General features: G+C 36.0%; 234 protein-coding genes, 1 other RNA gene and 1 pseudogene (1 of these 236 cut by a window edge). 137 read left to right on the top strand and 99 right to left on the bottom strand.

Going from position 1 to position 230686, the window contains the following annotated elements; all coding sequences use genetic code 11:
* Window positions 1-490: 490 nt before the first annotated feature.
* The 7 genes from B8977_RS08145 to B8977_RS08170 form a co-directional block, all read right to left on the bottom strand.
* Window positions 491-1168, bottom strand: a complete 678-nt coding sequence (locus B8977_RS08145) for a LytR/AlgR family response regulator transcription factor (protein ID WP_084017486.1) — start codon at window positions 1166-1168, stop codon at window positions 491-493.
* Between the two features lie 8 nt (window positions 1169-1176).
* Window positions 1177-2880, bottom strand: a complete 1704-nt coding sequence (locus B8977_RS08150) for a histidine kinase dimerization/phosphoacceptor domain -containing protein (RefSeq protein WP_084017212.1) — start codon at window positions 2878-2880, stop codon at window positions 1177-1179.
* 116 nt (window positions 2881-2996) lie between these two features.
* The gene (locus B8977_RS15090) at window positions 2997-3167 is read right to left on the bottom strand and encodes a hypothetical protein (RefSeq protein ID WP_159447474.1); all 171 of its coding nucleotides are present in this window, start codon (window positions 3165-3167) and stop codon (window positions 2997-2999) included.
* Window positions 3168-3234: 67 nt separating this feature from the next.
* On the bottom strand, window positions 3235-4071 hold the full coding sequence (locus B8977_RS08155; RefSeq protein WP_084017213.1) for a hypothetical protein: 837 nt from the start codon (window positions 4069-4071) through the stop codon (window positions 3235-3237).
* Between the two features lie 129 nt (window positions 4072-4200).
* Window positions 4201-5073 (bottom strand): hypothetical protein, encoded by an 873-nt coding sequence (locus B8977_RS08160; protein WP_084017214.1) that lies wholly within the window; start codon window positions 5071-5073, stop codon window positions 4201-4203.
* A 31-nt stretch (window positions 5074-5104) separates the two neighbouring features.
* Complete coding sequence (locus tag B8977_RS08165; RefSeq protein ID WP_084017215.1) at window positions 5105-5566, bottom strand: hypothetical protein; 462 nt, start codon at window positions 5564-5566, stop codon at window positions 5105-5107.
* Between the two features lie 406 nt (window positions 5567-5972).
* The gene (locus B8977_RS08170) at window positions 5973-6899 is read right to left on the bottom strand and encodes a sterol desaturase family protein (RefSeq protein ID WP_084017216.1); all 927 of its coding nucleotides are present in this window, start codon (window positions 6897-6899) and stop codon (window positions 5973-5975) included.
* 208 nt (window positions 6900-7107) lie between these two features.
* On the opposite strand from B8977_RS08170, the gene B8977_RS08175 reads away from it, so the two are divergent.
* The 15 genes from B8977_RS08175 to B8977_RS08245 all read left to right on the top strand — a co-directional run bounded on the left by B8977_RS08175 (window position 7108) and on the right by B8977_RS08245 (window position 22733).
* Window positions 7108-7779 carry a hypothetical protein gene (locus tag B8977_RS08175; RefSeq protein WP_084017217.1) on the top strand — a complete coding sequence of 224 codons (672 nt, stop codon included), beginning with the start codon at window positions 7108-7110 and terminating at the stop codon, window positions 7777-7779.
* Window positions 7780-7829: 50 nt separating this feature from the next.
* Complete coding sequence (locus tag B8977_RS08180; protein ID WP_084017218.1) at window positions 7830-8147, top strand: cupin domain-containing protein; 318 nt, start codon at window positions 7830-7832, stop codon at window positions 8145-8147.
* A gap of 343 nt (window positions 8148-8490) precedes the next feature.
* Window positions 8491-10143 carry a helix-turn-helix domain-containing protein gene (locus B8977_RS08185; RefSeq protein ID WP_084017219.1) on the top strand — a complete coding sequence of 551 codons (1653 nt, stop codon included), beginning with the start codon at window positions 8491-8493 and terminating at the stop codon, window positions 10141-10143.
* 514 nt (window positions 10144-10657) lie between these two features.
* Window positions 10658-10927, top strand: a complete 270-nt coding sequence (locus tag B8977_RS08190) for a hypothetical protein (RefSeq protein ID WP_084017220.1) — start codon at window positions 10658-10660, stop codon at window positions 10925-10927.
* Window positions 10928-11079: 152 nt separating this feature from the next.
* The gene (locus B8977_RS08195; RefSeq protein WP_143736397.1) at window positions 11080-11670 is read left to right on the top strand and encodes a hypothetical protein; all 591 of its coding nucleotides are present in this window, start codon (window positions 11080-11082) and stop codon (window positions 11668-11670) included.
* Window positions 11671-11785: 115 nt separating this feature from the next.
* Window positions 11786-12574 carry a hypothetical protein gene (locus B8977_RS08200; RefSeq protein WP_084017222.1) on the top strand — a complete coding sequence of 263 codons (789 nt, stop codon included), beginning with the start codon at window positions 11786-11788 and terminating at the stop codon, window positions 12572-12574.
* Window positions 12575-12648: 74 nt separating this feature from the next.
* On the top strand, window positions 12649-13488 hold the full coding sequence (locus B8977_RS08205; RefSeq protein WP_143736399.1) for a complement C1q domain-containing protein: 840 nt from the start codon (window positions 12649-12651) through the stop codon (window positions 13486-13488).
* Window positions 13489-13579: 91 nt separating this feature from the next.
* Window positions 13580-14308 (top strand): hypothetical protein, encoded by a 729-nt coding sequence (locus B8977_RS08210; protein ID WP_143736400.1) that lies wholly within the window; start codon window positions 13580-13582, stop codon window positions 14306-14308.
* Window positions 14309-14383: 75 nt separating this feature from the next.
* Window positions 14384-15019, top strand: coding sequence for a hypothetical protein (locus B8977_RS08215; protein ID WP_084017225.1), 636 nt, complete (start codon window positions 14384-14386; stop codon window positions 15017-15019).
* A gap of 56 nt (window positions 15020-15075) precedes the next feature.
* Window positions 15076-15768 carry a hypothetical protein gene (locus tag B8977_RS08220; protein WP_245828497.1) on the top strand — a complete coding sequence of 231 codons (693 nt, stop codon included), beginning with the start codon at window positions 15076-15078 and terminating at the stop codon, window positions 15766-15768.
* Between the two features lie 104 nt (window positions 15769-15872).
* Window positions 15873-16565: a hypothetical protein gene (locus B8977_RS08225; RefSeq protein ID WP_084017227.1), complete on the top strand. Its 693-nt coding sequence runs from the start codon at window positions 15873-15875 to the stop codon at window positions 16563-16565.
* Window positions 16566-16590: 25 nt separating this feature from the next.
* Entirely contained in the window at window positions 16591-18183 is a 1593-nt protein-coding gene (locus B8977_RS08230) for a T9SS C-terminal target domain-containing protein (protein WP_143736402.1), read from the top strand.
* Between the two features lie 26 nt (window positions 18184-18209).
* Window positions 18210-19787, top strand: a complete 1578-nt coding sequence (locus B8977_RS08235) for an autotransporter outer membrane beta-barrel domain-containing protein (protein WP_084017229.1) — start codon at window positions 18210-18212, stop codon at window positions 19785-19787.
* Between the two features lie 39 nt (window positions 19788-19826).
* On the top strand, window positions 19827-21383 hold the full coding sequence (locus tag B8977_RS08240; protein ID WP_084017230.1) for a hypothetical protein: 1557 nt from the start codon (window positions 19827-19829) through the stop codon (window positions 21381-21383).
* A 15-nt stretch (window positions 21384-21398) separates the two neighbouring features.
* A complete protein-coding gene (locus B8977_RS08245) occupies window positions 21399-22733 on the top strand; it encodes a hypothetical protein (RefSeq protein WP_084017231.1) in 1335 nt (444 codons plus the stop codon).
* Window positions 22734-23161: 428 nt separating this feature from the next.
* Here the strand turns inward: B8977_RS08245 and B8977_RS08250 are convergent, their stop codons facing one another.
* Complete coding sequence (locus B8977_RS08250; protein ID WP_084017232.1) at window positions 23162-25369, bottom strand: zinc-dependent metalloprotease; 2208 nt, start codon at window positions 25367-25369, stop codon at window positions 23162-23164.
* Between the two features lie 193 nt (window positions 25370-25562).
* On the opposite strand from B8977_RS08250, the gene B8977_RS08255 reads away from it, so the two are divergent.
* Complete coding sequence (locus B8977_RS08255; RefSeq protein WP_143736404.1) at window positions 25563-25889, top strand: hypothetical protein; 327 nt, start codon at window positions 25563-25565, stop codon at window positions 25887-25889.
* Here B8977_RS08255 and B8977_RS08260 read toward each other — a convergent pair.
* The 3 genes from B8977_RS08260 to B8977_RS08270 all read right to left on the bottom strand — a co-directional run bounded on the left by B8977_RS08260 (window position 25862) and on the right by B8977_RS08270 (window position 28145).
* Window positions 25862-26641, bottom strand: a complete 780-nt coding sequence (locus B8977_RS08260; protein ID WP_143736406.1) for a rhomboid family intramembrane serine protease — start codon at window positions 26639-26641, stop codon at window positions 25862-25864. The genes B8977_RS08255 and B8977_RS08260 overlap by 28 nt on opposite strands.
* 66 nt (window positions 26642-26707) lie before the next feature.
* Window positions 26708-27673: an ATP-grasp domain-containing protein gene (locus tag B8977_RS08265; protein ID WP_143736408.1), complete on the bottom strand. Its 966-nt coding sequence runs from the start codon at window positions 27671-27673 to the stop codon at window positions 26708-26710.
* Window positions 27654-28145: a hypothetical protein gene (locus B8977_RS08270; RefSeq protein ID WP_084017236.1), complete on the bottom strand. Its 492-nt coding sequence runs from the start codon at window positions 28143-28145 to the stop codon at window positions 27654-27656. Before B8977_RS08270 ends, B8977_RS08265 begins: the two co-directional genes overlap by 20 nt.
* Window positions 28146-28202: 57 nt before the next feature.
* Between B8977_RS08270 and B8977_RS08275 the strand changes: the two genes are divergently transcribed.
* Together B8977_RS08275 and B8977_RS08280 are read left to right on the top strand one after the other, a co-directional pair.
* The gene (locus B8977_RS08275) at window positions 28203-28856 is read left to right on the top strand and encodes an NRDE family protein (protein ID WP_084017237.1); all 654 of its coding nucleotides are present in this window, start codon (window positions 28203-28205) and stop codon (window positions 28854-28856) included.
* A 111-nt stretch (window positions 28857-28967) separates the two neighbouring features.
* Window positions 28968-31502 (top strand): ATP-dependent Clp protease ATP-binding subunit, encoded by a 2535-nt coding sequence (locus B8977_RS08280; RefSeq protein WP_084017238.1) that lies wholly within the window; start codon window positions 28968-28970, stop codon window positions 31500-31502.
* Between the two features lie 66 nt (window positions 31503-31568).
* Here B8977_RS08280 and B8977_RS08285 read toward each other — a convergent pair whose 3' ends face one another.
* Window positions 31569-32237, bottom strand: coding sequence for a helix-turn-helix domain-containing protein (locus B8977_RS08285; protein WP_084017239.1), 669 nt, complete (start codon window positions 32235-32237; stop codon window positions 31569-31571).
* 96 nt (window positions 32238-32333) lie between these two features.
* Here B8977_RS08285 and B8977_RS08290 point away from each other — a divergent pair, with 96 nt between their 5' ends.
* The 7 genes from B8977_RS08290 (at window position 32334) to rnpB (ending at window position 42126) form a co-directional block, all read left to right on the top strand.
* On the top strand, window positions 32334-32720 hold the full coding sequence (locus tag B8977_RS08290) for a type III secretion system chaperone family protein (RefSeq protein ID WP_084017240.1): 387 nt from the start codon (window positions 32334-32336) through the stop codon (window positions 32718-32720).
* A gap of 54 nt (window positions 32721-32774) precedes the next feature.
* Entirely contained in the window at window positions 32775-33470 is a 696-nt protein-coding gene (locus tag B8977_RS08295) for a PspA/IM30 family protein (protein ID WP_084017241.1), read from the top strand.
* Complete coding sequence (locus B8977_RS08300) at window positions 33463-33660, top strand: DUF4177 domain-containing protein (protein ID WP_084017242.1); 198 nt, start codon at window positions 33463-33465, stop codon at window positions 33658-33660. The genes B8977_RS08295 and B8977_RS08300 overlap by 8 nt, the downstream gene beginning before the upstream one ends.
* Window positions 33661-33703: 43 nt before the next feature.
* Window positions 33704-34372, top strand: coding sequence for a DUF1449 family protein (locus B8977_RS08305; protein WP_084017243.1), 669 nt, complete (start codon window positions 33704-33706; stop codon window positions 34370-34372).
* Window positions 34373-34387: 15 nt separating this feature from the next.
* Entirely contained in the window at window positions 34388-36505 is a 2118-nt protein-coding gene (locus B8977_RS08310; protein ID WP_084017244.1) for a flotillin family protein, read from the top strand.
* Window positions 36506-36639: 134 nt separating this feature from the next.
* The gene (locus B8977_RS08315; protein WP_084017245.1) at window positions 36640-41481 is read left to right on the top strand and encodes a DNA repair ATPase; all 4842 of its coding nucleotides are present in this window, start codon (window positions 36640-36642) and stop codon (window positions 41479-41481) included.
* A 324-nt stretch (window positions 41482-41805) separates the two neighbouring features.
* An RNA gene (gene rnpB, locus B8977_RS08320) (RNase P RNA component class A) lies at window positions 41806-42126 on the top strand.
* Between the two features lie 35 nt (window positions 42127-42161).
* Here the strand turns inward: rnpB and B8977_RS08325 are convergent.
* From B8977_RS08325 to B8977_RS08340, 4 genes are all read right to left on the bottom strand, one after another.
* Window positions 42162-42569 carry a hypothetical protein gene (locus tag B8977_RS08325; RefSeq protein ID WP_084017246.1) on the bottom strand — a complete coding sequence of 136 codons (408 nt, stop codon included), beginning with the start codon at window positions 42567-42569 and terminating at the stop codon, window positions 42162-42164.
* A gap of 19 nt (window positions 42570-42588) precedes the next feature.
* Window positions 42589-43857 (bottom strand): di-heme oxidoreductase family protein, encoded by a 1269-nt coding sequence (locus B8977_RS08330; RefSeq protein ID WP_143736410.1) that lies wholly within the window; start codon window positions 43855-43857, stop codon window positions 42589-42591.
* A gap of 159 nt (window positions 43858-44016) precedes the next feature.
* Window positions 44017-45093 (bottom strand): imelysin family protein, encoded by a 1077-nt coding sequence (locus B8977_RS08335; protein WP_084017248.1) that lies wholly within the window; start codon window positions 45091-45093, stop codon window positions 44017-44019.
* A gap of 27 nt (window positions 45094-45120) precedes the next feature.
* Window positions 45121-46461: a hypothetical protein gene (locus B8977_RS08340; RefSeq protein ID WP_084017249.1), complete on the bottom strand. Its 1341-nt coding sequence runs from the start codon at window positions 46459-46461 to the stop codon at window positions 45121-45123.
* Window positions 46462-46632: 171 nt separating this feature from the next.
* On the opposite strand from B8977_RS08340, the gene B8977_RS08345 reads away from it, so the two are divergent.
* Window positions 46633-46926, top strand: coding sequence for a hypothetical protein (locus B8977_RS08345; RefSeq protein ID WP_084017250.1), 294 nt, complete (start codon window positions 46633-46635; stop codon window positions 46924-46926).
* Window positions 46927-46981: 55 nt separating this feature from the next.
* Here the strand turns inward: B8977_RS08345 and B8977_RS08350 are convergent, their stop codons facing one another.
* On the bottom strand, window positions 46982-52561 hold the full coding sequence (locus tag B8977_RS08350) for an alpha-2-macroglobulin family protein (protein WP_084017251.1): 5580 nt from the start codon (window positions 52559-52561) through the stop codon (window positions 46982-46984).
* Window positions 52562-52697: 136 nt separating this feature from the next.
* Here B8977_RS08350 and B8977_RS08355 point away from each other — a divergent pair, with 136 nt between their 5' ends.
* From B8977_RS08355 to B8977_RS08365, 3 genes are read left to right on the top strand one after another with little or no spacing between them, the layout of a single operon-like run.
* On the top strand, window positions 52698-53321 hold the full coding sequence (locus B8977_RS08355) for an NAD(P)H-dependent oxidoreductase (protein ID WP_084017252.1): 624 nt from the start codon (window positions 52698-52700) through the stop codon (window positions 53319-53321).
* A gap of 3 nt (window positions 53322-53324) precedes the next feature.
* Window positions 53325-54107, top strand: a complete 783-nt coding sequence (locus tag B8977_RS08360) for a type 1 glutamine amidotransferase domain-containing protein (RefSeq protein ID WP_084017253.1) — start codon at window positions 53325-53327, stop codon at window positions 54105-54107.
* A 50-nt stretch (window positions 54108-54157) separates the two neighbouring features.
* On the top strand, window positions 54158-54730 hold the full coding sequence (locus tag B8977_RS08365; RefSeq protein ID WP_084017254.1) for a Crp/Fnr family transcriptional regulator: 573 nt from the start codon (window positions 54158-54160) through the stop codon (window positions 54728-54730).
* Between the two features lie 27 nt (window positions 54731-54757).
* Here the strand turns inward: B8977_RS08365 and B8977_RS08370 are convergent, their stop codons facing one another.
* Window positions 54758-55561, bottom strand: a complete 804-nt coding sequence (locus tag B8977_RS08370; RefSeq protein ID WP_084017255.1) for a UbiA prenyltransferase family protein — start codon at window positions 55559-55561, stop codon at window positions 54758-54760.
* A gap of 130 nt (window positions 55562-55691) precedes the next feature.
* Between B8977_RS08370 and gcvP the strand changes: the two genes are divergently transcribed.
* The gene (gene gcvP / locus B8977_RS08375; protein ID WP_084017256.1) at window positions 55692-58535 is read left to right on the top strand and encodes an aminomethyl-transferring glycine dehydrogenase; all 2844 of its coding nucleotides are present in this window, start codon (window positions 55692-55694) and stop codon (window positions 58533-58535) included.
* Between the two features lie 62 nt (window positions 58536-58597).
* Here the strand turns inward: gcvP and B8977_RS08380 are convergent, their stop codons facing one another.
* Entirely contained in the window at window positions 58598-58936 is a 339-nt protein-coding gene (locus B8977_RS08380; RefSeq protein WP_143736412.1) for a hypothetical protein, read from the bottom strand.
* Between the two features lie 222 nt (window positions 58937-59158).
* Here B8977_RS08380 and rpsL point away from each other — a divergent pair, with 222 nt between their 5' ends.
* The 5 genes from rpsL (at window position 59159) to B8977_RS15285 (ending at window position 64297) form a co-directional block, all read left to right on the top strand.
* Window positions 59159-59542: a 30S ribosomal protein S12 gene (rpsL, locus tag B8977_RS08385; protein ID WP_084017258.1), complete on the top strand. Its 384-nt coding sequence runs from the start codon at window positions 59159-59161 to the stop codon at window positions 59540-59542.
* A 15-nt stretch (window positions 59543-59557) separates the two neighbouring features.
* A complete protein-coding gene (gene rpsG / locus B8977_RS08390; RefSeq protein ID WP_084017259.1) occupies window positions 59558-60034 on the top strand; it encodes a 30S ribosomal protein S7 in 477 nt (158 codons plus the stop codon).
* A gap of 6 nt (window positions 60035-60040) precedes the next feature.
* A complete protein-coding gene (gene fusA, locus B8977_RS08395; protein WP_084017260.1) occupies window positions 60041-62167 on the top strand; it encodes an elongation factor G in 2127 nt (708 codons plus the stop codon).
* 11 nt (window positions 62168-62178) lie between these two features.
* Window positions 62179-62484, top strand: coding sequence for a 30S ribosomal protein S10 (gene rpsJ / locus B8977_RS08400; RefSeq protein WP_084017261.1), 306 nt, complete (start codon window positions 62179-62181; stop codon window positions 62482-62484).
* A gap of 133 nt (window positions 62485-62617) precedes the next feature.
* A complete protein-coding gene (locus tag B8977_RS15285; RefSeq protein WP_084017262.1) occupies window positions 62618-64297 on the top strand; it encodes a T9SS type A sorting domain-containing protein in 1680 nt (559 codons plus the stop codon).
* Between the two features lie 76 nt (window positions 64298-64373).
* Here B8977_RS15285 and B8977_RS08410 read toward each other — a convergent pair whose 3' ends face one another.
* The 3 genes from B8977_RS08410 to B8977_RS08420 form a co-directional block, all read right to left on the bottom strand.
* Window positions 64374-65762, bottom strand: coding sequence for a glycosyltransferase family 2 protein (locus B8977_RS08410; protein ID WP_084017263.1), 1389 nt, complete (start codon window positions 65760-65762; stop codon window positions 64374-64376).
* Between the two features lie 223 nt (window positions 65763-65985).
* Window positions 65986-66636: a response regulator transcription factor gene (locus tag B8977_RS08415; RefSeq protein ID WP_084017264.1), complete on the bottom strand. Its 651-nt coding sequence runs from the start codon at window positions 66634-66636 to the stop codon at window positions 65986-65988.
* Window positions 66633-68339 carry a sensor histidine kinase gene (locus tag B8977_RS08420; RefSeq protein WP_084017265.1) on the bottom strand — a complete coding sequence of 569 codons (1707 nt, stop codon included), beginning with the start codon at window positions 68337-68339 and terminating at the stop codon, window positions 66633-66635. Before B8977_RS08420 ends, B8977_RS08415 begins: the two co-directional genes overlap by 4 nt.
* Window positions 68340-68816: 477 nt before the next feature.
* Here B8977_RS08420 and rplC point away from each other — a divergent pair, with 477 nt between their 5' ends.
* From rplC to rplQ, 29 genes are all read left to right on the top strand, one after another.
* Window positions 68817-69443: a 50S ribosomal protein L3 gene (gene rplC / locus B8977_RS08425; RefSeq protein ID WP_084017266.1), complete on the top strand. Its 627-nt coding sequence runs from the start codon at window positions 68817-68819 to the stop codon at window positions 69441-69443.
* On the top strand, window positions 69434-70063 hold the full coding sequence (gene rplD, locus B8977_RS08430; protein ID WP_084017267.1) for a 50S ribosomal protein L4: 630 nt from the start codon (window positions 69434-69436) through the stop codon (window positions 70061-70063). Before rplC ends, rplD begins: the two co-directional genes overlap by 10 nt.
* Before the next feature lie 10 nt (window positions 70064-70073).
* Window positions 70074-70358, top strand: a complete 285-nt coding sequence (gene rplW, locus B8977_RS08435; protein ID WP_084017268.1) for a 50S ribosomal protein L23 — start codon at window positions 70074-70076, stop codon at window positions 70356-70358.
* Window positions 70359-70372: 14 nt separating this feature from the next.
* A complete protein-coding gene (gene rplB, locus B8977_RS08440; RefSeq protein WP_084017269.1) occupies window positions 70373-71194 on the top strand; it encodes a 50S ribosomal protein L2 in 822 nt (273 codons plus the stop codon).
* A 3-nt stretch (window positions 71195-71197) separates the two neighbouring features.
* On the top strand, window positions 71198-71476 hold the full coding sequence (gene rpsS / locus B8977_RS08445; RefSeq protein ID WP_084017270.1) for a 30S ribosomal protein S19: 279 nt from the start codon (window positions 71198-71200) through the stop codon (window positions 71474-71476).
* 7 nt (window positions 71477-71483) lie between these two features.
* On the top strand, window positions 71484-71906 hold the full coding sequence (gene rplV / locus B8977_RS08450) for a 50S ribosomal protein L22 (protein ID WP_084017271.1): 423 nt from the start codon (window positions 71484-71486) through the stop codon (window positions 71904-71906).
* A gap of 1 nt (window position 71907) precedes the next feature.
* Entirely contained in the window at window positions 71908-72642 is a 735-nt protein-coding gene (gene rpsC / locus B8977_RS08455) for a 30S ribosomal protein S3 (protein WP_084017272.1), read from the top strand.
* A gap of 26 nt (window positions 72643-72668) precedes the next feature.
* Window positions 72669-73088 (top strand): 50S ribosomal protein L16, encoded by a 420-nt coding sequence (rplP, locus tag B8977_RS08460; protein ID WP_084017273.1) that lies wholly within the window; start codon window positions 72669-72671, stop codon window positions 73086-73088.
* Window positions 73089-73101: 13 nt separating this feature from the next.
* Window positions 73102-73296 carry a 50S ribosomal protein L29 gene (rpmC, locus tag B8977_RS08465; RefSeq protein ID WP_084017274.1) on the top strand — a complete coding sequence of 65 codons (195 nt, stop codon included), beginning with the start codon at window positions 73102-73104 and terminating at the stop codon, window positions 73294-73296.
* Window positions 73297-73309: 13 nt separating this feature from the next.
* Entirely contained in the window at window positions 73310-73567 is a 258-nt protein-coding gene (gene rpsQ, locus B8977_RS08470) for a 30S ribosomal protein S17 (RefSeq protein WP_084017275.1), read from the top strand.
* Window position 73568: 1 nt separating this feature from the next.
* Window positions 73569-73937 carry a 50S ribosomal protein L14 gene (rplN, locus tag B8977_RS08475; RefSeq protein WP_084017276.1) on the top strand — a complete coding sequence of 123 codons (369 nt, stop codon included), beginning with the start codon at window positions 73569-73571 and terminating at the stop codon, window positions 73935-73937.
* 10 nt (window positions 73938-73947) lie between these two features.
* Window positions 73948-74259, top strand: coding sequence for a 50S ribosomal protein L24 (rplX, locus tag B8977_RS08480; RefSeq protein ID WP_084017277.1), 312 nt, complete (start codon window positions 73948-73950; stop codon window positions 74257-74259).
* A 2-nt stretch (window positions 74260-74261) separates the two neighbouring features.
* Window positions 74262-74828: a 50S ribosomal protein L5 gene (rplE, locus tag B8977_RS08485; protein WP_084017278.1), complete on the top strand. Its 567-nt coding sequence runs from the start codon at window positions 74262-74264 to the stop codon at window positions 74826-74828.
* A 1-nt stretch (window position 74829) separates the two neighbouring features.
* Entirely contained in the window at window positions 74830-75099 is a 270-nt protein-coding gene (gene rpsN / locus B8977_RS08490; protein WP_084017279.1) for a 30S ribosomal protein S14, read from the top strand.
* Between the two features lie 211 nt (window positions 75100-75310).
* Complete coding sequence (locus B8977_RS08495; RefSeq protein ID WP_143736414.1) at window positions 75311-75658, top strand: hypothetical protein; 348 nt, start codon at window positions 75311-75313, stop codon at window positions 75656-75658.
* A gap of 157 nt (window positions 75659-75815) precedes the next feature.
* Window positions 75816-76217 (top strand): 30S ribosomal protein S8, encoded by a 402-nt coding sequence (rpsH, locus tag B8977_RS08500; protein ID WP_084017281.1) that lies wholly within the window; start codon window positions 75816-75818, stop codon window positions 76215-76217.
* A gap of 19 nt (window positions 76218-76236) precedes the next feature.
* Window positions 76237-76782, top strand: a complete 546-nt coding sequence (gene rplF, locus B8977_RS08505) for a 50S ribosomal protein L6 (protein ID WP_084017282.1) — start codon at window positions 76237-76239, stop codon at window positions 76780-76782.
* Window positions 76783-76798: 16 nt separating this feature from the next.
* Window positions 76799-77146 carry a 50S ribosomal protein L18 gene (rplR, locus tag B8977_RS08510; protein ID WP_084017283.1) on the top strand — a complete coding sequence of 116 codons (348 nt, stop codon included), beginning with the start codon at window positions 76799-76801 and terminating at the stop codon, window positions 77144-77146.
* A gap of 12 nt (window positions 77147-77158) precedes the next feature.
* Entirely contained in the window at window positions 77159-77683 is a 525-nt protein-coding gene (gene rpsE / locus B8977_RS08515; protein ID WP_084017284.1) for a 30S ribosomal protein S5, read from the top strand.
* 7 nt (window positions 77684-77690) lie between these two features.
* On the top strand, window positions 77691-77867 hold the full coding sequence (gene rpmD, locus B8977_RS08520; RefSeq protein WP_084017285.1) for a 50S ribosomal protein L30: 177 nt from the start codon (window positions 77691-77693) through the stop codon (window positions 77865-77867).
* 58 nt (window positions 77868-77925) lie between these two features.
* A complete protein-coding gene (gene rplO, locus B8977_RS08525; RefSeq protein WP_084017286.1) occupies window positions 77926-78399 on the top strand; it encodes a 50S ribosomal protein L15 in 474 nt (157 codons plus the stop codon).
* A 158-nt stretch (window positions 78400-78557) separates the two neighbouring features.
* Complete coding sequence (gene secY / locus B8977_RS08530; RefSeq protein ID WP_084017287.1) at window positions 78558-79925, top strand: preprotein translocase subunit SecY; 1368 nt, start codon at window positions 78558-78560, stop codon at window positions 79923-79925.
* An 8-nt stretch (window positions 79926-79933) separates the two neighbouring features.
* Window positions 79934-80149: a translation initiation factor IF-1 gene (infA, locus tag B8977_RS08535; RefSeq protein WP_084017288.1), complete on the top strand. Its 216-nt coding sequence runs from the start codon at window positions 79934-79936 to the stop codon at window positions 80147-80149.
* Window positions 80150-80417: 268 nt separating this feature from the next.
* Window positions 80418-80534, top strand: a complete 117-nt coding sequence (gene ykgO, locus B8977_RS08540; protein ID WP_084017289.1) for a type B 50S ribosomal protein L36 — start codon at window positions 80418-80420, stop codon at window positions 80532-80534.
* Window positions 80535-80537: 3 nt separating this feature from the next.
* On the top strand, window positions 80538-80915 hold the full coding sequence (gene rpsM / locus B8977_RS08545) for a 30S ribosomal protein S13 (RefSeq protein ID WP_084017290.1): 378 nt from the start codon (window positions 80538-80540) through the stop codon (window positions 80913-80915).
* An 11-nt stretch (window positions 80916-80926) separates the two neighbouring features.
* On the top strand, window positions 80927-81316 hold the full coding sequence (rpsK, locus tag B8977_RS08550) for a 30S ribosomal protein S11 (protein ID WP_084017291.1): 390 nt from the start codon (window positions 80927-80929) through the stop codon (window positions 81314-81316).
* A 73-nt stretch (window positions 81317-81389) separates the two neighbouring features.
* Entirely contained in the window at window positions 81390-81992 is a 603-nt protein-coding gene (gene rpsD, locus B8977_RS08555; RefSeq protein WP_084017292.1) for a 30S ribosomal protein S4, read from the top strand.
* A 25-nt stretch (window positions 81993-82017) separates the two neighbouring features.
* Window positions 82018-83010 carry a DNA-directed RNA polymerase subunit alpha gene (locus B8977_RS08560; RefSeq protein ID WP_084017293.1) on the top strand — a complete coding sequence of 331 codons (993 nt, stop codon included), beginning with the start codon at window positions 82018-82020 and terminating at the stop codon, window positions 83008-83010.
* A 12-nt stretch (window positions 83011-83022) separates the two neighbouring features.
* Window positions 83023-83592, top strand: coding sequence for a 50S ribosomal protein L17 (rplQ, locus tag B8977_RS08565; protein WP_084017294.1), 570 nt, complete (start codon window positions 83023-83025; stop codon window positions 83590-83592).
* A gap of 176 nt (window positions 83593-83768) precedes the next feature.
* Here the strand turns inward: rplQ and B8977_RS08570 are convergent, their stop codons facing one another.
* The 3 genes from B8977_RS08570 to B8977_RS08580 all read right to left on the bottom strand — a co-directional run bounded on the left by B8977_RS08570 (window position 83769) and on the right by B8977_RS08580 (window position 87454).
* Window positions 83769-85877: a S9 family peptidase gene (locus B8977_RS08570; RefSeq protein ID WP_084017295.1), complete on the bottom strand. Its 2109-nt coding sequence runs from the start codon at window positions 85875-85877 to the stop codon at window positions 83769-83771.
* 19 nt (window positions 85878-85896) lie between these two features.
* On the bottom strand, window positions 85897-86658 hold the full coding sequence (locus B8977_RS08575; protein WP_084017296.1) for a hypothetical protein: 762 nt from the start codon (window positions 86656-86658) through the stop codon (window positions 85897-85899).
* 94 nt (window positions 86659-86752) lie between these two features.
* Complete coding sequence (locus tag B8977_RS08580) at window positions 86753-87454, bottom strand: T9SS type A sorting domain-containing protein (RefSeq protein ID WP_084017297.1); 702 nt, start codon at window positions 87452-87454, stop codon at window positions 86753-86755.
* Window positions 87455-87564: 110 nt separating this feature from the next.
* Here B8977_RS08580 and fsa point away from each other — a divergent pair, with 110 nt between their 5' ends.
* A complete protein-coding gene (fsa, locus tag B8977_RS08585; protein ID WP_084017298.1) occupies window positions 87565-88221 on the top strand; it encodes a fructose-6-phosphate aldolase in 657 nt (218 codons plus the stop codon).
* 56 nt (window positions 88222-88277) lie between these two features.
* On the opposite strand, the gene B8977_RS08590 is transcribed toward fsa, so the two are convergent.
* The 14 genes from B8977_RS08590 to B8977_RS08655 all read right to left on the bottom strand — a co-directional run bounded on the left by B8977_RS08590 (window position 88278) and on the right by B8977_RS08655 (window position 100074).
* The gene (locus B8977_RS08590; RefSeq protein WP_084017299.1) at window positions 88278-89111 is read right to left on the bottom strand and encodes a polysaccharide deacetylase family protein; all 834 of its coding nucleotides are present in this window, start codon (window positions 89109-89111) and stop codon (window positions 88278-88280) included.
* Window positions 89112-89411: 300 nt separating this feature from the next.
* Window positions 89412-92105 carry a TonB-dependent receptor gene (locus B8977_RS08595; RefSeq protein WP_084017300.1) on the bottom strand — a complete coding sequence of 898 codons (2694 nt, stop codon included), beginning with the start codon at window positions 92103-92105 and terminating at the stop codon, window positions 89412-89414.
* 85 nt (window positions 92106-92190) lie between these two features.
* On the bottom strand, window positions 92191-92979 hold the full coding sequence (locus tag B8977_RS08600; protein ID WP_084017301.1) for a GLPGLI family protein: 789 nt from the start codon (window positions 92977-92979) through the stop codon (window positions 92191-92193).
* A gap of 61 nt (window positions 92980-93040) precedes the next feature.
* Entirely contained in the window at window positions 93041-93625 is a 585-nt protein-coding gene (locus B8977_RS08605; RefSeq protein WP_084017302.1) for a GLPGLI family protein, read from the bottom strand.
* Window positions 93626-93714: 89 nt separating this feature from the next.
* Window positions 93715-94476: a GLPGLI family protein gene (locus tag B8977_RS08610; protein WP_159447475.1), complete on the bottom strand. Its 762-nt coding sequence runs from the start codon at window positions 94474-94476 to the stop codon at window positions 93715-93717.
* 63 nt (window positions 94477-94539) lie between these two features.
* The gene (locus tag B8977_RS08615; RefSeq protein ID WP_084017304.1) at window positions 94540-94746 is read right to left on the bottom strand and encodes a heavy-metal-associated domain-containing protein; all 207 of its coding nucleotides are present in this window, start codon (window positions 94744-94746) and stop codon (window positions 94540-94542) included.
* Window positions 94743-95216: a hypothetical protein gene (locus tag B8977_RS08620; protein WP_084017305.1), complete on the bottom strand. Its 474-nt coding sequence runs from the start codon at window positions 95214-95216 to the stop codon at window positions 94743-94745. The genes B8977_RS08615 and B8977_RS08620 overlap by 4 nt, the downstream gene beginning before the upstream one ends.
* Window positions 95213-95551, bottom strand: coding sequence for a phosphoribosylpyrophosphate synthetase (locus B8977_RS08625; RefSeq protein WP_084017306.1), 339 nt, complete (start codon window positions 95549-95551; stop codon window positions 95213-95215). The genes B8977_RS08620 and B8977_RS08625 overlap by 4 nt, the downstream gene beginning before the upstream one ends.
* A gap of 144 nt (window positions 95552-95695) precedes the next feature.
* Window positions 95696-96607, bottom strand: coding sequence for an NHL repeat-containing protein (locus B8977_RS08630; protein ID WP_084017307.1), 912 nt, complete (start codon window positions 96605-96607; stop codon window positions 95696-95698).
* A gap of 84 nt (window positions 96608-96691) precedes the next feature.
* Window positions 96692-97180 (bottom strand): hypothetical protein, encoded by a 489-nt coding sequence (locus B8977_RS08635; RefSeq protein WP_084017308.1) that lies wholly within the window; start codon window positions 97178-97180, stop codon window positions 96692-96694.
* A 26-nt stretch (window positions 97181-97206) separates the two neighbouring features.
* The gene (locus tag B8977_RS08640) at window positions 97207-97683 is read right to left on the bottom strand and encodes a hypothetical protein (RefSeq protein WP_084017309.1); all 477 of its coding nucleotides are present in this window, start codon (window positions 97681-97683) and stop codon (window positions 97207-97209) included.
* Between the two features lie 12 nt (window positions 97684-97695).
* Entirely contained in the window at window positions 97696-98181 is a 486-nt protein-coding gene (locus B8977_RS08645) for a hypothetical protein (protein ID WP_084017310.1), read from the bottom strand.
* A gap of 20 nt (window positions 98182-98201) precedes the next feature.
* Window positions 98202-98645 (bottom strand): hypothetical protein, encoded by a 444-nt coding sequence (locus tag B8977_RS08650; protein ID WP_084017311.1) that lies wholly within the window; start codon window positions 98643-98645, stop codon window positions 98202-98204.
* Window positions 98646-98676: 31 nt separating this feature from the next.
* The gene (locus B8977_RS08655) at window positions 98677-100074 is read right to left on the bottom strand and encodes a cellulase family glycosylhydrolase (RefSeq protein ID WP_084017312.1); all 1398 of its coding nucleotides are present in this window, start codon (window positions 100072-100074) and stop codon (window positions 98677-98679) included.
* A gap of 115 nt (window positions 100075-100189) precedes the next feature.
* Here B8977_RS08655 and B8977_RS08660 point away from each other — a divergent pair, with 115 nt between their 5' ends.
* Window positions 100190-101218: an LLM class flavin-dependent oxidoreductase gene (locus B8977_RS08660; RefSeq protein WP_084017313.1), complete on the top strand. Its 1029-nt coding sequence runs from the start codon at window positions 100190-100192 to the stop codon at window positions 101216-101218.
* Here the strand turns inward: B8977_RS08660 and B8977_RS08665 are convergent.
* Together B8977_RS08665 and B8977_RS08670 are read right to left on the bottom strand one after the other, a co-directional pair.
* Window positions 101215-101895 carry a response regulator transcription factor gene (locus B8977_RS08665; protein WP_084017314.1) on the bottom strand — a complete coding sequence of 227 codons (681 nt, stop codon included), beginning with the start codon at window positions 101893-101895 and terminating at the stop codon, window positions 101215-101217. The two genes, B8977_RS08660 and B8977_RS08665, sit on opposite strands and share 4 nt — an antisense overlap.
* Before the next feature lie 7 nt (window positions 101896-101902).
* The gene (locus B8977_RS08670; RefSeq protein WP_084017315.1) at window positions 101903-103855 is read right to left on the bottom strand and encodes a tetratricopeptide repeat-containing sensor histidine kinase; all 1953 of its coding nucleotides are present in this window, start codon (window positions 103853-103855) and stop codon (window positions 101903-101905) included.
* Window positions 103856-104058: 203 nt separating this feature from the next.
* Here B8977_RS08670 and B8977_RS08675 point away from each other — a divergent pair, with 203 nt between their 5' ends.
* Both B8977_RS08675 and B8977_RS08680 read left to right on the top strand, forming a co-directional pair.
* The gene (locus B8977_RS08675; RefSeq protein WP_084017316.1) at window positions 104059-105744 is read left to right on the top strand and encodes a T9SS type A sorting domain-containing protein; all 1686 of its coding nucleotides are present in this window, start codon (window positions 104059-104061) and stop codon (window positions 105742-105744) included.
* Window positions 105745-105880: 136 nt separating this feature from the next.
* Complete coding sequence (locus B8977_RS08680; protein WP_084017487.1) at window positions 105881-106621, top strand: dienelactone hydrolase family protein; 741 nt, start codon at window positions 105881-105883, stop codon at window positions 106619-106621.
* Between the two features lies 1 nt (window position 106622).
* On the opposite strand, the gene B8977_RS08685 is transcribed toward B8977_RS08680, so the two are convergent.
* From B8977_RS08685 to B8977_RS08695, 3 genes are all read right to left on the bottom strand, one after another.
* Window positions 106623-108854, bottom strand: a complete 2232-nt coding sequence (locus B8977_RS08685; protein ID WP_084017317.1) for a heavy metal translocating P-type ATPase — start codon at window positions 108852-108854, stop codon at window positions 106623-106625.
* 62 nt (window positions 108855-108916) lie between these two features.
* Complete coding sequence (locus B8977_RS08690; protein ID WP_084017318.1) at window positions 108917-109537, bottom strand: hypothetical protein; 621 nt, start codon at window positions 109535-109537, stop codon at window positions 108917-108919.
* 9 nt (window positions 109538-109546) lie between these two features.
* Window positions 109547-110104 carry an AraC family transcriptional regulator gene (locus tag B8977_RS08695; protein WP_084017319.1) on the bottom strand — a complete coding sequence of 186 codons (558 nt, stop codon included), beginning with the start codon at window positions 110102-110104 and terminating at the stop codon, window positions 109547-109549.
* A 104-nt stretch (window positions 110105-110208) separates the two neighbouring features.
* Between B8977_RS08695 and B8977_RS08700 the strand changes: the two genes are divergently transcribed.
* The 5 genes from B8977_RS08700 (at window position 110209) to B8977_RS08720 (ending at window position 113849) form a co-directional block, all read left to right on the top strand.
* Window positions 110209-111198, top strand: coding sequence for a FecCD family ABC transporter permease (locus tag B8977_RS08700; RefSeq protein WP_084017320.1), 990 nt, complete (start codon window positions 110209-110211; stop codon window positions 111196-111198).
* A gap of 20 nt (window positions 111199-111218) precedes the next feature.
* The gene (locus B8977_RS08705; protein ID WP_084017321.1) at window positions 111219-112181 is read left to right on the top strand and encodes an ABC transporter ATP-binding protein; all 963 of its coding nucleotides are present in this window, start codon (window positions 111219-111221) and stop codon (window positions 112179-112181) included.
* Window positions 112182-112715: a YfiT family bacillithiol transferase gene (locus B8977_RS08710; protein WP_084017322.1), complete on the top strand. Its 534-nt coding sequence runs from the start codon at window positions 112182-112184 to the stop codon at window positions 112713-112715. It begins immediately after the preceding gene.
* Window positions 112716-112802: 87 nt separating this feature from the next.
* Complete coding sequence (locus B8977_RS08715; RefSeq protein ID WP_084017323.1) at window positions 112803-113054, top strand: hypothetical protein; 252 nt, start codon at window positions 112803-112805, stop codon at window positions 113052-113054.
* 15 nt (window positions 113055-113069) lie between these two features.
* Window positions 113070-113849 carry a DUF3667 domain-containing protein gene (locus B8977_RS08720; RefSeq protein WP_084017324.1) on the top strand — a complete coding sequence of 260 codons (780 nt, stop codon included), beginning with the start codon at window positions 113070-113072 and terminating at the stop codon, window positions 113847-113849.
* 117 nt (window positions 113850-113966) lie between these two features.
* On the opposite strand, the gene B8977_RS08725 is transcribed toward B8977_RS08720, so the two are convergent.
* Together B8977_RS08725 and B8977_RS08730 are read right to left on the bottom strand one after the other, a co-directional pair.
* Window positions 113967-114731: an SDR family NAD(P)-dependent oxidoreductase gene (locus tag B8977_RS08725; protein ID WP_084017325.1), complete on the bottom strand. Its 765-nt coding sequence runs from the start codon at window positions 114729-114731 to the stop codon at window positions 113967-113969.
* A gap of 74 nt (window positions 114732-114805) precedes the next feature.
* Window positions 114806-115756 carry a helix-turn-helix domain-containing protein gene (locus B8977_RS08730; RefSeq protein ID WP_084017326.1) on the bottom strand — a complete coding sequence of 317 codons (951 nt, stop codon included), beginning with the start codon at window positions 115754-115756 and terminating at the stop codon, window positions 114806-114808.
* Between the two features lie 147 nt (window positions 115757-115903).
* Here B8977_RS08730 and B8977_RS08735 point away from each other — a divergent pair, with 147 nt between their 5' ends.
* Complete coding sequence (locus tag B8977_RS08735) at window positions 115904-116440, top strand: HugZ family pyridoxamine 5'-phosphate oxidase (RefSeq protein ID WP_084017327.1); 537 nt, start codon at window positions 115904-115906, stop codon at window positions 116438-116440.
* Window positions 116441-116581: 141 nt separating this feature from the next.
* Here B8977_RS08735 and B8977_RS08740 read toward each other — a convergent pair whose 3' ends face one another.
* The 5 genes from B8977_RS08740 to B8977_RS08760 all read right to left on the bottom strand — a co-directional run bounded on the left by B8977_RS08740 (window position 116582) and on the right by B8977_RS08760 (window position 123058).
* Window positions 116582-116911, bottom strand: a complete 330-nt coding sequence (locus B8977_RS08740) for a DMT family transporter (protein ID WP_084017328.1) — start codon at window positions 116909-116911, stop codon at window positions 116582-116584.
* Between the two features lie 119 nt (window positions 116912-117030).
* A complete protein-coding gene (locus B8977_RS08745; protein WP_084017329.1) occupies window positions 117031-117594 on the bottom strand; it encodes a Crp/Fnr family transcriptional regulator in 564 nt (187 codons plus the stop codon).
* A 23-nt stretch (window positions 117595-117617) separates the two neighbouring features.
* Complete coding sequence (locus tag B8977_RS08750) at window positions 117618-118079, bottom strand: hypothetical protein (protein WP_084017330.1); 462 nt, start codon at window positions 118077-118079, stop codon at window positions 117618-117620.
* 13 nt (window positions 118080-118092) lie between these two features.
* Window positions 118093-119235, bottom strand: coding sequence for an FAD-dependent monooxygenase (locus B8977_RS08755; RefSeq protein WP_084017331.1), 1143 nt, complete (start codon window positions 119233-119235; stop codon window positions 118093-118095).
* 97 nt (window positions 119236-119332) lie between these two features.
* On the bottom strand, window positions 119333-123058 hold the full coding sequence (locus tag B8977_RS08760; RefSeq protein WP_084017488.1) for a metallophosphoesterase: 3726 nt from the start codon (window positions 123056-123058) through the stop codon (window positions 119333-119335).
* 10 nt (window positions 123059-123068) lie between these two features.
* Here B8977_RS08760 and B8977_RS08765 point away from each other — a divergent pair, with 10 nt between their 5' ends.
* Window positions 123069-124271, top strand: a complete 1203-nt coding sequence (locus B8977_RS08765) for a Pycsar system effector family protein (RefSeq protein ID WP_084017332.1) — start codon at window positions 123069-123071, stop codon at window positions 124269-124271.
* Here B8977_RS08765 and B8977_RS08770 read toward each other — a convergent pair.
* Complete coding sequence (locus B8977_RS08770; RefSeq protein WP_084017333.1) at window positions 124263-126611, bottom strand: hypothetical protein; 2349 nt, start codon at window positions 126609-126611, stop codon at window positions 124263-124265. The two genes, B8977_RS08765 and B8977_RS08770, sit on opposite strands and share 9 nt — an antisense overlap.
* A 71-nt stretch (window positions 126612-126682) precedes the next feature.
* Between B8977_RS08770 and msrA the strand changes: the two genes are divergently transcribed.
* Window positions 126683-127339 carry a peptide-methionine (S)-S-oxide reductase MsrA gene (gene msrA / locus B8977_RS08775; protein WP_084017334.1) on the top strand — a complete coding sequence of 219 codons (657 nt, stop codon included), beginning with the start codon at window positions 126683-126685 and terminating at the stop codon, window positions 127337-127339.
* Between the two features lie 65 nt (window positions 127340-127404).
* Here msrA and B8977_RS08780 read toward each other — a convergent pair whose 3' ends face one another.
* Window positions 127405-128358: an acetyl-CoA carboxylase carboxyltransferase subunit alpha gene (locus B8977_RS08780; RefSeq protein ID WP_084017335.1), complete on the bottom strand. Its 954-nt coding sequence runs from the start codon at window positions 128356-128358 to the stop codon at window positions 127405-127407.
* A 207-nt stretch (window positions 128359-128565) separates the two neighbouring features.
* Between B8977_RS08780 and B8977_RS08785 the strand changes: the two genes are divergently transcribed.
* A complete protein-coding gene (locus B8977_RS08785; RefSeq protein ID WP_084017336.1) occupies window positions 128566-129024 on the top strand; it encodes a YciI family protein in 459 nt (152 codons plus the stop codon).
* 54 nt (window positions 129025-129078) lie between these two features.
* Here the strand turns inward: B8977_RS08785 and ctlX are convergent, their stop codons facing one another.
* Window positions 129079-130014 (bottom strand): citrulline utilization hydrolase CtlX, encoded by a 936-nt coding sequence (gene ctlX / locus B8977_RS08790; protein WP_084017337.1) that lies wholly within the window; start codon window positions 130012-130014, stop codon window positions 129079-129081.
* Window positions 130015-130126: 112 nt separating this feature from the next.
* Between ctlX and B8977_RS08795 the strand changes: the two genes are divergently transcribed.
* Complete coding sequence (locus tag B8977_RS08795) at window positions 130127-130636, top strand: hypothetical protein (RefSeq protein ID WP_084017338.1); 510 nt, start codon at window positions 130127-130129, stop codon at window positions 130634-130636.
* A 3-nt stretch (window positions 130637-130639) separates the two neighbouring features.
* On the opposite strand, the gene B8977_RS08800 is transcribed toward B8977_RS08795, so the two are convergent.
* Window positions 130640-131554, bottom strand: a complete 915-nt coding sequence (locus B8977_RS08800) for a dimethylarginine dimethylaminohydrolase family protein (RefSeq protein WP_084017339.1) — start codon at window positions 131552-131554, stop codon at window positions 130640-130642.
* Window positions 131555-131715: 161 nt separating this feature from the next.
* Window positions 131716-132690, bottom strand: a complete 975-nt coding sequence (locus tag B8977_RS08805; protein WP_245828501.1) for an amidohydrolase family protein — start codon at window positions 132688-132690, stop codon at window positions 131716-131718.
* A 341-nt stretch (window positions 132691-133031) separates the two neighbouring features.
* On the opposite strand from B8977_RS08805, the gene B8977_RS08810 reads away from it, so the two are divergent.
* On the top strand, window positions 133032-133547 hold the full coding sequence (locus tag B8977_RS08810) for a DUF7935 family protein (RefSeq protein ID WP_143736416.1): 516 nt from the start codon (window positions 133032-133034) through the stop codon (window positions 133545-133547).
* Between the two features lies 1 nt (window position 133548).
* Here the strand turns inward: B8977_RS08810 and porW are convergent, their stop codons facing one another.
* Window positions 133549-136008, bottom strand: coding sequence for a type IX secretion system periplasmic lipoprotein PorW/SprE (porW, locus tag B8977_RS08815; protein WP_084017341.1), 2460 nt, complete (start codon window positions 136006-136008; stop codon window positions 133549-133551).
* Window positions 136009-136198: 190 nt separating this feature from the next.
* Here porW and B8977_RS08820 point away from each other — a divergent pair, with 190 nt between their 5' ends.
* The 7 genes from B8977_RS08820 (at window position 136199) to katG (ending at window position 143581) form a co-directional block, all read left to right on the top strand.
* On the top strand, window positions 136199-137068 hold the full coding sequence (locus B8977_RS08820) for a M23 family metallopeptidase (protein ID WP_143736418.1): 870 nt from the start codon (window positions 136199-136201) through the stop codon (window positions 137066-137068).
* 11 nt (window positions 137069-137079) lie between these two features.
* Window positions 137080-138582 carry a GH3 auxin-responsive promoter family protein gene (locus tag B8977_RS08825; RefSeq protein WP_084017343.1) on the top strand — a complete coding sequence of 501 codons (1503 nt, stop codon included), beginning with the start codon at window positions 137080-137082 and terminating at the stop codon, window positions 138580-138582.
* Window positions 138583-138606: 24 nt separating this feature from the next.
* On the top strand, window positions 138607-139278 hold the full coding sequence (locus tag B8977_RS08830) for a TIGR02117 family protein (RefSeq protein ID WP_084017344.1): 672 nt from the start codon (window positions 138607-138609) through the stop codon (window positions 139276-139278).
* 44 nt (window positions 139279-139322) lie between these two features.
* A complete protein-coding gene (locus B8977_RS08835; protein ID WP_084017345.1) occupies window positions 139323-140003 on the top strand; it encodes a hypothetical protein in 681 nt (226 codons plus the stop codon).
* 30 nt (window positions 140004-140033) lie between these two features.
* Window positions 140034-140480, top strand: a complete 447-nt coding sequence (locus B8977_RS08840) for a nuclear transport factor 2 family protein (protein ID WP_084017346.1) — start codon at window positions 140034-140036, stop codon at window positions 140478-140480.
* Between the two features lie 130 nt (window positions 140481-140610).
* Window positions 140611-141303, top strand: coding sequence for a VOC family protein (locus B8977_RS08845; RefSeq protein ID WP_084017347.1), 693 nt, complete (start codon window positions 140611-140613; stop codon window positions 141301-141303).
* Window positions 141304-141313: 10 nt separating this feature from the next.
* Window positions 141314-143581, top strand: coding sequence for a catalase/peroxidase HPI (katG, locus tag B8977_RS08850; RefSeq protein ID WP_084017348.1), 2268 nt, complete (start codon window positions 141314-141316; stop codon window positions 143579-143581).
* Window positions 143582-143641: 60 nt separating this feature from the next.
* On the opposite strand, the gene B8977_RS08855 is transcribed toward katG, so the two are convergent.
* Entirely contained in the window at window positions 143642-143971 is a 330-nt protein-coding gene (locus B8977_RS08855) for a single-stranded DNA-binding protein (protein WP_084017349.1), read from the bottom strand.
* 301 nt (window positions 143972-144272) lie between these two features.
* On the opposite strand from B8977_RS08855, the gene pncB reads away from it, so the two are divergent.
* Complete coding sequence (gene pncB, locus B8977_RS08860; RefSeq protein ID WP_084017350.1) at window positions 144273-145442, top strand: nicotinate phosphoribosyltransferase; 1170 nt, start codon at window positions 144273-144275, stop codon at window positions 145440-145442.
* A gap of 105 nt (window positions 145443-145547) precedes the next feature.
* On the opposite strand, the gene B8977_RS08865 is transcribed toward pncB, so the two are convergent.
* Together B8977_RS08865 and B8977_RS08870 are read right to left on the bottom strand one after the other, a co-directional pair.
* The gene (locus tag B8977_RS08865; protein WP_084017351.1) at window positions 145548-146000 is read right to left on the bottom strand and encodes a universal stress protein; all 453 of its coding nucleotides are present in this window, start codon (window positions 145998-146000) and stop codon (window positions 145548-145550) included.
* Window positions 146001-146072: 72 nt separating this feature from the next.
* On the bottom strand, window positions 146073-146681 hold the full coding sequence (locus tag B8977_RS08870; RefSeq protein ID WP_084017352.1) for a fumarylacetoacetate hydrolase family protein: 609 nt from the start codon (window positions 146679-146681) through the stop codon (window positions 146073-146075).
* Window positions 146682-146849: 168 nt separating this feature from the next.
* Here B8977_RS08870 and B8977_RS08875 point away from each other — a divergent pair, with 168 nt between their 5' ends.
* Together B8977_RS08875 and B8977_RS08880 are read left to right on the top strand one after the other, a co-directional pair.
* On the top strand, window positions 146850-148388 hold the full coding sequence (locus B8977_RS08875; RefSeq protein WP_245828504.1) for an FMN-binding glutamate synthase family protein: 1539 nt from the start codon (window positions 146850-146852) through the stop codon (window positions 148386-148388).
* Between the two features lie 3 nt (window positions 148389-148391).
* Window positions 148392-149708 (top strand): NAD-dependent succinate-semialdehyde dehydrogenase, encoded by a 1317-nt coding sequence (locus tag B8977_RS08880; RefSeq protein ID WP_084017354.1) that lies wholly within the window; start codon window positions 148392-148394, stop codon window positions 149706-149708.
* A gap of 181 nt (window positions 149709-149889) precedes the next feature.
* Here B8977_RS08880 and B8977_RS08885 read toward each other — a convergent pair whose 3' ends face one another.
* On the bottom strand, window positions 149890-151854 hold the full coding sequence (locus B8977_RS08885) for a KUP/HAK/KT family potassium transporter (RefSeq protein WP_084017355.1): 1965 nt from the start codon (window positions 151852-151854) through the stop codon (window positions 149890-149892).
* A gap of 213 nt (window positions 151855-152067) precedes the next feature.
* Here B8977_RS08885 and B8977_RS08890 point away from each other — a divergent pair, with 213 nt between their 5' ends.
* The gene (locus B8977_RS08890; RefSeq protein WP_084017356.1) at window positions 152068-153654 is read left to right on the top strand and encodes an ABC-F family ATP-binding cassette domain-containing protein; all 1587 of its coding nucleotides are present in this window, start codon (window positions 152068-152070) and stop codon (window positions 153652-153654) included.
* Window positions 153655-153712: 58 nt separating this feature from the next.
* On the opposite strand, the gene B8977_RS08895 is transcribed toward B8977_RS08890, so the two are convergent.
* Both B8977_RS08895 and B8977_RS08900 read right to left on the bottom strand, forming a co-directional pair.
* A complete protein-coding gene (locus B8977_RS08895) occupies window positions 153713-154390 on the bottom strand; it encodes a response regulator (protein ID WP_084017357.1) in 678 nt (225 codons plus the stop codon).
* Window positions 154383-155453 (bottom strand): sensor histidine kinase, encoded by a 1071-nt coding sequence (locus tag B8977_RS08900; protein ID WP_084017358.1) that lies wholly within the window; start codon window positions 155451-155453, stop codon window positions 154383-154385. Before B8977_RS08900 ends, B8977_RS08895 begins: the two co-directional genes overlap by 8 nt.
* 314 nt (window positions 155454-155767) lie before the next feature.
* Between B8977_RS08900 and B8977_RS08905 the strand changes: the two genes are divergently transcribed.
* The 3 genes from B8977_RS08905 (at window position 155768) to B8977_RS08915 (ending at window position 158621) form a co-directional block, all read left to right on the top strand.
* Window positions 155768-156775, top strand: coding sequence for a beta-1,6-N-acetylglucosaminyltransferase (locus tag B8977_RS08905; protein ID WP_084017359.1), 1008 nt, complete (start codon window positions 155768-155770; stop codon window positions 156773-156775).
* A gap of 296 nt (window positions 156776-157071) precedes the next feature.
* A complete protein-coding gene (locus tag B8977_RS08910; RefSeq protein WP_084017360.1) occupies window positions 157072-157929 on the top strand; it encodes a BadF/BadG/BcrA/BcrD ATPase family protein in 858 nt (285 codons plus the stop codon).
* Complete coding sequence (locus tag B8977_RS08915; protein ID WP_084017361.1) at window positions 157926-158621, top strand: formyltransferase family protein; 696 nt, start codon at window positions 157926-157928, stop codon at window positions 158619-158621. The genes B8977_RS08910 and B8977_RS08915 overlap by 4 nt, the downstream gene beginning before the upstream one ends.
* Window positions 158622-158708: 87 nt before the next feature.
* On the opposite strand, the gene B8977_RS08920 is transcribed toward B8977_RS08915, so the two are convergent.
* Window positions 158709-159065: a hypothetical protein gene (locus B8977_RS08920; protein WP_143736420.1), complete on the bottom strand. Its 357-nt coding sequence runs from the start codon at window positions 159063-159065 to the stop codon at window positions 158709-158711.
* Window positions 159066-159075: 10 nt separating this feature from the next.
* Window positions 159076-159741: a signal peptidase I gene (gene lepB / locus B8977_RS08925; protein ID WP_084017363.1), complete on the bottom strand. Its 666-nt coding sequence runs from the start codon at window positions 159739-159741 to the stop codon at window positions 159076-159078.
* A 172-nt stretch (window positions 159742-159913) separates the two neighbouring features.
* Between lepB and B8977_RS08930 the strand changes: the two genes are divergently transcribed.
* The 4 genes from B8977_RS08930 to B8977_RS08945 are packed head-to-tail and all read left to right on the top strand — an operon-like array spanning window position 159914 to window position 162694.
* Window positions 159914-160375, top strand: a complete 462-nt coding sequence (locus B8977_RS08930; RefSeq protein WP_084017490.1) for an RNA polymerase sigma factor — start codon at window positions 159914-159916, stop codon at window positions 160373-160375.
* A 3-nt stretch (window positions 160376-160378) separates the two neighbouring features.
* Entirely contained in the window at window positions 160379-160936 is a 558-nt protein-coding gene (locus tag B8977_RS08935) for a hypothetical protein (RefSeq protein WP_084017364.1), read from the top strand.
* A complete protein-coding gene (locus tag B8977_RS08940; RefSeq protein ID WP_143736422.1) occupies window positions 160920-161963 on the top strand; it encodes a hypothetical protein in 1044 nt (347 codons plus the stop codon). Before B8977_RS08935 ends, B8977_RS08940 begins: the two co-directional genes overlap by 17 nt.
* A gap of 20 nt (window positions 161964-161983) precedes the next feature.
* Window positions 161984-162694 (top strand): head GIN domain-containing protein, encoded by a 711-nt coding sequence (locus B8977_RS08945; protein WP_084017366.1) that lies wholly within the window; start codon window positions 161984-161986, stop codon window positions 162692-162694.
* Window positions 162695-162764: 70 nt separating this feature from the next.
* On the opposite strand, the gene B8977_RS08950 is transcribed toward B8977_RS08945, so the two are convergent.
* From B8977_RS08950 to B8977_RS08995, 10 genes are all read right to left on the bottom strand, one after another.
* A complete protein-coding gene (locus B8977_RS08950) occupies window positions 162765-163970 on the bottom strand; it encodes an NAD(P)/FAD-dependent oxidoreductase (RefSeq protein WP_084017367.1) in 1206 nt (401 codons plus the stop codon).
* Window positions 163971-164002: 32 nt separating this feature from the next.
* The gene (locus tag B8977_RS15275; protein WP_262494080.1) at window positions 164003-164137 is read right to left on the bottom strand and encodes a hypothetical protein; all 135 of its coding nucleotides are present in this window, start codon (window positions 164135-164137) and stop codon (window positions 164003-164005) included.
* 31 nt (window positions 164138-164168) lie between these two features.
* Entirely contained in the window at window positions 164169-165029 is an 861-nt protein-coding gene (locus B8977_RS08960) for an alpha/beta hydrolase (protein WP_084017369.1), read from the bottom strand.
* Between the two features lie 149 nt (window positions 165030-165178).
* A complete protein-coding gene (gene metQ / locus B8977_RS08965) occupies window positions 165179-165985 on the bottom strand; it encodes a methionine ABC transporter substrate-binding lipoprotein MetQ (RefSeq protein ID WP_084017370.1) in 807 nt (268 codons plus the stop codon).
* 9 nt (window positions 165986-165994) lie between these two features.
* A complete protein-coding gene (gene metI, locus B8977_RS08970) occupies window positions 165995-166654 on the bottom strand; it encodes a methionine ABC transporter permease MetI (RefSeq protein ID WP_084017371.1) in 660 nt (219 codons plus the stop codon).
* A complete protein-coding gene (locus tag B8977_RS08975) occupies window positions 166644-167675 on the bottom strand; it encodes a methionine ABC transporter ATP-binding protein (RefSeq protein WP_084017372.1) in 1032 nt (343 codons plus the stop codon). The genes metI and B8977_RS08975 overlap by 11 nt, the downstream gene beginning before the upstream one ends.
* A gap of 10 nt (window positions 167676-167685) precedes the next feature.
* Entirely contained in the window at window positions 167686-168693 is a 1008-nt protein-coding gene (locus B8977_RS08980; RefSeq protein WP_159447476.1) for an EamA family transporter, read from the bottom strand.
* Window positions 168694-168914: 221 nt separating this feature from the next.
* Window positions 168915-170132, bottom strand: coding sequence for a sterol desaturase family protein (locus B8977_RS08985; RefSeq protein WP_084017374.1), 1218 nt, complete (start codon window positions 170130-170132; stop codon window positions 168915-168917).
* A gap of 11 nt (window positions 170133-170143) precedes the next feature.
* Window positions 170144-170893, bottom strand: coding sequence for an alpha/beta fold hydrolase (locus B8977_RS08990; protein ID WP_084017375.1), 750 nt, complete (start codon window positions 170891-170893; stop codon window positions 170144-170146).
* 115 nt (window positions 170894-171008) lie between these two features.
* Window positions 171009-171755 carry an SDR family NAD(P)-dependent oxidoreductase gene (locus B8977_RS08995; RefSeq protein WP_084017376.1) on the bottom strand — a complete coding sequence of 249 codons (747 nt, stop codon included), beginning with the start codon at window positions 171753-171755 and terminating at the stop codon, window positions 171009-171011.
* Window positions 171756-172347: 592 nt separating this feature from the next.
* On the opposite strand from B8977_RS08995, the gene B8977_RS09000 reads away from it, so the two are divergent.
* From B8977_RS09000 to B8977_RS09030, 7 genes are read left to right on the top strand one after another with little or no spacing between them, the layout of a single operon-like run.
* A complete protein-coding gene (locus B8977_RS09000; protein ID WP_084017377.1) occupies window positions 172348-173817 on the top strand; it encodes an ATP-binding response regulator in 1470 nt (489 codons plus the stop codon).
* A gap of 5 nt (window positions 173818-173822) precedes the next feature.
* The gene (locus tag B8977_RS09005; RefSeq protein WP_084017378.1) at window positions 173823-177419 is read left to right on the top strand and encodes a response regulator; all 3597 of its coding nucleotides are present in this window, start codon (window positions 173823-173825) and stop codon (window positions 177417-177419) included.
* 9 nt (window positions 177420-177428) lie between these two features.
* Entirely contained in the window at window positions 177429-177806 is a 378-nt protein-coding gene (locus tag B8977_RS09010; RefSeq protein ID WP_084017491.1) for a response regulator, read from the top strand.
* A gap of 3 nt (window positions 177807-177809) precedes the next feature.
* On the top strand, window positions 177810-178640 hold the full coding sequence (locus B8977_RS09015) for a CheR family methyltransferase (RefSeq protein ID WP_084017379.1): 831 nt from the start codon (window positions 177810-177812) through the stop codon (window positions 178638-178640).
* Window positions 178640-179218, top strand: coding sequence for a chemotaxis protein CheB (locus B8977_RS09020; RefSeq protein ID WP_185116603.1), 579 nt, complete (start codon window positions 178640-178642; stop codon window positions 179216-179218). The genes B8977_RS09015 and B8977_RS09020 overlap by 1 nt, the downstream gene beginning before the upstream one ends.
* Window positions 179208-179573, top strand: coding sequence for a response regulator (locus tag B8977_RS09025; RefSeq protein WP_084017381.1), 366 nt, complete (start codon window positions 179208-179210; stop codon window positions 179571-179573). The genes B8977_RS09020 and B8977_RS09025 overlap by 11 nt, the downstream gene beginning before the upstream one ends.
* Window positions 179573-180031 carry an SRPBCC family protein gene (locus B8977_RS09030; RefSeq protein WP_084017382.1) on the top strand — a complete coding sequence of 153 codons (459 nt, stop codon included), beginning with the start codon at window positions 179573-179575 and terminating at the stop codon, window positions 180029-180031. Before B8977_RS09025 ends, B8977_RS09030 begins: the two co-directional genes overlap by 1 nt.
* Window positions 180032-180182: 151 nt before the next feature.
* Here the strand turns inward: B8977_RS09030 and B8977_RS09035 are convergent, their stop codons facing one another.
* From B8977_RS09035 to B8977_RS09050, 4 genes are all read right to left on the bottom strand, one after another.
* Complete coding sequence (locus B8977_RS09035) at window positions 180183-180731, bottom strand: type 1 glutamine amidotransferase domain-containing protein (RefSeq protein WP_084017383.1); 549 nt, start codon at window positions 180729-180731, stop codon at window positions 180183-180185.
* Between the two features lie 29 nt (window positions 180732-180760).
* Window positions 180761-181267, bottom strand: coding sequence for a pyridoxamine 5'-phosphate oxidase family protein (locus tag B8977_RS09040; protein ID WP_084017384.1), 507 nt, complete (start codon window positions 181265-181267; stop codon window positions 180761-180763).
* Between the two features lie 81 nt (window positions 181268-181348).
* The gene (locus tag B8977_RS09045) at window positions 181349-182131 is read right to left on the bottom strand and encodes an isocitrate lyase/PEP mutase family protein (RefSeq protein ID WP_084017385.1); all 783 of its coding nucleotides are present in this window, start codon (window positions 182129-182131) and stop codon (window positions 181349-181351) included.
* Between the two features lie 115 nt (window positions 182132-182246).
* Window positions 182247-183896 (bottom strand): glycoside hydrolase family 10-like protein, encoded by a 1650-nt coding sequence (locus B8977_RS09050; RefSeq protein ID WP_084017386.1) that lies wholly within the window; start codon window positions 183894-183896, stop codon window positions 182247-182249.
* A 102-nt stretch (window positions 183897-183998) separates the two neighbouring features.
* Here B8977_RS09050 and B8977_RS09055 point away from each other — a divergent pair, with 102 nt between their 5' ends.
* The 6 genes from B8977_RS09055 to B8977_RS09080 all read left to right on the top strand — a co-directional run bounded on the left by B8977_RS09055 (window position 183999) and on the right by B8977_RS09080 (window position 191876).
* The gene (locus tag B8977_RS09055) at window positions 183999-184376 is read left to right on the top strand and encodes a barstar family protein (protein WP_245828506.1); all 378 of its coding nucleotides are present in this window, start codon (window positions 183999-184001) and stop codon (window positions 184374-184376) included.
* Window positions 184377-184581: 205 nt separating this feature from the next.
* Entirely contained in the window at window positions 184582-185673 is a 1092-nt protein-coding gene (locus B8977_RS09060; RefSeq protein WP_084017388.1) for a sensor histidine kinase, read from the top strand.
* Window positions 185670-186404, top strand: a complete 735-nt coding sequence (locus B8977_RS09065) for a LytR/AlgR family response regulator transcription factor (protein WP_084017389.1) — start codon at window positions 185670-185672, stop codon at window positions 186402-186404. The genes B8977_RS09060 and B8977_RS09065 overlap by 4 nt, the downstream gene beginning before the upstream one ends.
* A 21-nt stretch (window positions 186405-186425) precedes the next feature.
* The gene (locus B8977_RS09070; protein WP_084017390.1) at window positions 186426-187499 is read left to right on the top strand and encodes an efflux RND transporter periplasmic adaptor subunit; all 1074 of its coding nucleotides are present in this window, start codon (window positions 186426-186428) and stop codon (window positions 187497-187499) included.
* Complete coding sequence (locus B8977_RS09075) at window positions 187496-190588, top strand: efflux RND transporter permease subunit (protein WP_084017391.1); 3093 nt, start codon at window positions 187496-187498, stop codon at window positions 190586-190588. Before B8977_RS09070 ends, B8977_RS09075 begins: the two co-directional genes overlap by 4 nt.
* Window positions 190578-191876, top strand: a complete 1299-nt coding sequence (locus B8977_RS09080) for a TolC family protein (RefSeq protein ID WP_317043198.1) — start codon at window positions 190578-190580, stop codon at window positions 191874-191876. Before B8977_RS09075 ends, B8977_RS09080 begins: the two co-directional genes overlap by 11 nt.
* Window positions 191877-192008: 132 nt before the next feature.
* Here B8977_RS09080 and B8977_RS09085 read toward each other — a convergent pair whose 3' ends face one another.
* Window positions 192009-192446 carry an META domain-containing protein gene (locus B8977_RS09085; RefSeq protein ID WP_084017393.1) on the bottom strand — a complete coding sequence of 146 codons (438 nt, stop codon included), beginning with the start codon at window positions 192444-192446 and terminating at the stop codon, window positions 192009-192011.
* Window positions 192447-192599: 153 nt separating this feature from the next.
* Window positions 192600-195227, bottom strand: coding sequence for a cyanophycin synthetase (gene cphA / locus B8977_RS09090; protein WP_084017394.1), 2628 nt, complete (start codon window positions 195225-195227; stop codon window positions 192600-192602).
* Between the two features lie 188 nt (window positions 195228-195415).
* Between cphA and B8977_RS09095 the strand changes: the two genes are divergently transcribed.
* The 7 genes from B8977_RS09095 (at window position 195416) to dnaK (ending at window position 201301) form a co-directional block, all read left to right on the top strand.
* Entirely contained in the window at window positions 195416-196297 is an 882-nt protein-coding gene (locus B8977_RS09095) for a cyanophycinase (RefSeq protein ID WP_084017395.1), read from the top strand.
* Window positions 196298-197140, top strand: coding sequence for an isoaspartyl peptidase/L-asparaginase (locus B8977_RS09100; protein ID WP_084017396.1), 843 nt, complete (start codon window positions 196298-196300; stop codon window positions 197138-197140).
* Between the two features lie 6 nt (window positions 197141-197146).
* Window positions 197147-197740 (top strand): hypothetical protein, encoded by a 594-nt coding sequence (locus B8977_RS09105; protein ID WP_084017397.1) that lies wholly within the window; start codon window positions 197147-197149, stop codon window positions 197738-197740.
* 192 nt (window positions 197741-197932) lie between these two features.
* On the top strand, window positions 197933-198571 hold the full coding sequence (locus tag B8977_RS09110; RefSeq protein ID WP_084017398.1) for a peroxiredoxin: 639 nt from the start codon (window positions 197933-197935) through the stop codon (window positions 198569-198571).
* 3 nt (window positions 198572-198574) lie between these two features.
* Window positions 198575-198889 (top strand): thioredoxin family protein, encoded by a 315-nt coding sequence (locus tag B8977_RS09115; protein ID WP_084017399.1) that lies wholly within the window; start codon window positions 198575-198577, stop codon window positions 198887-198889.
* Complete coding sequence (locus tag B8977_RS09120; protein ID WP_084017400.1) at window positions 198870-199118, top strand: DUF6952 family protein; 249 nt, start codon at window positions 198870-198872, stop codon at window positions 199116-199118. Before B8977_RS09115 ends, B8977_RS09120 begins: the two co-directional genes overlap by 20 nt.
* A gap of 284 nt (window positions 199119-199402) precedes the next feature.
* Window positions 199403-201301 (top strand): molecular chaperone DnaK, encoded by a 1899-nt coding sequence (dnaK, locus tag B8977_RS09125; RefSeq protein WP_084017401.1) that lies wholly within the window; start codon window positions 199403-199405, stop codon window positions 201299-201301.
* 95 nt (window positions 201302-201396) lie between these two features.
* On the opposite strand, the gene B8977_RS09130 is transcribed toward dnaK, so the two are convergent.
* The 8 genes from B8977_RS09130 to B8977_RS09165 all read right to left on the bottom strand — a co-directional run bounded on the left by B8977_RS09130 (window position 201397) and on the right by B8977_RS09165 (window position 208735).
* Window positions 201397-201876 (bottom strand): hypothetical protein, encoded by a 480-nt coding sequence (locus B8977_RS09130; protein ID WP_084017402.1) that lies wholly within the window; start codon window positions 201874-201876, stop codon window positions 201397-201399.
* Window positions 201876-202286 carry a hypothetical protein gene (locus tag B8977_RS09135; RefSeq protein WP_084017403.1) on the bottom strand — a complete coding sequence of 137 codons (411 nt, stop codon included), beginning with the start codon at window positions 202284-202286 and terminating at the stop codon, window positions 201876-201878. The genes B8977_RS09130 and B8977_RS09135 overlap by 1 nt, the downstream gene beginning before the upstream one ends.
* A gap of 62 nt (window positions 202287-202348) precedes the next feature.
* Window positions 202349-203533 (bottom strand): sigma-54-dependent transcriptional regulator, encoded by a 1185-nt coding sequence (locus B8977_RS09140; RefSeq protein ID WP_084017404.1) that lies wholly within the window; start codon window positions 203531-203533, stop codon window positions 202349-202351.
* A gap of 112 nt (window positions 203534-203645) precedes the next feature.
* A complete protein-coding gene (locus B8977_RS09145) occupies window positions 203646-204014 on the bottom strand; it encodes a DMT family protein (RefSeq protein WP_084017405.1) in 369 nt (122 codons plus the stop codon).
* 1 nt (window position 204015) lies between these two features.
* Window positions 204016-204882 carry an acyl-CoA thioesterase gene (locus B8977_RS09150; protein WP_084017406.1) on the bottom strand — a complete coding sequence of 289 codons (867 nt, stop codon included), beginning with the start codon at window positions 204880-204882 and terminating at the stop codon, window positions 204016-204018.
* A gap of 102 nt (window positions 204883-204984) precedes the next feature.
* Window positions 204985-205947, bottom strand: a complete 963-nt coding sequence (locus tag B8977_RS09155) for an NAD(P)H-dependent flavin oxidoreductase (RefSeq protein ID WP_084017407.1) — start codon at window positions 205945-205947, stop codon at window positions 204985-204987.
* Between the two features lie 472 nt (window positions 205948-206419).
* Window positions 206420-207877, bottom strand: coding sequence for a dicarboxylate/amino acid:cation symporter (locus B8977_RS09160; protein WP_084017408.1), 1458 nt, complete (start codon window positions 207875-207877; stop codon window positions 206420-206422).
* 60 nt (window positions 207878-207937) lie between these two features.
* Window positions 207938-208735, bottom strand: coding sequence for an ABC transporter substrate-binding protein (locus B8977_RS09165; protein WP_084017409.1), 798 nt, complete (start codon window positions 208733-208735; stop codon window positions 207938-207940).
* Between the two features lie 120 nt (window positions 208736-208855).
* Between B8977_RS09165 and lpxK the strand changes: the two genes are divergently transcribed.
* From lpxK to rplS, 5 genes are all read left to right on the top strand, one after another.
* Window positions 208856-209899: a tetraacyldisaccharide 4'-kinase gene (gene lpxK, locus B8977_RS09170; RefSeq protein ID WP_084017410.1), complete on the top strand. Its 1044-nt coding sequence runs from the start codon at window positions 208856-208858 to the stop codon at window positions 209897-209899.
* A complete protein-coding gene (locus tag B8977_RS09175; RefSeq protein WP_084017411.1) occupies window positions 209871-210686 on the top strand; it encodes a purine-nucleoside phosphorylase in 816 nt (271 codons plus the stop codon). The genes lpxK and B8977_RS09175 overlap by 29 nt, the downstream gene beginning before the upstream one ends.
* Before the next feature lie 85 nt (window positions 210687-210771).
* Complete coding sequence (locus B8977_RS09180; protein ID WP_084017412.1) at window positions 210772-211086, top strand: DUF6787 family protein; 315 nt, start codon at window positions 210772-210774, stop codon at window positions 211084-211086.
* Between the two features lie 18 nt (window positions 211087-211104).
* Window positions 211105-211338, top strand: a complete 234-nt coding sequence (locus B8977_RS09185; RefSeq protein WP_084017413.1) for a putative signal transducing protein — start codon at window positions 211105-211107, stop codon at window positions 211336-211338.
* An 87-nt stretch (window positions 211339-211425) separates the two neighbouring features.
* Window positions 211426-211785, top strand: coding sequence for a 50S ribosomal protein L19 (gene rplS, locus B8977_RS09190; protein ID WP_084017414.1), 360 nt, complete (start codon window positions 211426-211428; stop codon window positions 211783-211785).
* 34 nt (window positions 211786-211819) lie between these two features.
* Here rplS and B8977_RS09195 read toward each other — a convergent pair whose 3' ends face one another.
* Window positions 211820-213208 (bottom strand): HTTM domain-containing protein, encoded by a 1389-nt coding sequence (locus B8977_RS09195; protein WP_084017415.1) that lies wholly within the window; start codon window positions 213206-213208, stop codon window positions 211820-211822.
* Window positions 213209-213313: 105 nt separating this feature from the next.
* Between B8977_RS09195 and B8977_RS09200 the strand changes: the two genes are divergently transcribed.
* Together B8977_RS09200 and B8977_RS09205 are read left to right on the top strand one after the other, a co-directional pair.
* Window positions 213314-214216: an MBL fold metallo-hydrolase gene (locus tag B8977_RS09200; RefSeq protein ID WP_084017416.1), complete on the top strand. Its 903-nt coding sequence runs from the start codon at window positions 213314-213316 to the stop codon at window positions 214214-214216.
* 18 nt (window positions 214217-214234) lie between these two features.
* A complete protein-coding gene (locus B8977_RS09205) occupies window positions 214235-215059 on the top strand; it encodes a CAP family protein (protein WP_084017417.1) in 825 nt (274 codons plus the stop codon).
* A gap of 202 nt (window positions 215060-215261) precedes the next feature.
* Here B8977_RS09205 and mgtE read toward each other — a convergent pair whose 3' ends face one another.
* The gene (mgtE, locus tag B8977_RS09210; RefSeq protein WP_084017418.1) at window positions 215262-216617 is read right to left on the bottom strand and encodes a magnesium transporter; all 1356 of its coding nucleotides are present in this window, start codon (window positions 216615-216617) and stop codon (window positions 215262-215264) included.
* Window positions 216614-217372 (bottom strand): 16S rRNA (adenine(1518)-N(6)/adenine(1519)-N(6))-dimethyltransferase RsmA, encoded by a 759-nt coding sequence (rsmA, locus tag B8977_RS09215; protein WP_084017492.1) that lies wholly within the window; start codon window positions 217370-217372, stop codon window positions 216614-216616. The genes mgtE and rsmA overlap by 4 nt, the downstream gene beginning before the upstream one ends.
* Window positions 217373-217556: 184 nt before the next feature.
* On the opposite strand from rsmA, the gene B8977_RS09220 reads away from it, so the two are divergent.
* The 8 genes from B8977_RS09220 (at window position 217557) to B8977_RS09255 (ending at window position 223043) form a co-directional block, all read left to right on the top strand.
* Window positions 217557-218009, top strand: coding sequence for a PA2169 family four-helix-bundle protein (locus B8977_RS09220; protein WP_084017419.1), 453 nt, complete (start codon window positions 217557-217559; stop codon window positions 218007-218009).
* A 152-nt stretch (window positions 218010-218161) separates the two neighbouring features.
* Window positions 218162-219052: a cell division protein FtsX gene (locus B8977_RS09225; protein WP_084017420.1), complete on the top strand. Its 891-nt coding sequence runs from the start codon at window positions 218162-218164 to the stop codon at window positions 219050-219052.
* Between the two features lie 68 nt (window positions 219053-219120).
* The gene (locus B8977_RS09230; protein WP_084017421.1) at window positions 219121-219399 is read left to right on the top strand and encodes a DUF3098 domain-containing protein; all 279 of its coding nucleotides are present in this window, start codon (window positions 219121-219123) and stop codon (window positions 219397-219399) included.
* A 54-nt stretch (window positions 219400-219453) separates the two neighbouring features.
* On the top strand, window positions 219454-220329 hold the full coding sequence (locus B8977_RS09235) for an undecaprenyl-diphosphate phosphatase (protein ID WP_084017422.1): 876 nt from the start codon (window positions 219454-219456) through the stop codon (window positions 220327-220329).
* On the top strand, window positions 220322-221017 hold the full coding sequence (gene truB / locus B8977_RS09240; protein WP_084017423.1) for a tRNA pseudouridine(55) synthase TruB: 696 nt from the start codon (window positions 220322-220324) through the stop codon (window positions 221015-221017). Before B8977_RS09235 ends, truB begins: the two co-directional genes overlap by 8 nt.
* A gap of 78 nt (window positions 221018-221095) precedes the next feature.
* Window positions 221096-221626, top strand: a complete 531-nt coding sequence (locus B8977_RS09245) for a DinB family protein (RefSeq protein WP_159447477.1) — start codon at window positions 221096-221098, stop codon at window positions 221624-221626.
* A 44-nt stretch (window positions 221627-221670) separates the two neighbouring features.
* On the top strand, window positions 221671-222636 hold the full coding sequence (locus B8977_RS09250; protein ID WP_084017493.1) for a helix-turn-helix transcriptional regulator: 966 nt from the start codon (window positions 221671-221673) through the stop codon (window positions 222634-222636).
* A 2-nt stretch (window positions 222637-222638) separates the two neighbouring features.
* Window positions 222639-223043 carry a DUF6157 family protein gene (locus tag B8977_RS09255; protein WP_084017425.1) on the top strand — a complete coding sequence of 135 codons (405 nt, stop codon included), beginning with the start codon at window positions 222639-222641 and terminating at the stop codon, window positions 223041-223043.
* 52 nt (window positions 223044-223095) lie between these two features.
* Here the strand turns inward: B8977_RS09255 and B8977_RS09260 are convergent, their stop codons facing one another.
* The 4 genes from B8977_RS09260 to B8977_RS09275 form a co-directional block, all read right to left on the bottom strand.
* The gene (locus B8977_RS09260; RefSeq protein WP_084017426.1) at window positions 223096-223671 is read right to left on the bottom strand and encodes a hypothetical protein; all 576 of its coding nucleotides are present in this window, start codon (window positions 223669-223671) and stop codon (window positions 223096-223098) included.
* A 147-nt stretch (window positions 223672-223818) separates the two neighbouring features.
* Entirely contained in the window at window positions 223819-224295 is a 477-nt protein-coding gene (locus B8977_RS09265; RefSeq protein WP_084017427.1) for a DinB family protein, read from the bottom strand.
* Window positions 224296-224390: 95 nt separating this feature from the next.
* Window positions 224391-224834, bottom strand: coding sequence for a DinB family protein (locus tag B8977_RS09270; RefSeq protein WP_084017428.1), 444 nt, complete (start codon window positions 224832-224834; stop codon window positions 224391-224393).
* Between the two features lie 25 nt (window positions 224835-224859).
* Complete coding sequence (locus tag B8977_RS09275; protein WP_084017429.1) at window positions 224860-225639, bottom strand: M48 family metalloprotease; 780 nt, start codon at window positions 225637-225639, stop codon at window positions 224860-224862.
* 84 nt (window positions 225640-225723) lie between these two features.
* Between B8977_RS09275 and B8977_RS09280 the strand changes: the two genes are divergently transcribed.
* The 5 genes and pseudogenes from B8977_RS09280 (at window position 225724) to B8977_RS09300 (ending at window position 229339) form a co-directional block, all read left to right on the top strand.
* Window positions 225724-226215 carry a hypothetical protein gene (locus B8977_RS09280; protein ID WP_084017430.1) on the top strand — a complete coding sequence of 164 codons (492 nt, stop codon included), beginning with the start codon at window positions 225724-225726 and terminating at the stop codon, window positions 226213-226215.
* Between the two features lie 71 nt (window positions 226216-226286).
* Complete coding sequence (gene rpsF, locus B8977_RS09285; protein WP_084017431.1) at window positions 226287-226637, top strand: 30S ribosomal protein S6; 351 nt, start codon at window positions 226287-226289, stop codon at window positions 226635-226637.
* 12 nt (window positions 226638-226649) lie between these two features.
* Window positions 226650-226952, top strand: a complete 303-nt coding sequence (rpsR, locus tag B8977_RS09290; RefSeq protein ID WP_084017432.1) for a 30S ribosomal protein S18 — start codon at window positions 226650-226652, stop codon at window positions 226950-226952.
* A 24-nt stretch (window positions 226953-226976) separates the two neighbouring features.
* Window positions 226977-227474 (top strand): annotated as a pseudogene (gene rplI / locus B8977_RS09295) (50S ribosomal protein L9); the annotation flags it as partial.
* Between the two features lie 245 nt (window positions 227475-227719).
* The gene (locus B8977_RS09300) at window positions 227720-229339 is read left to right on the top strand and encodes a T9SS type A sorting domain-containing protein (protein ID WP_084017434.1); all 1620 of its coding nucleotides are present in this window, start codon (window positions 227720-227722) and stop codon (window positions 229337-229339) included.
* Between the two features lie 96 nt (window positions 229340-229435).
* Here the strand turns inward: B8977_RS09300 and B8977_RS09305 are convergent, their stop codons facing one another.
* The 3 genes in view from B8977_RS09305 to tpiA are tightly spaced (at most 36 nt apart) and all read right to left on the bottom strand, a layout consistent with a single transcriptional unit that may run on beyond the window.
* A complete protein-coding gene (locus B8977_RS09305) occupies window positions 229436-229723 on the bottom strand; it encodes an ATP-dependent Clp protease adaptor ClpS (RefSeq protein ID WP_084017494.1) in 288 nt (95 codons plus the stop codon).
* Between the two features lie 5 nt (window positions 229724-229728).
* Window positions 229729-230559 carry a 50S ribosomal protein L11 methyltransferase gene (prmA, locus tag B8977_RS09310; protein ID WP_084017435.1) on the bottom strand — a complete coding sequence of 277 codons (831 nt, stop codon included), beginning with the start codon at window positions 230557-230559 and terminating at the stop codon, window positions 229729-229731.
* 36 nt (window positions 230560-230595) lie between these two features.
* Window positions 230596-230686: the 3' portion of a triose-phosphate isomerase gene (gene tpiA / locus B8977_RS09315; protein ID WP_084017436.1), read on the bottom strand. 668 nt of this gene lie beyond the right edge of the window; the window shows 91 of its 759 coding nt (coding positions 669-759); the start codon falls outside the window, past its right edge — the gene reads right to left on this strand; its stop codon occupies window positions 230596-230598.

Raw genomic sequence — 230686 nt, forward strand, 5'->3', positions numbered from 1 at the left:
AAGTGGTAGTTATTGGTATATACTTATTCTTGAATCGGGAGAGAAGTTGAGTGGAAGTGTGAATATCAGGAATTATTAAATTAAAATTGTTTCATAGTTGAGATTGTTGAAATCCTCTTGGTCAAATGGGCGAGAGGGTTTTTTAAGCAGATTGAATTTTGAAGATTATTAGCTTAAATGTTATTAATTAAAATCGATTATGTTATAATAATTACCCAAGGTGCCCATGTCAAGTCTAAGCTTTCTATAGCATGACAAAGCTTTTTACTAATGGCTTAACGCTTCTTGAAAAGTGAAATTCTCCTATCAATACATCTGATACAGTAGATGAAAGAAAAAACGCTTTCAGAGGATTTAAAAAAATAAAATCAGAAGAACCAACTCTAAAGTTGGTCCCATTTTCTTCTATAACATTTTCTAATCTACTGAAAATCAATTTTATTTCTCGTTTAAATTATCATGTCAACATATTTGATACATTGCCTGATAATCATGCTATAATATGCTCTAAATAGTTTCTGGATATTGGAATTTCTGTGTTTTTGATGATTAAACTTTTCAAATTAAATTTCTCTATTTTGGTTTTATTGACCACATAGGCTCTGTGAACCTGAATAAAAGTACTATCAGAAAGTTCTTCCAAAATATGTTTGATTGTAGAACGTGATTTATATGTTTTTTTATCTGTGTGAAATACTAGATAATTTCCGTCTGATTCTATATAGTTTATTTCATCGATGGAGAGCATGACATTGTAATCTCCGTCTTTAACTAATATTTTTGGAATATATTTTTTTCCGTACTGTTTGATGGCTATTTCTACTGAAGTAATCAAATCCACATTTTTAAATGGTTTGGTGAGGTAGGAGTATGGCGCTGTAGCAACTGCTTTGTCAATTATTTCCAGATTCTCATAGGCTGTCAAGTAAATAAAGGGAATAATAAATTTCTCTTTAATTTGTTTTGCTAGTGTTATTCCATCTTGCTCATTTTCACCCAGATTAATGTCGAGAATAGCAAGGTCTATGATTTCTTTTTTGAGAATTTCTAATGCTTCTTTAGCATTTTTAGCTTCCAAAACCTTATAATTATTTTCCATTAACGTTTTTCTGGAAACCCTTCTGTTTAAAAAATCATCTTCTACCAATAAAATTATTTTTTGTTCCATTTCCATAATTATTTAATAAAGATGGTCAGTTCAAAACCATTATTGCTTTTAGCTTGTGTACTTCCATCTAATTGGTCAATGAGACCTTTTATGATTTCCTGCCCCAGGCCTTTTTCATTTACTTTATTAAAGTCAAATCCGCTCCCGTTATCAGAATAATACAATTGTTTTCCGGTTTCGTTTTTTGTAATTTCAATATTAATAATCCCAATATTTTGCTTTTTGAAGGCATGTTTCATGCTGTTGCTAACGAGTTCAGTAATGATTAAGCCTAACGGTAATGCTTTTTCTAAAGAAATTGTTTCGATTTCGCACTTTATATTCAAACTGATTTTCTTATTATGATTGTCATAAGAATCTTTCACGAGTTCGGCAAGTTCGGCAATATATTTTCTAAAATCTACTTCATTCGCATTGTCTGTGACATTCAGTTTTTTGTGGAGTAGTGCCATCGAATGAATACGGTTTTGGTTGCTCCTCAAGAGTTCATCAATATTATTAAAATCTACTGATTCTTTTTGGATTTCTAAAATACTGATGACATGTTGTAAGTTGTTTTTTACCCGATGTTGAAGTTCCGATAAAAGCATTTGTTTTTGCTCTAAAGTTTTACTTAGTTCCGCCAACTGTTTTCCAATGATTTTATTTTGCTTGTTAATTTTTCTGTTTTTCAGATAAAGCATTACAGAACCGAAAATAATCACACCTAAAAAACTGCCTATCAAAATCATTTGTTGATTTTTATTTTTTATTACGGCTTCTTTTTTGCTGTTTTGGTATTTTTCTTCTAATTCTTTTGTTTTGAGGAGTTCTTCTTCCTTTTGCATAGCCTCAAAATCATTATGATACTGCTTAAAATAATGATAAGCAGAATCGGTTTTGCCAAGCGCTTCAAATATTTTATATCTTGTTTCAGAGAAATAAGGTTTGTACATCAAAGCCTGCTGTTTATAAAAAATAAAAACCGAATCGTTGTATGACAATGCTTTTGAGTAATTATTCATTTTGAAATATATCTTGGAAATGTTATTATAACTAACCGCTATTGAATAATCATTATATTTTTTGGAATAATCGAGCATCAGAAAATTGTATTTTAAGGCTTCAGGATAGTTCTTGTCTTTACTTGCAAAATTGCCTAACAATATGTAAGAATCTCTCAGATCGGTTTCATTATGATTTTTTTCGGCATATTTTTTCGCTTGTTTTGCATAATAAAAAGATGAATCCCATTGGTTTACATACCTACAATAAGAACTTTTCCTGATGCAATAAGTGCTATAGAGATTATTTAATTGATGGTTTTTATAGAGATTATATGCGTTGTCAAGATATTTTTTGGTTAAATCCCAGTGTTCGGATTTTTCGTAAGCCAACGCTATCATCAGGTCAATACGATACATCAGCGAATGTAAATTCTCTTTTTCTGCTTTATCTTTTATTTCTAACAATATTTGAAGTGGTTCTACAGATGATTCATCTTTTCTGTCCAGTATGACCGCTTGACGGAACTGTATTTCCAGCAACACCTCCTTATTGTTTTTTTCTGATTGGAATTTTTGGGATAATTCATTTGTCTTTATTTGTGCTATATCTGACTGATTGTACAATATTAAACTGTCTATTTTGTTTATTTCGTATTCAGCATCAAAATCCTGAGCCATAGTAAAATGTCCCAAAATCAGTACAAATAAAAGAAATACGCATTTCATAAATAGTTATCTAAATTCAAATTTATAAAATAAACCCCTTTCAGATGTTTATCGAAAAGGGATTTATTCTTTTGAATTGCTGAGTAATTGAATTAGATTTATAATTAGGTCTAAACTTATTTACGTTTAAGTATATATGTTTGATGACCGCTATCGGGATTTGAGCTAATAGATGGGATTTCATTAGCTCTGTTTTTTTCTTTATATCCCAATATTCCTCCTGTGATAATAATTATTAGAATTTGAATGAAAATAATTCCACCGAAAATTCTTCTTTTTTTTCCCATTTCTTAGTCTTAAAATTTAATGTTTTTTTATAAAAATCAGATTTTTAGAGATGCAGGTATTAATTGGTTAATGTTTGTATCTATATGTATTCCCATTTGAATGGTTAAGTACCAAAGTATTGCCGTCGTCAAGAAGTTCAGTTTTAAAAGAGAAATCAAATTCTTTTCCTGAGCTGTTTTCTTCTGTAAAATCCTGATCTCCTTTAATTTTGAATCGGATAAGTTTACATTTTATCTCTCCATCAGGAACTCTTTCATACTTGAAAACCTGTGTAAAGGATTCTTCATGCATTTCTACTTCTCCTTTGATGATGTCGCCGTGTTGTGTGGGTTTACCGAACCTCACTATTTGATGATTCATCACATTTTTCCAATCATCAGTTGCAATTTTATCCATCCAAAGTTGATTTTTACTATTATTGGAACCGGATTCAATTGCTGTTTCTTTTACCGGATTGCTGTTTTGAGAACGGGTATAGTGAAGTGTTCTGCCATCTGAATGATTTAGAACCAAAGTATTGCCATTATCTAAAAGGTTATATTTAAAAATAAATTCCCCAGTTCGCTTTTCTGCAACGCCATCGCGTATGGTTTTGATAATCTGCATATTTAAAATACCTTCAGAAGGACTTTCATATTTGCAGACATTTAACATACCGGAATAACTTTCTTGAAATTCTCCTGTGGCGATACCATTTTGAATCGTTGGTTTTCCAACCCTGATTTTGTGGCCAGGCTTATCATTCTCCATCCAATCAACGTCTGCAATTTTATCCATCCAGAGTTGTTCCGCTGCGTCAGCATTTAGAGATTCTGGATTTGTCGTTACGTCTTCGGATTTATCCGAAGTGTCCTTACAGCTTAAGATAGCTAATGCAAGACAAACGAGGTAAAGAGTTTTCATGGTCTACATTTTAAGATTTAGCAGTATTTATTTATAATCTGATTTTTTAATAAAACCCTTTCCAGATTTTTACCGGAAAGGGTTTTATAGTTATTTACGGTTTAGATGTCTGATTGTTTGTTAATAAATCTATTGACCAAATTTTTCTGTGGCATAAGGTGTTTCTGACCCTTGATAAAACCATTTGCCTAGTATAGCATTTCCATCATCAATTGGTTCAATACTAATTGTAGAGTTTTCAGAATAATCTTTTTCATTTTGCTTTTGACCATCCACCATAGTAGCTATCTTATTAAAAATAATTGAATATTTATTTTCCGATAATTTCTCATAAGTTCCTGTAAAAAGCCCCCAAGCACGATTAAGCTCTATGGTTCCTTTAACAACATCATTTTCTACAGTAGGTTGAGAAAGTTTTATATAATCTCCTGAATTAATTTCTGATTTCCACTCGATTTTTGCAATTTCTAAGACCTGCTCCTTTCTGATTTCTACAGAATCTTTTGCTGCAACTACTTCGGTATTTTGCGTAATTTCAGTTTCTGCAATACGTTGCTTACGTGTCAGAGTTCTGTTTTGCCCCGCGAAGTTCATTTGTAACTTTTGTTCGTCAGGATAGTAAGTATAAGTAAACTCATGATCCATTTCATTTGGGAAGGAAATGATGAGTTTGTTTTCGCCGGTGATTTCATAATTCCCTGTGCGTGTAGGGTTGCCATCATTATTAGAAACCACATTTAATTTTCCTGTTAATTTACCATCAACCTTTGCAGGGGATTCAAAGGTATATTCAATAAAATTAAAGGCAGTATCGTTAAATCCTTCGTCTATATTATCCACAGACCAAGTTCCTGCAATCGGAAATTCTTTTTCTCCATTTACACTTATGGATGTGTTTTGATCTGAATAATATTTATATCCGAAATATCCTCCTGCTGCCAGGATAAGAAGTAGAATCAATATAAAAATGGTTCTACCGAAACTGTTTTTTTTCTTTGTCATTTTATTTAGTATTAAATTTTAGTAGTAATTGTTATTTGCAATTTGATTTTTTGATTGTATAAGTTCCGAAACTCTCATCGGAGCTCGTAACAACCGCTTCATCGTCGGAAAGTAGAATTTTCAGGGATATAGGATAAGGTTCTTCGGCATAGGTTTCATTATAAACAGCATCAATTATATTGCCTTTTTTAGTTCCGGAAATCTCTCCGGACAATCCGCCTTTTTCTGCAGGAATCCATTCAAACTTTCCTTTAATGACATCTCCGTCAACCGTGAATTCTAAATTTTCTATATCGACTAAATTCGTACCGTTTCCGTTGTCATAGGGAGTTTCGTTTTTGAAACAGAATTTCCCATTTTCAACAGGAGCTTCAGCCGGATTTGCTTCCACAGAAGTTTCAGGTAGTGCTTCTTCAATTTTTTCTGAGTTTTCTTTGCAACTAAAAATAAGACTTGCAGTTGCAATACATGATAGTAGAATAGTTTTTTTCATTTTTTTATTAAGTTTAAAATAATTCGCCGTTATGTTCTACATTTTGGCTTTCTGACTTTTATTTAAATCAAAAGTAGAATCCAGATATTTGGAGGGAAAATATCTGGGACAGAATAACAATTTTAGGGATAGAAAGTTGTTTTCTATTACAAACACTTACTTCCTTGCATTTCTCTAATTAATAATAATATAGAAATCGAATAGGATTGCCCAATACAAAATAGTCAAATCAGAAAATAGCTATATAATACAAGCAATTCCATATTATTTGATTGGCAAAGTAGAATCTTATATAAAAATATTTCGAGCTCGGTAAATTTTTTTTGAATCTCAGCTTATTATTTAGATTAATGGATTTAAGCTCTTTGAGAGTTATTATTAATGAATTATTTAAGATAAAACTTGTTTACTTAACTTCGTTTAATTCATTATGTTTTACCTTATATCTATAAATTGCCCCAGGGCTTCCAAATATAAAAAACAATTTTTTGCGAATCCCTTTTGCACTTTTTACATCAGAAATGATGTCTTTGTATTCATGAAAATTCAGATAAAGCGGATTCATACTAGTCTTGATCTTGGTGGTCAAGCCGTAAGTTGGCTTTTCTTGTTCCGGCTCGTAAGTGCCAAATAATTTATCCCAGAAAATAAAGATAGCTGCAAAATTTTTATCGATGTATTTCTCTTCTGACCCATGATGCACTCTATGATTGGAAGGAGTTACAAATATTTTTTCTATCCAGGGATGCAGTTTAGGAATGTGTTCCGTATGCTGCCAGAATTGAAACAAAACTGAAATCTGATTGGCAATAAAGAATACAACTGGGTGAAATCCGCATATTGCAAGCGGAATAAAAAATATGATTTTGAAATGCTGAATCCAACTCAGACGAAAGGAAACTGTAAGATTATAACTTTCAGCAGAATGGTGGACTACATGCGTTGACCAGAAAAAACGGTTGAAATGTGATACGCGGTGTGACCAATAACTGCAGAGATCATACAACAATAAACAGGGAATCAATGTCCACCAATTTAATTCCATGCGCCACGGCACTAAATTGTATAAAAGGATGCTTCCATAAATCATCGTTGCTTTGAAAAATAGATTGATTGCAACATTTCCCAATCCTACAAACAAAGAGCCCAATGCTTCAGTTGTGTTATAATTTTTTTTTTCTGAATACCAGGAATACCAAATTTCAAGGATTGTCAAAAAAGCCATTACCGGAATTGCATACACGATTAGATTGGCAGAGTCGCTTTCAAGAGAGGTAACATCTAAATAATCAATTTTCTCCGCACCGAAAAGTTCATTAAAATCTCTAAACATCTTTTGCAAGATAGTATTAATTAATTTAGTAGATACTTAGTACGATTTCTCTCCACTCTTGCAATGAAAAAATAATTGCTTTTTTTGAAATTTATCTAACTGTAATTTAAATGTCTAGCAATACTTACTTAATTACAATTTTGGAATAGTTGTTGTTTTGGGAGTGTTAAGGATTTCATAAAAATTATTGAACTTAAAATTTTTAGTCATGATGCAGACTCAACATAATTTAATAAAAATAGAAGGCAAAATTGGAATTAATCAAGAGTTGCACAATCGTAAGCTTGAAATAGCGAAGTCAAATATTGTTGAGCTAAACAAACGCTGGAACAATGTAAATGAGGTTGTTTATGTGGTTGAGAAACTTAAGTTTGAACCATCTGATTATACGGATTCAAGAAACTATAGTGTTGTAGATTTGTTGAATAAATATATCAATTGGGATTTGAGTGAAGGTAAAGACAGAGAATACCAGATTCAGACCTATTTACGCAGCATTCAAAATAAATTTGAAGAATTAAATACAGAGCTTCATTACCGTCGGTTAACCAATGGATTAAATGATGAGGACATAGAAGATGTAAAAATTTTTATAAGTAATTTCCATTTTTTATCACCCACCGGATTCTTATCAGAAATGGAAAAAGATCAAATAGAATCCAGACTAAATGAATATTGTGAGGTATTGGAGAAAAACTATATTTCAGTTCCAGAGATAGAGTTGAGTCTTGAGAATTACGAGCCCTTGAGAGAAATTAATTTAGATCATCCTGCGGAGAAATCTATAATAGAATCTGGAACTTCGCTCAACCAGATTTTCAGTAAGTACTTCAGGGTAAGATCAAATGAGATTTCTCTATGGACGCGCCTTATAGGTTAGTAAATATTCCTGTTTTGGGATTAAAATCAATTATCAATAAAAGAAAATAAATGGAAACCGCATCATTTTATGAAAATCTGATTTACAGAGAAGATAAGCCTGTTTTAAATGTAATCTTACAAACAACCGTGAGTAAAGAAGTAAGGATTACGTTCAAAAAAGGACAGGAAATGAAAGAACATAAATCTTCTTATCCTATTGTACTTCAGGTTATTGAAGGAAGTGTTGATTTTGGTATTCCCTCAGAAAGAAAAACGCTGGAAAAAGGAATGTTAATTTCATTAGAGCCGGATATATTACATGATTTGAAAGCATTAGAAATGAGTATTGTCCGTTTGTCAATCCATGTAGGATTTAAAATTAACTGACTTAAATACTAATACAATAAACAGTCATCAACAGCTGCTTTCATTTATATTTTTGAATAAATCTCCACATCATTTTTTCAAATTTGGCATACGGTTTAAAGTTTATAAACCTTTAAACATGCAATATCTTCTGCCGGAATGATTGTTTCACGATGGCTGAATTTTTTTCAACCCTTTTCAAAAGAGACCAAATTTTGTGAAGTTAATTAACAAATAGATATATTTGTACTAACCAAACTAACTAGATTATTACTTCTTTAATGAGGATATACCCATTAGGGTTTTTGTTTGCTATTGATTTAGGCGAGTAGATTTTTTTAATTAACCTATAAACTAATTATTAATGAAAATTTACACATTAGCCTTCGTACTGGCACTTTTTGGTGTCGTTTTATCTGCACAGGAACTTACCAAATCAGATGAAGAATTTAATCTAATTTATGACAAAATAGCAATCGAAATCGCTGGTAAAGAACCAAATGTTGCTCTAAACAAAGCAGATTCGCTTTACTTGCAATCAGAAACCAATTACCAAAAATTCAAATCTCTGATGCTAAAAGCACATGTATATGCGCAAATAGGAGAATTGCAACCTAGTATTGAAGCTGCAAAAAAAGCAGAAATACTTGTGAGTGAAACAAATTTTCATTCCTGGCAAGCACGTATTTCCGGATTTATATCTACTCAGTACAGGGTAAGTGGTCTTTATAGTGAGGCTAAAAAATATTTAGACAAAACATTTAATCATAGTAAGAAAATTAAATCAGATTCGGAATCGGCGCGGATTCAAAGCTTTATTTATCAGGAAAAGGCAGACATATCTAAACAAGAAAAAGATTATCCACAAGCTATAGCTTATTTTAGAGAGAGTGGTAAAATACTTGAAAAATTTCCTAAAGATAACAAGACCAATTATTATCTTCTCTCAACCAATTATGCATATTTGGGAGACGCTTTTTTCTTAAATCATGTCTATGATTCAGCTCTCGTATATTATAATAAAGCAAATGAAAACTTATCATTATCTCAGTATGATGACCCAAAGTTTAAAAGTTATATACTTATGGGACTAGGGAAATTAGATGTTATCAATAAGAATGAAGATAGTGGGAGCGCTAAAATTAAACAAGCGTTGATGTTTGCGGATGAGGCGGGATCATTGGCTGTAAAAGAAGGTGCAAATCAAGCACTTTCACACTATTACTATGAAAAAAAGGACAGCATCAACTCAAACTATCAAACGTACGTTCAACGGACCATTGAAGCTGTAAAGCAAATTTCTGAAGTAAAGCAAAAGGCAGCAGATTACTCTTTGCAGATAGCCAATAAAGAAAAAGAAGACATTCTTAATCGCTCTGCAATATATTTCATCATAGTTAGTTTCTTCTTGGTAGTGGGCACTATAATTTTTGTACGGTATAGAAACAAGAAAAAACATGAATTTTCACTTTACCAGAAAGCCATAAATGAATTACGCGAATCTAAAATTGTCATGGAGGAATATATTTTAGATGAGGAAATCGAAGTGTCATCGCCTCAAGAGTTGGAGAAATTACTTGTAGAGACAGGGATTGATTCTAAAAAGAAAGATTTATTATCAAAAGAAACCGAAGAATTTTTGATGAGGAAATTAGAAAAATTTGAAAGAGGCATAAAATTCACAGACAAGAATATGTCTGTATCTATGCTTAGCGAAATTTTAAATACAAATTCAAAATATCTCAACTATATTATTACTAAAAACAGAAATAAAAACTTCAATCAGTACATAAATCATTTAAGGATTAATTATATTATCCAGAAGATTCAAAGTTCGCCTGAATATCTACATTACAAAATTAGTAGCATGGCAGAAGAATGTGGATTTTCATCTCATGGAAAATTTACCGAAGCTTTCAAGAAAGAAATTGGCATCAATCCTTCCGCTTTTATTGAATTTATGATTACAGAACACAAAAAAAATAACCTCAAAATGGAAGATTTGAATTGGGATTAAGATAATTTTCGACTTCTTAAAAATTTATTTCCATCAATTTTTAAGAATCTGATTATTAGTTATTTAATATCATATAATTCCTTCCCGATTTCCAGAAATCAGGAAGGAATTCATTTTTTTTTTTCAATTATACCCAAATACATTTGCTTCAGAATTGTGATAGAGATATCGTCAATTGAAAAGATTTAAAATTTTTAAGATATCTATTTTGCTTGGTTATAAAGCAGGTAGTTTTAGTTTAGTTAGTTTAGTGATGGGAGTCACTTCAAAAGGACTCCCTTCTTTTATGGGAAGTTCAATTTTTAAATCATAGAAAAATACACAGATAAACCAAAACCTATGAATGTAAACCTCCCAATTTTTAAAAGATTGGGAAGGTTTTCTTAGAAAGACCAGAAAGAAAGTCAACCTTGTGTTGACGGATTTAGATTAATACCCTAATACCTTGAACCGTCTTATTCGTAAGACGGTTTGTTTAAAAACAAAACCTAATAACTGAAACTATAGAAAATTTATGAAACATATCGATCATTTTGAAGCGGATGTGTGGAGTAATCAGAGAGAGAAACGTAGAAATTACGTTAGGTTCCTTCTTAAAGATGCTTGGATAATTGGAAAGACTAAGAAAGAAGTGCTGACCTTTCTCGGAGATGAAGGAAATTATTATCCGGAAAACAGATGGACTTACCTCATAAAAGAAACTTGGTGGTTCGGAAATATATTTCTTGCATTCTATTTTGAAGAGGATGAAGTCAGTAAAGTAAAAATTGAAAGAAAAAAATAAATATGAAAATTAAAAGAGAATAGGCGCCTGAGTAAAACGACCAAACCTTATCCAACCAAATAAGACTATGAAACTTGGGCTCCCTATTCTTTTTAAAAAAAATCTTTGTGAACCGAAACCAACCAAATATAATCCTACAAACTAGCTGCTGTTTGACTCAAAACATGCAGTTAGTTTGTGTTTTATTATTGATGCTATTTCCGGTTATTTTACTTGCAGAAACTGAAAAAGATTCTTTATACACAGAACAGACAGAGCAAGCTGAAATTAAAAATAAGTCAGCCACACTGTTTATTGTAAAAGGAACTCTCGTAACCAATCTTGATCAGGTAAAGGGAAATATCTCCATCAATGAGACGAAGCCCTCTGCAAGAGAAAATAACTATGCTTCACAAAAGGCTTCTCCACTTACAAAAAGGACTAAAAAAGAAAAAATTCCTCCTGCTGCAGAACAGGAAACAGAAAATACTAGCAATTCACAAACAAAAATACTTCCTGCCGGGCAAAATGGAAAGTCTCTGTTGGGTGATTACAAGAAACATGCGGTAGCTATTGCAATTTCATTAGCTAAAAATGAGCAAAGAAATTATGCATACAGTATATCGTTAAATGAAACCTGTGTTTCTTCTTATTCATTGGATATTCATCGTCAGAAAAAAAATACCTACAGTTCATTTTTCTTTTTTCCGAAAAATGAACTTTTAGATTTCTCTCAAGGCATTCGCCCTCCACCAACAGTATAAAATATCTTCTGATCTTTTTCTGAGAATTTTCACTATAAGAAGCCTGCAATTAAATATTGCGGATATAAATTGTATTACCCTTTTTTAATTTTAACAATCTAAAAATCAAATTATTATGAAAAAATCTTTTTACACATTCAGTTTTGTACTATTGATCACACCATTATTTGGTCAGGTAGGCGTAGGCACAGTAAATCCACAGGCAAGCTTTCACGTGGACGGAGCCGCAGATAATCCCGAAACAGGTGCTCCGGATGCATCAGCTCAAGCAAATGATATTGTCATAACAGAAACCGGAAGAATAGGGATAGGAACTATTGCACCCGATACCAGATTGGAGATCAATAATGGCACAACAAATGGTGCGATTAAAATAGTAGATGGAACAGAAGGAGAAGATAAAATCCTTGTAAGTGATGCCGATGGTGTAGGGACCTGGCAGGAATCTTCAGCTACAAAGCCGGCAATATTAGGGACTTATCCTAGTCCAAGCATGACCGTTGATTCAGGAGGTGCAGGAACTACAAAATATAGCGGAACAAGTATTACTCTCACTCGGGGTAAATGGATTGTAACTGCAGGTCTGACAATCGGTTATTTAAACACGGTCACTACTAAAAAGTGGCTGCATGCATACCTGTCCAGCGCCACAGGAAGTGTTCAGGCAGTAGGATTTACAAATCTTGGTGCATCAGCAAATAACTCTGCTTATGCCGGGTCTGTAGTAAATGGGGGTGGTCCAAGTACGCATCAGATATATAATTTCTTGACGGGAAGCTCTGTAATTGAGGTTACTCAACCTAGTGTTACAGTCTATCTTTTAATAGAAAATTTTCCGGTTGGGGATTGGAGATACAGCTCCGACGCATGGGAAAACTATTTTTATGCAATACCGGTAAACTAAAAAAGTATATAGAAAAAATATAACAAACAAAATTTTGTAGTTCATTATTAAACACATCAATTTAATAGACATCAATGATGAAAAAAACACTTTATTCTTTTATTTTGCTGACGGTGATTTCATTTTCATTCGGGCAGGTAGGTATCGGCACTGACACACCAGACCCATCATCTATGCTAGATGTGGAATCTACTACCCACGGAGTCTTGTTTCCTCGTATGACAACCGCCCAGCGGGACGCAATAACTGCTCCGGCAAACGGTTTACAAATTTACAATACGGATTCTGATTGTATCAATATCTACAGTACAACGGATACCAAATGGAATGCCTTCTGTTCTACCGTTGAAACATCTGTTCCCACAGTAGCATCCATCACTCCTGTGTTTTTAGGATTCAGGGTTACTGACCAGATAATGGACACTAATAATGTGAGATACAATATTCCTTTTGACCGGGTTGACTATAATTCACTTACGGCATTAGGAGGAAGCTATGACTCGACAACTGGTGGTTTTACGCTTTCTCCTGGCTTGTACCAGGTCAGCTATGGGTTGATGCCGCTTGCATATGAGCTTACTCTTTTGGATAATGCCAACACAAATTCGGCTGAAGTATTTTTGGCGTCTTTTGAAAATACGTCGGGAAATACAGCCGGATCAGAAATTTATGGCTTTTCGATGGGTAATATCAAAGGTGCAGGTAATGGAGTTAGTTATAATTTAGCACTGCAAAATACTTTTTACTTTCAAACCACAACTACTCAGACTTTTTATTTGAAAGGTAAATTTTTCCAGGGTGTAGGAGGAATGCTTACCACCAATAGGGTTACATACGGGGCTTCCTCTTATGACAAGGTACATTTAAATAATTTCATAGCAATTAACCTCATCAGTATAGACAGTTCTCTTTAAACTTTAAAGTTACTATAGTCTAAGTGGAGAAGATAATTCTGTAAAATTTCAATCATTTATTTAAACCTAATTAATAATCAATACCTAAAAAATGAAAAAACAAATTTGTATAGCTGTGGCGCTGTTAATGTCAGGTGCCGCGTTGAAAGCTCAGGTGGGAATCAATACAGAAAATCCTCAGGGAATTTTACATGTTGACGGATCAGCAGACAATCCAATAACAGGTACACCTGATGCAATCCAGCAAAGCAATGATTTTGTAATAATGCCGGAAGGAAAAGTAGGGGTTGGAACTGTAAATCCGGAAACTAAACTACATATTCTCGGCAACAGCACTGACTCTCCGGTTATTGTGGATGGGCTTTTAAATCAATCCGTTACCGGAAGTTATGCCAACGTAATTATAGACAACAACACAGGAGAACTGTATAAAGGAGTGACGGCATCTAAACCCTTTTATTACACGAAATATACCTTATCGAATGTAAAAATGGATTGGGTAGCAAATTTTGATACCAAAATAGACACCAATAAATATACCGTAGTCGTTGTGGGATGTAGCTTCAATGTAGGGATAAGTACCTTTTTTAATTCTGGTAATTATTTCTTTCAATCCCAAAATGTGTTTAGTTATAAAAGCGGAGGGACGTGGCGTTTGACTGCTGACTTTCCTAATATCTCAACCCTTCAAAATCTTAATGGAACTTGGGTAATATATGTATTAATCATGGAAAACAACCAGGTGACCCAGCTGCCGGACATAACAGTAAATATGGGAGGTTCAGAAAACGGTTCTGTTCCAGCGTCCCCTGTTCCTTAGGTAAAGACTTACTGCAGGTACAGATTTATATAAATTAATAATAAATAAAAATAATTTTTAATCAATACATAACAAATGAAAAAGCAAATCATTTTATTGGCGGCCTTCCTTATCACGGGGGTTGCAGTTAAAGCACAGGTAGGTGTCGGGACAGATGACCCGAAATCTACTTTGGAAATCGTAGGTGAAACAACATCGACAGTAGCGGACGGAGTTCTAGTACCCCGTTTCACGGTAACGGAACTTTCTGTAAAGGACGGAGCTTATGGTGCAGACCAGAACGGAGCTTTGGTATTTGTAACCTCAGGAGTGGGTTCTGCCGGGAAAACTTCTGAGATCACAGGGCCGGGATTCCACTATTATGACAACGCAACTTCCAAATGGATAGCCGTAGGAGGCGGAGGGTCTTCAGCTCCGGCAGTTTATCAGAATATATTGGGAGAATCAGTTATGGTAAACGCAGCAAGTTATAACGCCTTACCAACAGATTATTTGATCAGAACAACCTTCAGTTCTTCGGTATCTGTAACGCTGCCAAATGCTGATGCATCCAATAAAGGAAAAATGTACGTAGTGTACAATAATAATACGGCTGCTTCTACAGTGACAGTTGTTTCCAATTCAGTATTGGGTACGTCGACAATGTCAATCAACAGAGGAAAATTCTTCGTAAGTGATGGTGCTAACTGGGTAGGTGTTACTTACAATTAATGTTTAATTATTAACCTATAAAAAAATGAAAAAAAACAAGCATATTTATAGCAACATTGTTATTGCTTACCGTAAAACTGTCAGCTCAGGCCTATAGTAATTCGGAAGTACAGCCAAACCTAACGGACAGTAATGTCTTTTTAGACGCGAGCAGCAACTTCAATAGTTCGGCCAACGGATCTCACAGTTTAGGGAAAGGGTTGGTTTTTCCTGACACAGATTTAACTCAATTCGAGTTTGACATGACCTTAGCAGACGGTATTTATTTCCCATCTTATTTTGACGGTATGGTAGTTTATAACGTAGGTAACGGGAATACGATGACAGGAGGTGACAACCCAACCGCCCCCAGTGCAGTAACTCCCGGCTTTTATTACTTTTCCAACCCGAATGGAACAACTAACGGAAACGTTGCCGACGGTGTATGGTTACCATTAGGAAGCGGCGGAAGTTCCCAGGTACAGATCGGAACTACGGAAAGCATTACCAATTTGGTATTGGCAGGCGAGCCGGTATATGCTATCAAAGGAACATTTACGGCTGACGGTACTACCACTTCTGCTACATTGGCTAATCCGGCAGGAATGACAAGCTTGTACAGGATAACTATTTACAAAGATGGTGCGGTTTACGGTACCGGCGTTTATTCTTATGACAAATCCAACGGGCAGGCCTATACAGGGAACCCCGGAGTATCTGTGGTATATCCTGCAGGTGAATACGAATACACAATGGAATATCTGAAATAACAAGCTAAATAACTCAATATTCTGCGACTCAGGCCGCAGAATATTTTTAATCAACCAACAAAATATATACAGCCAAACCTATATCAATAGCCTAAATCTAAAAAATGAAAAAACAGATCCTAATGATAATCCTGTTTATGACAGGCATTATCTTACAAGCACAGGTCGGTGTCGGAACGGAAAATCCTGTACTTGCAGCCATACTGGAAGTGAAATCAACTGAGAAAGGATTTCTGCCTCCCCGTATGACTACCGAACAACGTGATGCTATAAATGAGGGTAACCCGGCCGGCGGCTTGGTTATTTACAATACAGACGCTCATTGCCTTCAATACTGGAATACTGTAAAGTGGGTTTCTTTTTGTGAAGAAAATAGTACTTCAGGAAAATTTACCTATTGGGTAGATGATGAAGATATAGAAAACGATGCCAAATATTTATATATAGAAAACGGAACCAATGAAGATTTTTCAGGGAATCTTTTTGTTTATCATGATATATGGTTTTTTCCATATTCTACAGTTCCTTACATAATAGATGGGGAAACAGGCTCTTCCTGGGGAACCTCCAGGTCACTTTACAAATTAGGGGTTTATTCGATCCCTGCCGGTGAGACCATTCGTCTAAAAGTAGAGCTTCGCCCTCAGTCGGCGCAAACTGAATGGCTTCCTACGAGTTCTGCAACTGTCCATAGAAAAGATAATTTGAAATTATCCAGATCCGTGGTTGTTGCAAATGACGAAGCCCCTGTAGAAACTGTCTTGCCGGTAAACTTAAGTTGTTACGGTCCAAACTAAATTATATTAAACTATTTAACATAAAATGAAAAAAATATTACTGATGATATTAATGATTATAATATCACTAAATCTTAGAGCACAAGTCGGTATTGGAACGGAAAACCCTGATCCATCGGCTATGCTTGATGTAGAGTCTACAGAAAAAGGCTTTCTCCCGCCACGTATGACAACCGTCCAGCGTGATGCTATAAACAGTGGCAGCTTTACAGAAGGGCTTGTTATCTATAATACGGACATACATTGTCTGCAATTCTGGAATGCCACAGAATGGGTTTCTTTTTGTGAAGGAAATACCGATCCCGGAGGAGGTGACGATGACAATTATCCTCCTATTAACTACCGGCTTGGAGGAAGTGACATGGATCGTGCTTATTCTGTTATCCAAACCACAGACGGAGGTTATATCGTGGTCGGGGAGAGTCGGTCATCTGCCTCCGGTGACGTAAGTGGCACCAACAAAGGCTTCACTGATTCCTGGATCGTAAAGCTGGATGCTTCGGGGGACATAGAATGGGATAAACTTTATGGAGGCAACGGCTCTGAATCTGCCTGGAGCATACAACAAACCACGGACGGGGGCTATATCATAGGAGGAAATAGTTCCTCTTCTGCTTCGGGCAACGTGAGCGGTGCCGGTAAAGGAAATGATGATTATTGGATACTCAAATTAGATGCTTCAGGGAATATAGTCTGGGACAAGCTGTACGGGGGAAGCGGCACGGAAAGTTTCACTTCCATTCGGCAGACTACGGACGGGGGCTATATAGTGACAGGGAGCACTAATTCTTCTAACTCAGGAGACGTTAACGCTACCAATAAGGGTGTCCGTGATGCATGGATTGTTAAATTGGATGCATCAGGCAACATAGACTGGAAAAAGCTGTACGGTGGAAGTGGTAATGAATCTGTCAATTCTGTTCAACAGACTCCGGACGGAGGCTATATCCTGGCCGGGGTCAGTCAATCTTCTGCCTCGGGAAATGTAAGTGACGTCAATAACGGAGGCCAGGATTACTGGATACTCAAATTAGATGCTTCAGGGAATATAGCCTGGGATAAATTATATGGAGGGAGCAATAGAGAAGTTGCCGCTTCCATTGAGCTAACCACAGATGGGGGCTTTATTGTAGCAGGGATAAGCGCTTCTTCTGTATCCGGTGACGTAAGTGGTGTCAACAATGGAGGTGAAGATTATTGGATCCTTAAATTGGATGCTTCCGGTAATAAAGTTTGGGACAAGCTTTATGGGGGAAGTAATAATGAATCAGCCCTAGACATGAAACAAACTGCTGACGGGGGCTATATCATAGCTGGGCGAAGTATGTCATCTGCTTCAGGAGATGTAAGCGGTGTCAATAATGGAGCCGGCGCCACTGATTATTGGATCGTAAAGCTGGATGCCTTCGGAAACCTTATCTGGGAAAAGCTGTATGGGGGCATCGATGCCGATTCTGCCAATTCCATTCAGCAAATCACAGGTGGAGGTTATATTGTAGTAGGAGATTCAGCACATACATCTGCCGAGAATGGTGACCAGACAGGGCTTATATCAAGAGGGAATTACGATTATTGGATATTGCTGTTAGATGAAAACGGCAATCTCATAGAACCATGACTTCAATAAAATTAATTTAATATAAAATGAAAAAGTTAATTACAATACTAATCATTGCAGTAGCGGTAAACGTAACTGCACAGGTCGCTATCGGGAAGGAAAATCCTGATCCAACTGCCATACTGGACGTGGAATCCACAGAAAAAGGCTTCCTCCCTCCGCGCATGACAACCGCACAGCGCGATGCCATAAACAGCGGCAGCTTTACGGAAGGCCTGATTATTTACAATACGGATATCAACTGTATCCAGTACTGGAACACCACCTTGTGGGTGTCTTTTTGTGATGGAAATACCGATCCCGGAGGGGGAGGCGAAGATCCTCCTATTAACTACCGGCTTGGGGGAAGTGGTGAAGATTTTCCTACTTCCATTCAACAGACCTCAGACGGCGGATATATCGTAGCCGGTCGCAGCACTTCATCTGCTAACGGAGATGTAACAGGCACTAATAAAGGAGAGTTTGATTCTTGGATTGTCAAATTTGATGCTTCCGGAAATAAAGTCTGGGATAAATTATATGGAGGAAGTGGAAGTGATGGCGCAAGTTTCATTCAGCAAACTTCAGACGGAGGGTATATCATAGCAGGATACAGTACTTCTTCTGCCAATGGAGATGTAACAGGCACTAATAAAGGCGACGGTGATTGTTGGATCGTCAAGCTGGATGCTTCCGGGAACAAAATATGGGATAAACTATACGGAGGAAGTGCCGAGGACTCTACCAATTCTATTCAACAGACTTCAGACGGCGGCTACATCATAGCCGGGACCAGTCAATCTTCTGCTTCAGGAGATGTAAGTGATACCAGTAATGGAAACAATGATTACTGGATCGTCAAGCTGGATGCTTCCGGGAACAAAATATGGGACAAATTATACGGAGGAAGTGGAATCGATTTGGCTAGTTCTATTCAGCAAACCACAGACGGGGGTTACATCATAGCCGGGACCAGTCAATCTTCTGCCTCAGGAGATGTAACTGACACCAGTAATGGAAACAATGATTACTGGATCGTCAAACTGGATGCTTCCGGAAACAAAATATGGGACAAATTATATGGAGGAAGCGGAAACGATTGGGCCAATTCCATTCAGAAAACCACAGACGGGGGATATATAGTAGCTGGTTACAGTGATTCTTCTGCTTCAGGAGACGTAAGTGGAATAAGCAAGGGAATTAGGGATTATTGGGTACTAAAGCTGGATGCCGCAGGGAACAAATCATGGGATAAATTATACGGAGGAAATTCGATTGATGATGCATTTTCCGTTCAGCAAACTGCAGACGGAGGCTATATCATAGCCGGGTATAGTCTGTCATCTGCTTCAGGAGATGTAAGCGGTACGAACAAAGGTTTCGGTGATTACTGGATTGTCAAGCTGGATGCTTCCGGAAACAAGGTATGGGATAAGTTGTACGGGGGAAGCTTCGTTGATCAGGCATCTTCCATTTGGCAAACCTCGAGTGGGGGATATATCGTAGCAGGTTATTCAGGACATCTCTCTGCCGGAAACGGAGACCAGACCGGTCTTATTTCAAGAGGTGGTAACGATTATTGGGTACTGACGTTAGACGAAAACGGAAATCTTTTAGAACCATAATTTCAATAAAATTAATCTAAATCAAAAAATGAAATAAAAATGAAAAAAATAATAACAATACTAACGATTGGAGCAGCCGTAGCCCTTACAGCCCAGGTCGGAATCGGGGTAAACAGCCCTGATTCCACAGCTATGATGGAAGCTGCTTCAACCGAAAAAGGCTTTCTGCCTCCCCGCATGACAACTGCACAGCGCGACGCCATCAACGGTGGGAACCCTTCCGCAGGGCTTGTGATCTATAACCTTGACGTCCACTGTCTCGAATTCTTCAACGCTACAGAGTGGGTTTCTTTTTGTAACGGGAGCAACAGTGAGACTTTAAACTACCGTCTTGGAGGAAGTAGCTCAGATCAGGGAAATTTCGTCCAGCAGACATCGGACGGTGGGTATATCGTAGCCGGAAATTCAGAATCTACTGCTTCAGGTGATATATCAGGTACCAACAATGGTGGTCCTGATGCCTGGATTGTAAAACTGGATGCATCAGGCGAAGTGGAGTGGGACAAAATGATCGGAGGATCCGATTATGATGATATTTATTTTATTCAGCAAACCTCAGACGGAGGCTATATCATGACTGGGGGTTCTCAATCTTCAGCATCGGGTGATATAGTTGACACAAGCAATGGTTACCTTGATTCCTGGATTATAAAATTGGATGCTTCGGGTAACATACAATGGAACAGGCTTCTTGGCGGAAACAGTGCTGAATATTTCCTGGCTGTCCGGCAAGCCCCGGATGGAGGCTACATTGCAGTAGGAAGCAGTTCCTCATCGACGTCGGGAGATGTGACTGATACCAATAACGGCGCAATTGACTTTTGGATAGTGAAACTTGATTCCTCAGGTAATATAACATGGAGCAGACTTTATGGAGGAGAGGAAAATGATGAAGCCAGAGGCGTTCAGTTGACCTCAGACGGAGGCTATATTGTAACCGGATGGTCTTATTCTTCGGCATCAGGAGATATAGCAGCAACAAATCAGGGCAGAATGGATGCCTGGGTTATAAAGCTGAATGCATCCGGGGATTTGCAATGGGAAAAACTTTTTGGTGGAAATGATAATGACGAGGCAATCTCTGTTCAACAAGCTTCTGATGGTGGATATATTTTGGCCGGAACTTCAGAATCGTCTTCATCGGGTGATATATCGGATGTAAGCAATGGTGATGCCGATGGCTGGGTTATAAAACTGGATGCTTCCGGGAATATGCAGTGGAATAAGCTACTTGGAGGAAGTGATTGGGATGGTTTTTCATCAATCGGTCTTACTACGGACGGAGGTTACATAGTAGGAGGATCTTCAGGCTCATCTTTATCAGGCGATGTATCAGGAACAAATTATGGGAGCGGTGATCTTTGGGCAGTTAAGTTAGATGTTTCCGGAAACCAGCAATGGGATAAGCTCTTGGGAGGAACTGGCAATGAGTATGGCACATCTGCCCAACAAACTTCTGATGGAGGATATGTAGTTCTTGGCAGTTCTGCCCATAATTCAGCAGGCACAGGTGACCAGGCGGGCATTATTTCCATAGGAGAATATGATTACTGGCTGATAATGCTTGATCAGAATGGAAATACGATTGAACCTTAAACAATTTAAAATAAAATGAAAAAATTACTAACATTAATTATAGTCCTGGTATCGATTTATGCCGTAGCACAGGTCGGAATCGGGACAGAGACCCCCGACTTATCTGCCATGCTCGATGTGAAATCGACAGAAAAAGGTTTTCTGCCGCCAAGAATGACAACTGCACAACGCGATGCCATCAACGGCGGAACTTTTACCGAAGGTCTTGTTATTTACAATACAGACCTCAACTGCCTTCAGTTCTGGAATGCCACCGAGTGGATCAGCAGTTGTGACGGAGTGGGCAACCCTGGAGACGGTGAAGATCCCGGAGGAGAAGATCCCGGTGATGAAGACCCTGAAACTGAATGGACGCTTACATCTGTTGCGTCTTACAACGGGATTTCCGTTATAGACGGGCAGGGTGTGAGCTACAACGGTGAAACAATTCCCGCAGCCAGTACTATAACACTGAATGTAAATGTGACGTTAACAGGGCCTTACAATATAGCATATACCCATGCCGGTACAGGGCTTACATTCAGCGCATCGGGTAATTTTACCGCTACGGGAGCGCAAACCATTACTTTGGTAAACAATGAAATAGACATCCCCTGGGATACGATCGGGATGCTAAGCATGTCGTTGGAAACCAATGCAGCAAATACCCTGGAAATCAGCCCGATCATAGATGTTAAAACAATTCCTGCAAGCGAAACGCAGGTTGTGGAGGTTACCAGTGCTACGGGCAGGATATGGATGGATCGTGACCTGGGTGCCAGAAGAGCAGCTACAGGCGTGATAGATCTTTTGTCCATTGGCAATATGAATCAGTGGGGAAGAGGAAATGACGGGCATGAGATCATTGTTTTTCGTGTTGCCGTCGGCTCACAGCTTGGAAAGGGATTCAATAGTACAACTTCAACTTTGAGTCCTTCTGATGTGCCGGGGCACAATCAGTTTATTACAACAAGTTCAGGCACAAATGATTGGAGAGCAACAAGAAATGACGCCTTATGGCAGGGAGTTTCAGGGGTAAACAACCCATGCCCGAGCGGATTCCGTTTGCCAACCTCTGACGAGATTCAGAATGAAATTGTTCAGTATAGCATCACCTCAGCTGCAACTGCATTTGCAACCCCTATGAAATTTTCCACAACAGGTGTGAGAAATTTCAGTAACACGTTTGCCACTACAGCAGGTGCGGGTTTTCAAAATATTAATTATTGGACAAGCACAGCCATTACTGGCGGAATACCCGGAGGTTTAAATAGAGTTTACAGTGCTCAGTTAGATAACAGCTCAGATGGAGCGGGTATCAAACAAACCCCCAAAGGAGGAGGATATGCTGTCCGTTGTATCAAAAACTAAAGTATGTCGACTGTCCGGACAAAAAACGGGCATTCGGTTTATTGAAAAAATAAATGGTACGTTATAAAGTATCCACATTGTACTGTTCTAAAAATGGGTTTTTTCATACTTAAACAAAAGGGATGCCTTCATTCCACTCATAAAGGGTAAATAACTGACACTGCAATTATTCGGTTTGAAGGTATCTTCTTTTGTTTCATTGGATCAGAATCCGATCACGGAAACTTCCTTGTTCTTTAATACCGGAATTCTTTAAATCGTTCACGTTTATTATACCCGTTATATATTCATGATTTTTATTTTTATAATGCTCATCAATAATTTGAAATAAACCGGGATGTCATAACTATAGATGTATTAAGTAAACCGATCAAAAAAGCCGAAGTTGTTAAAACTTCGGCTTTTTCTATTATTATTCTAAAAAATAATTATTTGATAATTAATTTTTCAGTTGTTTTTCCTTCAGCTGTTTCGATCACTACAACATAAACTCCAGCAGGAAGTTTAACTGAGTAAGATTGATTCAACGCTCCGCCAGCATGATTGGTGCTATTGTTATAAACAGCTTTTCCGGAAGTATCGAAGATTGTAGTTTTTACATTTCCTTGTGCAATATTATTTGCTTTCAGATAAAACTGTCCGTTATTTGGATTTGGATACAATCCTACAGCTAATGAATTATCAAGATCAGTCACAGCCATTGTTCCCGTAAATTTGAAAGGTCTTGTAACGGCATAGTATATGTTATCAACTGCTTCAACCATAACTCTTCCTTGTGCACTGGATGTGGCAATTGTACCGGTTGGGATTGATACTGTTTCACTACCATCATTTGGTGTGCTTTCGCTAACTACTGTGAAAGTTGCGCCATTGTCATTAGATATGGAGATTCTAACATTTGCTGTATTGATGTCACCACCATCTGTACCTGCAACATCCCATTCAACCAACATAGAATTTGTACTTAAATCTACATTTTGATTCAGAACCGGATTTGTAAGTGCAAATGGACCTGCATCTCTTACGTTTACCCTCATGGCATCGGTAGCAGTTTGACCACCTTCAACATTATTATCTCTGACAGTAAATGTGAAATTAAGTGCACGAGTAACTGTATTTACCGATTCCCAGTTTTGCCATCTTGTCAACTGATCTGCCAATACATAAGAAAACTTAGGGAAATATCTTACAGGATCCACTGTGTGAGGGTGTGAACGGAAGTTTGGTCCTACAGCTTTGGTAGGCGATACCCGGCTGTTTGCACCTGTTGTTGAGTTATTACCGTTATCATTTTGTTCCCAGTTGTAAATTAGTGTATCTCCATTGCCGTCTGTAGCAGTTCCTCTTAATACAAATGCTGTTCCTTTAGGGATATTGTAGTCTGGTCCGGCATCAGCTACGGGCGTTTGATTTGTCAAAGTTGTATTTACAGCACATGGTTTGTTTTGTAAATTATTTTGAACTTGTAAAACACTTCTGTAAGTAAAATAATCATCAGAATGGGCCTGAACATTATAAGATGTAATACCTGCATAACCCATAATTGTTGATCCACTTCCCGGTTCAATATTTACACCTGTACCTTCAATGTTATGTGAAAATGTATGATTCGCTCCTAATTGGTGACCCATTTCGTGAGCAACATAGTCGATATCAAAAAAATCTCCTTCTGGTCCTCCTTGTCCGGGAGAAGTATATCCTCTTCCTTTGCTTCCATTGGTGCAAATACATCCGATACATCCGGCGGAACCTCCTCCTCCAGATCTGTGAAATATATGTCCTATGTCATAATTAGCAGCACCAATTACGTTATCAAGTGTTGTTTGAAGCTGACCTTGGGTTGTACTTATATTAGATGGGTTTGTATAAGGATCTGAAGATGCATTTAGATAAACGACATCTTCATTATTATCCACTAATATAAGTTGGATAGCTAAATCTTTTTCAAAAACCCCATTGACACGTGTCATAGTAGCGTTTATAGCTTCCATAGCACCTTCCAAAGTACCACCGTGGTAGGCAGAATATTCACCTGTTACAGATTGAGCCAATCTAAAAGTCTTGAAAACGCCTGCGCTGGATCTGTTTGAATTTACTAATTCTTGACTGTCGTTTGCCAATGCTGAAGTTTCAGGTGTAGAGCACTCAAATGGAATTTCTCCCTGATCTCTGTGGCTTTTTGAGTCAAATACGATGTATTTCCCATCTTCAGTATATCTCTCGATAAATTCAGATTTACCTGCTTTCAATATCATTGAAGAAATTCCTTTTGAAGGAGATAGGCTAAATCTTAAATAAGCAGTCGGGTCATCAACACCGATTCCTATGTAAGATTTGATTTCCGGAAATTTAGCTTGAAGTGCAGGAGCGAAGTTTGATGCTTCCCAGACTTGAAATTTTTCTGTTTTACCCTCTGCTGTAGGGATTGAAATAATCTTCCCCGGCATATTGGAAAAACGTTCTGGAGCATTTTGCAAATTTTGCTTCAATTGCTGCTCGTTTAAACTATAAAAACTAGAAGCTTCTATGTTCAACTTTCCTTCCTTAACTTGTGAAGCACCCAGATTGGTTTTAGACCATTGTGAAAAACCTAAAAGCGGCACAATCATTGTTAAAGTTAATAAAATTTTTCTCATGTGTGATTGTTTATTGTTTAGTGTTACAATTATACTTTGCTAATTTAAAAATATTTAACAAATGAAATCATATAATCTTTTTATTTTAACGCTTATTTTGTCTTCAATCCTCATAATTTCGTGTGAAAGCTCGAAATCAACTCAATCTAAATCTGATAATTTGCTCTCTAAAATTACATTAGAAAAAGTAACAATGGGTAGTAATTCCTCATTGGAGATTACGAAAGATGAAATTTTAAACGCATCCAATACAAGAGATGGAATGGGGGATGCTTCTAAAGGTGCAACAGAATCAAAAGATTGGAACAAACTCAATAACTTGGTCAGTAAATTAGATTTAACTCAAATCGACCAATGGGAAGGTCCTACGCAGGCAAGATTTTATGACGGCGCCAAAGCGACTACTATAATTATTGAATCAAATGGTGAAATCTATAATTCCCAGTCTTTCGACGAAGGTCAGCCGCCCGCCGAATTAAAAGAACTTTATGATTATCTGGAATCGTTAGTAAACCAATAATTTTGATCATCTGATTCATTTTTAGGTTCTTCACCGTATTTTTTTTCAAGCGCAATTCTTTCTTCTTCGGGAAGTGTTTGCTTGTATTTTTCCCAAAGCATAAGTTCTCTTGCGTCTGGTTCAGAATTCATTTCCCACGAATAAACTTTTCTTTGAACTCCGTGTTTTCTAGTTATAATTGAGAAAAAAAATCCCACTACAGCACCTGACAGATGACTTTCCCAAGAAATTGGATTTGAACTTTCTTTGTAAAATTTAGGTAAAATTTCTTCAGGGAAAACACCCCAAATCATACTTCCGTAAAGAAATACAACAATGAGTGAAAGCGCAATTAAATTTCTTGATTTTTTAAAAATTCCGCTAAAAAATATATAAGAAGCCAATAAATAAACAATACCGCTAGCTCCAATGTGACAACCCGCATAATCATCCCACAGATTCCCAAAAATCCAAACCAAAAGCCCGGTTAAAATCCATCCGAAGATGATAACATAATAAGCTGTTCTTTGATAAAATAAAACCGCAAAAAAACTCAAAACTGCCAAAGGAATGGAATTATTGATGATGTGTTTCCAGCCCGAATGAAATAAAGGTGCAAATAAAATTCCGCGTAACCCTTCCAGACTCCTCGGGAAAACCCCGTAACAATTGTACTCACCTAAGCCTAAAGACTGAAAAAAGAAAACGGTCCAAATGGAAAAAAGCAATAGCAGAGGAACTATCAATGTATTTTTGGGAAATGGATAAGTCATGTGTAATTTTCTCAATTAAATTTCACAAATCATTCCATGCCGAAAAACCTGACAAAATTGACAAAATCAAAAAATCCTTTTTAAAATGATTTGGATGAATTCTTTATCTGAATAATTTTTAGGTTGATTTCTTGCAATTTGAAATTGAATGTCCAAATGTCTCCTCGCTTCTTTGTAGGCTTGAATCAGAGAATATTTCGGGTCGTAAATATGCGTTGCTTCCGAATTCGCGCCGTTGATTTCTAAAATAATAAACTTTCCGTTTTTTAAATCTTCAATGGATTTTGCTTTTACATCAAATCGACCGTAATAAAACCTATCGATTCCCTCAGAAATTTCATTTATTTTTTGCGTCAATTTTTCTGAAATCAAATCTGAAGCATCATAAAACATTGTACCGCGATTGTGGTTGCCAACTGGTTCTAAAAGGATTTTTGTTCCTTTTGGATGAACAATATCTAATTCATTTTCAAACTTTTTCAGTAAATAATCTTTTCGGAAAAATGCCCTCGTATTTTCTGCGATGAAATTCCTCAAAGTCAAAATTCCATCCGATTCTAATTGCAAAAATTCTTTTCCTGTAATCGATAAAATTTCTCCAGAATTTTCATTCGGCATTTTCGCATAAAAAACTCCAAATTCAAAAGGGAAATCAATGAATTCCTGAATGATTAAATTTTCTTGTGATGGATAATTGATCCAGTCATTTACAGAATGTATAACTTCCACATTGACACCGCGTTCGCCGATATCTGGTTTTACGACAAATGGAAATTCCCATAAATTTTTGAAATCAGTTTTATTGGAAATAAAATCAGTTTTGGGAACGAATTCTGGAGAAATTTGTTTTAAAATATCAAATTTTGAATATTCCGTAAATCCACCGAATTTAATTCCAGGATTGACTTTGCAAAAATAAAATAACGAATTGGATTTCAGTGAATTCCACCACCAATACGTGACAAATGGCGCATAGAAAATCCACATCGGCCAGAATTCGTACCGAAAAATTTTAACCAGCCATTTGTTCACGATGCGAAATAGTTGAGTGCGCTACGCCGAAATTTTCAGGGATTTTTACATAATCAAAATTGTTTTCAATCCCGATTCGGATGATGGCGAGATGATGAACACAATGTTCAATGTTGTAAAGCAATTCGCGTTCGATGGATGAATTTATTTCACAAAAAGAATCATTTAATTTTTGTATCAAAATGACCTTTTTTTCAATGTCTAATTTTTCCAAATCGGAAATGATAGATTGCACTTTTTGCAATGCGATGTCTTTGTTTACCTCAGTTTCGATGTTTCTTTTTCGTTCATCATAATTGACAATACCATTTTCAAAATCCAACAAACATTCAAACAAATCCAATATATGACGGACGTGCTTCCCGATTGAATTTCCATTTAAGATTGATAGATTTTTAGAATAATCATTATCACCTAATTCTGATAAAAGGATTTTGATTTCTGACAATAAATTCCGGGAAACGTTCTTCATTTAACCAACATGAATAGCAAATGTAATAATTTCTACCTTTGTTTAAATTTATAATTTGTGTGCATCCTCAGCATTTTTATCCAAACCAATGGCGATTTCATTCTCACGCAAAACCGTGACGAAAGTATTTACAGACCGACTTCCCCAAACGTGGAAACCAGAGAATTTTTCGGTCGAAAAATTACGGGGCCGGTTGATTTAAATTCTGGCGGAACCTGGATCTACTACACTGATAAATATACAGTTTGTGTTTTGAATGGCGGTTACGAAAACCATTCGCATCGTCCACCTTACCGCATGAGCCGAGGTTTGGTGATCTTGGAATTGTTGAAATTTGCCTCGATGGATGAATTTATTTCTGAAATTAATTTAGACGGAATTGAACCATTTACAATGTTAATGATTGATTTAAAATCTAATCAAAAACAAATTTTGGTTTGGGATGGAAAACAGAAATTCGTTGAAAATTTAAATGATGAAAAATTGATTGTCCGTTCGTCGTCCACTTTGTACAATGCTTCTGAAAAGCTTTTTCACAAAGAGAAATTTGAAGAATTAGAATTTATTAATTACGAAGAAATTTATAAAATTCATCAAAAATTAGCCATGCCCAAGAACGAAAAATATCCGATTGTACAAAGTACATCTATCACACAGATCATTTATTCAGGAAAAGTTACAAACCTGAAATTTTGTCCGATTCAAATTTAAAATTTGACCAAATTTGGCAGTGTTAAAGTATGGATAACCCGTTAATAAATATGGCATCATTTGTGGTCAAAAGCAAAAGAAGTACATATATTTGTTAGTAAGAGATAAAAAATGAACGACAATTTTTCACAAAAAGTAAAAGACGTAATCGCATTCAGCAAAGAAGAAGCGTTACGCCTTGGACACGATCAGATAGGGACTGAGCATTTGCTTTTGGGCATCTTACGCGATGGCGACAGCAAAGCAGTTTCTATATTAGAAGCCTTAAATGTGAATTTGAAAGATGTAAGAGAGAAAATCGAACTTTTAGCACCGCCAAAAGAAACCTTTTCCAATTCTAAACAAAACCTTCAATTGACAAAGCAGGCAGAACGCGCTTTGAAAACAACTTTTTTAGAAGCCAAACTATTTAAAAACTCCACTGTCAATACAGTTCACTTGTTATTGTGCATACTCAGAAATGAAAATGATCCGGTAACGAAACTGTTGAAAAAATTGGATGTGGATTATGTTTCTGTAAAAGAAGAATTCAAATTTCAATACCAGGAAGACGATATAACGGAATCTCCAAAAGCTGAAAATTCCGGATATGATGATGAAGATGACCGCATCCAAGGAGGAGGTGAATTTGAAAAATCAAATCCAAAAGGAACTGCAAAAACTAAAACTCCGGTTTTAGATAATTTCGGACGAGATCTGACCCAGATTGCCATCGAAGGAAAATTAGATCCGGTCGTTGGACGCGAAAAAGAAATTGAACGCGTTTCACAAATTTTGAGTAGAAGAAAGAAAAACAATCCTTTGTTGATTGGTGAGCCTGGTGTTGGTAAATCTGCAATTGCAGAAGGTTTGGCACTTCGGATTATCCAAAGAAAAGTTTCACGTGTTTTGTACAACAAGCGTGTGGTGACTTTAGATTTGGCGAGTTTAGTTGCCGGAACGAAATATCGTGGTCAGTTTGAAGAAAGAATGAAAGCCATCATGAATGAATTGGAAAAAAATGATGACATCATTCTGTTCATTGATGAATTGCACACCATCGTTGGAGCAGGGGGAGCGACTGGTTCGCTGGATGCTTCCAATATGTTCAAACCGGCTTTGGCGCGTGGCGAACTGCAATGTGTAGGTGCTACGACTTTGGACGAATACCGCCAGTACATCGAAAAAGACGGAGCATTGGTACGTCGATTCCAGACGGTTATGGTTGATCCGACTTCTCCGGAAGAAACGGTTCAGATTCTCAATCAAATCAAAGACAAATACGAAGCGCATCACAATGTCAATTATACAGATGAAGCGATTGCAGCTTGTGTGAGTTTAACAAACAGATACATCACCGACCGCTATTTACCGGACAAAGCGATTGATGCTTTGGACGAAGCGGGTTCTCGTGTACATATCAAAAATATCAAAGTTCCACAAGAAATTTTGGATTTGGAACAAAAATTAGAGGAAGTTCGCGAAGAGAAAACGAAGGTTGTAAAAAGCCAGAAATATGAGGAAGCTGCACGATTAAGAGACAATGAGAAACAAATCGAATCTCAGTTGAAAAAAGCGCAGGCGGAATGGCTGCAAGATTCTAAAGATAACCGTGAAACGGTTACAGAAGAAAATGTAGCGGAAGTAGTTTCTATGATGAGCGGAATTCCGGTTCACAGAGTGGCTGAGAAAGAATTGAAAAAATTGGCTCAAATGAACGAGTTGATGAAAGGAAAAGTAATCGGTCAAGACGAAGCGGTTGGGAAAGTTGTAAAAGCGATCCAACGTAACCGCGCCGGATTGAAAGATCCTTCAAGGCCAATCGGAACTTTCATTTTTTTAGGAACAACTGGAGTTGGTAAGACACAGTTAGCTAAAGTTTTAGCTTCACAATTGTTTGACTCTGCTGATGCTTTGATTCGCATCGATATGAGTGAATACATGGAGAAATTTGCGATTTCACGATTGATTGGAGCGCCTCCGGGTTACGTTGGTTATGAGGAAGGTGGTCAATTGACGGAAGCCGTTCGCAGAAAACCTTATTCGGTAATTCTTTTGGATGAAATCGAAAAAGCACACCCGGACGTTTACAATATCTTGTTACAAGTTTTGGATGATGGTCATATCACGGATAGTTTAGGACGTAAAATTGATTTTAGAAATACGATTATCATTTTGACTTCCAATATCGGTACGCGTCAGTTGAAAGAATTTGGAGACGGTGTTGGATTTGGAACTTCTGCGAAAAAAGACACTGCAGACGAACGTGCGAAAAGTACAATTGAAAATGCAATGAAGAAAACTTTTGCGCCGGAGTTTTTGAACCGTATTGATGATATCATTGTGTTTAATTCTCTTTCAAAAGACGATATTTACAACATCATCGACATCGAATTGGAAAAATTGTACAAGCGTTTGACCGATTTAGGTTACGAATTACAATTGACCGAAGAAGCGAAAAATTTCATCGCGGAGAAAGGATTTGACAAAGATTTCGGAGCGCGTCCTTTGAAACGTGCGATTCAGAAATACATCGAAGATCCTATGGCGGAAGAAATTATCAACTCTGAAATTTCAGAAGGAGATAGTTTGCTTTTAGAATTAAATGAAGCAAAAGACGGCGTGAAAATTTCTGTAAAAGGAAAATCTGCCGAACAGAAATCTTAAAATGATTTTTATAAATATTGAAAGCTGTGCTGAAAAGTGCAGCTTTTTTTATGGATTAATTTAGAATTACAAATCCATCACTTTATTATAAACTCCATATTGAATCCAGAAATTCTGAGGTTTATTTGTGTTTAATTTAATTGATTTCCAATCGTTTAATTCCAATGAAATTGAATTTTCTATAATTTTAAATTTCCCCAAAAAGAATTCATTTTCGCTCCAAATCAATCCAAAAGAATCAGTGCTAATCAAATGCAAATTGTTCAAATCAATATTTTTAAAAAACAAAATCGAACCATCAGGATTTACAAACTCAGAATGATGAGAAATCGACGAATCCATTTCTAATGCAATCAGTTCATTCTTAGAATAAATAGGAAATTTAATTTGTGGTAATAAATTCAAATTCTGTAAAAAATCTTCATGTTTGGTTAAATTTTCCCGATTTAGAAATGGGATATCTGTTAAATTTTTAAATTTATTGACATTTGTTTCTTCAAAATAATCTCCAAATTTCAAAATCTCATTGACCGATAAAGGTTTTTCAATAAAATCATTCAACGGAATGCCAAAATAATTAGCAATTTTAATTACGTATTCCAACTTAGGCTCGGCACGTTTTTCCTCATAGGAAGAAATATTATTGCGTTTCAGTTCAAAAATCTCCGCAAATGCTTGCTGACTCAAACCTTTTACTTGTCTTAATTTTTTTATATTTTGTCCTAAAAAACTCAATTGTTGAAAACTTTAACATTTGCAATGCTAAAAATATTAGCATTTTTTATATTTTTACATCACAAATAAACAAAGATTAGTTTAAAAATCAAAATTATGGACTACAAAACTGTGAAAACTTATATCGAAAAGATGGATTATACCGTTGTCGATGAGAATGAGAAAGGGGGTGTCCTGGTGATTGAAAACCTGATGGATGGAGTGCGGAATTTGATTGTTGGAGTGGTTTCGCCGGTGCTTATTTTGGAGCAGTATCTTTTTACTTTAAAGGAAGACAACGAAGAAGTTTTTAAATCACTTTTGATTAAAAACCGAGACATCATTCACGGCGCATTTGCGCTGACAGAAGATGGTAAAAAAGTGATTTTCAGATATACACTTCAATTGCACAATCTGGATTTCAATGAATTCGAAGCAGCCATTAATTCTCTGAGTCTCTTGATGAGTGAATATTATGAACAGCTAATTAAATTTTCAAAATAAAAACTTTGTCAAAGTTGAATCAAAGAAGTAATTAATAATTAAAATCATATAACCATGAATATTTTCAAAAGAATCTTTAGAATCGGACAAGCAGAAATTCATTCTGTTGTCGAAAAAATGGAAGATCCGATAAAAATGACCGAACAGGGAATCAGAGAAATGAAAGCTGACTTGGATGAGTCATTAGAAGCATATGCAAAAGTAAAAGCGTTGGCAATACGTACTCAAAACAATGTGGAAAACAAACGAGCAGAAGCTTCTGAATTTGAAAAAAAAGCAATTATATTGCTGCAAAAATCGGAAGCCAAAGAATTGGAAACCGAAAAAGCGGAAAGTTTAGCAAAAGAAGCGTTATTATTGAAAAAACAATTGTTGCTCGAAGTAGAAGAATTGAAAAAACAAGCCGCTGCACACCAGAATTCTTCTGAAGAATTGTACAAAAATGTAGAAGTTTTGAAATTCAATATTTCTAAATGGGAAGCGGAATTAAACACTTTGAAAGCAAGAGTAAAAGTTTCTGACGCTACGAAATTGGTCAACAAACAATTGGCTAAAATCGATTCCAACAGCACTATCAGTATGCTGGAACGAATGAAAGAAAAAGTGGAAGAAGACGAAGCTTTGTCGAAAGCTTACGGAGATATCGCACTGACAAACAAGAACGTAGTCGATGAAATTAACGAAGCAATTGGTGCCGATGATGTTTTGGATGAATTGGAACAACTTAAAAATAAATTGAAAAATGAGTAAAAAATTTGAATACAAGACTTTGGAAATAAGACCAACAGGAACTTGGAAATCGAAATTTGATATTGTTGAAATTGATAAAATCCTTAATGATTTTGGTCAAGAAGGTTGGGAACTGGTTTCAATGGAAGACAAAAATTTCGGATATGGAACCACCGAATGTTTTTATTACACTTTCAAACGCGAAGTCTAAAAAGCTTTTATATAATACTTTTGATTTTATACTTAATTAAAAAATGACAGAACTACTAAATCTTTTATTCAATCCATTGCCGAACGGAATCATGACCGTTTTGACGGGAATGTCACTCCTGTATTGGGTTTTCGTTTTGTTTTCTGGAAATGGAATCGATTTTGGGTTGGATGCGGATTTGGATGTCGATTCTGAAATCGGAGACGTAAACGATGTCGATGCCCCCGAAAGTGGCGATGTAAGTTTCTTTTCCAAAGCAATGGATTTTATCAATATTGGAAAAGCTCCATTCATGGTTATCATGACTTTGTTCAAATTCGTCGGTTGGATCATTACTATTGCGTCATCCATTATTTTTCAAATCGGAAAATGGGGTGTTTGGTCTGTTTTGATCTTGATTCCGATTTTTATTGTAACATATTTGCTGATGCACTGGTTCACAAAACCTTTGGTTAAATTTTACCATAATTTAGGTTATACTGGCGAAGAATCTATCGATTTTATGGGACGAACCGGGAAGATGAAATCAACCATTTCCGAACAAAAATATGGTTCTGCAGAATTTTACATCAATGGCGATATGATTCGCCTAAACGTTGTAAGTCAAAACGGTGACCAAATTAATTATGACGAAACAGTTATCATTGTAAATGAATCAAAAGACAAAAAAATCTTCTACGTAAAAAAAGAATATACTTTAAATAACATCTAAACAATTTTTGAAAAAATGAATGTACCTAACTTTTTATTTATTGGAGGAACGACTTCCATCATATTGATTGCTGTCGGCGTATTGATTTTCCTCTTTTTCGGCTTTTTGGTAGTATTAAGTTCTTTCTACAAAAAAATTCCACAAGGAAAAGCCATTGTGAGAACGGGTTTTGGAGGAACCAAAGTTGCTTTTAACAAAGGAATGTATGTAATTCCGATTTTCCACAAAATGGAAATCATGGACATTTCTGTCAAAAAAATTGACATTGCCAGGATGGAAAATGATGGATTGATTTGTAAAGACAACATCCGCGCAGACATCAAAGTTGCGTTTTTTGTTCGTGTAAATAAATCAATTGATGACGTGATCAATGTGGCGCAAAATTTAGGTTGTGAGCGTGCGAGCGATCCGGAAACTTTGAAAAGTATTTTCGAAGCTAAATTTTCTGAGGCTTTGAAAACAGTAGGTAAAAAGTTTGATTTCATTGAATTATATGAAGCACGTCGTGAATTTCGTGATGAAATTTTAAATATTATCGGAACCGATTTGAACGGATATATTTTGGACGATTGTGCGATTGATTATTTGGAACAAACCGAATTGAGATTTTTAAGTCCTGACAATATTTTGGATTCTGAAGGAATTAAAAAAATCACAGATTTAACTGCAAAACAAAATATGGATGCGAATTTGATTCGCAGAGCGGAAGAAAAAACCATTCGTAAACAGGACGTTGAGGCGCGTGAAGCAATTTTGGAATTAGACCGTCAATTGGCTGAAAAAGAAGAACGCCAGAAACGTGAAATAGAAAATATTAAAGCGCGTGAAGGTGCAGAAATTCTAAAAGTAAATGAAGAAGAAAGATTAAAATCGGAAACAGTAAGGATTCAAACTGAAGAGTCTTTGGCCGTTCAGGAAGAAAATAAATTGCGTCAAATTATCATCGCAGAAAAAAATAAACAACGAACTGACGCCATAGAAACGGAAAGAGTAGAGAAGGATCGCCAATTAGAACAGACTGAAAGAGAGCGCATTGTCACTTTGGCGCAAATTGACCGAGATAAAATTGTCGAAGTTGAAACCAAAAATATCCAAAACGTAATCAAAGAACGTGTTCAATTGGAAAAAGGAGTTGTTGAAGAACAACAAAACGTGAAAGATGTGGAAGTTTTCCGTGATGCCGAACGTAAAAAACAAGCCGGAGTAATTGCTGCAAGTCAGGAAGCGGAAGAAAGATTGGTTGCAACTGTGAAAGCTGCGGAAGCAGCAAAAATCGCTGCGGAACAAGAAAAGGAAAAGAAAATCATTGACGCAGATGCAGAAAAAAATGTTGCAGAAAGAAAAGCGCAGGAAATTATAATCGAAGCAGAAGCGAAAAAAGAAGCATCAGCAAAGGAAGCCGAAGGAAGAAAAATCATTGCCGAAGCACAAGCAAAAGAAGCTGCAGCAATCGGTTTGTCAGAAGCAGAAGTAATGATTGCAAAAGCGGAAGCGGAAGAAATCCAAGGAACTGCGCAAGCATCTGTTATTGAGAAAAAAGCGGAAGCCGTTCGTAAAGAAGGTTTGGCTGAAGCGGAAGTAGTTCGTGAAAAAGCATTGGCGGAAGCAAAAGGGATCGAAGAAAAAGCAGGCGCCATGAAAATTTTAAACGAAGCCGGACAATCTCACGAAGAATTCAAATTACAGTTGAATAAAGAAAAAGAAGTTGAATTAGCACAAATCAATATCCAAAAAGATATTGCTGCTGCACAAGCAGATGTACTTTCTGAAGCGTTGAAAACTGCGAAAATTGACATTGTGGGTGGTGAAACCATGTTCTTCGAAAACATCGTGAAACAGGTTTCCAATTCAAAAGGATTTGACCATTTGATAAACAATTCGAAACACGCAACTGACATCAAAAATTCATTGATCGGTGAAGATGGAAAAGGCGATTTGGCTGAGAAGATTCGTGGAATGGCAGACAAATATGGAATCAATTCCAACGACATTAAAAACTTGACCATCACTGCCGCTTTGATTCAATTGCAACAAGCCGCATCCGCACAGGGAAATGAACAGGATTCCGGATTTATCAACTCATTGTTCAGCATTGCAAGCAACTTGGGGATTTCGAATAAGAAATTAGGATAATACTAAATTTTGTCTAGGTTATTTTCATTAAGATTTTAACCTTGGCAAAATTTATCCAATTCTAAATTTAATTTTTATCACATCGAGCGTAGTCGAGATGTGTAGAATTTATCTAACGCATTAAAATTTTTTAAATGCCAGAAGAAAAAGATAAAATACCAAACATAGAACTCGATTCGGGAACCTACGAAATCATCAAACGCCGTCTTCAAACGCAGAAAGATGAATTGGTAAAACGTTTGAATCAGCTTAATGAAGCGCGAAAAGAAGTTTTCAATTCGACGAACTTTACACTTAAAGCCAACCAAAGAATTACTACTGAAAATAATTGTGTTGCTCGAGGAATTGTCGCATTGGATGATATCTGCATTTTCGGCTACAACGTTCATTTTGGATTGAGAACCGAAATCAAATTGGATGATGTTTTCAGCATTTATCAGTTTGACGGAACGCAATTCATTCCGCAAAATTTAGATTTGATTCATGATGAAAATTTTATTACGGATTATCAAAATTTGTATAAATATTACCGCGATTCAATTTTCTCAAAATTTAGACTGACAGAGAATTATCTTTACATGATTTTCCAAATCAGCAAAAGCGCTGATGATTTGAAAGCCTTCAAATGGTTAATTAAAGACGGAAAATTAATTTATCAGGATGACCGAAGCATTCATGAAGTAAAAAATCCGAATCAGTTTGAATTTGAATGGGTTAAAACTACTTTGGATGATCGCCGTTTGGGTAAATTTCCGCACGTTTCTGTTTTGGACAAAGTTTTCATCGAAGCAATTCACGGCGATATCACATTCAAAATTGAAGACAATACCGAATCCGGAAAAGGAATTTATTCCGAAAAAGTAACCAATCTCGACCAGCAATTGGACGATGCGGAATATTACTATGCCGATTTGGGGAATATGATTGCGATTCGCATCAAACCTTATCAGGAAGAATTCCGTGCATATATTTTCAACCAGCGGACGAAAGAAGTTATCAATCTTCCATCCTTAAATTCTTCCGCAATTTTACTGCCTGATAATCAGGGGATCATTTTCTCAAATGGATATTACCTTCAAAACGGAACGCATAAAATTTTCGATATTCATTTAGAAAATGTAACGTTTTTGAGAAAAATTTCTTCGCCCAACGGAGAAGATTTTCTCTATGTTTTTACCCAAAGAGAAAGCAACACTTTCATCTTGATGTCTTATAATATCATCCAGCAATCCGTTGAAACGCCGATTGTTTGTAATGGTTTTACGATTTTCAAAGACGGAAGTTTAATTTATTTCCGAACAGAACAAGAAGCCACACGCCATCATCAAGTTCAGATTTGGGAAACTCCTTACATGGCAGTTTTAAACGAAAATTCTGAACGAAAAGATGATCCGATTTACAAAGTTGGAAACAAACAAATCGTTCAAGCGATGGCGGAAACGCAGGAAATAGTACTGCTCATCAACAAAGAAGACAGTTACGAAGGGCTTTACGAAGATATTTTGAGAAAATCAAGTTCCCTTGTTGATTCCTATTTTTGGATTAATGATAATTCACTCAAAAATTTAGGAGAACCTCTGAAACAGATTTACGAAATTGCCAATACGGCTATTGACGAATTTGTAAAAGTCCAAGCGCAACGCAAACACTCGGGCGAGTTATTGGAAGTTTCTGAAAATAAATTGGAAGAATTAACCTTCAAAATCAACAGTACAATTGTCGAAACTTTAGACCAATTGGTGAATCAGCTGGCTGATGCAAGAAGGTTGCAAGGCGAATTACTTGATTTGAAAAATGTTCGGTATGTGAACATTGAAAAAGTTAATTTATTGCTGGAAAATTTATCCAAAATCACAACAGATTTATCTGATAAAACGATTGAATTTTTATTGCGTGATGAAGCTTTAATTCCTTACGGACAGAAAGTAGCAGAACAGAAAATAAAAGTAGCAGAAATTACAAAAGTTTTCGACGCGAAAGCAATAGAAGATTCTAATTCAAATATTTCTACTGAATTAGAATTATTGATTGATATTCTCAACAGTTTAAAAATTGACGACGCTACACAAACGACAAAAATTATTGAGAAAATTTCTGTGATTTTTGCTTCGCTGAATGAAGTTAGGGCACAGCTAACCCGAAAATTAAATTCACTAAAAAGCAGCGAAGCGATTGCCGAATTTTCAGCACAATTAACTTTGTTGGAACAATCGGTTACCAACTATTTGGAACTTTCGACCTCAGCTGAAAAAGTGGACGAATATTACACCAAAATTCTCGTTCAGCTTGAAGAATTAGAAAGTAAATTTTCTGAATTTGAGGATTTTGCCTTGAAAATTGCAGACAAACGCGACGAAATCATAAAAGCGTTCAACACACGTCGCGAGCAAATTGTTGAACAAATTAACAAACGCACTTCTTCATTGGAACAAATCGGATTGCGTGTGTTGAAAAATATCGAAAACAAATCCAAAACTTTCACCACGCGTGAAGATATTTTGAGTTTTTATGCTTCGGATTTGATGGTTGATAAAATCCGTCAATTAATTTCGGAACTGAAGACTTTAAATGATGTTTCCAAAGCCGAAAATTTAGAAAATTTACTCAAAAAATCGCAGGAAGATGCACTCCGAATTCTTCGTGATAAAACGGAATTGTACGTTGACGGCGAAAATATAATTGCACTCGGAAAACATAAATTTTCAGTCAACAATCAGTCTTTGAGTTTGACTTTGCTCAACCGAAACGGCGAAATGTTTTACCACCTGACCGGAACGAGTTTTTACCAAAAAGTCAAAAACAGCGAAATCACAAACTATAAAGATATTTGGGAACAGGAGCTGGTTTCGGAGAATTCACAAGTCTATCGTGCAGAATATTTAGCATACAAAACTTTCTTGGCTTCGCAACAAAACATAAAAGATTTTGATGCCGAGAAATTTATACTTCAAACGGTTGAACAAAATTATTCTGAAAATTACATAAAAGGCGTTCATAATTTTGATGCATTGCAAATTTACAATGTAATAAAATCGATGGATGAAAAAATGGATTTGCTTCGTTTTGAAGGAAATCTGCGCGCAACTGCGCAATTATTTTGGCATTATTTATCGGAAGAACGCAGAAATAAATTGAATGCGTTGATTCATTCGACACATTCGATCTTGAAAACTTTTCCGAGTTCAAAACGTTATCAATCTGTAATCGAAGAAATTAAAAATGAATTTTCAACTTGGAAAACGACTTTGGATTTTACTGAAATCGATGCAGAAGAAATTGCGACTTATTTGTTCAAAACCTTTACCCAATATGGGAAATTTGCATTGAGTGAATCGGCAGACCATTTGAAACAAGAATTCATCCGATTGTTAGAGTCAAAAAAATCATTAAAAGAATTCCAAGTGGATTTAGAAAATGAACAATTTTCATTGGTCGATCGTTTTTATTTGATTTTGAATTGGTTGAATTCATTTATTGATGAAAATGAAACTTTAGAAAATTATAGAAAATATATACAAGAAACGGCTGTTGTCTTGTTGTTCCAAAAAGACGAATATGAGTTAATTTTTGGAAAAGACGAGGTTGAAATTGAAGACTTAAAAGGGAATCATCCTGTTCTGAATAACGGAAAACTTAAAATCGAATACTATGCTTTCATTAATAAATTGCGTGATTTCGCTGCTGTTAGCGTTCCTCGTTTCGAATCTTTTTTGAAGCTGAAAGAACAATTGAGCAAGCAATATGAAAAAGAATTAAAAATCAATGAATTTGAACCAAAGGTCTTGACTTCATTCGTTCGAAATAAATTGATCAACGAAGTTTATTTTCCATTAATTGGAAACAATTTAGCGAAACAATTAGGTGCCGCTGGTGACAATAAACGCACTGCCAGAATGGGAATGTTACTTTTGATTTCGCCGCCGGGTTACGGAAAAACGACTTTGATGGAATACCTTGCCAAAACGATGGGATTGCATTTTGTGAAAGTAAACGGACCGACGATTGGACATTCAATTACTTCGATTGATCCTGTGGAAGCAAAAACTTCCGGCGAACGTGAAGAATTGAAAAAAATCAATTTATCGTTTGAAATGGCGGATAATGTAATGTTGTATCTCGATGATATTCAACATTTAAACTCAGAATTTTTACAGAAATTCATTTCACTTGCAGACGGTCAACGTAAAATTGATGGAATTTTCGAAGACGAAAGTAAAACTTATGATTTGCGTGGAAAGCGCTTCTGCATTGTAATGGCAGGAAATCCCTACACGGAAAGCGGTTCTAAATTTCAGATTCCGGATATGTTGGCAAACCGTGCCGATGTGTATAATTTGGGAGATGTGATCGGAGATACGGAACATTTGTTTAATTTAAGCTTGATTGAAAATGCTGCGATTGAGAATTCTCATTTAGAAAAAATTGCGAGTAAGTCCTTTAAAGATTTTTATGCGTTGATTGATTTTGTGCAAAATGGTGCGGAACAATTGCCGGATTTGGAAGGAAATTATCTGAAACAGGAAGTCGATGATTTCATTGCAGTATTGAAGCAGATTTTGAAAATCAGAAACATCGTCGTAAAAGTTAATCAAAATTACATTTTATCTGCTGCGATGCAGGATGCGTACCGAACGGAACCGCCTTTTAAAATGCAGGGTTCGTACCGGAATATGAGCAAATTGGTGACGCAAGTTGTGCCGATGATGAATGATAAGGAAATCGATGATTTACTTTTGGCGCATTACGAAAGTGAATCTCAAACTTTGACAGCCGATACTGAAAGTAATTTGTTAAAATTGAAAGAATTATCTGGTTTAATCAATCAAGATGAAATCAAACGTTGGGATGAAATCAAGGAAATCTTCCGTAAAAACAACAAACACGGCGGACTTGGGAAAGATGAAAAAGTTTTCGGTCAATTGCTGGAATTTAACGAGAATTTAGAAGGAATTATCAAGGCGATAAAGGGAAAGTAGATTTTTTGTCAATTCGAGCTAAGTCGAGAAATCTCTTAAAAAACCTTTCAGATTTAAAATCTTGAAGGTTTTTCTTTTTCTCGATAGGGCATAAATTCATCTTTTTTCTTTTTGGGAAAAAGAAAATTGTATAATCTTTTGAATAGTTTAATTATTCCCAAAATAATTCCTTGAAAAATTATTTCAACAAAAATGTAAGTAAATATTTCGACAATAATCATTTGGTTTCTAAAACGTAAAGATATATTTTTCAGCTTCAATTTTTTAATAATAGGCTACATAATTGCAGGCTAATTAAATTCCAAAATTAAAATTAACTTTGCATCCACAAATCGCTTTGTCGCTTTTCGTATTTATATGAGAGGAGGAAAGTCCGGACACCGTAGAGCAGCATAGCGGGTAACGCCCGTCATTTCGGAGCAATCCGAAAGAGGACAAGTGCAACAGAAAGCAAGTACAGTTCGGCTGTAGTGAAACCAGGTAAACTCTATGCGGTGCAATGCCATGTATATCGGCAGTTAAGGGCTGCTCGTCCGTTGCCGAGGGGTAGGCAGATAGATTTCGTTGGTAACAACGAAGCAAGATAAATGACAAAGTTCCGATTTATTTCGGGAACAGAATCCGGCTTATAGATTTGTTTTATAAAAAAATCCTTGTTCAAAAACAAGGATTTTTTCATTTTATTTAACCCAAATGATGGATTTCCATTTCGGATAATAATATGCGAAGATGATAATGTTCATCAATAATGGAATTCCTGTTTCGACATTCTCATGCATTCTGTTATCAATCATCAAATGAAACAAAAATATATTGATGATGATTGGCATGAAAATGATGCTTCCCAACAACCTTGTTCGTGGATAAATTAATAAAAGCCCACATACGACTTCCATCACTCCTATGATTTTAGTGTAACCTGATTGGCACAACGAAGTCATCAGATTTTGATAGAGAAGGGGTAAAGTACTTGTTGCATCGTAAACTTTACAAGGAGAAATCAGATTTCTGTTAATTCCTTTGTAGATAAAATATAAACCTAAAACGATGCTCAGGATTAGAATTAAATAACTTGTAATTTTTTTCATAGAACTAATTTTAAATGAATTATAATGAATTAAGAAACAATAATAAATCTTCCCGGTCTTTGGTTGGTAAATTTTTGAAAGCATTTTTAGAATTTTCGGCTTCGCCTCCGTGCCACAAGATTGCTTCTGTAAGATTTCGCGCTCTGCCGTCATGTAGATATTCCGTATGTCCGTTTACAATTATCTGCAGCCCAATACCCCAAAGCGGGCGCGTTTTCCATTCTCTTCCGGTAGCCAGATAATCGGGACGGTTGTCTGCCAGCCCTTCTCCCATATCATGTAACAGTAAATCTGTAAATGGATAGAAAACTTGATTGGACAAGGCAGGAATGGGAGAGTAGCCGGTTTTTTGTTTTGGAATATGACAGTTGCTGCAGTTCATTTGTTGAAATAATTTGTAGCCGTTGTTGACATCGGGATTATCAACCTTTCTTGCTGCAGGAACAGCCAAGGTTTGACAATAAATTACAACTTGATTTAGAATTAAATCGGAAATTTCAGGATCGTCAGTCCAACCGTCTGCAGGAAAATCATGAGAAAATATAGGATTTGTGATTCCCATATCTTCATGGTAAGCAGAAGCAACCTGTAATTCAATGGTAGAAACATTTGCTTTCCAGCCAAAACGGCCTAATTCCACTCGTTGTGTAATTGGATTCCACACATAATTGGCTTTTCCACTTATTCCGTCACCATTATGATCAAATTCATCTGCCATTAACAATAAATCTGTTTCAGGAATAAATTCCAGCAATCCCAATCCGAAAACCGGCGGTGCGATTCTGGGAGATAACATGATATCAGAAGGTATTTCCTGATAGAGGTTGTTTAGTGAATACAGAGGTTTTCTTAGATTTACAATAGTTCCATCAGAAAGTGTTTCTGTAAGTTCGGTCCAAATTACCTGATAATCCGCTTCGGGGACAAACCCTACCACAGCATGATTTTGTATCTGGGTTCCATATCCCGGAACAGTCAGAGGTCCGTTATGAGCATCTACACCAGAAATGCTTACTCTGAAAAGTAAACTGCTAAAACTATTGATGTTTTGTGGAAATTTTCCACGACCATCAGAAGGGTGACATTTTATACAAGAAGAATTATTGTAAACAGGTCCTAATCCTTGATTTAAAGGTGCAGGCGCTGTTACAAAAATTTGCTCAAATTCCATGTCACCTGCAAGGTGCATTTCCAGAAAATACCCGGATAAATTATTTGCAGGAGAACTGTAAGCAATATTTGACATCGTAAATATGGTCGTTTCTCCTCCTGCATATTCTCTTTCCATATCAACAGGCTGCCCATAGTCAATTTCATCACTCTGACAAGATTTCAGAACAATGATTGAAAATATTAATATTCTAAAAGAGAAGCTCCTCACATTATTAAATGAAATAAAACCAACGGCTTTTTTGCCGTTGGTCGATCATTAGATTTTAAATTAATTTTATAAACCTGAGATGTAAGGTTTCAATTGAGAGTCCAATATCTCCTGCAAAATAATTACTTTATCAATTGCATTTTCTACAGCCGGACGGTTATTCTGAATCGCGCTTGTAAAAGTTCCCGGAATATTTTCAATCCCTGCGATAGCTTCATCGATTGCGGTTTTGATAGCCGTATCCAGAGTTGGATTCTGTACAGCAACTATTTCAGATAACCCTAAACCGCTAGACTGGTAATCTCCTGAATAAATGTATTTAATTCCACGTATATTATCCGCAAAGTCAGCCTTGGAATTATTACTGAATCGTGATTCTTCATCTTCCAATGAAAAGCTTCCATTGTTACCATACATCGGGTCATACATTTTTCCGTTACCAACTTCATCAGCAATTACGACCATACCATCTACAACTTGAATAAGAGCTGCAATTTGAGATTGATAAATACCATTGTCAGCATCGGTTAGATTTCTTGCGAAATTTGTTCCTGCAGGATTCCAAGCATTATATAAGTTGGTGGTTTGCTGGCTTAAGTAACCAGCCGTTGCTTTTATGTAGTCAATTTCTCTTGCAGTTAACTGATCAGCTGTTTTTTGACCGTCGATTCCCCAAAGTAAATATTCTAAAGCATGAAACCCTTTGGCATTTGCATCTTGTTCAGCAATAAAATTTACAGTGATGGGAGAGCTTGCACCTAAAACCTCGTTCACAAATTGTAAATCAATTGGCCAAGAATCGATGTTTCCGTCCACACCCAAACCTTCATCACCCGCAGGTCCATACAAAGTTGTTTCTGAATTTTCCCAATAGATACGCATTTCAATCCAAGCTTGTCTCGCTGCATTAAGAGCTTCCTGATTCCCTATTTGTACAGCATTGGCAGTTGTAGCAGCAACTTCTCCTTTTTGTTTGAGAACTTCATAATTTTTAACTACCACATTTAAAGCGATGTTATTTAGATTGCTACTGTAATCTTCAGTAGCTGTGATGACTACATCATCGTCAGAACAAGATGTGAGTGTAATTCCAAATGCAGCTACGATCATCGCAGCATTTTTAATGTTGAATAAATTTTTCATAATAATATTGAATAAGTATTTTTTAATTTAAAATCTGAATCCTATTCCTGTTGAGAATATATTTTCCATTTGTTTTCCATCGATTTCTCCGGTTACGATGTCGATGTTGTCTGACCCTAACATTCTTGAAGAGTATTGAGCTTTGAGGATGACTTGCGGGAATATGAACCAATTAATACCGCCTGTGATCACACTTCTTTTCCAGCGTTTATTTGCAGTGATACTTCCTGCAGTTTCGTGCATGGTATCATAAAAATCGAATCGAATAAAAGGATAGAGCTTCATTTTGGAATCTTTGTTTAAAAAATTTAAAACATCATACCCCAATTCGGCTGAAAAACCAATCGCATTTTTTGCAACAGGTGTTTTTTTTATGCCCAGATTAGATGGTAAATTGCGGTTACGTTTAGAAATCAATTCAGAATTTTGCAAATCACCATAAATAAATTGGGAAACGAATCTTAAAGGATGTTCAAAAATAGAAATATGTGCTCCAAATAGTTTAACATTAGCATCGGCATCTAAATCTGGCTTTGGGCGGTTCCCGGCTGTGTTACCATAATAATAAGATATGCCGGCATAAGTATGTTTATCTTTTCCAAAATGAAAATCTACATTTGAGAATATTGCAAAATTTTCAGCGTTTACCATTTCAAATCGATTCTGATAACCATCTTTGATCCAATTGGCAGAACTAAATCCGGTCGCATCAAGTCCATTTACATAAGCCAATCTGTAGCTGAAACGATTTTTCCAAAAGTTTCCATAAACCTCAATTCCGTTTTCGTACCACCCAAGCGGGAGTATGGCATCTTCCATTTCAGGACGATGTGTCGTAAAGTACTCATCAGGGTCATCTAGACGTTGTGAAATGTTGAAATTAACTTTCAACCTTCCTGCTTTTATGCTCAAATATGGACGAAATTGATAGTCAATATTTAATTGCTCGAGCTTGACCTCACCTCCTGATTCTATTTCCTGTTCAAATTCTCCAAACTCTTCTTGTACATCCAATTCCATCGTAGAGCCGGTTCCACCATGCTCAAATTCGATTTCTGTATGTAATTTTAATTTTTCGGTAAAATGATAATCTATGTACACATTGAGTCGTTCGGCATCAATTTTATTTCTGATGGCAGGGTCGGTGTCAAATCTGCTGTAGTCATAATAATTTAAAACACCGTAGCCTTTGACGCTGAACTTTGACCATTTGAATAATCTTTCTTTTTCCTGTTGGGAATAATTGTTAAGAAGTAATTCTTCATGTAATTCATCTTTAATTACTGTTTTGAGGCTGTCTAAATTGATTTTTTGGGCAGTAACAAAACTCGTAAATATAAAAGCAATTATACTTATTTGAGTTTTCATTTATTTAGATTAAATAAAAATAAGGTACAAATGTTAAATTTTTATTAATATTAAAAAAATGATATTTATCATAATTTATAATTGGGTTTGACTTGGAAATATCTTTATTAAAAATTTGTTTTATCGAAAAAAACATTAACTTTGGTAAAGTCTAATTTTAAAATTAACATTATGAAGAAAGTAATTACTATTATGTGCCTTGCGGCCGCACCAATCATTTTTGCACAGCAAAAGGCTGCTGCTGAATTTGCACCTAAATCAGATGTAAAGTCAGAGAAGGCTAATACTCAAAGTTCTCAGTCTATTAAAGAATCAGAAAGAGAAACAAACAAAGTAAACTCAAAAGTAAAATCTGAAAAGGCTCAGGAAGCTGAGAAAAAAGCAAAATCTGAAAAGGCTGCTATAATTAATTCAGAACAGAACAAAACTAATGCAAATAACGTACAGAAATCAAAGAAAAAATAATTAAATTTCTTACAATTAAAAAAAGGCTGAGTTAATTTAACTCAGCCTTTTTTCTTTACTTAACCAATACCCTTTTTCCCGGACTCACAGCATAAACTGTATTGTCATACATCGCCTCGCAATAAGTTGCCGGCATGTAATAATTTCCTTTGTAAGTTGCATTGAGCAAAACCGTCACAGAAACTTGCTGCGCTGCTCTCAAATCAAAGTAACTATAAACCCTGTCATCTCTGAAATCCTGATATGCCAATCCGAAATTCTGAACCGAAGTGGGTTGGTCATTCAATCTGGTGTTGATGATTTCCCAGCCGGACGGGAACATTTGGGTCAGTGCCAATTCGTTGTAATTGCCCATCATTCCAGGATTGGTAACATTTACAATGCATTTAAAATCGGTTCCTTGTGTCAAGTTTGCAGGGTCAATCGGCTTGTTGTCCATATCATAATAATTTACGCCCAAACTGAGATTGCTGTTTTGCTGCGTTAAGTTTTCATCCATCGAGACACCGCTTCTCACCAATTCTGCAAAAATTAAATTTCCTGAATTGTCTTTAATCGTAAACGAACCATTTGCTTCCGGTAAATCAACATTTACAAATGGCTTATCACTTGTGATTTTCTGAGATTTCCCATTGATGGTTACCTCAGCATCGATGTTGTTTCCCACTTTATTTTTTCCTAAATATTCAGAAATCGCCATGAGTGAATAAGCTGTTGTCTGCGTACTGTACCAAGAACCGGAATTCAAATCTTTGGCAATGCTTTTCAGCATCGTCAATCCTTTTTCACGTTCGCCCAACAAAGTCAAAGTCTCCAAAATCATGGCTTGGTCGCGTTCGGAAGAACCGTAAGTATATTCATTAAATTTATATTCCTTCACTGAAGTAGCCAATTTACTTACCAATTTTTTAGCAATGTTTCCTTGTCCTGCAATCTGATAAGCGGCTGACAATCGCCACAAAGTTGCCACGCTTGTTTTCTTTTCTTTCAGACGGTTCATCAATCCCAATTCTGATTTTCCGGCAAGTGCCATAGTGTATAATCGGTATGCCTGATCCAAATCGTTGTAATAATATTTATCGTTGTAGCCACTCCATTCCTTCGCGGTTTTGGTTTGGTATTTAATCAAACCATCTTTCAAACCTGCCGGAAGTTTGTATCCTTTTTCTTCTGCTTTCAAAATGAAATGAAATGCATAGGTACTACTCCAAGGATCTGCCGTTCCATTACCCGGCCAATAAGCCAAGCCACCACCTGGAATTTGATGTGATTTTAATTTTCTCAAAGCTTCTTCAATATTATATTGAACATCTTTTTTCTGCGCGTCGCTCAAAGTGGACAATTGATTCAAATACAATTGTGGAAAAACACTCGAAACCGTTTGCTCCAAACAACCATGCGGATAACGAATCAAATAACGCATTCTTTTGTCCAAACTCATTGCAGGAACAGAAGAGAGCAAGAGTTTGGTATCAGTTGTACCGCTCATTCCAAAAGGTTGATAAGCCGTTGTCCAACTTTGTTTTCCGCTGATTTCTTTTGAAGTTGTAAAAGTCATCGGAGGATTCGGGCTTCTAACTTCTACTTGAATTGTGTCCAAATGTCTTTCGTTTCCAGAAGTAGCCGTAATATACAAATTAGCTTTGCCTAATTTTTCAGGAATTTTAATTTTGAAATTCGTCAATTGATCTCCTGTTTTTGCAAATTGTAATGAATTTGTTGTACTTCCGTCAATTTGAATCAATGAATTTGATTTAACCGAAACAGAAACATTTTTTACATGATTTTCCATCGCAAAAACATTGACAGGCAATGTAATTTCATCGCCTGGATTTAATACTCGTGGTAAAGTTGTCAAGGTCATCAATGGCTGTTTTACTGCAATATTTTTCTCAACGCTTCCGAAGCTTGAACCATTTCCGGCAACGACCATTACTTTTACCGAACCGACATAATTTTCCATTCGGATCTGATGCGATTTGGATTGTCCTTTTCCAATTGTAAACGGCCCTAAAAACTTAACCACAGGTTTAAAACGGTTGATTTTTTCTTTGTTTGAATTCGCCAAAGCCTGATCACCTCCAATCGTGAAGACGCTTTCAATTCTTCCGCCATAAGCACCCAATACATAGTTGAAAATATCCCATGTATTTACTCCTAAAGCTTGTTTTTGGTTGAAATAAGAATAAATATCCGGCGTTCTGTAATTCGTAATATCGAGTAAACCTTCATCCACAACCGCCAAAGTATAAGTCATTTCCTTGCCAGATTTTTCACTTACCGAAACAGTATATTTACTGTTAGGACGAATGGATTCAGGGGTTTTGACAACCGGAGTCAATTTCCGATCTGGATTTTCAACTGTAATCGGAATTACACCATACATCCTGATTGGCATATCATTGGCTGTCGCGCTGTGTGGCTGCAGTAAACTGATGTTCACATAGAAATTCGGAGCCATCGCTTCTGTGATTTTTACATCAAATTTGGTTTGGCCTTTTTCTGTTTCAATCCATTTTCTGTCAAAAACCTTGGTTCCATTTTCAAAACTTATTAACGCTCGTCCTTCCAACGAAGAAGGAATTGTAATCTGAGCGGTTTCTCCGACTTTATATGAAGTTTTATCGGCTTTGAAAGTTAAAATCGCAGCACTTTCAGCATTGCTGTCACCGCGGCTTCTCCAGTCCGGCCAATCAACCCAAATCGTTTTTCCTGAAGCATGCCCGCTTTCTGGGTCAACCACACGAATGAAGTAATTTCCGTATTCGTCATTAGGAATATTTAATTTAAAACTTCCTTTGCCATTTGTAGTTGTAATTAATTTTTCTTCTTTTAAAAATTCATATTGACGATTGACATAATAAGCCAGATCATTTTCGTTGGAATTGTACCACCATGAATTCTTAATTCTATAAATGAAAATTTTCACACCGCTTTTGGAAACAGGATTTCCTTTGTAATCTACGCTTGCAACATTGATGGTATGCTCTTTTCCGGTTTCGAGCATTTCATAAAATTCACTTGTCGTAGGAATTTGAAGACCTACATAAGTGGTATAAGGAGAATATTTTTTCGTCACATACGAACTGCTGAAATCACCACCCGTTTCAAATACTTTGGTAAATAATCCCATCGTCAGCATGCCCGGCGGAGTGGTGTTTAAATTCAGATTGGTGCTGATTCCGGCTTCACCGTTACCGTTGAGAATTCCATCAAAAACAGTCAGCTCCTGCATTGGAAAACTTCTCGACGGATCGGTAAAAGTATATTTTGGAAAAGATTTGAATTCCGTATCGGCATAGAAAATCGTTGCATCAACTTTGGTTTTCAGATTTTGTGCTGTAGCACCGCTCAACCAATTTGCCTGGATTTTAAATCCTTGTCCGGTTGTGGACTTAGTCAAAACTTCTTCAGGAAAAATAGTATTGATTTTTAAACGGTTGGGTTTAATGGTCTCAACTTTTAATGATTTATAAAAAGTCTTTCCACCGATTTTGACATTTGCCGACCAGTTTCCGGTTTTCGCATCAGGCGAAGTTTCCAGTTCAAAAGTGTAAAAACCTTTGACTGGATTGTTATTGACTCTTCGCTGCATCAATTGTCCATCAGGACCCATTAATTCTATAATCGCGGGCTGGTCATCTGAAATTCCGGTAATGGATTGATCCATCACAAAAGTCAAATGCATTTTATCGCCAGGACGCCAAACGCCGCGCTCACCATAGATAAATCCGCCCAAGCCACTTTCGGCTGATTCACCTTCCACATCAAAATTAGAAAGGGAAAGTGAAGAACCATTGTCCACTTTAACATAACCTTTTTGACCTTCACGTTCTGCAATAATTAAAAATGGTTTTCTGTTTAATTTAAAATTGGCAAAACCCTGTCTGTCAGTGGCACCTTCACCTACAACTTGATTTTGCAAGTCGTAAGCTTTCAGTTTTACGTTTTCCAAAGGACGCGCGTTGATGATGTCCGTCACCGTCACATAAGCCATGCGGTCTTTTCCGGTTTTGAAGTTGATTCCAAGATTGCTTGCCAACACATTTTTGCTGACATTTTTTTCGGAAGTATAATAAGAAGGCGTGCAAGGATTATTTCTGTCTGACCAATTGTAATTTTCCGGATAATAATAATCGTAGTAGTCGTCATAATATCCATACATCTCCGAATCCTTGTCATATTCATCTTCTTTCGGATTGACCGGTGTTAAAAATTCTGCCTGATTCAAATTTCCATCACATGGATAAGCTGCAAATTTCTGATCGATGGAAAATTCTACATTATAAATCGCGCCGGGCTCTGGTTTGATGAATTTTGAAAGTTCCAGTTGATAAACATTCATTTCATTGATGTTAAAGTTATCAGCATTTGAAATCGGAATGATGCGCGAAAAAACTTTTCTGCCAACAGGTTTCAGGTTGTTATTTTGATCATATTGATTGTATTGGAAAAATTGATGAATATTGTTCTCGTAGATTTTTGTGATTTCAACCCGAACAGCATTTATACCAACCGCTTCAAACGGAAGATTTACTTTTCCGTCTGCGGAAGGGATGATGTTTCCGTTTCCCACGAACTTCACTTCAGGATAAAGATTTACAAAATCAACCGTTTTTTTTACTTCAGTATTTGTTTTATTTCCGTAGGCACTTACGATTCCTGGAAATAATTTCAAATCATATTCACCACCAATTTTTTTAGAAGTATAAATCTTCAACTCATTTCCGTTGATGACCGTTGACTTGATATAACTTTGAGGTGTTTCTTCGTAATAATAATCTTCTTCAGCCTCACTTTTATCGGTTTGGCTGATTTCAGCCAAACCTTCCAAATAACCATCATTTTGTAAGGCTTCCGAAAAATTAACTGAAATGTACTGTTCAGGATAAGAAACTGCTTTGATTTGTGTGACTTGAAATGAATTTTTGGCAGGAATTTTAAATTCATTTGTATGCTTTTTGTCGGCTTCAATTGTTTTGCCATTCCATTTTAAAGTAAGATTTTCAGCTTGGTCTTTTGCTGAAATTCCATTAACCGTAAATCTGTGGTTTCGTCTGTTTTCCGAATGTTCCCAAGTTACAGGCAATTTTTTACCGTCAAATTCCGCAGTTACGATTCCATTAAAATTATCAGCATTGGTCACATCAGCCGTAAATAAATCTCCCTGCAGCTTATAATTTCCCTGTCCTTTTTCCGTATCCTGAATTCCATCAATGCTAACCGAAAAATCCTGTTTTTTCGCTTGAAACTGAAATTTAAACAGCTTCATACTGTCCGGAACATTTTTGATGATTTTAGACAAATCCAATTTTCCTGTATAAATTTCTCCTTGCTTTAATTTGCTTTCCGGCACAAATTCAATCGTAGAATTGTCCGTGAGGTAAGCCGTTCCTGAAACGGAAGGATAAAATTTGATTATATCTTCTTTAATAGATTTATCTTCATTGATTTCAAACGGATAATCTGATTGCAAAACCACTTTTATCTTACTTTCTGTCGAAACAAGTCCCGAAGTGTAAGCCGAAATATATGCCGCATATTCAGGTCCGACTTTCATTAAAGGCTTGTCATTCTTAGATTTACAGCTGAAAACAAGAATCGAAATAACAGAAATGAGAAATAAATTTTTCATATTAGGATTTTGGATTTAACCAAATTTAACAAAAATTATTCCTCAATTTGTTAAATGTCAATAACTAATTATTGTGACTCAAATCACAACTCCGTTTCAGGTTTCCTTCTGAACTTTGCATTGTAAATTTTAAAGCATGAAAAAAATATTTATAATCAATGGTGGACAGCATTTTGCACATTCAGGTGGGAAATTCAATAAAACCATTTTAGAATGGGACAAATCATATTTTACAAAAGAAAATGGTTTCGAAATCAAAATTACAGATATCAACGAACCTTACGATTTGATGGAAGAAGTGAATAAATTCGTTTGGGCGGACACCATTATATACCACACACCGGTCTGGTGGTTCGGACTTCCTCATAAATTCAAAGAGTATTTAGATTTGGTTTTGACCGCCGGACATAGAAAAGGGATTTATTATAGTGATGGGCGCAAATTGGAAACGCCTGAAATAAACTACGGAACGGGCGGTTCTCTGCATGGAAGAAATTATTTCTTGACAACATCTTGGAATGCTCCGGCAACAGCTTTTACACTTCCGGGAGAATTCTTCAAGCAAACAAGTGTGGACAATGGCGTGATGTTTGGGTTTCACAGAATGAATGCATTTATGGGGCTGGAATATAAAGGAAGTTTTCATTTTCATGATTTGGAAAAGAATGGAACACCAGAACGAATTGAAAATTATGCGAAAGATTACACCCAAATTTTAAAGGAAATCTTTCAAACGGAAATGATAGTTGAAAACAATTAAAACATGAAAAATAAAATTTTAAACATCGGATTGGCAATATTTGCTTTTATAGCAATTTTCAGTTGTACAAAATCCAAAGAAGATATCAAAGTTGAATCTCCAAAAACTGAAAAAGTGAAGGAAAAAATATTATTTGTTGTGACCAGCCACGATACCAAGGGAGATACAGGCGAGAAAACGGGATTTTATCTGGGCGAAGCTTCACATCCTTGGGAAGTGCTGAAAGACGATTATGAAATCGATTTTGTGAGCCCGAAAGGCGGAAAAGCTCCAGTAGATGGGTTTGATTTGAATGATGCAGTCAACAAAGAATTTTGGGAAAATAAGGAAATTCAGCAAAAGATCGCAAATACAATGAAACCAAGTGATATAAATTCAAAAGATTATGTTGCAATTCACTATGTAGGCGGGCATGGAGCAATGTGGGATTTTGCGGATAATCTGGAATTGGCAAAAATTGCTTCCGAAATTTATGAAAAAAATGGTATCGTGAGCGCAGTTTGTCACGGTCCGGCGGGCATTGTCAACATCAAACTTTCAGATGGTAAATATTTGGTTGATGGTAAAAAAGTAAACGGATTTACAAATGAGGAAGAAGAAGCGGTTAAATTGACCAAAATAGTTCCGTTTTTATTAGAAGACAAACTAAAAGAAAGAGGCGGAATTTTTGAAAAATCTCCCAATTTTACTCAACACGTAACCGTTGACGGAAGATTGATCACCGGACAAAATCCACAATCAGCCAGAGGAGTAGGTGAAGCTATTCGTGATGCCCTGGCAAAATAAAATTCATTTAGAATTCATTTTAAAGCATATTCCTTTCGTAATTTTACGCGATGGAATATGCTTCTTTTTTACGTCATCATATCGAACAAATCATTGAATTGAATGATTCTGAATTTGATATTGTTCAAACCTATTTCCATCCCAAAAAGGTTAAAAAAAAAGAATATCTGATTAATAAAGGAAACAAAGTAACTTCAGAATTCCTTGTCATAAATGGCTGTCTGAAAGCCTTTACTTTTGATGAATCCGGAAAAGAATACATCGTTCAGTTTGCGATGGAAAACTGGTGGATTTCAGATTATCCTGCATTCTCCAAACAGACAGAAGGTGAAATGTGTGTGCAGGCTTTAGAAAACTGCACCGTTTTGGAATTGGCTCATGAACATAAATTGGAAATGATTGGTAGAGTTCGCTCCATGACCGAATTTTTTGGTAAAAAATCTTTTTCCGGCTATGTAGCCTTGCAAAACCGTGTTCTTTCACTGCTGAAAAATTCGCCTAAAGAAAAATACGAATTGCTTTTGAATCAATACCCTGAATTGTTTCAACGGGTTTCCAAAACTATGATAGCCCATTATCTCGGCGTTTCGAGAGAAACTTTAAGTCGCCTTCAAAATAAATAGATGAATTATTTGTAGAAAATCTAAAATCTAAAATCTAAAATCTAAAACTAAATAAACCGCCAGTGGAATTACCGAACAGCTTTCCATCCAAAAAGAATAATAGGTTTCGCTTCTTTTTTCGGTTGAATAAATGACAAGCATTAAAGCAATAACAACCGCTATAAGCCATGCCATAACATAATTTTTAAAGGAATTAAATTCTAAATAAAACAAAACAAAACTCAATATCAGACTCAATACAGAAAAGACTTTCGAAGGAATTTCGCCAATTACTTGCGGGATAGTTTTCAAACCTTTATCATCCGTTTTACGGTCACGTATATCAAACGGAACCGTAATCCCAATCACAAAAAAGAAAACGGATAGAAACAATAATTGATACTGAATCAGCGAATGATGAACCACCAGTAATAATCCAATCGAACTTCCTGCCCACACAAACGCAATTAGAAACAATTTCAAAAAAGGAATTGTACGCAATCCCAATCCCGAAAAAGGAAGCGAATAACAAAAACTCACAAATCCAAGTACAAAAAGATAAAGAAAAGTCTTCAGCTCAAATCCTCTCAGAATTACACATATCAGTGTACCGATTAAACCTAAAACAGTTAAAACGATTTGAGTTTTGTATTTGGAATTGAATAATATGAAATTCTGTAAATTCCCGATTCTCGAAAAATTATAAATCGCTAAAGTCCCGAAAAATACAATTCCCAACACATAAAAATTAGGTCGGTAAAGTATCAATTGAAAAAATGCCAGCAACGAAGCAAAGCACAACGCCACCCAAACATTGGTTTTGATTAAATATTTATCAATCCATTGAATCATTTAAGCAAAAGTACTCAAAACTCAACAACCCAAAACTCATAACTAATTAACAACAGTTGATAAAGATTAGTTTTTAATAAAATTATATATCGTAAATTTGGGCTTCAATAAATTCACCGCAAAACACAATATGAACACACAAGACTTTTCGCTTCGCCACATCGGTACACTTTCACACGATGCAGACGAAATGCTTTCCGTTATTGGGAAAAACTCAATCGATGAATTGATCGACGCTACTATTCCCGCAGACATCCGATTTGAAAAACCATTGCAGCTGCCTGATGCACTTTCTGAATACGAAATTCTTCAGCACCTTCAACAGCTTGCTGAAAACAACAAAAAAGCAAGAAGCTTCATCGGTTATGGTTATTACCGTACGATTTTGCCTTCCCCGATTCAGCGCAATATTTTAGAAAATCCGGGGTGGTACACCGCATATACGCCTTATCAGGCAGAGATCGCACAAGGTCGTTTAGAGGCTTTGTTAAATTACCAGACAGTAGTTTCTGACTTGGCTGGACTACCCATTGCAAATGCTTCTCTTTTAGATGAAGCGACTGCTTGTGCAGAAGCCATGCACATGGTTCGTGAAGCAAGAAGCCGCAACAAAAAAGACGCAAATAAATTTTTCATCGCAGATGACGTATTGCCACAAAGTTTAGCCGTTTGTGAAACAAAAGCAAGCGGATTGGGAATCGAAATCGTAACAGGAAATCCTCTGGAATTTGATTTCGATGAAAACTTCTTCGGAGCATTATTACAATACCCTGGAAGGTCAGGTCAAATCATTGATTATACAGATTTAATTTCAAGCCTTAATTCAAAAGGAATCAAAGTTACGGTAGCAGCAGATTTGCTAGCATTGACTTTGTTGAAATCACCAGGAGAAATGGGCGCTGACATCGCAGTTGGAACTTCTCAAAGATTTGGTGTTCCAATGGGATACGGCGGACCACACGCAGCATTTATGGCTTGTACGGAAGAGTACAAACGCGTTATTCCGGGACGTATCATTGGTGTTTCACAAGACCGTTACGGAAAGTTTGCTTTGCGTATGGCTTTACAGACGCGTGAACAGCACATCAAACGAGAACGTGCAACTTCCAACATCTGTACCGCACAGGTTTTATTGGCGGTGATGGCGGGAATGTATGCTGTTTACCACGGGAAAGATGGTTTACAGTTCATCGCACAAAACGTGCATCAAAAAGCAGTTCGTTTGTACGATGCTTTAAATGAATTAGGATACAAAACCATTCACAATAATTTCTTCGATACAGTTCAAATTGAAGCTGAAGGAATTGCAAAAGGTAAATTTGAATCGAATCAAATCTTGTTGAATTTCTTCGAAGACGGAAAAATCAGTATTGCTTTGGATGAAGTGACTTCTGAAGATGAATTAAATAAATTGATCCAAGTTTTTGCGGATATCAAAGGAAAATCAATTGATAAAGTTGAATTCTCAGAAGCTAAAATTCCAGCTTCGTTGGTAAGGACGTCAGATTTTTTGATGAACGATGTTTTCAAATCTTACCATACCGAAACTGAATTGATGCGCTATATCAAACGTTTGGAGCGTAAAGATTTGGCATTGAATCACTCGATGATTGCATTGGGCTCATGTACGATGAAATTGAATGCAGCAACTGAAATGCTGCCGTTGAGCTGGGCTGGATTCAACACAGTTCACCCGTTTGTTCCAAAAGAATTCGCAGCAGGTTACCAAGAAATGATTGAAAATCTTGAAAATTATTTGTCTGAAATCACAGGATTTGCAGCAACTTCGGTTCAGCAGAATTCAGGTGCACAAGGTGAATATGCAGGTTTGATGGTCATTCGTTCATATCAAATTGACAATGGTGAAGCGCACAGAAATGTCGTGATCATCCCAGAATCTGCACACGGAACCAATCCTGCTTCTGCAGCAATGGCTGGAATGAAAGTCGTGGTCGTGAAAAATTTACCAACGGGTGAAACTGATATAGAAGATTTAAAAGCAAAACTGGAAATTCACAAAGAAAATCTTTCAGCTTTGATGATTACGTATCCATCAACTTACGGAGCATTTGATGCGAACATCAAAGAAGTGACCGATTTAGTTCACGCTGCTGGCGGACAGGTTTATATGGACGGAGCAAATATGAACGCTCAGGTTGGTTTGACTGCCCCAGGAATGATCGGAGCAGATGTTTGTCACTTGAACTTACATAAAACTTTTGCGATTCCACACGGTGGAGGTGGACCTGGAGTTGGGCCGATTTGTGTGGCGAGTCATTTGGCGCCTTATTTAGGTTCGCATCCTTTGATCGAAACAGGTGGGGAAAAATCTGATACGGTTTATTCGGCTGCGCCTTATGGTTCTTCGTTGATTTTGCTGATTTCTTATTCGTACATCAGAATGCTGGGTGAAAAAGGTTTGACGAATTCTACAAAACATGCGATTTTAAATGCCAACTATTTGAAGTCTAGATTGGAGAAATATTACGATGTGCTTTACACGAACGAAAACAATGTCGTTGCACATGAATTTATCTTGGATTTCCGTCCGTTCAAAAAATTAGGAATCGAAGTTTCTGACATCGCAAAACGTTTGATGGATTATGGATTCCATGCGCCGACGGTTTCTTTCCCGGTTGCAGGAACTTTGATGATCGAGCCAACTGAATCGGAAGGAAAAGCTGAATTGGACAGATTTGCAGACGCATTGATTCAAATAAAAAATGAAATTGATGAAGTTGCCAACGGAGATTTTGAACAAGACAATAATGTTTTGAAAAATGCACCGCATCCATTGGATTTGTTAACGGCTGACGAATGGAATTTCCCTTATTCACGCCAAAAAGCGGCTTATCCTTTGGAGTGGGTGATGGACAGAAAATTCTTCCCACCGGTTTCCAGGATCGATGATGCTTTTGGTGACAGAAATTTAATCTGTACTTGTCCGAGTGTGGAAAGTTATGTGACGGAATAGGTTTATTTCAAAATACAAATAATAAATCCCTGAGAATTAATCTCGGGGATTTTTGTTTCGACTTATTTGATAATAAACAAAATTAAATGTGTTACTATATAAATGCCTAAAGGCATTTGAAATGCTAGATAATCAAATGCTTCAATAGGAACTTGAATCATTCGACTGATGAGTGGGCTTAGCATAAATGCAAAACTTAATAAAATTACAGCAGGATTATTTTTAGATTTAATGAAATTCAAACTCGTACCTATTGCAGCCAAAATTGCAAAAATCTGATCAATATTTCCAAAGTCAAATATTGTAAATACCAACCACAAAATAAATGGAACCCCACTCATCCAACCGATTAGTATAATGAAAGAATAAGAAAAGAATAGGATATATCGAAGAGCTGTCATATTTTTAATAAATTTAAAGATAATCCACTTTTTAAAAATGGAATTGTTTGTTAATACTTTCCCTCGAGGAATTAATAATGCAACCTTTAACTCAAAACATCCAATCGTTTCTGATTAAATCTAAATTAATTATAAATAAAATTTCTTGTAAACATTTGCATTATAATTAAATAATTGTACTTTTGCAATCCCAAAAAATGGGGTTAAACATATTTTTATAGTATGCCAACAATACAACAATTAGTAAGAAAAGGAAGAACAAAACTAGCCAAGAAGAGTAAATCGGCTGCTTTGGATTCTTGTCCGCAACGCCGCGGCGTGTGTACACGTGTGTACACGACTACACCAAAAAAACCAAACTCAGCAATGCGTAAAGTTGCTCGTGTTAGGTTATCAAATGGTAAAGAGGTCAACGCTTATATCGGTGGAGAAGGTCATAATCTACAAGAGCACTCGATAGTATTGGTTAGAGGAGGAAGGGTAAAGGATTTACCTGGTGTACGTTACCACATCGTTCGTGGAGCGTTGGATACCGCGGGAGTTAGTAAGAGAACTCAACGTAGAAGTAAGTATGGTGCTAAACGACCAAAAGAGAAAAAATCTTAAAAAACACTTTGAGAAATGAGAAAGACAAAAGCTAAAAAAAGACCGTTACTTCCAGATCCAAAGTTCAATGATCAATTGGTAACACGTTTTGTAAACAACATGATGTACGATGGTAAGAAAAGTATTGCATTCAATATTTTTTATGATGCCATGGAAATCGTAGAGAAAAGAAAGGAAAATCCTGACAAATCTGCGCTAGATATATGGAAAGAAGCTTTAACTAATGTTATGCCGCACGTAGAAGTACGTTCACGTCGTGTTGGTGGAGCAACATTCCAAATCCCTATGGAAATTCGTCCGGATAGAAAAATTGCTACCGCGATGAAATGGTTAATTCTTTATGCAAGAAGACGTAATGAAAAATCAATGGCTCAAAAATTGGCCGGAGAAATCATCGCTGCTGCAAAAGAAGAAGGATCTGCCGTTAAAAAACGTCAGGATACACATAAAATGGCAGAAGCAAACAAAGCATTCTCACACTTTAGAGTATAATTTACGATGGCAAGAGACTTATTATATACAAGGAATATTGGTATCGCTGCGCACATTGACGCAGGGAAAACCACTACGACAGAACGTATTTTGTTTTATACAGGACGTTCTCATAAAATCGGTGAAGTTCACGATGGTGCATCTACTATGGACTGGATGGAGCAGGAGGCTGAGCGTGGTATTACCATCACATCTGCTGCTACAACTTGTAAATGGCAGTTCCCAACTGAGCAAGGGAAACCACTTCCTGAAGCAAAAGAATTTCACTTCAACATCATCGATACTCCGGGCCACGTTGACTTTACCGTTGAGGTAAACCGTTCATTGCGTGTATTGGATGGATTGGTGTTCTTGTTTTCAGCAGTTGATGGTGTTGAGCCTCAATCTGAAACCAACTGGAGATTGGCAGACAACTACAAAGTTCCGCGCATGGGATTTGTAAACAAAATGGACAGACAAGGTTCTGACTTTTTGAAAGTTTGTCAGCAGGTAAAAGATATGTTAGGTTCAAATGCTGTTCCTATCGTATTACCAATCGGTGAAGAAGCTGATTTCAAGGGTGTAGTTGATTTGATCAAAAACCGTGCGATTGTATGGCATGATGAAAACAATGGGGCTACATTTGACATCGTTCCGATTCCAGAAGATATGTTGGATGATGTTGCTCAATTCAGAGGTCAGTTGATCGAAGAAGTTGCAGGATATGATGATGGTCTTTTGGAAAAGTACATGGAGGATCCGGAATCAATCACTGAAGACGAAATCAACAAAGCTTTGAGAGCAGCAACTTTGGATATGTCAATCATTCCAATGACTTGTGGATCTTCATTCAAAAATAAAGGAGTTCAGTTTATGTTAGACGGTGTTTGTCGTTACCTTCCTTCTCCAATGGATAAAGAAGCGATTCACGGAACAAACCCAGATACTGAAGAACCTACTTCAAGAAAACCATCTGCTAAAGAACCATTTTCAGCATTGGCATTTAAGATTGCTACTGACCCATTCGTAGGTCGTTTGGCATTCTTCAGAGCTTATTCAGGTCATTTGGATGCAGGTTCTTATGTATTGAACACGCGTTCTGGAAACAAAGAGAGAATCTCTCGTATTTTCCAGATGCACTCAAACAAACAAGAGCCTATCGAAGCTATCGAAGCAGGTGATATCGGAGCAGCAGTAGGTTTCAAAGACATCAAAACAGGTGATACATTGTGTGACGAAAAGCACCCAATCGTATTGGAAAGTATGAACTTCCCTGACCCTGTAATTGGTATCGCAGTTGAGCCTAAAACGAAAGCTGACATGGATAAAATGGGTATTGCTTTGGCTAAGTTGGCTGAAGAAGATCCGACTTTCCAGGTTAAAACCGATCAGGCATCAGGGCAGACGATCATCTCTGGTATGGGTGAGTTACACTTAGACATCATCGTTGACCGTATGCGTCGTGAGTTCAAAGTAGAAGTAAACCAAGGTCAACCTCAGGTTGAGTACAAAGAGGCATTTACTTTGACCGGAAGCCACCGTGAGGTTTATAAGAAACAATCAGGTGGACGTGGTAAATTTGCAGACATCGTTTTTAAAATCGGTCCTGCAGACGAAGGAAAAGTTGGTTTGGAATTCGTTTCTGAGATCAAAGGCGGTAACGTTCCTAAAGAATATGTTCCATCTATTGAGAAAGGTTTCAAAGCGGCTATGAAAAATGGTCCTTTGGCTGGATACGAAATGGATTCGATGAAAGTTGTTTTGACAGACGGATCATTCCACCCTGTGGATTCAGATGCACTTTCTTTTGAATTGGCTGCAAAAATGGGTTATAAAGAAGCTGCTCGTGCTGCTAAAGCTGTAATCCTTGAGCCAATCATGAAATTGGAAGTAGTTACACCAGAAGAAAATATGGGTGACGTTGTAGGTGACTTGAACAGAAGAAGAGGTACCGTAAACGGTATGGACGACAGAGCCGGAGCAAAAGTTGTGAAAGCATTCGTTCCACTTTCTGAAATGTTTGGTTACGTAACATCATTGCGTACATTAACTTCAGGTCGTGCAACATCGACAATGGAATTTGATCACTATGAAGCAGCGCCTCAAAACGTAGCTGAAACTGTTATCGCAAAAGCAAAAGGTGCAACTGTTTAAATCTTATCAAGATGAGTCAAAAAATTAGAATAAAATTAAAATCATACGATTACAATTTGGTAGATAAATCTGCTGAGAAAATTGTAAAAACTGTAAAATCTACAGGTGCAGTTGTAAACGGACCAATTCCGTTGCCGACTAACAAAAGAATTTTTACAGTATTGAGATCTCCGCACGTAAACAAAAAAGCGCGCGAACAGTTTCAATTAACTGCTCATAAAAGATTGTTGGACATCTATAGTTCTTCATCTAAAACAGTTGATGCTCTTATGAAATTGGAGCTTCCAAGTGGAGTAGAAGTTGAAATCAAAGTGTAGTACACTATTTCAAATTAGATATGAATCCGCCTCAAAAGGGCGGATTTTTTTTTGAATTCATTTTTGATTATCAAAAATTTGAAGTTAATGGAGAGACATATTTATTACATTTGTTAGAACTCAATAAACTACCATGACAAAATCGCTACTCTCACTTTTTCTCATCTTCGCTACATTTTTCCTTTTTGCTCAAACAACATATGTGCCCGACGATAATTTTGAACAGGCTCTTATAGATGAAGGACTCGATGATGTTTTAGATGATTATGTGCTGACAAGCAATATTTCCGCAGTGACTGTCTTATATCTAACTGAAAGAGGAATTTCTGATTTGACGGGAATTGAAGATTTTACAGCTTTACAGAGATTACAATGTTTAGGTAATCAATTAATTAATTTAGATGTGAGTCAGAATTTGAATTTGACGCATTTATATTTTTCTCAAAATCAGTTAACCCATGTAGATTTGAGCCAAAATATAAATTTGATTGAATTGGGTTGTTCCGAGAATCAATTAACAAGTTTGAATTTAAATGAAAATATTAATTTAAAAAAATTGTTTTGTCACAACAACCAGTTAACTACTTTAAATCTTAGTCAAAATAAAAGTTTAGTTGAGTTGTACAGTTTTAAAAATTTATTAACCAATTTAAATGTGAGCGACAATATAAGTTTAGAAGTTTTGTATTGCTGGGACAATCGATTAAACAATTTGGATTTAAGTAATAACACTTCTTTGGCATATTTAGATTGTGCTAAAAATCAATTAAGCGATTTAGATTTAACTCAAAATATAGATTTAATCGAAATTAATTGTTCAGAAAACAATTTGGCAAATTTAGATGTAACTCAACATCCAAACCTTACAGAATTGTTTTGTAGTCATAATCAGTTAACTAATTTAGATTTAAGTCAAAATACTAATTTAGGTGATTTGAATTGTAGTTATAATGATTTAACTAATTTGGATGTGGACAATAATCTGAACTTGTGGCGATTGCATTGTAACAACAATCAATTGACCGATTTAGTTGTAACTAATAAATTAGATTTATCAGATTTAAACTGTAAACAGAATCAATTAACGCTTCTCAATATTGATGGTCTTACTTCTTTAGAACAATTAGTATGTTCTGACAATAACTTATCCAGCTTGGACTTGAGTACCAACGTAGCTTTAAATTATTTAGATTGCTCTGAAAACCAATTGACAAATTTAGATGTTACACAAAATATAGCGTTAAGTTGGCTTGATTGTAAATCCAATCAACTGACAAGTTTAGATTTGAGTCATAATGAATCTTTAGGGAATTTAGAATGTGGATTCAACCGATTGATCAATTTGGATTTGAGTAATAAACCCAATTTGTGGAGATTGCATTGTAATGACAACCAATTAACTCGGTTAAATGCTAAAAATGGGAACAGCATGAATTATAGCTTAGGTTTTAATTCACTTAATAATCCTAATTTGCTCTGCATACAAGTAGATAATCAAAATTGGGCAACTTCCAATTGGGGGCAGAAAGACCCTTGGGCAAGTTTCAGTGAAGAATGTGCATGGTTTTCCACCAAGGAAACTAAATTATCTGAAATCGTCCTTTATCCCAATCCTGCGGTAAATTATATTTTTGTGGAGAATTTTCAAGAAGGTTCAAAAATTATGATTTATGATTTAACGGGCAAACTGATAAAATCAGAAGATTTAAAAGATAATCGCATTGACCTTTCTGAACTTGTTTCCGGTTCTTATTTAATCAAAATTATAACTGCAAATCATCATATTTACACCAATAAAATTATAAAAATATAATGAATCAAAATAAAAAAGGATTAGCACGAAGCCAATCCCTTTTCTTTTTAATGGATATTGAGTTTAGAAGTTAAAATTATCGTGTTAACCAACCTCCATTTTTTACGGTTAGAATTGAAAATGGATATATCCAGAATAGTGCAAACATATAGAACAAACTATAAGGATATGCCCAAAGTGCTTCTATGAAATTATATTTTTTTGTAAAAAACAACATCTGAATACTTGAGAAAATGAATGTTCCTACCAACGCTGAAGTCAAGTATAGAAAAGGATGCGTAAAGAAGAAGTACAACATCAACATTACCATCGGAATTGCTAACAATAAGGTAATCCATTGGTTAATGAACACAAAACGAGCACCACCTTTATTTTTACCTCTGAAGTTTTTGAAAACAAAACTATTCATCGCCAAAGTTTCTCTCACATTACTTCGCCCCCAACGCGTGAACATTTTATGAAGCGTTTTAAATCCTGTTGGTGTATTGGTCAAAACATTGGCGTTTTTTTGAAATTGCACATCGTAACCTTGTTTCAAAATCAAATTTGTCATCGCACGGTCTTCACCAATTGTAGCATAATTTCCCATGAATTTCTGCTCGATCCAATCTTTTAATGAATGCATTACCGCTTCTCTTTTGTAAGCGGACAATGCGCCGGGAGTACAAAGTACAAATCCCAATGAACTTTGAGCAGCACGCACAAATTCAAAACTAAATACAAAACTTACATTCAACATTTTAGGGATGATTCCTTGCTTTTTGTTAAGCACCTTTACGTTTCCTGCAACGCCTCCACAATTTTTGTTGACCACAAAAGGACTTACTAAATTTCTTACCGTATTTTTTTCTACAACAGAATCACTGTCAATCGTAATGAAAATCTCACCGGTTCCGGTCGTAAAACCTCTGTGCAAAGCATGACGTTTACCTCTGTTTTCGGGTTGTTGATATACTGTCAGTGAATGATTTAAATCTCTGTTCGCTTTATTGATCCAGTACCAGGTATCATCTGTACTTCCGTCATCAATAGTGATGATTTCCATTTTTCCTTTTGGGAAATTACTCGCCGAAATACTCATTAAAGTATCGTAAACCAATCGACCTTCGTTATACGCAGGAACTATGATTGTACAAGTTGGAAGAGCTTCGTCCGTTACCGATTGAACGGGCTTGTATTTGATGTATAAATAACCAAGATAGATTAAAAATGAAACCTGAAAAACCAAAAGACCTAATAATGTATAAACCAAAATCTGTCCTGGAAGGGTTTCCAATCTTTCAAAATGAATTGCTTCAAAATAAGGACGGAAATAGGTGAAGACAAATATAGAACTGATCATTAATAGCAAAACGCCAATTAAAATCCCAAAATCTCTTCCGTTCAAATCCTTAAATTTTGATAATGAGAACTCATTTTTTGTACTCGATGAAAATTCAGTAGTATTAGTAAGTATCTTTTCCATTTGCTTGTTATTTACATGATTGTTGCTGATAACAAAGAAATGGGAAAATTGAGCCAATTCAGCAGAATTACATTCGATGTTTATCGAAGAAGTTGTCGATATAAATCGACAGTGCCAAAATCAATATCATTAAATCCAATGTCATTCACAGCAGAAAATAGTAGAGTGGAAGAATCTAAGTGAATAAGATTTCTCCTACGTTGAAATGACAATATCTGGTTAATTAAATCGAATGATGAATCCGCATCAGTTCTATTAATTCAACCAAAGATTCCACTTTTAATTTCTCAAAAATCCGCTTTTTAAAAGTGCTTACGGTATTTTGTTTGATGTCCAGAATGTTTGCGATTTCAAGATTCCCGGAACCTTTGACATACAGTTCTGCAATTTGTAACTCTCTTTCAGATAAACGATTCAGCGGATTGAATAAATTTCGCTCCTGCGCCGATACTTCCATCAATTTTTTTGTAAAAGGAGGGAAGTATTTGCCGTTTTGGATCATTTCTGAAACTGCATTTTGTATTTCGTTTTCTTCGCTTAGTTTGCTTAGAAAACCATCTGCTCCTGCATTGATGAACTTTAGAGAATAATTTTCTTCCTCAAAACTCGTGAAAACCATGATTTTCACATCAGGCTGAAGTTGTTTAAATTCCGGGATGACAGAAATACAATTTCCGTCTTGAAGTTCCGCATCCAAAATCGCAATGTCGAATTGATACAGTTTAATTTGTTGACGAATCTGAAACAAACTCGAAGCAGTATGAATTTCAAAATCTTCGACCAAATCTTCAATGACCAATTGCATGCCTTGTCGGACAATCGTGTGGTCGTCAGCCAATAAAAATTTTAAAGGTTTTTGTTCAGATGAATTCATTCTGCTAAGTTCAAATTAATTTCAAAAATAAGATTTGTTCCTTTTCCGGGAGTACTGTAAGCTGAAATTTTACCATCAAAAAGCTGCACAATTTCTTTACACAAACTAAGTCCCAATCCGGCTCCTAAATTATTAATTTCATTTGAAACAATTCCCTGAAAGTAAGGTTCAAATATTTTTTCCAAGTCTGATTTCGAAATTCCAAGTCCGGTATCGGCAATCGTCACATGAAGTTTTACCGTTTTTTCATTTTCAATCGTAGTATGCGTGAGAACTTCGATTTTTCCGTTTTCTGTAAATTTATTGGCATTTCCCAGAAGGTTGATAAACAGCTGATGAATCTTAATTCTATCTGAAAGAACTAAAGTTTCCGAAGGAATGTCATTTTGTATGAAAAACACATTGTTCCTTGATTCTACATACGGCTGAAACATTTGCAGAATTGAATCTATTTCTTCTTTCAAATTAAATTTTACAGATTGTAATTCCACCTTTTTCTGTTGATTTTTGGCGTATTCCAAAACCTGATTGGCTTGGATCAAAAGTGAATTATTTGTGAATTCTATCGAATTTAAATATTCGATAACTTTTTCATCATCTGTTTTTTTCCGAATTCTTTTGGTAAAAATATTGATGATTTTGAGTGGCGCACGCACTTCGTGGCTGAGCATTCCGATGATTCGGTTTTTGAAGTTTAAACTTTCATTGATTTTTTGGTTCGCGGTTTTGAGTTCTTTTTCATATAGGAAAGTCAATTTTGTGGTGTAAACGAGCAATGCCAAAACGAAAAACATGAGCACCATCAAACCCAATACAGAATACTTTCTAATTTTATTGTTGATAGAATTTTGTTCGTCATATTCATTTTCCAAACCCGAACTGAAATCCTGAACTTTGTTATCATAAATTCCCATGAGATTATTGCTCAGCACAATCAAATTGTCATAATTATGATAAAGATTTCGGTTTTTTGAATCTACCGTAGAAATGTGGGTTTCATATTTTTTTATTTCTTTTAGATAGTGATCATTGATGATGTTTATAGTGCTGTCAAAATCAGATTTTACTTTCGCAGTATCAACTGAATTATTGTATTTCGTGATGATAACCGCTGTATCTCGCTTTACATCAACATTTCCCTGAATTGCATCTGCTATCCTCGGGAAAAACTTTTTCTTTTTTGTCGTACTGTCCGTGACATAGTAAACTTCTACATCAACCAATTCCGCCGGACGATCTTTGATTTCTATTTTTTCAATTTTCGGCAGTTCTTTTTTATCAATAGGTTTTTGAGATGCTTTGTAAGTGGACTCAATTAAATTTTCAAAATCTTTCAGTTTCGAAATTTCATCTTTTGTATTGATTGGATTTTTGAAAACAGCATCCGCATTTCCATAAATATTAATGCTGTCGATGTTGCCGGATAATTTTCGCAAGGATTGGAAATAGGCTTCCAAAAAAGTTTTGTCCTGATTGGTTACAAATTTCTGGAGATTGTTTTGAGCGCTTAAAAGTTCTTTTCGGGAATCATCGGTCAAAGTCCTAAGGACACGCGTTTCTTTAATTTGGTTTTCGATGGAAGTCAGCTTTTTTTCATTGAAATATTCATTGTAGAAGAATACCAAAATCACAATCTGAATCAGGATGATAGATGCAATTAATAAATAATGAATGGGCTGTCTGTATTTTGTTTTAATAATCATTAATCAATTTAAACGCTATCATATTTAATAGGTAGTCTTTATTATAGATTAGATGATAGGTTTTTTGCGGTTAGGGATTTACTTCATCAAAATTCTATCCAAAATTACAAAATAATTAAAGAATGGTTTGTTAAGGAATTGCTATTTGGGGAAATTAACAATAGATAATATGTATTTAAGTTTTGTTTTCAGTTAATTAGAAATATAAATATATTTTCAATGTCGAATGAGTTATTCAAACTAAATAAATTTTCTAAATCATTATCTATTTGTATATCAGTGATATATTGAATTAGTCAAAATGCATATAAAAATCTTTAAAACATTCTCTAAAAAATACTTAGATAAAATTTGTGTCGTAATAAATAATTACTATTTTTGCACACTCTTTTTTAGGGGTGAATTGTGCCTATTTCACAGATAGTTAACCTGAAACCCATAGAACAGAAGATTTAATTAATTAATAAAAAGTAAAAAATGTCAGGAATCATTGGAAAGAAAATTGCCATGACGAGCTTGTTCGATGCGAACGGGAAAAACATCCCGTGTACCATCATCCAAGCCGGTCCCTGCGTCGTAACACAGGTCAGAACCGAGGAGAAAGACGGATACAAGTCCGTACAGCTTGGTTTCGATGACGCAAAAGAGAAGAACACTTCCGCTGGATTGAAAGGTCATTTCAAAAAAGCAGGAACTACGCCAAAAAGAAAATTGGTGGAATTTTATGGAGACTTTGTAGACACTTTAGAACTTGGAAAAGAAGTGAATGTTGAGTTATTCGCAGAAGGCGAATACGTTGACGTTACCGGAGTTTCTAAAGGTAAAGGTTTTCAAGGGGTAGTGAAACGCCACGGTTTTGGTGGGGTTGGTCAAGCTACTCATGGTCAGCACAATCGTTTGAGAGCGCCGGGATCTATCGGTGCGGGTTCAGACCCTTCACGTGTATTCAAAGGAATGCGTATGGCGGGAAGAATGGGTGGTAAAAATGTTACTATTCAAAACTTGAACGTAGTAAAAGTGGATACAGAACAAAACCTTTTGATCGTGAAAGGTGCAATTCCAGGTCCTAAAAATTCATACGTAATTATCAGAAGATGGAAATAGCAGTACTAAACCTACAAGGTAAAGAAACCGGAAAGAAAGTTTCTTTAGATGATGCAATTTTTGGTATCGAACCAAGTGAGCATACTGTTTATTTGGAAGTGAAACAATACTTGGCTGCACAACGTCAGGGAACGCATAAAGCAAAAGAACGTGCAGAGATTGCAAAGTCAACTCGTAAGATCAAGAAGCAAAAAGGTACAGGGACCGCTCGTGCAGGTTCAGCGAAATCACCAGTTTTCAGAGGTGGAGGTAGAGTTTTCGGTCCAAGACCAAGAAACTACGATTTCAAATTGAATAAAGCGCAGAAGAAATTGGCTAAAAAGTCAGTTTTGAGTCAGAAATTGAAAGACAACGAAATCAAAATCGTAGAAGACTTTTCATTTGACGCTCCAAAAACCACAGCGTTTATCGATGTGTTAAAAGGCTTAGGCTTAGAGACTAAAAAGACGTTGTTCGTGTTGGGTGAGTCAAATAAAAACGTATATTTGTCGTCCAGAAATTTACAAGGAACTAAAGTTGTAAGTAATTTAGAATTAAATATTTACGACATTATCAACGCTTCAGAAGTTGTGTTTTTAGAAGGTTCAATTGAATCAATTCAGGAAAATTTAAGAAAATAAAACGAAAGATATGTCAATTTTAATTAGACCCGTAATCTCAGAAAAGGCTACCAATACCAGTGAAGTATTGAGCCAATACTCGTTTTATGTTAACACCAAAGCAAACAAATTGCAGATCAAAGACGCAATCCAAAAAGCTTACGGTGTAGATGTAGTAAAAGTGAGCACGCTTATTTCAGCTCCTAAAGTGAAATCCCGTTACACAAAAACAGGCGTTCAGGTTGGGAAAACAAACAAAATGAAAAAAGCAATTATTCACATAGCAGAAGGACAGGAAATAGACTTGTTTAGTTAATATAATTTTTAGAAATGTCAGTAAGAAAATTAAAACCTATCACTCCCGGTCAACGTTTCAGAATTGTAAACAATTTTGATAATGTTGAATCAGTGAAACCTGAAAAATCACTTACAGTAGGTAAGAAGAGATCAGGCGGTCGTAACCATTCTGGTAAAATGACCATGCGTTACATAGGGGGTGGACACAAGCAAAGCTATCGTATCGTAGACTTCAAAAGAGAAAAAGAAGGTGTTGCAACTGTTGATTCAATTCAATATGACCCAAACAGAACTGCATTCATCGCTTTGATCGTTTATGGAGACGGCGAAAAACGATATGTGATTGCTCAAAATGGATTGAAAAAAGGTCAAACCATTGAATCAGGAGAAAATGTAGCTCCTGAAATTGGAAACACATTGAAATTGAAAAACGTGCCTTTGGGTACCGTGATTTCATGTATTGAATTGCGACCTGGACAAGGTGCTTTAATGGCGAGAAGTGCCGGTTCTTATGCTCAGTTAGTAGCAAGAGACGGTAAATACGCAACCGTTAAATTGCCAAGTGGAGAAAGCCGCATGATTTTAGTGGAGTGTAAAGCAACTATCGGTGTAGTATCTAACTCAGATCATCAGTTAGAAGTATCCGGTAAAGCTGGTAGAACAAGATGGAAAGGACGTCGTCCTCGTACAAGACCAATGGTTATGAACCCAGTCGATCACCCAATGGGTGGTGGTGAAGGACGTGCAACGGGAGGTATCCCTCGTTCTAGAAACGGTCAACCTTCAAAAGGTTACAAAACGAGAGCACCAAAGAAAACGTCTAGCAAGTATATTGTAGAAAGAAGAAAGAAATAATCTATGGCACGTTCATTAAAAAAAGGACCTTTTATCCACTATAAATTAGATAAAAAAGTACAAGATAACGTAGAATCTGGAAAGAAAACTGTGATCAAAACCTGGTCAAGAGCTTCCATGATTTCTCCGGATTTTGTAGGACAGACATTCGCAGTTCACAATGGGAAACAATTCATCCCGGTATATGTAACTGAAAACATGGTAGGGCACAAGTTAGGTGAATTCTCACCAACCCGTACATTCAGAGGGCACGCAGGTGCAAAAAATAAAGGTAAAAAATAAGTAGGCAATGGGATCTAGAAAAAGAATAAGCAACGAAAAAATCAAAGAAGCAAAAAAAGACATTGCTTTTGCGAAGTTGAACAATTGTCCTACCTCTCCTCGTAAAATGCGTTTGGTAGCAGACATCATCCGTGGAGTAGAAGTTCAGAAAGCATTGGGTATCTTGAAATACTCAAAACAACACGCTTCTGATAAATTAGAAAAACTTTTATTGAGTGCTATTGCCAACTGGCAGGTGAAAAACGAAGGAGCTGACATCGAAGAAGCAGAACTTATCGTAAAAACCATTACAGTTGACAGCGGACGCCAATTGAAAAGAATTCGTACGGCTCCTCAAGGTAGAGCTCACAGAATCAGAAAACGTTCAAACCACGTTACATTGATTTTGGGAACTAAAGAAGTAAAAGTTAAAGCAGAAGACAAGAAATAATATGGGACAGAAGACTAATCCAATCGGAAATCGTTTAGGGATCATCAGAGGATGGGACTCAAACTGGTACGGAGGAAAAGACTACGGTGATAAAATTGCAGAAGATGCTAAAATCCGTGAATATTTGAAAGCACGTCTTTCAAAAGCGGGAGTATCTAGAATTTACATCGAACGTACTTTGAAACTCATTACCGTTACCGTTACGACAGCTCGTCCCGGAATTATTATCGGAAAAGGCGGACAGGAAGTTGATAAATTAAAAGAAGAGTTGAGAAAAATCACCGGAAAGGAGGTTCAAATCAACATCTTCGAAATCAAACGACCTGAATTAGATGCAGTTTTAGTAGCTGATAGCATCGGAAGACAAATCGAAAATCGTATTTCGTACAGAAGAGCAATCAAAATGGCTATTGCAGCAGCAATGAGAATGAATGCAGAAGGAATTAAAGTTCAAATTTCAGGTAGATTAAACGGTGCTGAGATGGCACGTTCTGAATCTTATAAAGAAGGACGTATTCCTTTGTCAACCTTCCGTGCAGACATTGATTACCACATCGGAGAGGCACATACAACTTACGGTCGTATGGGTATCAAAGTATGGATCATGAAAGGCGAGGTTTATGGTAAACGTGAATTATCACCACTAGTTGGATTGCAGAAAAAGCAAGCCGGCGGAAAAAAAGGACCGGAAGGTAGAAGAGGAGGTGATAGAGACAGAAAAAGACAATCACGTTAATTATTAATGATTAAGATTTAAGAGAAATGTTATCACCGAAAAGAACAAAATTTAGAAAGACCCAGAAGGGCAAGATGAAAGGAGTCACCAAAAGAGGTGCCGAGCTTGCCTACGGAACCTTCGGTATCAAATCTTTAGACGAAGCATTCGTAACTGCACGCCAGATCGAAGCAGCGCGTATCGCCGCAACTCGTTTCATGAAAAGAGAAGGTCAGTTATGGATTAAAATTTTCCCGGACAAGCCAATTACCAAAAAACCTGCAGAGGTTCGTATGGGTAAAGGTAAAGGAGCACCAGAATATTGGGTTGCACCAGTACAGCCAGGGAGAATTTTATTTGAAGTTGGAGGAGTTCCTCAAGATGTTGCAACCGAAGCATTGCGTTTGGCTGCTCAGAAACTTCCAGTTAAAACAAAGTTTATCATAGCAAGAGATTATTCTGCTTAAATATTGAAATAATATGAAAACATCAGAAATTAACGATTTAAGCATCGAAGACATCAAAGCTAAACTGGCAGAAGAAAAAGCAAGTTATGCAAAACTGAAAGTGAACCACAAAGTATCTCAGTTAGAGAATCCTTTGTCTATACGCAAAGCGCGTAAGCATATCGCAAGGTTGGCAACCGTGTTGAACCAAAAATTAGCTCAACAGTAAAAATTGTCTCAAGATGGAAGAAAGAAATTTAAGAAAAGAAAGAGTTGGAGTTGTTTCAAGTAACAAAATGGATAAAACCATCGTTGTTTCTGAAACCTACAAACAAAAACACCCATTCTATGGGAAATTCGTTAAGAAAACGAAAAAGTACACTGCACACGATGAAACAAACGAGTGCAATGAAGGGGACACAGTTCGTATCTCTGAGACAAGACCTTTGAGTAAAAACAAACGTTGGAGATTAGTAGAAATCATAGAAAGAGCTAAGTAATATGTTACAGCAAGAATCAAGATTAAAAGTAGCAGATAACACAGGAGCTCGTGAAGCTTTGGTTATCCGTGTTTTAGGTGGTACTAAAAGACGTTATGCTTCTGTTGGAGATAAAATCGTAGTGGCTATCAAAGACGCTACACCTTCAGGAAACACGAAAAAAGGAAGTGTTTCGAAAGCAGTCGTAGTTCGTACCAAAAAAGAGGTAAGAAGAAAGGACGGATCTTACATCCGTTTTGATGACAATGCGTGTGTATTGCTTAACGCTCAAGGTGAGATGAAAGGAACACGTGTTTTTGGTCCTGTTGCGAGAGAACTTCGCGACAAGGAATATATGAAAATCGTATCACTAGCCCCTGAGGTATTATAAAAATAAGACGATGGCAAAGTTGAAAATTAAAAAAGGAGACAACGTAGTAGTGTTGTCAGGATCTTCAAAAGGAACCAAAGGTTCTGTTTTGAAAGTGTATCCAGAAAAAGCAAAAGCAATCGTTGAAGGTGTGAATGTAATTAAAAAACACACCAAGCCTAATGCTCAGAATCCTCAAGGAGGAATCGTTGAAACAGAAGCACCTATTTATGTAAGTAAATTGGCTTTGGTTGACTCAAACGGTAAACCGACAAGAGTTGGGTACGAAGTGAAAGATGGTAAAAAAGTAAGAGTAGCGAAGAAAACCGGTAAAGAAATTTAAAGATGAGTACAAACACATACACACCGCGTCCGCAGCTGAAATACAAAGAAGAAATCGTTTCTGCGTTGAAAGAAGAGTTTTCTTATACTTCAGTTATGCAGGTTCCAAAATTGCAGAAAATCGTAATCAGTCAAGGTTTGGGTGCAGCAACAGCTGACAAAAAAATAGTTGATTATGCAATCGAAGAATTGGAACTAATTACAGGACAAAAAGCCGTTGGTACTATTTCAAAGAAAGACGAAGCTGCATTTAAACTTCGTAAAGGAATGCCAATCGGAGCGAAAGTTACTTTGAGAGGAACTAAAATGTACGAATTTTTGGACAGATTGGTATCTTCATCTTTACCACGTATCCGTGATTTCAACGGAATCAGTGCAAAAGGTTTTGACGGAAGAGGAAACTACAACTTGGGTATTACCGAGCAAATCATTTTCCCTGAAATCAACATCGATAAAGTAAAGAAAATCCAAGGTATGGATATCACTTTTGTGACTTCTGCAAACACAGACAAAGAAGCAAAAGCATTGTTAGAAAAATTCGGTTTACCATTCAAAAAAGATACTAAATAAGATGGCTAAAGAATCAATGAAAGCGCGTGAGCGCAAGAGAGAAAAGTTGGCAGCTAAGTATGCAGACAAACGCAAAGCGTTATTGGAAGCAGGTGATTATGAAGGACTTCAAAAATTACCAAAAAATGCTTCTCCAGTACGTTTGCACAACAGATGCAAATTGACAGGCCGCCCAAGAGGGTACATGAGAACCTTCGGAATTTCTCGTGTGACTTTCCGCGAAATGGCTAACAACGGTTTGATCCCGGGTGTTAGAAAAGCAAGCTGGTAAGATTTTCGTCATCCTGAGCTTGTCAAAGGAATAGAAAATCTCTCAATATTATAAAATCCAATCTTTTTTCGAAGGGATTGGATTTTTTTGTATTTTAGAGAACCAAATTCTAAAACCTATGATCTCTAAAAGCTATTTTCCCAGAGTAATTTCAATTACTTTAATTCTATTAATTATTTTATTCGTTTTTTTGTCAATTTCAAATTATGATTTGGACATAATTTATTGGGTTGTATTTTTAATTCTTCCGTTGGTAATTATATTTCTATCTGTAAATTTAAAAGTGGAATTCAATAAAAATGAAATACATTACACCTTATTTCCTTTTGTAAATAAAAAATTAGCTTGGAATGAAATCGATAAATATGAAATTGTGAAAATTTCTCCTCTTGGAGATTTTATGGGATGGGGATTTCGTTATTCGTCCAAATATGGATGGTCTTATATTCTAGACACCAAATATGCAATAGCCATTCAGAAAAAGAATGGAAAGAAATTGGCTCTTTCAGTTAAGGAAGGACAAGAAATTTTAAGTTATTTGGAATCGATTGGAAAATAATATTTTAGATATTATTAAAAGTATTTATACACTTTTTTGCTAAATCAAAAAAACTTCCTACATTTGCACGCCTAAATGTACTTGAACGAGTCATTTGGGAAGTTTAAGTTTAAAAGTAGAATCAAAGTGGTTCTATACTGTAAAATAAACAAAATTTATGTACACAGATCCAATTTCAGATTATCTGACGCGTATCAGAAACGCGATGCAAGCTGGCCACAAAGTAGTGGAAATTCCTGCTTCCAACCTTAAAAAGGAGATTACTAAAATCCTTTTCGAACAAGGTTACATCTTGAACTACAAGTTCGAGGACACGACAAATCACCAAGGTTCTATCAAAATCGCTTTGAAATATGACAAAGCAACCAAAGAACCGGTTATCAAAAAACTGAAAAGATATTCCCGTCCGGGTTTACGTCAGTACAAGGGCTCGGGAGAACTTCCAAGAGTATTGAACGGATTAGGAGTAGCAATCGTTTCTACTTCGAAAGGTGTTATGACTGACAAGCAAGCTCGTCAAGAGAATGTAGGTGGTGAAGTTTTGTGTTTAGTTTATTAATCCTTAAAAGAAAGAGAAAATGTCAAGAATAGGAAAAGCAATCATCGCTATACCTGCAGACGCTTCAATCGAATTGAAGGACGGAGTAGTTACAGTTAAAGGAAAAAACGCTGAAATGACACAACCCATCAAAGAAGGTTTTGAATTGAAAATCGAAGATGGTCAGTTAACAGTAGTTCGTCCTTCAGACTCAAAAGAAGACAGAGCATTACACGGATTATACCGTGCATTGATTAATAATATGCTAACAGGTGTTACTACCGGTTTCAAAAAACATTTGGAATTAGTCGGTGTAGGTTACAGAGCATCTAACCAGGGTCAAAGATTAGAACTGGCTTTAGGATTCTCTCACAATATCGTTTTGGAATTGCCAAAAGAAGTTGCAGTAGAAACTACAGCTGACAAAGGTAAAAACCCAACGATCATTTTGACTTCACATGACAATCAGTTGTTAGGAATGATTGCGGCAAAAATCCGTTCATTCCGTAAGCCTGAACCATACAAAGGAAAAGGTATCAAATTCGTAGGAGAAATAATTAGAAGAAAAGCAGGTAAATCTGCATAATACATAGAATCGAACAATGGCACTATCAAAAACAGAAAAAAGACAAAAGATAAAAAGACGTGTTCGTCGTAATATCTTTGGAACAGCTGAAAGACCTCGTTTATCAGTTTACCGTTCCAACAAAGAAATTTACGCTCAAATAGTTGACGATAATTCAGGAGTAACTTTGGCTTCAGCTTCATCAAGAGAGGCAAAAGCAACAGGAACTAAAACTGAGCAGTCAGCAGCAGTAGGGAAATTGGTTGCAGAAAAAGCAAAAGCAAAAGGAATCGAAACTGTAATTTTTGACAGAAACGGTTTCATTTATCATGGTCGAATCAAAGCTTTGGCAGACGGAGCTAGAGAAGGTGGTTTAAAATTCTAAGAACAGAAAAAAATGTTAGGATACAAAAATATAGAAAAAGTAAAACCAGCCGGAATCGAATTGACTGACCGTTTGGTAGGAGTACAACGTGTAACCAAAGTGACCAAAGGTGGTCGCGCATTCGGATTCTCAGCTATCGTTGTGGTAGGTGACGGAAAAGGTGTAGTAGGTTACGGTTTAGGAAAATCTAAAGAGGTTGCTTCAGCTATCGCAAAAGCAGTAGAAGATGCAAAGAAAAATTTAGTAAGAATCCCATTGGATGGACATACAGTTCCTCACGAAATTGAAGCACGTTATGGTGGTGGACACGTATTCTTGAGACCAGCTTCTCACGGTACAGGTTTGATCGCAGGTGGTGCAGTTCGTGCGGTATTGGAATCAGTAGGAATCCACGACGTATTGTCAAAATCAAAAGGATCTTCAAACCCTCACAATGTGGTAAAAGCTACTTTCAAAGCATTGTTGAATTTGAGAAGTGCGAACGTTGTTGCACGTCAGAGAGGTATTTCAATCAGTAAAGTGTTCAACGGTAAATAAGCGAAAAATGGCAACAGTAAAAGTAAAACAAGTACGTAGCGCAATCAATCGCGATAAATCTCAAAAGGCAACTTTAGTAGCTTTGGGATTGAAAAAATTGAATCAAGTAGTTGAACACGAATCTACTCCTCAGATTGAAGGTATGATTAGAAAGGTTCTGCATTTAGTTGAAGTGGAGAAATAATTTTTGCTGAGCAAAAATTTAATTTAACATTCAAAATTCATCATTCAAAATAATTAAAATGAATTTAAGTAATTTAAAACCTGCACAAGGTTCAGTAAAAAATAAATTCCGTAAGGGTAGAGGGGAAGGCAGTGGAAACGCCGGAACTTCAGGTCGCGGACACAAAGGTCAGAAATCTCGTTCTGGTAACAAGAAAAAAGTAGGTTTCGAAGGTGGACAGATGCCTTTGCAAAGACGTGTTCCTAAATTCGGCTTCAAAAATATCAACCGAGTTGAGTACAACGGAGTGAACTTAGATGTTATCCAACAATTGATCGATAACAATAAAATTACAGACACGCTTACAAAAGAGATATTGGTACAACAAGGTTTAGCTCACAAAAACGATTTGATCAAAATTTTAGGTCGTGGTGAATTAAAATCAAACGTAACAATCATCGCTGATAAATTTACTAAAACAGCTCAAGAAGCAATCGAGAAAGCTGGAGGTAAAGCTGAAATAGTAGCAAAAAAAAGCAAAGTAGCTGAGTAAATTAATACTGAGATGCAACCCTAACCGGTTGCATCTTTATAGTAATTAAATAACAAGATTGAACACATGAAAGAAAAATATATGTGTTCAATAGAAAAATAATCTTTAACACATGAAACATAGTTCCATGTGGCGAATTGTAAAAATAAACAGGACACATGAAAGGGTTTATACAAACTATAAAAAATATCTGGAGCATAAAAGAACTGAGAGAAAAGTTGATTCTTACGTTCACTTTTCTTATTGTTTACAGATTTGGTTCTTACATTCCACTTCCGGGTATTGACATCAATGAAGTAACTCGATTGTTGGACGCTCAGTCAGATTCTCAACAAGGTATTTTGGGATTGTTAAATTCTTTTACGGGAGGTTCGTTTAACCGTGCTTCCATTTTAGCATTAGGGATCATGCCTTACATTTCTGCGTCGATTGTAGTTCAGTTGATGGGATTGGCTGTACCTTATTTGCAAAAATTACAAAAAGACGGAGACAGCGGCCGTAAGAAAATCACTCAGATTACTCGTTGGTTGACCATCGCCATTTGTTTGGTTCAGGCACCTGCTTACCTTACATTATTACAAACACAATTGTTACCATACAATGGAGGTTTCCACTCTGCGTATTTATTAGATCCGGCTTCATTCTGGTTCATGGTTCCATCTGTAATTATTTTGATTACGGGAACTGTATTCACAATGTGGATGGGAGAAAAAATCACAGACCGAGGAATCGGAAACGGTATTTCAATTTTGATTATGGTGGGAATCTTGGCAGATTTACCAAGAGCTTTACTGAATGCATTTGAATTGGATACAACCGGAGGGATTTTCTTCTTGTTGGAAATAATCGGACTATTGATTGTCATCATGCTTTGTGTATTGTTAGTACAAGCTGTAAGAAAAATTCCGGTACAATACGTAAGAAGAGCTCAGGCAGGAAGCAGTAGTTACATGCGTTCTGTTACGGATTCAGTTCGTTCATACATTCCATTGAAAGTAAATGCATCAGGGGTAATGCCAATAATCTTTGCGCAGGCAATTATGTTCTTACCGGCAACTTTGGTGGGAATGGTAGCTGATCAGGATTCATCCTGGGTTGTATTTTTCCAGAAAGTAGCAGATCCGTTCTCTTGGCAGCATAGTGTTATATTTGCAATATTGATTATTGTATTTACATTCTTCTATACGGCAATTACAATTCCAGTTAACCAAATGGCTGACGATTTGAAACGCAACGGAGGAATCATCCCGGGTATCAAACCAGGAAAAGACACAGCTGATTATTTAGATGATATCTTGTCAAAAATTACATTTCCAGGATCATTGTTCTTGGTATTGATTGCAATTTTACCGGCAATCGTAAATATGCTTGGAGTAGATCAGAGCTTGGCGATGTTTTACGGAGGTACATCATTGTTGATCATGGTTGCAGTTATCTTGGATACAGTTCAGCAAATCAACACATATTTATTAAATCATCATTACGATGGTTTGATGTCAACAGGTAGAAATAAAAACGTAGCTTAAGAAAATAAATGGCAAAACAGAAACATATAGAGCAAGACGGAACCATCATAGAAGCATTGTCAAATGCAATGTTTCGTGTAGAATTAGAGAATGGTCACATAGTAACCTCTCACATTTCCGGAAAAATGAGAATGCACTATATCAAATTATTACCGGGAGACAAAGTAAAATTAGAAATGTCACCCTATGATTTATCAAAAGGAAGAATTACATACAGATATTAATTTGTAATTTTAAAAATACAAAAGCTGTTTCAATATAAAATTGATTCAGCTTTTTTTAAGTTAAAAATGAATGTAATTCACTCATTAATAAAATAATTTAGAAATGCATAAGTATTTAAATAATTTTTATACCTTTGCACACTTTAATGGGTAAAAATGATACAGTTAGTAAGTTGACAAAGCTTACTACCTTTTTTATTGTTTACTCGTGAGTAAATAAAATACTGACTGGAGGCATAATGCCGGAGCAAATTAAATAACAGCAAAAATGAAAATTAGAGCATCTATCAAAAAAAGAAGTGCTGACTGCAAAATTGTACGCAGGAAAGGTGTACTGTACGTGATTAATAAGAAGAATCCTAAATTTAAACAAAGACAAGGTTAAGATATGGCACGTATTTCAGGAGTAGATTTACCAAAAAACAAAAGAGGAGAAATAGGTCTTACCTACATCTACGGTATTGGTAAAAGCACAGCACAAAAGATATTAGCGGAAGCTAATGTTGACAAAGACAAAAAAGTAAATGAATGGAACGATGATGAAATCAACGCAATCCGTTTGTCAATTACTGAAAACCACAAAGTGGAAGGAGAACTTCGTTCTGAAATCCAATTGAACATCAAACGTATGATGGACATCGGATGTCAGCGAGGAATTCGTCACAGACTTGGATTACCTTTAAGAGGTCAGAGAACCAAAAACAACTCTCGTACGAGAAAAGGTAAAAAGAAAACAGTTGCTAACAAGAAAAAAGCCACTAAATAATAGATAGAGTTATGGCAAAGAATCAAAAAACAGCAAAGAAAAGAAAAGTAATTGTAGAGGCGGTAGGTCAAGCACATATCCAAGCTTCTTTCAATAACGTAATCATAACTTTGACTAATAAAAACGGAGAAGTTATTTCTTGGTCATCTGCCGGGAAAATGGGCTTCAGAGGATCTAAAAAGAACACACCTTACGCTGCACAAGTTGCTGCACAGGATGCTACGGCTCAAGCTTTGGAAGCTGGTCTTAGAAGAGTGAAAGTGTATGTTAAAGGACCGGGGCAAGGACGCGAGTCTGCCATCAGAACCATCCACAACAATGGTATCGAAGTAAGCGAAATTATTGATGTTACGCCATTGCCGCACAACGGTTGTCGTCCACCAAAACGCAGAAGAGTGTAACAAATTGAAAATGTTGAATTCTAAATTAACAATTTAAAAATTCAAACTTCAAAAATCAAAATTTTAAAATAAAATGGCAAGATATACAGGACCAAAAACTAAAATCGCAAGAAAATTCGGACAACCTATCTTTGGTGACGACAAAAGTTTCGAAAAGAAAAAATACCCTCCAGGACAACACGGCCCTAACAAAAGGAGAGGTAAAAAATCTGAATATGCGGTTCAGTTAGAAGAAAAACAAAAAGCTAAATATACGTACGGAATCCTTGAGCGTCAGTTCGAGAACATGTACAAAAAAGCAAATGCTGCAAAAGGAATTACCGGTGAAATCCTTTTACAATATTGCGAATCTCGTTTAGACAACGTGGTTTACCGTTTAGGTATCTCACCTTCACGCAGAGGAGCTCGTCAGTTGGTAGGACACAAGCACATCACTGTAAATGGTGAAGTAGTAAACATCCCTTCATACCAATTGAAAGCAGGTGATGTTGTAGCAGTACGCGAAAAATCAAAAACATTGATCGCTATCACCGAATCATTGAGATCCCGTTCAACTTACGATTGGTTGATTTGGAACGATGAGCAAATGTCAGGTACATTTAATTCAGCTCCTGAAAGAATCCAGATTCCGGAAGACATCAAAGAACAATTGATTGTCGAATTATACTCTAAATAATTTTAAATTAAAAGAGAAACAGCAAATGACAATTTTAAATTTTATAAAACCAGACAAAGTAGTTTTAGTCGAATCAGATCATAACTATGGACAATTCGAATTCCGCCCTTTGGAGCCGGGTTACGGATTGACTATAGGGAACGCTTTGCGCAGAGTATTGCTTTCTTCACTAGAAGGACACGCAATCACTTCTGTAAAAATCGAAGGAGTTGACCACGAGTTCTCAACCATTTCAGGTGTGGTAGAAGATATGACTGAAATTATTTTGAATCTGAAAAAAGTTAGATTCAAAAGACAGATCAGTGACTCAGATACCGAAACAGTTACTGCTTCTATCTCAGGTCAGGATCAATTAACTGCCGGTGATTTAGGGAAATTCATTTCTGGATTCCAGATTTTAAACCCTGATTTTGTAATCGCCAACATGGATAAAAAAGTGAAATTAGACTTCACTTTCACTATCGAAAAAGGTAGAGGATATGTTCCAGCTGATGACAACAAAAAAGCAAATGCACCTATCGGGACGATAGCTATAGATGCCATTTATACGCCAATAAAAAACGTAAAATACAGCATTGAAAACTACCGTGTAGAGCAAAAAACCGACTACGAAAAATTGATTCTTGAAATCACTACTGACGGTTCTATTGCACCACAAGATGCTTTGACTGAAACAGCTAAGATCTTGATTCACCACTTCATGTTATTCTCTGACGAAAGAATTACCCTTGAAACAGAAGAAGTAGCATACGGTGAAACTTACGATGAAGAAGCACTTCACATGAGACAATTGTTGAAAACCAAATTGGTTGATATGGACTTGTCTGTACGTGCTTTGAATTGTCTTAAAGCAGCTGAAGTGGAAACCTTAGGAGAACTGGTTTCTTACAACAAATCAGATTTGATGAAATTCCGAAACTTTGGTAAAAAATCTCTTACAGAATTAGAAGAGTTAGTGGACAACAAAGGATTGAATTTCGGAATGGATATTTCAAAATATAAGTTAGACGTAGAATAATTTTTCAATAAAATGAGACACGGTAAGAAAATTAATCACTTAGGGAGAACCGCTTCACACAGAAGCGCGATGATGTCAAACATGGCTTCCTCTTTGATTACACATAAAAGAATCAACACGACTTTGGCAAAAGCTAAATCGTTACAACGTTACATAGAACCATTAATCACAAAATCTAAAACAGATGACACGAACAACCGTCGTGTAGTTTTCAAATATTTGCAAAACAAAGAATCTGTTGCTGAATTGTTCCGTGAGGTAGCTCCGAAAGTAGCTGACCGTCCGGGTGGTTATACTAGAATCATCAAGACAGGATTCCGTCAGGGAGACAGCGCTGAAATGGCAATGATCGAATTGGTTGACTTCAATGAATTGTACACTTCTGCTAAACCAGAGAAGAAAACAAGAAGAAGCAGAAGAGGGGGAGCAGCTTCTACAAAAGAAGAAACTACTCCAGCTGCTGAAGTTGAAACGAAGGAAGAAGTTGTAGAAGCTCCGGTTGAAGAACCAAAAGCTGAAACAACTCAGGAAACTCCGGAAGCTACAACTGAAGAAGGTTCTGAAGAAGAAAAGAAAGACTAAGAATTTCTTTAATGGATATAAAAAAGCAGTCATTTATGACTGCTTTTTTTGTTATAATATTTTATAATTTATTCCAGACTTTATAATGCCATATGAAAAATCCGGAAAAGCATTGATTTTCCGGATTTATATTTTAATTAAAAACTGATTTTTGAGTCTTTACATTTTCATTAAAATCATTTTGTAATTCCTTCTAATTTGAAGATGAATGCATACTCAAGCGCAACCTCTTTTAAAGATTCGAAACGTCCTGATGCGCCGCCATGTCCGGCTTCCATATTTGTCTCAAGCAAAAGTAAGTTGTTGTCTGTTTTTAATTCTCTCAATTTTGCAACCCATTTTGCAGGTTCCCAATACTGAACTTGTGAATCGTGCAATCCTGTTGTCACCAACATATTTGGATAACTTTTCTTTTCGATGTTGTCATATGGAGAGTATGATTTCATGTAGTCGTAATAAGTTTTGTCGTTTGGATTTCCCCATTCGTCATATTCCCCTGTTGTCAAAGGAATTGAATCGTCTAACATCGTCGTCACCACATCCACAAAAGGAACTTGTGCAACCACACCGCGGTACAAATCAGGCGCCTGGTTAATGATGGCTCCCATCAATAATCCACCCGCTGAACCACCCATTGCATAAAGATGTTTGGCTGAAGTGTAGTTTTCATCGATTAAATATTTTGAAACATCCACGAAGTCATTGAATGTATTCTTTTTAGTTAACATTTTTCCGTCTTCATACCAAGGACGACCCAATTCTTGCCCTCCGCGAATGTGTGCGATGGCATAAACGAATCCTCTGTCAAGCAATGACAAACGCGTTGAGCTGAAGTAAGGATCCATGGTTGCACCATACGAACCGTAAGCATAAAGCAGGAGCGGGGTATCGGCGTTTAGTTTTGTAGAGTTTTTGTAAACTACAGAAACGGGTACTTTTTTACCGTCACGTGCTGTCACCCAAATTCTTTTGGTAGTATAATTTGCTTTGTTGAAATCGCCTAAAACGGGTTGCTCTTTTTTGACTTCCGATTCTTTTGTCTTCATGTTGAAATCAATGGTAGAATTGGGCGTCGTCATGGACATATAACCGTAACGCAAAACGTCTGTGTCGAAATCGATGTTGGTGGAAACGTACGCTGTATAGGCTTCTTCTTTGAAAGGTAAGTTATAATTGATCTTGTTGTTCCAGCTTCTGATATTCATTTCAATCAAACCATTGGTTCTTTCTTCCAACACCAAAAATTCTTTGAAGATTTCAAAACCTTCCAAATAGGTGTCCGCTCTATGCGGGATAACATCTACCCAATTTGCTTTTCCAGGTTTTGTAACCGGAGTTTTCATGAGTTTGAAATTGGTAGCTTTATCTTTATTGGTCAAAATGTAGAAGTCTTCACCATAATGTTCAATGCTGTATTCCAAATCGCGTTCACGCGGTTGAAGAACGGTCCATTCCGCATTTGGCTGATCAGCCGGGATGAAACGGTATTCGTTTGAAACGGTGCTTCCCGAACCGATAATGATGTATTTTCTTGATTTTGATTTGTAAACGAAAGTATTGAAAGTATCGTCTTTTTCTTCAAAAATTAATTTGTCTTCGCTTTGCGGCGTTCCCAAAATGTGTTTCCAAATCTGGTATGCACGAAGAGTTTCGTCTTTACGGGTATAAAATAAAGTTTTGTTGTCAGCAGCCCAAACGGAACCTCCGGTTGTATTTTCTAATTTGTCAGAAAGAATTTTACCCGACTTTAAATCTTTGATTTGGATGGTATAAATTCTACGGCTAACAACGTCTTGTCCGAAAGCAGCTAATTCGTTATTTTCGCTGATGTTGAGACCATTTAAGTTGTAATAATCATAGCCTTTTGCCATTTCATTTACATCAAAAAGAATTTCTTCTTTGGCATCGATGTTTTCTTTTCTTCTGGAATGAATAGGGTATTCACCTCCTTTTACGTAGCGGGTGCTGTACCAATAACCGTTGTATTTGTATGGAACTGAAGCGTCATCTTCTTTGATGCGGCTCTTCATTTCTTCAAAAAGAGATTTTTGGAAAGCATCTGTATCACTTAATTGGGATTTGGTATAGGCGTTTTCGTCTTCGAGGTATTTGATTACTTCTTTATTCTCGCGGTCGTTTAACCAATAATAATTATCTACGCGGACATCGCCGTGAATTTCTAGTTTTTTCTCTATTTTTTTTGCTTTGGGTGCTTGCATTGATTGTGCATTTAAGGCTGCAAATGTAAAGCAAATTGCAGTGAGGGTAATTACTTGTTTTTGCATAAATTGTCTGTGGTGTTTGTTATAGCTGTTTGAATTGTATCAATTTCTTTTGGTTGTTGTCGGAATTGATTTCAATCTCGAGATTATTTCCGTCAAAAAAACCTATAGTTTCATAATTTCCTTTGGGATCAGTCACTTTTACACGGTAAACTCCGTTTTTTGATGATGGGAAAAACTGTGCATAAATCTGAGAATTGCTTTCATTGATCAGAAAAAATGAACCGTCTGTCAAGTCAGATTTTGTAAGTTTGATTTCACCGTTGGAGTAAGCCTTAATTCCTGAATTTTGCATGGAGGGATTTACTTTAGGTTCTTCATATTTTACAATTTCTACAGGCGTTTCTGAGTTTTTTATTTGTTCAATTGGTTTTGCATTTTGGTTTTTCACATTTTGAACTGCGATTTTTACAGCTTCTTGATAACCTTTGTCATATTCTTTGACAGCAGATGTACCTTCTAAGTTAGCGATTGTTTTTTGCTGACAATCTGTAAATGAAACGTCTAACTTATTTTTTAATAAGCTTTTCCCCTTTTTTAAATCGGCTTTCAATACAGAGCATGTATTTTGTTGTGCTTCTGCCGGCCATTCCTGAACGTTTTCAGAAAGGATTTGGTAATCTTTTCTTTCCAACAAATTTTTCAAATAAGTATTCAGATGGTATTGATTTGTTTTGAAATCGCTAAAGGTTTCAGGAATCACAATGTATTTATAATCGGAAATTTGTTGGGCATTTAGCATTGAAAATGAAATTAATACCAAAGCTGTAATGAAGTTTTTCATTTTATAGAATTAAAATTTAATTTTCAAATATAAAGAAAAAGACCTCACGGAATTTATAATCGATGAGGTCTTTCTATGTAACAGGAAGTTAAAATTATTTCTTGATGATTTTTTGGGTTTTAATGATTTTTCCTTCTGATTTAAATGTGATGAAATAAATTCCTTTTGGATAGTTAGAGAAATTGATTTCGGTCTTATCAGAATTTATTTTTTGGGTAAATAATAATTTGCCATTTGAGTCCGTGATTTGAGTGTTTAGGAGCTTTGAATCGGGGTTTTGAATGGTTAGTTTGTCATTTACGGGATTTGGGGAAAATTGTATTTTATTTGTTGAGATTTCTTGATTTGATAAAATAGCATTGTGGTAATTGGCTTTATGTCCAAATGGATTTGTAATAATAAGTCTTTTTGAGTTTGGGAAGTCAGGATTAGGTTCAATCGTATATGTGAAAATTTCATTTTCATTTCCGCTAAAAATATAAAAGTAAAATTCATCAAAAAAATCATAATCTTCGTATTGACATTCTAACAAGGTCATTGCAACATCAGTAAGTTGGAAAGAGTTGTCATTTAAATTGTTGAATTCTCCCATAATTGCGTTGCAGCCATTTGTAGAAAATGTATTGTTTGTAAAATTGGTTTGATAATCTATTTCTGATTCAGTTTCCGGAAATAATGCAATCATGTCATCGACTTCCATCTCATATAAATACCAATTAGAATTTTGTAATTCTTCAATTTGAGAGAAAGAATTGATAGAACAAAAAAGAAGAGAAAGAATAAATAGTTTTTTCATAAGTAGTTAATTTTTAGCTAATTTAATGAAAGTATAGTTTAATTAAAATTAATTTAAAAGATGGTGTGTAAGTTTTTAAATCCGCTTAATTTTGCGCAAACACAATTTTCATGAAATTTTTTATAGACACAGCAAATTTAAATGACATCAAGGAAGCTCAGGATTTAGGCGTTTTAGATGGCGTAACGACCAATCCGTCTTTGATGGCAAAAGAGGGAATCTCGGGAAAAGAAAATATTTTGAACCACTACAAAGCAATCTGCGAAATCGTAGATGGTGATGTAAGCGCTGAAGTAATCGCAACCGATTTTGACGGAATGGTAAAGGAAGGTGAGGAGCTGGCTGCGTTGCATGAGCAAATCGTGGTGAAAATCCCGATGACAAAAGACGGTGTGAAGGCTTGTAAATATTTTACAGAAAAAGGAATCAGAACCAATGTTACCTTGGTTTTCTCAGTAGGGCAGGCATTGTTGGCTGCGAAAGCGGGTGCGACTTATGTTTCTCCATTTTTGGGAAGATTGGATGATATTTCTACCGATGGTTTGAACTTGATTGAAGAGATCCGTTTGGTTTATGACAATTACTTATATGATACGCAGATTTTAGCAGCCTCAATCCGTCATACTATGCACGTTGTGAATTGTGCGAAAATCGGTGCTGATGTTATGACCGGACCGTTGAGCTCTATCTTGGGATTATTGAAACATCCTTTGACGGATATCGGTTTGGCTCAGTTTTTAGCTGACCATGCAAAAGCAAATTCTTAATTAAGAAATCAAAATAAAATGAAAAGACGGAAATGATTTTCCGTCTTTTTTTTGTTTTAATTCACCGCTGTTCTCACATCAGGATAATCCCTGATTTTCCTCACAACGATGTCTTCGCGTGTTTTAATTCGTTTCAGAAATTTTTCTAATTCTTGGGTGCTGATTGAATCTTTGAAATATTGGTCATGTGTCAGCAGAACCAAATGATCTTGTGTTCGTGTTTTATTATTGAAAAATAAACTGTCTATTTCGTTGAATAATTTATCTCCGGTTTGTTTCAATCCGCTTTTTTCATCCGATTTCCATTCCCAATCCCAACCGATTAATTTGTATTGATTTTTTGACAGATAATCAGCACTTTCTTTGCTTGATTTGATGTCTGTAATGTTCAGAGTCGGTGTGCGCCAAATGTTTCTGCCCGGTGTTCTGCCAATCAGAAGTTTTCGTTTCAGACTGTCATTCATTCGGTTGAAATCATTTAAAACCAAAACAGAATCTTTGTAATATTTCATGAATTGATTATTGGCGTGCGAATAACTGTGGTTTGCGATTTCAAAAATCGTATCGTTAATGATCTCATTGAAATCGAACCATTGGTCTTTGCTTCCAAAAATGTGTTCTCCGACGAGGAACATCGTCACACTGACTTGTTCTTTTTTGAGGGTTTTAATGACATTTTGGGTTCCCTTGTTCGGACCATCATCAAATGTGATGTAGAGGTACTTTTTGGGTGTGGGAGTTGGTTTTTCAATTTCTTCGGGAATTTCTCTTTCCGGGATTTTTGCACTGCTGAGTGCTGTTTTTGGTTCTTGGTCTGAAGCTGATTGGCAATGGGTCAGGGAGATGAATATGCTCAAGATGAAAGCATAGACAAAAAGTTTTTTTGACATAAAATGATGAAATGAATTAAGTTAATGAATTGTTAAAAAATTATCATTTCATTAACAAAATCTATTCCAGATTTCATCCTAGATATGTTAAACTTTATAATTATTTCAAAATAAAAACAGTCTCCTGAAAGAAGACTGTACAAAAGCATTTTTAAGTAATTGATTTGGAAACAAAAATACCGTCAATCCCGAGAGACTGACGGTATCTTTTAACCAACCTAAACCTATGGCAAATATACAGCAGGCTTACCAGCTACAACATACCAAGATCTTGGTATTTTTATGGAGAACCGTAATTTCTTAGAATTTATACCTCAATTGTACGATAAAATATCTACCCAAAACTTCTCGGGTATCAATAATTGTTCTGTTGAGACTTGCGTCAAATCTAGTGTTCACTATTTGTTCGTTTCCTAAAATGTTTCCCGCCATGAAAGTTAAATAAGTGCTTTTTGCGATATTGTATCGGATAGAAGCATTCAGTGCTTGATTTTCATTGATTAATTCATCTGCATCATATTGCAAACGGTATGAGTAATCAGACTGTAATAATAATTTGTCAGTTATAGACCAAGCCAGTTTACCAAATGGTCTCCATGTTGTAAACTCGGATTTTGCAGTTGATTCGAAGTCATTTCTTAAATAATTCAATCCGGCATCCAATTCAACTTTCTTTTTGATTTTAAATTTATTGGTCAAAGTGTAATTCTGAATCAATGAAGTATTATTGGTTAATGTTGAAAGTACATTTATGCCATCCGAAAAACCAATTTGAGTGGAATAATCTAAATAACTTACATTTCCATTTAGACTTAATGAATAAAATCTTGAGAATCTCTTGTTTGCACCAAAATAGGCAGATATTGTCTGGTCTTGTTCAGGATTGTTAATGAGTGAATTGATCTGAGGTCTGTTGGTATTATCATTGTCATCAGTTCGTGTGAATATTATAGAAGAGCTTTGCATATTGTCAACTGTTCTGCTGTACGTACCGCCTACATAAAAATTAAAGAAAGTAAATGAATTGAAATATCCATAACTTATGTTTGCGGTATGGTACAATGCCTCTTGCAAACCTAAAAATCCGCGATAAACAGAGTAATAGTTTTGTATGTCATAGCCATTTGATAAATCCACAAGATTTGGTAATTTATATTCTTGTTTATAAGATAAATTCAAAGCTTGCGCATTGCTGAATTTAACTTCTGCATCTAAATGCGGAAGGATTTTGGTCAACTCCAGCGATTGGCTTGCGTTGAGCAAATTGGTTTTATTTCTGAAATTGTGAATTCCCACTCCGGCATCAAATTTAAAGATTCCAAATTTTTTGGTGTAAGTTGCATCTGCATAAAATTCAGAATAATTAAAATCAGAATCTGTCAGGAAATTTTCATTTGTAATCAATGAATTGTCTTCGTAAATAGAATTTTTCAAATTTTGCCAGCTGAAATTTGTGCCAATTTTTAAGCGTAAATTGCTGGTATTCGTCAACAAATGATTGTAAATACCGTACACCTGTAAATTGTTTTTATTGAATTTTTGTTGCTGCCAAATATTGTTGAAATTTAAGGTGTCGATAACCATTGGATTGCCATCAGAATAAATCTCCATATCAGGTCTGTCATCCATCATTTGGTGGCGCATATAGATGCCTAAGTTGTTGTCGCGTCCAATTTTACGGATATAAGATAAATTCTGACGAAGGCTGAAACTTGTTTTATCCAATAAACTATTGGTATTTCCTGTGAAAATATTATTGGAGGATCTTTGCGCGGATTGATCATCTTCATTTTCAATGTAATTAAAACTCAATCGGTATTTGATTTGAGATTTGGAATCCGGTGTATAATCTACACGCAATCTTCCCAAAGTTGAAAGTAAATGCTGGTCGTTGTACTGTTCGTCACGTTCATAGTTGTTTGCGTCAATTCTTTCCTGAACAGATTTATAACTTAAATTATTATTGTTAAAAAGAACGAAAGCATTGGTGTATAATTTTTTACTCGGCTCATAACCAAAGTGCAAAGCACTCAAAAACGAACCCATTTCAGAAGCATCCTGTGCACTTCCTAAACGAAGCGAATTGGAATTGTCGCGAAGTGAAAAACTGCTTCCTTCTTCCATCAATTCAGACATTCCACCCAAAAAGGCAAAATAATCTTCGTTGGTAAAAACTTCTTTTCCGTAAGTATTGAAATCGGTGATGAAAGTTCCATCTGTTTTCGGACTGAAATAAAACAGTTTAGATTGTACATCTGAATGTTCATGGGCATCTCCGCCCAATGTTGCATTTCCAAAAAGCAAGCTTTTTTTGTCTTCTTTCAATTCGATGTTGAGCATAGCTTCTTCATCGCCGGAAAGAGAATTGGCAAAAGGATTTTGTTTGAATTTCTTGTTTAATTGGACTTTATCAATTGCATCTGCGGGAAGATTTTTGGTCAGCAATTTTGTATTTCCGCCTAAAACTTCACGGTTTCCGACTTTGATGGTTGTGATTTCTTTTCCTTCGTAAAATACTTTTCCATTTTCAACCTGGATTCCCGGCAATTTTTTCAAAATATCTTCCAGATTTTCATCGGCTGCGGTTCGGAAACTGTCTGCATCGTATTCGATGGTATCGCCTTTTACGGTAATGGGCTGTTTCGCACGTACAACGGCTTCTTGAAGCGAAATAACGCCACGGTTCATCTTGAAACGGACAGATTTTGATTTATCCATCGAGATGTTTTCAGAATAAGATTCAAAATCGATATGCTCCACTTCAACGTCATAACTTTCATTACAAGGCAAATCCAAAACGAAACTTCCTTCCGTATCGGTAAAAGTAAAAGCAATACCTTCATTTTTTGAATTAAATGCCGAAACAGAAGCGTCAAAAACCGGAAGCCCAATGCTGTCACGGATTTCGCCGCGAAGTTTGCATGTTTCTTGTGCGTATGAATTTGCAGAAAATAGAAAGTAAAAAATAGAAAATAGATAGGACAGTCTTCTCATTTAAGGAAATTTAAATTATTAGTAATAAAAATTGGAGAATTGTTACAATAAAGGCAAAACTCGAAGTTTGAAACACACATTTCATTTAATCTTTATCCACGCCGCCGCCGTACATTTCTTTCATTTTTTCCATTTGTTCCTTATTCCATTTTGTAAATTCATCCTGAGTTAATTTTTTTCCTTTTTTTGGACGTTCAATTCCTTTTTTATCATTTATCACATTGAGTGAGATTGCTTTGTAAGAAATTTTTCTTTTTCCTTTTTGCTGAGAATCAGAATTAATTTCTATTTCCATAATTAATCCCGGAAGACCGCTATAGACATCAGGACCATCTTTGTATGTTAGTTTAGGAGCATACCAGGCAATGATATTTGTAATGCTGTCCGCAATTGCTTCTGCTTTGCGTACTTCGTACCCTAAGATTTCTTTTGATTCTCGCGTAATTTTCCAATCATAATTCTGTAGAGAATCAGAAATAAGAAAATCCTGATTAAAACTGGAAACAGCTTTCAAAGAAATTTTTTCTTTAAGATTTTTATAAGTAGTTCCTCCGCCGGATGAGATTTTTATTTGCATACCGCCCTCAGAAGGTTGGTCGTTGGTTACTTTTTCTACTATTTTGAACTCGGATTCGTCTGGGGTTAATATCAAATTATAATAAGAAGGTTTGTTCATTGCTTCTTTTAATTTGTCCTCCATTTCTTTGTTGGCCCCGATTTTAGTATTTGAACTACCGCCATCAGTAGTTGTAGTCATTACAAAACCTTTATTGACATCGAATTCTATTCTGGATTCATATTCTACAATTAATTTTTCTTGAGCAAAAAGAGACATTGATGTCAAGATTAAGAAAGGAATTAAATACTTTTTCATAACTATATTTTTAGTTCAAATTTAAACTAATTTTTTAGTTTGACAAATTAATTGAAATATTTTAGGGTTTTGCGGGATCTGAGATTGTCTTTGTGTTTTTGGATAAATCAACCGCTATTGCGGTAAATGTAGTACGTTGTTTTTGTCCGTTAATTTTTTCATTGACTTCAATTTCAAGAATTAATCCGGGAAGCCTGTGGTAATTTTCGGGTCCGTTTTGGTACGTCATATTAGAATACCAAGCCGTAACTTGTTTTTCCGCTCCCAAATCTAAAATTGCTTTTTTGACGGAATATCCCAAGATTTTTTTTGTTTCAGGTTTTAAAACCCAATCTAATTTCGGGAGAGAATTGTGCACATATTCACCTGATTCCAACTGTTGGGTGTAAGTGTTGGTTTCCATATTTTTATAAAGGAAATTTGTAGGTATGTACTTGCTCTCGTCAAAATTTTCTGTAACCAAGAAATATTCTGAAACGGTTTTGGTTAAATTCAGATAATAAAGAGTAGGAGCGTCCTGGGTAACTTTTGTGGAATCCTGTACATCAAAAACCTTAGTTTCTTTTTTATAAATTACATTTAATTTTGGTTGTGCAGCTAATTGCAGAGATGCAAATAGCAGAAGTGCAGCAATAAATCTTTGCATAAGTTTAAGTGTTTGATTATTACAAACATAAAAAAAATGACAGATTATACAAAACCTGTCATTTTTTTATTTTTATATGTTATTAATAATTATTCCGTATCAACACCGCCACCATACATTTCTTTCATTTGTTCCTGAAGTTTTCTCATTTCTTCGTAGAACTCTTTTTCAGTAATTTCCTGACCTTTTGACGGTTTGTTAATTTTGATTTCTTCCTCCTTTACAGCAATATTTTTAGCTGTGATGATGATTCCTGATCCGTTCATTTCAAATTCAGTTTTCAAAATTAAACCTGGTAATCCCCAAACTCTGTCCGGACCATCCTTCATGTTTAATTTTGGTGTATACCAAGCTGTTACAGGAATTGAATCATTCATAACTCCTGTAGCTTTCATTGCATCAAAACCAGCAATCTGAACTTTTTCTTTGGTAATTTTCCATTTGATATCCTGCAATTTATCTTTCATCAAATAAGCTTTCCCAACGTCATAAGGCTTCAAATAAAATCCTTCTTTGATGTTTTTGTACAAAGGTTCTTTGTCCATCGCGGTGATTTGTTGCAAAATCATTCCGGCAGCCGACTGGTCGTTATTGATTTTTTCCTGCATTTTATACTCAGATTCCGAACCATTTGTTTTTAGTTTATAATCGATGAAAATTCCTTTCTGGATTTCCTGTTTTAATGGTTCTTCAACCTGAGAACGCCACTGAGCCGGAACATTTTTGATGATTTCTTCGAAATCAAATTTCATTTCCATCTGGTAATCAACTTCCAAAAACTGAGGTTTGTCTTGTGCGTTCAAGACTACTCCTGAAAACAAAACTGCAAAAGCAAAAAAGAATTTTTTCATATTAAATATAGTTTTATTCATTAGTGTAAAATCTGGACTGAATGTTACAATTTAAACTAAAAATTATGCCACATTTATTTGAAAACCTGCTTTTTTCACCGCTTCAATGATTTCTTGTTCAGATACTTTATCCGAATCTACTGTTAAAATTTTATCAGGATTTTCGGTATCTACTTTCCAGTTGATTCCTTCTATTTGATTTAAATGTGGCGTGACAGATGCAATGCATCCACCACAATTGATATTTGTTTTAAATTTCATTTCTTTCATTTTTCTTTTTCTTTAAATGGTGTCGAATGGAGCGCTTGTATTCTCCATCCATTTTTATCTTTGATGAACATAGCTGTTTCAATCCAATGAATTTTGGCGATGCTCGTTTCATTCATTTTTATGTCGGCATAATTGTGATAAGCAATCCAGCCTGAATTATTATCAGAGTGACTTTTGAGAAATTCAAAACGGTTGATGCGCTCAAATTTGTGCATTTTATTTTCTTCACTTTGAAATCTGGATTTGATGTCATTGATGGCAACTTTTACGGAATCATTGTTCCAAATCTCGCCGTCCTCGAGCAAAAGGAAATCTTCTGTATAGTATTTTGAAATTTTGGATTCATCCATGTTTGACCAAATTTCCTGAAAAGAATTTTCAACCAGTTTTTTGAATTCTGATTCATTTGCGGATTGGGCAAAAGAAACCGAAGCCAACATTAAAATTAAAATCGTTATTGTATTTTTCATTTTTCTAAATTTCTGTTTAAGTGTTCAACTAATTTGGACGAACGGTAACCAAAATCTGCGCCATAACTATTGATGACAATTCCTTTAATGTCATGAACCGGAGAGGAAATCGCAAACAAAATACTTTCATCACCGGGGTCTGTCATGCCTTCAAATCTGTATACTTCATCAATTTTAAATTCTTCCGGAGAAAGTTCGCGGGCTGTACCGTCATTATTTTTACAGATCAAACAATCTTTTTCGGTTTCTATCAGGAAATCTGTCGTATAACCTCTTTTAATCAAATCATTTACTGCCTGACTCAGCGTGTCGTAATCATATTTGTTCGAATCCATAAAGTGAAGTTTTTTAGCCATTTCAAATTTAATGAATTAATCCATTCAGAAAATTACCCCATTTGGATTAAATTTTACATAAAAATGGGAATCCGATTCCACGAATTCCCATCCCGATAATGAAAAACAAAATGAGTATGAGTTTTATTGTAAACTTAAAATATTGATTTTATCCAAATCATGAGCAGTTAAAAGCAGTCCGACTTGCGGATAATATGCCGTTGCAAATGAAGCGTTTAGTCCATCTTTGGTTTCCATACATTCTTCAGAGAAAATTTCTGCAGAAATAACTGTTAATTTTTTTGAAGTGGGAGAAGTGACATACAAGTTTCCATCGTGAAGTGTGATGTCCACAGGGTTGATGACGTTTAAATTTTGTATAGTTCCATCAGCTTTAGAGCGTTTTACCACTTTATTTTCAGCAAATTGTACATAATAGAAATTTTCCTCATCAGCAGTGATAGCTTTTACGCTTCCATTGGTTGGAAATTCATTTTGAATTACATAATTGGGGCTTGCAGGATTTTGAACGGAAACAATTCTACCGTTTCCATCGTCTGCGATGTATAATTTACCATTGTCAAAAGCAATTCCTCTCGGGTTGTTTAAATTTCCCTGAATGGTATGGCTGTAAGTATATCCATTTTGGTTTTTCAGATAAACAGCAATTCCGGCCACTTGTTCTGTTTCAGCTATGAAGAGATTTCCGCTGGTGTCAAAAGCAGCTCCCTCTGCAGCCACATTGTTAAAAGTTAAAACTGGAGGCTGGTTGTTTGCAAATACGGTATATGAAGTCCATATTTTAGTTACTCCCTGGGAACCATATCCTTGGTCAAACCCGTTGTAAGTTGTAATCGCGATGCGCCCATCAGCAGAAACAGCAATTGCACAAGGATTGATGAAATCTTTGTTTGCAGAATTCGTTATATTTGGTATTGTACAAACTACGGGATCCGGATTGTTGTCTAGGTTAGGAGTGGAGTCATCGTCTGATTTACAAGAGATGATTAATCCAAAGAGGAATAATGACAGGATTGAGATTTTTGTATTTTTCATATTTTTTATTTTAATTCTACAGCAAACTTATTTTTAATCCGATTGAGGTTGATGTGGCTTTTGACGAATGGTAAGTTTGGGTTTTTATTCAGCAGAAATAAATTCCCACTTAAACTTTTTGTCATTTTCTAAAGGTTCAAATCTGATTTCATCGAAATAATCATGGTAACTTCTCATTGCATCGCCTCTCAGAGTTTTGCTTTTGATGTTCCATTGAGTGCTGGAATCGCTGACTTTTTGCAACGTAAATGAACTTTTCTCGTCGATGTAAGGCGTATGGTCACGGTTGGGTGGATATGGTTCCAAGTAAAATTCACTTTCATAAAATTTAAACAAATAGCTTCCGTCTTTTTGGGGAATCACTTCCCATTTTTGCATACCGCTTTTAGTAAATTTCTTGAGAAATACATTGCTTCGAACCGATTCATGTATCGGTTCCAATGCCAGTCCGTTTGCGTTGACGATGTAGTAAATTCCTTTTTTGAGTGCGGCATCATTTTTTACTTGTGCTTCCAATCCGCTGAAAATCCCGATTGAAAATAGTATTGCGATGATTAATTGAATTGATTTCATAATAATTGATTTTAATTAAATTAATATTATCCTCTTTCTTGAAAAGAACCTTGGTAATGACCGATTGCCGTTCCCTCCGCTGTTTCCAATTCAAAATCAACTGTGATATTGCTGCCTGAGATATTGATGGTGATCTCGCCGCCAATCAATGGTTCGCCCAATGCTTCTACGAAATGATTGACAATGCTTCCGCTCCAGAAATGGGAATTGGGATCGAAATTTTGGTCAATGACATGGAAAGTATAACTCCCATCAAGTCCTTCGAAATACACATCTCGAAAATTGACCTGTGCTCCATCGTAATAAATATCATCGTCAAAGATGTAAAGAATTACACCTTCTTCGGGAACATTGTAAAATTCAACACCATTTAGAGAAACTTCGTTTCCTTTGTAGCTCATTTTGTTGTTTGCGTTTCCGTTGTTGTCAGAGGCGGATTCATCGTCGCTTTTGCAGTTGATTACCAGCAATAAACTGCAAAGAATTAAAAAGATATTTTTCATAAAATGTTGTATTTAATTGTTTTCGATAAAAGATCCTTCAAAATGTCCTGTTGCAGGACCAGCAGAAGTTTCTACTTCAAAATCTATTTTGATGCTTTCTCCGATGACTTCCACTTTGACAGTCCCACCGATAATGCTGTATTCAAGCGTTTCGTCTTGGTTCTCTAAACGATGGTTGATGATTGCTTTGTAGAAATTTTTCTGAGGATCATATTGTGGGTCATTGGGGTTGTTGTGAAAAGTATAAATTCCGCCTAATTCTGATATTTCAATTCCTGAAAAATGAAATTTAATTCTGTCATAAACATTTTTACCTGTTAGATTAAAACTTATTTCGTTTTCTTCAAAATCGTAATAATAACAGTAATCTTCCCACATAGTTTCACTACCTCTAAAAACCATTTTATTTTCCAGAATTTCTCCGGTTGTTGCATCATCGTCACTTTTGCAATTGATAATTAGAAATAAGCTGAAAAGGATTATAAATAAGTGTTTCATAAAGTTAATTTTGAATTAAATTAAAGAGAGCCTTTGTAATAACCTTTGACAGAGCCGGATACACCCAATCCTTCAAATTCAAATTCAAGCATTATTGTGTTGTCGTCAACATTAACACTCACGTTACCTGCTGAAATCAACATATCTGTATTGGGCAAATTCATCACAACATGACAATGTAAATTGGAATTAAAAATTTCATCTTCTCTTTTTATAGTGTAATTCCCTTCAACGTTTTCTATATCATGACTTAAAAATCTAATTATAAAACCGTTATCTTCTTGGTTGACAATTCCAGTGAGGATAATATCAGCTCCATCGTCCAATAATTCGAAATCGATTATCGGAAATTCTTCGCCATTGTAAGTGATTTTATTTTGTGCAGACTCAGATTTAGAATCATCATCATCTTTACAATTTACAAGCATCAATGTGCTCATCAGTATTAATAATATTTTTTTCATGATATTTAGAATTTTAAATTCAACCAAAAATTTATTTTTTAATGATTTTAAAGGTTTCGATTCCTTTGTCAGTTTGAATTCTCACGAAATAAATTCCGCCGGATAAATGTTGTGTATTGATGGATTTTTCTTTGGATTGAATTAATTTCTTTCCGTCTGCACCATAAATTTCCACATTCAAAACATTTACTTTAGAATCAATATTTAAAACATCTTTGAAAGGATTTGGATAAATTGATATCATTTCAATTTCTTGATTTTCATCAATTGACATTCCGTCACATTCTCCATTTATCAATTTATAAGGTCTTATGGAAGTTGTTGAAACTGCATTGGGGTGCGTATTGATGAACACTTGACCATCTGCAGTCAGATTTGCAGCCAAACCATTGGTTGTTATGTAAAGCGGACTCGTCGACCCCGGTTCGATTCTCCCCCACCACCAAATCAAATAACCGAAATTATATTGCGCGCTTAGTGTCAGTAACAATTCATAATTGATCGGCACAACATTATTTCCCTGCGTTTCATCGTGGGCAATTTCTCCCAAAACAATCGGCGCATTTACGCTGGCAAGTGCTGTCATATATTGAGTCATTTGCGCATCGCTTACCTGAACTGCATTTCCGCCTGCAGGCCAATAAGTATGCACACTGAAAATCAATTTATGAAGCGGATCAGCCGCCATCAAATCCGCTCCGTGATTCACGAAAAAACGATGGTCTTTTCCCCAGTGCATCCCGTCAATCATTATTGGACAATCAAGTCCTGCGTTGCGCAAAATATTTATAGCTGCAACGTTTGCTTCGTAATAAGTAGTTTGTTCTCCGGCGGTTGGCGGATAATTGGAGCTGCTTGGTTCATTGGCAATATTAAGTATCAAATATTTTTGATGTGTTTTTAAAACATGCAAAATTTCCGGTTGTACCCACCAGTTTGCAGCAGTTGTGAGGTCAGCCATCGGATTTGCGCTGCCCGTAAAATCATGCAGTTCTACGATTGGAATCATATTATTTGCAAGTGTGGCTTCAATCATAGTTGTCAGCTGAGCAGCAGTTGTAGGTACTTCCACACAAGTATAATTGGGTGGCGGGAATGTGCAGTATTCTCTGTCGACTACGAGTCTTACAGCATTAGAACCAGTTTTTTCAATTTCTGCTATTTCTCCAACTCCAAAATCTGAAACATCATAAATATTTCCGTGATTGAGTCCTTTTAAAATAATGGTTTCTCCGCAGTCATCTTTCAACGATTTGCCATCGACCGTCAAAAGAGAATTCGGATATTGAGCCAATCCAAAAGTGCTTAACACCAGCAGGAATATTGAAAAACCCTGTAATTTTTTTGTAGAATAATTTTTCATGATGGATATTTTTGTATTTGTTAGAATTAATTTCTCTGACAAATCTAATGACCAACCTAATCCCATAAATTCAACTTTTTACGAACTGTAAGATTTGATTCATGTATGGCAGTTTGCCGAACTTATCATTCATCAATGTGGTTGATTTAATTCTGAACTAAATTTGTATAAAAATTAAGCTATGGAATTAGGAATAGGAATGTTTGGCGATTTGACTTTTGACAAGCAAACGCAGAAATTTCAGTCCAACAGTCAGAAATTTCAGGAATTGATCGAGCAGGTAAAATTAGCCGATGAGACTGGAATAGATGTTTTCGCATTGGGTGAGCATCATCGTCCCGATTATGCAGTTTCCACCCCCGAGATTGTTTTGTCGGCACTTTCGACTGTGACCAAAAATATAAAATTAGCAAGCGGGGTGAGCGTTATTAGTTCGGCTGATCCTGTAAAATTGTATCAGGATTTTGCGACTATAGATTTGATTTCCAATCAGCGAGCAGAAATTATCGCAGGGCGTGGAAGCTTTATCGAATCCTTTCCGCTTTTTGGATATGATTTAAAAGATTACAATGAATTATTTGAAGAAAAATTAGATTTATTGCTCAAAGTCAACCAAAACGAAAATCTTTCTTGGGAAGGAAAACTCAGAACTCCATTGCAAAATCAAACCGTTTATCCGCGTGCCGAAAGAGAACTGCCAGTTTGGATTGCAGTAGGTGGAACACCTGAGTCGGTATTGCGCGCTGCAAAATTAGGTTTGCCGATAATTTTTGCCATCATCGGCGGGATGCCGAAACAATTTAAACCTTTGATTGATTTCTACAAAGAGAATTACAAAGTGTATGGTCACGATGTAAACAAAATGCAGGTTGGGGTTCATTCGCATACATTTTTGATGGATTCAGATGAAGAACTTTTAGAAAATTATTTTCCATATTACGAATCACAAATGAACCGAATCGGAAAAAGCCGTGGCTGGGCACCTTATACCAAAATGCAGTTCCAGGGCGGTATGGATCCGGAAGGTGCACTTTTTATGGGAGAACCTAATAAAGTTATCGATAAAATGATTTCCACAATTGAAATGTTTGGATTGACTCGGTTTGTAGCACATATAGATGTTGGCGGACCCACACACAAAGAAATGATGAAAGCTATCGAACTTTACGGAACTAAAGTTTTACCGGAAGTTAGGAAAGCATTGGCTTAAAATTTATTTTCCTGATTAATAGAAACCAAATTTTCTTTGATGGCGTATTTCATTAATCCAACAATGGATTTGGTTTTGGTTTTCATAAAGATATTGCGGCGGTGGGCTTCAACGGTTCTTTCACTTATAAAAAGTATTTCTCCTATTTGCTCATTGCTGTATTCTTTTGCAATCAATTTAAGTACTTCCAATTCGCGCGAAGATAATACAGGTTTTTTTTCTTCCTTTTGTTCCATCAAATCATCTGGGCTCATCAGGTTATCCATAATGATATTCTGAGTGCTCATACTTAGGTATTTACCGTTTTTGTGGACAGTTTTTAATGCTTCGATGACTTCGCTCATATTGGTACGTTTCAGTACATAACCTGAAGCACCTGCTTTGATCATTTTTGTAATAATGGATATATCATCGTGCATAGTCAAAGCAATTACTTTGGTATCTGGATAAAGTTCTTTGACTTGTTTAGTAGCTTCAATTCCCGAAATATCAGGCATATTCACATCCATAAAAATAACATCGATGGTATTGTCTTGTAAAAAAATCAGTGTTTCTTCCAGAGAATTGGCCCCGGCAACAAATGCTACATCTTCTTCATCTTCGAGCAACGACTTTAACCCTTCTATCATAAGTTGATGGTCATCTACAATTAAAACTCTGATTTTTTCTTCTGTCATAATTCTTTTACTTGAGTGGAATGAAAATACTTATAATCGTTCCTCTATTTATTTTTGAATCAATGTGTAAATTTCCGTTTAGGTTTTCCACTGCCGATTTTATATGATAAAGACCGAAACTGGACTGCTTTTTTATTTCCTCTATATCAAATCCTTTTCCATTGTCCTCAGCCATTATTGTAATTTGATTTTGATCCTGGGCGATTTGTATAAATAATTCCGTTGCTTCAGCATGTTTAATTGTATTATTTACAATTTCCTGTATAGTTCTGTACAAAACATTTTCAATGAGATCATCAATTTTAGCATCTAAACCAAATGTATCGAAAGTCATTTTTAAACGTGAACTTTGATTGATGCGGTCAGAAATATTTTTCAAAGCTCCTTTTAATCCATATTCAGAAAGCAGAGAAGGAGCAAGGTTGTGAGAAATCGTACGTACTTCTTCAAATGCATCATCGATGCTTTCCATAAGGGAATTTAACAATTCATTCTTTTTTTCTTCAGTTATGTCTTTTCGTTTATGAAGTACACTAGCATTGAGTCCGGCCAATGAAAGCAGATAGCCCAGGCTATCGTGCAGTTCCTGTCCGATTCTTTTTCTTTCCTGAATTTCAGCTTCCAGAGCGGCCTTTGATTTTTTTTTGGTCAGTTCAATGACGGTTGTTTGAAGTTTTACTTTTTGTTTGTGTCGGTGGTTTCTGTAAGCAAGATAAAACCCAATCAGCACCAATAAAAAAACGAGAGAAATAAAGAAAAGTAAACTGTTTTTATTACTGATTGCCATTTCTTTCTTTTCCAGTTCCAGATGCTGCATTTTATTGAGCTGGCTGAGGTGATTGAATTCTACATCATAAATCTGATTGACGACAGTTTGATTTGTAAGTTCTTGCTGTGATTTTACGTGTTCTTGAAAATTTATCAGGCTTTTTTCAAATTCATTGTTTGCTTTATATACATCGGACAACATGTGGTGGGCTTCACTTTTCAGTACTAGGCTGTTTTGTTCTTTGGCAACATGCATGACTTCGTGAGCAATGTTTAGAGCCGAATCTATTTTATCCATACTGAGAAAAACTCTACCCAGTCCTACTTTGGAAATAGAAAGCTGATGAGAAAGATTTGCTTTTTCTGCAATCTCAATGCTTTTTGTATAGGCATCGTAGGCTTTTTGTTTTTCCTTTGAATTCAAATAAATATTTCCCATTATCTGGTAGGAAATGCATAAACCATATTGGTTATTAACTTTTTCAGAAAGCGCTATTCCGTTTCTTAATTCTTCTAATGCCTGTTGAGGATTTTTTTCAGAATAGCATATTGCCAGATTATTTAAAACAGAAGCGACCAATATAGTATCCTTGTGTTGAACTGTAGAATCCAATGCTTCTTCAAAAAACTTCAGAGCTTTTTCATGATTTTGGAGATTTAAATATATGACGCCAATATTATTGAGAGTTCCTATTTTTTTATCTTTATTTTTTGCCAAATCATAATTATCTAATGCGGCAAAATAATATGTGTAAGAAGTTTTGAAATTACCGATTTCATTGAAAATCATTCCAAGATTATTATTTAAATTGGCAATCTCATTGTAATTATTTGTTTCTTCTGCAATGTTGAGTGCCTTATTATAATACTTAATTGCTTCGGGATAATTGGTTTCAAATACGTAAGAAGAACCTATATATTTTAGTAGTTTTATTTTGGAATTTAAATCTTTAGGAGAAATCTTTTTTAATAAATCAAAGCATTTTTCTCTTGTAGCCAATGGCGCTTCATATGTCTGTTTGTGAAGTTCTTCAAATATTTTTTCGTTCAATTCATTAATTTTCGAACTGGATTTGGATGAATCTTTTTCAGGCTGATTACAAGAAACATTAATCAAAATTAAACCTGCAAACAAAAATACAATTGCTTTGCTCAGTTTTATTTTGCATATAATTATGTTAGTGTAACTCATTTTTGATTAAATATATAGATGGCAATTTTCTACAAATTTGGAATTAAAAATAGAATTTTAATCAGGATAATGCTTCAAATTAAAATATTTAAGTGTCAGCACTTAATTTCATGCTATATAAAATAGCAGTAATCCCCAATTGTCGTAAACTTTTAATTAAACTTAATTTGTAGAACATTGTTTCACATAAAATTACACATGAAATGAAAAGATTTTTTACAAAATTATTAATCCTTCCTTGTTTGATGTCAGCAGGATTTCTTTCTGCACAAGACGTCTTATTTTCAGAAGGTTTTGATTACACTCCAGGACCACTTCCATCCCAATGGATGATTGAAGCAGAGCAGCCACCGGGATGGTCCATAAACAATTCACAGATTTCCGGAGGCACCGCACCTGAACTATATATGACGTATGGTATGCAAGTAGGATTGAGCCGTTTGGTCTCACCGGTAATAGACGTTGCGGGTTATGAGAAATTAGCTATCCGATATAAACAATATTTAATCAACTATCTGGGAGATTGGGGGGAAACCATTGGAATGGATGTGACCTTTGACGGAGGAGCAAATTGGCAGCCGCTTTGGGAGAAACCACTTGGCTTATTAAACATTCCTCAGGATGAATTTTCTTATTTCGTGACTGCTCCGACAGGTGCTACAGAAATGAAGATTGCTTTCCGATTTGAGGGAAATAATCAGGGAATCAATGGTTGGGCAATAGATGATATAATAGTTGAAGATGCTACAAACAATGATCTGCTTGTTACCAATATTACCGCAAATACGACTCCAAAAGTAGGAGAACCGTCATTTTTTATGGCTGAGGTTCAAAATGGAGGAAAGACCACACAAAGTAATTATACTGTTAAGTTAATGACGGAAGAAAATGCGGGACTGGCTTCTGCTATAGGTCAGCCAGTTGAATTTGGTGAAAAAGCATATATAATGCTAAATACTTGGATTCCTTCAGAAGGACAAATCGGAACTCATAAAGTTTATGCAATAGTAGATTTTGCACAAGATGAAAATTCGGATAACAATCAGTCAAAAAGTGTAGTCATAGATGTTGTTCCATCTGGAACTGAAAACGTACAAATCGGAACAGGATCCTATACTTTGCAACATTCTATTCCTTATAATTTTTTTAATTTGAATAGTTTATCACAGTCCATGTATTTGTCAAGCCAAATCGGCGAAGTGGAAGAATCTTCTTCTATTACCGGTATTCAGTATACTTGCCAGTTTGACGAAGACGTACAAGATGTCCCGATCCAGATTTATTTGGCTGAAACTACTCAGACAGATTTAGCAAATGACTGGGTAGATCCTGCAACTTTTACTTTGGTTTATGATGGGTTGATGGATTTTCAAAAAGGTCTTAATTCTCATTACATCGAATTGGATACACCATACGATTATCAAGGAGGAAATCTTGTGATTTATTCTAATAAAACATATTCCGAGCAAGTATTATGGTCAACATTTATCAGTACATATGATGAAAATACAATCTATTCCAGAATGATTGACTGGGCTTCTGAGCCATATGATCCTATGAGCCCACCAGACGGATACATGGTATTTTATACCCCAAATATCAATTTATTTTTCTCGTCAGGGCAGATGTCTGTTATCGACAATGATTTAAACTCTTTTTCTTTGAGCGTTTATCCGAATCCTGCATCAGAAATAATAAATATAAAATCCCATAATGAGGATACAATTTTAGAAGTGCAATTGATTAATTCTTTAGGACAAATCGTTTCTAAAAAATCTGTAAATGACAAACAAACTACATTGAACGTTAAGGCGCTTAAGGCTGGTTTCTATTTGGTTCAGGTTAAGACTTCAAACGGATTCATCACAAAGAAATTTATCAAGAAATAAATAATTTACTCATAATGTTAATTTAAATGATAATCCGGTTCAGTAGAGCCGGATTTTTTGTGGAATAAATGGATTTAACAAAATAGTAATTTAGTTTAATTAATTAATCCTTAAATTGAATTCAAATTCTTTCAAAATGAAAAATCTTACAACGATATTTTTAATGTTTTTTATGACTCAAATGACATTTGCACAAAATTTAAAACCGATTGCATACAAAGACGGAAATCAAAAACTAAACGGACTTATTACCGATAATACAAAAGGAAAAAAGCCGGGAGTTTTGATTTTACCCGCTTGGAAAGGAATTGATAATGAAGCTAAAACCGCAGCGCTCGAATTGGAAAAGCAAGGCTATATTGCCATGATCGCTGATATTTATGGTGAAGGACACATCCCGAAAGACAATACCGAAGCAGCCAAAATTTCATCACAATATAAAACGGATTATGAAGCTTACCAAAAACGAATTTCAATTGCTTTGGATGAATTGAAAAAATCGGGAGCTAACGCAGATAAAATAGCTGTAATAGGATATTGTTTCGGCGGAACGGGTGCTTTAGAAACAGCTCGAGCCAATTTTCCGGTGCAAGGTGTGGTTTCCATACATGGCGGACTAGGAAAAGGAAATCGTCCTGACGGGAAATTATCGACCAAGATTTTAATCATTCATCCGGCTGATGATAAATCGGTCTCAGAAGAAGATATAAAAAATGTTCAGAATGAAATGAAAAATGCCAAAGCCGACTGGCAAATGATTTACTATGCCAATTCAGGTCATACTTTTACCAATCCTGAATCTACAGATTACAATGAGATTATGGCCAAACGATCATGGGAGCATGTTTTGATGTTTTTGAATGAAATTTTGAAATAAATTAATTTCTCCATTTCAACCTTAAACTATTGCTCACAACACTTACGGAACTCAAAGCCATAGCCGCTCCGGCAAGCATCGGATTGAGCAAAAATCCATTTATCGGATAAAGCAGTCCTGCCGCAATCGGAATTCCAATCACATTGTATATAAACGCCCAAAATAAATTTTGTTTAATTGTGGAAACCGTTTGTTTTGATAATTTAATGGCTTCAGAAATTTTTAACAAATCATTGGAAAGAATCGTCATTTTTGCGGACTCGATGGCGATATCGCTTCCTTTTCCCATCGCGATGCCGACATTAGATTGTGCCAAAGCCGCGCTGTCATTGATTCCGTCTCCTACCATCGCGACGATTTTTCCTTGAGATTGTAATTCTTTGATAAAATTCACTTTGTCTTCCGGTAAAACGCCCGCACGAAAATGCTTGATGTCAACTTGCTCAGCAACAGATTTTGCGGTAGATTCATTATCGCCGGTCTGCATATAAACTTCAATTCCTGAATTCTGAAGTTTTTGAATTGCTTGTTTGGATGAATTTTTAATCGAATCAGAAATCGAAATTCCCGCCAAAATTTCATTTGAATTGCTAAATAAAATAAGCGTTCGCGCTTGGTTTAATTTATTACCCATCCAATTTTGAATTTCATCATTCATCAAAATATTTTGTTGTTGAATGAATTTTGGATTTCCTATGAAATATTTTTCATTCTCATAAATTCCACGAATTCCTTTACCAGATTCGTTTTCAACTTGAATTTCTTTTAGAAATAAATTATCATTCCGGTGGTTGAGGTTATTCGAAGCCAAATGATGTACAATCGCTTCCGCTAACGGGTGTTCGGATTGTTTTTCAATTGAATAAAGAATTGATTTGAATTTCTCCGGATCAGCATTAAACCACTTCATCTCATTCACAACCGGTTTTCCTTCGGTTATCGTTCCGGTTTTATCCAAAACTACTGCATTTATTTTCTGTGCCAATTCTAAACTTTCTGCGTCTTTGATCAAAATTCCCAATTCCGCTCCTTTGCCGACTCCGACCATGATTGCTGTCGGCGTTGCCAATCCCAAAGCGCACGGGCAAGCAATGACCAAAACCGTAATCATAGACAAAAGACCTTGCGTAAATCCGTTTTGTCCGCCAAAAATTATCCAACTGATTAAAGTTAAAATCGAAATAATTACTACAACCGGAACAAATATCGAAGCAATTTTATCGACCAATTTTTGAACAGGAGCCTTACTTCCCTGGGCATCCTGTACCATTTTGATGATTTGTGAAAGCAAAGTATCGCTGCCGACTTTGATCGCTTCAAATTGGAAACTTCCTTTTTGGTTTAATGTTCCGGCAAAAACGGTATCACCTAATTTCTTTTCAACCGCAATCGGTTCACCCGAAATCATACTTTCATTTACAAAAGAATTTCCTGAAATCACTTTTCCATCGACAGCTATTTTTTCTCCAGGTTTTACCAAAATGATATTTCCGGTTTGAATCGAAGCAATCGGCATTTCATTTTGAGTTCCGTTTTCATTGATCACCCAAACCGTTTTCGGCTGCATGCCGATTAATTTTTTGATAGCTGAAGAAGTATTCCCTTTGGCGCGTTCTTCGAGGAATTTACCCAATAAAACAAATGCAATCACAACACCCGCCGACTCAAAATAAACGTGCGGATGCAAACCTCTTGCATGCCAGAATTCCGGAAACAAAGTATTGAAAACACTGAACAGATAAGCTATTCCAGTGCTCATGGCTACGAGCGTGTCCATGTTGGAAGATTTATTTTTCAATTGGTTCCATGCACCGATGAAAAATTGTTTTCCGAATACAAAGACGATTGGCGTTGCCAAAATCCACATGATGTAATTGGCATAAGGAATATTCATGAAAAACATTCCGATAATCATCAATGGAACTGATAAACCAATTGCCCAAAAAGTTCTTTTTTTGAGTTGAATGGATTTATTTTTCTGGATTTCTTCGAGATTTTCTTTGGCTTCTTCCGATTCGTCAATCATCAAATCATAACCAATGGATTGTAGTGCGGCTTTGAGCTGTTCGGGTTTTATTACGGTGGGATTGTATTCGATTTCAGCATCTGCATTGGCATAATTGACAGATGCATTTACGACGCCTTCTTGTTGGTTCAAAATATTTTGAGAACTCGATGCGCAAGAAGCACAACTGAGATTCATTACCGGGAAATGTTTTTTGATGGTTTCCATGCTGCAAATCTCGGGAGAATGAATGGGAGTTTCGTTATAGAATTTTGGGGAAGGGTTATAGTTTAGGTAAAAGAAACATAATACCAATTTTCTGAAATCTTAGAAATACTAGTAATGTCTAATCCATTTATTCTAAATGGCTCTTTCCAAAATTCTTCTTCAAATTCTGGTTTAGGAGTATATAATAAACCATATCCATTGTCAATAAATCTATCATATACAAATAAAATTTCTGAATTGTTTTTTTCAATTTCTAATATTGCTGAATTATTAAAAAGCTTTGATATGAGTTCTTTATTTTCTTGATTAATTGTTTGTGGATATAAAATTGTTTTAGATACTAAAGAGAAATCCGTTGGCTGATTTTTTAGATAACTAAATAGTTCTGAATAATTATCCTCTATCATTTTCACCTCTTTTCTAGCTGGAATTTTCCAAACATTTAATTCTCCTTGTAATACAGAAATACCAATTATTGAAATTACTACGATTAATCTTAATTTCCAATCCTTCAAATAATAAAGAGCAATGATTATAACTGTTATAAAAAGTAAAATTCTAATTAGTGAAAGTTTGATAGAATTTGGGAATTCAAATAATTGAACAAATGATTTGCACAGCAACAAAGTCAAAATTATACCAAATAAATATTTATGTTTTTTTATATTTTCGAACAAATTCATAATTCAACTTTAAATTCCGTCAATCCCTTTCCTCTCCGAATTCCCCAAAGATTTAAACTCACTCGGGGTAAATCCCGTCACTTTTTTGAATTGTGCAGAAAGATGTGCAGAGCTGCTATAATCCAGTTGGAAAGCGATTTCCTTTAGGCTCAATTCATCATAGACAAGCAATTCTTTCACTTTTTCAATTTTTTGCAGGATAGCAAAATGCTCAATTGTCATTCCGACAGTTGCAGAGAAAAGTTTGCTGAGCTGTGAATACTCTTTGTTCAACTTAAAGGAAATCAATTCAGACAAAACAAAATTTTCATTTTTCTCATGAATTTGTCCGATGATGATGGATTTGATTTTATTGATCAAAGCTGAATTTTTATCGTCCAGCAGTTCAAATCCCAACTTTTCGATTTTTGATTTGAATGTTGAAAGTTCATCCGTTTTTAATTCCTGATTCAATAAAACTTCGCCTAAACGTATTTCGATGGCGGAAACTTTCATTTCATTCAATACATTTTCCACTGCCATGATGCAGCGCGGGCAGACCATGTTTTTGATTTGGAGTTTAATCATAAAACAAAATTAATTCAAATTAATTATTCAAACGAATCTTACATCCCACATCGAGCGTCCGGCATCCAGCAAAACAATTATATTTGCTTAAATTATTTTCCAAATTGAAATTCTATCTGTCCATTTTTATATTATTGATTTTGATTTTGTCTGTATTTGTATTGAATCTGCAAATCGGAGCGGCATCGATTTCCATTTTTGAAATGGGAGAAAACGAAGTAGCGAAAAATTTAATTCTCAATTACAGACTTCCAAAAACCATAGCGGCTTTACTGGCAGGAATTGCATTGCCAATAAGCGGATTATTGTTACAAGAATTATTTCGAAACCCATTGGCAGACCCATCAGTTTTGGGCATTACATCGGCTTCGGGATTGGGGGTGGCGATGGTGATATTTTTATCTTCGCTATTGGGATTTGGATCTTGGCTCAACAATTCCTGGCTCATTTGTCTGGCATCTTTTTGCGGAGCGATGTTTGCGCTAATCACCATCGTGTTTTTTTCTTCCAGATTAAATTCCACAACCTCTTTAATTATAATTGGTATGATGCTCGCCGGATTTTCGGCAGCGCTCATCGGCATCATGCAGTTTTTTGCACCTTCGGAGAAAATCAAATCTTACATCATGTGGACTTTTGGGTCGATGTCAGGACTTTCATGGAGTCAGATGTTCGTATTTGGATTGAGCGTTTTGATGGGAATTATTATTTCGATTTTTACATTAAAAGGAATCTCTGGAATGCGATTAGGCGAAAATTATGCGCAGACAATGGGAATTAACATCAAAAAAACAAGATGGTTGATTTTGATTTCATCTGCGATTTTAACCGCATCTGCAACGGCTTTTGTGGGCCCGGTTGCATTCATAGGATTGGCAGTGCCACACATTTGCCGCATGGTATTTAAGAAAACACAAATCGTAGGACTCTATATTTTGGTAGTATTGTTAGGGATTTTCCTGATGTTGCTTTTTTCGTGGATTGCGCAGTTGTTTCCATCGGGAAGTTTACCGATTAATATCATTACTTCTTTGATTGGAGCTCCTATTGTAATGAGCATTGTATTGAATCAGAAACGTTTTATCAATGATTAATTTATAATGTTTGATGATTAATGAATGAGTCAATTTTACATATAAAAAATTTATCTGTCGGCTATTCAAAACCGATTTGTGAGGGAATTAATGCCATTGTGAACAAAGGCGAATTGGTTGGATTGGCAGGAAAAAACGGTTCCGGTAAAAGTACTTTGATCAAATCTTTGTTAGGACTACAACCTGTTTTTTCGGGAGAAATTCATTTGAACCAAGACGAAATTTCCAATTGGAACGAAGCGAAACGCGCACGTGAAATTGCAGTGGTTTTTTCAAGATTGAACCAAGTTCCGGCAATTTCGGTCGAAGAATTGGTCGCTTTGGGCAGGCTTCCTTATCGAAATTGGCTTACAAAACTGGATAAATCAGAAACTGAAATCATCAATCACTCCTTAGAATTGGTTGGAATCAATCATTTACGGAATCGCTTCGCAAATGAACTCAGTGACGGACAATTGCAGATGGTTATGATTGCACGTGCTTTGGTGCAGGATACTAATTTCATCATCATGGACGAACCCACTTCACATCTCGATATAGAAAACCAGTTCAAAATCTTTGAATTGATTTATAAACTAGCAAAGGACACTTCCAAAACATTTATTGTCGCTTCGCATCAGATTGAATTATTAATCCAAAATGCAACGCAACTTTGGTGGGTCAACGATGGGGCATTTCATGCAGGATTTCCGGAACAAATTGCTTATGAACAAAGAATTTACGAACAGCTTTCACAAGAGAGAATCAAATTTGATTACAACAAAGGAAGATTTCAGTTTCAGCATTTGAAATTGAAAAAAGTAAAATTGATCACTGACGTTAGTGATTTGGCTTACTGGACCAAACATGCTTTGGAACGGAATGGTTTTGAAATTTCCGAGAATGGTGTAGAAGTGAAGGTGGAGAAGGGATTGATTTTTTATGAAGGGAAGGGGCCTTACTCACTACAAGAATTTTTTGATTTAATTAAACCTTTAAAATAAATGGAGCAAAATATAGAGAAGCTGAAATTTCCAATCGGGAAGTTTCATAAACCTGAATTCATCACCAAAGAATTAATTCAAAATTGGATTAAAATCATAGCAGAATTTCCTGAAAAAATTAAAAATGAAACCCAAAATCTAACCGAAGTCGAATTGGAAAAACAGTACCGCCCCAATGGTTGGACAATCAAACAAATCGTTCATCATTGTGCAGACAGCCACATAAACAGTTTGGTGAGATTTAAACTGGCATTGACCGAAGAAACCCCAACGATAAAACCTTATTTTGAAAATTTATGGGCAGAACTATCGGATTCGAAGAATATTTCAATTCAAAGTTCTTTGAAAATTCTAGAAGGTTTGCATACAAGATGGATCCATTTATTGGAAAGTTTGGACGAAAATGATTTGGAAAAAGAATTTTTCCATCCTGAATCAAAAGAAAAAGTTTCCTTAAAAACGAACATCGGTATGTATGCCTGGCATTGTGAACACCATTTGGCGCATATAAAAATCGCAAAAGGAAATGAATGACAACGTAAATTTAATCTTGAAATCTTTCCCCAAGACTTCCACAATTGCAGCGGTCTTGCGTATATTTGGGCATGAATAATCTAAAACATGGAAAAAAATAAATTCGCAGATTTGAGTCTCGAAGAACTTCAGGCCAAACGAATCAACGCTAAAAAAGTATTTATTGTTTTAGGATGCGTCATGGGAGTGATCAACCTTTTGTTGGTATTCATGATTTTCAAAACTAAATTGTATTCACTTTTCGCTGTGGTGGTGGGGTCTATAATGACACTTTTGCCAACTTTCATCAATTTGACACAACTCAACGAAGAAATCAAATCAAGACAATCTCATAACTAAATTTTTCATAGAGAAATGGAAAACAATTGTTTGAACTGCGGACAAATTATCACCGGAAACTACTGCAGCAATTGCGGACAGAAAAAATACCGCCGTATCGATCGCAAATACATTATCGAAGAAGCCCAATATTCATTGCTTCATACCAACAAAGGATTTTTGTATTCTGTCAAAAACATCCTCAAAAATCCCGGTAAAACGGCAAGAGAATTTATCGATGGCAACCGCGTCAACCATTACAAACCGATTTTATTGGCGTTTGTGTTGAGTGGTATTTCGGCCTTTATCGCTATTAAAATAGTAGGACTTTATAAAATCATGGAAGAGATGACTATTAACGGGAATAAGGTAAACTCTCCGTTCATGCATGAGTATTCTTCATTTATTACAAGCTACAATTCTTTTTTGGCTTTATTGATGATTCCTTTTTTTGCCCTTCTCACTAAATTAGTATTTTACAAATGGGGACATAATTACTACGAACATGTAGTGATGAATGCATTTATTCAATCTTGTTATACTATTTTTTATATAATAGTTCTCTATCCTTTGATTTATTTAGTAAAGGATGACCCAAGTTTAGCAATGACATTCACAATGTCTGTATTTTTAATCATGCCTTTTATTTTGATTTGGTTTTACAAGGGATTTTATCAGGATAGAAAGTTGAGCAGTATAATATCAAGAGTTGCATTGATGTTTTTAATTTTAGGAGTTTTGTATATAGGATTAATAATTGCAGTAGTAATAATTAATCTAGCTTTAAACCCTGAAGCAATCCAACAAGTTCCCTAAATAATTTGACAAATTTCTATACCAAACAAAACATCAATCATGCTGCAGAGTCTGGAATTTCAAGTATGCTGTTTGGAGTAATGCCACTGTTTAATTACTCCAAACAACTTCACTTTATTAAATAAAAATTCCTCCGGAAACTTCTATTCGCTGCGCATTGACCCATTTGCTGTCATCACTTATGAGAAAAGCAACCACTCCGCCGATGTCGTCTGGCAAGCCAACACGCCCTAAAGCAGTCATCGATGCCAATTGTGCATTCAAGTCTTGATTATCTCTTACAGCACCTCCGCCAAAGTCTGTTTCGATAGCTCCCGGAGCAACGATATTCACACGGATTTTTCTTTCTCCCAGAAATTTTGCCTGGTATTTACTCAAGGTTTCTACCGCCCCTTTCATCGTTGCATAAGCTTCATATCCGGTGAAAGCAAATCGCGCCAAACCTGAAGAAATGTTGACAATGCTGCTGCCGTCATTCAAAACCTGAAGTAATTTTTGTGTAAGGAAAAAAGGTGCTTTCAAATGAATGTTTACCATCGAATCAAATTGTTCTTCCGTCGTTTCTGCAAAATTTGCATGAATTCCTACACCTGCATTGTTAACCAATCCATCGATTTTATCAGCATTAAATTCGGACTTCAAAACCTCTTTCAAATTGTTTACAAAGGCATCAAAAGTATCACTCTTTGCCACGTCCAACTGAAGCGCTGCAGCATTTCTGCCTTGAGATTTGATTATATTAACTACATTTTCAGCATCATCTTTTTTACTTTGGTAAGTCACGATGACATCGATTCCTTTTTCTGCCAATTGAAATGCCATGTCTTTGCCTAGTCCACGACTTCCTCCCGTCACCAATGCTATTTTTTGTTTGTTACTCATCTTGATTGTTTTTATGAATTATACCTGCAAAGATGGGTAAGACGGTTGAGCATATTGTTGCGATTATCAATCCTTTATTTGTAAAATTCAAATAATGACTCTCTGAATTTTAATGGAGATTGATTTGTTTGTTTTTTGAAAAAATTGGAAAAATGCGCTACTTCTTCAAATCCCAGACTGAATGCAATTTCACTCACATTCCAGGAAGTTTGTTTCAAAAGAACTTTGGCTTCTTCCGCAATTCGGCTTGAAATAATTTCAGTCGTGGTTTTACCCGTAGTGTCTTTTAAAACTTTATTCAAATGATTAACATGAACCTTCAAAGTGTCCGAAAAATCTTTGGCAGTTCGAAGTTGTAAAATCTGTGTTGTATTTTCGATGGGAAATTGGCGTTCCAATAATTCGATGAATAATCCTGCAATCCGGCTTGCAGCATTGATTTCGTTTTCGGTTGATTTGATAGGCGATAATTTTTGTCCCTGATGAATTAATTCCACCACATAATTGCGCAGCAAATCATATTTAAACGCATATTCAGACTGTATTTCATAGTGCATTTTCTTGAAAATGCTCTCAAATTCATTATATTGTTCCGCATTAATTTCAAAGATAAAATCACTTTCAGGTTTGAATATTGGAAGTTCATCTGTTATAAATCCAGTCTTTGATTTTGACAAAAAATCTTTGGTAAAAACACAAAAATGTCCTCCTTGTTCAGTATTATCAGGAAAATAAGTATAGGGAATTTTGGGCGTAGCAAATAGTATTGCATAATCAGAAATTTCCACCACTTTATCCGCATATTCCGCACGATTTTTACCTTTTATCAAACTGATTTTGTAATAAGTACGGCGATTGTAGGGCATCTTTATTTTGCCTTTGCAGTTGGCATACATTTCAGCGATGTCAAATACATTGAAATGCCCGATGTCCGCATTATTTTTTTCGTCAAAGAAATAATTGAGTTCGTTGCATTCGCCCCCAAATACTTCGTTGTAAAATTCTTTTATGGTTACGGAATTCATAATTAGATTTGTAATATTCAAATATAGTTAATAATTCTTCTTTAAATTTAATTCAAACAAAAAAGACATAAATCATACTCAACAGTAACGAAAATCTCTTTTCAATCAGTAACTTTGAATCATTATTCAAAATTAAGTTTCAAATTAATGAGCACAGCACACATAGACCAGCATAAAGTTCAGCCAAAAGCACCGAAAATTGATGAATTATTAGACGCTTCAAAATCAATGATTTTAGGAACGGTTGACGAAAACGGGAGTCCATTGGCGAGTTACGCACCATTTGTAAAAGTAGATGGCAGCTTCCAGATTTTAGTTTCTTTCATGGCAAAACATACCAAAAATTTACGCGACAGAAATAAAGCATCGGTAATGTTCATTGAAGATGAATCTGCAACCAAGCAGGTTTATGCGCGTGACCGTTTGACTTTGGATTGCGAAGCATCTCAGGTAGAAAACGGAAGCGATTTATGGAACCGCGCTGTGGATGCTTTGAAAGCAAGACATGGAAAAGTGGTGGAAATGCTTGCAGATTTGAACGATTTTATTCTTATAGATTTGAAACCTCTTAGCGGTTCGTATGTAAACGGATTCGGAAGTGCATACTCAGTAAACGCGGATTTGTCCATCAATGAGCACGTTCGCGGTGCACATGGTCAGCACAAGGAAGAAGAGCAAAAATAGTTGGCTTTTTATAAGCCCGCAAACCCAATGAAAAGGTGAAAAGTAGTAAAGTCCGACTTTACTACTTTTCTGTTTTTAGTTTTTTATTATTAGATTCTTTTGTGAAATCCTTTGTGAACTTTGTGGGTAATCAACATGAATTTAATGCGAAGAAACCGCTTTCAAACCGACAATAGAAGCAATTAATGTAAAAATGAAAAACAACCTCCAGAAACTAATCGGGTCTTTGAATACAAAAATTCCCATCAAAACCGTTCCCACCGCACCGATTCCCGTCCAAACTGCATACGCGGTTCCCAATGGCAAAGTTTCGGTAGCTTTGATGAGCAATCCCATACTCACAACGAGCGAAACCACAAAACCACCATACCATAAATAAGCTTCGTTGCCTGTTGCTTCTTTCGCTTTTCCCAAACAAGATGTGAATCCAACTTCAAACAATCCTGCAATGATTAAAATAATCCAATTCATTTATCAATAATTTTCAGACAAAGTTCCGCAATTCAAACCAAACCCAATTTTACAAATGATAAAAAATGAAATTTATTTGATTTAAAATTTTTGTGTCTTGATTCCGGAATCTTTTGTCATCATTTAATTTCAGCTCTGATACGGCTTAGACTCACTTGTGTAATCCCCAGATAAGAAGCGATATGACCCAATTGAATTCTTCTCAGCAAATCCGGATTTTCATTCATCAGTTCTATGTATCGTTCCGTTGCGGTTTTGAATTGTCTAGAAATCAGCCTTTCTTCCGTTTTCACCAATTCTTTTTCGGCAAATTTCCGTCCCCAGTTGGCAATGTGGATGTCTTGCAGAAACAATTCCTTCAGTTTTTCAGCATTCAATTCATATAGTTCACAAGCTTCCAGAGTTTCTATGGTTTCATATCCGGGACGGTTTTCCACATAACTTTTCATTGAAATTACCGTTTCGCCTTCTTTTCCAAACCAAAAAGTTATTTCATTATCGGCTTGATCAGCATAGGCGCGCACAATTCCTTTTTTGATGAAATAAATTTTAGATTCCACTTTGTCAGCATGCATCAGTAAATGATTTTTAGGAAAAGAAACGGATTGTATATGTTCTTTTAAAGCCGCCGCAGACGAGTCTGGGAGTGGATAAATTTTATTGAGGATTTGGATTATGTTCATTTTAATTTTAATTAGTTTTAATATTAAAAATCACCCCATCGATAATAAACAGTCAAACTATCCAGATTTTCGCTCAATATCACAAAACAATTATTTTGCGTATCCCTTTGAGCATCTTCATTAATAATTAAAAAATTTGTATGAAATCTTAAAACTCTGGTTTTTTTAAATTGATTCATATTTAATTCTTTATTGATGATTGAATATGAAAAATCATCACTGTTTATAACATTTTCAACCTCAGCTTCATCCACAAACCACCATCCATTTTTCTCTGCAAATTCTACAATTTCCTTTTTTGTAAATTTTGAATCATCTTTTTTGCTCCACTTTATATGAGTAGTTCCGCCATAAGGACCATGGTCAAATTTCTCTTGATCTATCTCGTTTTCATGAAATGCCTTCCAGAATTCTCCTGACGGAGTAATTTTATTACAGCCACAAAGAATTATTATTAATACAATTGAAATAAAAGTTTTAAACATAAATAATGATATTTTATAATTTCATAAAATCCTCCTCCAATAGTCTTTTCAGCTGAGATTGGCTGATATTATCCGGCATAATCCTTAATAGATTATTCCTCAAAAATATCACTAAACTATTATCAGACTGAGCGACCTTACCCGCACGCCATGAAGTTTTGGTAATGTAATGGGTGCGTTTCAGCCTTCTCTTTTCAAAATTAATAAATGCAGTATTTATATCATTTTTTATTAGTTCATCTTGCAAAACCGCCACATCTTCTAGTGCCATACAAGCACCCTGCCCCATATTCGGAGTCGTTGCATGTGCGGCATCACCCATCAGCAGAACATTTCCAAAGCTGTATTGTGGAATAGGAGCGAGGTCAACTATCGGCGTACTGATAAGATTTTCTTCTTTAGTCAAATTCAAAACTTCTTTTAAAAATGGAAAGTAATCTTTGAAACTTTTTTTCAGATTATCTAATTTATAATTCTTCACATCATCTGTCATATCCGAATTGATGCATGCATACCAATAAATCCGGTTGCCTTTCAGCGGCGTGATTCCAAACCGACCATTCTTTCCCCAAACTTCCGTACTTTTATGAAGTCCTTCAAAATTATGGTCAACCGTAGCGCGCCAGCACCAATAGCCTGCAAAACGTGGTTCAGAGTTGGGAATCAATAGTTGTCTTACTTTCGAGTTCACACCATCTGCGCCAATTAAAAAATCTACTGATTGCTTTGTTCCATCTTCAAATTCCAATTTTATTTCATCTTTATTTTGAATGAAATTTTTCAGTTTTTTGTTTAAATGAATTTTCTCTGAAGAAATTTTAGTTGATAAAAATTGATGTAAATCCGCTCTGTGTATCGCGTAATTATCTGTATCATAATTTTTTTTGATGCGTTCAGTGTCTGCCGCCAAAATCGTTTTTCCTTTTTCATCACAGATCGTAAAATCTCTCAGATGATTGCTGATAGAAATAACTTCTTTATCCAAACCTAAATATTCAAGTGCTTTGATTGCATTTGATGCAAGCCCGATTCCTGCACCGATCCCCCGAACCGAATCTGCTGCTTCATAGATTTCAACTTCAAATCCCTGTTTTTTCAGCATGATTCCAACCGTCAATCCTCCAATTCCGGCACCTATGATTGCAAACTTTTTCAAACTTTTCTGGTATAAATTGTTCCAACTAATTTACACAGAAAACTACCAATCACATCCTGACATTTATCAATCAAATATTGAGTTTTCAGAAAAGTTATTAAAATCCAAAATTCAATCCAGCAGAGATTCTTCCGCCATCATCTCCGTAGAAATAATTGACCTTTCCGGTAATCATTCCAACACCGTTTAACCAGATACCGCCACCATAAGATTGGTGCCATTTGGTAGAGTTTTCTTCATCCATCCAAACCCTTCCGTAATCATACCCCAAAAGGATTCCATATTTCATCGGGATAAATGTATTTTTAGTTTTACCAATCAACAACCTCAAATCTGTACTTTGCGAAAAGGAATGCCTCCCCGTAAATCTTCCTTGACGATAACCTCTCAAATCCGCGTCACCACCAACCGTTGCGCCTTGATGAAATTCAAAATGATTGTTGAAAATCGTTTTTCCTCTGAATAATGTGGCAAAAGTTAAGATTTCACTTGAAGTAATTTTATGCGTAAATCCTATGGCACCTGCCATGTAAGGAAAACTTTTTTTGGTATCATCCAGATTGGTTTTCCAATATCCTTCCAATTCCAACAACATTCCCATTGTAGGCAATGAAAGGTTGTCATAATTTCTAAAAGTAAATTTTGCGCCTGCTTCCCCGAAATATTGATGGTCAAAAACTTCAGGATTGATTTCCGGGCTGAATTCAGTAATTCTCCCATCCGTTCTCGAAACCAAAATATCTTCAAAGCTGGTTTTAAATGTGAGCTTAGTATTGTTTCTTCCTAATTTATAAATCGATGGACTGATTTTCAGCGTTTGCATCCGCACGCGGTTGTAATCCATTCCCAATTCATCTTCGTAAGTTTCCGTTTCGTTTCCATATCCAAAGAAATTGGTGCTGAAAGTCGGACTTGTAAATCCTGCCATCAATTCCAGATTCCATTTTCCGATGAATTTCGCAAAAGTTCCTGTGTAAGTCAATTCATAACCGCTTGTTGCGAAATAATAATTAGCCAATAAATTGTGTTTTCGGGTAAATGGATTTCGGTCAAAACCATTGACTGTGTAAGTGAAATTCATTCCCAATTTCACACCATCATCAGGATTATAACCCGCTGAAGGCAATCCTGTAAACTTGTTGTAATGCGGTTTTCTATAATCATAACTATTTAATTCATAGTCATTTGAAAGATATTTTCTTGCTTTTTTAGCTTGCTCGAAATCATCTTTTTTACCTGAAAAATCATAAATTCGAACTTTCTTTCCGTTTGCCACAACATAATTATCAGCATCTTGTCCGCCGATCAATCTTACAAGAATTGGGTTCTGCGGTTTACCGACAACTTCAAATTTATCCTGGTCATTCATCCCATAAATCCAGATTTCCTTGGTTTCATTTTTGAAATAATTTTTCTCAAAAAACAATTCTTCAGCGTCCTTTTTCAAACGATAAATCTGCACTTTGGTTTCACCTTTTGGAAGCCTTGTAATCACAAATTTATCATCCTTATCAGTTCCGGTAAGTAAAACTGTTTTGCGTAAAACTTTGTAATATTCTTCTGCATAATCCTTTAATTTTGGTTTACGGATTTTGAGTGTTTTTTTGATTTCAGCAAGATTTTCATCTTTAACTTCATCGGGCAAATTCTGAAATGAATTGTTAATGATTTCATCGGTTAAATTTTCAATGATGTAATTTGCCTCGGAAATCCAATCTTCTTTGGTTGAATTTTTTGTAAATGCCAAATCCATCGGATAAGGCTCCATGTTGAACCATTTTACATTTCTGATGTTTTCTGTAAAGGGCTGCATGTGTTTGAGTGCAGGAATTCTCATGACCAAATTCAACAAAAACCCGTCATATTTCGGGAAAACCTGGTCTCTGTCGCGTGCAATCGGACGGTAAATAATTTCTCCGTTTTCTTCAAATGCCGCCCAACGCCATTGGTCGGAATGCCTGTCCCAATCACCCAAAAGCATATCAAATAACCTTGCTCTGATGTACATTTTTTCATCGACTTTATACTTTTCATCGCTGCGCATATTTGCCAGTAATTCATCTGTACCGATGATGTCATTTGGTTTTCCAAAACTTTCCTCGTCAGAGAATTTTTTCATCGGACGTTCCTCTACCATGTATAATTCATCGCCATATTCATCATTAAATTCCTGCAAAACATTTTGTTTAGGGATATAAAATAATTGTGGATTGCTGTGGTAAAGACCCAACGGATTGGCTAATTCATTAATTGCAAATGGATAAAAAGGATGCGTCGTGGTGTAAAAATCCAATAAAAATTCTTCTGTATAAGTATTTTCAAAATCCTTTTCTACATATTGGTCTTTGAACGCAACCGCCTGCAGAAAACGAGTCGCGCTTTTTTTCACGGCGCGCATTACATATTCTTTTCCTTCCGGATTGACCAATCTCAGCGACCTTGATTGGTGACCGCCGCCAGATCTTAGCGGTGACAACCCGCCTTTGTGCGTAGTTAAATCCAAAACAGTTGCTTGAATGGGAGAACTGTAATAAGTACGGTAATGTTCACCAAAAAAGAATTTATAACCTTTGCTTTTTGTCGTCAATTGATTCGTATAAATCTGAGTTTCTTTTTTCGAAGAAAAATCAGGATTGAATACAAAAGCTTTGATTTCTTCAGGTTTTGAAATGACTTCATGTGTGAACAAAAGTTTTTCTTCTCCGTTTTCATTTCCGTAATAATTCACAATTGAATTTCCTTTTTCATATACATTTAAAACGGCGTAACCATTTCCTCCGTAAGAAAAATCATTTTCATAAATTGCTCTTGCAGCTTCTGTTTTGGAGCCCGAACCGCTGATGATTTGTCTGATATTATCTTTTTCGATGTATTGCAAATTGTGTTCGTGCCCGGAAACAAAAATAACATTTTCACGGTCTTCGAGCAAAGTTATGATGCGATTGGTCAGCGTTCTGTAAACATTGTTCTGAATGTCCTGAGGACTGACGCCCGAAGTTTTTCTGATTAAATTCGCTAAACTTCCCAAAACCGGAAGCGGAATGTTACTTTCCAGCGGGAACAATTGTTTTCTCAACGAAAACTGCCCTCCATGCGTTCCATTGCTCATAATCGGATGATGAATGGCAACGATGGTCGTCTGATTTTGGTATTTATTCAAATAACTTTCAAATTCTTCTAAAAAATCTTCACGGGTTTTGATGTCACATTCCTCATTGATTTTAGCATAACGATCCCAGTCCTCCAGAAACCATTGGCTGTCAATCACAATCATCGAAAGATTTTCGTTAATGTCTTTGTGGTCAATTCCACAGCTTTTTCTTGGCAGAAATGATTTTTTCTTTCCTATTTTTTCTTTGATAAATTTTTCTTGTTCCTGCAAACCTTTCAAACCATGGTACCAATCGTGATTTCCGGGAATGAAAATCATATCTCCTTTGAAATTTTCTTTTAAATCGATTTGATTTTGAAGCTTGATTTCGGCTTGTTTTCTCTCTTCCGAATCCAATTCTGCCGGCATTCCATTTGGATAAATATTGTCTCCCAAAAACAATAGGGTAGAAGCAGAGTCGGCTTTTTCAATTCTGTTTTTCAGCAAAGCCAATGTTTCGATTGATTTGGGTTCATCTGCATTTCCGGCATCGCCAATCAGGAAAAACTGATGCAAGATTTTATCTGAATTTTCTTCTTTAGCAATAGGATCTTTAATTCCTTTTCCAAATTGAACTCTATGCGTCGAACATGAGGAAATTATTATTGTAGAAATAAGTATGAGATACTTTATGTAATTTTCAAGCGTTAAATCCTTAATTTTACCTGACATATTTTGAATCATGAGTGATTTATTACAAAAAGCTGAACAATTTGTTTTCGAGCTATTCAAAGATAAACTAAGTTCTGAACATACTTATCATAATTTTCTGCATACGGAATTTGTAGTTCAGAAAACCAAGGAACTGATTGAAAATGAATCTGTTTCAGACCAAGAAAAAGAACTGCTTCTTTTGGCTGCATGGTTTCATGATACGGGGCATGTACAAGGCGCTGAGAACCACGAAGAAAAAAGTTTTGAAATCGCAATTTCATTTTTGAAAGAAAATAATTTTTCAGATGCTGAAATTCAATCCATTAAAGAAATTATACTCAATACTTGCATCAACCATAATGCTTCTTGTAAATTGGGTAAAATCCTTAGAGATGCTGATTCAGCGCATTTAGGAAGTGAAATGTATGAGGAAATCAGCCGTCAGCTCCGCCTGGAATGGGAATTAATTAATGGTAAAAAATTGACTGATTACGAATGGAATCTGGAGAATTATAATTTTCTAACGCGTGAACATAAATATTTTACAGATTACGCCAAAATGCACTGGCAGCCTGTGAAAATGCAAAATGTATTTAAGATTCAAAATGAAATAAATACATACAGAAATGAAGGTTTGTCAAAACAGGAAATCAAGAAAAAGAAACTCGAAAAACTGGAACGCCCGGAGCGCGGAATCGAAACCATGTTTCGTGTGACACTCAATAATCATACGCGTTTGAGCGAGATTGCAGACAGTAAAGCAAACATTCTTCTTTCTGTAAATGCCATTATCATTTCCATTGCTTTGTCTACACTTTTACCAAAATTGGGGACGCCCAAAAATGCGTATTTGGTTGTACCGACTTTGACGATGCTGTTAGTAAGTGTTTTGAGTATTATTTTTGCGATTTTGGCTACGAAACCCAATATCACAAAGGGAGTTTTTACGCAAGAAGATGTTCAAAACAAAAAAGTAAACCTTTTGTTTTTTGGTAATTTTTACAAAATGCCACTTGATAAATACGAATCCGGAATGAATGAAGTGATGAATGACCGTGCTTATCTCTATAATTCATTAACCCGCGATTTGTATTACCTGGGATTGGTATTGAATAAAAAATACAAAATGCTTCGCCTTACTTATTACGTATTTATGTTTGGAACGATTGCGACGGTGATTGCATTTGTGTATGCATTTCAGCAAAATGGCGGAATGGAAGGATTATTTTAATCCCGCAACCAATTCTTCATACGTAAAATAAGCCTGATTTTTCATTTCTTCTTGACGCAGAATTTTCACACGAAGTGCTTTCAAACCGGTAATTCCTTGTAAATTTTCTACTTGAAGAAATTCAGTTTCAGCATCTAAAATTCCTTTGTGCTGTAGGAATTTTATATATTTCAAATATTCTGTTTCTTCGTTGGAATGAGAATACACAATTGTAATTTTTCCGGGTTGTGTGATTCTTTCATCCGTATCTTTTACAAAAGCTTTATCAATTCGTTTTTTGACGATTTCATAGCGCGCATTGTAAGTTCCGTCCACATCAAAACGTTTTTCATCCATTCGGAAACGAATCGCTAAAGGCTGATTGAAAGCGAGAATAAGAGAAGTCACATCCAATTGAATTGGTAAAAATGGCTTGATTCGATGGTGTTCATTTTCCATTTCACAAATTGCCTGCAGCTGCCACAAACGCATATTGTACAAATACAGCAAATCGAAATTTCGGGTAGGCGTGATGGACGAACCGATGTAAATGTTATGCTCGATACCATCGGTTTTAAATCTTTCAAAATAATGTGGGAAAACCTGCTGAATTCCAACTTGTTTTTCATCCAAAACACTTGCCAGTTTTTTGTTGATGATGCTGATGGTATCGTCAAAATTTTGTCTGGCATGGTAATACAGACCAGTAATTGGATCCAATGATTTCAAATAACGTGAAATGCTGTTGTTTTGATTTTCATCCAGATTTAAATTTGCTAAAATCGGATGAATTTCATTGGCAATGTATTGCTGGATTTCTTGTTCAGTTCCGGCTTCTAATGAGAAATTTAAATTATTCAGATGAGATTCGATTTCAAATTTCCGCTGATCCAAAAGTTCAAGTTTCGTTTGCTTTTTTAATTCATCCAAAACATCCATCAACATATTCAATTGATTTTGAATGTCTTCTTTGATGCAATTATTTCTCGCAACAGAAGAATTTTTGATGTCCACTTCGCCATACAAAGCATATACATCTTGAAACATCACTTCCCTGAAAGCATAATCCTGTGTCGGACTTTTGATGAAATTTTCCGCTTCTTTCTGAAATTTCCACGCAACACTTGGATGGATGCTCGTATATTCTTTTTGAATCAAAGCATCTGTCAGATTGGAAATTTCACGTTGAGCACGTTCCATCGATTCAATTAAAAAAGACAAAATCAAATCAATTCTTTGCGCAGTAATAGAATTGAAACCATGAGGCGTTTCAGAAACAAATTCCATAATACCCAAAAGATTATCGTCTTTTTTCATCGGAATCAGCATCGCACTTTTTACGCCCGATTTCTGAAGTTTCAGAGCCACTTCTTCGTCCGGATGCGATACGATGTATTTGTCTGTATTTGAAATTACAAAAGGTTTATTTTCATTTAAATGTTTCAGAAAACGGCTATTTTCAACCGGTATAGAATCGTGATTTGAATGTACCAATTGTGATGTCACATAATCATTGAATGTAGTTTTTACGATTCTTTTAGTCAAAGGATTGTAGTCCGAAATCCCAACACTCAAATCTTTGACGTTAAAAATAGATTTTAAATTATCTTCAAGTCTTTCAGTCGAACTGTGTTTGTCTGAATTTGATTTATTGAGCAATTCTTGCTTCAAATTAGAAACCGAAGTTTCAATCGTCGCATCATACAAATTCATGAGCCCAAAACCTTTGAGCAGCCAGCTTTGCGGTGGAAATTTCTCTTTCCATAAATCAATATCATCGATGTTATCCATCAAAAATTCGATTTCGGTTTCAGTCAGATTTTTCGCATTTTCAGTCGGATAAATTTCAAGAAAATCAGCGTTGTATAGAATTCTGAAAAACCTTTGAATTCCGTCTTTGTCCCTCATATTGAAATACATGGGGTAGGTGCTGCTGAACGGAACATGGTAATGGAAAGCCAAGATGATGCTGCAACTCATGATGTAAAACTCATCCGAATCAAAATTGGTATCTGCAATTTGAAATTCCTTTCCCGCTTCTGCAATTAATTTTTGAAATCTTTCGGTAGAATTAAAGGTCAGATTGCTTAATGGAAGCGTGGCAGCTTTGATTTCATTATCGGTCAATAGTTTTGGAAACAGATCTGAAAGCAATTCTGAAATGAGTTCAGAATATTGCTGAACCAATCCGAAATTATTAAATCCTGATTTGAATTCAGGAATTTCATTTACTTTTTCCAATAAATGGATAGTTCGTTCATCCGCATTGCCGTTTTCAACCTTTTTTTCAAGCTCGGAAATGACGGCTTCAAAAGATAGAACCGGTTCAAAAGGCATTTCATATTCAGAAAATGATTTCATCTGACTTTAACATTTGGCTCACAAATTTACAAAATTTATGCTGTATCTTTATCATTGAAAAAATCGAATCAATGACAAAACAAGTTCTTACCTTCGTTTCGATTTTATGTTGTCTGTACAGTTGCAACGGACAAAAAAATAGTAAAACCGAAAATACGAAAACAAAAAAAATGAGTAGCGAAAATCTTGAAAAAGCAACTTTCGGAGGAGGTTGTTTCTGGTGTGTGGAAGCAGTTTTTGACCAGTTAAATGGTGTAAGCAGTGTAACTTCTGGTTACTCAGGCGGTCACGTGAAAAATCCTACATACAAACAGGTTTGTGAGGGAACGACCGGACATGCGGAAGTCGTTCAGATAGAATTTGACCCTAAAATAATTTCTTTTGATGAATTGCTCGAAGTTTTCTGGACAGTTCATGATCCGACGCAGTTGAACCGTCAGGGAAATGATGTGGGAACGCAGTACCGTTCTGTTATCTTTTATGAAAATGACGACCAGAAATTAACCGCAGAACGTTCTATCAAAGAATTCGAAGCGTCTGATATGTACAATGGAAATTTCACAACGCAGTTGGTACCGGCAGAAATATTTTATGCGGCAGAAGATTACCATCAGAATTATTACGAAAATGACAATGGGCAAAATCCTTATTGCACCTTGGTCGTAAAACCGAAAATCGATAAATTCTACGATAAGTTTTATGATAAATTAAAACCGGAGTATAAGTAGTTAAAAAAGTAGAGGCGGACAATTAATTGTCCGCCTCGTTTATTATAAAAATATTTTAAATCAAATTAACCAGAAAATTCACCCATTGCGATGTATTTATCTTGACGTTGTCTTTTCAGTTCAGCTCCCGAAAGTCTTTTCAGTTCACCATAAGATTTCAGGATTTGTTCTTTCAAAGATTCCGCGGCTTTTGCAGGATTATAGTGTGCTCCACCCAATGGTTCTCCAATGATACCGTCGATGATTTTCAATTCAAGCATATCATTGGGCGTCATTTTCATCTGGCTTGCCGCTTGTTCTTTAAATTCCCAGGTTCTCCAAAGGATGGTCGAACAGTTTTCCGGAGAAATTACCGAATACCAAGTATTTTCCATCATGTAAACCAAGTTTCCCACACCGATTCCCAATGCACCGCCGCTTGCTCCTTCACCGATTACAACGCTGATTACAGGAACAGTTAAGTTTAACATTTCGTAAATGTTTCGCGCAATTGCTTCACCTTGTCCGCGTTCTTCCGCTTCCAATCCGGGATAAGCGCCTGGCGTATCCATCAAAGTGATGATGGGCATATTAAATTTTTCAGCCAGTTTCATCAAACGAAGTGCCTTTCTGTATCCCTCAGGATTTGGCATTCCGAAACGACGGTATTGACGTTCTTTTGTATTTTTTCCTTTTTGCTGACCGATAATCATGAACGGAGTTCCGTTGATTTTCCCCATTCCGCCAATCATTGCTTTGTCATCACCAAACCCTCTGTCACCGTGTAATTCGATGAAAGTATTGTCAGTAATGGCATAGATATAATCTAATGAATAAGGTCTCGACGGATGTCTCGAAAGCTGTACTTTCTGCCACGGAGTGAGGTTTGAATAGATTTTTTTCTTTGATTCTTCGATTGCAACCTCTATCTGCTTACAGGCTTGCTTTACATCGACACCATTGTCTTCTCCGACAGAACGGCAGCTTGACAATTGTTCCTGAAGTTCTTTGATGGGTTGTTCAAATTCTAAATATTCCATGCGTTCTTTTTCTCTTTGGATTGACAAATATACTAAGTCTTAATTTAAATTTAATGCTTTATAAAAATGAATTAATTTTGATAATAAATATCTACTTTAAGTAATTATGTTTGTTGTCATTCTGAATGAGTGAAAGAAAATGAAGAATTTAAAAATATAATTCAACTATCGTCGGTGACAAATAATAAAAACAATAAATAAGAACAGATGAAACCAATTTTTACATTTTTAATGCTGATGATTTTATCAAATCAATCATTTGCACAAAATCAAAATCCTGAATATGACAAGGAACTTGCTGACTCTTTAGGTGCTGATCAATATGGAATGAAAGCCTATATTTTGGTAATTCTCAAAACCGGACCAGCAAAAATTGAAGACAAAGAAAAAGTAAGCGAACTCTTTCGCGGTCACATGGAAAACATAAACAAACTGGCTGATGAAAACAAACTAATCGTTGCCGGACCGATGGTCAAAAATGATAATTCATATCGAGGAATTTTTATTTTAAACGTCAAAACCAAAGAAGAAGCCGCAAGATTAGTGGAATTGGATCCCGCTGTGAAAGAAGGCTTGCTTGCCGTAGATTTCTACGAATGGTATGGTTCTGCCGCACTTCCGGTTTACCTCGAAACGGCTAAAAAGATTACCAAAGAAAATCCTTGATTGGAGTATAACTTTGACAAAGCTCTGAACTCTGTCAAAGTTGAATTATAAATTTTATGCCTTCGGTAAGAAAACTTCCGCCATCATACAGCGTGCACTTCCTCCACCTAAAGTTTCGATAGTATTGATGTCAACCGAAATAATTTTGTTGAATTTTTCAATTTGTTCAACCTGTTCAGGAGTTAAAGAATTGTAAGCTGTCTGCGACATCACCAAATATTTCGAGCTTCCCATTCCGCCGACTTGCAACATATTCCCTGCAAACTGATTCATTTGTTCTTCCGTGATGGAAATGATTTCTTTTCCGGATTCTTTTAAAGATGCAACCACATTTTTTTTCTCAGATTTATCATCAATCGTATCCAAACAAATCACTGCATATTCATCCGCAACACACATCATTACGTTGGTGTGGTAAATCTGCATACGTTCGCCGTCAACTGTTTGATTCGCTTCGAAAATGACTGGCGTATATTCAAAATCTTCACAAAATTCAAGGAATAACTCTTCATCAGTTCTTGGCGAAATTGCTGCATAGGCGATTCCGTTTTCGCGATCGAGGATGATGCTTCCCGTTCCTTCGAGATAAATTTCATCTTCTTCGGCAGAAGTATAATCCATCACTTCTTCCGTATCAAAACCTTTTTCGCCCAACAGATCTAAAACATCATCTTCGCGGCGCTCGTCTCTTCTGTTTTGTGCGAACATCGGATAAAGCGCAATCGTCGCATTTTCATGAAAAGAAATCCAGTTATTTGGGAAAATGGAATCCGGCGTGTGCGGTTCTAAAGTATCTTTGATAGTAATGACATTTACGCCGTGTTCACGCAATTTTGAAACCATTGCCTGAAATTCATTCAAAGCTTTTTGCTGGATGGATTCAGATGATTCATCGGTTTCATTCTGGAAATAATTATTGACTGCAGTTTCGGCATTGAACCTGAAATCTACCGGCTCAACCATTAATATTGTATTTGTGTATTGTTTCATAATTTCTCTGAATTCATTATTTAATGGACAAAGTTAAAATTTTAATGATACATTGAATTGAAGTTCAATTATAAATAGAATTATTATTTTTGCATTCCTTTATAAAACATTCATGAAAAATAAAAGCTTAAAAGACCTTTTACAACTTAAATCGAGAGAATTGCCTGCTATTTTGTTAAATTGGAAAGAATATGACCAACAAACAGTATTGATTACCTATTTGGATTGTACAAGAAGACAAATGGAATTTACTGATGAAATTTCAACTTCTTTAAATGAATTTTCAACTTTTCACAACAAATCTTTAAATCAGATGGCTGAGGAATTTTTTAATGAAAACTCAGTTGAAAATTATAATCAATATTTTGATAAAATTACAAATCCGGTTTTAACAGAAGAGCAAAAAAGTCTGAAGGAATTCAGAAGAATCCAGATAGATAAAGCCTATGAAAAAGAAAGAAGAGGTGGAACTAAAGATATTGTAATAGGTGGAATAGTATTGGTTGTAGGAACTGTAATTACTTTAGCTACACTTTCTTCCGGTAGTGGATTGATTACTTATGGCGCAATTCTTTTTGGCGTTGTGAAAATTGCACAAGGTTTATATAAATACAATATGTAGTTTTTACTCTCGAATCAAAGGCAGAGTAGAACATCTCAAAAGCCCGCCCATTCTGGAAATGTTTCTGTAAGGAATTTCTTCTACAGTCATTCCCCAAGCGTCACGCATGTGGTTATTTAATCTCGTGAATTGTTTTTCGGAAACGACAATTTCTGGAGAGATGGAAAAAACGTTTGGATTCATCCAGTACATTTCTTCTTTGGTCACTTCAAAAACATTGTCACGTCCAAAAAGCGAAATCAAAATGTCATAATTCATAGGATTCAAAAATCCGTCTTTGTAAATGATGGCTTTATTTTTTCCAACCGGTTGGAAAGTACAATCTAAATGCAGAATTCCTTTATATGGGTCGAAATCATCTTTGACCAATTCCAAGTCGATTACCCATTTATTTGGGAATAAATCTTTGAAAAATTGAACCGCTTCAAAATTTGTTCGAGCAGTTTTGTAGTTTTTATAATCAGACTGTTTATAAGTTCCTACAAACATAAACTCATTCCACAAGATCACATCACCTCCTTCTACATGTACATTTTCAGGAACGTGGATTACTTTTTCTTTTGAAACAGAATTGATGATTCTTTCGTATGCTTCCTGTTCATCTGCACGGTCAGGAATAATGTTTGCAATAATGAATTTATCATCAATCACCATTCCGACATCACGTGCAAAAACCTGATTGCAATTCTCTAAAACCCAGGGACGAAAAACCTGAACGTTGTGCTTTTTCAAAACTTTTTCAAATTCTCCCATTTCATAAATGAAATCTGATTCTTCCGGATACAAATCCAGTTTTATGCTTTCATAAGACTTGGAATCGTAAGTTTCTTCTAAAGTTGGTTTTGGTCCGATTGAATCGGGAATTCCCAAAACAACTGCTTCAAGTTTCGATGTTTCGTTTTTTACGTTTAGGATCATATTTTTTCAAGGTGTTGGATGCTAGATGCGGTGTGTTTATTAATTGAATAATTTTCAAGAATATTAAAAAGAAAAAAATAAGTGTTTGGTGATTTAATTATTGTGATAAATAACGCAATAACATCCAGCACCAAACACCCAGCATCAAGCCAATTTTTTAATTATTTAGTGATTCCCAAAACTTTCAACCCGTTTATAGTAGCGATGTCAGAAAGTTTTTCTACGTCATAGAAATGACAAGATTCGAGCATAACGCGCAATTCCGTCCACAAATCTCCGTCAGAGAAAGGTTTGTAAATATCGTTGATGTTGTCCGTTCCAAATGCAACGCAAATTCCGGCAGGAATCATTTCGTCAACCGGCGTCATTGAGTTGTGGCTCGGCGCCAAACGCTCTGTACGGTTGTGGTCAATCCAAGCAGTTGGACATGAAATCACGTGCATATCTGCCTCTTTGATCAAATTGTACAATTCCATTCTGTATTTTTTCGGATGTGCCGCAACTGAAATCGAGTGAACCGCAGTTACTTTTCCCTGCATTCCATGTTCGATGGTTTTGCGCGCCAATTGTTCCGTTTCTTTTTCTTCGTCTGTATTGAACTGGTCAACGTGAACGTGAACTAATTTTCCTTTGGATTTTGCGGTACTCAGCAAAATATCCAAATGTTCGTCTTCTCGTCCGAAATCCTTTGCAGGTAAGCCTCCGATGATGTCTACAAAGTCAACTGACATATCAAACCATTCACGCGCTTTCGGATCGATAACACCTTTCAAAACCTGGTTGGCAAAACGGATTTCAATATCTTTTCCGTAATTTTCTTTCAATTTTTGTGCAGCGATGATGCTTCGGTCTTCGATAACTTCATCTACATCGATGAAAGTTCCAACTGCCTGAGCGCCTTGTTCTAAAAAGTGATTGATGGCACGTTCCATTCTTCCGTAAATAATTTCAACAGTCGAATTTCTTTTCATATCATCCACTAAGTGCCATTTTTCTTTCAGATAAGAATTGGTAAATGAAAAGGTGTCTTTGGTAAGTGAATACGCTCTGTCCAGATGTGCATGAGTGTTTACCCAGCCTCCTTTTTCTTTAATTTTTTCGATTACCGCTTCTTTCGGGCTCATATTGTTTTGCATACGTAGAATTTTGCCGCAAATTACGAATTTCAATTTGGATGTGTAAATAGTTTTGTATGAATTTTATCTTTAGAAATTTCATGGATTGATATTGATTTCTCAATTAACCACATAGTTACGATAGTTTAAATGCTACTCAAGCAAACATAAAGAAACATTAGTTTGAAGCTTTGCTTCATTAAATTATTAAAAACTACAAATTCTATCCCGACAAAGGCGGACTATTTAAACTTGTGTGCACTAAAAACTATGAAACTATGTGGTTAAAATTGTATTTTAATTATTATAGCTGGAAATTAAAATCATTTCTATCTTTGGATGAATTTTAAAAATAATTGAATTTGGAAACTTTGTGGATTTTGCTTGCTGTACTTTTACCGGGAACTTTAATTGCCGGAATTGCTTATTTATTAATTGATAAATTTCTCAAAAATGAAACTTTGAGAAGAGAAGTTGAAGTTAGGAAAATAAATACTTCACAGATTATTCCTCAGCGTTTGGCAGCTTATGAGCGCATGGCTTTGTTTCTTGAAAGAATTAAACCCACTGGTTTAGCAAGAAGAGTTTCACCTCAATCCACTGCTAAAAATTATGAATCGATTTTAATTCAAACTGTGCAGGGTGAGTGGGAACACAACTTGAGCCAGCAGATTTATGTAAATCCTGAAACTTGGAAATTGATTTATTCAGCTAAAAATGCAACACAGAATTTTCTTCGTCAATGTATGGAAGATTTAGGTGATGCTGCCACTGCACAGCAACTTCAGGAATACATCATCAGAAAATCTATAAATGAAAATGCGCCATCAAATGACGCACTTTTAAAACTTCAGGTAGATATTCAAGGAAATCTCTAGCTTATTTAATCCGAGATCTGGTTCCTTGTTCTTGAGTGGGAATATTGTTATTTGCAGGAGAATTTGAAGACTTATTATTAGGAGGTAAATCATCACCAGAATCTATGTTACGGCCTGGAGAAGAACTTTTCATTTTCTCCTCTTCTTTTCTTTTTTGATCGTCTATTCTTTTCTGTTCTTCAGGACTTGCTTTCGGTGTCTCTACATTTGCAGTATTTTTTGTTTTTCCGTCCATCAAATCTATGATTTCCTGAGCTTTCTTGGCTTCGTCTGTATTTTGATAAGCTATAGTAATCAGCTCCAGAGCATTTCGGAAAGAATCTCTTTCTTCAGTCGCGCCGATTGCCAATGCATTTAATAATGAGAATTTTGCAATAATGATTTCTGAAGGCCATTTTTCAATAGCCAGAGCAGTTCTAGTTTTTACTTGTTTGTAATCTTTTTCTTTGTAAAAAGCATAAGTTTCCTGATAATAATCCAATGCTTCCTGAGTAGTTGGCGTGGTGAAATTAAATTCAGGATTTAAAATATATTCAGCGTAAATTGAATTAGGATATTTCGATAAGATTATATTTTTATATTCGTCTGCTTTGGAGATATTTTCAATCTTATTGTTGATTCTATAAATTTGATAAAGTGCCTGTGCATTGGTTTCTTCGTTTTTCGGCGGAGTTGAAACCAAATGCTCTAAAGTTGTGGTAGCAACTTTCGCATTTTGAAATAAATCATAATAACCAATACCCAATGACAATTCAGTTGTGTCTCTTTCTACTTTTAATTTATCCAATTCATTTCGTTTGGTAGGGATTTTTTCTAAATAAAATTCCAATTCATATCTTCTTGGATCTTGTGTGCTTGTCTGACCGAGCATTTCAGCTTGTTGTTCTTCAATGGTCAATCCCGTAGAAGTTGAGCTTCTCCAGTTATCACCCAATCTTACATTTCCCCAGATTCTTTTGAATTCAGTTTGACCAAATCCTTTTTGAGAAGTATTGTAAAAGTAAAAACTGCTTCCACCACTTTTTCCATCATCGAAGGACGAATTAAATCCACCTCCTTTAGTTTCTGTCTGGAAAGAAGTCATTTCAATTTCGGCTTGTTTTTGTTTTTTCTCGTCTTCTATTTTTAATTTAGCAATGTAATCTTTGAAAAAAGTTTCTTTTTCTTCAGGACTCATATGGGCCAATTTCAAAATACTGTCGTTCCTTTTTACTAAATAATATTTCTCCATCAAAGTTTTCAAAGAAGTACTTCTTTTGGTAATTCTTTGGATGTCCTTGTCATAGGGAATGACTGCTAATGCGCTATCATAGTAAGAAGATGCGTGGACGTAATTTCCTTCATTGAATTCTAAATTGGCATAAGTTTCATAGGCTTTCCCACGGATGTACGGGTCAGAAGCCTGTCCTTCAAAACTCATTTTCAGATATTTTCTTGACTCGTCTATCTTTCCGTCTTTCAGAGCCATGTCGCCTATGGCGTAATAAAATTCGTTTTTTCGGGAAACATAATTTCCTTTTTTGGACACATCCAACAAATGTTCTTTGTAAGAATTGTAACTGTTTTTTTCAGGATCGAAATTATTAGCAATCGCCAATTGTGCCTTTACTTCCATTTCAAATCCAGGTTTTAATTGATAAACCCTTGTGAAAGCTTCACCAGCTTCATTCTGCATATCCATTTCAGAAAATAATTGTCCGATGATATAGTAATATCGTGCTTTTCGTTTTTTGTTTCCGGCATGGTCAATGGCATCGTCAAGCTCATGAATTGCAGCCTCATATTCCCCTCTTCTGATCAAATCCTGAGCAAAATATTTAGAAGTATTTTCAGTTAATTGTTTCTTTAAACCATCATCTTTATTTAATTTCTCAAGAATCCTTTCTCCTTCAAAAACATTTCCGGTTTGTATGTTTGCCAAAGCCATGTACATTTCAGCTTCGGGCGAATATTTTTTATGATAGGGAAGATTGGTTCTCATATAATTCAAAGCATCCAGTGCTTCAAACCCTTTTCCTTTATTGTAACGCGCTTTTCCTAAAATAAGATATGCACGCGTCATCATCTTGTTGTGTTCTTTTCCTCTGATGAGCATCGAATGTTTTTCAATTGCTTTCAATGCTTTTTCCTCCACCAAATCAAAACCGGTTGCAGCTGGTTTTTTATTATTAGAAGAATTTCCTCCGGTCTGTTTAAAGTTTGCAGCTTGCTTATCCGCTTCTGCAAAAATGTCTCCTTCGGTAATTTTAGGCAAAGGGTCAACGGGTAATATTTCAGAATAATTGTCTTTGTATTCTAATTCCAATTCATCAATCTTTTTCTCCAATGCTTCTTCCGCATTGAACAATGTATTGAACCAAGCTGTGCTGCTGTGAAATGCTCTGTTTTTGAATGAATCCTTCTCTGTCGAGCATCCAACCAAAATTCCAACACAAGCCAACGTAAGTAATTTCTTTTTCATAGATAATCCTGTCCTGACAAAACTACAATAAAAACGCATTATTTGAAAAAATCTTATATAAGATGTCAAACAATTCAGATATTTGCAATGGTTTTAATAGTTTAAAGTTAAAGGTTTCAGGTTATTTTTATTCTTGATCACCTCAAATTTAACTTTAAACATAAAATTTAAACATGGAACAAATTTAATTGTGAAGAAAAAGAAAAATATATTTCGAAAGCTTTTTCAGAAGCATACTCTGATTATTCTCAATGAAGAAGCACAGGAAGAGGAATTTGCTGTACGCCTTAACAGGATGAATGTTTTGGTAATTATAGCTTTGTTTACATTCTTCACAGTGATGGTTACCACATTGACCTTATTATATACACCGATTCACGATTATATTTTGCCCTCTGAACAGCAGGCAGATGTGATTGACAAGCAGGAAGTGCTCAGAATTACAGACAAAATCATCGAACTCGAAAACAAATCCAAAGCCAACGAAATTTATATCAATAATCTGCGAGCCATCATTTCAGGTAAAGTGCCGATGCCTCAGGTTAGTAATACCAACAATCAATTTACATCTTCGGTTGATTTGGATAAAGTAGATTTAGCGCCATCCAAAGATGATTTACAATTGCGCGAAGAAGTAGAACGCGAAGAAATGTTCAGCGTAAATGGTTCTACATCTGGCGGTGGAGATTCCGGAAATTTACTGTTTACACCACTGAAAGGAATTGTCACTTCAGGTTACAACACAGATGAAAACCACTTGGCAATCGACATCGCCGCACAGGAAGGCGAAGCCATAAAATCGGTCGCTGCGGGTACGGTTATTTTTGCAGATTGGACGCCTGATACGGGTTATGTAGCCGTTTTGCAACATGCCAACGGAATGCTTTCCATCTATAAACATAACCTTACTATTTATAAAAAAATGGGGGATGTAGTGAAAAAAGGTGAAGTGATTTCTGCCGTTGGAAATACTGGTGAACTGACCACAGGACCGCATTTGCATTTCGAATTGTGGATAGACGGAATTCCTGTTGACCCGCAACAGTACATCGTTTTTTAATTAAATAAAGAATGAATTTCAAAGCTGAAATTGCCAAAATATTTGCCCGAGTTATTTCAAAAAAAGAATCCAAATGGATTCAAAATCCCATTGAGACACAACAGAAAATTTTTGATGAATTGATTACTGTCGGGAAAAACACAGCGTTTGGGAAAGACCATAATTTTAAGTCGATTCAGAATTACGAACAGTTTAAACAAAATGTTCCCGTTCGCGATTATGAAGAATTAAAAACTTATATAGAAAGAGTTGTAAAAGGTGAGGAAAATGTTTTGTGGAAAGGCAAACCTATTTATTTGGCAAAAACTTCCGGTACAACTTCCGGTTCGAAATACATTCCGATTTCCAAGGAATCGATGCCCAACCACATCAATGCGGCGCGAAATGCGTTGTTGGGATACATTAACCAAACTAAAAAACCGGATTTTGTTTCGGGTAAAATGATTTTCCTGCAAGGCAGTCCCGAACTGGAAGAAAAAAACGGAATCCAGCAAGGGCGATTGTCGGGAATCGTTGCACATTTCGTACCTAACTATCTCCAAAAAAACAGAATGCCTACTTGGGAAACCAATTGCATCGAAGATTGGGAAACCAAAGTAGATAAAATTGTAGATGAAACTTTGAACGAGAACATGACTTTGATAAGCGGAATTCCGCCTTGGTTGGTGATGTATTTTGAAAAATTAATCCAAAAATCAGGAAAGAAAAACATCAAAGAAATTTTCCCAAATCTTCAACTCATGGTCACGGGCGGCGTGAATTACAATCCCTATCGCGAAAAAGTAAAGGAGCTCATGGGCGAAGACCTGCCTGTGGTACAAACTTATCCGGCGTCTGAAGGTTTCATCGCTTACCAGAATGACATCCATGACGAAGGTTTACTTTTATTATTGAACCACGGAATTTTTTATGAATTCATTCCGACCGATGAATTTTTCTCTGAAAATCCAACACGGATTTCTTTAAAAGACGTAGAATTAAACAAAGACTATGTTTTAATTCTCAATACCAATGCGGGTTTGTGGAGTTACAACATCGGCGACACGATTCGTTTTGTCAATTTGAATCCTTATAAAATTTTGGTTTCGGGGCGCATCAAACATTACACTTCTGCCTTTGGTGAGCACGTAATCGCACATGAAGTTGAAGAAGCCATGAAACGGACGATTGCTAAATTCCCGGCGCAGGTTTCAGAGTTTACTGTTTCACCTCAAGTCAATCCAAAACAGGGGTTGCCTTACCATGAATGGTTAGTGGAATTTGCTTTGGAACCTCAAAATTTAGAAGAATTTTCTCATGAATTAAATTCAAACATGAGGAAATTAAATACCTATTACGACGATTTGATTTCGGGAAATATACTGCGTCCGCTCGTGATTTCAAAAGTGAATAAAAATGGTTTCAACGAATATATGAAATCGCAGGGAAAACTGGGCGGGCAAAATAAAGTACCGCGTCTTTCCAATGACCGAAAGATTGCAGATGTTTTTTATCAATTAAAATTAATTAAGTAGTTTTAATTAAAAATCAATCTTACATTGAAAAAAGTCTTAAAAAAAATCTTGAAATCCTTTCTGGCTCTTATCGGCTTGATTGTTCTGTATCTTGCTGCGGTGATGATTTTGCCATTATTTTCTGTCAATAAAAATCAGGAACAAGCAGAGGAAATTGCCATTTATATTTTGACAAATGGCGTGCATACCGATATCGTTTGTCCCCTCAAAAACAATGTGATGGACTGGACGACTGTTGTTCCGATTGAAAATACGGTTTCGCAACGCACAGATTTTGAGTACGTTTCTTTTGGCTGGGGCGATAAGGGATTTTACCTCGATACGCCGACGTGGGCAGATTTGAAATTCAGCACGGCATTTAAAGCCGCATTTTGGCTGGGTGAATCTGCGATGCACGTGACGTTTTATGAAAACCCAAAAGAGGGTGAGGATTGTAAGAAAATCTGGATCAGTAAAGAGAATTATAAATTGCTTGCAGCATACATCCAAGAATCATTTGACAAAGAAAATGACAAAACCGTTTTGATTCCCACCGATATGGTTTACGGGAAAAATGATGCTTTTTATGATGCCAGACGCACTTACAATATATTTTTCACATGCAATACTTGGGCCAATAAAGCGCTGAAAGTAGCGAACCAAAAGGCAGCATTTTGGTCTGCAACCGACACAGGAATTTTCAGGCATTATGATTAAAATTAGAAATAAGATTTCTTAGATTTGACTAAATAATTATAAACATGCGTTTTCTTTTAGTTTTCATCTTTTTTCCTTTTTATTGTTTTTCTCAAGATGCATTATTATTTGAGGAAAATATTGAAAAATTGAATTCTAAAGAAAAATTTGAAATAATTAAGATTGACTTAAATAATTTGGGAGGTGCTGATTTAGGTAATTACATTAATTATTTAAGGGAAAATAAAATCAGATTCAATAAATACAATTCAGTTTTTATTAAAAAAGCAAAATCCACAAAGTATCCTTTTGATTTATACCTTCTGATAAATGAACTATTAAAAAATAAAAAGAGAAAAAACAAAATAACCATTCAACATTTATTGGTTGATAAACAAAAGATATGGGATGTAAATAATTGGAGTGAACAATTTTGGATTTTAATAAAAGAGAATAATTTTGAAATTGGAAATAGTTCACATTATACATGGGATTCTGAAGGAAAGAAACAGTACGATATCAAAAGCTATCTAAGGAGCAAAACTGAATTGAATCAACTTGGAAATAATCCTTTATTATTAATCAATCATAAGATAGTAGAATATGAGCCGGGAAAATTATTGGAATTATTAAAAAATATTGAAATAAATAATATTGAAATATTGGATAAGTCATCATCGATTAAACTTTTTGGTAAAAGAGGAATAGATGGTCAGTTGAAAATTTTTACTACAGAATTAGAATAGGTATAAATACCAATCAATAAATAATAAATTATGAAAAAAATACTTTACATCCTTTTATTAGCATCAGCCTTCACTTTTGCGCAAAAACCACAAGAACAAATCAATACTCTTTTAGATAATTGGCACCAAGCGGCGGCAGTTGCTGACGAAGATACTTTCTTTGGTTCGATGACCGAAGATGCGCGTTACATCGGTACCGACGAAACCGAAAACTGGAAACGCGACGAATTGAAAGAATGGTCAAAAGAATATTTCGCAAAAGATAGCGCATGGGATTTCAAAAAGAAAACCCGTAACGTATATATGCATTCAGACAATAAATTAGCTTGGTTTGACGAAACTTTGGATACGTGGATGGGTGTTTGTCGCGGTTCGGGTGTAGTGATTTTGACCAAAGATGGATGGAAAATCCAGCATTATGTTTTGTCCGTCACCATTCCCAATGACAAGATTGATGCTTATTTGGAATTGAAATAAATTATTGATTTAATTTATACTAAAATTCGTTGCTATAAGATTAATTTATCATAAAATTGAAACATCCAATCTGAATTTTCAAATTCCATTGATATTAATTTTTATTTTTAGCTTTCTGAAAAGCAATTAAATGAAAATTAAAGAACTTACTCTTTTAACCCATAAATTATTACAAGAAAAGATTTTCTATACAAAAACTCTAGGATTTGAACTTGTAAATGAAGATTTGAATTCTTTTAGCGTGAAGGTCGGTTGGTCAATTTTGACATTTCAGGAATCCAACGATCAACATAATTATCATTATTGTTTTTTGATACCTTCCAATAATTTAAATGAAGCCCTTCATTGGGTTGAGAAAAAATGGAATATAATTGAAATGGAAGATTCCCAGAAGACAGTTCATTTTGATACTTGGAATGCAGATTCATTTTATTTTCATGATGCAAGCGGTAATATCGCAGAATTCATAGTAAGATATGATATGAATAATCCGGGTGATGCTGAATTTGATGTAGAAAGTATTTTGTGTGTAAATGAAATTGGCTTACCAACGACAGATATACAGCAACTTAGTTTTGTTTTAGAAGATAATTTAGGTATCAAATTTTGGAAAGGTGACATGAATAGATTTGGAACCGTAGGATCACAAGAAGGATTATTTCTTTTGCCCAATTATAACCTCAAAAAAACTTGGTTTCCTACAGAATTAAATATTCAGCCCGATCCTCTGAACATTACAATTGAAATAAATGAAAATACAATAGAATTACAATATTTAAATGGAGAAATTGAAATTCTTTCAGACAAATTAATTAAAAATTAAAACATATACAATGGAAAATTACGATGATGACATCAGCAAATGCCCCTTTTTCAACGGGGGAGACAAACAAAAGGCGGCCGGCGGCGGAACGCAAAACCGCGATTGGTGGCCCAACCAATTAAGAGTAAACATTCTTCGCCAGCATTCAAAATTATCTGATCCTATGGGTGATGATTTCGATTACGCAAAGGAATTCAAAAGCTTGGATTTACAAGCTGTCAAAAAAGATTTACATGATTTGATGACCGATTCACAAGATTGGTGGCCGGCAGACTTTGGGCATTATGGTCCTTTATTCATTCGCATGGCATGGCACAGCGCAGGAACTTATCGAATCCAAGATGGTCGCGGCGGAGCCGGTGCAGGGCAGCAAAGATTTGCACCGCTGAACAGCTGGCCGGACAATGTAAGCTTGGACAAAGCTCGCCGTTTGCTTTGGCCTATCAAGCAAAAATATGGACGCAAAATTTCCTGGGCAGATTTAATGATTCTCGCCGGAAATGTAGCATTGGAATCCATGGGATTCAAAACTTTTGGATTTGCAGGCGGACGTGAAGACGTTTGGGAACCGGAATTGGATGTTTATTGGGGTTCGGAAAAAGAATGGCTTGGAAGCGATGAACGTTATGCACAAGGTTCAGATGGTGTAGAAAAACCGGGAGGCGTATTGGTTTCTGACGACGATGCAGATGGAAAAGTTCATTCAAGAAATTTGGAAAATCCTTTAGCCGCTGCACACATGGGATTGATTTATGTAAATCCTGAAGGCCCTGACGGAAATCCCGATCCGATTCTAGCAGCGAAAGACATCCGTGATACGTTTGGACGAATGGCGATGGACGATGAAGAAACCGTTGCTTTGATAGCGGGTGGACATACATTTGGAAAAACGCATGGCGCGGCTTCTTCTGATAATGTTGAAGACGAGCCTGAAAAATCTGACATCACGGCAATGGGATTGGGTTGGAAAAACAATTATAAAACCGGAGCGGGTCCTGATACCATTACCAGTGGACTCGAAGTAACTTGGACAGATTTACCGACGCAGTGGAGCAACCGCTTCTTTGAAATTTTATTTGGACATGAGTGGGAATTGAGCAAAAGTCCGGCAGGCGCACATCAGTACGTAGCAAAAGGTGGAGAAGCCATCATTCCAGATGCTTTCGATACAAATAAAAAACATTTGCCAACGATGTTGACAACGGATTTATCGTTGAGATTTGATCCGGTTTATGAGAAAATTTCAAGAAGATTTCTGGAAAATCCTGATGCATTTGCTGATGCATTTTCACGCGCTTGGTTTAAATTGACGCACCGTGACATGGGGCCGAGAGCAAGATATTTAGGATCGGAAGTTCCATCAGAAATTTTGATTTGGCAAGATCCGATTCCGGAAGTTAATCATGAATTAATCGGAGAAAATGAAATTCAGGAATTAAAATCTAAGATACTGAATTCAGGATTGTCCATTTCTCAATTGGTAACAACCGCTTGGGCTTCGGCTTCGACGTTCAGAGGTTCGGACAAAAGAGGAGGAGCAAACGGAGCGAGAATTCGATTATCTCCGCAAAAAGATTGGGAAGTCAACAATCCTTCAGAATTGGCAATTGTTTTAAGTAAATTGGAAGAAATCAAAAATGAATTTGAAGCCGGAGGAAAAAAAGTTTCTTTAGCGGATTTGATTGTTTTGGCTGGATGTGTTGGTGTGAAAGTCGCGGCTAAAAATGCAGGTTTTGACATCATCGTTCCATTTACACCAGGTCGTATGGACGCTTCGCAAGAACAAACCGACGTAGAATCTTTTGCTGTTTTAGAGCCAATTGCAGACGGATTCAGGAATTATTTGAAAGCAAAATATACAACTTCTACTGAAGAATTATTAATCGACAAAGCACAATTATTGACATTGACTGCGCCGGAATTGACGGTGTTAATTGGTGGAATGCGTGCGTTGAACGCAAATTATGACCATTCCAAATTGGGAATTTTCATGGACAAAAAAGAAATTTTGAGCAATGATTTCTTTATGAATTTATTGGACATGAATACCACTTGGAAATCGGTCAATGAGCAGCAGGAAATTTTTGAAGGAACAGATTCCAAAACCGGACAAACGAAATGGATAGCTTCACGAGCAGATTTGATTTTCGGTTCTAATTCTGAATTGAGAGCTTTAGCAGAAGTTTATGCTGCTGCTGATGCCAAAGAAAAATTTGTAAAAGATTTCGTAGCAGCCTGGGCGAAAGTGATGAATTTAGATCGATTTGATTTGAAATAACTATTTTGAGAATTATAGACAATACCTGTCAGGCTTTTAAAACCTGACAGGTATTTTAATTTATTTACTACCTAAAAGTAAAATTTCTTCGACACGAATTTCTGTAATGAAACGTTTTTGTCCGTCTTTGTCTTCATAGTTGCGGTAAGTAAGTTTACCTTCGACAGCGATTTCTTTTCCTTTTTCTACAAACTTCTGCATGATTTCAGCAGTTTTACCATAAGCCACGAGGTTGTGCCATTGTGTGTCTTCTACTTTTTCGCCTTTGGAGTTAGTGTAGTGGTCAGAAGTTGCAAGACTTACTTTTGCAAGCATTCCGTTTTCGAAGTTTACGATTTCGATTTCTTTTCCTGTGCGACCGATGAGCGTGATTTTGTTTCTAAGTGACATAACTTTACATTTTATAATTAAACATTTCAGATAAGAGACTTTTCTTGTCATCTCGAATCTCCGCTGCAAAGATTTAAGCACAATCAAAATTTAGTCGGTAGAAAACTATTTAAGTTCGTTTGTATCCGTTTGTAATTTGCTAAATAATTTTAAATTAGATAATTATAATTTTTTTCAAATTTAATTTTGATACCGATGAATTTGAGTTGATAATTTCAATTAATAAGAAATTCTTCATTTTCTTTTCTGGTTTTAGCTTAATTCCCGAACTTCGAACTTCAATTTCTACAAAAGAAAAAATATGAGTTTCAATTCAATCCTAGACAATGATTTTTACAAATTCACTATGCAATATGCAACCGTGAAACTATATGCAGATACACAAGCCAAATATGCTTTTATAAACCGCGGCGCACATCAATTCCCTCAAGGATTTGCAGAAGAATTACAAAAAAGAGTAGAGCGGATGTCACTATTAGCATTGACCCGTGAAGAAAAGTCTTACCTCAAAGTCATGTGTCCTTATCTGAACTCTGCATATTTAGATTTTTTGCAAGGTTATCGCTACGATCCTTCGGAAGTTTCCATCAGTCAAAATGGAAACGATGTCGAAGTAAAAGTGCAGGGATATTGGTACAGAACGATTTTATGGGAAGTTCCTTTGTTGTCATTAATCAGTGAATTATTTTATGAAATGACCAATGCTGAAAGGATTTCAGATGAGGAAGTCATTGAAAACACACGAAAAAAAACAGAATCTTACAGAGACTTAGGTGTAAAAGTTGCAGAATTCGGAACACGTAGAAGACATTCCTACCAAGTTCATAAACTTGTAACTGAAACTCTTAAAAAATACGGTGGTTCTACTTATGTCGGAACCAGCAATGTTCATCTCGCTATGCAGACTAATGTAAAACCGATTGGAACACACGCACACGAATGGTTCATGTACCATGGCGCAAGATTCGGAGTAAAAATAGCAAACGGTATCAGCCTCGACCGCTGGGTAAATGTTTACCACGGTGATTTGGGAATTGCTTTGTCAGATACTTATACGACCGATGTTTTCTTCACGCAGTTCAATAAAAAACTGGCAAAATTATTTGACGGTGTACGTCATGACAGTGGAGATCCGCTTGAATTTGCAGAGAAAACCATTGCGCATTACCAAAGAATGGGAATTAATCCTTTACACAAAACGATTATTTTCTCAGACGGTTTAAATCTTGAAAAGGTAAAAGTAATTACTGAAGCCACTCAAGACAAAATTGGAATTTCATTTGGAATTGGAACAAATTTGACCAACGACGTAGGACTCAAACCGATGAACATCGTGATGAAATTAATTTCCGTTGCCGAACCTGATTTACCCTGGACAAATGTTGTCAAACTTTCTGACGAAAAAGGAAAACACACAGGCGATCCTAAAATGATTCGTTTATCCAAAGAAATTTTAGAAATCGAAGATTAATTCTTTGTCATTATGAATTAAGCGCAACGAAAGGATGCATCTGAAGATTTCTCATTGTACCGAAACCTTGTTTCTCCTCTTAATATCAAATCTCGAAAATGACAATTACTCCTTATTATCTTCTTTCTCTTTCGGAATCACCAAAAGCGGAACAGTCGAATATTTAATCACATCGCTGGCAACGCTTCCGATGAACATATTGTACAAGGAATTATGTCCAAGCGAGCCAATAACAATCAAATCGGCATTCAGCAATTTGGCTTCTGAAACAATCACATCCACAGGAACTCCTTGTCTGATGATAGTTTCGCATGCGATGCCATGACTTTCTACAAAAGCTTTCAATTCGATCATTTTATCTGCTTCGTCATTCAAAACAGTTTCTTCCAATTCAGGCAGATAAGTAAATCCTGTTTCGCTGACAATCACACCCAAGTCCAGCGTCGCCACATGGATGAGGTACAATTTGCCGTTTACAAGCCTTGCATGTTCGATGGCTTTGTTAATTACTTTGCGGTTGAAGTCAGAAAAGTCAATAGGAACGAGAATTGTGGACATAATGAGTTAATTTTAATAGTGAAAATTTTATGAGATAATTTCAAATTTTAAACCAATTTGTCTAAAGTTAGGCTATTTCACCGAAATTTCAAATACTTTTTTGTCATCCAAGTAGCCTTCCAATAAATCATTTTCTTCAACTTTTCCCACTCCGGCAGGCGTTCCCGTGAAGATTAAATCACCCTTTTTAAGCGTAAAATATTTGGAAGCTTCCGAAATGATTGCCGCAAAATCATGGATCATATCGGTTGAATTTCCATTTTGAATGGTTACTTTATTTTTATTTAATTTAAATTTCAATTCATTCAAATCAAAATCATTTTTATCGTAAAAGTCTCCCACAACCGCAGACCCGTCAAAACCTTTCGCAATTTCCCAAGGATGACCTTTTTCTTTGAGTCTGGATTGAACATCTCTCGCTGTAAAATCAATACCAACTGTAATTTCTTCAAAATATTTATGCGCAAATTGCGATTGGATGTATTTCCCGACTTTGTTTATTTTCAAAACAATTTCAGCTTCATAATGCACATCTGAACTGAACTCCGGGATGTAAAAATCTCGGTTTTTTAATAGCAAGGCAGTATCGGGTTTCAAAAAAAATACAGGATTTTCAGGAATTTCATTATTTAATTCTTTCGCGTGTTCCGAGTAGTTTCTTGCAATACATATAATTTTCATACGACTTTCTGGTATTTTCTTCAAAAATAAAGAATTTTATTGATTTTAATTCAATTTCCCATCTCTGCAAGCCTTATGAATAAAAAGAATTAAATGATTTGGATTCGACTTTTATACCTAAATTAGCTTGCTAAATTATTCATCATTTAAGAAATGAAAGTAAGGCAAATGTTTATCAAATTATCTATCATAGTTCCTGCAATCGTGATAGGTATTTCTTTTTTTTGGACACCTGTTTTATGGTTATTCCTGTTCATTATTCCAATTTTAGTTTTAGGTTACATTGACGTTTCACAGAAAAACCATGCAATCAGAAAAAATTTCCCTGTTGTAGGACGTGCAAGATATATGCTCGAAAGCATCCGTCCCGAAATCATGCAGTATTTTGTGGAAAATGACCGCGACGGACGTCCTTTGGACAGAGTGACGCGAAGCATGGTTTACCAGCGTGCCAAAAATGTGACAGATACGGTTCCTTTTGGAACACAAATGGACGTTTACGAAACGGGGTATGAATGGATGAACCATTCCATGTATGCGGGAAAAGTAAAAGTAGATGAAGACCCGCGCGTGATGGTGGGTGGAGAACATTGCACGCAGCCTTATTCAGCAAGTCTTTTGAACATTTCTGCGATGAGTTTTGGTTCATTGAGCCAGAATGCAGTTTTGGCGATGAACAAAGGGGCCAAATTGGGGAGATTTGCGCATAATACGGGTGAAGGGGGAGTTAGTCCTTACCATTTGGAACCAGGGGGAGATTTAATTTGGCAGGTGGGAACAGGTTATTTTGGTTGTCGCGCGGACGATGGTAAATTTTCTCCGGAAAAATTTGCGGTTACTTCCAAAATCCCAAATATTAAAATGATAGAATTAAAAATCTCTCAGGGTGCAAAACCAGGTCATGGAGGGATTTTACCCGCAAAGAAAAATACACCAGAAATCGCTGCTATTCGTGGCGTAAAACCTCATACAGAAGTAGATTCACCACCTTCTCATTCTGCTTTTAAAAATGCAGAAGGTCTTTTGAAAATGATCCATGAAATGCGTGAACTTTCCGGTGGAAAACCAGTCGGATTTAAATTATGTATAGGTATCAAACAGGAATTTTACGACATCTGTGAAGCGATGGTCAGAACCGGATTAAAACCTGATTTCATTACCATTGACGGTGGAGAAGGAGGTACGGGAGCTGCGCCTGTAGAATTTTCAAATTCACTCGGGATGCCGATGTTAGACGGATTGGCATTTGCAGTCGATACGCTTCGCGGATATGGCTTAAAAGAAGATATAAAAGTAATTGCTTCGGGTAAGGTCATTAGTAGTTTTCACATTGCGAGGGCTTTGGCAATTGGCGCTGATTTTTGTAACAGTGCGCGTGCGATGATGCTGGCTGTGGGTTGTATTCAGGCTTTGCAATGTAATACAAATACCTGTCCGGCGGGTGTTGCAACACAAGATCCTGAATTGATGAAAGGTTTAGATGTACAGGACAAATCTGTCAGAATGTACAATTTCCATAAAAATACAATGAAAAGTTTTGGAGAATTGATTTCTGCCGCCGGTTTAGACCACCACAGCGAAATTGACCGAAGCTACATCAATTTAAGAGTCGAAATCAACAAAGTGATGCGCTACGATGAGTTGTATCCCGAAGTTGAAACGGGTTCTTATTTAAATAGAATGAAAAATCATTCGCAAACGATTTAAAAAATGTCACAAAACATAACCATACAAGAAGCTATTCAAAAAGTTGAATTGGCAAATGAAATTTTCACAAAATTAAAAATCCAGCAGGCTGATAGACCGCTTGAAAAGATGTTGAAAGTAGGAGAGATTTTGCTTGCCAAAAAAGATGAATTCGCACGTGTCATTACTTCCGAAATGGGAAAACCCGTTTTTGAATCTATAGCTGAAATTGAAAAATCAGCTTTGAACTGTGAATTTTATGTTGAAAATGTAGCAGAGTTTTTAAAAGACAGAAAATACGAAACCGACAGATACGATGCGCTTGTAAGGTATGAACCATTGGGTGTGATTTTGGGCGTGATGCCCTGGAATTTTCCTTTCTGGCAGGTATTTCGTTTTGCAGTTCCCACAATTTTAGCAGGAAATACAGTCGTAGTAAAACACGCAAGCAACGTCCCGAAATCAGCACAATTAATTGAAGAAATTTTTCTCGAAGCAGGTTTCGAAAAAGGTACTTACCAAAATATTCCTTTGGACAGCAAACACATCCAGGAAATCATTGAACTTCAACAGATAAAAGCCGTTTCATTGACTGGAAGCGAAAAAGCAGGTTCAGCGGTAGCTTCTGTTGCCGGAAAGGAAATCAAAAAAACTGTATTGGAATTGGGTGGTAGCAATGCATTTATCGTAATGGATGATGCAGATTTAGATAAAATTTTGGAAAAAGCGATCAATGCCCGTTACAGAAACGCAGGTCAGAGCTGCATTGCTGCTAAACGTTTTTTGGTGCAGGAAGGAATTTTTGACGAATTCTTAGAAAAATTTACCCAAAAAGTAAAAGAATTAAAAGTCGGAGATCCATTTGACGCTGAAACACAAATCGGACCTTTAGCACGTGTAGATTTGGCAGAAGAAGCCGAAAAACAAGTCAGCAAATCGGTAGAAATGGGGGCCAAAATTGTTTTTGGAGGAAAACGTGATGAGGCTTTTTATTATCCTACTGTAATTACTGAAATCACAGATGAAATGCCGGTTTTCAAGGAAGAAACATTTGCGCCAATTGCCGTGGTTAGAAAATTCAAAACATTTGAAGAAGCCATCGAATTGAGCAACAAAACTTCTTTTGGTTTAGGCGTTTCCATTTGTTCGAAAAACATCGAAGAAGTTTCCAAAAAGGTACATTTGTTCGAAGAAGGAGCTGTGTTTTTCAACGAATTGGTTCGTTCTGATCCGAAATTACCTTTTGGCGGTGTGAAAAAATCAGGATTTGGAAGAGAACTTTCAGAAGAAGGAATCCGTGAATTTACTAACATCAAAACAATTTTCTTTTCTAAATCCTGAATTTGAGGTCTAATTGAAACGCTTCTTTTTTGTTCTCATTTTCTCATTGGTCTGTTGTATGCATGTGGGAAATCATCAGGTATTGGTTTTAGGAAAATTTGTAAAGATGAAAGAAAAGCGGGATAGTTAATCCCGCAGTTGTAAATAAATGATTATTAATTTAGGTTGTTAAAGTAATTTTCTAAAATGGTTTTTCGCAATATTTCCTGATTAATTTGAGTTGTTGATAAGGCTGGTAAAGCACCGGAATTTGCTCAATCAATACATCACTTTTATCAATGCCAAATGCTTTCTGGTCTTTTTGCGCAAAGCGTTTGAGGAAGAAATAGGATTTGAGGATGAGCCCTTCTCGCAATGCAAATTCATTTTCGACCGAAAGGAATTTTTCCAATAAAATAAATTTGAAGTCGAAATTCGAATTGTACTTTGTGGAACCGTTGTAACGCAAATGAAGATTCAGTTCTTTATTTTGAATCAATTCATTGATGATGTTTTTAAAATACAATTCGGTACGCGGCTGGATGCGGAATCCGACATTTAATATGATTTTGATAATCTTATCATCCACAAGTTCAGTTACTTCATAATTCAAAGTGTAGGGACTATCGGTTCTATGAATGTGCATGAACCAATAAACGTCTGCCCGTTTGGGTTTCTGTGCAAAAATAGAATCAATGACGCGTTCCTCAATTTGGTCTTTTCTAAGAGATTTGGTCATGTAAATCAAGTGAGTAGCGAATTTCGGGATGGATTCGTCTTGACTTAATTCGGTAATTAAATTAGAATATTTACCCAAATCGGTGTATTTGGTATAACGGTGGTTGATTTTTTTTCCGAAATAAGTAAGATACATGATTGCGAAGAAAATTCCCCCGACAATCACAGTGATGTAACCGCCTTCTTGGAATTTAACAATGTTGGCAATGAAGAATGAAATTTCTATAATTCCGAAGGTAATTAATAATATAAATACAAGAATTTTGTTCCATTTCATTTTATAAATGAGGAAAAATGAAAGTAAATATGTGGTCATCATCATGGTAATAGTAATCGCCAATCCGTATGCTGCTTCCATGCGCGATGAACTTTGGAAATACAGAATGACCAAAATACAACCGAGCCACAAAATCATATTCACACTCGGGATATAAATCTGTCCTTTCGTTTCTGTAGGCTGTTTCACGGCGGCACGCTGCCAGAAATTTAAGTTGATGGCTTCATTAATCAACGTAAATGAACCGCTGATAAGTGCTTGAGAAGCGACAATGGCAGCCAAAGTGGCAATGATAATTCCGATGATGAGGAACCAACCCGGCATCATTTCAAAGAATGGATTTCTTTCATTTAAAAGTGGATTGTCTTGGTGCAACAACCATGCAGCCTGTCCTAAGTAATTGGTTACCAAACAAGTTTTTACAAATCCCCAAGTGATTCGGATATTTTTACGACCGCAATGTCCAAGGTCTGAATACAATGCTTCTGCTCCCGTTGTACATAAAAATACAGCGCCCAACAACCAGAATCCATGTGGATAATTGACCAATAATTCATATGCATAAACGGGGCTTAACGCATCTAAAACAGATGGGTATTTGATGATTTGACTTAATCCAATAAATAACAACATCATGAACCAGGTTGCCATAATGGGGCCAAATGCTTTTCCAACATTTTCTGTTCCGAATCGTTGTAAAAAGAAAATCGCTGAAATGATAGCAATGACCACCGGAACGACCGGAATGTGTGATAAGGATTCGACCATTCCCAATCCTTCAATTGCGGAAGTAACAGATACCGCGGGAGTGATGATTCCATCTGCCAATAAGGTTGCAGCGCCAATCATGGTGGGAATAACCAATTTTTTACCATATCTGCGGATAAGTGAATAAAGCGAAAATATACCTCCTTCTCCTTCGTTATCGGCTTTGAGTGTGAGCCAAACGTATTTAACAGATGTTTGGAAAACAAGCGTCCAAAATACGCAGGACACACCTCCGAATACAAGTGCTTCTGTGATTTGTCTTTCTCCGATGATGGCTTTGAATACGTAAAGTGGGCTTGTTCCGATGTCACCGTAAATGATTCCTAAAGCGATGAGTAATGATGCTGCTGTTATTTTGGCTTCCCAACTTTGCTTGTGTTGCATTTTGTTGTTTTTCTACTGTGCAAAGTTCAGTGCGAAAACATAAGTACGAAATAAAATTAGAGGCAGATCATATAAAGATTTTATAAAGACTTCGTACTTTTGCTCCATCAAAATCAAATAATAACTATGTAGAATTTATTTCTTTCCATCATTTAAAGACAAAAATGCCCAAGCTACGGCATTTCATTTATTCATCTTTGAAAGAAAGAAATCATGATTATTATTCAAAATTTATCTTACATACATCCCAATAAAGATTTGTTGTTTGAGAACATCAATCTTACTATTCAATCTCAAGAAAAAACGGCATTAATTGGCAACAATGGTTCCGGAAAATCCACTTTGCTCAAAATCATTGCAGGTAAAATTACTTCCACAAGTGGTAGTTTAAAGCTTGATGCTGAACCTTATTATATGCCGCAAATTTTCGGGCAGTTCGACCATCTGACCATTGCAGAAGCATTGGGAATTTCAAACAAAATCAACGGGCTGAAAGAAATCCTGAAGGGCAATGCAACAGAAGAAAATTTCAGTTTACTGAATGATGACTGGCTCATTGAACAACGTTGTAAAGAAACTTTTGTGCAATGGAAGCTTGACGATTTGGATTTGAATCAAAAACTGGAATCTCTGAGTGGGGGACAAAAAACAAAAGTTTTTCTGGCAGGAATTTCAATCACAAATGCAGAATTTGTTTTGCTCGACGAACCTAGTAACCATCTCGATTTAGAAAGCAGAAATTTGTTGTATAAATTTATAAAATCAACAAAAAAAACTTTGCTTATCGTCAGTCATGACCGTAAACTGCTCCACTTACTGGATCCTGTTTTGGAATTAAACAAAAACGGAATCAATGTCTATGGCGGAAATTATGATTTTTATGTGCAACAAAAACAAATCGAAAACAATACGCTCCAACAAGACATTCACAGCAAAGAAAGAGCATTGAAAAAAGCCAAAGAAAAAGAACGTGAAACTTTGGAACGTGCACAGAAAACAGATGCACGTGGAAAAGGAAAACAGGAAAAAGCGGGCGTAGCACGCATCATGCTCAATACAATGAAAAACAAAGCGGAAAACAGCACTTCGAAATTAAAGAGTATTCATGCGGAAAAGACGAGCGGGATTTCCAGGGAATTACAGGATTTACGGTCGAATGTGAAGAATTTTGACAAAATGAAATTTGGGTTTGATAATTCGAATTTGCATCAGGGAAAAATGCTTTTCAAAACTGAGAATATTAATTTTACTTACAATTCAAAATCTGTTTGGGAAGATGATTTGGATTTGGAAATTGTAAGTGGAGAAAGAATTATCATCAAAGGAGAAAATGGTTCTGGGAAAACAACCTTGATTAATTTGATTCTTGGAAAAATTAAACCGTCAAAAGGAGAAATTTTCAGGTCTGAAATTCAATCCATTTACATCGACCAAGATTATTCATTAATTCAAAATCAATTTAGTATTTATGAGCAGGCACAAGAATTTAATACCGAAGGATTGCAGGAACATGATATAAAAATCCGTCTTAGCCGCTTTCTGTTTCCAAAAGAAAGCTGGGATAAAAAGTGTGAAGCATTGAGTGGCGGAGAAAGAATGCGGTTGATGCTTTGCTGCCTTACGATTTGTCAGAAAGTTCCGGATTTAATTGTTTTGGACGAACCTACTAATAATTTGGACATCGAAAACATTGAAATTATGACGGCAGCGATTAATGAATACGAAGGAACCTTGATTGTAGTTTCGCACGATGAATCTTTTATGGAACAAATTAACATCATTAAAACTATACAGCTATAACTCGTGCGAAGATTATTTTTAGAGATTTCTCCTTCGTCGAAATGACATACGAATGATATTATTGAAACCTATACCCAACTCCACTTTCTGTGATGATGTGCTGGGGTTGGTTTGGGTTTTCTTCTATCTTTTTGCGAAGCTGCCCGATGAAGACTCTCAGGTATTGCGTTTCGGTTTGGTATCCAATGCCCCAGATTTCTTTGAGGATGAACTGATGCGTCAAAACCCTCCCTTCATTTTTTGCAAGAAGTGCGAGTAGGTTGTATTCGGTTGAAGTTAATTTCAAAACTTCATCATTTTGTTTTGCGAGGCGGGCTGCAAGATCAATTTCTAAGTTTCCTGTGATGATTTTAGGGTTGTCTTCTTCTGTATTGTTTCGACGGATGGCAGAGCGGATTCGCGCGAGCAATTCACCAACACGAAAGGGTTTCGTAAGGTAATCTGTCGCACCATTATCCAATGCGGTGATGATGTCTTCTTCTTTATTCTGAACTGACAAAATGATGATTGCTTTATGGTACCATTCGCGTAATTCTTTCAAAAGCTGATGGCCGTTCATATCAGGCAATCCCAAATCGAGCAAAATCATATCGGGCGAATGTGCCGAAGCCTGCAGCAAACCTTCTTTTGCTGTACTTGCCTGAATCACTTTATAGTCATTGCTTTCCAGGTTGATTTCAAGTAGTTTACGTATTTGAGGTTCATCTTCTATGATGAGTATTTCAGCTTTATTCATTCTTTAAATTCTTTAAATAAGAAGTTTCACAAGGGATTTTGATGGTGAAATGGGCTCCGCCAGAAGGGTTGTTTTCTAATATGATGGTTCCGTCGTGTGCTTCTGTAAAACCTTTGGCAATGGAAAGTCCCAGTCCCGTTCCTCCGGTTTTGGAATTGGGAAGGCGGTAAAATTTTTCAAAAACTTTGTCTATTTTATCTTCGGGAAAACCGTTGCCATTGTCAATTATTTCTAATATCAAATGGTCGTTTTCTTCTTTGACTTTGATATGGATTGTGCTTCCTGAAGGTGTGTAATTGACGGCGTTTTGGACGAGACCGTGGATGATTTGTTCCATGAGCCCCATGTCTATTTTGAAATAGGGGAGGTTTTCATCGGGATTGAACTGGATGTTGTGGTTGTCTGAATTGGTAATTTTATTTAGGTTTAAGTAAATCAGTTCGTTGATGTCCGTCCAGTCTTTTTTGAGTTGAAAATTTCCAGTTTCAAGGCGGCTCATGCTGAGGAGGTTTTCTACCTGACCATTTAATCTGAAGCTTGCTTCCTGTATTTCGGTGAGTAGTTCTTCTTTGTATTTCTCGGGGAGGTTGATTTTGTTTTCTTTGAGAGTATCGACGGAACCGATGATGGTCGTGATGGGAATCCTCAGCTCATGTGAAAGGGAATTGAGCAAAGTATTGTAGAGTTTGATGGTGTTTTCTTTTTCTTCTTTTTCGAGCAGGTTTTTTTCTTGTTTTCGGATGCGGTTGGTAAAGACTGCGTTAAGCAAGGCTATGAGAAGGTAAATGATGAAAAGAAGTGTGTTCTCGGCATTGTCTATCTTGTAATGGAATGTGGGTTCGATGAAGAATATATTGAGTATCAAAGCGCTCAAAACTGCGGCGATGATGACGGGAAATACATCAAACAATATGGCTAAAATAGATACTGCTAGGAATAACAGTAAAGCGACTATGCGGTAGTCGATGATGTCCCTCAAAAAATAACATACTGCCGACAGAATGCCTATGATGAGTATGCTGAGCAGGTATTGGTTTTGTTTTTTGAGTTTGGTGAGGAGCATTGTTTTGCTTTTTGTTTGAACAAAGTTAAGTGAAAGTTGTGGCTTTTAAATTATGAATTTTCCATTTCTAATTATGATAAAGATGAATAAAAGTGAAAAGTTGAAAAATTTGGTTTCGTAAATCATCAATGTTTATTTTTATGTTGTGATATAATGAAACTGCCTTTTGATAGATCTGTTTGCGAAGAATTGGGTCCAGCTTTCTTTTTACGTTTTTTAATAGTTATATCCTTATTTAAGTAGTACATTTGAGAAAATGCACATTTTCACTTCTAATTATAAGTGTAGCGGCAGTTATAATCAAAAAAGATTTTATGAAAAATTTATTGAGTGCTTCGGCACCTAAGGGGCTTCTCCAAAGAGAATCTGCACCCAAAATCATCAATATTGCTTATTTGATATTGGTACACAGACTTCCTGAACAATTCAAAAGAATGTTCAAAGCGGTTTATCATCCCGATAATTTTTATCTAATCCACATTGATAAAAAAGCAAATGAGGAAATAGGAGAAGAAATTACTGATTTTCTTTCCCCTTATTCAAATGTATTTATCCAAGATAGCCAAAAAGTAGTCTGGGGCGGTTATAGTATGGTTCAAGCAGAGTTGGATGGAATGAAACATTTGCTGAATTTGGGTGTGGAGTGGGATTATTTCATCAACCTTAGCGGACAGGACTATCCACTCAAGTCACAAGCGATCATTCGTCATTTTTTGACAGAAAATAATGGAAAAAGTTACATCAAAATTGCGGATCAGGAGCTGGTAAGACCTGAAACGATGAACCGCATTGAAAATCATTTTGAGGAATTGGAAGAGAATATTTCTCTTGAGACGCACACAAGAGATTTCATGAAAGATGTGACGCCTTACATCGGAGGGCAGTGGATGATACTTACACGTAATTGCTGTGAATTCATTTGTAACAGTGATGAGGTTAAAAGGTTTGAGAATTATTATGTAAATACTTTGATTGCAGATGAATCTTTTTTCCAAACGGTGTTGATGAATACTTCATATGACGGAATATTGGTGGATGATGACAAAAGAGCAATTATCTGGATCCCGGATGGGGATATTAAATTGCGCCCTAAAACTTTTACGAAAACAGATTTTGCATTTCTTCATTTAGGAGAAAATATTTTTGCGCGAAAATTTGATGACAATGTGGATAACGAAATCATCAATGACATGAAAAGTTATTACCATGCTCCTTTTAACCCTTCAGAGAAAAAGTTTTCTATAGCCAAACAGTTACTAAAATCTGAATTTGGAATGAATAGTGACGGAAAAGAGATTGAACTTGATAAAGTAATTTTATAAAAAAAGCTACCATCAAAAGACAAAAGTTAATTTGGTGCTGGAATCCACGAATTCAAAGAAATAAATGCTTCACGCTTCCCAAATAAACAATAATGAGAAAATAAAACTCTCGCAGAATTCTAAATTTTGAGAGAGTTTTCTAATTATCATCCTGAGATTATAGAAGCAATTTCCATTTCGTAAGAACACTCATCACATAGACTCAAATTATTCTTTTTCCCAAAGTCTTTTCTTTTAAAATTTGCACAAACTATAAAGCTAACGTATTTTTAACGCCACTTAAATAATTTAGAGAGATGATTGCAATTGCAGATAGCGGATCGACGAAAACGGATTGGGTAATTTTAGACAATAACAAGAATGAATTGTTCAGAACCAATACGATTGGTTTTAACCCTTACCACATCAAATCGGACGCGATTAATGAAGAAATGAATAAAAATGAGGAGCTGAAAAAGGTTGCATCTCAAATCACAAATGTTTATTTCTACGGTGCCGGCTGCTCTGCCGATTTCCTTAAACAAATTGTAAAAGATGGCTTTGTCGATTTCTTTACGAATGCTGACGTTTTGATTGACCATGATTTACTGGCTGCTTGTTATGCGGTTTACAGAGGGAAACCTGCGATTGTCTGTATTTTGGGAACAGGTTCCAATGCCTGCTATTTCGACGGTGAAAAAGTAAGTGAAGCGACGCCTTCACTGGCTTATATACTTGGGGATGAAGGAAGTGGAAACCATATGGGTAAAAAATTGCTTCATGCTTATTTCTCTAAAAAAATGCCTAAACATCTGGCGGATAAGTTTACTGAAACTTATAATCTCACCATCAGCGAGCTAAATGTAAATGTTTACCAAAAACCACTGGCAAATGCCTATTTGGCTTCGTTCAGTAAATTTGTTCACGAACATAAGGAAGAGCCGTTTTTCCAAAATTTAGTTTACGACTGTATGCGCGAATTCTTTGATAATCAGGTTTTGCCACACTCTGAAGCACGTTTTTCGGAGGTAAATTTCATAGGTTCGGTTGCTCATTATTACGAAGAAATCATTCGCGCTGCTGCTGCTGAAATGCATTTGGAAGTAGGACAAATCGTAAGAAAACCTATCGACAACGTCGTTGAATACCACAAAAAATACATTTTAAGTAAATGAATCAACCTGATATAGTTGTCATTTCATACAACACGCCGCACAGAAAAACGCAGGATGTTTTGTTTCAATTAAAAGTGAAAGGATACCAGAACGTGACCGTTTTGGCTTTGCCGTTTGTTTTTAGAGAAAATCCTTTCAAACCGATTTATGCGCATCGTCCTTCGACGGCGGTAGATGTGAGTCCGGAAATTCTGTGTGAAAGGTTTTTGTATAGATTTAAAACTGTAAATGCGGATGAAATTCATCCATATCTGAATGAAAATCCTAATGATTTTGTATTAATTACTGGTGCCGGACTGCTTCCTGATGAATTAGTAGAAAATCATAAACTGATCAATTCTCATCCGGGATGGCTGCCAAAAGTGCGTGGTTTGGATTCACTGAAATGGGCGATTCACAAAAAACAAACGTTGGGCGTAACTTGTCATTATGTGGATTCTGAAGCAGATGCAGGTTTTTTGATTGAACAGAGAGAAGTTCCGGTTTATGCGAATGATACTTTTCATTCTGTTGCTTACAGACAATATGAAATCGAAATTGATATGCTGGTCAACAGCATCGAAGTGATTCCGTCCCGGACAGAATTTACTTCGTTGAGTACTACAGAATTTGAAGCTACGCGCCGAATGCCGAAATCTATCGAAGAAAATCTAATGCAGGAATTTGAAGTTTATAAGGAAGAATTTTGCTAAAATGTCATTTCGAAGAATGAGAAATCTCTAATAAAGAGATTCTTCATTTCATTACATTTCACTCAGAATGATATTCAGAAAATATAATTACCTTGTTTCCAAAACTTCTTTTACGACCATTCTGATTTCGTCTCCCATTTTAAAGGTTTCTCCGCGGAAACCTACATTCTCTCCTACTTCAAACTTTCGGTATTGCGCATGGTTTTCACCAAGATTTGGGATGCTGATAACAGCTGTATAACTGATTCCTTTGTTATTGGTGAGTTTTATTGTCTGTCCGTCTTTTTCTTGCGTAACTTCCGTAATAATTCCTGAAATACCTGTGATTCCACCTTCCCAAACTTCTGCGTTTTCAGTTGTTTCAGCTACTACTTTGTTTGTTTTACAAGAAGTTAAAACTAACGAGAATACTATTACGGTGGATATAAAAATTGATTTTTTCATAACTTTTAATTTATTGCTTACCAATAACCACTCCAATTAAATCAGATTTATTTATAAAACCAATGTATCTGGAATCATAGCTTTGGTTACGGTTATCCCCAATTACAAATAATTTATCCTTAGGTACGATGACCGGACCAAAATTATCCTGACTCCAGGATTCATTAAATACTGAACTTATGAATTCATCCGCTGTATTAAATAAATATATTTTGGAATAAAGCTTCTCATTTAATTCTTTATGATTTATATGAACCAAGAATCTATTATTTTCAATTTCAGTAAAATCATATTGAGACTTTACAAGATTTTTTTCAAGCCAGCTCTTATGTCTTCCATCAACTAAATATGCATGATTTAAAGTAAGTTTATCATCAACGAGGGAATCATTTACATGTAGAAATCCACTGATGATTTCAATTTTGTCTCCTTCTATTCCACAAAGTCTCTGTACCCAAACCTCCTTGACTGAATCGTTTCTTTCATGAAGTATTAATTTATATTTGGAAGGTTCTATCCAGTTAGAAGCAAATACAAAAGAGTTCACCTTTATATTGGGCTCATTTCCCCCTGTTGGTACCAAATAATATTGAATACTTCCTGTCAGCTTTGCTACAATAAGAAGTATAAAAATAACTGTTCCGATTATACCTGTTATTTTTAATAGTTTGCCCATATATTTATCTCAAAAACAGTTTAAAGATAATTTTTTTTCTAAAAAGTGTAACATTCATTAATTTGCTTTCGTCTTTAGTATGAAATAAGATTTCAGAGCTTTGAAAATTTTTAATTTAAATAGTGAACAACAATTAATCAGTCAATGTCAGAAGGGCGATACAAAAGCCCAGATGACTTTGTACAAAAAATATTCACGAGCGATGTATCAGGTAAGCAGAAATATAATCAAAGATGATATGAGAGCCGAGGAAGCGATGCAGGACGGATTTTTGTCAGCTTTTGAAAAGTTGGGTGAATTCAAAGCCGAAGTAACTTTCGGTGCATGGCTTAAAAAAATCGTGGTCAACAAATCGCTTGATTATCTGAAAAAAGACAAATTGTACGACAAAACGGAATCGGCTGATAATTTGAAATTAATCGATGATGAAATTGAAGTAGATCTGACAGAAAAAATCGATGCGGTGAAAAAAGCCATGAACGAATTGCCGGAAAATTACAGAATCATCCTTTCGCTTTATTATTTGGAAGGATATGACCACGAAGAAATTTCGGAAATATTGGAAATGAGCTACGCCAATTCACGAACCATGCTCACAAGAGCAAAAAGCAAATTAGCAACCTTATTAAACTAAACGATGATGGAAGATAAATGGAAAGAATTTTTTGAGAAAAGCAAACTTCAGTTTCGGAACGAATTTGAATTGCCGAAAGGACACGAAGAAAGATTTTTGCAGAAATTAAATGAGCAAGAATCCACAAAGAAAAAAGTGACCATCAATTACTGGAAGATAGCCGCAGTGCTCATTCCGATATGCATGTTGTCTATTTATTTCGTGTTGGAATTTGATTCAGAATCCAAGCCAACCCAAGTAAACCTTGCGGATTATTCGCCGGAGTTGGGTGAAGCAGAAAATTATTTCGCTTACATGATCAAAGAAAAAGTAAAAGAAGTAAAAGCATTGGAAAATCCGGAAAATAAAAAGCTGGTTGACCATTCGCTCAATGAGCTGGATGCTTTACAGAAAAATTATACACAATTATTGAAAGACCTGAAACAAAGCGGTGGAAATCCGCAAGTTATAAAATCGGTAATGACCAACCTTCAGCTGCAGATCGAAGTTTTGGAATCGGTACTAAACCAAATTGAAATCAAACAAGAAATTAAACAAACTTCAGATGAAAACATATTTTAACATATTCGCATTCCTTTTCCTTATCAGCCAAAGCTTACTGGCAAACGAAAGTCCTGTTGTAGAAGAAGTAAAAGTTTTAGAGAAAACTTACAATGTCAATTCCAATGCAAATCTCAACATCAACAATAAATACGGAAATGTCACGATGACCACCTGGGACAAAAACGTAATTGAAATCCGCGTCGAAATCAAAGTGGACGGAAGAGATAATAATGCAGTAAAGGAAAAACTGAACAGCATCACAGTAGATTTTAGCGGAAACTTATCCAATGTTTCAGCCATTACCAAAATCAATAATATAAAAGGAGGAAAGAAAACCAACATTTCCATTCACTATTCAGTTAAATTACCCAAAACCAATAGTATAGAATTACGAAATCAATACGGTAATTTATTTTTGGATGAATTAAAAGGTTCTTCTAATATCAATGTTGACTATGGAAATATTACAATTGGAAAACTGCATAATGCGCTCAATAATATAAATTTAGACTACGTGACAAGCGCTAAAATTGATTATGTAAAATCTGCAGTTGTCAACATAGATTATAGCAAACTCGAAATCAACAAAGCCGAGGTTTTGACGCTGAACGCGGATTATACAGACGTTACTTTGGGCGATGTAAATGACCTGATTAACAATATGGATTATGGAAATCTAAGTGCAACTAAACTTGATAAAGTCTCTAATACAGCAGATTATACAAATATAAAAATCGGAACACTGACACATTCATTTGTATCATCAGGAGATTATGGCGCAATTTCCATCCAACGTGTGAGCAAAGGATTTGACAAAATAATCATTAATTCAGATTATTCGGGAGTGAATATAGGAATTGACGGTTCCGCAGGATATTCAATCATTGCAAATATGCAATACGGCGACTTAAAATATCCGTCTAATGTAACCATGAGCAAAAAAATCATCAAAAACAGCAGCAGTTATTATGAAGGAAAAACTGCAAATGCAACGGGTTCTATCGAAATTAAAATGAGCTATGGCGGTGCAAAAATCAGTAATTAATAATCTAAAAAATAAATAACATGAAGGCATTAATCTTAACATTTACATCTTTATTATTTCTCACATCTTGTGCACAAGACAGAGTCAAAGGAAACGGAAACGTAACCAAAGAAACAAGAAACATTGGCAAGTTTAACGAAATCGAAACCGGCGGAAGCTATGATGTTTACATTTCCGACGTTCCTCAGGACGGGAAATTAATCATCGAAGGCGAATCAAATGTAATTTCACAAATTGAAACCGAAGTAAACGGTGACAAATTAACAATCAAGAAAAAGAAAGGAATTAATTTTTCTTCTACAAAAGGTGTAAAAATTTACATCAATGCACAAAATCTGAAATCAATCGGTGTGAGCGGTTCGGGGAGTTTAGTAGCAGAAGGCGTGCAAAATGTAGATAATTTCAGTGCAGGCTTGAGCGGTTCAGGTAGTATGAAAGTAAAAATCAGTGCAAAAAGTGCTCATATAGGAGTTTCGGGATCAGGAGATTTAGATATTGCAGGATCGACTGGTCATGTTGACATCGGAATTTCAGGTTCAGCAGATGTAGATGCTGCTAACTTGGTTGCAAATGATGTGACGATTGGGATTTCAGGTTCAGGAAATTCAAAAGTGAATGCAAAAAACAGCTTGAAAGGAAGTGTAAGTGGTTCCGGAGATATTTACTATAATGGAGATCCGGCAGTAATGGAAGTTCAATCTTCAGGCTCAGGAAGCATCAGAAAAATGTAAACAAATAACCTCAGATATTTTGTTTTATGTAGAATTCCTCGCTTTTCAAAGTGAGGAATTCTTGCTTTAATTATCTATCAAATCCAAAAATTTCAGCCCTTTCATCTTCTACTCCCGTAAGTTTGTTTCTGATGATTTGTGCTGCAATCATGCTGAAAGTAATTCCGTTCCCACCATAACCCAATGCAAAAAACATCCGGTCTTTTCCCGGCCAGGTTCCGATGTAAGGTAATCCGTCTTCGGTTGAACTGAAAGTTCCGCACCATGCCATATCGACTTGAAATGGTATTTCCGGATAGATTTTTTTGAATTGTTTTTCGAGTTTTTTGATTTTTTCGCGAAGCAAATCATCACGCTTCACGGGATTTTGAAAATCCTCATCTTCACCGCCAATCATCATTCTATTGTCACTCGTCGTACGCATATAGAAATAAGGCTCTTTCGTTTCCCAAATCAAGCTTCTTTCCGGCCAAATCAATTTTTCATCAATCGGGTGAGAAACCAAAGCATAAGTGGAAAGTAAGTTCATGACTTTTTTGGGGAGAAATTCACCCGCCTCAAACCCCGCTGCAATGACTACATATTTACATTTTATGATTTTTCCATCAGTAGTTTCCAATTCATAACCATTTTTGATTTCTTTCCATTTTTTGATTTCAGTATGGGAAAATAAATCCAATTCATTTTTACTCAAATGAAATTTCAATAAACCTGTGGCTGCTGCATAACAATCCATTTGTGCAGCTTCGTTATTTTTCAAAGCGCCAAAACCTATGATGTTATGTTTTTTTAACAATTGTTTTTCATTCAAAAATTCAACTGGTAAATTGTGTTTTCTTCTTATTTCAAATTCCCTTTCCAGAAGTTTTAAATCTTTTTTATAGGAGGCCAGCCAAACGCTCGACACATTTTTAAAATCGGCATCTACCTTGGTTTTCTTTAAAACTTTTTCGATGTCTTTGATGGATTTTAAACTTGCTTGATAAGCTTTTGCTGCATTTTCTTCGCCAACCATTTTCGCCATTTTGTGCAAGGGAACATCGATTTCATATTGAAGCTGTGCGGTGCTGGCAGCTGTACTTCCCGTACCGATGGTTCGTTTGTCGATGACTGCACATTTGATTCCTGCTTCACAAAGTTCGTGGGCTGCCAGCGAACCAGTAATTCCTGAGCCGATGATGACAACTTCTGTTTGGTAATTGTTTTTTAAAGAATTGAAATAATTATACAATTCATTTTTGATAATCCAATAGGGCAAACCGGAATGTAAATCCATAGTCAAATATGATTTTGATATGAATATACGGCTTAATTTTTATGATGAAAGTTTTTCAGGAGTTCATCTACATTCTGAGGTGTGGTTTCATCAAATACTTTTAGTAATTCAGGTAAAAAGGATTGAAAGTCGGGATAATCATTTCTATTTTGTTCATATAATTTCATCTCATCTTCTAATAAAGGTATTTTAAGCCATTTACAGGTGCTCGGAAACATACGAACTGATGATTCCCTGTGCTTCCGTAAAGTCCGCATTGCTCCAGTCATTTCCATGCCCGCCATTGTAAATTCTCAGTACATTTTCCACGCCATTCGCATCCAGTTTAGCTTTCAAAGTCGTACCATTTGCTTCCGGCACCAGCGGATCCTCATTTCCATAAAACATACAAGTTGGCGAAGCGCTACCGGTCACATGAAACCCAGGACTCAGTTCCTCCAGAAAGTTCGTTCCTGCAGGATAAGCATCCTCATTCACTAACTGATCGATGATAGGTTGTATAGGGAAATTCTCCACAAAAAACGGATCCGTAAAATCCGAAGGACCTACGATATTCGCCACAAATTTCACTTGATTATTGGTGTCATATTTATAATCATACATCATTGCAAGGTGCGCACCTGCACTTGTTCCAACCATCCCAAACTCTGGATTGATGTGTAATTCAACACTTTCAGAAGTTAATTTAGAAACGATGCTTTTTATATCCAAAAACTGATTCGGAAACGCAGGATTTTGAGCATCCGCCAGCACATAATTCACATTTACTATCGCATGACCGGGATGCAGCGTTTGTAAAAAAGCCACCGAAGCACTCATGTCACTTTTATCTCCCGAAGTCCAGCCGCCACCGTGGATCAGCATAATCACCTTCGTATCAGTAGCCGTTCTTCCTGCTGGCAAATACAAATCATAAACCTGCTGCGGATGCGAACCATACGAAACATTCATCCGCGTTTCCGCTTCCAGAGGCGTATTGTCAATAGGAAAGGAATCGTCCGAAGAACATGAAACCAATGAAAGCACATACAACACCGAGAAAAACAAGTACTTTTTCATAAACTGATGATTTGATTCAAATTTAATTTTTTTAGAATGAATTCTCTCATAAAATTATGATAACTCTCTTGTCATTCTGAATGAGTTGCAACAAAATGAAGAATTCTTATAGATTAAAAAGTCAACTATTTATAAATTTAAATGACCATTTACCAACCTTTTACAGCCCCGCCTTTGAAAACTTTTTCCGCAGTTTCAGCTACTTCATCCGATTGAAATGCCTTCACAAACCTTTTCACTTTGTCCGAATCTTTATTGTCCTGCCTTGAAACAATTACATTCACATATGGTGATTCTTTGTCCTCTTTAAAAATCCCAGACAGTTCAGCATCCAGCCCGGCTTGCGCCGCAAAATTATTATTGATGATAGCGACAATTACTTCCTTATCATCCAAAACCCTCGGCAGCTGAGGTGCTTCGATTTCTAAAATTTTTAATTGTTTTGGGTTTTCTACGATGTCCGTTACTTTCGGCAGTTCTACATTTTCTTTTAGTTTCAACAAACCATTTTTTTCCAGCAAAAGCAAAGAACGGCTTCCGTTTGTCGGATCATTGGGAATCACAATCGTACTTCCGTTTTTCAATTCACTGATGCTTTTAATTTTCTTCGAATAAGCCACAATGGGGTACACAAAAGTATTGCCGACCACTGCCAGATTGTAACCTCTTTGTTTCGATTGTTCTTTCAGATAAGGTACATGTTGAAAAGCATTCAAATCAATTTCACCATTGTTCAAGGCTTCATTTGGCACAACATAATCATTGAAAGAAACCAATTCCACTTCCAGATTGAATTTCTCTTTCGCAATTCTTTTCGCCGTTTCCGCGATTTCCTGTTCTGGTCCCGAAGTAATTCCTACTCTGATGTAGTTCGGATCTTCATTTTTTGAATTCTTGCAAGCATTAAACAAAACGATACTTGATACAATTAGAACTAATAATTTTAAATTTTTCATATTAACTTTTTATCTGTGATTAAATTTTTTAGAAAGTTTGTCACCCGCAAACTGAATAGCGAAAACCAATCCCACCAACAACAGTAAAACGGAATTCATGATAAAAACATCATAACCGATGTAACCGTATTGATAACCGATTTGCCCCAATCCTCCGGCGCCAACTGCTCCGCCCATTGCAGAATAACCCACTAAAGTTATAAGTGTAATAGTTGCATTATTAATTAAAGAAGGCAAAGCTTCAGGCAGTAAAATTTTTCTGATAATCTGAAATGAACTTGCACCCAAAGCCCTTCCGGTTTCGATAAGTCCCGCCGGAACTTCGAGCAAACTGTTTTCAACCAATCTTGCAATGAAAGGAGCCGCACCGATGCTCAACGGAACCAATGCTGCATTGACGCCAATAGAAGTTCCAACCAAAGCACGTGTAAATGGAATGATCCAAACAATCAAAATGATAAAAGGAATTGATCGAAATACATTGACAACTACCGATAAAGTCTGATGGTAAGTCTTGCGTTCGAGTAATTGCCCATCCCGTGTGAGATATAAAACTATTCCGATTGGTAATCCCAAAACAAACCCGAAAAACCCTGAAGCGAATGTCATGAAAACCGTTTCCCAAAGCCCGTTGAGTAATAATACAATGGTCGTTTCGTTAAGCTGCATATCCTCTGATGGTTGTTTGAATGTTAATTTCGTTGAGGTACTCGATGATTGTATTATTTTCAACTGCAGAACCTTTCAGATGAAGCAATAATTTCCCGAAATTGGATTTTCCCAAATATTCTACGTCGGCTTTCAGCAATTTGTACGAAATATTGTATTCATCATAGATGATTGATAATAATTCTTCAAAAGCGATTTCACCGTTGAGCTGTACTTCGACGAGCGGAAATGAATCAAGGCTTTGTTCAGTTGTATTTTGTATTTTTAATTCTGGTGGCATAGTCATTTTTTTAGATGTTATAAATTGTTTGATGGTATCGTTTTCTCGGTTAGAAATAATTTGTTTCAATTTCCCGACAACGGAAATTTCCCCCTGGTCGATGACGGCAACGCGGTGACAAATGGTTTTTACAACCTCCATTTCGTGCGTTATCAGAAAGATTGTAATGTTCAATCGCTGGTTGATGTCTTTCAATAATTCTAAAATGGATTGTGTCGTTGCCGGATCCAAAGCGCTTGTAGCCTCGTCACAAAGCAGTAAATAAGGGTTATTCGCCAACGCACGTGCAATTGCAACGCGCTGCTTCTGCCCACCGGAAAGATTTTTTGGATACTCATTTGCTTTGTCTTGTAATCCGACGATCTCAAGTAATTCATTTACTTTTTTATTGATTTCAGATTTGCTGACATTGTCCAATTCCAGTGGCAAAGCGATATTCTCTGAAACCGTTTTGGAGGAAAGCAGATTGAAATGCTGGAAAATCATTCCGATTTTTTTTCTCTGTTTCGCCAATTGTTTGGAATTTAATTTAGAAAAATCAATTTCGTTGATGATAATTTGTCCTTCATCCGGTTTCTCCAATAAATTTACGGAACGGATGAGTGTACTTTTTCCTGCGCCGGAAAATCCTATGATTCCTAGGATTTCACCTTTTTCAACTTCAAGACTGACATTGTTCAGTGCTTTCAGCTTTTTATTTTTCTGATGAAATGTTTTCGAAATATTTTTTAATTCAATCATGTTTTGATTTTTAATTAAATTGTTTTTTGTTCAATTGAAATAATTTTCCTCTTGCGTAAATTCTTATTGATTGTCTGATTCTGACTTTGGAACGCTTTGAAATTTTGATGTATTTGCTCACATTCGTAAACAAAACACCTGTCAAAATGATGAACAATCCATAAAATTGAGTTTGATTGATGACTTGATGGGCAATGATGCTTCCAGCAATCACAGCGACAATCGGGTTAATGTAAGTGTGTGTGCTCACGAGTGGAGCAGGCTTTATCGACAACAACCAGATGTACGAAATGTAGGCGATGACGGAACCAAATACAATCAGAAAAAGTAAACTCAGCCATGCCGAAACCGGAATGGTTTGGATTGAAAATGAATTCCATTCACTTTTAAACAAAGCAATGATGAAGGACGCAATTCCTGCAACAATTAACTGCTGTGCAATGTTCATAAAAGTGGATTGATTGGCAGGATTATTTTTCGAATACAAAGAACCCAAAACCCATGAAATTGAACTCAATCCCAAAACCAGAAAGGCAATCCATCTGAGCGAACTTTCTGTGCCGTGAGCCGTTTGGGAATTGATGCTTCCGCTCAAAAACAAAATCAACCCAGCAAATCCCATCAAAAGCCCAATCGGAATGAATTTATCTGAAAAATATTTTTTCCAGTTTTTTCTGTCGATGGCGATGAACCAAAACGGTCCGGTTGCGATGGCGATTGCAGCTTCAGAAGCGGTAACGTATTGTTCACCCCAGGCAACCAGCCCTGTTCCTCCGGTGAGTACTAAAATTCCGGTGATTGCATTTTTTTTCCAATTAATGAAAGAACCGATTTTTTCTCCTTTGATGATGAGGTATCCCAATATCAAAGCGCCTGCTAAAAAGAATCGGAATCCTGAAAGTATAAAAGGCGGAAATCCATTTAATCCATACGAAATGGCTAAAAAAGTGATTCCCCAGATGATGTATATGTTGGCGAATGCGACGGGCACCAACCATTTGTTTTTATTATTTTTCATTTTTATTATATATTGATTGTGAATAAAAAAAAGGGTTTTACAGACTTGCTGCAAAACCCTTTCAAACATTAACATAGAAAATTAATTACAGCAACAATGAGATAGATGGATATGACAACACATTATCATTTTATAATTGATAATTTGTTTATCTAATGCCCAATGTTTCTGTGGTATTTTCATTTTTTTTGAGAAATTTGATTTTATATTTAATTTAAGATTTATTCATTTATTTTCAATACGTTAGATTTATACCAAATGCTCAGTCTGAAAATTTGTTCGATTACAATAAAAAATGCAATTATTACAAAAATCAAATGCGCGTATCCGAATGAAATCAAAACATAAGAAATCAGAGATATGATTCGTAAATATTCAAGATAATAAATCCATTTTCTTTGCTCCATCAATGCGCCGCAATTGATAAGTGTAATCAGAATGAAAAACGTTCCGAAATATTTGTCAAAACTGCTCAGCGAATCGAAATAATAAGTAATCACTGACATCAGTAGGAAACTCAATCCGATTTGAAAATTCAGATAAGATTTATAACGAAAATGGTAATTGGGATTGTCTTTATTGGGAAGCCATTTTTTCTCTAACATCGGCCGTATGTCTTGATCCATAACTGCCGGACTTCCAAAAATTACTTTTAATTTATTTTTGAAACCATTTGTTCTTTCGATCGCTTCCCAGATTTCCAAATAATAATGAAAATGCTGCCAAAGGAAACTGTAACTTTTAATCGGATGGGTCAATCCGTAATTTGGTTTTTCTTCTTCTTTCTGAAATGTCCCAAACATTTTATCCCAAAAAACAAAAACGTCACCGTAGTTTTTATCCAGATATTTTTCGTCTGAGGCATGATGAACTCCGTGTAGGGAAGGAGAGATGAAGATATATTCCAGCCATTTCATTTTTCCAATCATCTGTGTATGTGTGAAGAATGAATAAATTCCATGAAACAATAAAATGAAAATTACCAACGCCGGATGAAACCCGAAAAATGGCAGCACACACCAGAATACATTTCTGATCAAAGCTTGTAAAGTCGTAATCCGAGCTGCAACTGTCAGATTAAATTCCTCACTTTGATGATGGACAATGTGTGCCGCCCACAGGAAATTTATTTCATGCCCCAATCTGTGGTACCAATACCAAACAAAATCGGTCGCAAGAATCAATGCAATCCACGTAATCCAATTATTTGGAATCTGGAACAATGCGAAATTTTCATATATAAAATAAAATAATTGGTAAAAACTGGCTGCAATGAAAAGATTGAGCAAACGCTCCGCAATTCCAATGCTGATGTTAGAAATAGAGCTTTCATATTTGAAAATATCATCTCTTTTTTTCAGCTTGGCAACCTGGTATTCTATAAACAGAAACAGAAAAAATGCAGGCAGAGCAAATGCCAGATAATTTACGTTTTCCATGTTTGAGTCATTTAATTCAAAATAAATTCCGCCACATATTGATTGAATAATTGAGGCTGTTCCATCATCGGAACATGACCGCAATCGCCGATGAGTTTCAGTGTGGAATCGGATAAATTCTGATGAAATTCATAAGCAACACTCACGGGCGTTACCACATCCTGTTCGCCCCAAACGAGCAAAACCGGGATTTTTATCTGGTGTAAATATGCCTTCATATTTTGTTTTTGGGCATCACGTGCCAAACCAATCAAGCGAATGACTTCAGCAGGATTTTGTGTACTCGAATAAACATTGTCAACCAATTCTTTGGTGATGACTTTTTTATTTTCAAATACTTCATCCACTTTCTTTTGGATGTAATTGTAATCACGAACCCTGATGAATGAAGCGCCTAAAGTATTTTCGTATAATCCCGAACTTCCGGTCAAAACGATTTTTTCTACTTTGTCAGGATGTTTCAAAGCATACAACAAAGCGACATGTCCACCGAGAGAATTCCCAATCAGGATAGGATTTTTGATTTCATATTGGTTGATGTATTCTTCCAAAAAAGAAACGAGCTGATTCAGACAGCCGCCGGATTTTGGTTTTCGACACATGGGAAAAGTAGGAGCGTAGATGGAAGATTCGCTTGAAAAATAATGAATTACATGCTCCCAATTGCTCAATGTTCCAAACAATCCGTGAAGCAAGATGATATTTTTTTCCGAATCAAAATTTTTGATGTATTTGTTTTTTGTCAAGCTCAACTGTTCCATAATTCAACATCATTTATTTATTAAATTGCTACAAATATATAATTAAATCTATTTAGTCTATAGAATTAGTAGAGTAATAATTTAAAACTTATCAAAATTTAATTAACCATTAGAATTAATTTCTATGAATGCTTGTTCCATCTGCCTGAGCTTTAGGCAAAATAGTAATGTCAGCCAGTTGAACATGGTCAGGTTGCATAATCGCAAAATAAATGGTTTCCGCAATGTTCTTCGCACTTAAAGGCTGAAATCCTGAATAAACCTGTTGCGAACGATGTTCATCTCCCTTGAAACGAACCAATGAAAATTCCGTATCGACAGCACCTGGAGCAACATTCGTCACTTTGATTCCGAGTGGGAGCAGATCTAAACGCATCCCTTTGCTCAAGGCTTCCACCGCCCATTTCGAAGCGCAGTAAGTAGTGCCGTTTGCATAAACTTGTTTTCCGGCGATGGAGGAAATGTTGATGATATGTCCACTTCCATTGGGAATCATTAATGGTAAAACTGCTTTGGTGGTGTAAATAATTCCTTTTACGTTTCCGTCGATCATTGCTTCTAAATCTTCCAAATCTGCATCCTGAAAAGGAGCGAGTCCATGTGCATTTCCGGCATTGTTAAGCAAAACATCTATTCTTCTGAAGTTTTCAGGTAAATTTTCTATGGCATTGAAAACCGCAATTTTATCTCTCACATCAAAATTCAAAGTAAAAACTTCTGTGTTTTTTGATAATTCTGATTTTAATTCATCTAATCTTTCCTGTCTTCTCCCACAGATAATTAATCTGAAATCATTTGATAATTTTCGAGTTGTTTCCATTCCGATTCCAGATGTTGCGCCTGTGATAAGTGCTGTTTTCATTTGATTTTTGAATTTGATTCAAAGGTAAAAAATCCAAGTAATTAAGAATATTTTGTTGTAGAAATTTATTAAATTCAAAAATTGAATTTAAATTAATTCTATTTCCTACGGATTCAATACATAGCTGTCTTCTTGCTGTTTTTTTGGTGTCTTCGTTTCTTTGCATCATTAACTCAATGAGACTTTAACGGGAAACTAAGAGATAGAGATTTGTTTAGTTATGAGTCTTCTGTGTAAGGGAGCCTTTTTCTTAAAGAACTAATTTTTATTTCAAAAAATATTGGGTGTTGTTCTTTTTGATTAGTTTCCAATATGTATCGGCTCAAATTTATGTGGGAGAAGCAACTTTGATGAGATGAAAATATTGTCTTTAAACCACTTCGGAGCAGAATTATGGGTATAGTTTGCTTCAGAAAAATGAAAAGGAGATTTTGTAGAATATGATTTGAAATTCTTAAATAAAAATTGTTATAAGTTAATAATGTATAGATGACTTTAAAATGCTTACTTTAACAAAAAATTATGGATTGCTTTTTGCATTGTGATTTTTAACTAAACAAAATTTAACTATGCTAATTAATTTTACTCAACTATGATTTTAATTGTAGATGATAAAGCTGAAAATATATATTCGCTCAAGGCCCTTTTAGAATCGAAGAATTTCAAAGTTGATACTGCATTATCAGGTGAAGAGGCTTTAGTTAAGGTGCTGAAAAATAATTACGCACTGATTATTTTAGATGTTCAAATGCCTGGAATGGATGGTTTCGAAGTAGCAGAAACGCTGTCCGGACACAGCAAAACAAAAGATATTCCTATTATTTTTCTTTCTGCAAACAGTACCGATAAAAATTTCATCACAAAAGGTTATGAATCAGGTGGTATAGATTATATAACCAAGCCGGCAGATCCGGACATTTTACTTTTAAAAGTCAGAACTTTTTACAGATTGTTTGAACAAACACAGTCTTTAAATGAAGCACAGGATATGTTGACTTCCGAGATTGAAAGTAGAAAAAGGGCTCAAGAAGAACTAAATAAACAGGTAGATTTTTTGCACACTATTTTAGAAAGTCTTCCGCAGATTGCTTTTACAGCAGATGAAAATGCCAACATCACTTTTGTCAACAACAAATGGTTTAATTACGCATCTTCTTCAACAGGATTTTTGGAAGTTCATACAGATGACCAAAAAAAGATTCAATCTTTTTTAGATCAAAGCAATACACTTACCCAGTCTGTAGAAGCTGAAGTCAGAATTAAAGAAATCACAACTGAAGAATTCCGTTATCATTTATTGCGTATAATACCCATCAAAGAAGGCGATTTAATAAAAAATTGGGTTGGTACTTTTACAGATATCGAAGATCAGAAACGCATTGAAGGGAAAAAGGATGAATTCCTGAGCATCGCCAGCCACGAGCTCAAAACTCCGCTTACAGGCCTAAAGGCTTACATACAATTACTGGAAAGAACTTTCTCAACCCCTAACGTTGCTACCATTCCGACTTATATCGAACGCGCCAAAGATGAAGTGATTAAGCTTGAAAACCTGATTTCCGACCTTTTGGATATTTCAAAAATAGAAAACGGAAAGTTGAAAATCAATAAGGTAGAAATCGATTTGGAAAAAACGGTTAATAATGCCATAGAAACCATCAATCATACAAAAATATCTGAAATTAAAATCGAAAGGCTTGGTGATAAATATGAAGATAAAGTTTTAGCCGATGCTGTTCGCATTGAACAAGTTTTGATCAATTTCTTGACAAATGCCATCAAATATTCACCCAATACAGAAAAGGTCTTGGTGAAAACCACGATCAAAGATAACAATGCTCATATTGCTGTACAGGATTTTGGAATAGGAATTCCACCAGACAAGCAGAAACATATTTTTTCAAAATTTTACAGAGTAGAAGAATCGTCAGTGAAATTTCAAGGATTAGGATTAGGTTTATATATCTGTGCTGAAATCATCAACCAGCATAACGGAACGTATGGCTTAGAAAGCGAGCAAGGAAAAGGTACCACCATTTATTTTACCATTCCATTAAATTAATTATTATGCCCAAACAGTTAATAAAAAAATTACAGATTGGATTTGGATTGTGTTTTATCATTCTGATGATTACTTCTGTTGCATCTTACTTAAGTGTTCAAAAACAAATTGAAAACAGATCCAAGGTTTTACAGACACAGGAAATGATATTAAAAGCTGATAATATTTTGATTGATCTGCTAAATGCAGAAACGGGTCAGCGCGGATTTTATTTGACCAATAACGAATCATTTCTGGAACCTTATTACAAAGGTCTCGAATCTCTTCCTAAATCTCTTGCGGAAATAAAAAAAGAATTACCGGAAGATTCAGAGCAATCTTATAGGATGGACACAATTTCTTATTTGGTAAACTTCAGGTTAAAAATACTTGAAGATGTTGTAAAAACTAAAAAGAGTGGTGGCTCCATAGAAATAGACCAGCTGGAATTAGGCAAAGAGTATATGGACAGTTGCCGCACAATTATTCAGGAATTTGTAGCCTCTGAAACAGAAAAACTAGACCGAAGAAGCCATGCTATGAATGTGTCTTCAAATTATACTTCAGCTTTCATTCTGGCTGCATGTTTTATTTCTCTGGTTATCACATTTATATTTTATAGACAATTAAGAAATGAATTTTTAAAAAGAGATGAATTACAGAAAGAATTAAAAAAGAAAGACGAGCAGCTTTCCAAACGTCTTACAACCATTCAGCATATAGCGCAGCAAATAGCATTGGGTGATTATTCAGTCCGTGTGCAGGAAGATGAAAAAGATTCACTTGGAGGAATTGCTTCTGCATTAAATGAAATGACAGAATCACTTCAAACTTCTTTTGAAAATATAAATCAAAATGAATGGAGACAAACAGGACTTGCCAAAATAAATGAAATACTAGCAGGAAACAAACGGCAAGATGAAATTGCTCACGAATCACTTACTCAATTGGTTACTTATACAGAAAGTATGAGTGGTGCTTTTTACATTTTAGAAGAAGAAAGCCTTGAACTTAAAGGTTATTTTGGACTAGAGCCACAAATGAATAAAAAATACCTGCCGGGTGAAGGAGTTGTAGGTCAGGTATTTGAAAATAAAATATTTAGATCGGTTGAAAATATCAGCTCAGAAGATTATGTAATGAGTTTTGCTGTCGGACAGATCAAACTTTCTCATATGCTATGGATGCCATTGATGTTCAAAGAAAAATGTTTTGGGGTAATTGAATTGGGTGCGAACCAGTCATTTGATGAAACTGGTATTTCATTCCTTCAGGAAGCCTGCAGAGTAATTACATTGGAATTAATGGCTGCAAAAAGCAGAGCACGCATTCAAACGTTACTTGAAGAAACACAGGCGCAGTCAGAGGAATTGCAAATGCAGCACAGTGAATTGGAAAATCTTAATGCAGAATTGGAAGCGCAGACACAATTACTGCAAGCTTCCGAAGAAGAATTAAAAGTACAGCAGGAAGAATTATTACAATCCAATCAGGAATTGGAAGAACGCTCTAAATTATTGGAAGAAAAAAATCAACTCATCGCATTTAGAAATCAGGAAATTCAGAAAAAAGCAGAAGAACTGGCAGTCAGCACCAAATACAAATCAGAATTTTTGGCCAATATGTCGCACGAATTGCGTACGCCTCTAAACTCAATACTTTTGCTTTCAAGGCTCATGGTTGAAAATGATGACGAGAATTTAAATGAAGACCAGATCGAATCAGCGAAAGTTATACAAAGCTCAGGAAGCAGTCTGCTGAGTTTGATCGATGAAATTTTAGATTTATCCAAAATTGAAGCAGGTAAAATGGAACTCGAATTCGAGCCTGTAAATATTTCTGAAATTTGCAATGATTTGAATGGAATGTTCCAACCGTTGGCAAAAGAAAAAGGCATCAGTTTCCAAACAGAAATAAGTTCCGAAATTTCATCTACTATTGAAACAGACAAATTGCGTCTGGATCAGGTTTTGCGAAATCTTTTGGCAAATGCTTTTAAATTTACACAACAAGGAGAAATCCGTTTAACAATAGATTCAGCGCCTCATCAAAAAGATTTTATCCGTTTTTCAGTAAAAGACACCGGAATCGGAATCACCGAGGAAAACCAACAGATTATTTTCGAAGCGTTTCAGCAGGCAGATGGTTCTACCAGAAGAAAATTCGGAGGAACGGGGTTGGGATTGTCTATCAGCAGAGAAATTATCAAATTATTAGGCGGACAAATCAGTGTTGAAAGTACATTGGGTGAGGGAAGTACTTTTACCATCAGTATTCCAAAAAATAAAGAATTAATTCAAAAAGAAAACAAAACAATTCTGGAATCAATTGCAGAAATTTCCATTGCCGAAGAAATTATTCAGGATGCTGCCTCAGAATACAAAGATCCTTTTACGGTAGATGAAATTCCGGAGGAAATTGCTGATGACAGAGATGTTATAAAATCTGGAGATAAGGTAATTTTGATTGTAGAGGACGATACCAATTTTGCCAAATCTTTGTTGAAATATACACGCCAGCAAAATTATTTAGGCATCGTTTTGGTGCGTGGAGATCAGGTTTTAAGTTTTGCAGAAAGGTACCAGCCGCTTGCAATTTTATTGGACATTCAGCTTCCTGTAAAAAGCGGTTGGGATGTGATGGATGATTTGAAGAAAAATGCAAAAACACGCCACATTCCGGTTCACATTATGTCTTCTCTTCAGGCAAAAAAGGAAAGTTTGAAAAAAGGTGCAATTGATTTCATTAACAAACCTATTGCATTGGAGCAAATGAGGCAGATTTTTTCTAAAATTGACGAAGCGCTTAACCGCAATTCGCAAAAGGTATTAATCGTTGAAGAAAACCCAAAACATGCCGCTGCGCTTTCTATTTTCCTAAATAATTTCAACATCACTTCTGAAATTAAAAGCAACGTCGAAGAAAGTGTAAATACTTTATTGAGCTCAAAAGTGAATTGTGTGATTCTTGACATGGGATTGCCTGATAAAACAGGCTATGAAACGTTAGAAGCTATCAAAAATCATGAAGGACTTGAGGATTTGCCAATTATCATTTTTACCGGAAAAAATTTGTCTCATGCAGAGGAAATTAAAATTAAAAATTATGCAGATTCGATTGTCGTCAAAACCGCTCATTCATTCCAAAGGATATTGGATGAAGTAGGATTATTTTTGCATTTGGTAGAAGAAAATCATTTAGATACTAAAAACAAAAGTACCAAAATCAGTATGTTAGGCGATGCACTCACTGGCAAAACAATTTTAATTGCTGATGATGATGTGCGTAATATTTTTTCTTTGACTAAAATTCTGGAGAAATATAAAGTCAATGTAATTTCCGCAATGAACGGGAAAGAAGCTTTGAATCAGCTTTATACACATCCTGATGTTTCAGTTGTTTTGATGGACATGATGATGCCCGAAATGGACGGCTACCAAACCATTCAAACTATAAGACAAAATCCTGCCTATAAAAATTTACCAATTATATCAGTGACTGCTAAAGCAATGACGGGTGACCGTGAAAAATGCATTGCAGCAGGAGCCTCCGATTACATATCTAAACCTGTAGATAAAGACCAGCTTTTATCATTGTTACGTGTTTGGTTATATGAGATATAAATTATGGAAATGTCTGATAAAAAGAGAGATGTAATTTTAATTATAGACGATGACAGCAGAAATACCTTTGCTTTAAATTTAACTTTAAAAACAAAAGGTTATAAGTCATTGGCTTTCAATAGTGCAGAAGAAGGATTGGAAATCTTAAAAAACCGTGAGAACATTGCGTTGGTTCTAATGGATATGATGATGCCGGAAATGGATGGTTATCAGGCGATAAAAGAAATTCAATCATTTGAATTAAATAATGAAGTACCGGTAATTGCAGTTACGGCTCAGGCAATGAGCGGTGACCGCGAAAAATGCATCGAAGCCGGCGCAGCCGATTATATTGCAAAACCGATAGATGTGGACATTTTACTAGAAGTACTCAAAAAATGGATGTAGAGGATGGAACTTGATATCATCAATGACAGCGAAATGGAGCAGTTGCTGGAAGACGTATTCCAAATATATGGATATGATTTTTCGCAATACAGCAAGGCGTCTTTGAAACGGCGCCTTAACAGGATTTGTCTCATTGACAAACTTGCCAGTTTTGCTGAACTGAGGTATCAGGTAGTGAATAATCCATCTTACATGCAACGTTTTGTGGAAGAAATTACGGTCAATGTAACAGATATGTTCAGAGATCCATATTTCTACAAGAAACTTCGGGAAGATATTTTACCGCGTCTGGGAACACATCCTTTTATACGGATTTGGGTGGCCGGTTGTTCGACCGGTGAAGAAGCTTATTCTATTGCGATTTTACTGAAAGAAATTAATTTATACCAGAAAGCATTGATTTATGCAACAGACATCAATCCGACGGTCATAGAAAAAGCGTCGAAAGGAATTTTCCCGATAAGCCAGATGAAACAATATTCGGAAAACTATATTCAATCAGGTGGAACAGAAGATTTTTCAAGTTATTATATGGCCATGTATGACATCGCAAAGTTTGATGAAAACCTCAAAGAAAGAATGATATTTTCTACACATAACTTGGTTTCAGACTCTTCTTTCAATGAATTTCAATTGATTTTATGCCGAAACGTTTTGATTTATTTTGACAAGGGTTTACAAAATAAAGTATTTAATCTTTTTGATTACAGCCTTCAAAATTTTGGATACCTGGCATTGGGATCCAAAGAAACCATTCGGTTTTCTGCCATGGAAAACCGTTACAAAAAATTGGATGGAGAGAAAATCTGGCAAAAAATAATTAATAAATTATAATGGAAACACGTATTTTATTGATAGGAGGATCTGCGGGCAGTATCAATGTATTGATGCAGGTATTGCCTTTTATCGAAACCGATATATCATTTCCGATTGTAATTGTACTTCACAGAAAACCTCACCCGCAAAGTGCTTTAGATGATTTGCTTGCTACGTCAACCCAAATTCCGGTTTTAGAGGCAGAAGATAAAACAGAATTAGAAATAGGCAAAATTTATCTTGTTCCGCCGGATTATCATTTGCTTTTTGAAAATGAATCAATTATATCTTTAGATGCTTCAGAAAAAATTAATTACTCCCGTCCTTCCATTGACGTTACGTTCGAATCGGCCGCACGTGTTTTTGGAAGCAAAGCTTGTGCATTATTACTATCGGGCGGGAATGGTGATGGAGTAGAAGGTTTAAGGAATATTTCACTACATCACGGGAAGATTTTCGTTCAAGATCCATTAACTGCTGAAGTTGATTATATGCCTCGGAAAGCGGTTGAAACATTGACCGAACTTGTTATTTTACCACCTAAACTGATGGCAAAATACATAAACGAACTAAAAAAACTACAAAATGAGCAATAAAACGATTTTTATATTTGATGATAACAAGGCTCTGTTAGATACATTTTCAATTGTTCTTGAGTCTTTTGGGTATAAGGTAGCAACTTCATCTACTTCACACGACATCATTGAAAAAGTAGAAAACATCAAGCCCGATTTGATTATTATGGACAATTGGATTCCTGACATAGGAGGCATTGAGGCAACGCAATTATTGAAAAAGCATCCACAACATCGACATATTCCGGTTATCTTTTGTTCCGCAACAAATGATTTGGAATCGGTAGCCAATATGGCTGGCGCGGAGACTTATCTGTCAAAGCCGTTTGACATTGATGATTTAGAACAAAAAATTGCTGATTTGATTAACTATTAATGAAATATCAATTAAAAAGAACTCAACAATTATACACTGATTTAAAGTCAGCCTGGGATTTTTTTTCTCTTGCACATAATCTTTCCAAAATAACTCCCAAAGATATGAATTTCAGAGTGATGTCAGATGTAGGGGAAATTCCTATTTATGAAGGCATGACCATTGATTACAAAGTTTCACCTTTGCTTGGAATTTCTATGAATTGGCAAACAGAAATTATAAAAGTTGAACATCAAAAATTATTTGTAGATTTTCAGAAAAAAGGTCCTTACAAGATTTGGCATCATTTGCATGAATTTGAGGAAAATGAAAATGGTGTTTTGATGACTGATACTGTTGATTATGAATTACCCTTTGGAATGTTTGGCAATTGGGTTAATCATTTAATCGTTCGAAAAAAACTCGATAAAATTTTTAAATACCGGAAAAAAGTCTTGGATGAAAAATGGGTTTTCTAATTTAGTTAATAGCTAATTAAAAGTATTTTTTTATAGATATTGTAATGACATTGACGGACTCCAATAACCAAAGATTTATTTAAAGAAATGTTTTTTATAAATAAAAAAAGCACCTCACGAGGTGCCTTCGAAAAAAGTTAAAAAATCAAATTCAGGCATGCTGTTCTCTATGCTTGCCCTCGTTGATTTCTTCTACCAGCTTAGCATTAAATGCTGGTAAATCATCCGGCGTTCTACTGGTTACAAGTCCTGCATCTACGATGACTTCCTTGTCTTCCCATTTTGCGCCTGCATTTTTCAAATCTTTACTTATATTTTCAACTGAAGTTAGATTTCTGCCTTCAACTACTTCCGCATCAATTAAAATTTGTGGTCCGTGACAAATTGCTCCGACAGGCTTTTTCTGTTCAAAGAAATTTTTCACAAAACCTAAAGCATTTTTATCAACTCTCAATTGATCCGGATTGATTACACCGCCCGGCAATACCAAAGCATTATAATCAGAAGCATTTGCTTCGGAAAGTATTTTGTCAACCTTATATTCTTTTCCCCAGTCAGTCTCAGCCCAAGCTTTGATGCTACCCGATTCCGGGCTTACTATATCGACTTTCCAGCCTTGTTTTTCTAAATGATCTTTAGGTGATTTCAACTCACTTTCTTCAAATCCGTGTGTTGCCAATATTGCGATTGTCTTTGACATAATTTTATTTTTTATAATTAGACTTTTGATTAAATATTCAAATCTCCTTCACGTCCTATATCCAGCTTAGCACCAGTGACGCCGCTCAAAGCAACTTTGAAGAACGTTACAAATTTGTTAGATTTCGTATCCCAATAATGCGCTTCAGAAGGAATTACTTTTAAAACGCGGACGCGCGGGTCTTCTTTTCCTTTTTCAAACCATCCTTCCACCATTTTATTCCAGTATTTTTCAATTCGGGCTTTGTCTTGCGAAACTTCGGTTTCTGCATGTATGCTCAGGAAATTATAGTCTCGTGGGTCAGAATACAAAAGACAAACCGATGAATCTTCCTTTAAATGTTTGAAAGTTTCACTTTCTGACGAAAATAAATACCAGATATTTCCCTCGTCATCTACTTCTTGTCGGCTCATGGGAACGGCATGGACGTGTTTGCTATCCCGGGTTTGCGTACACAACATCCCAACATCAATTTTATTGATGAGGTTTTTTAGTTTATCGATTGCTTCTTGACTATTCAAATTTTCAGTGCTCATAATTTTAAATTTTTGATTAAACTTTTTTTAAATTAAATGAGGCTGAAATTGGTAAGTAGGTTGAGGTTGGATTAAAACTAATTATTCACCCAAAACGATTTTATAATTTTTTGACTTAATGAATTCATCAAATATTTCTTCAGATTTTTTCATAAGTAATTCATATTGTTTTGCGCCGTGGCTGATCCGTTTCACACCTAACTGGGCTAACTTTTCATAATCAGGTAATTTCGCATGTGCAAAAACATTCAGAGGTAAATCTACTTTTCGTACGAAAACAGATATTTCAGATTCAGATTTCATTAACGGAACGAAGATTCCGTCTGCGCCAGCTTCTTTATAAATCAAAGCTCTGCGAATTGCTTCTTCCAAAGCATCAGGATGCTCTGTCGTATAAGTGTCTGCACGTGCGTTTATGAAAATTTGAGACTTTGATTTGATGGCTCTGATTTTTTCAGCAAGTTTTTCAGCATCTTCTAAAATTCGTTTTCCATCTTTTACAATACCATCTTCGAGATTGACTCCTGCAGCCCCTGCATCTGCAAGTTTTTTTACAAAATCAGCGACTTCTTGAGGATTATCAGAATAACCAGCTTCGAAATCCACGGAAACAGGAATATTTACGGATTTGATAATTTTTTCTACAACGAAAAACAATTCATCAAAACTTATTTCCTCTCCGTCCTCATAACCCAAAGAATTTGCAATTGCATGACTTGATGTTCCAAGTGCTTTAAATCCGGCTTTTTCAGCAAGTTTTGCAGAATGTACATCCCATACATTTCCTAGTAAAAGAGGTTTTTCATTTTCATGAGAAGATTTAAAATTGGAATAGGCGGTAGAATGTGATGGCGAAGTGTTCATAATTTTGAGTTTTAAATTATGATAACACTAATACCATTTTTAAGCCAAAACAATTCGAATTAAAATTTCTTAGGAAAATCTTAACAATTTAATTATTACATGAATTTGAGAAAAATTAACTCACTTTCTTATAAACGTATTCTGTTTCATTTCCTAAACGGTCAATGCCCTGAATTACGATTAAATCTAAATTTTTTCCGTTTCGTTGTTTGTCGATTTCTTTGGTAAATGTACTCGAGTCAAGTATTTCTTTTTCCCAAACCTCACCGTATTTTGTGAAAAGCAGCCAGTTGATGATTTCATTATTTTGAGCCAAAGACCAGTTTGCTTTTACTGAGTTGGTTTCAGATAGAATAAATAAATTAGGTTTATCAAGATTTAAAGGCTTCAACCAGGGCGATTTAGGAATCAATGCTTTTTCTTTGTATGGACCTGCTTTGAGCGAATAAAGCATCGAAGAGGTCAATCCTGCAGTACTCCAATGCGCAACACCGGCACTTTTCGGAACCAACTGACGTGTGATTTCAATTTGTTTGATGATTTCCGCGGGTTTGTCAGAAGCGCGGATTTCAACTGTATTCAATCCCGGCCACAAATGTCTTTGGTGCGTATTTTCAGATTCCCACCAATTCAACAAAGAAGCAAAATTCTGTTTCGGGGCATCCACAGGCCAATAAAGCTGCGGCGTGAAATAATCAATCCAACCTTCATTCAACCATAATTTTGCATCCGCATACAATTCGTCATATTGAGACATTCCCGAAACGCCATTTGGAAATCCGGGTTTCCAAATCCCAAAAGGACTGATTCCGAATTTTACATAATCTTTTTCCTCTTTGATTTCTTTGTAAATTCTTTTGATGAATTGATTCACATTTTCTCTTCTCCAATCTCCACGTGACAACTTTCCACCTGATCCTTGATAAGCACTCCAAGTTATATAATCAGGAAAATCCGCGCCTCCATTGTAAGAAGCATAAGGATAAAAATAATCATCGAAATGAATGCCATCTATATTATATCTTTTAACAATGTCCATTACGACATCGCTCGCATGGTCTTGCGTTGTTTTGTCAGCCGGATCAAACCAATACATTCCGTTTTTGAGCTTGACGATTTGTGATGGCATTTTGTTGACGATGGACTGGCTTGAAACTTTTCCGCCGTTGGAATGGTGCGCACGGTAAGGATTTAACCAAACATGCAGCTCCAATCCACGTTTGTGAGCTTCTTCCACCCAAAATTCCAAAGGATCATAATAAGGATAAGGCGCTCTTCCCGTTTCGCCCGTCAAGAAATAGGACCAAGGCTCAAATTTGCTAGCATAAAGTGCATCTCCCGAAGGTCTCGCCTGAAATATTACTGCGTTGAAATTATGCTCTTTCAGCATATCCAAAAGATAAATCGCTTCTGCTTTTTGCTGTTCTGTAGTTAGATTTTTTTTCGATGGCCAGTTAATGTTGGCTACACTTGCAATCCACGCTGCACGGAATTCGCGGTCAAATTTTGGAAGGTTGAGCACCATTGGAATTTCTTCTTTTGGCTTGTCTTTTTTATCAACTATATCGACTTTGATTTCAGTTTTCGTTTCCGTCTTTGAAATTATGGCTGGTTTTTCTTCATTTTTCTTTTCTGAAGCAGGCTTTTGTGTGGTTTGTTGTCTTTTGGAATAAGTAGGATAATAATTGGTTTGTTTTGAACACGCGTTCATAACTCCTAAAACGATTCCTATTATTATAAAAAATTTGATTTGCTGTAATTTCATACGTGCACAAAAGTATTATAAAATTCAATGATTTTAACGTTTAAATAATTTGAATATTATTTTAAATGATTAATAATTAACTATTTTTATGATATAATGAAGATGAAAAAGGAATTTAGATTGGATGGAAATAATTTTGATGATTTAGAAGGATTTTATATCGAAATCTATAAGTTAATGACTTTATATGAAGATTGGAAACCGGCGCACAATCTTGATGCGTTGAACGACATGCTTTATTCAGGTTTCGGGGAAGAAGCAATTTTAATTTGGAAAAATTCAGAAAAAAGTAAATTGGATTTAGGTAGTGAAGCCACAATTGATTTTTACAAAAATAAAGTCAAACACGGAAAACCTTTCAATATAACATGGGCAAAGGAAAAATTGGAAGAATTACAATCAGAAAAAGGACAGACACTTTTTGAAATTTTGATTGAAATCTTTACAGATCATCCGAATATTGATTTGATTCTGGAATAATATATGTCATTCCGAGGTACGAGGAATCTCAAATTTGGACAATGAAAATTTTTCCACTTCACTTCGTTTCGGTCGAAATGATACTATAGTCTAAACATTTCATCTTTTAAAATTCAAATTTCATCTATAAATCACAATGATTTGTCGGGAATGGATTGCCATTTGTTAAAACCGCCGTAAACTTGTAGAAAGGTAGCATTTCAACATGAATTTTTGGTTCAATTCTTTCAAGAATAATATTCACATTTACATCCAGTTTTTTGCGTGGATTATCCTTGCTTACACACTTTTTTTTCAATATTTATTGATTTGTGATTGCAATCCGACGATGCTTTTTTGGATCAAACAATGCATTTTGATGTCGAGTTTAATTACATTGTATTACGTTCATGCACAGGTTTTTATTCCGAAATGGATTATCGAGAAAAAATATCCGCTTTACGTTTTCCTGACTGTAACGACGGTTGTTGTACATATTCTTTTCAGCAGAATGGCCGACAGATTGATTCTCAGACCTGCAAAAGGTGTTTTTCAAGACATAGATTTCACAACTTTTGAAGCGGTAATGATGCAAATCAATCCTTTTGTAGGAAAAGGATATTATGACAAAATCATTCCGATTTTAGATTTACTTTTAATTGCAATTGGAATCATTTTAACCATCAGCAAAAAGTGGCAAAACGAACAAAAACGCCGTCAGGAATTGGAACAGGAAAGATTGAGTTCTGAATTGACTTACCTCAAAGCACAAATCAATCCGCATTTCTTTTTCAATACTTTAAATAATATTTATTCCTATACATTGGTAGATGGGGACATCGCACGAAAAGCAATTTCAAATTTATCCAAAATGATGCGTTATGTTTTGTATGACAGCCAAACGCATACCACGACGCTTATCAAAGAAATTGAATTCATCAAAGATTATATCGATTTGATGAAATTACGCGTCACCGACAAAGTCAAAATTGAAACTTCATTTAATTTTACTAATAAAGATATTCCCATCGCGCCGATGCTTTTTTTGCCTTTTGTGGAAAATGCTTTTAAACACGGAATCAGCACGATAGAAGATTGCTTTATCGAAATTAAATTAATTCAAAATGGAAACAATTTAACTTTAGAAGTAATTAATTCTTTATTGTCAAAACGACAATCTTTGGATGAAAGTAATGGAATCGGATTGGTGAATACCAAACGCAGACTGGATTTGCTTTACGCCGGAAAATATGAATTAATCGCTGAGCCAACCGAAAACGGAACTTTTGAAGTCAAACTCAAAATCGATACCCAATGATCTTAAACTGTATTACGATAGACGATGAGCCACCGGCGCTGATGTTACTTGAAAATTACATCAACCAAACACCTTTTCTCAAACTGAAATGGAGTTTCACCAATGCGATGGACGCGCTGAAATTCATCCACGAAAATCCTGTTGATTTGGTATTTTTGGACATTCAAATGGCAGATATTACAGGAATTGAATTGGCTCGAATGATTGCCAACCGCCCCGATAAAAAAACAATTCAGGTCATTTTTACAACTGCTTTTGAACAATATGCATTGGAAGGTTACAAGCTTGATGTTTTGGATTATTTGCTGAAACCTTTTGTTTATGAAGATTTTCATCGTGCTGCGAATAAAGCTTTGAAACAAATTAAAATTTTGAATGATGGATTGAATAATTCTTCTGCAAAAGCCGAAGAAGAAAGTTTCATTTATTTAAACATCCAACACCAAAAAGTAAAAGTCAATACCAAAGACATTTTGCACATCGAAGGTTTCAAAGACTATGCAAAGGTTTTTGTGAAAAATGCAGACAAACCGTTGATGTCTATCATTACTTTGAAATCTTTGGAAGAACAGTTGCCCGAAGGGAAATTTATGCGCGTGCATAAATCTTTCATCATTTCTCTCGATAAAATTTCCGCTGTAGGAAAAAGTACAGTCAAAATCGGTGACACACTGATTGATGTGAGCAAACCTTATGCAGATGATTTCAACGAATTTTTAAAAAACTGGTAATATAAATTCCGCCCACACAATATGAAATTCAAATTTATCCTTTATTTAGTAGTAACCTTGGGACTCGCTGCCATGGCTTATTTTTTATTTTTTCATGATTCGGACAAACCGAAAGAAGAGAAAAAAAATGGCGGCGGAGGTCCCGCTAAGGTTGAAGCAATTATCGTTAAACCTCAGTTTGCGGCAGACACTTTGACTTTGACAGGAAGTATTGATGCGGATGAAAAAGTCGAAATCAGAAGTGAAGTTTCAGGAATAGTAGAGAAAATTTACTTCAGCGAAGGCACAAGAGTAGGACAGGGACAAACATTGTTGAAAATCAACGACATTGAACTGCAGGCACAACTAAGATCCGCCGAAACCCGCCGACAATTAACTTCAGAAAATGAAAGAAGAGCACGATTGCTTCTGGAAAAAGGAGCCATCAGTCAAGAAGAATATGACATTGCAAGTGCCGATTTCAAAACGGCTCAAGCACAGATTCAGTTAATTAAAGCACAGATTTCCAAAACTTCGGTGAGAGCTCCATTTTCAGGGGTTATCGGTTTGCGGAATATTTCGCCGGGCGCATACATTTCTCCCGACATTTTGATTACGAGTTTGGTGAAAAGCAGTCAGGTGAAAATTACGTTTTCGATTCCTGAAAAATATGCAAGTACTGTAAAACTCAATTCAAAAATATATTTCACGGTGGCCAATAGTTCAGAAAAATTTCCTGCAACCATTTATGCCATTCAACCTGAAATTGAAATCAATACAAGAACCCTTTCTGTGAGAGCAAAAGCAGATAACTCCAAAGGAAATTTGATTCCCGGAACTTTTGCCAACATTGCTTTTGATTTAAACGAAGTTGATGACGCGATTATGGTTCCGACAGAAGCGATAGTTCCGGTGCAGGATGGCAAAAAAGTTTTTATTTATAAAAATGGAAAAGCGAAAGAAGTCATGGTGCAAACGGGAAGCAGAAGTCAATCAGACGTAATTGTTTTGTCCGGGTTAAATCCTTCCGATACTGTAATCACAACCGGAGTCTTGAGTTTGAAAGACGGTGCTGATGTTAAAATTACGCTCAAAAATAAACCTGCGAAGTCATGAGTTTACCGTCACTTTCGATAAAAAGACCGGTTTTGACCATCGTGATGAATGTGACCATCATTCTATTTGGTTACATTGGATTTAATTTTTTGGGGATTCGTGAATATCCTTCCATTGATCCCGCAATTGTTTCCGTTCAGACGAATTATGCGGGTGCCAATGCCGATATCATCGAATCTCAAATCACTGAACCTTTGGAAAAATCCATTAATTCAATTGATGGAATTAAAAATATTTCTTCTTCAAGTAACCAAGGTTCGAGTAGAATTACGGTTGAATTTGAACTGGAAAAAGATTTGGAAGAAGCTGCAAATGATGTTCGTGATAAAGTTTCCCAAGCCGTAAGAAATCTTCCGCAAGACATCGATGCGCCGCCTGTAGTTTCCAAAGCAGATGCGGATTCAGACCCAATCATTGTGATGTCGGTTCAGAGTTCATCCCGAAATAAATTAGAGCTGAGCGATTATGCTGAAAATGTAATCAGTGAAAGACTACAGACAATTCCCGGCGTGAGCGGCGTTCAGATTTGGGGGCAGCAACGGTATGCGATGCGTTTGTGGTTTGATCCGATCAAAATGGCTGCTTATGGAATTACAGTGAGCGATGTCAGAGATGCTTTGAATACCCAGAACGTTGAATTACCAACAGGGAAATTAGTTGGTGCAAATACAGAACTCACAGTTAAAACTTTAGGTAATTTATCCAATGAAACGGAATTCAACAACATTATCATCAAAACCAATGGCGATAAAATTGTCCGTTTCAGCGATGTAGGTTATGCCAGCTTACAATCTGAAAACCTCGAAACCAAAATGGTGAGTGACGGAAAACAATTGGTCGGTGTAGCGGTGATTCCGCAACCGGGAACCAATTACATCGACATTGCCAACTCATTTTATGAAGTTTTTGATCAATTAAAAGAAGAAGTTCCGGAAGATATCATTTTAGATGTTTCAGCTGACAATACGCTTTTCATCAAAAAATCAGTGATAGAAGTAGTCGAAACTTTAGCCATTGCAATCATTTTAGTGGTATTGATTATTTATGTTTTTTTTCGGGATTGGTCGATTTCATTGCGTCCGTTGCTGGACATTCCGGTTTCATTGATTGCGACTTTTTTTATCATGTACTTGTTTGGTTTTTCGATCAACGTACTCACGCTTCTCGCAATCGTTTTAGCAACCGGATTAGTAGTTGACGACGGAATTGTAGTGACTGAAAATATTTATAAAAAAGTAGAAGAAGGCATGTCGCCAATGGAAGCCGCGATCAAAGGTTCGAACGAAATTATGTTTGCTGTGATTTCCATTTCGATCACTTTGGCTGCTGTATTTTTACCTGTTATTTTCTTGGAAGGATTTGTTGGAAGATTGTTCAGGGAATTCGGAGTCGTCATCGCTTCGGCTGTTCTCGTATCTGCCTTTGTATCTTTGACTTTGACACCGATGTTGAATGCTTATTTAATGAAAGGAGGTAAGCAGAAACAATCTAAAATGTACCGTTTGACAGAACCTTATTTTGAAAAAATGAACAGTGGTTACGCCAAATCATTGACAAGATTTGTTCATAATAAATGGCTCAGCTTTCCGATTTTGATTGCTTGTTTCATGTTAATCGCATATTTCTTTACAACCATCAAAAAAGAAACGGCACCATATGACGACAGAAGTAACGTATCGATGAGTATTGCAGGTCCTGAAGGTGCGTCATTTGAATATATGGACCGCTACATGAAGGAATTAGACAAACTCGTTCACGATTCCGTTCCTGAAACCAAAGTGGCTTTGGTCATCACTTCGCCCGGATTTGGTTCTGCTTCGGTAAACAGCGGAAGGGTTCGGATAACTTTGGTAGAAACAGATGAAAGAGAACGTTCACAAGCAGATGTTGCAGATGAGCTGACCAAATGGACAAAAGCTTATAATGGAGTCAGAGTAAATGTTTCACAGCAGCCTACAATTGCAGTGAACAGGCGTGGAGGCATGCCGATTCAATACATCATTCAGGCACCGAATTTTGAAAAGTTAAGAGAAAAAATTCCATTGTTCATGGAAGAAATCAATAATGATCCGACTTTTTCCAATACCGATATTAATTTAAAATTCAACAAACCCGAAATCAATGTCACCATTGACCGCTCCAAAGCGCAATCTATGGGTGTGTCGATGCTCGATATCGCGCAGACTTTGCAGCTTTCATTGAGCGGACAGCGTTTCGGATATTTCATGCGCGACGGAAAACAGTACCAGGTCATCGGGCAGTTTGAGGACAAAGACCGCGATGCACCCATTGATTTGACATCGCTTTTTGTAAAAAATAATGTGGGACAATTAATTCAATTGGATAATATAGTTCAAACACACGAAGAAAGCAGTCCACCGCAGTTGTATCACAACAATCGTTTTATGGCAGCTACGGTTTCTGCAGGATTGTCTCCAGGAAAAAGTATCAGCGATGGAATTGAAGCGATGGACAGAGCCAAAGAAAAAATTCTTGATGAAACATTTACGACCGATTTAAGTGGTGAATCCCGTGATTTTGTGGAAAGTAGTTCTAATACTTTATTTGCATTTGCATTGGCTTTGGTTTTGATTTATTTAATTCTGGCAGCACAATTCGAAAGTTTCATCGATCCGTTTATCATCATTTTGACCGTGCCGATGGCAGTTGCAGGAGCGTTCATTTCCTTATGGATTTTTGGACAGACTTGGAACATTTTCAGCCAGATCGGAACCATCATGCTCATCGGGCTAGTTACGAAAAACGGAATTCTCATTGTGGAATTTGCCAATCAATTGCGTGAAAAGGGAATGTCAAAATACGAAGCCACTATCAAAGCTTCTGAATCTCGCTTGCGTCCGATTTTGATGACAAGTTTGGCAATTGCTTTGGGGGCATTGCCGATTGCAATGTCATTGGGCGCTGCTTCTGTAAGCCGTATGGGGATGGGAATTGTAATCGTAGGTGGAACGATTTTTTCCTTGATTCTGACACTTTTTGTAATTCCTGCAATTTACCTCATGTGGTCAAGACCCAAAAAAGTGCACAAAGAATTGGTTGAATTAAATAAAAATGACAATGAAATATAGTTTCATTTTATCCCTAGTATTAATTTCGGTTTTTGCGCAAGCACAAAATTATCTAACGCCCGAAGATGCCGTTTCGACAGCAATAGAAAATAATTTCGACATCAAAATTGCCAAAAACAATTTAGAAATTGATCAAATCAATGTCAACCGTGGAAATGCTGGGATGTTGCCTTCATTGACCGGAGAATTTAACATGAACAACAGCATTCTCAATTCCAAACAAGAAAGAGCGGACGGTACCATTCAGGAACTCAACGGTGCCCGAAACAATGCGTTGAATTACGGCGTCAACCTCAATTGGACAATTTTTGACGGTTTTTCCATGTTTGCCCGATATGACCAACTTAAAGAATTTCAAAAACAAGGTGAAGCCGAACTGAAAACAAGTGTTGTTACTCTAGCAAGTCAGGTTTTGGCAACATATTTTGATTTAATCCAGCAGCACCAGATTTTGGAAGCTTACCGCGAAGCGATTGATTTGTCACAGTTTCGTTTGACTTTGGCAGAAACAAGATTTGAAATTGGGAAAGCAGCTAAACTGGAAGTTTTAAATGCGAAAGTAGATTTGAATACAGACCAAACAAATTTACTGCGTCAATTGGAATTAATTGAAAATACAAAAACATACCTCAATCTTTTGATGGCAGAAGATTTGAAAACGCCCATTGTCGTTCAGTCCGAATGGGAAATCAACCAGGAATTGGTTTTAGATGAATTGATTTCACTTGCTGAACAACAAAATCCAATAATCCAAACGGCTTTGATCAACCAAACCATTGCAGAACAAGAGTTGAAAAGAATTAAAGGGAACCGCTATCCACAGATTGCGCTCAATACGGGATATAATTTCACACACAGTGAAAATACATTGGGTTTTGCACGGGTAAATGATGGCAGAGGTTTCAATTATGGTGTTTCAGTTTCACTCAATATTTTCAATGGATTGATTCAGAAAAGAAATGAAAGTATAGCCAAAATTCAGATTGAAAATTCACAGGTTTTGATTGACCAGCAAAGACAAAATATCCAGTCGCAAATTATCTCCAATTACCAAACTTATCAGACCAATTTGGAACTGATTACTTTGGAATTGAGTAACGAAGAGATTGCCAAAGAAAACTTAGACATCACGCTCGAAAAATTCCGCATCGGAACCATTACCACTTTGGAAGTAAGAACTGCACAGCAGAATTACATCGATGCGATGACCCGTGTGAGTGATGCGAAATTCCAAGCGAAAATCTCCGAAATCCGCTTGCGCGAATTGGCAGGAAATGTTTTGAATTAATTTAGCGTTTGTCATTTGAAGAAGGAGGAATCTCATTATAATCGGTAGAGATTCTTCCTCCCGTTTCACGAGATTCAGAAGGACTTGCACATATTATTTAGAGGTGCGAGGAATCTTTAAAACAAATCTCATTTACTTCACGATTGAATTCCTTGTGTAGCGCAAAAGCTCCAAACCTTTGTCATCAAAGAAACTCAATTTGTCATTATCAAATCGGTAAGAAGCAACTTTCTCCAAATTTTTGGTGTAGGCACTTTCGTTTACGCCTTCACAAAACATTTTGGTCATTCCCAATCCGCTGAAACTGATTTTGTTTTGATCAGTGCTGAAGTTTCCAAACATTTGGTTACAGCCGGTATTTCCGGTTAATTTTTTAGAAACAGATTCCAGAGTGAGAGATGGTCTTTTGTTAGGAAAGCCTTCATCTATATTGACTTCGTTGATGAACTCGAGGGTATAACTTCCGGAAAGTTCGAGGTTGAGAGTTTGTGGATCGTTCATAGTTTGTGTAGAGCAGGACTGGAAAATTCCAAATGCTGAAATGACTAAAATTGCAATTAAATTTTTCATAATCGATTAATTTAATTGAAGTTTTTGCAAATGATGTGCCACTTACTTTTCAAAAATAATCAAATCAAGTATTGGATGGCAAAAATTGTAAAAAAAATCTGCGACTCAATATTCCGAGCCACAGATTTTCCTCATGTGTATAATTGTGTATTTTTATCCTGAAATTACGCTTTCATTTTCTTTGTCCAAATAGCTTTGTACGATTTCTATAGCATTTGTAACCACGTCACTCAATGCTGTAATGAAAGTTCCGTCTTTTGCATTATTGATAGCATGTTTGATGGCTTCGACTTCTTTCGGGATGATTTCATAAGTGATTTCTTTGTTCGACGAATGAATTCCTTCCAAAATCAAATCAATGATTTCTTGTTCAGTTCTTCCACGCAAATGTTTTTCTTGTCGGATGATGATATGGTCAAACATCCTTCCTGCAATCCGCCCGCATTCTTTGATGTCTTCATCTCGTCTGTCACCTACACCGGCAATGATTCCGATTTTGTGTGGAGAATCTATATTTCCTAAGAAATCTTCAATAGCCATGTATCCTTTTGGGTTATGAGCAAAATCAATCATTACCTGGAAATTTTTGAAATTAAATATGTTCAATCTTCCCGGAGTTTGTGCAGCACTTGGAATAAATGTCTGCAAAGATAAACTCAAATCTTCCGAATTAAATCCTGATAAATAGCCCGCTAAAGTTGCTGCCAAAGCATTTGCAATCATGAATTTCGCTTTACCGCCTACAGTAATTGGAACTTGGGTTACACGTTCAATTCTGATTTTCCAGTCTCCTTTTTTGATGGTAATGTATCCGTTTTCAAAAACCGCCAAAGTTTTGCCAGCTTTTGAAAGTGCCTGTACATGCGGCTGATTTTCATCCATACTGAAATAAGCAATGTTACATTCCAGGTCTTTAGAGATTTTCATACAATGTTCATCATCCGCATTCAGAATTGCCCACCCGTCATTTTTGATGCTGTGTACGACAACTCTTTTTACTTTAGCCAAATCTTCCAGATCATGGATGTCATTTAATCCCAAATGATCTTCTTGGATATTGGTGATAATTCCAATGTCACATCGGCTAAAACCCAATCCTGCTCTCAAAATTCCACCACGAGCCGTTTCTAAAACAGCAAATTCAACTGTCGGATCTTTCAATATATATTCCGCACTAAATGGTCCGGTTGTGTCGCCTTTTTCCAACAGATGATTTTGAATGTAAATTCCATCTGAGGTCGTAAAACCAACACGGTAACCTTTGTTTTTAACCATGTGAGCCAAAAGCCTCGTAGTGGTAGTTTTCCCATTGGTTCCTGTAACAGCAATAATCGGAATACGGCTTGGTTTTCCCGGAGGATAAAGCATATCGATTACCGGAGCGGCTACGTTTCTTGGCAATCCCTCGGAAGGAGCCAAGTGCATTCTGAATCCCGGAGCGGCATTTACTTCTAAAATAACGCCACCGTTTTCCTGTAAAGGCTGCGTAAGATTTTCTGCCATGATATCGATCCCACAAACGTCTAATCCTATGATTCTTGAAATTCTTTCAGCAAGGAAAATATTTTCCGGATGAATCATATCTGTGACATCGATGGAAGTTCCACCTGTACTCAGATTTGCAGTAGACTTCAAATAAACAATTTCTCCTCTTTTGGGAACTGATTCTTCTGTATATCCCAATTTATCTAATAAATCCAAAGAATCACGGTCGATATTGATTTCGGTCAAAACATTTTCATGACCATATCCACGGCGTGGGTCTTGATTTTCGGTGTCAATTAATTCTCTAACTGTATTTTCTCCGTTTCCGATGACGTGTGCAGGAACTCTTTGTGCTGCTGCAACCATTTTGTGATTAATTACTAAAATACGGAAGTCGTGTCCTGTAATGAATTTTTCTACAATAACTCTTCTGCCATATTTTTGTGCATGTTCCAATCCTGCTTTGGCATCCTCAAAATTGGTTACATTAATGGAAGCACCTTTCCCGTGATTTCCACCCAAAGGTTTGATTACAATCGGATACCCGATTTTATTAATTGTAGCAACCAAATCTTCTTCGTCAACACAAATAGAACCTGAAGCGACTGGCACTGAAGAATTCTCCAGCATTTTTTTGGTTTCTTCTTTGTCGCATGCAATATCAACGGCTATATTGCTCGTGTTACAAGTAATTGTTGCCTGAAAACGCATTTGATTGATTCCATAACCCAATTGAACTAAAGAATTTGTTCCCAAACGAATCCATGGAATATCACGCGCAACTGCCTCTTCCACAATGCTTCCCGTACTCGGTCCTAAACGAACTCGTTCGCGGATTTCGCGCATGCGCTGAATGTCGGCCTCTAAATCATATTCTGTTCCGTCAACCAAAGCCTGCGCAATTCTTACTGAAGCTTCAGCTGCAAACATCCCAACACTTTCTTCCACATAACTGAAAACCACATTATAAACACCTGGTGTTTTGGTAACACGTGTGCGGCCAAATCCCGTATCCATTCCTGCAAGTGTTTGAATTTCAAGTGCGATGTGTTCTATTACGTGACCCATCCAGGTTCCGTTTTCAATTCGCATAAAAAAACCGCCACGCACACCTTCCGAACATCTGTGTTCAATAAGGGTAGGCATCATGGCTTCGATTCTTTCACGGAAACCTTCTATTTTATTGGTTGGTAATTCTTCTAATTCTTGTAAATCCAAACGCATCTGGATTAATTTTTTTCTTCTTACACTCCAAATATTTGGACCTCTCAGCGCCTGAATTTTCAATATTTCCATAATGGTTAAGTAATTTTTAGTGTAATTAAGTTTAACAAATAATTAAACTCATATTTTGATAAAATTAACAATTATTTTGAATTAACTGTATTTTATCATGAAAAAAAATAAAAAATAGTCAGTTTATAATCCATTTTAAATTACAAAATGAAATTAGGGAGTTATAAAAATATTCTTAGTTTTGTCGCATGAGTATTAAAGGAAAACTAATTATTATCGGTGGAGCTGTAGACAAAGGCAGTTTTACTGAAGTAAGTTTTGACGAAAATGTTGCCAACAACCTAAACTTTTTCGAAAAGGGAATTCTTAAGCGTTTAATCAACGAGTCAAAACATAAAAATGAATCCCGAATTGAAGTAATTACAACTGCTTCGACGATACCATTGGAAGTGGGAGCGGAATATATAAAGGCGTTCAATTATTTGGGTGCGACAGAGGTAGATGTATTACATATTCAAAAACGTGAGCAAGCTATGCAGCCTGAAGTTCTCGAAAGAGTAAGAAAAGCTGATGTTGTAATGTTCACGGGTGGAGACCAACTTCGTTTGACTTCTATTTTGGGAGGAACAGAATTTCAGGATATCCTTTTGGATAAATATCATAACGAAGATTTCATTTATGCAGGAACTTCCGCAGGAGCAGCCGCAGCTTCGAGCAGTATGATTTACCAAGGTTCTAGCAAAGAAGCCTTGTTGAAAGGTGAAGTGAAAATCACAAGCGGATTAGGTTTTATTGAAGATGTGATTGTTGATACGCATTTTGTGCAGAGAGGACGCATCGGGCGTTTGTTTCAGGCGGTTGTAGGAAATCCAAAAGTTTTGGGGATCGGTTTGGGAGAAGATACCGGATTATTGATAAAGGACGGAACGAAAATGGAAGCCATCGGTTCCGGATTGGTAATTTTGGTGGACGGAAGACAAATCAAAAATACAAATCTTACCGATGTTTCGTTGGGTAAACCTGTTTCTATCAGCAATTTGATTGTCCATGTAATGAGTCAGACCGATACATATGATTTGAATACTTCTGAATTAATCATCCACGGCGAATCTGTACAAGAAGTTGAATAAATGAAGATCATCATTCATGGTGGATTTTTCAGTGAATCCCATACCAATCAGGAAACCAAAATCGCAAAGCAGGAAGCGCTGAAAAGAATTGCTTCCAAATCTTTTGAATTTTTGAAAAATCATTCCGCTTTGGAAACAGTAGTTTATGCTGTTTCTCTTTTGGAAGATGACGAATTGTTCAATGCCGGAATCGGTTCCCAAATCCAAAGTGACGGCGAAATCCGTATGAGTGCTTCTTTGATGGATGGAACTACAGAAAAAATGAGTGGTGTCATAAACATTCAAAATGTAAAAAACCCAATTCAGGTTGCAGAAAAATTGTTGAGTTATGATGATAAAGTCTTGGGTGGAGAAGGGGCAACTAAATTTGCGAGAAAAAACGGATTTGAATTTTTCTCAACTGAAATCCCGCAACGAAAAGAAGAGTATTTGGCCAAAGCAAAATCAAACGGTTCGGGAACTGTTGGTTGTGTAGCTTTAGATACCAATGGGAAATTAGCTGTTGCAACTTCCACAGGTGGAAAAGGTTTTGAAATTCCGGGAAGAATTTCAGACTCTGCAACGGTTGCCGGAAATTATGCCAATCAAAACTGTGCGGTGAGCTGCACAGGAGTAGGAGAGGATATCGTGAGCGGAGCAGTCGCAGCTAAAATCGTTACGCGAGTAACAGATGGATTAAAAATTGAAAAAGCATTTTCCAGAACTTTTGATGAATTGAAACCTTTTGACGGTTTTGCGGGTGCGATCGCGATTGATAAATCAGGAAATATTTACCACCAAGATTCGCATCCTTCTATGGTTTATGCTTCTTTTGATGGGGAGAATTTTGAGGTTTTTAATTGATATATCGTGAGATTCAGAATTTCTATATTTTTAACTATCTTTTTTTTATTTGCAGCTTGCAAAAAACAAAATTCCGATTATAGAGAAATTAAATTCAAAAGATTTAATTGGACTCTTAATATTCCTAAAAGTTTTGAGGCTGTTAGTAAACAGGATTGGGAAAAACATCAAAATAGAGGAACTCAAGCAATAGAAAATACTCTTGGAGAAACAATAGAAAACAATTCTAAAATAATTTTCATTTTTAAGAAATCTAATTTAAATATATTTGAAGCAAGTTTTCAACCATTTGATGAAAGCATTGATGGAAATCATTCTGATTCTTTTGATATGGTTAATGAAATTTTAACTGAAACATTCAATAATCAGATTCCAGATATTATTATAGATGAAGAAAGATCTGTAGAAATGATTGATGGATTAAAGTTTCAGGTTAATAAAATCAAATTGACATATCCTAACAATACTAAGTTCTATAATGAAATGCATAGTACTCTCATTGGGAAGGAAGAATTAACTGTAAACATAATGTATACCGATGAAAAACTTGGAGAAATTATGAGAGAATCATTTCTTTCCTCAAAATTTGGCAATAATTAAATTGTTTATTTTATAAACACCCTCATGATTGATATCATAATTCAATAAATTTAAATTATTAAAACACTAAAAATCAATTAGATAAATTTATCATAAATCCCCTAAATTCCACGATTACATTTAGCTATTGAGTTCTTTTCTATCCTGAATTTGTCAGACATAATTTTGCCTTGAATTTAAAACCAAAAGATTATGTCATTAGTAGGAAAAAAAGCCCCACAATTTATCGCTCCGGCAGTTTTGGACGGAGAAGAAATCGTTTCAGACTTCGCATTGCCAATCGGCGAGAAAAATATAGTTTTATTCTTTTATCCAAAAGATTTCACATTTGTTTGTCCAACAGAATTGCACGCATTTCAAGCTAAGTTAGCTGAATTTGAAAAAAGAGATGCCGTTGTGGTAGCAGTTTCTACTGATTCGGAAGAAACACACTTAGCTTGGTTAAATACTGAAAAAGACAACGGAGGCATACAAGGTGTAACTTATCCGGTAGTTGCTGACTTAGCAAAAACAATTTCTATGGATTACGGTGTTTTGGCAGGAGAATATGTAAATGATTATGAAACGGACAGAATCGTTTTCCAAGGTCTTCCGGTAGCTTACCGTGGAACTTTCATCATCGACAAAAACGGTGTAGTTCGCCACGAAACTATCAACGATTTGCCATTGGGAAGAAATATCGAAGAGTATGTACGTTTGTTGGATGCTATTCTTCATGTAGAGAAATTCGGAGAAGTTTGTCCTGCAAACTGGGAAGAAGGAAAAGCTGCGATGAACGCAACCAAAGACGGTGTTGCTGAATATTTATCAACTAACGTTAATTTGAACTAAATCATGTTCGTAGAAATTTCAGAAGATAATTTACCCGAAATATTGAACCAAAATCCAAAAGTTTTGGTTCAGTTCGGAGCGACCTGGTGCGGAAACTGCCGCTTGCTCAAACCAAAAGTAAAACGTTTGGCAGAAGCAAATCCTGATATTCAGTTCATTTACGTTGATGCCGAAAAATTCCCAGAAAGCCGTAAGCTAGCCGAAGTTACCAACCTTCCTACGTTCGCAATTTATAATCAGGGAACTTTTGTCAATCAGGTAGTGACATCGAAAGAAGAACATTTAAAAGAGATTACAAATGAAATTGCCGGTTTATAAAAATTTAGCAAAATCAGTTTCCAACGAAGCCATGGAAAATGCTTTGGAAGTATTGGAAATCTATGCCGATTCGCCTGCTGTAAAGGAAGAGGAAAGGGAAGCCATCGGCGAAATCATCTCAAACATCTGCGGAGCGATGGAAATGAAAGCAATGGTTGATGACGGAATGAGCGAACGCGATGCAGCCAACCATTTCATGAAAAGAGTTTTAGGCTCGATTGATAGATAAAAAGGTCATTCAGAACGAAGTGAAGAACCTGAATTTAGCTAATAAAAATAAAGAGATTTTTTTTCATAATAGATTGATTTTAGACCCGAGGACGAAAGTTTTCGGGTTTTTGATTTAGTAATACAATTTGTATTTTTTTCTTAAGCGGTAAATGGATAATTATTACACTTTAATTCAAAATCTGTCATTCTGTCATTAAATTCTGACAATTAATTCCAAAAATTCTGTTGGCACAATCATTGACTATTGAATTGAAAAATTAATCTACAATAAAATTATATAAAATGAGTAAAATAATAGGAATTGACTTAGGTACTACAAACTCCTGCGTTGCAGTGATGGAGGGTAGCGAACCTGTTGTAATCCCAAATGCAGAAGGTAAAAGAACTACTCCTTCGATCGTAGCTTTCGTAGAAGGTGGTGAAAGAAAAGTGGGAGATTCGGCAAAAAGACAAGCCGTGACCAACCCGCACAAAACTATTTATTCGATTAAAAGATTCATGGGAAGCACATTCTCAGAAGCAAACAAAGAAACAGAACATGTTCCGTACAAAATTGTCAAAGGTGACAATGACACCCCGCGCGTAGAAATTGACGGACGCAATTATACACCGCAAGAAATCTCTGCAATGGTACTTCAAAAAATGAAGAAAACAGCAGAAGATTATTTAGGACATGAAGTAACGCAAGCCGTTATTACGGTTCCTGCATATTTTAACGATGCACAGCGTCAGGCTACAAAAGAAGCCGGAGAAATTGCAGGTTTGAAAGTAGAAAGAATTATCAATGAGCCGACTGCAGCAGCATTGGCTTATGGTTTGGATAAAGCAAACAGCGACAAAAAAATAGCAGTTTATGACTTGGGTGGGGGAACTTTTGATATTTCAATCCTTGAATTAGGAGACGGAGTTTTTGAAGTACTTTCTACAAATGGTGACACACATTTGGGTGGAGATGATTTTGACAATGCAATCATCAAATGGCTGGCTGACGAATTCCAGTCAGAAGAAAATGTAGATTTGAGAAAAGATGCGATGGCACTTCAACGTTTGAGAGAAGCAGCTGAAAAAGCAAAAATCGAATTATCTTCTTCTGCACAAACTGAAATAAATTTGCCATATATCACAGCAAATGAAACAGGTCCTAAGCACTTGGTAAAAACTTTGACTCGCGCAAAATTTGAACAATTGACAGACGATTTGGTTCGTCGTTCGATGGATCCATGTAAAAAAGCATTAAGTGATGCAGGTTTGTCTGCTTCGCAAATTGATGAAGTGATTTTGGTAGGGGGTTCTACACGTATCCCGAAAATTCAGGAAGAAGTAGAAAAATTCTTTGGTAAAGTTCCTTCAAAAGGAGTAAATCCTGACGAAGTTGTAGCGATTGGAGCAGCAATCCAAGGTGGAGTTTTGACCGGTGATGTGAAAGATGTATTGTTGTTAGACGTTACACCGCTTTCATTGGGTATTGAAACTTTAGGTGGTGTTTTCACTAAATTGATTGAATCCAACACAACCATTCCCACGAAAAAATCTGAAACTTTCTCAACAGCAGCTGACAACCAACCTGCAGTAACTTTGAGAATCGGTCAGGGTGAGCGTTCTATGTTCAATGACAACAAAGAAATCGGAAGATTTGACTTGATTGACATTCCGCCTGCACCACGTGGTGTTCCACAAATCGAAGTAACTTTTGATATCGATGCAAACGGTATCTTACACGTTTCTGCGAAGGACAAAGGAACAGGAAAAGAGCAGTCTATCAAAATTGAAGCTTCTTCAGGTTTGAGCGATGAAGACATCCAGAGAATGAAACGAGAAGCGGAGGAAAATGCATCAAAAGATGCTGAAGCCAAAGAAAAAATCGAAAAAATTAATGGCGCTGACGCTTTAATTTTCCAAACGGAGAAACAATTGAAAGAATACGGAGAGAAAATTCCGGCTGACAAAAAAGAACCGATTGAAACTGCTTTGGCAGAACTGAAAACGGCACATTCAACTCAGGAAGTTTCACAAATCGACCCAGCTGTTGAGAAGTTAAATGAAGCTTGGGCAGCGGCATCCCAGGAATTGTACGCTGCGATGAACGAGCAACAAGCTGCAGCAAATCCGGCAGATTCTGCAGAAACAACTGCAAAAGCCGATGGCGAAGTGGAAGATGTAGATTTCGAAGAAGTGAAATAATTAAATTTTCATATAAAAGAAAACCCCGGCAGAAATGTCGGGGTTTTTGGTTTTATAACTTATTAAACTTTGTCAAGGTAATTTAGAGTGAATTTTTACTCCACTTTCATATTCTGTTTCAAGTAAAAAGCTTCGATGATTTCAGTCATTGGATAATCAAACCAATCGGTTTGCTTTTTGATTTTTAAATCTTTGTCCAATTCCAGCCAAATAACGAAACGCATTTCTTCCACTGCTCGGTTATTATAGCTGTGCGGCATAAATTTTCCTTTGGCAACAATGGTAGAATCGCTTGTTACGATTTCATCTAATTTGATGGTTTCAGGATTTGAAAAAATAAAGCCTTGGTCAGTCCATCCATAAAAATCTTTGTACAAAAAATTTGGATCATCAGCTTCCGATTCAAATCCGATGTTTTCATAATGGAAATCTTTGGCATAAAAAGAAACCATCTTATCAATTTCTTTTCTTTTGGAATAATTTTCAAAAAAACGCTCTCCGATTTCTTGGGTTTTGTTTTGCTTTCCGCAGGAAATTAAAACTGTTGCGGTTAAGAGAAGTATAAATTTTTTCATTAGTCAGGAATGCGTTTTAAATATTCTTCAATTTCCGGTAATGTAGCGTCATCATTCATTGCAACCCAAGTGTCGTTGTCCGAATATCCGTAAACTTTTACGGAAACTGTACCACCTTTGGGCTCTAGTTCGATGCTAGTGCCATCACCTAGTTTTGCCCAGCTGCCATGTGCTCTTTTTCCGTTTTCGGTCAATTCAAAAGCATCTCCATCTATCTTTAATTCAACGTCTTTTCCTTTGATTTTTCCTTTGAAAGTTCCTTCGTATTCTATATTTTCAGAATTAATTTGTGAAGTTTCTTCCATGTTTTCTATATCGGTTTCAGATAGTTCTCCGGGAGCAGTATTTTCTTTTTTTCCGCAGGAAACAATCATCATTCCTATGCTTAAAAGAATCAATAATTTTTTCATGTATAATTAATTTTTGATTGAATTTTAACGTATTCAATCTTCAGTTTAGTATAGGGATTGAATTATTTCTTAACGAACATTTCGACATCTTCTTTCGAAACCGGATTTCCCCCTAAAATAAGAAGACGTTCAACAACATTTCTCAATTCTCGAATGTTTCCTGTCCAGTCTATATTTTCTAGCAACTTAATTGCTTCATCAGAAAAATCTTTCACTATCATTCCTGAAGATTCTGCAACCTGCACAGCGAAATGATTGACCAAATGTTTAATGTCCTCTCTACGGTTATTTAACGAAGGAACTTCGATTACGATGACCGCCAAACGGTGGTACAAATCCTCTCTGAACCTGCCTTCATCGATTTCTTTGCGCAAATCTTTATTGGTCGCGGCAAGCACCCGTACATCCACTTTAATCTCTTTGTCACCACCCACGCGGATGATTTTTCCTTCTTGAAGTGCACGTAAAACTTTTGCCTGAGCCGGAAGACTCATGTCTCCAATTTCATCTAAGAAAATAGTTCCTCCATGTGCCAGTTCAAATTTCCCTTCCTTGTCTTTGTGTGCACCTGTAAATGATCCCTTTACGTGCCCGAATAATTCACTTTCAATTAATTCAGAAGGAATTGCGGCACAGTTCACTTCGATCAAAGCCTTGCGGTTTCTTGAACTTTTTTCATGAACATGATGCGCTACTAATTCTTTTCCTGTACCATTTGGACCCGTAATCAAAACGCGGGCATCGGTATCAGCCACTTTGTCGATGATGTCCTGAATGTGGGAAAGAGCGGGAGAAGAACCCACCATTTCATATTGTTTAGCTACTTTTCTTTTGAGCGCTTTGTTTTCTGTGGTTAATTCTTTGTTTTTGGTAATCAATACTTTTTTGTCCAGGGCATTTCTTACAGTCATCAAAAATCTGTTCAAATCCGGTGGTTTTGCGATGTAATCAAAAGCGCCTTTTTTGATACAATCTACTGCGGTATCAATGTCGCCATGACCAGAAATCATCAGGAAAGACAAATCAGGATTGGCTTCCAAAGATTCAACCAAAACCTGAACGCCATCTTTTTTGGGCATTTTTATATCGCTGATAATTAAATCATAATCATTCTCTGAAATCATTTTCACACCAACTTCACCATCTTCTGCAAGATCAACTTCATAGGATTTATCTTCATCCAATAAAATATTTTTGATTACGTTTCTGATCGCGGCTTCGTCTTCTATGATGAGTATTTTTGACATATTATTAATTTAGTTTTTTCAAATATAGTTTTAAAAATGAAATGTTAAAATTTCAAAAGATTCTTTAAGCTAAAAGCAGACCAAAGTTGTTTTTGCCAATTAAGAATTCAAATTATTTTTTAAATATGAAGTAAACTGCCAAAACCAAAAATATAAATCCGATCAAATGATTCATTTTCAACGATTCATTTTTAAATGCAATCAACGTAAATGCTGTAAAAACAACTAAAGTGATAACTTCTTGAATTACTTTTAATTGCCAGATGGTAAAAGGGCCTCCATTTCCTTCAAATCCGATTTTATTAGCGGGAATCATAGCACAATATTCAAATAATGCAATCATCCAGCTGAACAAGATGATTTTGACCAAACCCATGTTGGCAAACCAAGTATATTCTTTAAATTTCAAATGTCCGTACCACGCAATGGTCATGAAAACATTGGACAAAACCAATAATGAAATGGTGTAAACAATTTTCATCTTACTTAACTTTTTGGCGCATCAAACCTTCTTGTGCAACCGAAGCAATGAGTTTTCCATCTTGGGAAAATATTTTTCCATTGGTCAATCCACGTGAATTGGAAGTGCTTGGAACTTCGATGCTGTACAAAAACCAACCTGAAAAATCATCCGGTTTTCGGTGAAACCACATCGCATGGTCGAGACTCGCCATCTGCGTATTTCCAAAATGGGCTTTGGAAGCATGCGGTTGCAAAGCAGTAACCAAAATGTTGTAATCGGATGTGTAAGCCAAAATTTCGTGAAAATGCTGAATAGTGACTCCCTCATTCATTTCCTTAAATTTAAACCAAACATTTTGCATAGGTGGTAGATCTATTTTTTCTAAAGGGTTATTGATCACAGTAGGTTTGAAAATAACAGGTCTTTCCAAAGAAAGAAATTCTCCGAAACTTTTTGGTAAAAATTCTTTGGTCTGTTCATAAATTTCTTCCCAACTAAAAAGCGTTTCCGGCAAAGGAACTTCAGGCATATTGCCTTGAAAATCAAATCCTGATTCCTCTTTCTGAAAGGAAGCAGCCAACACAAAAATTGAATTTCCGTCTTGCTCTGCGGTTACATAACGTGTCGTAAAACTTCCGCCGTCACGCACGAGCTGAACTTTGTAAACGATGTCTTTTTCCAGATTTCCCGGCAAGATGAAATAACCGTGCAGCGAATGACAAAATCGATCTTCGGCAACCGTTCTGTAAGCAGCATTTAAAGCTTGCGCCAAAACTTGTCCGCCAAAAACATTGAGACTGCCGACAGATTCACTTTTTCCGATAAATAATTGTGTGTCAATTTCTCTTAGGTGGATTAAATCTATGAGTTGTTTTGTGTTTTTCATTCTATAAAATTAACTAATTCCTTTGCCATTTCGATTGAAGCGAAGGGGAGTGAGAAATCTTAAAATTTATATAGATTTCTCGTTCCTCGTAATGATAATTCATTAAAACTTCAAATTGTTTTTAATTTCTAAATTTTTATCCAAAGCCGATTTGTATTCAGATTTTAGTCTTTCGATCAATTCATGAACAGTTGGAACGTCTTTGATTTCTGCAACACCGTGTCCAGCTGACCAAATATCTTTCCAAGCTTTGGCGTGTTCACCCGTGAGTTTGGAAAAATCTTCTTGTTTCTTTTCGATTGTGTCGATGCCGGCTTGTTCGATGCTTTTTTTGAGAAAATTGGCATTAACACCCGAAACGCCATCGGTGTACATCACATCATCGATTCCCGAATTCACAATCATATTTTTGTATTCATCTGAAGCCAAACATTCTTGCGTGGCGATGAAACGCGTTCCCATGTACGCGAAGTCAGCACCGATAGTTTGTGCAGCGAGGATTTCTTTTCCGGAATTGATGCTTCCTGCCAGGACAATTGCACCGTTGTAAAAATTTTTGATTTCGGCTGCTAAAGCAAATGGGCTGGCCGTTCCGGCATGTCCTCCCGCTCCGGCGGCGACACAGATAATTCCATCCACTCCGGCTTCGGCAGCTTTTTCGGCGTGTCGCTTTTTAATGACATCGTGGAAAATTAATCCGCCGTATTCGTGAATGGCATCGACAATTTCTTTTACGGCACCGAGTGAAGTGATGATAATCGGAACTTTGTATTTGGCACAAATCTGCAAATCTGGTAAAACTCGAGGATTGGTATGATTGACGATGATATTTACGCCGTAAGGTGCTGGCTTGATTCCTGTTTCGAATTCGAATTTTTCGAGTTCGGAAGTGATTTCTTTGAGCATTTCTTCGAATGCCTCGGAAGTTCTCCCGTTGAGGGCAGGGAAGGTGCCGACAATTCCGTTTTTGCAGCATTCGATGACGAGTTTCGTTCCGGAAACGATAAACATCGGCGAAGCTATTATGGGAAGTGTGATTTGTGATTTAAGTTCTTGTATTGTCATTTTTATTTTTACTATGCGTGAATAACAAATTTAAAATAAATGTATGATTTAAATTCTTTAGAAAATTAAAACATTCTTATTTAATTGAAATTTGGTCAAGAAATATTATTGTTTGGAATAATTACATGTTTCTTTATAAATATCAAATACGTTAAATACTTGCTTGATTTAATCCGCGATTTAACTGTAAACTATTTTTTCTCTAACTTAGGAATTAGGTTTTTTTATTATCTTTCATTATTAATAACAATCTAACCAATTTAATCATAAATGAAGAATTTGGTAATCAAGAAAAAGAGCAGGAGAAAGGAGACATAAAAAAGGAATTGATGGCTGGATGGCGTGTGGAAATTGTCGAAAATGTGAAAATGCAAAATGCAAAAGAATTTCGAGCAGATTATTACAGGAAGAATTCTCAATGGAGAACCGGGGGATTGGAATTTTAATTACAAATACTTAAATAAAAAAGCTCTTAATTCAATGAATCTTCTACAAGTTTTTCTTTTCCATAATTAAGGGCTTTTTCCTGATCAAATTCTTTTTCCCATTTGGCTACAACAACCGAAGCCAGACAGTTTCCGATTACATTGACAGAAGTCCTTGCCATGTCCATCAATTCATCAATCCCCAGAATGGCAGCGATTATGAACAGCGGTAATCCAAATTGGTCAGCCGTTGCAATCAAGATAATTAATGAAGCACGCGGAACCGCTGCAACACCTTTGCTCGTTACCATCAACGTCAAACAGATTAACAATTGCTGCCCGATGCTAAGATCCATTCCTGCCGCCTGCGCGACAAATATCGAAGCCAGTGAAAGGTACAATGTCGTTCCGTCCAGATTAAAACTATAACCCGTCGGCACCACAAAAGAGACAATTTTTCTCGGCACTCCAAAAGCTTCCATGTTACTCATCACTTTCGGCAAAGCAGCGTCTGAACTCGTCGTTGCAAACGCAATCGAAACCGGTTCTTTCAATGCATTGACGAATTGTTTGATGGGAACTTTCATGTACAAAGCAATCGGAAGCAAAACACCTAGTAAAAATACCATCAATGCACCATACAAAGTCAGCAAAAGCATCAATAAATTTTTCAGGATTTCAACACCCATATGTCCAACCGTATAAGCCATCGCAGCACCTACACCGATAGGTGCAAAATACATGATGATGTTGGTGTATTTGAACATCGTTTCGGCCAGGCTTTCTACAAAGTTGACCAAAGGTTTTCTCTTCTTTTCTTCGACCATTGCCAATCCAATTCCGAAAATAACTGCAAACACAACGATTTGGAGTACTGAATTTTCAAACATAGATTTCACAATATTTTCCGGAAAGACATCTCTGAAAAACGCAGTAGTTTTATACAACCAATGCACATTTTCAGGCAGATCTTCCAATGCTGAAATGTCATTGGCTTTCAAGCCTGCAGAACTCGGAGGTAATTCTTCCTGCGGAAATTTACTCGCGTCAATTCCTTTTCCCGCTTGGGTAATGTTTATGGCTCCCAATCCTATGAACAAAGCCAGTGTGGTGGCACAATAAAAATAAAGCAAAGATTTCCAGGCCATCCTTCCGACTTGTTTCAGGTCAGAATGTCCCGCAATTCCATACACTAAAGTCGCGAAGATGATAGGACCGACAATTGTTTTTACCAATCGGATAAATCCACTGCTCAACGGTTGTAAAGATTTTGCAACAGATGGGAAATCATATCCGATAACAGCGCCTGCCACAATTCCAAATAAAATCCATGAAGTCAATGATTTTTTCTTGATACAATAAAGCACCAAACTCAAAATTGAAAGCCATCTCGCTACCATCAAAATACCATCCGGAACAATTTTGAAAATGAAATCTAATCCAATTAAAATAGCTGTAATTGTGATGATTACAAAAGGGATGATATAATAGAATCTTGTCTTCATTTGTGATGTGTATGGGAGCAAAAATAAACAATTGAAAATAATGCGCAATTAAATGTGATTCTATGTATGAAAAAATCCCGAAATGATGGATTGTATTTGCAGGATTCCGTCGGTCAAAGCAGCAGGCCCCGGCTGTAATATTATTTCAGATTTGATTTCGTAAAGGTGGTTATTTTTCACTGCGCTGATTTCTTCCCAACCTTTTCTGGCTTTCACTTTTTCTGGCTTAAATTTCTTTCCGCACCATGAGCCGATGATGATGTCGGGATTTTTATCAATCACCAAATCTGGATGGACGATTCTGTCTTTTGCCATCGATTCTTTTGCTAATTCGGGAAAAATCAAATCGCCTCCACAGATTTCAACCAATTCACTTACCCATTGGATAGATGAAATTAAAGGATCATTCCATTCTTCAAAAAATACTTTTGGTCGAAATGGGAATGATTTACTCATTTCCAAAGCATTATTTAAATTTAAAATATAATTTTGAACTAATTCTTTTCCTTCCAATTCATTTCCAATTAATGAACAAAACTGAAGAATCATGCTCAACGTCTCATCTATACTTCTGTGGTTAAAAATGAAAACATTAATTCCGTTTTTGATTAATTCTGAAGCAATATCGCGCTGCAAATCCGAATATCCGATTACCAGATCCGGCTTCAGTTCCAGAATCGCATCAAAATTTGCATCAATGAAATTAGAAACTTTCGGTTTTTCTTTTCGTGCTTGTTTGGGTCTTCGCGTAAATCCGCTTATGCCGACCAAACGGTGCTGCTGGTTGATTGCGTAAAGAATTTCAGTTCCTTCTTCGGTCAGACAAATGATTCGTTGTGGATATTGCGCTTTGAACATAGCGCTAATTTAAGCTGAATTTTATGAATCAATTTTAATTTACAAAAATCGTTGATAAAATTATCTCTCGACCCTACATACATAAATGAAAGTAATTAAATTTGCACTTCGTTTAAAAATATGAATTGGCGTAGAATTTTACTTCCTTTTTCGGGAATTTTTTGGATTGGAGTTACTTTTAGAAATTTGTCCTATAAAACTGGGCTTTTCAGGTCTAAAAAGTTTAAAACTCCAGTGATTTGTATTGGAAATTTATCGGTGGGTGGCACCGGAAAATCTCCACACGTGATGCACGTGGCTGATATTCTGAAAGATGAATTTCAAACTGCGATGCTCAGCCGTGGTTATGGCAGAAAAACATCCGGACTCAAAATCGCAAATTACAGTTCCAAAGTATATGACATCGGCGACGAACCTTTGCAGTTTTTCAACCGTTTCAAAAATAAAATTGTAGTTGCGGTTTCAGAAAACAGAATTATCGGTATCAATCATTTGATCAACAATTTTAAATCTGAAGTGATTTTGATGGACGATGGATTTCAGCACCGACAAGTAAAACCCGGATTTTCGATTTTATTGACTGATTTTAACGAGCCTTATACATCAGATTTTTTATTACCGGGCGGAAATTTACGTGAGCCTAGATCTGCTGCCAGACGCGCAGATGTGATTGTGATTACAAAATGTCCCGATGCATTTACGGTGAAACAAAGAGATGAATTGCTGTCGAAAATAAAACCAAAGTCTTATCAGAAAATTTTCTTTTCTAAGATTATTTATTCAAATGCGGTTTTGCACCATCGATACAATATTGATTCGGATGAGTGGAAAGATTATGATGTGGTTTTGGTAACGGGAATCGCAAAATCTAAAATTTTGGCTGATTATACCAAATCAAAATTCAAATCCGTTCAACACATAGAATTCCCCGATCACCACAATTTTTCAAGTTCAGATGTACAGAAAATTGATGCTGAATTTGAGAAAATCAAATCCACTCACAAGATGATAGTTACAACAGAAAAAGACTATATGCGTCTGAAAGATGAACGCTCATTGATAGAAAATTTATTTTATTTACCGATTCAAGTAGAATTGAATGACGAAGCTTCATTCAGAGAAACCATTTTAAATTATGTTAGAAAAAATCACACAAGCCGTTGAATACATAAAACCATTTTTGACAGAAACACCTGAATATGCCATTGTATTAGGTTCAGGATTGGGAAAACTTCAGGATGAAGTTCAGGACAAAGTTGTCATCGATTATACTGACATTCCGCATTTCCCGAAATCTACCGTTGTAGGTCACAAAGGGAAATTGATTTTCGGAAAAATTGAAGGCAAACCTGTATTGATGATGGCCGGAAGATTTCACTATTACGAAGGTTACAATATGCAGGAAGTGACTTTCCCGATGCGCGTTTTCAAAGGATTGGGAATCGAAAAATTATTGCTTTCAAATGCGAGTGGCGGTGTAAATGCTGATTATGAAGTAGGGGATGCGGTTGTCATCAAAGACCATATTAATATGATGCCTGAGCATCCGTTGCGCGGAAAGAACATTGACGAATTAGGACCTCGTTTTGTTGACATGTCTGAACCATATGATAAAAAAATGCGTGAATTCGTGATCAATTTCGGAAATGAAAACGGAATTGAAGTGAAAGAAGGAATTTACATGGGATTGCAAGGACCAACTTTTGAAACACCTTCAGAATATGGAATGGTAAGAAAATTAGGCGCAGATTGTGTGGGAATGAGTACTGTTCCAGAAGTGATTGTGGCTCGACACATGGGCGTTCGCGTTTTCTGTATTTCTGTGATTACCGATTTGGGTGGACCCGAAATTGCAATTCCGGTTTCACACGAAGAAGTTTTAAATGCTGCCAATACAGCTATGCCAACCGTTGTTAAATTGGTGAAAGGCTTGATTGGGAGCAACGTTTAAGAATATTATAAATTTTTAATGTTGAATTTTATATGAATTAATTTCATTTAAAATTTAGCATACAACATTCAAAATAATAAAAGAAGTGTTTGAAAAACTAAAAAAACATTGGCAGATTGAAAGCAATTTTCAATTGATTTTGATCTTGATTGTCTTTTCTATTACAGGTTCCGCGTCAGCTTGGGTTTCAAAACCTTTTGTTGAATGGTTCGGACTCAATGATGAAATCATGCCGACGTGGTTGTTCACGATTTTGAGATTGATTCTGATTTTCCCGATTTACAATGTGATTTTGCTTGTAGTGGGAACTATTTTTGGACAGTTTAAATTTTTCTGGGCATTTGAAAAGAAAATGTTTTCCAGATTTGCACCAAAGAAAAAAGTTGCTGAGGAAGTTTAATTTGAGTAAATTGTTCAAGTGAAAAAAGAACATGAAAATCTCAAATTCGTAACACTTGAAACTTTCTCCAATCTTTGGACAGCGGAAGTGGTAAAAAACCGTTTGATGGAAGAGGGAATTCGTGCTCATATCGCGAATCCTTATGTCAATTATTCATTTGGCCCGACAGTTTTGGAGGGATTTCGATTGCAAGTAGAACAGGATCAGTTTTTAAAAGCATTAAATATTTATAAAAATACTTTGCAGGATTAGGAATTATTTTTAATTTTGCGCACCATTGTAAAACCTCTGACGAGATCCGTGTATGTTTTTCATTGTTAATTCATTAAATTCCAAAAGATGGAAAGTATCGTAAAATACGTACAAGACAAATTTGTAGCAAAAAAAGATTTCCCTGCCTTTTCTGCAGGTGACACAATCACAGTTTATTATGAAATTACCGAGGGTGCAAAGACACGTACTCAGTTTTTCAAAGGTGTTGTAATCCAACGCAAAGGACAAGGAACTACTGAAACATTTACCATCCGTAAAATGAGCGGTGAGGTAGGTGTAGAAAGAATTTTCCCGGTTAATTTACCTGCGATTCAAAAAATAGAAATGAACAAAAAAGGTAAAGTTAGACGCGCGAGAATCTATTACTTCAGAGACCTTAGAGGTAAAAAAGCACGTATCAAAGAAACACGTCACAAAGAAGCTTAAGATTTTAAGTTTAAATAATACAGAAACTTCCAGATCAATTTCGATTTGGAAGTTTTTCTTTTTCAGCAACTTTCGTATAATCAGCTGGTGCCTGACGCAACCATTCCTGATGTCCAAAATAATTCCATTTGGTATTTGCCAAATCGGCCTTTTCGTCTGTATATTCGAAGTAAGGTCCGCCATTGATGGAAATTCGGGCTTTGGTATAGACTTCAATTTCTTTCCCTTTTTTTGCATATTCCTTTCTCAAATATTGTGCAAACTGCCACATCATATCGGGTTTTCCTGTAATTCGACTTCGCTGTAAATGCGTTAAGTAATCATTCAGATTGACAGTTTCTCTTTTTCCATTTGATTTGTCAACCACATAAAAATAAGTCGTTGCAGATTTTGTTCTGAGCATCATTCGCCATGAAAGTCTATGCCCTTCTTCCGTCCAGAGTACATCACCCGGAATTTGCCAATGTCTCAGAGGAAGATAAATCTGCCATGAAATATAAATAAAGAAAATAACGGTGAAAACGGTTTGGTTTTTATGTCTTGGACCAAATTCGTTTGAACCCGGTAAAAAAGTAGATTTTTTTGGAAAAAATATTTTTCTGATGGTTTCCGGCGGGAAACAAAATACTGCCAATGCCAGCGCGAAATATGGGAAAATCCCGATGTGCAGCGTCACCGAATTAAACAAATGGAAAAACAACGCTGAGAAAAAAGCAATCACTCTTGTTTTTTTCCATAACAACGCTGGAATGATAATTAAGTCAAATCCAAATCCTAACCAAGAGAATATTTGTGCAAATTCTCTTGTTTGCACAAATTGCGTCAGCGGATCCCATTGTATATGTTTATCTGCCCATCTTCCAAATCCCATGTAACGAGCCATTAGGAAATCTCCATTCATCCAGCCCGGATAAAGTTTTGCAACAGCGGCGTATGTATAAACAATCAATAATTGTAAAATGAACAATAATCTCGTCCAGTAAAATGTATAAGTCGAACGAATTTGTGGCCAAATCCAAACATCTACAGCTCTGTAGCGGTTTGCGGGAATGAATACCATGAACCAGGCAATCAGCATCACAAGGTAATAATGGTTGTTGTAATGTTCCTTTTGCATAAAATAAACCAATGACCAGCCTAATGCAAATATCACAGTAGAAATTCTGTAAAATGCACCCAGACAAATGAGTAATCCTATCAATCCCAGGAATCCAAAGATATAATACATCGGTGTGCCCAATAGAAAATTAGTCCATTCAAAACCAATGAATGTAAATGTAATGGTGGGTTCGACAAAGGTTTCTTTGACCCAGCCTGTTGCAATTGCGCCCCAACATTCTGCAACCATCAGCAATCCAAAAAATATTCTGAATGCTATGATTTGTGAATTATCAATTCTGTGAAACAGAAAATTACCAAACATATTCTATCAATAGGTTTCCAAAGCTATTAAAAATTTAGGTTTAGAAAAATCCAAACATTTAATTCCATCAAAAATTTATATCTTGTACATTCATTTGATCAAAAAATGCAATATAAAATTCACACACTCGATTTACATTTTCTTCAGGAAAATTCAGCAATCGCTTCTTTTTTAATTGAAACTTCAGATGGGCTAGTTTTGATAGAGTCAGGACCTGAAACGACTTTTAATTATTTAGTTCAAGAAATTGAAAAAATAGGATTTGACTGGAAAGAAATTAAACATCTTTTTCTTTCACACATTCATTTTGACCATGCGGGAGCTGCTTGGAAATTAGCACAAAACGGAACCAGAGTGTATGTTCATCCCATCGGCTTGCCGCATTTGCAAAATCCTGAAAAACTTTGGAATTCAGCAGCCATGATTTACGGGGACGATATGGGCAGATTGTGGGGAAAGATGGAGCCGATTGATGAAAATCTTTTGGTGGGCGTAGATGACGGAGACGAAATTCAAATTGGAAATTCAAGTTTCAAAGCTTGGTATACTCCTGGGCATGCCATTCACCACAATGCTTATCAATTGGGAAATGTGATGTTTACTGGGGATGCAGCAGGAGTGAAGATAGAAAACGGGCCAGTTGTTCCGCCATGTCCACCGCCGGACATCAATATCGATTTGTGGAAATCTTCTATTCAAAAAATGAAAGAAATAAACCCTGAATTTATTTATTTAACCCATTTTGGAAGAATTGATAATCCTCAAAAACATTTTAAAGAATTAGAATTAATCCTCGATGATTGGGCAAATTGGATGAAACCGCATTTCGATGTACAGGCTTCTCCAGATGAAATTACACCTAAATTTATGGAATATACAAAACAACAATTACTAAACGCTGGCGTTTCACAAGAGAATGTCCAGAAATATGAATACGCAAACCCAAGCTGGATGTCAGTCGCTGGGTTGCTTCGTTATTGGAAACTCAAAGAACAAGGTAGAATTTAATTAAAACAATATAAATCTATGAAAACAGACCATCTCTTACTATTCATTGTTATTTTTTTAATTCAAATTGAAATTTCAAAAGCGGCAGATTTTCATTTTATCCAAAAAGAAAAATTTACAGGAAAAATTGACAACAGCCGTGAGCAGAATTATATGGACTCTGAAGAATGTCTCAATTATCCCACTCATTATTTCATTACAAATGAAGGCGAAAATTTACTGGTTGTTTTCCTCAATAAAACTCCTGAAAACGGAAGCATCAGCATCGAAGGTTTCTTTCAGGAAATAAATAACGTTTGTACAAAAGGTGGCAGCAATCAGCTTTTTATGGTTTCCAATTTCACAAAAGCTAAACAAGAATCGAATCACACGAACCAACCCAATACCAAATTGTCCGATATAGGCTCTGAATTGACCCCAAAACAAGCCCAGGAAGCACTTGATGTTCATAATGAAGCACGTGCAGAAGTAGGTGTTCCTTTGCTTACCTGGTCGGTTGAACTTTCTCAAATTGCTCAGCAATGGGCTGATTATCTTGCGCAAAACGGTTGCAACATGAAGCACAGCGAAAGTTCCGAGACTGGAGAAAACTTATATTGGACTTCCCGTGGCAGCGAATCAACACCATCAGATGCTGTACGTGCATGGTACAGTGAGAAAAAAGATTTTAAAAATGTACCGCTCAAAGGAAATGCTTGGTATGAAACCGGACATTATTCACAAATGGTATGGAAAAGCACCACTCATGTTGGAATGGCTTCTGCGAAATGTTCAAAAGGAGAAACCATAGTCGTAGCAAATTATAGTCCTCCAGGAAATTATATGGGAGATAAGGCGTATTGATTCTAAATTGGATACGTTGTTATAGAATGAAAAGAGATAGTGAACGCAATTTTGAATAATAGAAATTAAATATTATAAGAACTCGTTATTACTGGCATTAGAAAATTAAATAAAGGTTATGATGAAGAGAATTTTGAGGAAATTTTAAAAGAGAAAAATATACAGTAGTTACTATTTACAAAAATAGATTTAAGGATTTTTATTAAAACCCCAACAACATTTTGGCAATCATAAAGTAAATAAATACTCCAAAAATGTCATTGCTTGTAGTGATGAATGGTCCTGTAGAAACCGCAGGATCTAACCCGCGTTTGCTCAAAAAGAGTGGTATAAATGTTCCGATAGTTGCAGCGATGATAATCACAGTAACCAAAGCCACACAAATGGTAGCCGAAACAAGATAAGGCGTCCCAAACCAAAAATGACTAAAAAAAAGCACAATGATTGCGATACCCAATCCGTTTAATAAGCCTAGTAAAAATTCTTTCCAAAGCAGTTTCCAAACTTCGCCTTTGATTGTTCCGTTGGCAAGTCCCTGTACGATGATTGCGGAAGATTGGATGCCGACATTTCCAGCCGTAGACTGTATGAGTGGAACGAAAAGTAAAAGCACTTTGTATTTTTCCAAAACAACCGTAAAACCATTGATAATGCTAGCAGCGCAGAGTCCGCCAAACATTCCGATCAACAACCAAGGCAAACGTGCTTTGGTCAAAGTCCAGATACTGTCATCTGCATCAACATTTCGGGTGATACCCGCTGCCAACTGATAATCTTCCTCAGCTTCTTCACGCATCACATCTATGATGTCATCAACAGTTATAATTCCTTGAAGGCGCATCAGTTCATCTACTACAGGAATTTCCATCAAGTCATATTTCTGAATAATTTTGGCCACATCTTCGTCGTTGGCACCTGCTTTTACGTAGTGAACATTTTTATTATAAAGTTCTTCCAATTTAGTGCTGGAAGAGGTAGTCAATAATTTCTTTAAACTTAAAGTTCCTAAAAGCTCATTGTCATCATTCACAACATAAATGGAATAAACTTCTTCTAAGTCCTCAGCCTGCCTACGCATTTCACGCACGGCTGTGATTACGTTCCAGTTCTTATTAACTTTGACAAATTCCTTGCGCATCAAACCACCCGCGGTGTCTTCATCATAACGAAGCAAATCAACAATGTCTTGCGCATGTTCTTTATCCTCGAGCTGTGCAATAACTTCATCTTTTTTTGCCTCAGATAATTCACTGATTACATCCACAGCATCGTCCGTGTCCATTTCGGTGATTAAATCTTCAGCAATTTCTTTTGGAGAAAGGAGTCGGAGTAACTTTTTACGGTCGTCTTCTTCAAGTTCCAGCATGACCGCAGCCGAAACTTCATTATCCAGTAGTGAAATCAGATAAGATTGTTCTTCCAGCTCTAATTGTGGGAAAAACTCCGCTATGTCAGCAGGGTGCAAGTCAACCAGCATCTCATGAGCAGATTTAGAATTTTGCTCACGGATGCAGTCGGCTAGTGCCGAAAGAAAATCTTTGTTGATTTCGATGCTCATCCACTTATTTTACCTGTTAATTCTATGAATTGCTGTACAGACAGCTGTTCGGGACGCAAGTTAAGCAAATTCTCATCAATAGAGTGTTGAGAAATGTTTAAACTTTTGAGTGCGTTTCTGAGTGTTTTTCTTCTTTGGTTAAATGCAGTTTTTACGATATTGAAAAATAGTCTTTCATCTACTTCCAATTCAGTTTTGATTCTTTTCATGCGCATCACGCCTGATTTTACTTTAGGGGGCGGCGAAAAAACGTGTTCATCAACGGTAAACAGATATTCTGTTTCATAGTAAGCCTGAGCGAGTACAGATGTGATTCCGTAAACTTTAGAGCCGTGTTTTGCGCAGATGCGTTCCGCAACTTCTTTTTGGAACATTCCAACCATTTCGGGAACCTGCGTTCTGTCTTCAATAATTTTAAAAACAATTTGGGTGGAAATGTTATAAGGAAAATTGCCTAGTACAGTAATCTGTTCGTTGTTGAATTTCTCCTTTAAATTCATTCGCAGGAAATCTTCACCGTAAATTTTTAGGTTTAAATAATTTGCTTGTAAATATTCAACTGATTCACTATCAATTTCCACAACGGAAATATTTTTCTTTTCGTGAATCAAATATTTAGTCAAAACACCCATTCCCGGACCGATTTCTAAAACCTGATTGTAGCCTTTCCAAGTGAGTGCATCAACGATGTCTTTCGCCACGGATTCGTCAAGGAGAAAGTGCTGACCTAAATGTTTTTTGGCTTTTACGCTCATGCTGCGAAGGTAATGATTTCTAAAATAAAAATTTTTCCAGGTGAATTTGTGACTATTTTTTAATTGTTGTAAAAACATTCCACTTCCTGATTAAATCATTAATAACCTCCTTTGGTATGCTATTTGAAATTTTATTATATGAAGCTAAGCCTAAATATTTTTTAATAACTTAAAAACGAAAAAGATGGAACACAAAGCTTGTATTGAGGCACTGAATGACCTCATTAAAATCAACAACGACAGAATTGAAGGATATCAACGTGCAATCAATGAACTACCGGATGGTCAGGACACGGATTTGAAAGCGTTATTTACCGGTATGGTCAGTGAAAGTAATGGTTATAAAAGAGAATTACAGCAATTGGTTACTGAGTATGGAGGAGAAACTGCTGACGGAACAACGGCTTCAGGAGCCCTTTACAGAGCGTGGATGGATGTAAAAGCACTGTTCACGGGTGGTGATAGAAAAACCATTCTAAGCAATTGTGAAGCTGGTGAAGATGCTGCTCAAAAAGCATATAAGACAGCATTAGATGATGAAAATATTATGACCAAAACAAAAGATTTGATTTACCAGCAAAAATCATCGATGAGAACTTCTCATGATAAAATCAAAGCGTTGCGTGACGCAGCCTAAGAATTGATTTTAAAGTATATTAGAAAAGCGGAAAATTTATTTGACCGCTTTTGTTTTTTTAATTAAAATTATTTCATAAACTTTCCCTAAATCTTTTAACATAATCCTATCAAAAAAAGTTTTTTTATACCTTAGCCCAAAATTAAGTTTGAATGTCAAAATCGAGCGATAAATTTAACCAGGGACGACTTCGATCTTCCAACATCACAGTTGTTATCAGCATTGCGCTGGTACTTTTTTTATTGGGACTTTTCGGATTGATTGTCATCAATGCACAGAGTTATGCAGCTTACATCAAAGAGCAGTTGAAACTCGAAGCATTTTTTAATGATGAATACGATCCGAGAGAACAAGATACAGAACTTGCTCGACAGCAGACATTTATCGATTCTTTGAAAATCAAACACGTTTTTGTAAAAAGTACAGAATACATTTCAAAAGACAAAGCCTCTGAAATTGCCAAACAAGAATTAGGCATCGATGACAATGCAATTTTTGAAGCTAATATTTTCCCGGCATCCGTTCAGATTACTTTGAATCCAGACTATGTAAATCCAAAACAAGTAGATAGTATCAAGCAAATCATTTCAGCAAATCCAATTGTAAATGAAGTAGTTAACGATGATGAATTGATGACGACAGTTTACAATAATATCGATCGAATTACTTTCTGGTTAATGGTTTTGGCAGCAATTTTCTTAGTTATCGTAATGGTTTTAATCAACAATTCTATTCGACTCCGAATTTATGCCAAACGTTTTAGCATCAAGACTATGCAGTTGGTAGGAGCGAGGAGAAGATTCATCATTCAGCCATTTTTGGTGCAAAGTGCAGTACTTGGATTTTTTGGCGCATTGATAGCAGTTTTGGCTTTGGGTGGATTGTGGTATTATTTTTCTTCCATGGTTTTATTGCCATTTTGGAACGACGATTATTACTTACTAATCGGGGCTATATTCATTGTAGGAATCGTAATTGCGCTCATCAGTACCGGCATTTCAACTTGGAGGTATTTACGATTGAGAACCGATCAGTTATATTAACTCTGCATTAACCATAAAATTCAATTTGATTTCTAATTTTTGAAGTCTCAATTTTAAATAATAAATCAATGTCAAAAATTAAAATAGACAATTCCCGTTTTTCACTTCTTTTTGGAAAGAAAAATTATATGTTCATGGGAATCGGACTGGCTTTCATCTTGGTAGGATTTCTGTTGATGATGGGGCAGGATGCCAACACACGCCCTGACGGAACTTTCGATACCAATTATTGGAACGATGGAATTTTTTCTTGGAGAAGAATCCGTTTAGCCCCTTTTTTAATTTTAGTTGGATTTGCGATTGAAGTTTACGCTATTATGCTCAATCCGGAAAAATCAACAAAATAAATTGTTTTCAAGTTCATCAATAAAACTTTGAACTTAAAATTTTAAAAATCTTAAATGAATACACTCGAAGCGATTATCATTGCAATCATTGAAGGACTTACCGAATATTTACCCATTTCCTCAACTGCTCATATGGGATTTGTAGCGAATTTAATGGGAATGGAAAACTCTGAATTTTTAAAGATGTTTCAGGTTTCTATTCAGTTTGGAGCAATTCTTTCGATTGTAGCTTTGTATTGGAAGAAATTTTTTGATTTTTCTAATTTTAATTTTTACCTCAAATTAGGATTCGCAGTAATTCCGGCATTGGCTTTAGGATATTTGTTAGATGACAAAATCGAAGCCGTTCTAGGAAACCAAATTGCAATTTCTTCGGTTTTGGTTTTGGGCGGAATTATTTTGATTTTCGTAGACAAATGGTTCAAAAATCCAAAAATAGAAGACGAAAAAGAAATCACTTTCAAAACTGCTATTACTATTGGATTTTTCCAATGTCTGGCAATGATGCCGGGTACAAGCCGTTCTGCAGCATCGATCATTGGTGGAATGACACAAGGTTTGAGCAGAAAAGCTGCAGCGGAATTTTCATTTTTCCTAGCCGTTCCGACGATGCTTGCAGTTACCGTTTACTCCGTTTTTGTAAAAACTTGGGGCAAAGGAACTGTAAATGAAATGAAAGGTTACGAAATGATTTTGCAGGACAATCAGCACATCATGCTTTTTCTGATTGGAAACGTGGTTGCATTCATCGTAGCGATGATTGCGGTTAAATTTTTCATATCAATTTTGACGAAATTCGGATTCAAAGTTTGGGGCTGGTACAGAATCATCATTGGAATACTTTTGTTAATTTATTTCTGGAACAATCCAAAAGTAGAATCGACAGATTCAACAGAAATCACTTCCATTCAGGTTTCAGCAAATGATTAATGTTGAAGAAATTCAGGAAGGAAAAGTTTTCCTGATTGATAAACCGTTAGATTGGACTTCATTTGATGTTGTCAACAAAGTACGTTGGAACATTAAAAAATCATATAATCTAAAGAAAATAAAGGTCGGTCATGCGGGGACGCTCGATCCGAAAGCTACAGGTTTGCTGATTTTGTGTACCGGAAAATTTACCAAAAGAATTGATGAAATTCAGGCTGAATCAAAAGTTTATACCGGAACTTTTAAACTAGGAGTGACTACACCGACTTACGATACTGAATCTGATGAAAATGAAACTTTTGCCATTGAGCATATTTCTGAAGAATTAATTCACGAAGCCACGAAACAGTTCATCGGCGACATCGATCAATTTCCTCCCGCACATTCAGCTATAAAAATAGATGGAAAAAGATTGTACGAATTGGCTCGCGCCGGCAAAGAAGTTGAATTAAAACCAAGACAAATTTCTATTTACGATTTCAAAATTACTAAAATTGAAATGCCTTTTTTAGAGTTTGAAGTGCATTGCGGCAAAGGAACTTATATTCGTTCACTTGCGCATGATTTTGGTAAAGCATTAAATTCAGGAGCCTATCTGACCGAATTAAGAAGAACCAAAATCGGAGATTTTTCTGTAGAAAATGCAGAGAATGATCCGCTTAATTTAGAATATTTTTCTGAGCAATAAATCCTCCTGACATACTGTTGTCATTTTCAGATTTTAGTTTTACATCATAAAATTATATAAATGTTAAAACTAATGATTATGAAAAGTACAAAACCAATTCAAAAGTCTGCATTTCAAACTTTAATCGAAGACCAGATTCATTATCAGCTTTGGGCAAATCAGTCAATGATTGATTCTCTTAAAGCTCATCCCGCTCAAAAATTAACAGCAAAGATTCCTTCCAGTTACGAAACCATTTATGATACTGTAAAACACATTTATCAGGTTCAGGATTTTTGGTTCAAAATGATTCAGGGAAAATCGTATGATTTTACCGAAAAGGAATATTCAACCGATGAATTATTTGAAAAATTAATTCAGAATTCGAACGAATTAAATGATTTCGTTTGCCAATTGGACGAATTTGAACTGCAGGAAAAAATGGAAATCATCACGCCTTGGTTTACTTCACATCAGCCTCGTTACGAATTGATTCAACAGATTGTGACGCACACCGCTTATCACCGCGGACAAATTGTAACAATGGGGCGAAATCTGGATATTACAAACGCTGCCAACACCGATTTCAATTTTTATTTATTGATGGCAAAACCAAAATCAGAGATTTGATTTCCGTTTTGAAAGATTATCTTTGGGAAAATGTAATTTCCAGAATGTACCAAGACGAATCACCCAAACGTTTCGACAGGATTGTTTCCATTTTGATTCAGCTGCAATCCAAAAAAATTGTTAAAGCGCAGGAAATGGCTGACCGTTTCGATGTCAGTCTGCGCACCATTTACCGGGACATTCGCACGTTAGAAGCATCTGGTGTTCCTATCTATAGTGAAGCAGGAGTGGGGTATTCGCTCGTCGATGGCTATCGTTTGCCCCCCGTTATGTTTACGCAGGAAGAAGCAGGAAGTTTCGTCGCGGCAGAAAAACTCATGCAGAAATTTACAGATAAAAATCTCGGAAATCATTTCCAGTCTGCAATGTTCAAAATTAAATCTGTTTTGCGAGGCTCGCAAAAAGACTGGATCGAAGCCATCGAATCTAAAATTCAAATTTCGCCCGCACAGGATTTATTCAATCATAAAATACCTGATGTCCTCGAAATCCTTTTTGAGAGTATTGCCGAAAAGCAGCAAATTATTGTTCTTTACCAATCTTTAGAAGCGGAAAATCCAGTGAAAAGAATTCTCGAACCGGTTGGTATTTTCCATGAAAACAATCATTGGTATATTTTGGGATATTGTCATTTGCGAAAAGATTACAGACAGTTTCGTACAGATAGAATTCAAAATATTCAACGAACAAATAATGCTTTTGAGCTTCAACACAAGGATTTGGATTTTTATTTAACCAAAGAAAATCAATCCGAAAAAGTAAAAATCAGAATTTTGATTGACCGTAAAATATCAAAATACCTCAGTTCAGACCGTAAATATTATGGATTTGTTTCAGAAAAGATTCTCGGCGACAAAGTAGAAATGACTTTCGAAACACATTCTCTCCAAAACGGATTTCCTAGATGGTACATGATGTTTGGTGATTATGCAGAAATCATCGAACCCGAAGATTTAAAATTTCAGGTCAAAGAGCTTTTGATAAATTTGGAAAACAAGTTAAATTCCTGAAAATGCATACCACCAATTACTACAATACATTTATAGAAGTTTCAGAAGACTGCCCCGTTTTTGAATCGGAAATTCCCCAGCAAAAAGGAGATAACAAATCCGTTGCTTTACTCCAATTCGAAATGATTTCCCATAATCCGTATAAATATACTTCAGATGAAGTTTTGTTTAATATTTATGTGTTACGAAATAACTTATCACCCAATCAGAAAGAAAAGGAAAAATTTTTCTCAAAAGGACAAGCCTGTCTCAGAGCTTCGCCTTTAGGAAAACGCTACGGTTGGGGAATTCACTTTGACGAAAATGGGAGAATGGCACTCTACAATCTGGATTCTCCCGAATATCAGAAATTAAAAGGTGATATCAGTTTAACGCATCTGAAAGCTATGCGGAATAAGAGAAGATAAAACTTTAACAGAAAATATTGATTAAAAATAGATTATATATAGTTTTTTGAAATTAATTTTCCATTTGTCTAATAAAATCGTCTGCTACAACTTTAAGTCTTTCTTCTGTTGTACTAACTTCTTTAATCTGATTTAAAGATTGTAGCCCTAAATGTCTCAGGTATACAATTCTTACATTATGATTCAATTTATCACTCTTAAACTTTTGAATATGATTCAATGCTTCTTTTGCTTTTTTTCCAAAACAAATTATAGCATCTTCAATATCATATAATTCTCCAATTAATCTATCAATGTTATCAACATTTTTTATTTCAGAAGTCTTTGCTTCAGTTCTGCCATTCCAAATTTTGTAATGAACAAAATTACTTGCATTTGTTATTCTAAAGAAATATCTCAACCCTTTAGGATTTTTATGTTTGTATTTTTTCCAATTATTAATTTCTTCTTTATCAAATATTTTTGACAATACCTTGTCCTCATTTTTTTCGATTAATAAATCAAGATTTTCTCCCGTTTTTCCATTAACCAATTTTTTAGATTTTTGCTCTTCTTGACCCGGACAACTAAATACAAAGGCAATTTTTTTAGTTTCCCCTTTCATATAATCAACTATATCCCTTTTCATAAGAATTATTATAGAGTCTATAAAAATACAGTTTAATTTCTAAATAGTTATTTCATTTTTTATGGATTAGATAAATTAAATGAAAAAACTTTGACAAAGTTCAAAACTTTGTCAAAGTTAATTTTTCATTCAAAATTTAAAATAATTTTATCTCTCCCAAAAGAAAGGCGGTTCTATCCCTAAAGCTCTCAGATAAACGAAACCTTGTCCGCGATGGTGGATTTCGTTGTCAATGAAATACTGAATGTTTTGAATTGCCGGAAATTTATATTGTCCGAACAAATTCACTTCTTCGTGAAATCTTTCCGGAGAAATTTGACTCCATAGAGTGTTGATTTCTTCCGTTTGTTTGTCCCAGGCATTGAGTAAATCCTGCTTGTTTTTCCATTCACTTCGTGTTTCGTCAAATTCAACATTATTGTCATTTACGATTTGAGTTAATCCCGGAACGGCTATTGCCAAAAATTCTTTGACCATTTCAGAAAACGGGCGCATTCCGCCAACGGAAAATTCAAACAATTCTTTTTCAGGAAAAGTTTCGATGACTCTTCTTGTCAGTCTTCTGTGGCCCTGCCAGCTTTCCAATAATTCTTCTTGTGAAATGATCGGTCTTGTGTTGCTCATAATTTTTTGTTTTTGAGTTAAATATTATTTCTGATACAAAATTAAAATGAGAAAGTGACAGCAGTATGTCAGTAGTGAAATCGAAAAAGAAAAATTTAATTTCTTTTATAAATAATATAATCTGAAATCAGAGGCTCTATTCCACTTTCCCGGAACAGCAAAGCGATTTGTCCCCGATGATAAGTCGAATGATTAATTATATGAAATAGAATATCTTCTATTTTATTTTCAAATTTTTCACCTTTTGTGTTTTGGTATAAAATAGTTTGGTTCAGGTCAAATCCTTGTAAGATGATTTTGGTATTTGTGAAATTGGTTTCGTTAATTGGATTTAAATTCGAAAATTCATTCATCTGCCATGGGAGAAAAGGAATTTGATTCAGGATTCTGGAATTCCAAACCTGATGTGCATTTAAAATATGATTCATCAATTTCAGACTTTTCTCAGGAACTAAGGCTAAGTCTTTTTCAAACAAAAGAACTAATTCCTGATTGAAGTGAAAATTATATTCAAAAGGTTCCCGAAATTTAGATGTCATTTATTTAGAAATTAAAACTTTAGAATCATTTTTTGTACTTCTCAATTGCTTCCTTGATTTGTTGTCTTCTGTTTTCCGGCGCCGGATGCGTCCTTTGAAATTCAGGAACATTGCTTCCGCCAGAAGCTGCTTCCAAAATGTCCATCACACCAATCAATGCTTCCGGATTGTAGCCCGCTTCGATCATAAAACGCACACCCAAATCGTCACTTTCCAGTTCATCTTCACGGCCATATTTCATATTGACCATATTGGCAACGACTTGCGCATAATAAGCAGAATTGGCATCACCACCTGCAACACCTGCTGCGCCGGCAATTCCTTGTGACAATTCTTGTTTTGCCATTTGTTGCGCGCTGTGTCTTGCAATTACGTGTCCCACTTCATGTCCCAAAACGCCGGCAAGCTGGTCGATATTTTCAAGTCTTGCCAAAAGAGCTTCTGTGATAAATATTTGCCCGCCCGGCAGTGCGAAAGCATTTACGGTTCTCTGATCCGCCAAGACATGAAAATCAAACGGATAACCGGATTTTCCGGCAGCGCTTTTTTTGACGATATCATTTCCAATAGAATCCACTAAATTTCTGATTTGTGCATTTTTGCTCAAGCCTCCAAACTCAGCCGCCATTTGTGGCGCACTGTTCATGCCGAGTGCAATTTCTTCTTGTTTGTTTAAACTGATGTATTGTTTTTCGCCCGTAATTTCATTCATTTCAGAAGATGAATAAAATTTAACCAGGGAAAAAATTACGATTCCTGCTGCAATCAACAGTCTAAGGTAAAAACCGGTACTTTTATTTCTCATAATAAGGTTAGGATTAACTCTATCAAATGTACAAAAATTTAGGTATGAAATTTGTAAATTTGATTTTCAAAAAACTTCTATATTATGTCAAGTGAAATCATAGGTCTCGTGTTCTTTTTCGGAATGTTTATCATTCTGATTGGAGGAATTCTACTCATTGCATTTGTCGCTGCACGCAGCCGTAAATCCAAACAAAATAAATTACTTAAAGAACTTCCTTCCGCAGCTGAATTTCATTCTTTCGTACGATACAACAGAGCGAGTGTCCAAGGGCAATTTCTGAAATTAAAAGCATTTGAAGGCAGCGGCGTATTTTATATTGTTGGAACGAAAGCTATTTTCAAAAGCACAAAAGGATATTATCATGAATTTGATATTTTGAATTCAAAAATTTTATGGGAAGGTGAAAATCTTGTAAATGGTTTGTTGAAATGGTTCAGTATCAATGACGGAACTGAAAAATTATTCCTCAATGTAGAAACCGGAATGTTTATCTTCCATACAGGAGATGCCGGGAAAGCCACAACCAGAACCATATTTGATAAATTAATGCTCATTCAGGCAGGTCATAAATAATTTTTTCAAATTTAATTAGGTAAAAAGATGTATAAACACTACATTTGCAACCCAAATTAAAAATTATATAAATGACTCATTACGAAACTGTTTTCATTTTGACTCCCGTTCTATCTGATGCTCAGGTGGAGGAAGCAGTTAAAAAAGTAGAAGATTTCCTAAAAGAAAACAACGCGGAAATCGTAACCAAAGAGAATTGGGGCTTGAAAAAATTAGCTTACTCAATTCAGAACAAAAGAAATGGTTTTTACCATTTAACAGAATTCAAAACTGAAAACCATGATTTGGTTGCAGGTTTGGAATTGATGTACAAACGCGACGAGCGCATGCTTCGTTACCTTACTGTAAAGTTAGATAAGCACGGTGTTGACTGGGCTGAAAAACGCAGAACAAAATTAAAATCACAAAAATCTAACGCTTAAAAATTTAGAGATATGGCTATAGATGACTTAGCAAAAAAAGCAGCAGAAGGTGGTGAAAGCGAAATTCGTTATTTATCACAATTAGATATACAGACACAAACGACTAAAAAATTCTGTCGTTTTAAAAAATACGGAATCAAATACGTTGATTATAAAGATCCAGATTTCTTATTGCAATTCGTAAACGAACAAGGGAAAATTCTTCCAAGAAGATACACAGGAACTTCTTTGAAATACCAGCGTAAAGTTTCAACAGCTATCAAACGTGCTCGTCACTTAGCTTTGATGCCGTTTATAGGTGACCAGTTAAAATAATAAAAAACCTAAAAGAGAAATAAAATGGACATTATATTAAAACAAGATGTAGAAAATTTAGGTTTTGAATTTGAAATCGTTTCTGTAAAACCTGGATTCGCTCGTAACTTCTTGATTCCTCAAGGAAAAGCTGTTATTGCAACTGCAAAACAGAGAGAAGAATTGAACAAAACTTTAGAAACACGTAAAGCAGATGAAGCAGCTCTAATCGCAACAGCTACTGAAAAATCAGCAAAATTGACTGGTTTGGAAGTTAAAATCGAAGCTAAAGTAGGTGCGGGAGATAAATTATTTGGTTCTGTAAACAACGGAGATTTGGCAGACGCTTTGAACAAAGCAGGTGTTGAAATCGAAAAGAAAAACATCAAAATCCCTGGAAATACTATCAAAAGAATCGGAAAAAACTCTGCTAAAATCCGTTTCCACAGAGAAGTTGAAGTTGATTTTGATTTTGAGGTTGTTGCTGACAAAGAATCTATTGAGCGTGCGGAAGCTGCTGCAAAAGCAAAAGCTGAAGTTGCAAGAATGGATGCTGAAAGACAAGCTAACGCTAACAAGTCTGAGGAATCTTCATTTAATTATGACAATCCTTTGTATGCAAAACCAAAAGAAGTAAAAGTTGAAGAAGAAGCTGCTCCGGCTGCTGATGCTCCAACTACTGAAGAAGCTTAATTTTAAGTTTTCAATATAAATTTAAAGCCGCTCATTGAGTGGCTTTTTTATTTAAATTATATTTATATTTGAACTCAATAACTAACCTCAATAATATGAAAAAAATTAAAGTGTTGCTGTTGTTTCTTTTTATAGGAATAGCCAACGGGCAGGTAACCAACAAAACCAATCCAAAAAGCTGGTCAAAAAACAACATTCCTCAGGCAGAAGTAAAAATCATGCCTTCATTTGATTTAGAACAAATTCACAATGAAGACTTACAAAGACAAAACGAAATCACAAAACCTTATCGTTTCGGATATGGTTTCGAAACAAATTATGATTTGCAAAATTCAGGTTCATGGACAGATTTGCCAAATGGAGATAGAATTTGGCAATTGACGGTCAAATCAGAAAATGCTTTGACATTAAATTTTGTTTTGGAAAATTTCAATTTGGCTGAGGGAGCGGAATTATATGTCTTCAATAAAACAAGAAATTCTAAATTAGGACCATTCACTTCTGTAGTTAACAATGACATCAAAACATTGAATACCTGGCCGGTTGAAGGTGAAGAAGTAACCCTCGAATTGTACGAACCTAAATCAGTAAAAGGATTGTCAACACTATCCGTCGCAAAGGTAGTCCACGGATACCGTTCAAAAGCTATTCAAAGATCTCCGGGCGATTCAGGTAACTGTAATTTCGATGTAGATTGTGCTATTGGTGATAATTTTGAATTCCAAAAGAAAGCTGTAGCAGAAATATTAGTTTCAGGAGGGACTGAATGGTGTACCGGAACTTTGTTGAACAATACTTCCGAAGACAAAACCCCTTACCTGATGACGGCAGATCATTGTTTTTCAAACTCTGTGGGTTCAACAGCCAATCTTGCATTTAGGTTTAACTGGAAATCTGACGAGCCGGAATGTCCTGGAAATACTACGAGTGTAGCACCTGATTTCTTACAAACTTCTTACGGGGCTGTCGTGAAAGCAAAGAATTCTGATACTGACTTTTTCTTGGTTGAATTGGTCAATCCGATTCCGGAAGACTGGGATGTTGTTTTCGCAGGTTGGAGTAGAGCAGATAGCGCGCCGGAAGGTGTTACGGTGGGCATCAGTCATCCAAGTGGAGATTTGATGAAAATTGCTTTGAATGAAGACCCTGTTTTTCCAAGTACAAGTATGGATGAGAATTTCTGGGAGGTATCAGAGTGGGAATTGGGTGTAACTGAAGGTGGTTCTTCAGGCTCCGTATTGTTCAATGCGGAAGGGAAATTCATTGGAAACCTTTATGGGGGTTGGGCTGCTTGTAATGGAAGTACAACTAATGATGAATGGGATGCTTACGGACGTTTTGACCTTTCATGGACAGGTGGCGGAACTAACAATAATCGTGTGAGTAATTGGTTAGATCCACAAAATACCGACGTGATGGAATTGGATTATTTGTCTAACATTGATGAAATGTCTGTTTCTGATTTGAACGCTCAATCTTCTTATTTTAAAATTTATCCAAATCCGGCAACTGATTTTGTAAATGTAGAATTATTGGAAAGTGACAAAGCCAATTATCAATTAATAGATATTGCCGGAAGACTGATCAAACAAGGGAAAATTGAAGCTAAGAAAAGTATGGTTTCATTATCAGGTTTATCAAAAGGAATTTATATTTTGAAATTAACGGACGTAAATTCTAAAAAACAAACCTCAGCTAAAATAGTTGTAAAGTAACTAGAATGCAATAAGAAAGCCACTCATCAAGTGGCTTTCTTATTTAGAAAATTCAATTTTGGATTACTCTTGTCATTCGAAGAAGGATGAATCTCTTTATACGATTTCTGCGCTCAAACCGCGGTGTAGCAATTCCACACACATCGGTTCAAGGAAATCAAAACTTCCGGATTTCACGTCGCATTTTCCTTTGTAATGAATGAGCCAGGTACACTGTTCCGCTTGTTCCACTGTATGGTCACAGATTTCAATCAAAGATTCGATCACAAAATCAAAAGTATTTACATCGTCATTGTGCAAAATAAGAACTCTTTTTTCCTCTTCCGCAACCATCACATTTACTTCATTTTCCTCTTTCCAAAGAGGTTTTACTGAAAAATTCATTGGTATTAATTTTTTATAAATCGGAGCGCAATCCATTCATTACGTTGTTTTTTTGAAACAAATTCTAAACCGTTTTGAGTACAAACTTCAACGATATCATCAAAATCAGTATCCAGTAAACCACTCAAAATCAATTCTCCTCCTGCAAAGTTAAGTACTTTTATGTATTGGGGAATGTCTGCAATCAAGATATTTCTGTTGATGTTGGCTATAATTGTATCAAACATCCTATCTCCCAACAGGCTTACATCGCCCAATCGGATGTTCAATTCAACACCATTTCTTTCTGCATTTTCATGCGAATTTTCAGTTGACCATTCATCGATGTCAATCGCTTCTGCATATTTTGCACCGCGTTTTTTGGCAAGAATTGCTAAGATGGAAGTACCGCAGCCCATATCCAAAATAGCCTTTCCTTCAAAATCCAATTCCAAAATGTATTCCACCATTAAATGCGTGGTTTCATGGTGTCCGGTTCCAAAAGACATTTTCGGCTGGATGATAATTTCGTAAGGAATTTCAGGTTTTATCGGATGAAATTCAGCACGGATATAACATTCATCATTGACTATAATTGGCTGGAAACCTGATTCCCAAACCTGATTCCAATTGACTTGTTCGATTTCTGTTTTGATGTATTCAATTTTCGATTCATGCAGGACTTCAATCCTTTCCAAAACTTCATTTTCATCATCCAGATTCTTTCTCACATACGCATTCATACCATTGGTAGTGTCTTCAAAGCTTTCAAATTCACATTCCGACAAAAGCGCTAAAAAAATATCACGCCAGGGTTCAACTGGCGTGATAGTAAATTTATATTCGATATAATTCATTTCTGATTTTGATTATGGTGCAAATTTACTCCATAATTAATAACGGGCTTTGATAATCGTAGTGAAATCATCTAAATTTAATGAAGCTCCACCCACTAGCGCACCGTCGATGTCGTATTGTTCAAAA

Origin of the sequence: Moheibacter sediminis, assembly GCF_900176425.1 — a bacterium.
Taxonomy (GTDB): domain Bacteria; phylum Bacteroidota; class Bacteroidia; order Flavobacteriales; family Weeksellaceae; genus Moheibacter; species Moheibacter sediminis.

Bases quoted from the DNA above. Each gene is read 5' to 3' on its own strand.
- B8977_RS08980 (WP_159447476.1), bottom strand. From the start codon at position 168,693: ATGAAAAATAATAAAAACAAATGGTTGGTGCCCGTCGCATTCGCCAAC.
- fusA (WP_084017260.1), top strand. From the start codon at position 60,041: ATGGCAAGAGACTTATTATATACAAGGAATATTGGTATCGCTGCGCAC.
- B8977_RS09010 (WP_084017491.1), top strand. From the start codon at position 177,429: ATGTCTGATAAAAAGAGAGATGTAATTTTAATTATAGACGATGACAGC.
- B8977_RS08665 (WP_084017314.1), bottom strand. From the start codon at position 101,895: ATGACAGAAGAAAAAATCAGAGTTTTAATTGTAGATGACCATCAACTT.
- B8977_RS08370 (WP_084017255.1), bottom strand. From the start codon at position 55,561: ATGATTCAATGGATTGATAAATATTTAATCAAAACCAATGTTTGGGTG.
- B8977_RS08595 (WP_084017300.1), bottom strand. From the start codon at position 92,105: ATGAGAAGACTGTCCTATCTATTTTCTATTTTTTACTTTCTATTTTCT.
- B8977_RS09260 (WP_084017426.1), bottom strand. From the start codon at position 223,671: ATGAAAAGGGATATAGTTGATTATATGAAAGGGGAAACTAAAAAAATT.
- B8977_RS08260 (WP_143736406.1), bottom strand. From the start codon at position 26,641: ATGACTTATCCATTTCCCAAAAATACATTGATAGTTCCTCTGCTATTG.
- B8977_RS08205 (WP_143736399.1), top strand. From the start codon at position 12,649: ATGATGAAAAAAACACTTTATTCTTTTATTTTGCTGACGGTGATTTCA.
- B8977_RS08310 (WP_084017244.1), top strand. From the start codon at position 34,388: ATGAATGTACCTAACTTTTTATTTATTGGAGGAACGACTTCCATCATA.
- rsmA (WP_084017492.1), bottom strand. From the start codon at position 217,372: ATGAGCGTAAAAGCCAAAAAACATTTAGGTCAGCACTTTCTCCTTGAC.
- B8977_RS09275 (WP_084017429.1), bottom strand. From the start codon at position 225,639: ATGAGAAATAAAAGTACCGGTTTTTACCTTAGACTGTTGATTGCAGCA.
- B8977_RS08575 (WP_084017296.1), bottom strand. From the start codon at position 86,658: ATGAAAAACTTCATTACAGCTTTGGTATTAATTTCATTTTCAATGCTA.
- B8977_RS09235 (WP_084017422.1), top strand. From the start codon at position 219,454: ATGAATACACTCGAAGCGATTATCATTGCAATCATTGAAGGACTTACC.
- B8977_RS08750 (WP_084017330.1), bottom strand. From the start codon at position 118,079: ATGTTTAAAACTTTTATTTCAATTGTATTAATAATAATTCTTTGTGGC.
- B8977_RS08410 (WP_084017263.1), bottom strand. From the start codon at position 65,762: ATGGAAAAGATACTTACTAATACTACTGAATTTTCATCGAGTACAAAA.
- B8977_RS08380 (WP_143736412.1), bottom strand. From the start codon at position 58,936: ATGACAGCTCTTCGATATATCCTATTCTTTTCTTATTCTTTCATTATA.
- B8977_RS08855 (WP_084017349.1), bottom strand. From the start codon at position 143,971: ATGTCACTTAGAAACAAAATCACGCTCATCGGTCGCACAGGAAAAGAA.
- B8977_RS09055 (WP_245828506.1), top strand. From the start codon at position 183,999: ATGAAAAAGGAATTTAGATTGGATGGAAATAATTTTGATGATTTAGAA.
- B8977_RS08705 (WP_084017321.1), top strand. From the start codon at position 111,219: ATGAATGAGTCAATTTTACATATAAAAAATTTATCTGTCGGCTATTCA.
- B8977_RS09200 (WP_084017416.1), top strand. From the start codon at position 213,314: ATGCAATATAAAATTCACACACTCGATTTACATTTTCTTCAGGAAAAT.
- B8977_RS08935 (WP_084017364.1), top strand. From the start codon at position 160,379: ATGATGGAAGATAAATGGAAAGAATTTTTTGAGAAAAGCAAACTTCAG.
- B8977_RS08280 (WP_084017238.1), top strand. From the start codon at position 28,968: ATGAACGACAATTTTTCACAAAAAGTAAAAGACGTAATCGCATTCAGC.
- B8977_RS08975 (WP_084017372.1), bottom strand. From the start codon at position 167,675: ATGATTGAATTAAAAAATATTTCGAAAACATTTCATCAGAAAAATAAA.
- rplO (WP_084017286.1), top strand. From the start codon at position 77,926: ATGAATTTAAGTAATTTAAAACCTGCACAAGGTTCAGTAAAAAATAAA.
- B8977_RS08180 (WP_084017218.1), top strand. From the start codon at position 7,830: ATGGAAACCGCATCATTTTATGAAAATCTGATTTACAGAGAAGATAAG.
- B8977_RS08175 (WP_084017217.1), top strand. From the start codon at position 7,108: ATGATGCAGACTCAACATAATTTAATAAAAATAGAAGGCAAAATTGGA.
- rpsR (WP_084017432.1), top strand. From the start codon at position 226,650: ATGGCTATAGATGACTTAGCAAAAAAAGCAGCAGAAGGTGGTGAAAGC.
- rpsS (WP_084017270.1), top strand. From the start codon at position 71,198: ATGGCACGTTCATTAAAAAAAGGACCTTTTATCCACTATAAATTAGAT.
- B8977_RS08735 (WP_084017327.1), top strand. From the start codon at position 115,904: ATGAGCACAGCACACATAGACCAGCATAAAGTTCAGCCAAAAGCACCG.
- B8977_RS08780 (WP_084017335.1), bottom strand. From the start codon at position 128,358: ATGGAATATTTAGAATTTGAACAACCCATCAAAGAACTTCAGGAACAA.
- B8977_RS08335 (WP_084017248.1), bottom strand. From the start codon at position 45,093: ATGAAAAATTTATTCAACATTAAAAATGCTGCGATGATCGTAGCTGCA.
- B8977_RS09255 (WP_084017425.1), top strand. From the start codon at position 222,639: ATGCATACCACCAATTACTACAATACATTTATAGAAGTTTCAGAAGAC.
- B8977_RS09030 (WP_084017382.1), top strand. From the start codon at position 179,573: ATGAAATATCAATTAAAAAGAACTCAACAATTATACACTGATTTAAAG.
- B8977_RS09270 (WP_084017428.1), bottom strand. From the start codon at position 224,834: ATGACATCTAAATTTCGGGAACCTTTTGAATATAATTTTCACTTCAAT.
- B8977_RS08620 (WP_084017305.1), bottom strand. From the start codon at position 95,216: ATGAAAAATACAATAACGATTTTAATTTTAATGTTGGCTTCGGTTTCT.
- B8977_RS08170 (WP_084017216.1), bottom strand. From the start codon at position 6,899: ATGTTTAGAGATTTTAATGAACTTTTCGGTGCGGAGAAAATTGATTAT.
- B8977_RS09300 (WP_084017434.1), top strand. From the start codon at position 227,720: ATGAAAAAAATTAAAGTGTTGCTGTTGTTTCTTTTTATAGGAATAGCC.
- B8977_RS09015 (WP_084017379.1), top strand. From the start codon at position 177,810: ATGGAACTTGATATCATCAATGACAGCGAAATGGAGCAGTTGCTGGAA.
- B8977_RS08765 (WP_084017332.1), top strand. From the start codon at position 123,069: ATGAGTGATTTATTACAAAAAGCTGAACAATTTGTTTTCGAGCTATTC.
- B8977_RS08675 (WP_084017316.1), top strand. From the start codon at position 104,059: ATGAAAAGATTTTTTACAAAATTATTAATCCTTCCTTGTTTGATGTCA.
- B8977_RS08840 (WP_084017346.1), top strand. From the start codon at position 140,034: ATGAAAAAAATACTTTACATCCTTTTATTAGCATCAGCCTTCACTTTT.
- B8977_RS08315 (WP_084017245.1), top strand. From the start codon at position 36,640: ATGCCAGAAGAAAAAGATAAAATACCAAACATAGAACTCGATTCGGGA.
- B8977_RS08210 (WP_143736400.1), top strand. From the start codon at position 13,580: ATGAAAAAACAAATTTGTATAGCTGTGGCGCTGTTAATGTCAGGTGCC.
- B8977_RS08835 (WP_084017345.1), top strand. From the start codon at position 139,323: ATGCGTTTTCTTTTAGTTTTCATCTTTTTTCCTTTTTATTGTTTTTCT.
- B8977_RS08905 (WP_084017359.1), top strand. From the start codon at position 155,768: ATGAAAAATTTATTGAGTGCTTCGGCACCTAAGGGGCTTCTCCAAAGA.
- rpmC (WP_084017274.1), top strand. From the start codon at position 73,102: ATGAAAACATCAGAAATTAACGATTTAAGCATCGAAGACATCAAAGCT.
- B8977_RS09155 (WP_084017407.1), bottom strand. From the start codon at position 205,947: ATGACAATACAAGAACTTAAATCACAAATCACACTTCCCATAATAGCT.
- rplW (WP_084017268.1), top strand. From the start codon at position 70,074: ATGTCAATTTTAATTAGACCCGTAATCTCAGAAAAGGCTACCAATACC.
- B8977_RS08660 (WP_084017313.1), top strand. From the start codon at position 100,190: ATGGAATTAGGAATAGGAATGTTTGGCGATTTGACTTTTGACAAGCAA.
- B8977_RS08785 (WP_084017336.1), top strand. From the start codon at position 128,566: ATGAAACCAATTTTTACATTTTTAATGCTGATGATTTTATCAAATCAA.
- B8977_RS09160 (WP_084017408.1), bottom strand. From the start codon at position 207,877: ATGAAGACAAGATTCTATTATATCATCCCTTTTGTAATCATCACAATT.
- B8977_RS09135 (WP_084017403.1), bottom strand. From the start codon at position 202,286: ATGAAAAAATTATTGATTCTTTTAAGCATAGGAATGATGATTGTTTCC.
- rpsF (WP_084017431.1), top strand. From the start codon at position 226,287: ATGACTCATTACGAAACTGTTTTCATTTTGACTCCCGTTCTATCTGAT.
- B8977_RS08580 (WP_084017297.1), bottom strand. From the start codon at position 87,454: ATGAAAAAACTATTTATTCTTTCTCTTCTTTTTTGTTCTATCAATTCT.
- infA (WP_084017288.1), top strand. From the start codon at position 79,934: ATGGCAAAACAGAAACATATAGAGCAAGACGGAACCATCATAGAAGCA.
- B8977_RS08415 (WP_084017264.1), bottom strand. From the start codon at position 66,636: ATGAATTCATCTGAACAAAAACCTTTAAAATTTTTATTGGCTGACGAC.
- B8977_RS09110 (WP_084017398.1), top strand. From the start codon at position 197,933: ATGTCATTAGTAGGAAAAAAAGCCCCACAATTTATCGCTCCGGCAGTT.
- B8977_RS08600 (WP_084017301.1), bottom strand. From the start codon at position 92,979: ATGAAAAAGTATTTAATTCCTTTCTTAATCTTGACATCAATGTCTCTT.
- B8977_RS08420 (WP_084017265.1), bottom strand. From the start codon at position 68,339: ATGATTATTAAAACAAAATACAGACAGCCCATTCATTATTTATTAATT.
- B8977_RS08720 (WP_084017324.1), top strand. From the start codon at position 113,070: ATGGAAAACAATTGTTTGAACTGCGGACAAATTATCACCGGAAACTAC.
- rpsG (WP_084017259.1), top strand. From the start codon at position 59,558: ATGAGAAAGACAAAAGCTAAAAAAAGACCGTTACTTCCAGATCCAAAG.
- B8977_RS08160 (WP_084017214.1), bottom strand. From the start codon at position 5,073: ATGACAAAGAAAAAAAACAGTTTCGGTAGAACCATTTTTATATTGATT.
- B8977_RS08685 (WP_084017317.1), bottom strand. From the start codon at position 108,854: ATGGAAACCATCAAAAAACATTTCCCGGTAATGAATCTCAGTTGTGCT.
- B8977_RS08240 (WP_084017230.1), top strand. From the start codon at position 19,827: ATGAAAAAAATAATAACAATACTAACGATTGGAGCAGCCGTAGCCCTT.
- B8977_RS08200 (WP_084017222.1), top strand. From the start codon at position 11,786: ATGAAAAAATCTTTTTACACATTCAGTTTTGTACTATTGATCACACCA.
- B8977_RS08300 (WP_084017242.1), top strand. From the start codon at position 33,463: ATGAGTAAAAAATTTGAATACAAGACTTTGGAAATAAGACCAACAGGA.
- B8977_RS08985 (WP_084017374.1), bottom strand. From the start codon at position 170,132: ATGGAAAACGTAAATTATCTGGCATTTGCTCTGCCTGCATTTTTTCTG.
- B8977_RS09040 (WP_084017384.1), bottom strand. From the start codon at position 181,267: ATGAGCACTGAAAATTTGAATAGTCAAGAAGCAATCGATAAACTAAAA.
- B8977_RS08890 (WP_084017356.1), top strand. From the start codon at position 152,068: ATGATTATTATTCAAAATTTATCTTACATACATCCCAATAAAGATTTG.
- B8977_RS08725 (WP_084017325.1), bottom strand. From the start codon at position 114,731: ATGAGTAACAAACAAAAAATAGCATTGGTGACGGGAGGAAGTCGTGGA.
- rplS (WP_084017414.1), top strand. From the start codon at position 211,426: ATGGAAAGTATCGTAAAATACGTACAAGACAAATTTGTAGCAAAAAAA.
- B8977_RS08615 (WP_084017304.1), bottom strand. From the start codon at position 94,746: ATGAAAGAAATGAAATTTAAAACAAATATCAATTGTGGTGGATGCATT.
- B8977_RS09195 (WP_084017415.1), bottom strand. From the start codon at position 213,208: ATGTTTGGTAATTTTCTGTTTCACAGAATTGATAATTCACAAATCATA.
- rpsK (WP_084017291.1), top strand. From the start codon at position 80,927: ATGGCAAAGAATCAAAAAACAGCAAAGAAAAGAAAAGTAATTGTAGAG.
- rpsH (WP_084017281.1), top strand. From the start codon at position 75,816: ATGTACACAGATCCAATTTCAGATTATCTGACGCGTATCAGAAACGCG.
- B8977_RS08655 (WP_084017312.1), bottom strand. From the start codon at position 100,074: ATGGGATTAGGTTGGTCATTAGATTTGTCAGAGAAATTAATTCTAACA.
- B8977_RS09140 (WP_084017404.1), bottom strand. From the start codon at position 203,533: ATGTCAAAAATACTCATCATAGAAGACGAAGCCGCGATCAGAAACGTA.
- B8977_RS08155 (WP_084017213.1), bottom strand. From the start codon at position 4,071: ATGAAAACTCTTTACCTCGTTTGTCTTGCATTAGCTATCTTAAGCTGT.
- B8977_RS09265 (WP_084017427.1), bottom strand. From the start codon at position 224,295: ATGAGCAACACAAGACCGATCATTTCACAAGAAGAATTATTGGAAAGC.
- B8977_RS08710 (WP_084017322.1), top strand. From the start codon at position 112,182: ATGGAGCAAAATATAGAGAAGCTGAAATTTCCAATCGGGAAGTTTCAT.
- B8977_RS08215 (WP_084017225.1), top strand. From the start codon at position 14,384: ATGAAAAAGCAAATCATTTTATTGGCGGCCTTCCTTATCACGGGGGTT.
- B8977_RS08230 (WP_143736402.1), top strand. From the start codon at position 16,591: ATGAAAAAAATATTACTGATGATATTAATGATTATAATATCACTAAAT.
- mgtE (WP_084017418.1), bottom strand. From the start codon at position 216,617: ATGAGCATCGAAATCAACAAAGATTTTCTTTCGGCACTAGCCGACTGC.
- B8977_RS09130 (WP_084017402.1), bottom strand. From the start codon at position 201,876: ATGAAAAAATTTATACTTCTCTTAACCGCAACAGTTTTAATTTCCTGC.
- B8977_RS08270 (WP_084017236.1), bottom strand. From the start codon at position 28,145: ATGAAGAACGTTTCCCGGAATTTATTGTCAGAAATCAAAATCCTTTTA.
- rpsL (WP_084017258.1), top strand. From the start codon at position 59,159: ATGCCAACAATACAACAATTAGTAAGAAAAGGAAGAACAAAACTAGCC.
- B8977_RS08885 (WP_084017355.1), bottom strand. From the start codon at position 151,854: ATGCAACACAAGCAAAGTTGGGAAGCCAAAATAACAGCAGCATCATTA.
- rpsM (WP_084017290.1), top strand. From the start codon at position 80,538: ATGGCACGTATTTCAGGAGTAGATTTACCAAAAAACAAAAGAGGAGAA.
- rplR (WP_084017283.1), top strand. From the start codon at position 76,799: ATGGCACTATCAAAAACAGAAAAAAGACAAAAGATAAAAAGACGTGTT.
- metI (WP_084017371.1), bottom strand. From the start codon at position 166,654: ATGCAGCTTAACGAAACGACCATTGTATTATTACTCAACGGGCTTTGG.
- B8977_RS09045 (WP_084017385.1), bottom strand. From the start codon at position 182,131: ATGAACACTTCGCCATCACATTCTACCGCCTATTCCAATTTTAAATCT.
- B8977_RS08235 (WP_084017229.1), top strand. From the start codon at position 18,210: ATGAAAAAGTTAATTACAATACTAATCATTGCAGTAGCGGTAAACGTA.
- rplN (WP_084017276.1), top strand. From the start codon at position 73,569: ATGTTACAGCAAGAATCAAGATTAAAAGTAGCAGATAACACAGGAGCT.
- B8977_RS09005 (WP_084017378.1), top strand. From the start codon at position 173,823: ATGCCCAAACAGTTAATAAAAAAATTACAGATTGGATTTGGATTGTGT.
- rplP (WP_084017273.1), top strand. From the start codon at position 72,669: ATGTTATCACCGAAAAGAACAAAATTTAGAAAGACCCAGAAGGGCAAG.
- B8977_RS08610 (WP_159447475.1), bottom strand. From the start codon at position 94,476: ATGAAAAAATTCTTTTTTGCTTTTGCAGTTTTGTTTTCAGGAGTAGTC.
- B8977_RS15285 (WP_084017262.1), top strand. From the start codon at position 62,618: ATGACAAAATCGCTACTCTCACTTTTTCTCATCTTCGCTACATTTTTC.
- B8977_RS08920 (WP_143736420.1), bottom strand. From the start codon at position 159,065: ATGAAAAAATCAATTTTTATATCCACCGTAATAGTATTCTCGTTAGTT.
- B8977_RS09305 (WP_084017494.1), bottom strand. From the start codon at position 229,723: ATGAATTTTTCAGTAAAACCTCTTTGGAAAGAGGAAAATGAAGTAAAT.
- B8977_RS09145 (WP_084017405.1), bottom strand. From the start codon at position 204,014: ATGAAAATTGTTTACACCATTTCATTATTGGTTTTGTCCAATGTTTTC.
- B8977_RS08715 (WP_084017323.1), top strand. From the start codon at position 112,803: ATGGAAAAAAATAAATTCGCAGATTTGAGTCTCGAAGAACTTCAGGCC.
- B8977_RS09075 (WP_084017391.1), top strand. From the start codon at position 187,496: ATGAGTTTACCGTCACTTTCGATAAAAAGACCGGTTTTGACCATCGTG.
- B8977_RS08185 (WP_084017219.1), top strand. From the start codon at position 8,491: ATGAAAATTTACACATTAGCCTTCGTACTGGCACTTTTTGGTGTCGTT.
- B8977_RS08350 (WP_084017251.1), bottom strand. From the start codon at position 52,561: ATGAAAAATTTATTTCTCATTTCTGTTATTTCGATTCTTGTTTTCAGC.
- rplV (WP_084017271.1), top strand. From the start codon at position 71,484: ATGGGATCTAGAAAAAGAATAAGCAACGAAAAAATCAAAGAAGCAAAA.
- B8977_RS08190 (WP_084017220.1), top strand. From the start codon at position 10,658: ATGAAACATATCGATCATTTTGAAGCGGATGTGTGGAGTAATCAGAGA.
- B8977_RS08570 (WP_084017295.1), bottom strand. From the start codon at position 85,877: ATGCAAAAACAAGTAATTACCCTCACTGCAATTTGCTTTACATTTGCA.
- B8977_RS09150 (WP_084017406.1), bottom strand. From the start codon at position 204,882: ATGAAAAACACAAAACAACTCATAGATTTAATCCACCTAAGAGAAATT.
- rplE (WP_084017278.1), top strand. From the start codon at position 74,262: ATGAGTACAAACACATACACACCGCGTCCGCAGCTGAAATACAAAGAA.
- rpsD (WP_084017292.1), top strand. From the start codon at position 81,390: ATGGCAAGATATACAGGACCAAAAACTAAAATCGCAAGAAAATTCGGA.
- B8977_RS08880 (WP_084017354.1), top strand. From the start codon at position 148,392: ATGTCACAAAACATAACCATACAAGAAGCTATTCAAAAAGTTGAATTG.
- B8977_RS09020 (WP_185116603.1), top strand. From the start codon at position 178,640: ATGGAAACACGTATTTTATTGATAGGAGGATCTGCGGGCAGTATCAAT.
- B8977_RS09220 (WP_084017419.1), top strand. From the start codon at position 217,557: ATGGAACACAAAGCTTGTATTGAGGCACTGAATGACCTCATTAAAATC.
- B8977_RS08800 (WP_084017339.1), bottom strand. From the start codon at position 131,554: ATGATCCTAAACGTAAAAAACGAAACATCGAAACTTGAAGCAGTTGTT.
- B8977_RS08325 (WP_084017246.1), bottom strand. From the start codon at position 42,569: ATGAAAAAAATTACAAGTTATTTAATTCTAATCCTGAGCATCGTTTTA.
- B8977_RS09060 (WP_084017388.1), top strand. From the start codon at position 184,582: ATGAATTTTTGGTTCAATTCTTTCAAGAATAATATTCACATTTACATC.
- B8977_RS08345 (WP_084017250.1), top strand. From the start codon at position 46,633: ATGAAGAAAGTAATTACTATTATGTGCCTTGCGGCCGCACCAATCATT.
- B8977_RS08150 (WP_084017212.1), bottom strand. From the start codon at position 2,880: ATGAAATGCGTATTTCTTTTATTTGTACTGATTTTGGGACATTTTACT.
- B8977_RS15275 (WP_262494080.1), bottom strand. From the start codon at position 164,137: ATGAAATTATATGAACAAAATAGAAATGATTATCCCGACTTTCAATCC.
- B8977_RS08630 (WP_084017307.1), bottom strand. From the start codon at position 96,607: ATGAAAAATACAAAAATCTCAATCCTGTCATTATTCCTCTTTGGATTA.
- rpsQ (WP_084017275.1), top strand. From the start codon at position 73,310: ATGGAAGAAAGAAATTTAAGAAAAGAAAGAGTTGGAGTTGTTTCAAGT.
- B8977_RS08795 (WP_084017338.1), top strand. From the start codon at position 130,127: ATGAAAAATAAAAGCTTAAAAGACCTTTTACAACTTAAATCGAGAGAA.
- B8977_RS08360 (WP_084017253.1), top strand. From the start codon at position 53,325: ATGAAAAATAAAATTTTAAACATCGGATTGGCAATATTTGCTTTTATA.
- B8977_RS08250 (WP_084017232.1), bottom strand. From the start codon at position 25,369: ATGAGAAAAATTTTATTAACTTTAACAATGATTGTGCCGCTTTTAGGT.
- B8977_RS15090 (WP_159447474.1), bottom strand. From the start codon at position 3,167: ATGGGAAAAAAAAGAAGAATTTTCGGTGGAATTATTTTCATTCAAATT.
- B8977_RS08225 (WP_084017227.1), top strand. From the start codon at position 15,873: ATGAAAAAACAGATCCTAATGATAATCCTGTTTATGACAGGCATTATC.
- B8977_RS09035 (WP_084017383.1), bottom strand. From the start codon at position 180,731: ATGTCAAAGACAATCGCAATATTGGCAACACACGGATTTGAAGAAAGT.
- B8977_RS09175 (WP_084017411.1), top strand. From the start codon at position 209,871: ATGTTAGAAAAAATCACACAAGCCGTTGAATACATAAAACCATTTTTG.
- lepB (WP_084017363.1), bottom strand. From the start codon at position 159,741: ATGGGCAAACTATTAAAAATAACAGGTATAATCGGAACAGTTATTTTT.
- B8977_RS08760 (WP_084017488.1), bottom strand. From the start codon at position 123,058: ATGTCAGGTAAAATTAAGGATTTAACGCTTGAAAATTACATAAAGTAT.
- B8977_RS08560 (WP_084017293.1), top strand. From the start codon at position 82,018: ATGACAATTTTAAATTTTATAAAACCAGACAAAGTAGTTTTAGTCGAA.
- B8977_RS09205 (WP_084017417.1), top strand. From the start codon at position 214,235: ATGAAAACAGACCATCTCTTACTATTCATTGTTATTTTTTTAATTCAA.
- rpsE (WP_084017284.1), top strand. From the start codon at position 77,159: ATGTTAGGATACAAAAATATAGAAAAAGTAAAACCAGCCGGAATCGAA.
- secY (WP_084017287.1), top strand. From the start codon at position 78,558: ATGAAAGGGTTTATACAAACTATAAAAAATATCTGGAGCATAAAAGAA.
- B8977_RS09050 (WP_084017386.1), bottom strand. From the start codon at position 183,896: ATGAAATTACAGCAAATCAAATTTTTTATAATAATAGGAATCGTTTTA.
- B8977_RS08290 (WP_084017240.1), top strand. From the start codon at position 32,334: ATGGACTACAAAACTGTGAAAACTTATATCGAAAAGATGGATTATACC.
- B8977_RS08365 (WP_084017254.1), top strand. From the start codon at position 54,158: ATGGAATATGCTTCTTTTTTACGTCATCATATCGAACAAATCATTGAA.
- B8977_RS08670 (WP_084017315.1), bottom strand. From the start codon at position 103,855: ATGAGTTACACTAACATAATTATATGCAAAATAAAACTGAGCAAAGCA.
- B8977_RS08690 (WP_084017318.1), bottom strand. From the start codon at position 109,537: ATGAATTTGTTCGAAAATATAAAAAAACATAAATATTTATTTGGTATA.
- B8977_RS08770 (WP_084017333.1), bottom strand. From the start codon at position 126,611: ATGAAATCATTTTCTGAATATGAAATGCCTTTTGAACCGGTTCTATCT.
- B8977_RS09120 (WP_084017400.1), top strand. From the start codon at position 198,870: ATGAAATTGCCGGTTTATAAAAATTTAGCAAAATCAGTTTCCAACGAA.
- B8977_RS08165 (WP_084017215.1), bottom strand. From the start codon at position 5,566: ATGAAAAAAACTATTCTACTATCATGTATTGCAACTGCAAGTCTTATT.
- B8977_RS09100 (WP_084017396.1), top strand. From the start codon at position 196,298: ATGAAGATCATCATTCATGGTGGATTTTTCAGTGAATCCCATACCAAT.
- B8977_RS08945 (WP_084017366.1), top strand. From the start codon at position 161,984: ATGAAGGCATTAATCTTAACATTTACATCTTTATTATTTCTCACATCT.
- B8977_RS08740 (WP_084017328.1), bottom strand. From the start codon at position 116,911: ATGAATTGGATTATTTTAATCATTGCAGGATTGTTTGAAGTTGGATTC.
- rpsJ (WP_084017261.1), top strand. From the start codon at position 62,179: ATGAGTCAAAAAATTAGAATAAAATTAAAATCATACGATTACAATTTG.
- msrA (WP_084017334.1), top strand. From the start codon at position 126,683: ATGACAAAACAAGTTCTTACCTTCGTTTCGATTTTATGTTGTCTGTAC.
- B8977_RS08825 (WP_084017343.1), top strand. From the start codon at position 137,080: ATGAATTTCAAAGCTGAAATTGCCAAAATATTTGCCCGAGTTATTTCA.
- B8977_RS09230 (WP_084017421.1), top strand. From the start codon at position 219,121: ATGTCAAAAATTAAAATAGACAATTCCCGTTTTTCACTTCTTTTTGGA.
- rpmD (WP_084017285.1), top strand. From the start codon at position 77,691: ATGGCAACAGTAAAAGTAAAACAAGTACGTAGCGCAATCAATCGCGAT.
- rplB (WP_084017269.1), top strand. From the start codon at position 70,373: ATGTCAGTAAGAAAATTAAAACCTATCACTCCCGGTCAACGTTTCAGA.
- rplF (WP_084017282.1), top strand. From the start codon at position 76,237: ATGTCAAGAATAGGAAAAGCAATCATCGCTATACCTGCAGACGCTTCA.
- ykgO (WP_084017289.1), top strand. From the start codon at position 80,418: ATGAAAATTAGAGCATCTATCAAAAAAAGAAGTGCTGACTGCAAAATT.
- B8977_RS09165 (WP_084017409.1), bottom strand. From the start codon at position 208,735: ATGTTCAAAGCGCAATATCCACAACGAATCATTTGTCTGACCGAAGAA.
- porW (WP_084017341.1), bottom strand. From the start codon at position 136,008: ATGAAAAAGAAATTACTTACGTTGGCTTGTGTTGGAATTTTGGTTGGA.
- B8977_RS08875 (WP_245828504.1), top strand. From the start codon at position 146,850: ATGTTTATCAAATTATCTATCATAGTTCCTGCAATCGTGATAGGTATT.
- B8977_RS08915 (WP_084017361.1), top strand. From the start codon at position 157,926: ATGAATCAACCTGATATAGTTGTCATTTCATACAACACGCCGCACAGA.
- B8977_RS09070 (WP_084017390.1), top strand. From the start codon at position 186,426: ATGAAATTCAAATTTATCCTTTATTTAGTAGTAACCTTGGGACTCGCT.
- B8977_RS09065 (WP_084017389.1), top strand. From the start codon at position 185,670: ATGATCTTAAACTGTATTACGATAGACGATGAGCCACCGGCGCTGATG.
- ctlX (WP_084017337.1), bottom strand. From the start codon at position 130,014: ATGAAACAATACACAAATACAATATTAATGGTTGAGCCGGTAGATTTC.
- B8977_RS08145 (WP_084017486.1), bottom strand. From the start codon at position 1,168: ATGGAACAAAAAATAATTTTATTGGTAGAAGATGATTTTTTAAACAGA.
- B8977_RS08680 (WP_084017487.1), top strand. From the start codon at position 105,881: ATGAAAAATCTTACAACGATATTTTTAATGTTTTTTATGACTCAAATG.
- B8977_RS09250 (WP_084017493.1), top strand. From the start codon at position 221,671: ATGTACCAAGACGAATCACCCAAACGTTTCGACAGGATTGTTTCCATT.
- B8977_RS08255 (WP_143736404.1), top strand. From the start codon at position 25,563: ATGGGTAGTAATTCCTCATTGGAGATTACGAAAGATGAAATTTTAAAC.
- B8977_RS09280 (WP_084017430.1), top strand. From the start codon at position 225,724: ATGTCAAGTGAAATCATAGGTCTCGTGTTCTTTTTCGGAATGTTTATC.
- B8977_RS09225 (WP_084017420.1), top strand. From the start codon at position 218,162: ATGTCAAAATCGAGCGATAAATTTAACCAGGGACGACTTCGATCTTCC.
- B8977_RS08960 (WP_084017369.1), bottom strand. From the start codon at position 165,029: ATGAAAAAGTACTTGTTTTTCTCGGTGTTGTATGTGCTTTCATTGGTT.
- prmA (WP_084017435.1), bottom strand. From the start codon at position 230,559: ATGAATTATATCGAATATAAATTTACTATCACGCCAGTTGAACCCTGG.
- rpsN (WP_084017279.1), top strand. From the start codon at position 74,830: ATGGCTAAAGAATCAATGAAAGCGCGTGAGCGCAAGAGAGAAAAGTTG.
- B8977_RS08990 (WP_084017375.1), bottom strand. From the start codon at position 170,893: ATGGAACAGTTGAGCTTGACAAAAAACAAATACATCAAAAATTTTGAT.
- B8977_RS08930 (WP_084017490.1), top strand. From the start codon at position 159,914: ATGACTTTGTACAAAAAATATTCACGAGCGATGTATCAGGTAAGCAGA.
- truB (WP_084017423.1), top strand. From the start codon at position 220,322: ATGATTAATGTTGAAGAAATTCAGGAAGGAAAAGTTTTCCTGATTGAT.
- B8977_RS08295 (WP_084017241.1), top strand. From the start codon at position 32,775: ATGAATATTTTCAAAAGAATCTTTAGAATCGGACAAGCAGAAATTCAT.
- pncB (WP_084017350.1), top strand. From the start codon at position 144,273: ATGAGTTTCAATTCAATCCTAGACAATGATTTTTACAAATTCACTATG.
- gcvP (WP_084017256.1), top strand. From the start codon at position 55,692: ATGAACACACAAGACTTTTCGCTTCGCCACATCGGTACACTTTCACAC.
- B8977_RS08590 (WP_084017299.1), bottom strand. From the start codon at position 89,111: ATGTCAAAAAAACTTTTTGTCTATGCTTTCATCTTGAGCATATTCATC.
- B8977_RS08355 (WP_084017252.1), top strand. From the start codon at position 52,698: ATGAAAAAAATATTTATAATCAATGGTGGACAGCATTTTGCACATTCA.
- rpsC (WP_084017272.1), top strand. From the start codon at position 71,908: ATGGGACAGAAGACTAATCCAATCGGAAATCGTTTAGGGATCATCAGA.
- B8977_RS08650 (WP_084017311.1), bottom strand. From the start codon at position 98,645: ATGAAAAAAATATTATTAATACTGATGAGCACATTGATGCTTGTAAAT.
- metQ (WP_084017370.1), bottom strand. From the start codon at position 165,985: ATGAAAAATTTAAAATTATTAGTTCTAATTGTATCAAGTATCGTTTTG.
- B8977_RS09080 (WP_317043198.1), top strand. From the start codon at position 190,578: ATGAAATATAGTTTCATTTTATCCCTAGTATTAATTTCGGTTTTTGCG.
- B8977_RS08865 (WP_084017351.1), bottom strand. From the start codon at position 146,000: ATGTCCACAATTCTCGTTCCTATTGACTTTTCTGACTTCAACCGCAAA.
- B8977_RS08645 (WP_084017310.1), bottom strand. From the start codon at position 98,181: ATGAAACACTTATTTATAATCCTTTTCAGCTTATTTCTAATTATCAAT.
- B8977_RS09245 (WP_159447477.1), top strand. From the start codon at position 221,096: ATGAAAAGTACAAAACCAATTCAAAAGTCTGCATTTCAAACTTTAATC.
- B8977_RS08910 (WP_084017360.1), top strand. From the start codon at position 157,072: ATGATTGCAATTGCAGATAGCGGATCGACGAAAACGGATTGGGTAATT.
- fsa (WP_084017298.1), top strand. From the start codon at position 87,565: ATGAAATTTTTTATAGACACAGCAAATTTAAATGACATCAAGGAAGCT.
- B8977_RS08900 (WP_084017358.1), bottom strand. From the start codon at position 155,453: ATGCTCCTCACCAAACTCAAAAAACAAAACCAATACCTGCTCAGCATA.
- B8977_RS09085 (WP_084017393.1), bottom strand. From the start codon at position 192,446: ATGAAAAATTTAATTGCAATTTTAGTCATTTCAGCATTTGGAATTTTC.
- B8977_RS08340 (WP_084017249.1), bottom strand. From the start codon at position 46,461: ATGAAAACTCAAATAAGTATAATTGCTTTTATATTTACGAGTTTTGTT.
- rplX (WP_084017277.1), top strand. From the start codon at position 73,948: ATGGCAAAGTTGAAAATTAAAAAAGGAGACAACGTAGTAGTGTTGTCA.
- lpxK (WP_084017410.1), top strand. From the start codon at position 208,856: ATGAATTGGCGTAGAATTTTACTTCCTTTTTCGGGAATTTTTTGGATT.
- B8977_RS09025 (WP_084017381.1), top strand. From the start codon at position 179,208: ATGAGCAATAAAACGATTTTTATATTTGATGATAACAAGGCTCTGTTA.
- rplD (WP_084017267.1), top strand. From the start codon at position 69,434: ATGGAAATAGCAGTACTAAACCTACAAGGTAAAGAAACCGGAAAGAAA.
- katG (WP_084017348.1), top strand. From the start codon at position 141,314: ATGGAAAATTACGATGATGACATCAGCAAATGCCCCTTTTTCAACGGG.
- B8977_RS08845 (WP_084017347.1), top strand. From the start codon at position 140,611: ATGAAAATTAAAGAACTTACTCTTTTAACCCATAAATTATTACAAGAA.
- B8977_RS08950 (WP_084017367.1), bottom strand. From the start codon at position 163,970: ATGGATTTACATTCCGGTTTGCCCTATTGGATTATCAAAAATGAATTG.
- B8977_RS08995 (WP_084017376.1), bottom strand. From the start codon at position 171,755: ATGAAAACAGCACTTATCACAGGCGCAACATCTGGAATCGGAATGGAA.
- B8977_RS08305 (WP_084017243.1), top strand. From the start codon at position 33,704: ATGACAGAACTACTAAATCTTTTATTCAATCCATTGCCGAACGGAATC.
- B8977_RS09115 (WP_084017399.1), top strand. From the start codon at position 198,575: ATGTTCGTAGAAATTTCAGAAGATAATTTACCCGAAATATTGAACCAA.
- B8977_RS08730 (WP_084017326.1), bottom strand. From the start codon at position 115,756: ATGAATTCCGTAACCATAAAAGAATTTTACAACGAAGTATTTGGGGGC.
- B8977_RS08640 (WP_084017309.1), bottom strand. From the start codon at position 97,683: ATGAAAAATATCTTTTTAATTCTTTGCAGTTTATTGCTGGTAATCAAC.
- rplQ (WP_084017294.1), top strand. From the start codon at position 83,023: ATGAGACACGGTAAGAAAATTAATCACTTAGGGAGAACCGCTTCACAC.
- cphA (WP_084017394.1), bottom strand. From the start codon at position 195,227: ATGGAAATATTGAAAATTCAGGCGCTGAGAGGTCCAAATATTTGGAGT.
- B8977_RS08245 (WP_084017231.1), top strand. From the start codon at position 21,399: ATGAAAAAATTACTAACATTAATTATAGTCCTGGTATCGATTTATGCC.
- B8977_RS08695 (WP_084017319.1), bottom strand. From the start codon at position 110,104: ATGATTAAACTCCAAATCAAAAACATGGTCTGCCCGCGCTGCATCATG.
- B8977_RS08605 (WP_084017302.1), bottom strand. From the start codon at position 93,625: ATGCAAAGATTTATTGCTGCACTTCTGCTATTTGCATCTCTGCAATTA.
- B8977_RS09000 (WP_084017377.1), top strand. From the start codon at position 172,348: ATGATTTTAATTGTAGATGATAAAGCTGAAAATATATATTCGCTCAAG.
- B8977_RS08745 (WP_084017329.1), bottom strand. From the start codon at position 117,594: ATGAACATAATCCAAATCCTCAATAAAATTTATCCACTCCCAGACTCG.
- B8977_RS08635 (WP_084017308.1), bottom strand. From the start codon at position 97,180: ATGAAATCAATTCAATTAATCATCGCAATACTATTTTCAATCGGGATT.
- B8977_RS09095 (WP_084017395.1), top strand. From the start codon at position 195,416: ATGAGTATTAAAGGAAAACTAATTATTATCGGTGGAGCTGTAGACAAA.
- rplC (WP_084017266.1), top strand. From the start codon at position 68,817: ATGTCAGGAATCATTGGAAAGAAAATTGCCATGACGAGCTTGTTCGAT.
- B8977_RS08870 (WP_084017352.1), bottom strand. From the start codon at position 146,681: ATGAAAATTATATGTATTGCAAGAAACTACTCGGAACACGCGAAAGAA.
- B8977_RS08805 (WP_245828501.1), bottom strand. From the start codon at position 132,690: ATGCAAAACAATATGAGCCCGAAAGAAGCGGTAATCGAAAAAATTAAA.
- B8977_RS08895 (WP_084017357.1), bottom strand. From the start codon at position 154,390: ATGAATAAAGCTGAAATACTCATCATAGAAGATGAACCTCAAATACGT.
- B8977_RS08330 (WP_143736410.1), bottom strand. From the start codon at position 43,857: ATGGAAAGAGAATATGCAGGAGGAGAAACGACCATATTTACGATGTCA.
- dnaK (WP_084017401.1), top strand. From the start codon at position 199,403: ATGAGTAAAATAATAGGAATTGACTTAGGTACTACAAACTCCTGCGTT.
- B8977_RS08625 (WP_084017306.1), bottom strand. From the start codon at position 95,551: ATGGATTCGAACAAATATGATTACGACACGCTGAGTCAGGCAGTAAAT.
- B8977_RS08940 (WP_143736422.1), top strand. From the start codon at position 160,920: ATGAAAACATATTTTAACATATTCGCATTCCTTTTCCTTATCAGCCAA.